A 230686-nucleotide genomic window follows, 5' to 3' on the forward strand; every position below is an offset into this window, starting at 1 on the left:
TGCCTCTGGCTGAGGACGGTGCGGCGGAACGTTATTGGGCATAATGATAACGCGCTGCAGGCCGATCAGATTCGCCAGAATTTCAACCGGCTTAAGATGCCCGTAATGCACCGGGTCGAAGGTTCCGCCGTACAGCGCTTGTAGAGAATGCATGCTATCCATCAATAAATACGTCTGCCAGCGCCTTGTGGCAGAGCAGCAGAGAAAGGCTTTCCAGCTCCGACCAGACCGACTGACCGTAATCTTGTTTCAACGTGAGCTCGGCGCGCATGAGCAACTGTACAGCCTGGCGCAGTTGTTCATGACTCAGGCGGTTGATGGCCTCGGTGGTCATCGCCCTGCGGTTTTGCCATACACGGTGTTTATCAAACAGTGAACGCAATGGCGTATGGGCAGACTGACGCTTGAGCGTATTCAGTAACAACAGCTCTCGCTGGAGCGTGCGCAGCAAAATGACAGGTTCACTGCCTTCAAGGCGCAGCTGCTGCAATATGTGCAACGCGCGTTTGCTCTTTGCTGAAAGCAGCGCGTCAACCCAGTGAAACGGCGTAAAGTGGGCAGCATCATTTACCGCCTGCTCGACACGCGGTAACGTCAGTTTGCCATCAGGCCAAAGCAGAGAAAGCCTGTCCAGTGCCTGCGCCAGCGCCAGCAGGTTGCCTTCATAGCAGTAGCAAAGCAGCTGGTTCGCCGCCTCATCCAACTGAAGATTGTGCTGTTTTGCTCGCGCGGCTACCCATTTAGGCAGATGTGCCTGTTCAGGTGTCTGGCAGGTGACCTGCACAGCGTTGGTCGCGAGTTGAGTAAACCACGCTGCGTTTTCCTGCGCCTTGGTGAGCTTGTTGCCGCGCACAATCAGCAGCAGATCGCTGTGTAACAGGCTGACCAGGGTGGCGAGTTGCTCATTTATGGCCGCATTAGGGCCATTTTCCGGCAGCAGGATCTGGATTGTCTGGCGCGATGCAAACAGGCTCATTGCCTGGCAAAGTGAAAAGACGGCGTTCCAGTCGGTGCTGTTGTCCAACTGAACGGTGTGGTGTTCATCAAAGCCTTGAGTAACCGCCGCGTGACGAACGGCATCCAGACTTTCCTGAAGTAATAGGGGATCGTTTCCGAGCAGCAGATACGCCGCGCGCAGCCCTTCATTGAGCTGCGCGCGGAGTTGTTCAGGATACAACCTGATCATCAGTTACCCATCGACGTTGACATGGTCGGCGCGTTAGCGTCCGGCGTGTCGATAATGTCAGAGCCTTGTTTCGTCGACGCAGCAATGCTTGGCAGTTTACGGATCAACTGTTCCGCTGCCTTATCATACATTTCGTTGATGATAATCTGCTGCTCGGCATCTTTTGCCAGCGCCGTTTGCGGGTTATCGAAGAACGAACGGTAGACTTTGGTACTGATTGGATAAATATCTTTACCCGGGATCAATACGGCCGCTTTCACGTTAAGCACCATCTGATATTCCGCAGTACGGCCATCCTGGAAGATGGACGCGGTATCTTTAGACAACGTCGAGGTCAGGATGCGGAAGGATGGAACATCCTGGCGCAAAGTGCCTTTCTCGATCAACTCAACATCGTTTAAACGGAGCTGGTTACGAACAGCCCGGCTGAGTGGGCCATTCGGATCCGATGAGTCGAAGATCAACGTTTTCATCTGAGGTGGCACTGCCGTGGTATTGCGCAGATGCCACCCGCAACCTGCGGTGACAAGCACCGCCAGGGATAAGAGTATTGTTGCCAGTTGTCGCACGTTTCCTCCCGCGCTTAGCCAACGACCAGATTAAGCAGTTTACCTGGTACGTAGATCACTTTACGTACGGTAACGCCCTCAAGATATTTCGCAACCAGCGGTTCCTGGCCTGCGCGTTCGCGAACCTGCTCTTCGGTTGCATCAACAGCCACGGTGATTTTACCACGCACTTTGCCGTTGACCTGCACCACAACCAGAGTCGTGTTTTCCACCATCGCGGATTCGTCTGCCACTGGCCACGGCGCATTGTCGATATCGCCTTGGCCTTTCAGCTCCTGCCACAGGGTGAAGCTGGCGTGCGGTGTGAACGGGTTCAACATGCGTACAACGGCCAGCAGCGCTTCACGCATGATGGCACGATCCTGCTCGCCATCCTGCGGGGCTTTCGCCAGCTTGTTCATCAGTTCCATAATAGCCGCAATTGCGGTATTGAAGGTCTGACGACGACCAATATCATCGGTTACTTTCGCAATTGTTTTATGAACATCGCGACGCAGCGCCTGCTGATCTTCAGTCAGTGCCGCAGCGTTCAGTGCTGGCGCATCACCTTGTGAGGTGTGCTCGTAAACCAGTTTCCAGACGCGTTTCAGGAAGCGGTTAGCGCCTTCAACGCCGGATTCCTGCCATTCGAGGGTCATGTCGGCCGGAGAGGCAAACATCATGAACAGACGCACGGTATCAGCGCCGTAACGCTCAACCATGACCTGCGGGTCGATACCGTTGTTTTTGGACTTGGACATCTTGCTCATGCCGGTATAAACCAGTTCATGACCTTCAGCGTCTTTCGCCTTCACGATACGGCCTTTTTCGTCGCGCTCAACGATCGCATCAACCGGAGAAACCCAGTTACGTTCGCCGTTCGCGCCCACGTAATAGAACGCATCTGCCAGTACCATGCCCTGACACAGCAGCTGTTTCGCCGGCTCGTCAGAGTTCACCATGCCCGCATCGCGCATCAGCTTATGGAAGAAGCGGAAGTAGAGCAGGTGCATGATGGCGTGTTCGATACCACCGATGTAGATGTCTACCGGCAGCCAGTAGTTTGCCGCATCGGAATCCAGCATACCGTCCTGATACTGCGGGCAGGTGTAGCGCGCGTAGTACCAGGAGGATTCCATAAAGGTATCGAAGGTGTCGGTTTCACGCAGCGCAGGCTGACCGTTGACGGTGGTTTTTGCCCACTCAGGATCGGCTTTGATCGGGCTGGTGATGCCGTCCATGACCACGTCTTCCGGCAGGATCACCGGCAGCTGATCTTCAGGCGTTGGCATTACGGTGCCGTCTTCCAGAGTCACCATTGGAATTGGCGCACCCCAGTAACGCTGACGGGAAACGCCCCAGTCGCGCAGACGGTAGTTCACTTTACGCTCGCCCACGCCCAGCGAAGCCAGCTTGTCGGCAATGGCGTTGAAGCCATCTTCAAAGCTCAGACCGCTGAATTCGCCGGAGTTGAACAGCGTGCCTTTTTCGGTCAGCGCTTGCTCGGACAGGTCGGGTTCAGAACCATCAGCGGCCAGAATAACGGCTTTAATCGGCAGGCTGTATTTGGTGGCAAACTCGTAGTCGCGCTGATCGTGGCCCGGTACGGCCATTACCGCGCCAGTGCCGTATTCCATCAGAACGAAGTTGGCGGCCCACACTGGAATGGCTTCGCCAGTCAGTGGATGTTTGGCATAGAAGCCCGTTGCAACGCCTTTTTTCTCCATCGTCGCCATGTCGGCTTCGGCCACTTTGGTGTTGCGGCACTCGTCGATGAAGCTAGCCAGTTCCGGATTGTTCTCTGCCGCTTTCTGTGCCAGCGGGTGACCTGCGGCCACGGCCAGGTAGGTCGCGCCCATGAAGGTATCCGGACGGGTGGTGTAGACGGTCAGAGTCTGGTCGTAGTTCTCAACGTTGAAGGTAATCTCTACGCCTTCAGAACGGCCGATCCAGTTGCGCTGCATGGTTTTAACGGTATCTGGCCAGTGGTCCAGGTTATCCAGATCGTTCAGCAGTTCGTCGGCGTAAGCGGTGATTTTGATAAACCACTGTGGGATCTCTTTACGCTCAACTTTGGTGTCACAGCGCCAGCAGCAGCCGTCGATAACCTGTTCGTTCGCCAGAACGGTCTGGTCATTCGGACACCAGTTAACGGCAGAGGTCTTCTTATACACCAGGCCTTTTTTGTACAGCTCGGTGAAGAACTTCTGCTCCCAGCGGTAATATTCCGGGGTGCAGGTCGCCAGCTCGCGGCTCCAGTCATAGCCAAAGCCCAGCATTTTGAGCTGGTTTTTCATGTACGCGATGTTGTCGTACGTCCACGGTGCCGGTGCAGTGTTGTTTTTGACCGCCGCGCCTTCCGCAGGCAGACCGAACGCATCCCAGCCAATAGGCTGCAGAACGTTTTTGCCCAGCATACGCTGGTAGCGTGCAATCACATCGCCGATGGTGTAGTTACGCACATGGCCCATGTGTAGTCGACCAGAAGGATAGGGAAGCATCGACAGGCAGTAATACTTCTCTTTGCTCTCGTCTTCGGTTACTTCAAAGGTGCGCTTCTCGTCCCAGTGTTGCTGGACTTTTGATTCTATCTCTTCCGGGCGGTATTGCTCTTGCATGGCAGCCAGTGGTCCTGTGTTCAATACAGCTACAAAAATGTAGCCAATGGATGTGGTAATTCAGATCCGCATAGCATAGCCCAAACGCCCGCGTCAAAACAGCCTTTCGCACAAATGCGCGTTGCAGGAATTTACCGGGTCTGTGCTTCACCTGACAAAGCGGCGCTGAAATAAGGTCTATTATTAGAAATAGTTACTTACCCGGGAGGCAAAATGATGAACAAGGTTGCTCAATTTTACCGCGAACTGGTGGCGACACTGACGGAACGGCTGCGTAACGGCGAGCGCGATATCGACGCGCTGGTCGAACAGGCGCGCGCAAAGGTGACGCAAACGGGTGAGCTAACGCGAACCGAAGTTGAAGAGGTGACTCGCGCAGTGCGCCGCGACCTGGAAGAGTTTGCGCGCAGCTACGAAGAGAGCCAGGACGAGGTGGTCGACAGCGTCTTTATGCGGGTGATCAAAGAGAGCCTGTGGCAGGAACTGGCGGACATCACCGATAAAACCCAGCTGGAGTGGCGCGAGGTATTTCAGGATCTCAACCACCACGGCGTGTACCACAGCGGTGAAGTGGTGGGGTTGGGCAATCTGGTCTGCGAGAAGTGCCATCATCACATTGCGGTCTATACCCCCGACGTGCTGCCGCTGTGCCCGAAATGCGGGCACGATCAGTTCCAGCGTCGGCCATTTGAGCCCTAGGTAAAAGCGCAGGTTTATTCCCTCCGCAGAAGGTAAAAGCAAAACGGCAACCATGTTGCCGTTTTTAGTGTCTGCTCCCTCTCCCTGTGGGCTGAGGGATCCCCAGTAATTTTTTTCCTGAAGCGATGAAGATTGCTTCAGAGAAATGAATAACTTACAGCGATGTCCTGGTCCGGCTGTAAATCGCTGAGGCGTTTCCTGTAGGCCGGGGCGAGGCGCATGGATGCGCCGAGAGGGCGGGCTTTACAGGGATAATGAGATGGACGCTCCAGATTTTGCGGTATCAAAGTACCAGACTGGATCGTTGCAATACGTCCTGAAAAATGAGGAGCGTCCACATGAAAGTATCAACTCTTGGTATCGACCTGGCAAAGAACGTTTTTCAGCTTCATGGTGTCGATCACGAAGGCCATACGGTTTTACGTAAGAAGCTGACCCGGGCTAAATTCGTTCAGTTTGTCATTCAACTGGAACCTTGCCTGATTGGCATGGAGGCCTGCTCGTCCAGCCATCATTTTGCACGATTATTCAGTCGTCACGGCCATGAGGTAAAACTCATCCCTCCGCAATATGTGAAGCCTTATGTGAAAACGAATAAGACGGATGCAGCAGATGCTGAAGCTATCTGCGAAGCGGTAACCCGCCCGAATATGCGTTTTGTGCAGATAAAAACCGAAGAGCAGCAGGCCGTTTTAGCGTTACACACTGAACGGGGAATACTTATCCGTGAGCGCATCGCCTGCTCTAACAGCTTAAGAGCTACACTTGCTGAGTTTGGTATTACGATGGCGACCGGGCAAAGTCATCTGATCTGTGAGCTGCCGGCCATTCTGGAGGACGCCGACAATGGGTTATCTCCCTTTGTCAGAGCCAGTATCCTCAGGCAGGCTAAACATATCAGGGCACTTGAGGAGCAGATAAAAGAGGTAGAAGAGGCCCTGGCCTCCTGGTATAAAACACAGGCGGCCTGCCAGAGACTGGCAAAAATCCCTGGGGTGGGCATGCTAACGGCCACGTATGTGGTAGCAGCAGTGGGTAATGCCCGACAGTTCAGTACTGCAAAACAGTTCGCCTCATGGCTGGGGCTGACACCAAAAGAACATTCCAGTGGCGGTAAACAGCAACTGGGCGGGATAAGCAAACGTGGAGATGGATATTTCCGATACCTTCTGGTTCACGGCGCACGGGCACTTACTGCCTGGGTCAACCGGAAAGGCTCAGTTGAGGAGAATGCCTGGCTTCAGGGATTGCTTGAGCGGAAGCACTACAATGTTGCAGTTGTCGCGATGGCGGCAAAAACAGCGAGGATCATGTGGTCAATGTTGGCACACAATACTGAATATCAACCTCGCCAGCCCGCCTGACACAAGGTCAGTCAATCTGACGAGGTGCTGAAAAATGAGTTAACGTCCTGGTATGTGCAGGTGACTTCAGAAGATGGCAAAACAGGTAAGACCGCAGGCAGGATACACCGAGAGGTAACAAGGGCAAGTTAGCCCGTAGAGGATGATTGGTACCTGCCTGGCGGATTTCATCATGGTTCGGGATAAAAAATCCCATCAGAAACCGGATATATGGCTGCACCTACCCGTTTTATTACCGAACTGAAGAAAACATTGCATTCCGGGAGCGTCCATATACGTTACCTCCGCCCGTCCCCGACAAGCCGGAAGGAATAAGCCGAAGGCACCGCGAAGCGGCGATTTACCGCCGGGAGCCCGGGTCGCCAGGGCGGCGGCGATTGAGCCGCCCTGGCACGTTCACAGGTCATGTCCTTACAGAGTAGCAAGCAACATAAAGTGAACGGAATGACCGCTTCAGCCGTATGTTCCCCCTCACCCCAGCCCTCTCCCTCAAGGGAGAGGGGGTCGTCCGTGCTGGTATTATTTTGTGGGGAACCCTCAGCCCTGTGGGAGAGGGCCGGGGTGAGGGCATCAGGCCGCACAATAGTAAGCCAGCCGCTCCGCCAGCAAATCCACAAATGCTTCCCGGTCGATATCCACCATCACCGTGGTATTCGGTTTATTTCCCGTCAGGGAGTAATAGTCCACCACCGTCATCCCCTGGGTATATTTGCCCTGTGTCTCCACACCGACCCAACGTTCCACCGTGGTAAACATCTCTGGTTTTAACAGCCAGGCAATGGTGCACGGATCGTGCAGCGGCGCGCCGTGGAATCCCCATTTCTCGGCTTTGTGATACTCCATAAAGAAATCGAGCAGTTCGGCCACGGTTGTCGCAACCGGGTTACCCACCGAGCGGAAACGCTCAATATCGCCCGCCATAATCTGCGCGCGGTGGGTAACGTCCAGCCCCGCCATCACAATCGGTAATCCCGACTGGAAGACAATCTCCGCCGCTTCCGGGTCGACAAAGATGTTGAACTCCGCCGCAGGCGTCCAGTTTCCCAACCCCATTGCGCCACCCATCAGCACGATCCGGGCGATTTTACCGTGCAGTTCCGGATGGCTGTTCAGCAGCAGCGCAACGTTGGTTTGTGGCCCGGTTGCCACCAGCGTGACGGGCTCCTCGCTTTCGCGCAGCACCTTCGCCATCAGTTCGACGGCGGTACAGTTTTGCGGTCCAAACCCCGGCTCCGGTAGGGTAGGACCGTCCAGCCCGCTTTCACCATGAACGTTGTCGGCAATAATCAGCTCGCGCATCAGCGGCTTCACGGCCCCGCCAGCGACAGGAATATCGGTGCGTTTGAGCAGCGTCAGCATGCGCAGCACGTTGCGCAGGGTTTTTTCAGGCGTCTGGTTTCCGGCGGACGAGGTGACGGCTTTTACGTCAAGTTCGGGGGAGGCAAGTGCAAGGACGAGGGCGATCGCGTCATCATGACCCGGATCGCAATCGAGAATAATAGGCTGTGCCATAGCGTTCTCCATACGTAGCGTTATTTTGTGACAAGGTTAACGCTGCAATGTGACGCCGACGAGAAGAAGAGAGCTAAAGCGTGAAGCAGTGCGCAATCCGCAGATTGCGCACCGGGGAGATTAATGCAGGATTTTGGCGAGGAAATCTTTAGCGCGTTCGGATTTCGGGTTGGCGAAAAACTCCTCTTTCGGTGAATCTTCGACAATTTTCCCTTCGTCCATGAAGATCACGCGGTTAGCCACTTTACGTGCGAAGCCCATTTCGTGCGTCACCACCATCATGGTCATCCCTTCGTGCGCCAGTTCAACCATCACGTCCAGCACTTCGTTGATCATCTCAGGATCGAGGGCCGACGTTGGCTCATCAAACAGCATTGCCACCGGATCCATACACAGCGCGCGGGCGATCGCCACACGCTGTTGTTGGCCGCCAGAAAGCTGTGCCGGGAACTTATCGGCATGCGCCGAAAGCCCTACGCGTTCCAGGAGTTTTAGACCTTTCTCGCGCGACGCTTTTTTATCACGCTTAAGCACTTTTACCTGCGCCAGCGTCAGGTTCTCAATAATGGAGAGGTGAGGGAACAGCTCAAAATGCTGGAACACCATGCCAACGTGAGAGCGAAGCTGGGCAAGATTGGTTTTCTTGTCGTTCACTTTGGTACCGTTGACGACAATCTCACCCTGCTGCACAGGTTCCAGGCCGTTAACGGTTTTGATCAGCGTCGACTTACCGGAGCCGGACGGTCCACACACCACCACCACGTCGCCTTTTTTCACTTCGGTGGAGCAGTCGGTCAGCACCTGAAAGTGCCCATACCATTTTGAAACATTTTTCAGGGAAATCATTATACCGTCCTTTTCTTCAGCCAACTGACCAACAGCGACGCGCTTAAACTAATCACAAAATAGACCCCACCCGCGAAGAGGACCATCTCAACCTGCGTACCATCACGCTCGCCGATGGTGGACGCGGTACGGAAGAAGTCTGCCAGACTCAGTACATAGACCAGTGAGGTATCCTGGAACAGCACGATACCCTGGGTCAGCAGGAGTGGAACCATGGCGCGAAACGCCTGTGGCAGAATAATGAGCTGCATGGACTGCCAGTGCGTCATTCCCAGCGCCAGCGCGGCGCTGGACTGCCCGCGGGAGATACTCTGAATGCCCGCGCGGATAATCTCCGAGTAGTAAGCAGCCTCAAACATCGAGAACGCCACCATGGCGGAGATCAGGCGGATATCGGTTTTCGGCGACAGTCCCAGTACGTTCTGTAAGAATCCTGGAACAATCAGGTAAAACCACAGCAGCACCATAACCAGCGGGATGGAGCGGAAGACGTTAACGTAGGCAGTCGCGAACCAGGCGAGCGGTTTAAAGCTCGACAGGCGCATCACCGCCAGCAGGGTGCCCCAGACGATACCGATGATGATGGCAATCACGGTGATCTTTAAGGTGATCACCAGGCCATCCAGCAGGTAAGGCATGGATGGAACGATAGAACTCCAGTCAAATTCGTACATTATTTGCCCCCCAGATTGCCCGGCAGGCGTACTTTGCGTTCAACCAGGTTCATCACCAGCATGATGAAAGCGTTAATCAGAACGTAAGCGAGCGTAATTGCCGTGAAGGATTCCCACGCGTGGGCGGAATAATCCAGCAGTTTGCCCGCCTGCGCCGCCATATCCACCAGACCGATAGTCGAGGCGATGGCCGAGTTTTTCACCAGGTTCATCATCTCTGAGGTCATCGGTGGGACGATGACGCGGTAGGCGTTAGGCAGCAGAACGTAACGGTAAGCTTGCGGCAGCGTCAGGCCCATCGCCAGAGCCGCGTTCTTTTGCCCGCGCGGCAGTGACTGAATGGCGGCACGCACCTGTTCGCAAACGCGCGCGGCGGTGAACAGCCCCAGGCACAGCATGGAAGAGACAAAGAATTGAACGTTAGGATCCAGTTCCGCCTTGAACCACATACCGATATTTTCCGGCAGCAGTTCCGGAATGACCAGATACCAGGTAAAGAACTGCACGATCAGCGGAACGTTACGGAACAGTTCCACGTACAGGGTGCCGAGTGTTGAAAGAAAGCGATTGGGAACGGTGCGCAGAATACCGAACAGCGAACCGACAAGAAACGCGATAATCCACGCCGTTATCGATAGCGCAACGGTGACCTGAAAGCCGCTCCACAGCCAGCCAAGATAGGTGGTGTTGCCGAACGGGGCTTGTTGCAGAAAGATGCCCCAGTTCCAGTCAATTGACATAATAAACTCCAGAAAAAAAAGGGTAGCAGCGCTACCCTCGAAGATTGGTGAGAAGCTCATTTTCGCGCTGAGTGGGGAACGACCACTCAACGTATAGTCTGTCCATGCTTCCCGACAATCGAGAGGGCAGGAGATCCCGCCCCTGTCGTTCTAATTAGTTAAGCGCTTTATCGTTTGGTGATTTGAACAGTGCTTTCATGTCGTCAGACAGTTCAAAGTTCATGTTGAGGTTCTTTGGTGGAATTGGGTTCTTGAACCATTTGTCGAACCATTTTTCCGCATCGCCGGATGTCTGTGCCTGCGCGATGGTGTCATCGATCAGCTTTTTGAACTGCGGATCGTCTTTACGCAGCATACAGCCGTAGGCTTCTTTGGACTGCGCGGTACCGACGATATCCCAGTTGTCCGGTTTCTTCGCTTTCGCACGTTCGCCCGCCAGCAGGGCGTCATCCATCATAAACGCGACGGCACGACCGCTTTCCAGGGTACGGAAGGAGTCGCCATGGTCTTTCGCGCTGATGATGCGCATGTCCATTTTCTTCTCGTCGTTCAGCTTGTGCAGCAACACTTCAGACGTAGTACCGGAGGTCACAACAACCGCTTTGCCTTTCAGGTCAGCAAAATCTTTGATTGCTCCGCCTTTTTTGGTCAACAGACGCGTACCGACCACAAAGATGGTATCGGAGAAGGCGGCCTGTTTCTGACGCTCAAGGTTGTTGGTGGTAGAACCGCACTCAAAATCGAAAGTGCCGTTCTGCAGCAGGGGAATACGGTTCTGCGAGGTGATTGGAATCAGCTTTACCTGCAGGTCAGGTTTGTTCAGCTTTTTCTTCACAGCTTCAACGATGGCGTTGGAGTAATCCTGTGAATAGCCCACGACTTTTTGCGTGTTGTCGTAGTAAGAGAACGGGACAGAAGATTCACGGTGGCCGACCACGATGACGCCGTTTTTGGCAATCTTGTCGAGAGTGCTGCCTGCTGCCGGAGCGTCTTCAGCGTGAACGACGCCTGCAGACATTCCCATAACCAGCATTGCTGTGGCCAGTTTACGTAATTGCATACCCAACTCCTTTCTTATCAGCGCCAGTGACGCATTGATACCCATTGTGATGTTGTTATATCTCGCGCTAAGCGAGTGCAGTGTTATGCAAGCTTGTTAACATTTAGTCTGGCTTAATGTAAAGATTTTGCTGCGTTATTGTTTATTTTTGCGAAGCGCGCCGCACCATTCAGAGGCAATAATCTTTCGTTGCACCGTTTCGGTGCTACCGATGATCTACGCTGGTGCGACAAGGTTGTACATTAAGCCAAACTGCGTTTACGTGAATAAACAAAGCAATAGACGTGCCAGAATTGACATCACCCTCACCCTGACCCTCTCCCTGGAAGGGAGAGGGGAAAAGGCGGAGCGGGAAATTGAAATGTGTACAGGATTCTTCCCTCTCCCCTATGGGGAGAGGGCCAGGGTGAGGGGTAAGATTATCGACGACGCTGACGCAGGCTCATCAGCACCGCGGCAAAGCCGAACAGCGCGGTCAGGATCCACAGCGGCCAGTTGCCGGTGCGGGCGTACGGCGTCAGCCCCGTGGTTGGGGTGACCTGGGTGGTCAACACCTCTCGGGTAAACTGCGGGATCATGGCCTGGATTTCACCCTGCGGACCAATCACGGCGGTGATGCCGTTGTTGGTGCTGCGCAGCAGCGGACGCGCCAGCTCCAGGGAGCGCATACGTGCCATCTGGAAGTGCTGCCACGGGCCGATTGACTTACCAAACCAGGCATCATTGGAGATGGTCAGCAGATAGTCCGTATCCGGGCGGAAGTTATCGCGCACCTGCTCGCCGAGGATAATTTCGTAGCAGATGGCCGCCGTCAGGGCAACACCGTGCGCGTGCAGCTGAGGCTGAACGTACGGGCCGCGGCTGAAAGAGGACATCGGCAGGTCAAAGAACGGTGCCAGCGGGCGCAGAATCGACTCCAGTGGGACAAATTCACCAAAGGGTACCAGGTGATTCTTGTTGTACCGGTCAGTGGATTGATAGCTGTATTCGCTGTCTTTGCCGAGCGTAATGATGGTGTTGTAGGTGTCGTAGCGGTTTTGCTGGTTAAGACGCGCATCAACAATACCGGTAATCAGCGTGCTCCCGCGCGCCACCAGCAGATCGTTCATCATGTTAAGGAACGGCTGCTGGTTCATTTCCAGATCGGGAATGGCGGATTCCGGCCAGACGATCAGCTGCGATTTACCCATCACCTTTTCGGTGGCGTTGGCGTAGATCTTCAGCGTATTCAGCAGCTCTTTTTCGTCCCACTTCATGGACTGCGGGATATCGCCTTGCACCATGGAGACCTGCATGGCGCGCCCGGGTTCTGGCGTGAACCACTGGATATAACGCAGCGGGAAGGGCAGAGCGAATAGCACCAGCGCCACAGCCAGCATTTTCCAGCAGCGCGTGACCAGCGCCAGCACCAGCAGGCCGCTCACTACCATCAGCAGAAAATTAATCGCTTCAACGCCCATCACCGGCGCCAGGCCTTTCAGCGGGCCATCAATCTGGCTGTAGCCGAACTGCAGCCACGGGAAGCCGGTGAGGACCCAACCGCGCAGGAATTCCGTTACCTGCCAGACAACCGGCGCGGCAATCGCGACGCGCAGCCAGGTGGTTTTAGGCCACAGGCGAGAAAGAATGCCGGCGAACAGCCCGGTATAGAGCGAGAGATAGGCGGCGAGCAGGACCACCAGGAAGACGTTAACCGGACCCGGCATACCGCCAAACTGGGCGATGCTAACGTAGACCCAGTTGATGCCCGAGCCAAACAGCCCCAGTCCCCAGAAGTAACCGATGGCGGCAGCCTGTACCGGACGACGATTCAGGGTCAGACCCTGAAGCCCCATCAGGGAGAGAATGGCCGCGGGCCAGATGTCGTAAGGAGAAAAAGCCAGCGTACCGCTGGCTCCGAGCAACAGCGCCAGCAGCAAACGGACGCGCTGGCGTTCAAGTAATGGGGCAAATGCCATTTACATTAATCTTCCAGTTTTGGCACCGGTGAGTCGTCCGGCGTTCTGACGTGAACCTGAATAATACGTCGACTATCGGCCATGGCGACTTTGAATTGGTAACCGTCGATGTCAACGGTTTCGCCGCGCGCCGGAAGATGACCAAAGGCCTGCATCACCAGCCCGCCAATGGTATCGACCTCTTCATCGCTGAAGTGAGTGCCGAAGGCGTCGTTGAAGTCCTCAATCGAGGCCAGCGCACGCACGGTCCAGGTGTGGCGGCTAAGCTGACGGAAATCGATATCTTCTTCTTCGTCATACTCGTCTTCGATTTCACCCACGATCAGCTCAAGAATATCCTCGATCGTAACAAGACCGGACACGCCGCCGAATTCATCAATAACAATCGCCATGTGGTAACGCTGAGAGCGAAACTCTTTCAGCATCCGATCCACACGTTTACTTTCCGGCACAACCACGGCCTGGCGTAACACTTTTTCCATGCTGAAGGCTTCGGCATCGCTGCGCATAAACGGCAGCAGATCTTTGGCCATCAAAATCCCTTCGATGTGATCTTTGTCTTCGCTGATGACCGGGAAACGCGAGTGGGCGGATTCGATGATCACATCAAGGCACTCGTCCAGCGTCTGGTTACGTTTCAGGGTGATCATCTGCGAGCGGGGGATCATGATGTCGCGAACGCGCTGGTCGGCGATGTCCATGACCCCTTCAAGCATTTCGCGCGTATCTTCGTCGATAAGGTCGTTCTGCCCGGAATCACGAATCAGCTCCAGCAGTTCGTCACGGTTTTTCGGTTCGCCGTGGAAAAGCTGGTTCAGAATGAGGGAGAAAAATCCCTTTTTACTGTTTGTCGTGTCGCTACTGTGTGAATTGTCGTCGCTCATGGCGTTTGTTAAGGGTTCTCTTGTGAGTTCAATGTTTACCGCCGCGCGATGTCCTTACGCGGCGGCATGTTAGTCAGGCGCTAGACCGACTATTCTTTCTCGGCAATGTACGGATCCTCATAGCCCAGAGCAAGCATTATCTCTGTCTCGAGGGACTCCATCTCTTCCGCTTCGTCATCTTCAATGTGGTCATAGCCCAGCAGGTGCAGGCTGCCATGTACCACCATATGCGCCCAGTGGGCGTCGAGCGGCTTTTGTTGCTCTTTGGCTTCCTGCTCAACCACCTGACGGCAGATGATCAGATCGCCCAGCAGTGGCATCTCGATGCCCGGCGGCGCTTCGAACGGGAAAGAGAGCACGTTGGTTGGCTTATCTTTCCCGCGGTAGGTCAGGTTAAGCTCATGGCTTTCTGCTTCATCCACCAGGCGAATCGTGACTTCTGATTCTTCCTGAAACTGGGGGATAACCGCATCCAGCCATTTCTGAAACTGTGCCTCATCTGGCATGCCGGAATTGTCTTCACAGGCCAGCTGTAAATCGAGGATCACCTGACTCATTTCTGTTCTTGCTCCTGCGCTTCGCGCTTACGTTCCGCGGCCTGTTCGGCCCTGCGTTTTTGATCTGCCTCTTCCCAGGCTTCATAGGCGTTAACGATACGTGCGACCACCGGGTGGCGAACGACGTCTTCACTGTGGAAGAAGTTGAAGCTGATTTCATCGACCTCGGCCAGGACTTCAATGGCATGGCGCAGGCCAGATTTGGTGCTGCGCGGCAGGTCGATCTGGGTGACGTCACCGGTAATAACCGCTTTCGAGTTAAAGCCGATACGCGTCAGGAACATCTTCATCTGTTCGATGGTGGTGTTCTGGCTCTCATCAAGAATGATGAACGCGTCGTTAAGCGTACGGCCGCGCATGTAGGCCAGCGGCGCAACTTCAATCACGTTACGCTCAATCAGCTTTTCAACTTTCTCAAAGCCTAACATCTCGAACAGCGCGTCATAAAGCGGACGCAGGTAAGGGTCCACTTTCTGACTTAAATCGCCCGGCAGAAAGCCCAGTTTTTCACCCGCTTCAACGGCTGGGCGGGTCAGCAGAATACGACGGATATCCTGACGCTCCAGTGCATCCACTGCAGCGGCAACGGCGAGATAGGTTTTACCCGTACCTGCCGGGCCCACGCCGAAGGTGATGTCGTGGTCGAGGATATTGGCGATATACTGCGCCTGATTCGGCGTACGTGGCTTGATGACGCCGCGTTTAGTCTTGATGTTGATCGCCTTACCGTAGTCCGGCACGCTTTCAGCGCTTTGCTCAAGCACGCGTGCCTCTTTAATGGCGAGGTGAATTTGTTCCGGTTCGATGTCCTGAATCTCGCCACGCATTGGGGCGGTATCGACATACAGGCTGCGCAGAATATCCGCAGCCGCGTTGACGCAGATAGGGCGTCCGGTGAGTTTGAAATGGTTATCGCGACGATTGATTTCGATACCCAGACGTCGTTCCAGTTGTTTGATGTTGTCATCAAACGGCCCGCACAGGCTCAGCAGGCGAGCGTTGTCTGCGGGCTCAAGGCTAATTTCACGCGTGTCTATATTCAAACCGTTCCTCTTTGAGTGTTTTGTAGGCATGGCGACATAAAACTGTCATTACCGAAAGTATTCACGCCTTAGAATAAAGGCGCAAGCATTGCTATGCATATTGGGACGACGAGAGGAATTACAAGGCCTGCCGGAAAGGCAGGCCTGAAGGATTACGGCTGGTAAATACCCACGCCAGAATCGTTAACTTTGCGGGTGCGAGAGATAACGGATTCCGGAGATTCAGCAATTCGCAGGCCCATTTCGTCTTCAGTACGTACCAGCTTCGCGCGAAGCGAGTTGGTCAGCACGTCGACAATTTCGACGTCCACGAATTTACCGATCAGATCCGGCGTGCCTTCAAAGTTCACCACGCGGTTGTTCTCGGTACGACCGGACAGCTCCATGATGCTCTTGCGCGAGGTACCTTCCACCAGAATGCGCTGAACGGTCCCGAGCATGCGACGGCTCCAGGCGTTGGCCTGCTGGTTAATGCGCTCCTGCAGAATATACAGACGCTGTTTTTTCTCTTCTTCCGGCACATCGTCAACCATATCGGCCGCCGGTGTACCAGGACGTGCAGAGAAGATGAAGCTGTAGCTGACGTCAAAATTCACCTCACCGATGAGCTTCATGGTGCGCTCGAAGTCATCGGTGGTTTCGCCAGGGAAGCCAACGATAAAGTCGGAGCTGATCTGGATATCCGGACGCGCGGCAAGCAGCTTACGAATGGTGGATTTATACTCCAGCACCGTATGTGGACGGCCCATCAGGTTCAGCACGCGGTCAGAGCCACACTGAATCGGCAGGTGCAGGAAGCTCACGAGCTCAGGTGTGTCGCGATAAACGTCAATGATGTCGTCGGTGAACTCCATCGGATGGCTGGTGGTAAAGCGAATGCGGTCGATACCGTCAATCGCGGCCACCAGGCGCAGCAGCTCGGCAAAGCTGCCGGTGGTGCCGTCGTAGTTCTCACCGCGCCAGGCGTTAACGTTCTGGCCCAGCAGGTTCACTTCGCGAACGCCCTGTGCGGCAAGCTGCGCGATTTCAAACAGAATATCGTCTGCCGGACGGCTGACCTCTTCACCGCGGGTGTAGGGCACCACGCAGTAAGTACAATATTTGTTGCAGCCTTCCATGATGGAGACGAAGGCAGTCGGGCCATCAGCGCGCGGCTCTGGCAGACGGTCAAATTTTTCGATCTCCGGGAAGCTGACGTCAACGACCGGGCTGCGATTGCCGCGCACCTTGTTGATCATCTCTGGCAGGCGGTGCAGGGTCTGTGGGCCAAAGACAATATCCACATACGGCGCTCTCTGGCGGATCAGCTTACCTTCCTGCGACGCGACGCAGCCGCCCACGCCGATGATCAGGTCCGGATTTTTTCGCTTGAGAAGCTTCCAGCGGCCTAATACGTGAAAGACTTTTTCCTGCGCTTTTTCACGAATGGAACAGGTGTTCAGCAGCAGCACATCGGCTTCTTTCGCATTTTCAGTCAGCTGGTATCCGTGGGTGGTATCCAGCAGATCGGCCATCTTGGATGAATCGTATTCGTTCATCTGACAGCCCCAGGTTTTTATATGGAGTTTTTTAGTCATCGACTTGCTCAGCTCAGGATTGCAAGCCGCGTATTGTAATGCTTTGGTGGGGTTGTGACCAGTATGAAGGTTGTGTGTCTCAGGACCGCAAAAATCCGGTAAACTTAAGGGATTCTCCAATAAGGAAAATTGACCATGACACTCCTACACACCGAAGTTGCCGTTGTCGGCGGCGGTATGGTCGGCGGCGCGCTGGCGCTGGGGCTGGCGCAGCAGGGATTTGACGTAACGGTAATTGAACAGGCTGCTCCGCCAGCCTTCGATCCCGCCAGCAAACCGGACGTGCGCATTTCCGCGATCAGCGCGGCGTCCGTCGATCTGCTGCGCGGCCTGGGCGTCTGGGAGGCGGTGCAGGCGATGCGCGCGCACCCTTACAGCCGCCTCGAAACCTGGGAGTGGGAAAATGCCCACGTCGCGTTTGATGCCGCTGAGCTGAAGCTGCCGCGCCTGGGGTATATGGTGGAAAACAACGTGCTCCAGCTCGCGCTCTGGCAGGCACTGGAGGCGCATCCAAAGGTGACGCTGCGTGTTCCTGCCTCGCTCAAGGCACTGCATCGCCACGAAAATGGCTATCTCCTGACGCTGGATAATGAGGACGAGCTGGCCGTGAAGCTGGTTGTGGGCGCGGATGGCGCTAATTCACAGGTCAGACAGATGGCGGGGATTGGGATCCATGCCTGGCAATATCAGCAATCCTGCATGCTAATCACCGTCCAGTGTGAGAATGCGCCGGGCGAAAGCACCTGGCAACATTTTACGCCAAACGGTCCTCATGCTTTTCTACCGCTGTTTGATAACTGGGCATCGCTGGTGTGGTACGACAAACCAGCGCGCATTCGCCAGCTGCAGGGGCTGAGTATGGAACAGCTGCAGCGTGAAATTCTGCTGCACTTCCCGAGCCGCTTAGGTCACGTCACGCCGGTTGCGGCTGGCGCATTCCCGCTCACGCGCCGTCACGCTTTACAGTATTCCCGTGAAGGGCTGGCGCTGGTGGGGGATGCGGCACACACCATTCATCCGCTGGCCGGGCAGGGCGTGAACCTGGGATATCGTGACGTCGATGCATTACTGGATGTCCTCGGCAGCGCCCGAGGACACGCGGAAGACTGGGCCAGCCATCAGGTGCTGAAGCGTTATCAGACGCGCCGTATGGCGGATAACTTCATCATGCAGTCGGGGATGGATCTGTTCTACGCCGGGTTCAGCAACGACCTGGGGCCGGTGCGCATTTTGCGTAATATTGGATTGATGGCGGCGGAACGCGCCGGTGGTCTGAAGCGTCAGGCGCTGAAATATGCCTTAGGACTTTAATCTTTGCTCCGACTATTCCCTCGCCCCTTTGGGGAGAGGGTTAGGGTGAGGGGGAATCAGGCCGCACAGACAACAAAAACAAAAAAGCCCGCAGAGCGGGCTTTTTTGTTACTTAAGTGGCTGGGGTGCAGGGATTCGAACCCCGGAATGCTGGTATCAGAAACCAGAGCCTTACCGCTTGGCGACACCCCAATTGCGTTAAACAGACTGCTTAACGACTTTTTTAAATTGGCTGGGGTACGAGGATTCGAACCTCGGAATGCTGGTATCAGAAACCAGAGCCTTACCGCTTGGCGATACCCCAACAATTTTTTCTAGTCTATCGAATAACTCGACAGATTACTAATTTGGTGGCTACGACGGGATTCGAACCTGTGACCCCATCATTATGAGTGATGTGCTCTAACCAACTGAGCTACGTAGCCAGTACTGCAATCTTCGATGGCTGGGGTACCTGGATTCGAACCAGGGAATGCCGGTATCAAAAACCGGTGCCTTACCGCTTGGCGATACCCCAATACCGCGGAGAACCGCAAAATCGAAGAAATATGGCTGGGGTACCTGGATTCGAACCAGGGAATGCCGGTATCAAAAACCGGTGCCTTACCGCTTGGCGATACCCCATCCGTGCAACGCTTACCCGGGAATGGTGCGGGAGGCGAGACTTGAACTCGCACACCTTGCGGCGCCAGAACCTAAATCTGGTGCGTCTACCAATTTCGCCACTCCCGCAAAAAAGATGGTGGCTACGACGGGATTCGAACCTGTGACCCCATCATTATGAGTGATGTGCTCTAACCAACTGAGCTACGTAGCCATCTTTTTTCGCGTTACCTTATCGGCGTTGCGGGGCGCATTATGCGTATAGACCCTTGCAGCGTCAACACCTTTTTCAACGAAAATAGCCTGAATGTGATTGTTTGGTTAGGTTGCGAACAGCGTGGCCGAATATTCGGCAATTATTGGTTATTAATCGGTTTTAGCAGGCGAAAACTGGGGAAAAAAATCAGGCCCCGGAGGGCCTGATGTCTTCATATTGATTATTTGTAGGCAGACTGGTGAACGCCGACCGCACGCCCTGACGGATCGTTCATGGATTTGAACGATTCATCCCATTCAATCGCTTTGGCAGACGAGCAGGCGACGGAAGGGCCACCCGGTACACATTCGGCAGCGCTCGGTACCGGGAACAACTCTTCGAAAATTTCACGGTACAGATACGCCTCTTTCGAGCCCGGCGTGTTGTACGGGAAACGGAAGCTCGCGGTTTCGAGCTGTTGATCGGTAACCTGTTTCGCCGCCACCTCTTTCAGGGTGTCGATCCAGCTGTAACCGACGCCATCAGAGAACTGCTCTTTCTGACGCCACGCCACGCTCGCTGGCAGATAGGATTCAAAACATTCGCGCAGGATATGTTTTTCCATTTTGCCGTTGCCGCACATTTTGTCCTGAGGGTTAATGCGCATCGCCACGTCGAGGAATTTCTTATCCAGGAACGGCACGCGCGCTTCCACGCCCCAGGCGGACATCGCTTTGTTGGCTCGCGCGCAGTCAAACATATGCAGCGCCTGCAGCTTACGCACGGTCTCTTCGTGCAGCTCTTTGGCGTTCGGCGCTTTGTGGAAGTACAGGTAGCCGCCAAATACTTCGTCAGAACCTTCACCAGACAGCACCATTTTAATGCCCATCGCTTTGATCTTACGCGACATCAGATACATCGGCGTAGACGCGCGGATCGTTGTGACGTCATAAGTTTCAATGTGATAGATCACATCGCGGATCGCATCCAGACCTTCCTGCACGGTGAAGTGAATTTCATGGTGCACGGTGCCGAGGTGGTTCGCCACTTCCTGCGCGGCCTTCAGGTCAGGAGCCCCTTCCAGGCCCACAGCGAAGGAGTGCAGCTGTGGCCACCAGGCTTCAGAACGTTCCTGATCTTCAACACGACGCGCGGCGAACTTCTTGGTGATCGCGGAGATCACGGAAGAGTCCAGGCCGCCGGAGAGCAGTACGCCGTAAGGCACGTCTGACATCAGGTGGCTTTTTACGGAATCTTCCAGCGCCTGACGCAGCTCGGCTTTGTCCGTGACGTTGTCTTTTACCGCATCATAATCGAACCAGTCACGCTGGTAGTAAGGACGGATCTCGCCGTCTTTGCTCCACAGGTAGCTGCCTGCCGGAAACTCTTTGATGGTGCGGCAGACCGGCACCAGGGCTTTCATTTCAGAGGCTACGTAGAAGTTGCCGTGCTCATCGTGGCCCATGTACAGCGGGATAATACCAATATGGTCGCGGCCAATCAGATAAGCGTCTTTTTCGCTGTCGTACAGCGCGAAGGCAAACATGCCCTGCAGGTCGTCCAGGAACTCCGGGCCTTTTTCCTGATACAGCGCCAGGATCACTTCACAGTCGGAACCGGTCTGGAACGCGTAGCGATCGCCGTATTCGGCACGCAGCGCCTGATGGTTGTAGATTTCACCGTTTACCGCCAGCGCGTGCGTTTTTTTCTCGTTATACAGCGGCTGAGCACCGGCGTTGACGTCAACAATGGACAGACGTTCGTGAGCCAGAATCGCTTTATCGCTGGCGTAGACGCCTGACCAGTCCGGGCCGCGATGGCGCATCAGGCGGGACAGTTCGAGTGCTTTTTTACGCAGTTCGCCTGCGTCAGTTTTAATATCCAGTACGCCAAAAATTGAACACATAACCTTCTCCGTTAACCCTGTTGCTTTGTAATGTTGCTTGCTTATGAAAATGCCGCAAAGGGGCAGGGCGCGCAAGCGTTTTACCGGGGGAAACGCAAATAGCGCAATGGTGATTGCAGAATGTTGAAAAAAGCGTACGGCTAACGCACTTTTATTGAGGATTATTCAATAGAAGACGTTTTTTATTAGATAGTGCTTCGTTTTTGTGAGCCAGAAATGAAAAACCACGCCCTGAGGCGTGGTTGGGTGTCAGATAATGTCGATTTCATCGACGGAGGGGTAAATCCAGCTTGGCCGGAACGGCATCGCGTCAATGTCATCAAGTTGAGAGACGCCAGAAAGCACCAGGATGGTCTCAAGACCCGCCTGGAAACCGGCCAGAATATCGGTGCGCAGGTTATCGCCGACAATCACTGTTTCTTCCGAGTGGGCCTGCATCTTGTTCAGCGCGGCACGAATGATCCACGGGCTCGGTTTACCGACCACAAACGGCTGACGACCGGAGATTTTTTCGATACCGGCGCACAGCGCGCCGCAGGCCGGATAAAAACCACGGCCGTGCGTATCCGGGTTGGTGGCGATAAAGCGCGCGCCGCTGGCGACAAAGTATGCAGCTTTATGCATCATCTCCCAGTTAAAGGAGCGCGTTTCGCCGACAATCACAAAGTCCGGGTTCACATCGGTAATGGTAAAGCCTGCTTTATACAGCTCGTGGATCAGCGCGCCTTCACCGACGACATAGGCCTTTTTTCCTTCCTGACGCTTCAGAAAATCAGCGGTTGCCATCGCGGAGGTATAAAACACGCTGTCCGGCACGTTGACGCCCGCCGTGGCAAAGCGGTTTGCCAGATCCTGACCGGTTTGGGAAGGGTAGTTCGTGAGAAGAACCAGTGGCATTCCTTTGTCGATGATGCGGTGAAGAAACTCCGCAGCACCCGGCACGGCAACGTTGTCGTGCATCAGCACGCCGTCGATATCACAAATTACATTCTTAATGGTCATGGACTATCCGACATCAAAAAAAGAAGGCGTTACTATAAGTCCCGATCAACTTTCCAGCAAATGCTGGAGCAGGATCCCGTTGAGCATGGCGCGTTTTACCAGGGCAAACGCACCAATTGCGGAGCGGTGATCCAATGTAGATCGCACTACCGGTAAATTCTGACGAAACGCTTTCAGCGCCTGGGTATTGATGCAACCTTCAATGGCGGGCAGTAAGACTTTTTCGGCTTCGACGATTTCTCCGGCAATCACTACTTTTTGCGGGTTAAACAGGTTGATAGCAATGGCGATGGTTTTGCCAAGATGGCGTCCAACCTGCTCGATCACTTCGCAGGCCAGCGCATCGCCTTTATTGGCGGCTTTGCAGATGGCGCCGATCTTACAATCGTTCAGCGTTACACGGCTTTGATAGCCCTGTTCCAGCAGATGGCGAACGCGATGCTCGATGGCGGCGTTGGCGGCAACCGTTTCAAGGCAGCCGAAGTTGCCGCAGTGGCAGCGCTCGCCGAGCGGTTCAACCTGAATGTGACCAATCTCGCCGACGTTGCCGTTGCGACCGATAAAAATGCGGCCATTCGAGATAATGCCTGCACCCGTCCCCCGGTGTACGCGCACCAGAATAGAGTCTTCGCAGTCCTGGCTCGCACCAAAGTAGTGCTCAGCCAGCGCCAGCGAGCGAATATCATGACCCACAAAGCAGGTGACTTTAAAGCGCTTTTCCAGTGCGTCTACCAGCCCCCAGTTCTCAACCTGGATATGCGGCATATAGCGAATCACGCCGCTTTCCGGGTCGACAAGACCGGGCAGGATCACTGAGATAGCGATAAGTTCGCGGATCTTACGCTGACAGCTCTCAATAAAGTGCGCGATGGTATTCAGCAGCGCGTGTTCCAGCGTCTCCTGGGTGCGCTCCGGAAGCGGGTAGTGCTCTTCCGCAATGGCTTTGCTGCTCAGATCGTAAAGCGTAAGGGTGGTGTCATGACGACCAAGACGCACGCCAATCGCCTGGAAATTACGGGTTTCGGTAATAATGGAGATGGCGCGGCGGCCCCCGGTGGAGGCCTGCTGATCGACTTCTTTGATCAAACCGCGCTCAATGAGCTGGCGGGTAATTTTTGTCACGCTGGCAGGAGCAAGCTGGCTTTGTTCGGCTATCTGAATTCGAGAGATTGGCCCGTGTTGGTCAATCAGGCGATATACCGCCGCGCTGTTAAGTTGTTTAACGAGATCGACATTACCGATTTGAGCTTGTCCGCCTGGTGTCATACTTTTACTTACTCAGTGACGACCTCGTTACCATTAACGATGGTCTTAATAATTTTATAATCGTGTGTGAACGCCGTCAGGTTTGCAACCATACCCGGTGCAATTCCGCCAAGCTGTTTATCCACGCCGATAGCGCGCGCAGGATAAAGGGTTGCCATACGCAGCACTTCATCAAGCGCAATGCCGCAATGCTCAACCAGGTTACGTACCCCTTCAATCATGGTCAGGGCAGAACCGCTCAGCGTGCCGTTTTCGTCCACACAGAGTCCATTGCGGTAGTATATTGTTTTACCAGCAAAAATGAACTGCTCAATATTTGCCCCTGCTGGCGCTGTGGCATCGGTCACCAGACACAGCTTGTCGCCTTTCAGGCGTTTGGCGTTGCGAATGTTGGTGAAATCGACGTGCAGGCCGTCTGCGATGATGCCGCAGTAGACGTCTGGCTCATCCAGAATTGCGCCAACCAGCCCCGGCTCGCGGCCGGTAATGTACGGCATTGCGTTGTACAGATGCGTCGCAAAAGTAATACCTGCGCGGAAACCGGCTTTCGCTTCTTTCTGCGTGGCGTTTGAGTGACCCGCTGACACCACGATCCCGGCGGCAGCCAGTTTGCTGATAACGTCAGTACCGGTCATTTCAGGTGCCAGCGTCACTTTGGTGATGACATCGGCGTTAGCACACATGTAGTCGACCAGCTCAGCGTCCGGTTTGCGGACGTAGTCCGGGTTATGCGTACCTTTCTTAACTATGTTCAGCCACGGTCCTTCAAGGTGCAGGCCCAGCGCCTGATTAGGGTGTTTGGCCAGGTATTCACGCATCACGCGGATACCCTGCTTCATGAGGTCATCGCTGCTGGTGATAAGCGTAGGCAGATAGCTGGTGCAGCCCGATCTCTCGTTGGCTTTCTGCATGATTTCCAGCGTTTCAACCGTCACCGCGTCCGCAGTGTCATTAAACTGCACACCGCCGCAGCCGTTAAGCTGTACGTCGATGAAACCGGGGGAGAGCGTTGCTCCATTGAGTGAGCGCTGTTCAATCTCCGGCGGCAGCTCGGCCAGCGGGCAAACACGTTCAATCAGGCCATTCGCGATAACAATCGCGTGGTCATCCAGAATTTCATGGCCGGTATAAATCCGACCGTGGGTTAAAGCGTACATAACGACCCCCGGTTTTAAAAAAGCGACCGCCCCTGCAGACAGTGGCGGTTATTCAATTACAGACCTTTGATGTTTTCTGCTTCTAACTCGTTAAAGTATTTCAGCGTTTTAACCTTCAGTTCCATGGTGGACGGTTCGTCACACACGACAACAGCTTTAGGATGCAGCTGCAGGCAGCTAATGGTCCACATGTGGTTAACGTTGCCTTCAACGGCCGCCTGAAGGGCCTGCGCCTTCACGCCGCCCAGTACCAGAATCATGACTTCTTCGGCATCCAGCAGGGTGCCTACGCCAACGGTCAGGGCGTATTTCGGAACCTGGTTCACGTCGCCGTCAAAGAAACGGGAGTTTGCCACGCGGGTGTCATGGGTCAGCGTTTTAATACGGGTACGGGAAGCCAGAGAAGACGCTGGTTCGTTGAATGCGATATGGCCATCGTTGCCCACGCCACCCATGAACAGGTGGATTTTACCGTAAGAACGGATTTTTTCTTCGTACTGACGGCATTCTGCGTCAATATCAGGCGCATTTCCATTTAGCAGGTTAATATTTTCAGCAGGGATATCAACGTGATCAAAGAAATTGCGGTGCATGAAGCTATGGTAGCTTTCCGGATGTTCCTTTGGCAGGCCAACATATTCGTCCATGTTGAACGTCACAACATGCTTAAAGCTAACCTGGCCCGCTTTGTGCATTTCAACCAGAGCTTTATATGCAGTCAGCGGCGTGCCGCCGGTTGGAAGGCCAAGAACGAAAGGACGATCGGCGGTAGGTTTGAACGCATTGATGCGGTTAACGATATGGCGTGCAGCCCATTTTCCGACTTGTTCAGCTGTTGCCAGGGGAATCAGTCTCATTATTCACCTCTAAAGTTTAAGTAAAAGTGGGCGGATGATTAGTGCAACCTGAACTAAGCGTAACCTGGAACCTTTCAGGCCGGATCCATCCGTCTTGATTTTTTGAATGATAAAATAAGTTTTCGCTGTTAGCCAGTGAAAGGGAGGGTTCAATACGATATTTGGTGACAATAATCACAAAAAATAGGTGTTTAATTTGCGATACGAATTAATTTTTCACACACTCACACTGCCAGTGAATCATCAACTGTATCTATCGTTCGTGACACAATAAAAACATAGTTTATGCGCGAGTCTTAACAAAGGGTCTCGTAGGGGGAATAGGATGAATATTTTAGGTTTTTTCCAGCGCCTCGGTAGGGCTTTGCAGCTCCCTATCGCCGTGCTACCGGTTGCAGCGCTGCTGCTGCGATTCGGGCAACCCGATCTTCTTAACGTGCCGTTTATTGCCCAGGCAGGCGGCGCAATTTTTGACAACCTGGCGCTGATTTTCGCCATCGGCGTGGCGTCAAGCTGGTCAAAAGACAGTGCTGGTGCTGCGGCACTGGCAGGGGCTGTGGGTTACTTTATCCTCACGAAAGCGATGGTCACCATCAACCCTGAAATCAACATGGGTGTCCTGGCGGGTATCATTACCGGTCTGGTCGGTGGTGCGGTATATAACCGCTGGGCGAACATTAAGCTGCCAGACTTCCTGAGCTTCTTCGGTGGCAAACGTTTTGTGCCGATTGCGACGGGCTTTTTCTGTCTGGTTCTGGCCGCCATCTTTGGTTACGTTTGGCCGCCGGTGCAGCATGCTATCCATGCGGGCGGCGAGTGGATCGTGTCTGCGGGCGCAATGGGGGCGGGCATCTTCGGTTTCATCAACCGTCTGCTGATCCCAACCGGCCTGCATCAGGTACTGAACACCATCGCCTGGTTCCAGATTGGTGAGTTCACCAACGCGGCAGGTGCGGTATTCCACGGTGATATCAACCGCTTCTATGCGGGGGACGGCACCGCGGGCATGTTCATGTCCGGTTTCTTCCCAATCATGATGTTTGGTCTGCCGGGCGCGGCGCTGGCAATGTACCTGGCTGCGCCGAAAGCGCGCCGTCCAATGGTTGGCGGTATGCTGTTGTCTGTTGCGATTACCGCTTTCCTGACTGGCGTAACTGAGCCGCTGGAATTCCTGTTCATGTTCCTGGCTCCGCTGCTGTACCTGATGCACGCGGTGCTTACCGGTATCAGCCTGTTTGTTGCCACTCTTCTGGGTATCCACGCTGGCTTCTCTTTCTCCGCAGGCGCAATCGACTATGTGTTGATGTACAACCTGCCGGCGGCAAGCAGCAACGTCTGGATGCTGATGGTGATGGGCCTGATCTTCTTCGTTATCTACTTCGTGCTGTTCACTGCGGTTATTCGTATGTTTAACCTCAAAACGCCGGGTCGCGAAGATGCTACAGATGACGTGGTTACCAGCGAAGCCAATAGCAATACCGAAGAAGGTCTGACCCAGCTGGCGACCAGCTATATTGCCGCTGTTGGCGGGACAGACAACCTGAAAGCCATCGATGCGTGTATTACTCGTCTGCGTCTCACCGTGGGTGACTCCGCGCAGGTAAGCGATGCGATGTGTAAGCGCCTGGGTGCATCGGGCGTGGTAAAACTGAACAAACAAACTATCCAGGTCATCGTGGGTGCCAAAGCGGAATCCATCGGTGACGAAATGAAGAAAGTGGTAGCCCGTGGCCCGGTAGCGGCGGCATCAGCCGACAGCGCTCCTGCGACGACGGCTGCTGCCCCGGTCGCGAAGCCGCAAGCGGTTCCTAACGCAGTGACGGTTGCTGCGCTGGTTTCTCCGATCACCGGTGATGTGGTAGACCTTGAGCAGGTCCCTGACGAAGCGTTCGCCAGTAAAGCGGTGGGTGATGGCGTAGCCGTGAAGCCAACGGACAAAACCGTTGTGTCTCCTGCAGCCGGTACTATCGTGAAAATCTTCAACACTAACCACGCGTTCTGCCTCGAAACTGAAAAAGGCGCGGAGATCGTTGTCCACATGGGTATCGATACCGTTGCGCTGAACGGCCAGGGCTTTACTCGCCTGGTGGAAGAGGGCGCTGAAGTGGTGGCAGGCCAGCCGATTCTGGAAATGGATCTGGACTTCCTGAACGCCAATGCGCGCTCCATGATAAGCCCAGTGGTGTGCAGCAACATCGACGACTTCAGCGGTCTGGTTCTGCAGGCGAAAGGTCAGGTGGTTGCGGGCCAAACGCCACTGTATGAGATTAAAGGCAAGTAATCGCTCCTGAGTAGAGTCATGCCTTAAGCGGCGGGGGGTATCCTCCGCCGCTTTTTTTTTGCAGCAAATGCCCCCATTATTTTCTCAAGAGACGTTTTAAGGGTTGTCACTACGTCCGGGTTATAAGATCATATGCCGTTATACGTTGTTTACGCTTTGAGGAATCCACGATGAGTGAGGCAGAAGCCCGCCCGAGTAACTTTATTCGTCAGATCATCGATGAAGATCTGGCCAGTGGTAAGCACACCACAATTCATACCCGCTTCCCGCCGGAGCCGAACGGCTACCTGCATATTGGGCATGCAAAATCTATCTGCCTGAACTTTGGTATTGCGCAAGACTATCAGGGCCAGTGCAATCTGCGTTTCGATGACACTAACCCAGTAAAAGAAGACATCGAATACGTTGAGTCCATCAAGAACGACGTGCAATGGCTGGGTTTCAGCTGGTCTGGCGATATCTGCTACTCCTCTGACTATTTCGATCAGCTGTACGCTTACGCGGTTGAACTGATCGGCAAAGGTCTGGCGTACGTTGACGAACTGTCTGCAGATGAGATCCGTGAGTACCGCGGTACGCTGACCGCGCCGGGCAAAAACAGCCCATACCGCGATCGCAGCGTGGAAGAGAACCTGGCGCTGTTTGAAAAAATGCGTGCCGGTGGCTTCGAAGAAGGCAAAGCGTGTCTGCGTGCCAAAATCGACATGGCGTCTCCGTTCATCGTGATGCGCGATCCGGTGCTGTACCGCATCAAGTTTGCGGAACACCACCAGACCGGTAACAAGTGGTGCATCTACCCGATGTACGACTTCACCCACTGCATCAGCGATGCGCTGGAAGGCATTACGCACTCTCTGTGTACGCTGGAGTTCCAGGACAACCGTCGTCTGTACGACTGGGTGTTGGATAACATCACCATTCCTGTGCATCCGCGTCAGTACGAGTTCTCTCGTCTGAACCTGGAATACACCGTGATGTCCAAGCGTAAGCTGAACCTGCTGGTGACCGACAAGCACGTTGAAGGCTGGGATGACCCGCGTATGCCGACCATCTCCGGTCTGCGCCGTCGTGGTTATACCTCCGCGTCTATCCGCGAGTTCTGCAAACGTATTGGTGTCACCAAACAGGACAACACCATTGAGATCGCATCTCTGGAGTCCTGCATTCGCGAAGACCTGAACGAAAACGCTCCGCGCGCGATGGCGGTGATCGACCCGGTTAAACTGGTTATCGAAAACTACCCGCAGGGCGAGAGCGAGCTGGTGTCTATGCCTAACCATCCGAGCAAGCCGGAGATGGGCACCCGCGACGTGCCGTTCAGCGGCGAGATCTGGATCGATCGTGCTGACTTCCGCGAAGAAGCGAACAAGCAGTACAAGCGTCTGGTGCTGGGTAAAGAAGTCCGTCTGCGTAATGCGTACGTGATTAAAGCTGAGCGCGTTGAGAAAGATGCAGAAGGTAACATCACCACCATCTTCTGTTCTTACGATGCAGAAACGCTGAGTAAAGATCCTGCTGATGGTCGTAAGGTGAAGGGCGTTATTCACTGGGTGAGCGCGACGCATGCGCTGCCTGTCGAAATCCGCCTGTACGACCGTCTCTTCAGCGTGCCTAACCCAGGCGCGGCTGAAGATTTCCTGGCGACCATTAACCCGGAATCACTCGTTATCAGGCAGGGTTACGCTGAGCCGTCCCTGAAAGCGGCTGAAGCGGGTAAAGCGTTCCAGTTCGAGCGTGAAGGTTACTTCTGCCTGGACAGCCGTTATAGCACCGCAGAAAAACCGGTATTTAACCGTACCGTCGGCCTGCGTGACACCTGGGCTAAGATCGGCGAATAATATTGCTGCTCTGGTCAAGGAGAGACAAACGCCGCTTATTGCGGCGTTTTTTTTATTTATGATCATGGTATTAAGCCAGGGCTTAAAGATAAGCCGCTAAAATATTAGGTCAATGTGGTGCTACTTATTTTTCTAAAAAAAGTTTGTACTTCTCCGAAATACAAAAAGGATGAAAAATAAACAGTAAGTGCCTGCGCTACCCGCTGAAATTTCTGATATTTCCCCGCCAATCCTCGCTCTCCTCTAAATGTTACAAAGCACTACGAATTATGTGCACTTCGTCATAATCCTGACTTTTGCCCACGGAAAAGCATTGATAATTCGCGTCGCGAAAAATAACCTAAAGGCGGTAGTTAATTCGAGGGTATTTCTAACTACCCCTGACCTTTTGGTCTTTTATATTTTCGCCGTTGAGGCGTTTTAATTCGTCAAAGAGGAATAATCTATGCGTACGTTCAGTGGCAAACGTAGTGCGCTGGCGCTGGCTATCGCCGGTGTGACAGCAATATCGGGCCTGGTGGTAGCACCAGAGGCAAAGGCCGCGGGTTTCATCGAAGATTCTACCCTCACGGGCGGTATTTATTACTGGCAGCGTGAGCGTGACCGTAAAGACGTCACTGAAGACAAATACAAAACCAACCTTTCTCACTCCACCTGGAACGCTAACCTGGACTTCCAGTCAGGCTATGCCGCGGATATGTTCGGTCTGGATATTGCTGCCTTCACCGCCATTGAAATGGCTGAAAACGGCGACAGCGGACACCCGAACGAAATCGCCTTCTCCTCCAGTAACAAAGCGTATAAAGAAGACTGGTCTGGCGATAAAAGCGGTGTCAGCCTGTACAAGGCAGCAGCGAAATTCAAATACGGCCCGGTGTGGGCACGTGGGGGCTATATTCAGCCAACCGGTCAAACACTGTTAGCGCCGCACTGGAGCTTTATGCCGGGTACCTACCAGGGCGCGGAGGCCGGGGCTAACTTTGACTACGGCGATGCGGGTGCGCTGAGCTTCTCCTATATGTGGACCAACGAGTACAAAGCACCGTGGCACATTGAGATGGACAAGTTCTACCAGAACGATAAGAAAACCAAAGTCGATTACCTCCACTCGCTGGGCGCGAAATACGACTTCAAAAACGATCTGGTCCTGGAAGCTGCATTTGGTCAGGCGGAAGGTTATATCGATCAGTATTTTGCTAAAGCCAGCTACAAATTTGATATTGCAGGCAGCCCGCTGAGCACCAGCTACCAGTTCTACGGCACGCGCGATAAAGCCAGCAATGGCACCGTTAACGATATCTATGACGGCACTGCATGGCTGCAGGCGCTGACCTTCGGCTACAAAGTGGGCCAGGTTGATTTACGTCTGGAAGGGACATGGGTGAAGGCTGAAGGGCAGCAGGGCTATTTCCTGCAGCGTATGACGCCAACCTATGCGTCCTCAAATGGTCGTCTCGATATCTGGTGGGATAACCGCTCTGACTTCAACGCCGACGGCGAAAAAGCCGTGTTCTTCGGTGCAATGTATGACCTGAAAAACTGGAACCTGCCGGGTTGGGCTGTGGGGGCATCTTACGCTTACGCCTGGGACGCAAAACCTGCAGATATGGCGACACCGGACGCGTACTACGATCCAAACTATCGTCTGAAAGAGTCTTCTTACAGCCTGGATGCGATCTACACCCTGCAGGATGGACGTGCAAAAGGGACGATGTTCAAACTGCACTTCACGCAGTATGACAACCACTCCGATATCCCGAGCTACGCGGGCGGTTACGGCAACATCTTCCAGGATGAACGTGACGTGAAATTCATGGTCATCGCGCCATTCACTATCTTCTGATGAACACACCGGTGGGCAATGTCCCGCCGGTATGGAGACTGCACATGATGAAAAAAATCGTAATCGTCGCGTTGCTGGCATCAGGGCTGGTGGCGTGTGCTCAGACTGAGGCACCAAAAGAAGATTCCCGCCTGAAGGAGGCCTATAGCGCCTGTATCAATACAGCGGAAGGGTCGCCGGAGAAAATCGAAGCCTGCCAGAGCGTGCTGAACGTGCTGAAGAAAGAGAAAGCGCATGAGCAGTTTGCGACGCAGGAAAACGTCCGCGTGATGGATTACCAGGCCTGCATTCAGGCGCGTAAAACCGGTAACGATCAGGAAGTGGCGAAGCGTTGCGATAAGATTTGGAGCGAGATTCGCAGTAACAATAAATAAGTTGCTTTACGCCCGGTGGCGCTGCGCTTACCGGACCTACAAAGGTGTCATAGCCCGTAGGCCCGGTAAGCGCAGCGCCACCGGGCTTTTTTGCGCAAAAAAAAAGCCAACCTTACGGCTGGCTCAGAGTATAAACACGATATTATTTCGCGTCGTGCGCGTGGTCGTCTTCGCGGCAATCGCCTTCAGCACAATGACCGTACAGGTACAGGCTGTGGTTGGTCAGGCGAATCCCATGACGAGCGGCGATTTCACGCTGGCGTGATTCGATGGAATCATCGCTGAATTCAATAACCTTGCCACAATCGAGGCAGATCAGGTGATCGTGATGATGCTGCTGGGTCAGCTCGAAAACGGATTTACCGCCCTCGAAGTTATGACGGGTAACAATGCCCGCGTCATCGAACTGGTTCAGCACACGATACACGGTTGCCAGCCCAATCTCTTCACCCATGTCGATAAGACGTTTGTAGAGGTCTTCCGCACTGACATGGTGATTGTCTGGCCCCTGAAGCACTTCAAGGATTTTTAACCGAGGAAGCGTTACTTTCAGGCCAGCCTTCTTTAATGCGGTATTGTTGTCAGTCATGCGGAATCTGTCCTGTTGCTAAACGATTCACTTCTAAAGAAGAAGTGACAGAAAATGCACTTGGGATATTGCGTCTCATTATAGAACTGCCATGGCTAAATGAAAACTGCAAGTCTCAAGCAAAGTATGCTTATAAAAACGTGGTATCACCAACAAACTTGTTCGATGGCATCCACTTTTTACCAGGGGGATATTGTACAGGTCTGAACGAAAAAGTTAAAAGTTTGTAGCAATTAATTTAATCGGTTTTACCTGGTAAACGGGCGCAACCGGAGTTGCGCCACCGTGAAATCAGGCGTTAAGAATGTCGTCGAGGTTCAGTTCTTCGCGAACCTGCTTAACCCATTTCTCAACGCGTTCAGCGGTCAGTTCCGGCTGACGGTCTTCGTCGATGGCCAGGCCGACAAAGTGGTCGTCATCTGCCAGGCCTTTAGAGGCTTCAAAGTGGTAACCCGCCGTTGGCCAGTGGCCCACGATAGCAGCACCGCGCGGTTCAATAATGTCGCGGATGGTGCCCAATGCGTCACAGAAGTATTCTGCGTAGTCTTCCTGGTCGCCACAACCGAACAGCGCGACCAGCTTACCGTTGAAGTCAACTTCTTCCAGGGTTGGGAAGAAATCGTCCCAGTCACACTGCGCTTCACCGTAGTACCAGGTCGGGATACCCAGCAGCAGGATGTCATAGCCTTCGAGATCTTCTTTGCTGCTCTTGGCGATGTCGTGCACATCGGCAACGTCTTTACCGAGCTGTTTTTGAATGTTTTTTGCGATATTTTCGGTATTGCCGGTATCACTGCCGAAGAAAATGCCGATGATTGCCATGAGTAAAATAACCTCTTGAAACTTAATGGTATGGTGGCGCAATTTGTCCACGGATAAGGGCAATAATAGCAGAACAGGCAACCCCGCGGAAACTGCTATCGCGCAGGACTGCACTCTGTGCTACATGAAAAGGGTCATAAAGGGGATTTTCAGACTTATGCCTTGCTGCGCAATGTCTCAAGTTGAGTAATTAACATCTCTTCAATCAGTTCGCTGCGGCTGATGTTACGCGCCTCGGCCAGCTCATTCAGTGCATCGACAGCATCGGCGTTCAGCTTCAGTTCGACACGCTTAAGCCCACGATTTTTATCGCGTTTAAGCTGGTTGCGTTTATTAATACGCAGCTGTTCATCGCGCGAGAGCGGATTCGTTTTCGGTCGTCCCGGTCGACGCTCATTCGCGAACAGATCTAGTGTCGTACGGTCCGTTTGTTCTTTGGCCATGATTCTGAGACTTCGGGGGAAATACGCCGCCCTGCTAATGCCCGGGCGATAAGCGCGCCATCATACATCACCGAAAACGGCACGCCAACGACTGGAAGCCCACAACCTTCCAGTCGCTCTCTTTTTAATCAATTTGCAGTATCAGAGAGATAGCGACGAATGGCGCGCAGTACAGCGTCCGGTTTTTCGGCGTGAACCCAGTGCCCGGCACCGGCGATCACATGGGCTCGGGCCTGCGGGAATTGGGCCAGGAGCGTGTCGCGGTAGGCATCGGTAACATAAGGAGAATTTCCGCCGCGAATAAAGAGGGTAGGGTGTGGCCACGCGGGGACGGTTTCCCAGCCCACGATGTTATTGTACTGCTCCCAGAGCACCGGCACGTTAAAACGCCATTGCCCGTCGACGAATGACTTCAGCAGGAATTGCACGACGCCTTCTTCATCCAGATGCTCACGCATCACGGCGGCAGCCTGTTGGCGCGTCGCGACACCCGCGTCTGTGACCGCATTAATAGCGGCGAAAATCTCATCGTGACGACGGACGTTGTAATCCACAGGCGCGACGTCAATGACAATCAGCCCGTTGATACGCTCTGGCGCAAGCGCCGTCAGGGCCATCACCGCTTTGCCACCCATGGAATGCCCGATCAGCGTTACCTTTTGCAGGCTATGTGCATCCAGCGTATCCAGCAGATCCTGCGCCATCGCCGCGTAGGTCATCTCGTCGGAACGCCCGGAAAGACCGTGATTGCGCATATCAACCTGAAAAATATCGTGGTCGGAAACCAGATCGCGCGCCAGCACGCCCAGGTTATCCAGGCTACCAAACAGCCCGTGAACCAGTACGATGGGAGAATTATTGTTCGGCGATTGTGCAGATTGCGCTCGGGTATTCAATTTCATGGCAAAGTTCTTTTTTTACGTATGTCAGGTTAGGGTATCATGTTGACCATTCTGCCGCCCGGCTGCAAGGATCCAGTTTAATCTGACTTTTGCCGCCTGCCGGGTTTGACGCTATCCGCTGTTGGGATTTGACCTTATAATCCCAACGACTTGTATTCAGATAAGATATCGCACTGGATTAAGATGAAAACAATCGAAGTTGATGACGAACTCTATCAGTTTATTGCCAGCCAGACGCGGCATATCGGGGAGAGCGCGTCCGACATTTTACGGCGTATGCTTAAAATTTCCGCCGCCTCACAGCCTGCTACCCCTGTCACAAAAGATGTCGTGTCTCAGCCGAGCGTTGTTGCACAAGCAAAACCTGCCGTGATACCGGCAAAGGATAAAGTGCGCGCAGTACGTGAACTATTGCTGTCTGATGAATATGCAGAGCAGAAAAAGGCGGTTAACCGCTTTATGCTGGTGCTGTCTACACTTCATTCACTGGATAACAACGCGTTTGCTGAAGCGACCGAGTCGCTGCACGGTCGCACCCGTGTCTATTTCGCGGGCGACGAACAGACGCTGCTGCAAAATGGCAATCAAACCAAACCTAAACATGTCCCTGGCACACCGTACTGGGTCATCACCAATACCAATACGGGCCGCAAGTGCAGCATGGTTGAACATATCATGCAGTCCATGCAGTTCCCGGCGGAATTGATTGAAAAGGTTTGCGGTACAATTTAACCCTTGCATCAAAAGGACCAGGCAATGGCAAATCACAGCCGTGCAGGCCAACCTGCACAACAAAGCGATTTGATTAACGTCGCTCAACTGACTGCGCAGTATTACGTACTGAAGCCGGTCGTGGGCAACGCAGAACACGCAGTGAAGTTTGGTACATCTGGTCACCGCGGCAGTGCGGCGCGCCATAGCTTTAACGAACCGCACATTCTGGCCATTGCCCAGGCCATCGCGGAAGAGCGCACCAAAAATGGCGTCACCGGTCCATGCTACGTAGGGAAAGATACTCACGCCCTGTCTGAACCGGCGTTTATTTCCGTACTGGAAGTGCTGGCAGCGAATGGTGTGGATGTGATTGTTCAGGAGAACAACGGTTTCACGCCAACGCCTGCGGTCTCTAACGCAATCCTTGTGCACAACAAAAAAGGTGGCGCACAGGCTGACGGTATCGTCATTACGCCATCTCATAACCCGCCAGACGACGGTGGCATTAAATACAATCCGCCTAACGGTGGCCCGGCAGACACCAACGTCACCAAAGTGGTGGAAGACCGTGCGAACGCCCTGTTAGCCGACGATCTGAAAGGCGTTAAACGTATTTCTCTGGATGCCGCCATGGCGTCCGGTCATGTGAAAGAGCAGGATCTGGTTCAGCCGTTCGTGGAAGGGCTGGCGGATATCGTCGATATGGCGGCCATCCAGAAAGCCGGTCTGAAGCTGGGTGTAGATCCGCTGGGCGGCTCCGGTATTGAATACTGGAAACGCATTGCAGAGCATTACAAGCTGGATCTGACCATCGTAAACGATCATGTCGATCAGACCTTCCGCTTTATGCACCTCGATAAAGACGGCGCGATCCGCATGGACTGCTCCTCCGAGTGCGCGATGGCCGGCCTGCTGGCGCTGCGCGATAAATTCGATCTGGCGTTTGCTAACGACCCGGATTATGACCGTCACGGTATCGTCACCCCTGCCGGGCTGATGAACCCGAACCACTACCTGGCTGTCGCCATTAACTACCTGTTCCAGCACCGTCCGCAGTGGGGCAAAGAGGTAGCTGTCGGTAAAACGCTGGTCTCCTCTGCGATGATCGACCGCGTGGTCGATGCGCTGGGCCGCAAGCTGGTGGAAGTGCCGGTGGGCTTCAAATGGTTCGTTGACGGTCTGCACGACGGCAGCTTCGGCTTCGGCGGTGAAGAGAGCGCGGGCGCGTCCTTCCTGCGCTTCGACGGCACGCCGTGGTCAACCGATAAAGACGGCATCATCATGTGTCTGCTGGCGGCGGAAATCACCGCAGTCACCGGTAAGAACCCGCAGGAACATTACAACGAGCTGGCGGAGCGTTTTGGCGCGCCAAGCTATAACCGCATTCAGGCTGGTGCGACCTCTGCACAGAAAGCCGCGCTGTCCAAACTCTCTCCGGAGATGGTCAGCGCAAGCACCCTGGCGGGCGATCCGATCACCGCGCGCCTGACGGCGGCGCCGGGTAACGGAGCGTCTATCGGCGGCCTGAAAGTGATGACCGAGAACGGCTGGTTCGCCGCGCGTCCATCCGGTACGGAAGATGCGTACAAAATCTATTGCGAGAGCTTCCTCGGCGCTGAACATCGTCAGCAGATTGAGAAAGAAGCGGTAGAAATTGTCAGCGAAGTGCTGAAAAACGCGTAAGTGCGGTTTGTGTGCCGGGCGGCACTGCGTTTGCCCGGCCTACAACAACGATCGTAGGCCCGGTAAGCGCTAGCGCCACCGGGCTTTTTTTCAACTGTGCTTATTCTTCAATTCAAACCGTGGTGACACCAAACCGTACAGCGTCCAGCCCATAAAGGTCACCATCGCCCCGTAGAGCATCGCTTCCTGGCCGGATGAGTAGAGCGCATAGAAGCTGTAGATTGCCCCAATCAACGCCACGATATTGGCCGCTCGCGCCTTGCGCGGATCCACCTTCGCGACTTTCTGAATAATCACCAGCGCCGCCATCGAGAGAATATACGGGATGATGTTGGTCACCACCGCCAGATTGACCAGCACGTTAAACTGGCTGTTCAACGACGGGCTGATGGTCATCAGCGACAAACCACTCTGGAAGATAACAATCGCCAGCATGCCCTGCACCGGCGCATCCGCTTTGGTCACGCGGGAGAAGATTTTTGGGAAGTAACCTTCATCAGCCGAGGATTTAAACACCTGTGCGATGGTGAACTGCCAGCCGAGCAGCGAGCCGCAGCAGGACATGACCATCAGCCCCATGATCACTTTCCCGACCTCAGGCGTGAACATCTGCGCGAAGGCCAGCCCGAACGGTGCCGTGGAGTTGGCCAGATCCATGTTTGGCACAATGCCCGCAATCACGTTCGTCGAAACGATATAGATCACCGCCGCACCCAGGGTGCCGCCGAGTACCGCAATCGGCACGTTCTTCTCCGGATTCTCTACCACTTCCGCGTTCGCGCAGGCGGATTCCAGGCCGAGGAAGGCCCACAGCGTCATGGCGATGGATGACCCAACAGCGGTAAAGAAAGGTACGTTGTGCGGGTTCCAGGAATTCGCGTACAGCGTCGGGCTAAACCAGAACCAGCCGATGATGCACAGACCGACTACCGGGATAATCACGCCCCAGACGGTGATACTGCTGAGCTGTCCGGTGATGCGCGCGCCGCCAAAGTTAGCGACGGTGCAGATCCACAGCACCCCGATGGTCGCCAGCCCTATTTGTACCGGGCTGAGCATCGCGCCAAACAGTTCCGTACCGTAACCCACCGCGGAGATGGCAATCGCCACGTTGGCGATCAGCAGCGAGACCCCGTAGGTATAGTTCGCCATAAAGTTTCCGGATTTACCGAATGCGTATTCGGCATAGCCGCCCATGCCGCCCGACTTGCGGCTGAACATCCCGCACTTGGCAAACGCCCACGCCAGCGCCATCGATCCGACTGCAGTTACCAGCCAGGAGATAATCGAAATGGTACCCACTTCTGCGAGCTTGGTGGGCAGCATGATAATCCCGGATCCCATCATGTTGACCATGGTGAGGATGGTGAGTTGTACCACGCCCATCTTATTGGACTTGCTCATAATTTTTCTCCTTTCAGCAGAGATGGCTGAGCGGCAGGTTGTTTAATGACGTAGCAGCGAACCTGTTTTCGACCGTCGCACTCCTCGACGTACACGCCCTGCAGCTCCGGCGCGAAGCCCGGCAGAAGATTGATGCCTTCTTCCAGCGCGGCAAAGTAGCGCAGCACGGAACCGCCCCAGACTTCACCCGGCACAACGCACAGCACCCCCGGTGGATAAGGAAGCGCCCCTTCAGCGGCGATACGGCCTTCTGCGTCACGCAGTGAAACCAGCTCGACCTCACCGCGCAGATAGGCATAGTTCGCCTCTTGCGGGTTCATCATGACGCGCGGGAAGTGAGACTTGCGGAACATCTCTTTTTGCAGCTGTTTCACATTGTGGCGAGCATACAGGTCGTGCATTTCCTGGCAGATTTGGCGCAGGGTGTAATCTGCGTAACGTTCCGGATGTTGTTTGTAGAGAGAAGGCAGAACCTCCTTCAGCGGAACATCGCTCTCGAGCAGTTTTTCGAAGCGTACCAGCTGCGCCACCAGCTGTTGCAGTTTGCCCATATCTTCCGCAGGCGTGAGCAGGAACAGAATCGAGTTGAGATCGCATTTTTCCGGCACGATGCCGTTTTCACGCAGGAAGTTGGCGAGGATAGTGGCGGGCACGCCGAAGTCGTCATACTCCCCGGTGCGGGCGTTGATGCCCGGCGTGGTCAGCAGCAGCTTGCACGGGTCGATAAAATACTGGTGCTCAGCGTAGCCTTCAAAGGCGTGCCAGCGTTCACCCGGCACGAAGTGGAAGAAGCGCAGATCGGTTGCAATTTCTGCCGTGTCCCAGCTTTCCCACGGACGGCCATCCACCGTTACCGGCACGAAGGGGCGCAGATACTGGCAGTTCTCCAGAATCAGCTTGCGCGCTTCGATACCGTTCACCACGCAGTCCATCCACATGTTGCGGCCACTCTGGCCCTCATGCATACGGGCGTTGATGTCCAGCGCAGCGAACAGCGGATAAAACGGGCTGGTGGAGGCGTGCATCATAAAGGCATTATTCAGCCGCTTATGCGGGACATAGCGCTGTTGCCCTTTGATATGGCTGTCTTTCTTATGGATTTGCGAGGTCTGCGAGAAGCCGGCCTGCTGTTTATGTACGGACTGGGTGACCAGGATCCCCGGATCGTTTTCGTTCAGCTCCAGCAGCAGCGGAGAGCAGTCGGCCATCATCGGAATAAACTGCTCGTAACCCACCCAGGCGGAATCAAACAGGATATAATCACACAGATGCCCAATCTTATCCACCACCTGACGGGCGTTATAGATGGTGCCATCGTAGGTACCCAGCTGGATCACCGCCAGACGGAACGGACGCACATCGCGCGCGCGGCCCGGTTCCACCTCTGCCACCAGCTCGCGCAGGTAGCTCTCTTCAAAGCAGTGGGCGTCAATGCCGCCAATAAAGCCGTACGGGTTGCGCGCGGTTTCCAGATAAACCGGCGTTGCGCCAGCCTGGAGGAGGGCACCGTGATGGTTAGATTTGTGGTTGTTGCGGTCGAACAGCACCAGGTCGCCCGGGGTGAGCAGGGCGTTTAGCACCACTTTGTTTGACGATGATGTCCCGTTCAGCACGAAGTAGGTCTTATCGGCGTTAAAGACTTTTGCCGCATGCTGCTGGGCGATGCACGGCGCGCCTTCATGAATGAGCAGATCGCCCATTGCGACGTCAGCGTTACACAGATCGGAGCGGAAAAGCGTCTCACCAAAGAAATCGACGAACTGATTACCGGCTGGATGGCGGCGGAAGAACTGTCCTCCCTGATGCCCGGGGCAGTCGAACGCGCTGTTGCCCTGTTTGACGTAATCGACCAGGGCGCGGAAGAAGGGGGGACGAAGCTGTGTTTCGTACTTCAGTGCAGCCGCTTCCAGCTGGCGTCCGTAGAAATCACTGCTGGTGTCTGAGCACTCGAAAACGCCGTGAATACGAGACAGAAACTCTGCCGGAACAATTTCTTCTTTATGGGTGGCAATAAATACCGGGATGCCAAATCCCGTCGCGTCTATTTCTTCTATTGCACCAGTGAAAATATCGCTGACGGCCAGTACCACGGCGGCAACGTCAATATAATCACAGGCGCTGGTATCCACTATTTCGCGGTGGGTCGTAAAGCAATCCGGGCAGGAACGGCTGACGGCAATTTTTAAACTTTTCATCGTTCACTCGTTATTTTAGGTAATAGTAGTCCCTCGATTTCTTACAAGGCAGAAATCGATATTTTCCGGAAAACAAAAGCAAAGCGTGGTCGCTGATAAAAATCAGTTAATTGTTTTTGTTAAATGCAATCCAGTCCGCCCGGTTGCGGAGATTTCTGGATCCAGAGACATGAGCGCACGTGTTCACAGGCAAGCGCCTGTAAAACAGGATGTTTCAGGATGACCTGTAAGCAGATGCGCCAGAAGTCGAAGGACTACCGGGCGTTAAAGAGATGAAAGTCGAAGCAGTTGCGGTGGGCAAACATCATGATATGCGTTGTTCGCCTTATATGGGGCATTAAACGATTATTGTTTTCCATGTTCATTTTCCTTTCAGTAATTGAAAGCATGGTCATTTTATCCAGGAAAGGACGATTAACTGTGAAGGAGATCACCGTTAACCGATCATTTCACAAATAATTAGTCGTTTTTGATGAATAACGCAGATCAAAATGCTGTTTTGTTGATTGTGTGTTAATTTTGTGTTTGTTTGATGTTTTATCAGGCGAAAATAATCCGTAAAATAACGTTTGGATTATTTTTAGGTCTATTTTGGGAAGGTGGTTTTTTTATTTGGAATAAATTTGAATAGTTATTCAAATCATAAACCGATAACCGATACCGGTTTCAGTTAATAAATGGCGAGGACGCGCGGGGTCAACTTCAAGTTTTTGTCGAAGGTGCCCCATATAAATGCGTAAATAGTGACTATGCTCGACGGCATTGGGTCCCCAGACCTGGCTTAACAGCTGGCGCTGAGTCAGCACCTTGCCATGATTGTTGAGTAAAACGGCAAGCAGGCGGAACTCGATAGGCGTGAGGTGGATCTCTTCTTCTGCCCGGGTGATGCGTCGAGCGGCAAGATCGACCTGAACGTCACCGAAGGTATATACCGGGTCGGAAGGTGTCGTGGCACTATGACGACGCAATGCGACGCGAAGCCGGGCCTGCAACTCACCAATGCCAAAGGGCTTGATAAGATAGTCGTCTGCGCCAGCATCCAGCGCGGCGATTTTATCCGCTTCCTCCGTTCGTGCAGAAAGTACCAGAATGGGCATTTGGCTCCACTGACGAACCTCTCGGATAAAATCGATACCATCCCCATCAGGTAGCCCCAAATCGAGGATGACCAGGTCCGGCTTGCGCGTAGCGGCCTCAATTAACCCCCGTTGAAGTGTACCTGCTTCATGAATGCGCAGGCCGTCGGCTTCCAGCGCGGTGCGCAGAAATCGGCTTATGGCGAGCTCATCTTCAACAATCAGGACGTTAATCACAAATCCTCTGGTAATTCATCAAGTTCTGGTGGGGTATCAAGTGGAAGTGTAACACAAAAATGTGCGCCGCCTTCCGGACGGTGCTCTGCCGAAATGGTGCCGCCATGCACCTCAATAATCGCTTCGCAAATAGCGAGACCCAGCCCAACACCGGGTATCGCCGATTCCTTATTACCGCGCGAAAATTTTTCGAAAATGGCCTTTTCCTGCCCAACCGGAATTCCCGGCCCGGTGTCCCAGACTTCCAGCTGCAGCGTTTGTGCGTTCACCGTGGCATTAATGCCAATCTGTGCTTTCGCCCCCGCATATTTAGCGGCATTTTCGAGCAGGTTAATCAGCACACGTTCGAACAGGGGGCCATCAACGTGAATTAGCGTCAGCGGTTCAGGCATGTTCAATGCGATATGGCGACCGCCCAGGCCTGGCTCCAGCATTTTCAGCGAGCTCCCGACGACCTCTTCCAGCGTGAGCCACTCTTTTTTGAGGTTAAACCCGCCAGACTGAATGCGCGCCATATCCAGCAGGTTATTCACCAGCCGCGTGGTATTCAGCACATGCTGGCGGATTTCGCTGGCCTGTATCGCATGTTTTGATCCTTCAGCAGCCAGGTCCAGCGTCAGGATCTCAGACTGACCAAACAGCACGGTGAGGGGGGTGCGCAGATCGTGAGAGAGCGCCGCCAGTAATGAATTACGGATGCTTTCGCGCTCGCTTGCCAGCCGCGCCTGCTCTTCGCTGGCGGTGAGTGCCAGTCGTTCGAGCGCGCTGGCAACCAGCAGGGTGAAGGTTTCCAGCAAGCGTTGCTGTTCAGGGATCATCAGCTGGCGCAGATTGGTTGGCTCAACAATAACCAGCCCCTGATTTTTATCCGCACTGCGTAGCGGCAGGATCTGATAAGGCACGCCTGGCAGGGTATCGGTTCCTGCGCCTGCGGGCAGTCCTTTATCAAAACTCCAGCGCGCGATGGCTTCATCCCAGGGCGTCATGCCGGAGGCGGAGGTGAGCGGACGAAGGTTGCCATGCTCGTCCGGGAGCAAGATAAGGTTACTGGCGTTAAACGTAGAGCGAATGAATTGCTCGCTGGTCTGGACAATATCCAGCGGCGTGCGGCCTACCGCCAGCGATTTCGACATTTCGTACAGATGACGCGTGCGCTGCTCCCGGTAGCGGGCAATACGCGCCTGATAGCGAACACCCGCCGTCAGGTTACCGATCACCAGCCCGACGGTGAGCATCACGCCAAAGGTGAGAATGTACTGCACGTCGGACACGGCAAGCGTTCCGCGCGGGGCAATGAAGAAAAGATCGAAGCTGACAACGTTGATGACCGTCGCCAGCACAGACGGCCAGCGTCCGTAGAAGAGCGCCACCACCACCACGCCGAGCAGGTAGATCATCACCAGGTTGGCAGCATCGAAGGCGATCAGCCACTGGCTGGCAATCACCGTTATCAGGGCGCAGAGCACCACGGCAACCAGACAACCGCGGATCTGAATGCGCCATTTCTCATTAAACGTCCGGGCATCCGGTGCGCGGTTGGGCAGCGGGGTGGGTTTATCATCCAGCGCGACGATCACCAGGTCCAGGTCCGGCGCGCGGCGGGCCAGCTTATCGGCGAAGGATTCACGGCTAAACCAGCGGCGGTGCTGGCGACGACCAATGACAATTTTCCCCAGGTTATGCTCACGCGCGTAGCGCAGGATGGCTTTATCTTCCTGAGGGTCGGAAAGGGTGGCGGTTTCGGCACCCAGCTCCTGCGCCAGGCGCAGCGAACTCAGAATAGCGCGACGCTGGTTTTCCGGCAGCGTATGGAGCTGCGGCGTTTCGACATACACCGCATGCCAGACGCTGCCAAACTTTGCGGCGAGGCGCGCGGCAGTGCGGATCAGTTTCTCATTGCCGCTACCATGACCAATGCACAGCAGAATGGCATCGCGGGTGTGCCAGACGCGTTCTTGCCCCTGCAGGTCGCGCCAGGCGCGCATCTGGTCATCAACGCGATCGGCTGTACGGCGCAGGGCGAGTTCGCGCAGGGCAATCAGGTTGCCTTTACGGAAGAAATGTTCGATGGCGCGCTCGGCCTGGCCTGCGATATACACTTTACCTTCGTGCAGGCGCTGGCGAAGGTCGTCCGGCGGCAGGTCGACCAGCACCACTTCATCTGCTGAATCAAAGAAGGGATCGGGCACTGTCTCTCGCACCTGAATGCCGGTGACGCCGCTCACCACATCATTCAGGCTTTCCAGATGCTGAACGTTCACGGTAGTGAAAACATCAATGCCCGCTTCCAGCAGCTCCTCGACATCCTGCCAGCGCTTTGGGTGACGCGAGCCTGGTGCATTGCTGTGTGCCAGTTCGTCCATCAGGATAAGTGCAGGACGGCGGGCGAGGGCGGCATCGAGATCGAACTCCGTGACCAGCCGTCCACGATGGCTAATACGGCGTGGCGGCTGCGTGGCAAGTCCTTTCAACAGCGCCGCTGTCTCTTTACGACCATGGGTTTCCACCACGCCGATGAGAATATCGAGCCCCTGCGCCCGAAGCCGCTGGGCTTCCGTCAGCATGGCGAAGGTTTTCCCGACGCCTGCGCAGGCGCCAAAGAAAATTTTCAGTTTGCCGCGATGGGCTTCAGCCGTCTGTTCAAGCAGCCTGTCCGGATCCGGGCGCATGGGCTCGTCGGTCATTTAGTTTTTCCTTAGCGCGTCCAGCGCCAGATTCAGCTCAACAATATTTACTACTGGCATGCCGATGAAGCTGACCAGCGGCTTTTGCGTATGCTCAGCGACCAGCTGGCTCACCTGCTTAATGGTCAACTGACGGGCCGCAGCGACGCGCGGAATTTGCCATGCCACCGCCTGTGGCGTCAGGCTGTAGTCCAGCCCGCTGGCCGAGGTGGTCACCAGTTCTACGGGAACGTCACGGCTAGCCTGCGGGTTGGCGGCGCGCAGGGCGGCAACGCGTTCGGCAACGGCTTTATCCAGCTCAGGATTGCTGCCAGCCAGGTTACTGCCGCCTGATGCCATCGGATTATACGGGCTTTCAGCGGTGGCGGAAGGGCGCCCCTGGAAGTAACGGGCATCCGTAAAGTTCTGACCAATCAGCCGTGAACCGCGGGATTCTCCGTCTTGGATAATCTGCGAGCCGTTAGCCTGATCGGCAAACCACCACTGACCCAGCGCGGTGGTCACCAGCGGGTACAGCCCGCCGGTAATAAGAGACAGCAGAATAAATAACAGTATAGCGGGACGTAACATCGTCATTTGATTCACCTTTTAGACCAGTCCGAACAGCGTCAGGAGCACGTCGATAACCTTAATACCGATAAAGGGCACAACCAGCCCGCCCAGACCGTAAATCCACAGGTTGCGGCGCAGCATGGCGGCCGCCGTCAGCGGCTTATAGCTCACCCCTTTCAGCGCCAGCGGAATAAGAAAGACAATGATCAGGGCGTTAAAGATAACCGCACTAAGAATGGCCGATGCCGGGGAGTGCAGGTGCATCACGTTCAGCGCGTTTAATTGCGGATAGGTTGCCGCAAACGCCGCCGGGATAATGGCGAAATATTTCGCCACATCATTGGCGATGCTGAACGTGGTCAGCGAGCCGCGCGTCATCAGCATCTGTTTCCCGATGTGTACTACCTCAATCAGCTTGGTCGGGTTAGAGTCAAGGTCAACCATATTGCCCGCCTCTTTTGCCGCCTGCGTGCCGGAATTCATCGCCACCGCCACGTCGGCCTGCGCCAGGGCAGGAGCATCGTTGGTACCGTCCCCGGTCATCGCCACCAGACGGCCTTCCGCCTGATACTGGCGGATCAGCGCCAGCTTCGCTTCCGGCGTCGCTTCAGAAAGAAAATCATCCACGCCTGCTTCGGCGGCAATGGCGGCAGCGGTCAGGCGGTTATCCCCGGTGATCATCACCGTTTTGATGCCCATTTTGCGCAGTTGAGCAAAGCGCTCTTTGATGCCGCCCTTAACGATATCCTTCAGGGCAATCACGCCCAGCACGTTCGAGCCTTCCGCCACCACCAGCGGCGTGGCTCCCTGTCGGGCGACGCTTTCGACCAGTTTGTCAACTTCAGGCGGGAAGTGACCGTTGTTGGCTTCGATATGGCGACGGATGGCGTCAACGGAGCCTTTACGAATCATTCGGTCCTGAATGTTAATCCCACTCATGCGGGTCTGCGCGGTGAAGGGGACGAAAGTGGCATGCAGACTTTGCACGTCACGCTGGCGCAGGTTAAAACGCTGCTTAGCCAGAATCACGATGCTGCGGCCTTCCGGGGTTTCATCGGCCAGAGAGGAGAGCTGCGCCGCGTCCGCCAGCATTTTCTCATCCACGCCGGGAGCGGGTAAGAAATCAGAAGCCTGGCGGTTGCCGAGGGTGATGGTCCCGGTTTTATCCAGCAGCAGGACGTCCACGTCACCGGCGGCTTCAACGGCACGTCCGCTGGTGGCGATAACGTTCGCGCCCAGCATACGGCTCATCCCGGCCACGCCGATGGCAGACAGCAAGCCGCCGATGGTGGTTGGGATCAGGCACACCAGCAGCGCCACCAGTACGGTGATGCTGACCGCCGTGCCGCCGTAGGCCGAAAAAGGCCACAGGGTGGCGGTTGCCAAAAGGAAAACGATAGTCAGGGCGACCAGCAGAATGGTCAGGGCAATCTCGTTCGGCGTTTTGCGACGCTGCGCGCCCTCCACCATGGCGATCATCCGGTCAAGGAAGGTTTCGCCCGGGTTGACGCTGCACTGGATCACCAGCCAGTCGGAGAGAATGCGCGTCCCGCCCGTGACGGAGGCGAAATCACCGCCCGACTCACGAATAACCGGCGCGGACTCCCCGGTAATGGCGCTTTCGTCAACCGATGCGCCCCCTTCGATAACTTCCCCGTCGCAGGGAATAATGTCACCGGCCTCGACCAGCACCACGTCGCCTTTACGCAGTTCATCTGCCGGAACGTGGTCCATCTGCGCGCCGTATTTAGGTTCACGTAATTTGCGCGCGAAGGCGGTTTTTTTGACCCCTTTCAGGCTGTTAGCCTGTGCTTTACTGCGGCCTTCCGCCAGCGCCTCAGCGAAGTTGGCAAACAGTACGGTAAACCACAGCCACAGGCTGATGGCACCGGTAAAGAGTGCATTACCCGGAAGATGCCCCGTACCCATCGCAACTGCCAGCGCGGTGGTGAGTAAACTCCCTATCCAGACGATAAACATCACCGGGTTGTGCCACTGCACGCGTGGGCTCAGTTTTTTCACCGCATCCATGAGGGCCTGACGAACTAACGTCGGTTCGAGCAGGGCCAGTTGTTTACGACTCATGACAAATTCTCCGCAAAATCAGCGTAAAGAGAGGGTTTCCGCGACCGGGCCTAACGCGAGGGCGGGGATAAAGGTCAGGGCGCCGACCAGCAGTACGGTGCCAATCAGCAGGCCGATAAACAGCGCGCCGTGTGTCGGTAACGTACCGGTGGTGGCCGGTTGGATTTTTTTATTCACCAGCGCTCCCGCGATCGCCATCACTGGCACAATCACGCCGAAACGACCCACGAACATGCAAAACGCCAGCAGACAGTTCCAGAACGGTGAGTTAGCGCTTAAGCCTGCAAAGGCACTGCCGTTGTTGTTGGCGGCAGACGAGACGGCGTAAAGCACCTCGCTAAAACCGTGAATGCCTGGATTAAAGATGCCGCTGCGTCCGGCGTCGGTCATCAGCGCCAGCGCGGTGCCGATCAGAACGAGGGCAGGGGTGACCAGAATCGCCAGGGCGGTTAATTTCATCTCGCGGACGTCGATTTTTTTCCCCAGATATTCCGGAGTACGGCCAATCATCAAACCGGCGATGAATACGGCGAGCAGAACGAACAGCAGCATGCCGTACAGCCCAGAGCCGACGCCGCCAAAGATCACTTCGCCAATTTGCATTAGCCACATTGGGATCATGCCGCCGAGCGCGGTAAAGGAGTCGTGCATTGCGTTAACCGCCCCGCAAGACGCTGCCGTGGTGACCACCGCATACAGGCTGCTGGCGAGAATGCCAAAGCGGCTCTCTTTACCTTCCATATTGATGTTGCTGTTGGCACCCAACTGCATGAAGTGGCTGTTACCGTTCCATTCAGCCCACATCACCAGCGCTACGCAAACCACGAAGATTAGCGACATCGCCCACAGCAGGGTGCGTCCCTGACGGCGATCGTTAACCACATCGCCAAAGGCAAAACAGAGCGCGGCGGGGATCAGGAAGATCGCCAGCATTTGCACCATGTTGGTCAGCGCCGTTGGGTTTTCAAAGGGATGCGATGAGTTGGCATTGAAGAATCCGCCGCCGTTAGTGCCAAGCATTTTAATCGCTTCCTGCGAGGCCACTGGCCCCATCGGCAGGAGTTCTTTTGCGCCTTCCAGTGAGGTGTATGGGGCATAAGGCAGCACGTTTTGCAGAGAACCTTGCTGGATAAAGAACAGCGCAATCAACAGTGCCACAGGTACCAGAACCCACAGGGTAATGCGCGTTAGATCGACCCAGGCGTTGCCCAATGTTCCGATATTCTGACGGGCAAATGCACGCGTCAGGGCGAAGATCACCGCTATCCCGCTTGCCGCAGAGAGGAAGTTTTGTACGGTTAAGCCAGCCATCTGACTGAAATAGCTGAGCGTGGTTTCACCGGCATAAGATTGCCAGTTGGTGTTGGTCACAAAGCTTACCGCTGTGTTCAGCGCCAGATGCCAGGACAGGCCCGGCAGCTGCTGCGGGTTAAGCGGCAGGCTACCCTGCAGCATTAGCATGGCGAAGAGAACAACCAGCCCGACGATGTTTAGCAGCAGAATGGCCATCAGATACTGACGCCAGTTCATCTCCCGATCGCGTATTCCCAGTACGCGCCAGAGCCCTTTTTCAATGCTTCCCGTGCCCGGTAAGGCTACGTTGTTGATCAGCCGTGCCAGTCCTGTTCCCAATGGCCTTGCCAGTACGAACAACACCAGTAAAAAGCTGGCGATAAGCAAAAACGCCTGAGCAGCCATCAGAAGGCCTCCGCATTGATCAGGGCGTAGACCAGATAACCCAATAACAGGAACACCAGCACAATGCCGACAATCAAACCTGCACTCACAATCCACCTCCGGGTGACATTTGTATTTGTGCTAAAGGTAGGATTTACGGCGCAAAGATTTCGCAAAAATCAGGCGGGAGGGTGTAAAAAAAGTATAAAAATGGAGATACCCACAATTTAACTATTGATAAGTAAATCGTTAACTTTTTTGTAACTTAATTACGGTGTGAATGTAAATATTCACTAAATGGATAAAAATAAGTGGTCGGATGAGTAGTAAAATTACAAACAAAGCGATATTATTTTAGCCAGGTCACAGATTTTGAATTTTCCGGATGACGTTTCCGGCCAACTATAGGGGAGAAAAATATGGATCTTTATAAAGAGTTTCCGGCTCATATCATTTTCATGCGTCGCACTTTCGCCGTAGTGGCTGGTGTGCTGGCACTGCCGGTAATGCTGTTCTGGAAAGATCGTGCACGTTTTTACAGCTATCTGCACCGCGTCTGGGCGAAAACCAGCGAGAAGCCGGTGTGGATGGATCAGGCCGAGAAAGCGACCTGCGATTTCTACTGATACTAAGACTACACACAGCATTAAAAAAACCGCCTACAGCAATGTGGCGGTTTTTTTGTCCCTCGGGATTCGCGGTCCGTTGGGTGGTCTTCAAGCCCTCGTCAGAGGTTACAGGCATATATTTAGCCCTCTGTCTTGCCGGGTGACGCTGCGCTTACCCGGCCTACACAGTGCAGAGATATTAATGCATTGCATGTTTCATTGTAGGCCCGTGCAAGCGTAGCGCCGCCGGGCGAAACGCACAACAAGCACTTTGTTAGCAGTCTGTATGGCCGCCTCGGGCGGCCTTTTTTATTTCATCCCGTCTACACTTCATGGCAAAGTAGTTCAATGCATGCTTTTTCCTTTTACGGCATGCCCTTACGGACATAATGGACAATTACCTGGAGTTTTATGCCCACCCATCTGGTTTGGTTTCGCGCGGACCTGCGCGTACATGACAACATCGCCCTTGCGGCAGCCTGCCGCGCCAAAGACGCTAACGTACTGGCACTGTTTATGGCCACACCCGAGCAGTGGCGGCAGCACGATATGGCCCCCCGCCAGGCGGCCTTGCTCCGGGCGTATCTGACCGATCTGCAGCACTCGCTCGCCGGAAAAGGCATACCGCTTCTCTATAAAGAGGTGAGTGATTTTGCCGCGCAGCTCCAGACGCTGCAGGAGACATGTAAGCAGCACGACGTCACGCATCTTTTTTATAACTACCAGTATGAATTCAACGAGCAACAGCGGGATCGTCAGCTGGAAAGCGTGCTGGAAGGGGTCGTCTGTGAAGGGTTTGACGACAGCGTTATGCTGGCACCGGGCAGCGTGATGACCGGCAACCACGAGATGTATAAAGTTTTTACGCCGTTTAAAAACGCCTTTATCAAACGTCTGAAGGAGGCGCTGCCGGAGTGTGTTGCCGCGCCTGCCGCGCGGGGCGAGCCCGTGACGGATCTGCCAGAGCTGACGTTTGATTACCCTCAGCAGACGTTTGATGAAACGCTGTTCCCCGCCGATGAAAAAGCGGCTATTGCTCAACTCCGGCAGTTTTGTAAACAGAATGCGGCTGATTACGAAGCGCGTCGGGATTTTCCCGCCGTTGAAGGCACCAGTCGTCTGTCGGCCTGTCTCGCGCTGGGTGCTATCTCTCCACGCCAGTGTTTGCATCGCCTGCTGGCTGAACAGCCGCAGGCGCTGGACGGTGGCTCAGGGGCTGTCTGGCTCAATGAACTTATCTGGCGCGAGTTCTATCGTCACCTGATGACGTATCATCCTGATTTATGTAAACATCGCCCATTCATTCGATGGACTGATAATGTAAGGTGGCAGTCGAATGATAAGCAGCTCAGAGCCTGGCAATCCGGACAGACGGGTTTTCCGATTGTTGATGCCGCCATGCGTCAGCTCAATGAAACCGGGTGGATGCACAACCGCCTGCGGATGATTACCGCCAGCTTTCTGGTGAAAGATCTGCTTATCGACTGGCGTATCGGAGAGCGCTATTTTATTTCTCAGCTGATCGACGGCGATCTCGCGGCGAATAACGGTGGCTGGCAGTGGGCGGCCTCCACCGGTACCGATGCGGCTCCCTATTTTCGGATTTTTAATCCGACAACGCAGGGACAAAAATTTGATGCGGACGGCGAGTTTATCCGCCAGTGGGTACCTGAACTTAACGTTGTCCCCGCGAAAGCGATCCACGACCCATGGGCATGGGCGGATAAACAGGGCGTAACGCTTGATTATCCCCGTCCGATTGTCGACCACAAACAGGCGCGCGTCGCCACGCTGGCGGCGTACGAAGCCGCGCGCAAAGTATGAGAGAGTGATGATGAAAAACAGCGAACTGGAAAGCCTGATTAACGAAAAACTGAACAGCGTTTCCTTCAGCGACTACGGCCCGAACGGCCTGCAGGTGGAAGGGCGTGAAACGGTGCAGAAAATTATCACCGGCGTGACGGCAAGCCAGGCACTGCTGGATGAAGCAGTGCGTCAGGAAGCCGATGCGGTCATCGTTCACCACGGTTATTTCTGGAAGAACGAATCCCCCATTATTCGCGGCATGAAGCGCAACCGCCTGAAAACGCTGCTGTCGAATGACATCAACCTGTACGGTTACCACTTGCCGCTGGATGCGCACCCGGAACTGGGTAACAACGTGCAGTTAGCGCAATTGCTGGGCATTACCGTGATGGGGGAAATCGAACCGCTGGTGCCGTGGGGAGAACTGGCGATGCCGGTGCCGGGTCTGGAGCTGGCGTCGTGGATCGAAGCGCGCCTCGGACGTCGTCCGCTGTGGTGTGGCGACACGGGGCCAGATACCGTGAAGCGTGTGGCCTGGTGCACCGGGGGCGGGCAGGGCTTTATCGATAGCGCCGCGCGCTTCGGCGTCGATGCCTTTATCACGGGGGAAGTGTCTGAGCAGACGGTTCACTCCGCTCGTGAACAGGGGCTTCATTTTTACGCGGCAGGCCACCATGCAACCGAACGAGGCGGCATTCGCGCCCTCAGCGAGTGGCTGACGGAAAATACCGATCTGGATGTGACCTTTATTGATATCCCCAATCCGGCCTGATGAGAGGTGCCCGAGTGCAGAGAGCGCGTTGTTATCTTCTGGGTGAAACTGCAGTCGTACTGGAACTTGAACCTCCGGTTACGCTTGCCACACAAAAGCGTATCTGGCGGCTGACGCAGCGTCTGGCCGATATACCTGAAGTGGTTGAAACCATTCCGGGCATGAACAATATCACCGTCGTGCTGCGCAACCCGCACACGAAAGCCCTGGATGCCATCGAACGCCTACAGCGCTGGTGGGAAGAGAGCGAAGCGCTGGAGCCAGAATCGCGTGCCATTGAGATCCCGGTCGTCTATGGCGGCACGGGGGGGCCGGATCTTGGCGTTGTGGCAGCGCACTGTGGGTTAACGGAAAAGCAGGTGGTTGAGCTGCACAGTTCGGTTAACTACGTGGTCTGGTTCCTGGGGTTTCAACCCGGCTTCCCGTATTTGGGCGGATTGCCTCCTCAGTTACATACGCCACGCCGTGCCGAACCGCGCCTGAGCGTACCGGCGGGGACGGTGGCTATCGGTGGTGAGCAAACCGGCGTTTATCCGCTGGCATCGCCCGGCGGCTGGCAGCTTATTGGGCATACGGCGACGCCGTTATTTGAACCCGGACGGGAGACGCCAATACTCCTGCGTCCCGGCGATACCCTTCGCTTTATCCCGCAAAAGGAGGGGGTATGTTAACGCTTATTCGCGCAGGGCTTTACACCTCTGTGCAGGATGCAGGCCGCTTTGGCATGCGTCAGTCCGGCGTGAGCTATTGTGGTGCGTTGGACAGGCCTGCGCTGGAGATTGCTAACGTGCTGGTAGGTAACTCCGGCAGTACGGCCGCGCTCGAAATTACGCTCGGCCAGTGCGTCATTGAGTTTAGTCAGGAGACCTGGTTTGCCTTAACCGGCGCAGGGTGTGATGCGACGCTGGACGGTAAAGCGGTGTGGACCGGCTGGCGGCTGCGGGCTAAAGCCGGACAGCGTCTGACGCTCAAACGTCCGCTACACGGTGTGCGTAGCTATCTCGCGGTAGCTGGCGGCATTGACGTGCCGGAGGTGCTGGGCTCATCCAGTACCGATCAGAAAGCCGGGATCGGCGGTCACGAAGGACGTTTGTTGCGCGACGGCGATCGGCTGGTAATCAAGCCCTCCGCGCACCATTTCTCCACCACGCAGGGCGTAAAACAGCTGCTGTGGGGAAACCAGATCCGCGCCTTACCGGGGCCGGAATATCATGAGTTTGACGAGGCGTCTAAAGAGTCCTTCTGGCGCTCGCCGTGGAAGCTCAGCCCGCAGAGTAACCGTATGGGCTACCGCCTGCAGGGTCAGCCGCTGACCCGCACGACGGACCGGGAACTGCTCTCCCATGGGTTATTGCCGGGGGTCATTCAGGTGCCGGGCAACGGTCAGCCCATCGTGTTAATGAACGATGCGCAGACAACGGGTGGTTACCCGAGAATTGCCTGCATCATTGAAGCCGATCGCTACCATCTGGCGCAAATTCCTCTCGGGCAGCCGATTCACTTCGTGCAGTGTTCACTGGAGGAGGCGCTGAAAGCGCGGCAGGATCAGCAGCGTTATCTCGAACAGCTGGCGTGGAGGCTTGATGGTAAAGATTGATTTAAATGCCGATCTGGGCGAGGGCGGTAGTGCCGACGCGGCGCTGATGATGCTGGTCTCCTCGGTCAATATCGCCTGTGGCTTTCACGCGGGCGATGCGCAAACCATGCTGGAGAGCGTGCGTAATGCCATCAAAAACGGCGTCGCGATTGGCGCTCACCCCAGCTTTCCTGACCGGGAGAACTTTGGCCGCACGGCGATGGATCTGCCGCCTGAGACGGTCTACGCTCAGGTGCTCTACCAGATTGGTGCGCTGGAGGCGATGGTGCGCGCTGAGAACGGTGTGATGCGCCACGTGAAGCCGCACGGCATGCTCTATAACCAGGCGGCGAAAGATGCTGCTCTGGCAGACGCCATTGCCCGCGCCGTGCGGGACAGTCATCCGCAGCTTATCCTTGTAGGTCTGGCCGGCAGCGAACTGATTCGCGCCGGGAAGCGGCTGGGGCTGACTACGCGTCAGGAAGTCTTTGCCGACCGCGGCTATCAGCCTGATGGCAGTCTGGTCCCGCGCACCCAGGCCGGGGCGCTGATTACCGATGAAGGTAAAGCGCTGGCGCAGACGCTGGAGATGGTGCGCGCCGGGCGGGTGACCGCCGTGGACGGAACATCGGCAAACGTTCAGGCCGATACGGTGTGTTTACACGGCGATGGCGAGCATGCGCTCCAGTTCGCGCGCCGCTTGCGGGCGGCGTTCTCTGAAGAGGGCATTCTGGTCAGCGCAGAATAATCATGAAAGGACAATAACATGCCAGAAGGTCCGGAGATCCGCCGCGCGGCGGATAGCCTGGAGGCGGCGATAAAGGGCAAACCGTTGACGAATGTGTGGTTTGCTTTTCCTCAGCTAAAACCGTTTGAATCACAGCTGGTGGGGCAGACGGTGACCCATATCGAAACGCGCGGCAAGGCATTGCTTACGCACTTCTCCCATAACCTGACGTTATATAGCCATAACCAGCTTTACGGCGTCTGGCGAGTGGTGGAGGCGGACGAGCAGCCGCAAACCACCCGCGTGCTGCGCGTCAGGCTGCAAACGGCGGATAAGGCGATCCTGCTCTACAGCGCGTCGGATATCGAAATGTTAACGTCGGAGCAGCTGCTGACGCACCCGTTTCTGCAGCGAGTCGGACCGGACGTGCTGGACATGCGCCTGACGGCGAGCGATGTGAAGGCCCGGCTTTTATCACCTAAATTCCGTAACCGACAGTTTTCCGGTCTGTTCCTCGACCAGGCTTTTCTGGCCGGGCTGGGTAACTACCTGCGGGTAGAGATCCTCTGGGAAGTCGGGCTGGCGGCGCAGCATAAAGCCTCTCAGCTGAGCGATGAACAGCTGGAGGCGTTATCCCACGCGCTGCTGGATATTCCGCGGCTGTCGTACAACACGCGCGGCGTGGTGGATGAGAACACGCATCACGGGGCGCTGTTCCGGTTCAAGGTGTTTCATCGGGCGGGGAAAAAGTGCGAGCGGTGCGGCGGGATTATTGAGAGAACCATTCTCTCTTCGCGACCATTTTACTGGTGTCCTCAGTGCCAGACGTAAAAAAGCCGGGTGGCGGCTACGCCTTACCCGGCCTACGTTTCGCATTTATTTGTAGGCCCGGTAAGCGGTAGCGCCACCGGGCTTAACTTTTAGCGCTTCAGGTCAGACTTAAAATCACGCTGCTCGTAGCCGGTATACAGCTGACGAGGACGGGCGATTTTCATGCCTTCGCTGTGCATTTCGTTCCAGTGCGCAATCCAGCCTACGGTACGGGCCATGGCGAAGATCACGGTGAACATGGAGGACGGAATACCCATCGCTTTCAGAATAATGCCAGAGTAGAAGTCGACGTTCGGGTAGAGTTTCTTCTCGATGAAGTACGGGTCGTTCAGCGCGATGTGTTCCAGCTCCATCGCCACTTCCAGCAGGTCATCTTTGGTACCCAGCTCTTTCAGTACTTCGTGGCAGGTCTCACGCATGACGGTGGCGCGCGGGTCGTAGTTTTTGTAAACACGGTGACCGAAGCCCATCAGGCGGAAGGAGTCATTCTTGTCTTTCGCGCGACGCACGAACTCAGGAATGTGCTCAACGGAGCTGATCTCTTCCAGCATCTTCAGTGCCGCTTCGTTCGCGCCGCCGTGCGCCGGTCCCCACAGGGAGGCGATGCCCGCAGCGATACAGGCGAACGGGTTCGCGCCTGAAGAGCCCGCGGTACGGACGGTAGAGGTAGAGGCGTTCTGTTCGTGGTCAGCGTGCAGGATCAGAATACGGTCCATCGCGCGTTCCAGCACCGGGTTCACTTCGTACTCTTCGCACGGCGTGGAGAACATCATGCGCAGGAAGTTACCCGCGTAGGAGAGGTCGTTGCGCGGATACACAAACGGCTGGCCGATAGAGTATTTGTAGCACATCGCCGCCATGGTAGGCATTTTGGACAGCAGGCGGAACGCCGCAATATCACGGTGACGCGGGTTATTCACGTCCAGGGAGTCGTGGTAGAAGGCCGCCAGCGCACCGGTGATCCCGCACATCACCGCCATCGGGTGAGAGTCACGACGGAACGCATGGAACAGACGGGTAATCTGCTCATGGATCATGGTATGACGGGTCACGGTGGTTTTGAATTCATCGTACTGCGCCTGCGTCGGTTTTTCGCCGTTCAGCAGGATGTAGCACACTTCCAGATAGTTGGATTCGGTGGCTAACTGATCGATGGGGAAGCCGCGATGGAGCAGGATACCTTCGTCACCGTCAATGTAGGTGATTTTGGATTCGCAAGATGCGGTAGAGGTAAATCCAGGGTCAAAGGTGAAAACTCCTTTGGAACCCAGCATACGGATATCAATAACATCCTGACCGAGCGTGCCTTTTAGCACATCCAGTTCAATAGCAGTGTCACCACCCAGGGTGAGCTTTGCCTTTGTATCAGCCATTTACGGTCTCCTTAGCGCCTTATGCTTAAGACTGCGCTTTACCGAATTTGCTTTCAGCTGTTAATCACCGTTACCAGATTGTTATTTGGCTTACCGCTCAGCTCACGAGGACAAACCAGGGTACAGAGCTATGGCGCCTTGCAGGTAAACGAATGAAATATCAGTGAAACAACAGCAAATCAGCGTTTTTGCAGTCCGAATTATTCAAACCTGTATATCACTAATAACTGTCCTGATAACTTCGGTCAATACCATCACACTGTTACATAACTATTTGTCAGGTGAAAGAGAGACCTCATAACTTTTGCGCATTATATGCCTTTTCTGCTGACGTTTGTAACAATATTGTTTAACATTTGTCAAATCAGATGATTAAAAATTAAAAAGATGTTGTTATCGTGACCCTGATCACTGTTCCAGAGAAAACCCGACAAACTGTATGTAGGTTAATTGTAATGATTTTGTGAACGGCCTATACTGCCGCCAGGTCTCCGGAACACCCTGCAATCCCGAGCCACCCAGCGTTGTAACGTGTCGTTTTAGCATTTGGAAGCAATGTTTTGCATGACGCGCAGTTATAGAAAAGGAACGCTGCTTGACCCGCATCGCAGTCCGGAGGAAGGAAACAATAAGAACAGCATGTGGGCGTTATTCATGATAAGAAATGTGAAAAAACAAAGACCTGTCAATCTGGATCTCAAAACGATCCGATTCCCTGTAACAGCAATAGCGTCCATTTTGCACCGCGTCTCCGGTGTGATTACGTTTGTGGCGGTGGGTATTTTGCTGTGGTTGCTGGGAACCAGCCTCTCCTCTCCTGAAGGGTTCCTCCAGGCCTCTGCCATTATGAACAGCTTCTTCGTGAAATTTATCATGTGGGGCATTCTGACTGCGCTGGCGTACCACGTTGTGGTGGGTGTTCGCCATATGCTGATGGACTTTGGCTATCTGGAAGAGACTTTCGAAGCCGGGAAACGCTCCGCTAACATTTCATTTGTGATCACTGTCGTGCTTTCACTTCTCGCAGGAGTTCTCGTATGGTAAGCAACGCCTCCGCATTAGGACGCAACGGCGTACATGACTTCATCCTGGTCCGTGCTACCGCCATCGTTCTCACCCTTTACATCATCTATATGATCGGTTTCTTCGCGACCAGCGGCACGCTGACGTGGGAAATCTGGAGTGGGTTCTTCGGATCTGCCTTCACCAAAGTGTTCACCCTGCTGGCGCTGTTCTCGATTCTTATTCATGCCTGGATTGGCATGTGGCAGGTGTTGACCGATTACGTTAAACCACTGGCGATTCGCCTTCCTCTGCAGCTGGCGATTGTCGTTGCACTGGTGGTTTACGTTATTTATGGATTCGTTGTGGTGTGGGGTGTGTAATGAAACTGCCAGTCAGAGAATTTGATGCTGTTGTGATTGGTGCGGGTGGCGCAGGTATGCGTGCCGCACTGCAAATTTCCCAGAGCGGCCAGACCTGTGCGCTGCTCTCTAAAGTATTCCCAACCCGTTCGCACACCGTGTCTGCTCAGGGCGGTATCACCGTCGCGCTGGGTAATACCCATGAAGATAACTGGGAATGGCACATGTACGACACGGTAAAAGGTTCCGATTACATCGGTGACCAGGATGCCATCGAATATATGTGTAAAACCGGCCCGGAAGCGATTCTGGAGCTGGACCACATGGGGCTGCCGTTCTCCCGTCTGGAAAATGGCACCATCTATCAACGTCCGTTTGGCGGCCAGTCGAAAGATTTCGGCGGCGAGCAGGCGGCGCGTACGGCGGCAGCGGCTGACCGTACGGGGCACGCACTGCTGCACACGCTGTATCAGCAAAACCTCAAAAACCACACCACCATCTTCTCCGAGTGGTATGCGCTGGATCTGGTGAAAAACGCCGATGGCGCAATCGTCGGTTGTACCGCGCTGTGTATCGAAACCGGTGAAGTGGTCTACTTCAAAGCCCGCGCTACCGTGCTGGCAACCGGCGGTGCAGGCCGTATCTATCAGTCCACCACCAACGCCCACATCAACACCGGTGACGGTGTCGGTATGGCTATCCGCGCGGGCGTGCCGGTGCAGGATATGGAAATGTGGCAGTTCCACCCAACCGGTATCGCCGGTGCAGGCGTTCTGGTAACGGAAGGCTGCCGCGGTGAAGGCGGTTACCTGCTGAACAAGCACGGCGAGCGCTTCATGGAGCGTTATGCCCCGAATGCGAAAGACCTGGCGGGTCGTGACGTGGTGGCGCGTTCCATCATGATCGAAATCCGTGAAGGCCGCGGCTGCGACGGCCCGTGGGGCCCACACGCGAAACTGAAGCTCGACCACCTGGGTAAAGAGGTTCTGGAATCCCGCCTGCCGGGCATCCTGGAACTGTCCCGCACCTTCGCACACGTCGACCCGGTGAAAGAGCCGATTCCGGTTATCCCAACCTGCCACTACATGATGGGCGGTATTCCGACCAAAGTGACCGGTCAGGCGCTGACCGTGAACGAGCAGGGCGAAGACGTGGTTATTCCTGGCCTGTTCGCGGTAGGCGAAATTGCCTGCGTATCCGTACACGGCGCAAACCGTCTGGGCGGCAACTCCCTGCTGGATCTGGTGGTGTTTGGTCGCGCAGTGGGTCTGCATCTGCAGGAATCCATTGCCGAGCAGGGCGCGCTGCGTGATGCAACCGATGACGAAATTGATGCCTCTCTTGCGCGCCTCAACCGCTGGAACGGTAACCGTAACGGCGAAGATCCGGTGGAAATCCGCAAAGCGCTGCAGGAATGCATGCAGCATAACTTCTCGGTATTCCGTGAAGGCGACGCGATGGCCAAAGGCCTTGAGCAGCTGAAGGCTATCCGCGAGCGTCTGAAAAATGCCCGTCTGGACGACACCTCCAGCGAGTTCAACACCCAGCGCGTTGAGTGCCTGGAGCTGGATAACCTGATGGAAACCGCTTACGCCACTGCGGTGTCGGCAAACTTCCGTACCGAAAGCCGTGGCGCGCATAGCCGCTTCGACTTCCCGGATCGTGATGACGAAAACTGGCTGTGCCATTCCCTGTATCTGCCAGAGTCGGAATCCATGACGCGTCGTAGCGTCAACATGGAACCGAAACTGCGTCCGGCGTTCCCGCCGAAGATTCGTACTTATTAATGCGGAGACAGGATAATGAAACTCGAATTCTCAGTTTATCGTTATAACCCGGATGTAGACGACGCGCCGCGCATGCAGGATTACACCCTGGAAGCGGAGGAAGGTCGCGACATGATGCTGCTGGATGCCTTAATGCAGCTGAAAGAAAAAGATCCAACGCTGTCGTTCCGCCGCTCCTGCCGTGAAGGGGTCTGTGGCTCTGACGGTGTGAACATGAACGGCAAAAATGGCCTGGCCTGCATCACGCCAATTTCAGCGTTGCAGCGTCCTGGTCAGAAAATTGTTATCCGTCCTTTGCCAGGCCTGCCGGTCGTGCGTGATTTGGTGGTAGACATGGGGCAATTCTATGCACAATATGAGAAGATTAAGCCTTACTTATTGAATAATGGGCAAAATCCACCCGCTCGCGAGCACTTACAGTCTCCTGAGCAGCGTGAAAAACTCGATGGGTTGTACGAGTGTATTCTCTGTGCATGTTGTTCTACGTCCTGCCCGTCGTTCTGGTGGAACCCGGACAAGTTTATCGGCCCGGCCGGTCTGCTGGCTGCCTATCGCTTCCTGATCGATAGCCGCGACACCGAAACCGATAACCGTCTGGAAGGATTAAGTGACGCTTTCAGCGTATTCCGCTGCCATAGCATCATGAACTGCGTCAGTGTGTGTCCTAAGGGACTGAACCCGACGCGCGCCATCGGCCATATTAAGTCGATGCTGTTGCAGCGCAGTGCGTAAGTAAAAATGCCGGATGGCGCTGCGCTTATCCGGCCTACGTAACAGTAGGCCCGGTAAGCGTAGCGCCACCGGGCAAATTGCAGAAACCTTTAAAAACTGCCCTGAAGTCTAGACAGTTTCTAAAGGTTCCTTCGCGGGCCAAATGAAAAGAGCTCGCAGGTGAACCCCGGCACGTACACGTGGTGTGCGTGGTAGTTTCTACGGCGAAAGTAAGCATAAAAATGCTTAAGGGATCACGATGCAGAACGGCGCAATGAAAGCCTGGCTGGACTCTTCTTTCCTTTCTGGTGCGAACCAGAGCTGGATCGAACAGCTCTATGAAGACTTCTTAACCGATCCTGACTCAGTGGACGCAAACTGGCGTTCCATGTTCCAGGAGTTGCCTGGCACGGGAGTCAAACCGGATCAATTCCACTCCAAAACACGTGATTATTTCCGCCGTCTGGCGAAGGATGCCTCACGTTACTCTTCTGCGATTTCCGACCCTGACACCAATGCGAAGCAGGTTAAAGTCCTGCAGCTCATCAACGCTTATCGCTTCCGCGGTCACCAGCATGCGAATCTCGATCCGCTGGGGCTGTGGCAGCAGGAACGTGTGGCCGATCTCGATCCGGCGTATCACGATCTGACCGAGGCCGATTTCCAGGAAAGCTTTAACGTAGGTTCCTTTGCCATCGGCAAAGACACGATGAAGCTGGGCGAACTGATTAACGCGCTCAAGCAAACCTACTGCGGCTCCATCGGCGCGGAATACATGCACATCACCTCTACAGAAGAGAAACGCTGGATCCAGCAGCGTATCGAATCCGTGGCGGGCCACGCGACATTCTCGGCTGATGAGAAAAAACGTTTCCTCAGCGAACTGACTGCAGCAGAAGGCCTTGAGCGCTATCTGGGCGCGAAATTCCCGGGGGCAAAACGCTTCTCGCTGGAAGGCGGTGACGCGTTAGTGCCAATGCTGAAAGAGCTGATTCGCCACGCAGGCAACAGCGGTACTCGTGAAGTTGTACTGGGCATGGCGCACCGCGGTCGTCTGAACGTGCTGGTCAACGTGCTGGGTAAAAAACCGCAGGATCTGTTCGACGAGTTTGCGGGCAAACACAAAGAACACCTCGGCACCGGCGACGTGAAGTACCACATGGGCTTCTCGTCTGATATCGAAACCGAAGGTGGGCTGGTACACCTGGCGCTGGCGTTTAACCCGTCGCACCTTGAAATCGTTAGCCCGGTGGTTATCGGTTCCGTTCGTGCGCGTCTGGATCGTCTGGACGAGCCGAGCAGCAACAAAGTTCTGCCAATCACCATTCACGGTGATGCGGCGATTACCGGCCAGGGCGTAGTTCAGGAAACCCTGAACATGTCGAAAGCGCGTGGCTACGAAGTGGGCGGTACCGTTCGCATCGTGATCAACAACCAGGTGGGCTTCACCACCTCTAACCCGCTGGACGCGCGTTCTACCCCATACTGTACCGACATCGGTAAGATGGTGCAGGCGCCAATCTTCCACGTGAATGCGGATGACCCGGAAGCGGTCGCTTTCGTCACCCGTCTGGCGCTCGACTTCCGTAACACCTTTAAACGTGACGTGCTGATCGACCTGTTCTGCTACCGCCGTCACGGCCACAACGAAGCTGACGAGCCAAGTGCAACCCAGCCGTTGATGTATCAGAAAATCAAAAAACACCCGACCCCGCGTAAAATCTATGCTGACAAGCTGGAAGCGGACAAAGTGGCGACGCTGGAAGATGCGACCGAGCTGGTCAATCTTTACCGCGACGCGCTGGATGCGGGTGAATGCGTAGTGAAAGAGCTGCGCCCAATGAACATGCACTCCTTTACCTGGTCGCCGTACCTCAACCACGAGTGGGATGAGAGCTACCCGAACAAGGTTGAGATGAAGCGCCTGCAGGAGCTGGCTAAACGCATCAGCACCGTACCGGACGCTATCGAAATGCAGTCTCGCGTAGCGAAAATCTACGGTGATCGTCAGGCCATGGCGGCAGGCGAGAAGCTCTTCGACTGGGGCGGTGCGGAAACCCTGGCCTATGCGACGCTGGTTGACGAAGGTATTCCTGTTCGTCTGTCCGGTGAAGATGCGGGCCGTGGTACCTTCTTCCACCGTCACGCGGTGGTTCACAACCAGTCCAACGGTTCAACCTACACCCCGCTGCAGCACGTGCACAACGGCCAGGGCCAGTTCAAGGTCTGGGACTCCGTGCTGTCTGAAGAAGCGGTACTGGCCTTCGAATACGGCTACGCCACCGCAGAACCCCGCACCCTGACCATCTGGGAAGCGCAGTTCGGTGACTTCGCCAACGGTGCTCAGGTGGTTATCGACCAGTTCATCTCCTCCGGTGAGCAGAAGTGGGGCCGCATGTGTGGTCTGGTGATGCTGCTGCCGCACGGTTATGAAGGACAGGGTCCGGAGCACTCCTCCGCGCGTCTGGAACGTTATCTGCAGCTCTGCGCCGAGCAGAACATGCAGGTTTGCGTGCCGTCTACCCCGGCCCAGGTGTACCACATGCTGCGTCGTCAGGCGCTGCGCGGCATGCGCCGTCCGCTGGTGGTGATGTCACCAAAATCTCTGCTGCGTCATCCGCTGGCTGTTTCAAGCCTGGATGAACTGGCCAACGGCACCTTCCTGCCGGCCATCGGCGAGATTGACGAACTGGATCCGAAGGGCGTGAAGCGTGTCGTGATGTGTTCTGGTAAGGTTTATTACGACCTGCTGGAACAGCGCCGCAAGAACGATCAGAAAGATGTCGCCATCGTGCGTATCGAGCAGCTTTATCCGTTCCCGCATCAGGCGATGCAGGACGTGCTGAAACAATATGCTCACGTACATGATTTTGTCTGGTGCCAGGAAGAGCCGCTCAACCAGGGCGCATGGTACTGCAGCCAGCATCATTTCCGTGAAGTGATTCCATTTGGGTCTGCTCTGCGTTATGCAGGTCGCCCGGCCTCCGCCTCTCCGGCGGTAGGGTATATGTCCGTTCACCAGAAGCAGCAACAAGATCTGGTCAATGACGCGCTGAACGTCGATTAATTAAAGGATACATAATGAGTAGCGTAGATATTCTTGTTCCCGACCTGCCTGAGTCTGTAGCAGATGCGACCGTCGCCACCTGGCACAAAAAACCGGGCGATGCCGTTAAGCGCGATGAAGTGCTGGTAGAAATCGAAACTGACAAAGTGGTACTGGAAGTACCGGCTTCGGCGGATGGCGTTCTGGACGCGGTGCTGGAAGATGAAGGTACCACCGTCACCTCTCGTCAGATCCTGGGTCGCCTGCGTGAAGGCAACAGCGCGGGCAAAGAGTCCAGCGCCAAGTCTGAAGAGAAAGCGTCTACCCCAGCGCAGCGCCAGCAGGCCTCTCTGGAAGAGCAAACCAACGATGCACTGAGCCCGGCGATCCGCCGTCTGCTGGCTGAGCACAACCTGGACGCGGCAGCCATTAAAGGCACCGGTGTGGGTGGACGTCTGACGCGCGAAGATATCGAGAAGCACCTGGCGAAAGCACCTGCGAAAGCAGAAGCTAAAGCCCCTACAGCAGCACCGGCAGCGCAGCCTGCTCTGGGCGCACGCAGCGAAAAACGCGTGCCAATGACTCGCCTGCGTAAGCGTGTGGCCGAGCGTCTGCTGGAAGCGAAAAACTCCACCGCGATGCTGACCACCTTCAACGAAGTGAACATGAAGCCAATCATGGACCTGCGTAAGCAGTACGGTGACGCGTTTGAAAAACGTCACGGTATCCGTCTGGGCTTTATGTCCTTCTACGTCAAGGCGGTGGTTGAAGCGCTGAAACGCTACCCGGAAGTGAACGCCTCTATTGACGGCGATGACGTGGTTTACCACAACTACTTCGACGTCAGCATGGCGGTTTCTACCCCGCGTGGCCTGGTGACCCCGGTTCTGCGTGACGTGGATACCCTGGGTATGGCTGACATCGAGAAAAACATTAAAGAGCTGGCTGTGAAAGGCCGCGACGGCAAGCTGACCGTAGACGACCTGACCGGCGGTAACTTCACCATTACCAACGGCGGCGTATTTGGTTCGCTGATGTCTACCCCGATCATTAACCCGCCGCAGAGCGCGATCCTGGGTATGCATGCCATTAAAGATCGCCCTATGGCGGTAGACGGTAAAGTTGAGATCCTGCCAATGATGTACCTGGCACTCTCTTACGACCACCGCCTGATCGACGGCCGCGAGTCCGTGGGCTTCCTGGTAGCGATTAAAGAGCTGCTGGAAGATCCAACGCGTCTGCTGCTGGACGTCTAGTAACGTTTTAGCGTCACCTGCCCTGTAGGCCGGATAAGCGTAGCGCCGGCCTACAGGTTTGAAGATAACGATTACCCTGAAGGATGGATAGAACACATGAACTTACATGAATATCAGGCCAAACAGCTGTTTGCCCGGTATGGCTTACCGGCGCCGGTGGGTTATGCCTGTACTACCCCGCGTGAAGCAGAAGAAGCCGCATCTAAAATCGGTTCCGGCCCGTGGGTAGTTAAATGTCAGGTTCACGCTGGCGGTCGCGGTAAAGCGGGCGGTGTGAAGGTTGTTAAGAGCAAAGAAGAAATTCGTGCGTTTGCTGAACATTGGCTCGGCAAACGTCTGGTAACGTACCAGACAGACGCGAACGGCCAGCCGGTTAACCAGATTCTGGTGGAAGCGGCGACCGACATCGCGAAAGAACTGTATCTGGGCGCGGTGGTTGACCGTAGCTCCCGTCGCGTGGTGTTCATGGCGTCTACCGAAGGCGGCGTGGAAATCGAAAAAGTGGCGGAAGAGACCCCGCATCTGATCCACAAAGTGGCTATCGATCCGCTGGCGGGCCCAATGCCTTACCAGGGTCGCGAGCTGGCGTTCAAACTGGGCCTGGAAGGCAAGCTGGTTCAGCAGTTCACCAAGATCTTCATGGGTCTGGCGAACATTTTCCTGGAGCGCGATCTGGCGCTGATCGAGATCAACCCGCTGGTGATCACCACCCAGGGCGACCTGATCTGCCTCGACGGCAAGCTGGGCGCTGACGGCAACGCGCTGTTCCGCCAGTCCGATCTGCGCGAAATGCGCGATCAGTCTCAGGAAGATCCGCGTGAAGCGCAGGCGGCACAGTGGGAGCTGAACTACGTGGCGCTGGATGGCAACATCGGCTGCATGGTTAACGGCGCAGGCCTGGCAATGGGCACCATGGACATTGTTAAGCTGCACGGCGGTGAGCCAGCTAACTTCCTCGACGTAGGCGGCGGCGCAACCAAAGAGCGCGTAACCGAAGCGTTCAAAATCATTCTCTCTGACGACAACGTGAAGGCCGTTCTGGTGAACATCTTCGGCGGCATCGTCCGTTGCGACCTCATCGCCGACGGCATCATCGGTGCGGTAGAAGAAGTGGGTGTTAACGTTCCGGTGGTTGTGCGTCTGGAAGGTAACAACGCTGAACTCGGCGCGAAAAAACTGGCTGACAGCGGCCTGAATATTATTGCAGCGAAAAGTCTGACGGATGCAGCTCAGCAGGTTGTTGCCGCAGTGGAGGGGAAATAATGTCAGTTTTAATTAATAAAGATACCAAGGTTATCTGCCAGGGCTTCACCGGTAGCCAGGGGACTTTCCACTCCGAACAGGCAATTGCCTACGGTACGCAGATGGTTGGCGGCGTAACGCCAGGTAAAGGCGGCACCACGCACCTGGGCCTGCCGGTGTTCAACACCGTGCGTGAAGCGGTAGAAGCAACGGGCGCAACCGCGACCGTGATCTACGTTCCGGCGCCGTTCTGCAAAGACTCCATTCTGGAAGCGATCGACGCAGGCATCAAACTGATCATCACCATCACAGAAGGCATCCCGACGCTGGATATGCTGACCGTGAAGGTGAAGCTGGATGAAGCAGGCGTGCGCATGATCGGTCCGAACTGCCCAGGCGTGATCACTCCGGGCGAATGCAAAATCGGGATCATGCCGGGCCACATCCACAAGCCGGGCAAAGTGGGCATCGTTTCCCGTTCCGGTACCCTGACCTATGAAGCGGTTAAGCAGACCACTGACTACGGTTTCGGCCAGTCCACCTGTGTGGGCATCGGCGGTGACCCGATCCCGGGCTCTAACTTCATCGACATCCTGAAGCTGTTCCAGGAAGATCCGCAGACCGAAGCGATTGTGATGATCGGTGAGATCGGCGGTAGCGCGGAAGAAGAAGCCGCTGCTTACATTAAAGAGCACGTGACCAAGCCGGTTGTGGGCTACATCGCGGGTGTGACCGCGCCGAAAGGCAAGCGTATGGGTCACGCAGGCGCGATCATCGCCGGGGGTAAAGGTACGGCTGATGAGAAATTCGCAGCGCTCGAAGCCGCAGGCGTGAAAACCGTTCGCAGCCTGGCGGATATCGGCGAAGCACTGAAATCCATCATTAAGTAAGTCCTCTCTGCTCCCCGAAAGGGGGGCGTTGAAGTATAAAAATGTCCGTTTCGACATGGTTGGCCGCTGTAAAGCGGCCTTTTTTATTGCCTGCGTTTGGCGACTAGCGTGAATTTGTAATCGTCGGTATTGAACACGTTGCGGCTGTATTCAAATACCCGCCCGTCCTTCAGAAACCCGCGGGAGACTTTTTCCAGGATCGGCTTTGCTGGATCGAGCGACAGTGCGGCAATCGCCTCGTCTGACGGCATGATCGGCACCAGCTCCTGTTCGCTGCGATCGATAACCAGCTTTTTGATCTGCTCAACGTAGTGGTATTTCGAATTCTCCATCACTTCCCAGGTGAGGTCGGGGAACATCGCCAGCGGCATCCACGTCTCTTCCAGATTCACCGGTTTTTGTTTGATAAAGCGGACGCGTTTAATGTGCCAGACTTTATCGTCCGGGCTGATCGCCAGTTTTGCTGCGAGCCTCTCATCGGCTTTCACCACTTCGAAGACGCTGACGTCGCTGTGCGTATCGACGTTTCGGTCCGCCAGCTTTTCGTAAAAGCCGGTGAGCTGATAAATGTCGTAGTTAACGCGTTCTTCTTTTACGTAGGTACCGCTGCCCTGAATGCTCTCGACGATCTGCTCTTCCGTAAGCAGCTTCAGCGCCTGTCTCACCGTTACACGGCTAACGTTGAACGCCTCCTGAAGACTGGATTCCGTCGGTAACGCATCGCCGGGTTTTAACTCACCCGCATTGATTTTCTCGCGAAGCGCATCGGCTATCTGCCGGTACATCGGTTTGTTACCCATAGAACCTGCCTTTCTAATACCTTTTCACGGAATTATGCCTTCAGCTTAAAATTTGTAAATAATACAATTTAAATACAAATTTGCACTGTTAGTGAAAGTGATCACATAAATGTATTGTATTGCCTGCCACAATTGCCGCCAGACAATAACAACTTAGGTGTGAGGATCTTATGAACCTGACGACTCTGACCCACTCCAGTGCTGTCTGCGTGCAGGCGCACTATGCCAGCCGTGATGAGGCCATTCGCCAGCTTACGATGCGGCTGGTGGCGCTGGGCAAAATTACCGATGGCGATGCTTTTCTGGCGGAGGTCTACCGTCGTGAATCTCAGGGGCCAACTGCACTGGGAGAAGGGCTGGCTGTCCCGCATGGTAAATCGAGCGTGGTGAACGAAGCGGCTTTTGCGGTTGCTACGCTGTGCGAACCGCTGGAGTGGGAGGGGGTAGACGGCCCTGAAAACGTTGAGCTGATCGTCCTGCTTGCTATCCCACCTGCTGAAGCGGGATCCACGCATATCCAGTTGCTGACGGCGCTGACGTCTCGCCTGGCAGATGACGCGCTCCGGGAACGCGTTATGGCTGCAGCGACGGCGGAGGATCTGCTTGATGCGCTGAACGGTGTCTCGCAGGAAGACGAGGTTGCCACATTGGTGAATGCACCAACCGTCATCTGCGTCACCGCCTGTCCGGCCGGGATTGCCCATACCTATATGGCAGCTGAGTACCTGGAAAAAGCGGGACGTAAGCTGGGCGTCAACGTGGTGGTCGAAAAGCAGGGGGCGAACGGCATCGAGGGGCGCATCACCGCGCAGCAGTTGCAGGAGGCCAAAGCGTGCATCTTTGCGGCGGAAGTGGCGATCAAAGAGAACGAGCGTTTTCAGGGGATCCCCACCATTTCCGTGCCCGTCGCGGAACCCCTGCGCCATGCTGAAGCGCTCATTGAGCGCGCGCTGGCGCTACAGCCTTCTACCGATGCGCGTCATGCGCATGGCGATACGGAAATGAAAAAGAGCGTTAAAACTGAACTCAAGCAGGCGCTCCTTAGCGGTATCTCCTTTGCGGTGCCGCTGATCGTCGCTGGCGGGACGGTGCTGGCCGTGTCGGTACTGCTGGCGCAAATCCTGGGGCTGCAGCACCTGTTCGACCAGGAAAACTCATGGCTGTGGATGTACCGCAAGCTTGGCGGCGGCATGCTCGGTATTTTAATGGTACCCGTTCTGGCGGCCTATACCGCTTACTCGCTGGCGGATAAACCCGCGCTGACCCCGGGCTTTGCAGCCGGTCTTGCGGCCAATATGATCGGCTCCGGTTTCCTGGGGGCTATCGTCGGCGGGCTGATCGCGGGCTACCTGATGCGCTGGGTGAAAAATCACATTCGCCTGAGTAGCCGCTTCAACGGTTTTTTAACCTTTTATCTCTATCCGGTTATTGGCGTACTGGGTGCGGGCAGCCTGATGCTGTTTGTGATCGGTGAGCCGGTGGCCTGGCTTAATACTACACTCACCGCCTGGCTTAATGGGCTGTCCGGCGCGAATGCGCTGCTTCTGGGGGCGATCCTCGGGTTTATGTGTTCATTCGATTTGGGTGGTCCGGTCAACAAAGCCTCTTACGCGTTCTGTCTGGGAGCGATGGCTAACGGGGTATTCGGTCCCTATGCGATTTTTGCTTCCGTCAAAATGGTGTCGGCCTTCACCGTCACGGCGTCAACGATGCTGGCACCGAAACTGTTTAAACCATTTGAAATTGAAACCGGTAAATCCACGTGGCTGCTCGGCCTTGCGGGCATCACCGAAGGGGCGATTCCGATGGCGATTGAAGATCCGCTTCGCGTCATAGGTTCATTTGTGCTCGGCTCCATGGTAACAGGCGCAATTGTCGGCGCGATGGGGATCGGGTTGTCCACGCCGGGGGCCGGTATTTTCTCTCTCTTTTTACTTCACGATGCCGGGTTGGGCGGTGTGGTTGCGGCGGCGGGCTGGTTTGGCGCAGCGCTGGTGGGCACCGCTATCTCCACCTTTATTCTGCTGCTCTGGCGACGCCAGGCGGTGAAAAAAGGCAACTACGTCGCTGAAGACGCCATACCGTAATAACGCACAAACAGGAAACGAAGATGAAAGCTGTATCTCGCGTTCATATCACGCCGCATATGCACTGGGACCGTGAGTGGTACTTCACCACCGAAGAGTCGCGTATTCTTCTGGTCAATAATATGGAAGAGATCCTGACCCGTCTGGAGCAGGATGACGAGTATAAATATTACGTCCTCGATGGACAGACGGCGGTGCTGGAGGATTATTTTGCCGTCGTACCTGAAAACCGCTCGCGGGTGAAAGCGCTTGTGGAGCGCGGAAAGCTGATTATCGGCCCCTGGTATACCCAGACCGATACCACGATTGTCAGCGGCGAGTCGATTGTCCGCAACCTGATGTACGGCATGCGCGACTGTATGGCGTTCGGCGAGCCGATGAAGATCGGCTATCTGCCGGATTCGTTTGGTATGTCCGGTCAACTCCCGCATATCTATAACGGGTTTGGCATTACCCGCACGATGTTCTGGCGCGGCTGCTCGGAACGACACGGGACCGACAAAACCGAATTTCTCTGGCAGAGCCAGGACGGCAGTGAAGTGACGGCGCAGGTACTGCCGCTGGGCTACGCGATTGGTAAGTACTTACCGGAGGACGCTGCCGGGCTGCGAAAACGGCTCGACAGCTATTTCGAGGTCCTGGAAAAGGCATCCGTCACCAAAGAGATTTTGCTGCCCAACGGCCACGACCAGATGCCGCTACAGCAGAATATTTTCGCGGTGATGGATAAGCTTCGTGAAATCTATCCCCAGCGTGAATTTGTGATGAGTCGGTTCGAAGAGGTGTTTGACCACATCGACGCGCACCATGATGAGCTGGCGACGCTAAAAGGGGAGTTTATCGACGGGAAATACATGCGCGTTCACCGGACCATCGGCTCCACGCGCATGGACATTAAAATCGCCCATGCGCGTATCGAGAACAAAATTGTCAATATCCTCGAGCCGCTGGCGGCGCTTGCCTGGACGCTGGGCTTCGACTACCACCACGGCCTGCTGGAGAAGATGTGGAAAGAGATCCTCAAAAACCACGCTCACGATAGCATCGGCTGCTGCTGCAGCGATAAGGTGCACCGTGAGATTGTCTCCCGCTTTGAGCTGGCAGAGGACATGGCGGACAACCTGGTGCGTTTCTATATGCGCAAGATTGTTGACAACATGCCGCAAAGCGACGCCGATAAGCTGGTGATGTTCAACCTGATGCCCTGGCCGCGTGAAGAGGTGATGAACACCAAGATTCGGCTGCGGGCCAGCCAGTTCAGACTACGGGATGAAAAAGGCAACGAGATCCCCTGTTTCATTCGAAGCGCGCGCGAACTCGACCCTGGGCTCATCGATCGGCAGATTGTCCATTACGGCAATTACGAACCGTTTATGGAGTTTGATATTCAGTTCAGCCAGATACTGCCGTCGATGGGCTACCGTACGCTGTATATCGAGCCGAACGTGGCCGGGAAGGTGCTCCCAGCGGTGAAAAACACCGAATCCTTACTTGAAAATGCCTTCTGGCAGATTGATTTAAATGGCGACGGCACGCTGCGCCTGCGCGACAAAGAAACCGGGCTTATTTATGACCGCGTACTGGAAATCGAAGAGAGTTCTGACGATGGCGATGAGTACGACTACTCGCCTTCCCGGGAAGAGTGGAGACTCACTTCAGCGCAGGGCGAGCATGACGTTGAGGTCACGCACGAAGGCTGGCAGAGCAGGGCGGCTATCCGCCATCGGATCGCCGTTCCGGCAAATCTGGCCGAACGCGCGGCGCGCCAGCGAAACGGCTCACTCAACGTAGAGTTTGACGTCACCCTTAGCCATAACAGCAGGCGTATTGACGTGGCCGTGCGTCTGGATAACCAGGCTAACGACCACCGCGTTCGCGTGCTGATCCCAACGCCGTTTATGACAGAGGAAGTGTTAGCGGATACGCAGTTTGGCTCGCTCACTCGCCCGGTGCAGGACGCGGCGATGGCGACCTGGCATGAGGAGGCCTGGAAAGAAGCGCCGGTTCCCGTCTGGAATTTACTCAACTATGCCGTCCTGCAGGAAAAGCGAAACGGGCTGGCGCTCTTCACCGAGGGCCTGCGTGAGTTTGAAGTAGTGGGCGATGACAAAAAAGCGTTCGCCTTGACCTTGTTGCGCGGCGTGGGGCTGCTCGGGAAAGAAGATTTGCTGCTGCGTCCAGGCAGACCTTCGGGGATCAAAATGCCTGTTCCTGACTCTCAGGTGCGCGGGCCGTTAACCTGTCGCTTTAGCCTCTTCAGCTTCAGCGGTACGCCAGAAAACGCGGGCGTCGCGCAGCAGGCTAAATCGTGGCTAACGCCGGTGCAGTGCTATAACAAAATTCCCTGGGATGCGATGAAACTGAATCGCGCGTCGTTTATCACGCCGGAAAGTTACAGTCTGCTAGCGCTTTCGCCAACGGGATGCGTGCTCAGTACGCTCAAAAAGGCTGAAGATCGTGATGAGCTCATTCTCCGCCTGTTCAACCCTTCGGCGTCCAGCGCATGTGACACGACGTTATCCATGAATCCGACGGTGAAACGGTGGCGCGAAACGGACATGAACGAACGGATAATGGATCGGTGTGAAGAAGAGGGCATTGTCGGGGCATTCAGGCCGGGGCAATCGCGAACCTTTAGTATTCTTTTCGCCTGAGCACCGTGATACGAAAAAGGCTGCAGCCAGGGCAGCCTTTTTCATTAAATAGTCACATGGAGGTGTTAATTTATGAGGTGTTAAAAGTAAATCAAATGTAATTTCGAAGGGTTGCATAAATGCAATGGAAAAATAGCCTGGCCCGACTACGCTTTATTGTTTGTCCCTCGTTGAAATGGTGCTCTCTTTAGCGTTAATTAAAATCACTTCTGTTTATATTTTTTCCCGTCTTCGATAACCAATCTCATCTTTGCATGTACATATCATTAACATGGTTTTTACCATTCTCACCATGATTAAACATGGTTAACATCAATGATTGTTTTTGATTTAAATCAAAGTTTAATCCTTGGAAAAAGGTGACGAAAGGCGCTAAATTGTCCCCGATCAAAATGGCCGAAAAGTGGTAATTTTGCTATAAATTGATCGCCGTCGAAAAACGTAAATGTGATTCAATAAAAACCTGTTTATTGTAAGGGTTTTGCAGCGTATTATATTTGCGGGATCAATTTGAGTTTTTTATTAACCTATTTGTAACCTGACGTCATCGTTTTTATCCTTCTCCAGGGTAATAACGACGACCAGGATGCGAATAATTTGTATTGGGGCATGCGTGTGGATCTCTCTCTGACGGGGTTCACTCTCGGAGTCTTCATGCGATGAGCAAGGAGTCATAATGTTAGACGTAGTCGAACTGTCGCGCTTACAGTTTGCCTTGACCGCGATGTACCACTTCCTGTTTGTGCCACTGACGCTCGGTATGGCGTTCCTGCTGGCCATCATGGAAACGGTTTACGTCCTTTCCGGCAAACAGATTTATAAAGATATGACCAAGTTCTGGGGCAAGTTGTTTGGTATCAACTTTGCACTGGGCGTGGCAACCGGTCTGACCATGGAGTTCCAGTTCGGGACTAACTGGTCTTACTATTCCCACTATGTAGGGGATATCTTCGGTGCGCCGCTGGCCATTGAAGGTCTGATGGCCTTCTTCCTCGAATCCACCTTTGTAGGTCTGTTCTTCTTCGGTTGGGACCGTCTGGGTAAAGTCCAGCATATGGCGGTAACCTGGCTGGTGGCATTAGGTTCTAACCTGTCCGCGCTGTGGATCCTGGTGGCGAACGGCTGGATGCAGAACCCAATCGCGTCCGATTTCAACTTCGAAACCATGCGCATGGAAATGGTCAGCTTTGCTGAGCTGGTCCTGAACCCGGTTGCTCAGGTTAAATTCGTTCACACCGTGGCTTCTGGCTATGTGTGCGGCGCGATGTTCGTACTGGGTATCAGCTCCTACTACATGCTGCGCGGTCGTGACTTCGCTTTCGCAAAACGCTCTTTTGCTATTGCAGCAAGCTTCGGTATGGCGGCAATTCTCTCCGTTATCGTTCTGGGTGATGAATCCGGTTACGAAATGGGTGACGTGCAGAAAACTAAACTGGCCGCAATTGAAGCCGAATGGGAAACCCAGCCGGCGCCTGCGGCCTTTACGCTGTTCGGTATTCCCGATCAGGACGCGCAGGAAAACCGCTTCGCTATTCAGATCCCTTACGCTCTGGGTATCATCGCCACCCGTTCTGTTGATAAGCAGGTGACCGGTCTGAAAGAGCTGATGGTGCAGCATGAAGAGCGTATCCGTAACGGGATGAAAGCTTACTCGCTGCTGGAACAGCTGCGCGCGGGTTCAACCGATCAGGCCGTTCGCGATCAGTTTAACGACGTGAAGAAAGACCTGGGTTACGGCCTGCTGCTGAAACGCTATACCCCGAACGTCTCCGACGCGACGGAAGCGCAAATCCAGATGGCAACCAAAGACTCAATTCCGCGCGTTGCACCGTTGTACTTCGCATTCCGTATCATGGTGGGCTGCGGCATCATCATGCTGCTGATTATCGCGGCGTCCTTCTGGTCCGTGATTCGCAACCGTATCGGTGAGAAAAAATGGCTGCTGCGCACCGCGCTGTACGGTATTCCACTGCCATGGATTGCCATCGAATCCGGTTGGTTTGTTGCGGAGTATGGCCGTCAGCCATGGGCAATCGGTGAGGTGCTGCCAACGGCGGTAGCGAACTCGTCACTGACAGCGGGTGACCTGATCTTCTCCATGCTGCTGATTTGCGGTCTATACACCCTGTTCCTGGTGGCTGAACTGTTCCTGATGTTCAAGTTCGCGCGCCTTGGCCCAAGCAGCCTGAAAACCGGTCGCTATCACTACGAGCAGTCCACCGCGACTACTCAGCCGGCACGCTAAGACAGGAGTCATCAAATGATCGATTATGAAGTATTGCGTTTTATCTGGTGGCTGTTGATCGGTGTTCTGCTGATCGGTTTTGCGGTCACTGATGGTTTCGACATGGGTGTGGGGATGCTCACCCGTTTCCTCGGTCGTAACGACACCGAGCGTCGAATCATGATCAACTCCATTGCCCCTCACTGGGACGGTAACCAGGTGTGGCTGATCACCGCAGGCGGCGCGCTGTTCGCTGCCTGGCCGATGGTCTACGCGGCTGCGTTCTCCGGCTTCTACGTGGCGATGATTCTGGTGCTGGCATCTTTGTTCTTCCGTCCGGTAGGCTTCGACTACCGTTCCAAGATTGAAGATACCCGCTGGCGTAACATGTGGGACTGGGGCATCTTCATCGGTAGCTTCGTTCCGCCGCTGGTGATTGGCGTGGCATTCGGTAACCTGCTGCAGGGCGTACCGTTCCACATGGATGAATACATGCGTCTTTACTACACCGGTAACTTCTTCCAGCTGCTGAATCCGTTTGGTCTGCTGGCAGGCGTTGTTAGCGTGGCGATGATCATTACTCAGGGTGCGACCTATCTGCAGATGCGTACCGTGGGTGAACTGCACCTGCGTTCCCGTGCAACGGCTCAGGTCGCGGCGCTGGTCACTCTGGTTTGCTTCGCTCTGGCCGGTGTGTGGGTGGTGTACGGTATTGATGGTTACGTGGTGACGTCTGCGATCAACCATGCTGCGCCGTCTAACCCGCTGACGAAAGAAGTCGCGCGTCAGGCGGGTGCCTGGATGGTGAACTTCAACAATACCCCTGCTCTGTGGGCTATCCCGGCGCTGGGCGTACTGTTGCCACTGTTGACCGTGCTGACCTCTCGTCTGGAAAAAGGCGCCTGGGCGTTCGTGTTCTCTTCACTGACCCTGGCGTGCATCATTCTGACTGCAGGTATTGCGATGTTCCCATTCGTCATGCCATCCAGCACCATGCTGAATGCTAGCCTGACCATGTGGGATGCAACCTCCAGCCATATGACGCTGAACCTGATGACGTATGTTGCTTGCGTGTTCGTTCCGATTGTTCTGGCCTACACCATCTGGTGTTACTGGAAAATGTTCGGGCGTATTACCAAAGAACATATCGAAAGCAACACCCACTCTATGTACTAAGTAAGGAGCTGAATATGTGGTATTTCGCATGGATTTTAGGGACGCTTCTTGCCTGTGCATTTGGTGTCATCACTGCCCTGGCGCTTGAGCACGTTGAAGCGACCAAAGCGGGTGAAGAAAAACACTAATGAATATTATCGCAACGTTATATGCGGTAATGGACAAGCGCCCGTTACGGGCGCTTTCTTTAGTGATGGCATTACTGCTGGCGGGCTGCATCTTCTGGGACCCGTCGCGCTTCGCGGCAAAGACCAGCGAACTTGAGATCTGGCACGGCTTCCTCATCATGTGGGCGGTGTGCGCAGGGGTCATTCACGGCGTGGGCTTTCGTCCGAAAGCTGTTCACTGGCAGGGAATTTTCTGCCCGCTGATTGCCGATTTAGTTCTCCTCGCTGGTCTGATTTTCTTCTTCTTCTGAATAAGAAATGTCCTATAACGATATGGGCTTACCCGAGCCCATAAAAATTTACTCTCCGTTTACTTTCTCCCATTCCAAACCATCATTCCCGCGCGTATAGTAGCGAAGTTTAAAAGCTCTAACTTTTGTTGCATTACTGGGATGTAAAGTGAATACAACGCTGTTTCGATGGCCGGTTCGTGTCTACTACGAAGATACCGATGCCGGTGGTGTGGTCTACCACGCCAGCTACGTTGCTTTTTATGAACGGGCACGCACAGAGATGCTGCGCCATCATCACTTTAGTCAACAGGTGCTGTTGGCTGAGCGAGTTGCCTTCGTGGTACGCAAGATGACGCTTGAGTATTTTGCGCCTGCCAGACTCGACGATATGCTCGAAGTCCAAACTGAAATTACATCAATGCGCGGAACCTCACTGGTTTTCACGCAGCGGATAGTCAATGCAGAGAACACCGTACTGAACTCAGCTGAAGTACTGATTGTCTGTGTTGATCCAACCATAATGAAGCCTCGTGCGCTTCCTAAGTCTATTGTCGCGGAGTTTAAGCAGTGACTGACATGAATATCCTTGATTTGTTCCTGAAGGCTAGCCTTCTGGTTAAACTTATCATGTTGATTTTGATTGGTTTTTCAATCGCATCCTGGGCCATCATTATCCAGAGAACGCGTATTCTTAATGCCGCTGGCCGTGAAGCCGAAGCGTTTGAAGACAAGTTCTGGTCGGGTATCGAACTTTCTCGTCTGTACCAGGAAAGCCAGGGACGCCGTGATAACCTTTCAGGCTCCGAACAAATTTTCTATAGCGGATTCAAAGAGTTTGCCCGCTTACATCGCGCGAATAACCACGCGCCGGAAGCGGTGGTAGAAGGTGCCTCGCGTGCGATGCGCATTTCAATGAACCGCGAACTGGAAACCCTTGAGACGCACATTCCGTTCCTCGGCACTGTGGGTTCCATCAGCCCGTATATCGGTCTGTTTGGTACCGTGTGGGGGATCATGCACGCCTTTATCGCGTTAGGCGCGGTGAAGCAGGCAACGTTGCAGATGGTTGCGCCGGGTATCGCTGAAGCACTGATTGCGACCGCTATCGGTCTGTTTGCGGCAATCCCGGCGGTTATGGCTTATAACCGTCTGAACCAGCGTGTGAACAAACTGGAACTGAACTACGACAACTTTATGGAAGAGTTCACCGCGATTCTGCACCGTCAGGCGTTTACCAGTACCGAGAGCAACAAGGGGTAAACCATGGCCAGATCGCGTGGACGAGGTCGTCGCGAGCTCAAGTCCGAAATCAATATCGTTCCACTGCTGGACGTACTGCTGGTACTGCTGCTGATCTTTATGGCGACAGCGCCCATCATTACCCAGAGCGTGGAAGTTGATCTGCCGGATGCGACAGAATCACAGGCGGTAAGCACCAATGACGATCCTCCGGTCATCATTGAGGTTTCCGGTGTAGGGCAGTACAGCGTGGTGGTCGAGAAAGATCGTATGGATCAACTGCCACCCGAGCAGGTTATTGCTGAAGCGCAACGACGCCTGGAGTCAAATCCGAAAACGGTCTTCTTAATCGGTGGCGCGAAAGACGTGCCTTACGATGAAATTATTAAAGCGCTGAACTTGCTACATAGTGCGGGCGTTAAGTCTGTTGGCTTAATGACTCAGCCTATTTGATCATCTGCGTAGTTTTTGGGAACCGATAGTGTCAAAGGCAACCGAACAGAACGACAAGCTTAAGCGAGCGATAATCGTCTCCGCAGTGCTGCACGTTATTCTTTTTGCAGCGCTGATCTGGAGTTCGTTCGACGAGCACATTGATGCATCAGCTGGCGGCGGTGGGGGATCTTCCATCGATGCCGTCATGGTGGATCCCGGTGCGGTAGTGCAGAACTATAATCGTCAGCAACAGCAGCAGGCGAGCGCAAAACGTGCTGAAGAGCAGCGTGAAAAACAGGCGCAACAGCAAGCGGAAGAACTGCGTGAAAAGCAGGCCGCGGAGCAGGAGCGTCTGAAGCAGCTTGAGAAAGAGCGTTTGCAGGCGCAGGAAGCGGCGAAAGAGCAGGCTGAGCAGCAGAAACAGGCTGAAGCCGCAGCGAAGAAAGCGCAAGAACAGCAGAAACAGGCGGAGGAGGCTGCGGCCAAAGCCGCTGCAGATGCGAAAGCACAGGCAGATGCGCAGGCTAAATTAGCCGCAGACGCTGCGAAGAAAGCCGCTGCTGACGCTCAGAAGAAAGCTGAAGCTGAAGCCGCGAAGAAAGCCGCTGCCGATGCTCAGAAGAAAGCTGAAGCAGAAGCCGCTAAGAAAGCCGCTGCTGATGCTCAGAAGAAAGCTGAAGCGGAAGCTGCGAAGAAAGCCGCTCAGGAAGCAGAGAAGAAAGCTGCAGCCGAGGCGGCGAAGAAAGCGGCTGCCGCCGAGAAAGCCGCTGCTGAAAAAGCGGCCGCCGCTGAAAAAGCCGCAGCCGATAAAAAAGCTGCAGCCGCGAAGGCCGCTGCCGATAAGAAAGCAGCCGCCGAAAAAGCCGCTGCGAAAAAGGCTGCTGCCGCTGAAAAAGCTGCCGCTGCTGCAGGCGTTGACGATCTGCTGGGCGATCTCAGTTCAGGTAAGAATGCACCGAAAACGGGTGGCGGAGCGAAAGGAAACAACGCAGCGCCGTCTGGAAGTGGTAACACTAAGAGTAACGGTGCATCAGGCGCTGAAATCAACGGTTATGCCGCGCAGATTAAATCCGCTATCGAAAGCCGATTTTATGATGCGTCTTCCTACACCGGTAAAACGTGTACGCTGCGTATAAAACTGGCGCCGGATGGGATGCTGCTCGATATTCAGTCTGAAGGTGGCGATCCAGCCTTATGTACTGCGGCACTGGCTGCAGCGCGTCAGGCGAAGATGCCAAAACCGCCTTCTCAGGCCGTGTATGAAGTCTTTAAAAATGCGCCACTGGACTTCAAACCTTAAGTTACATTTTCCCCGTGCAAACGGGGGAAAATAGACCAGGTTTAGTCACAGGGTTCAGGTAGTTTTGTCTATTTGAGTTTGTTAACATTCTGCTAAATTATCGTGGGTAAGGTTACCCAGATAAGGGAGATATGATGAAGCAGGCATTACGTGTAGCATTTAGTTTTTTAATGCTGTGGGCAGCTGTGCTGCATGCAGAAGTACGTATCGAGATCACCCAGGGGGTGGACTCGGCGCGCCCAATCGGCGTTGTTCCGTTCCAGTGGGCTGGCCCGGGTGCGGCGCCTGAAGACATCGGCGGCATTGTAGCCGCTGACCTGCGTAACAGCGGCAAATTCAACCCATTAGATCGTTCTCGCCTGCCACAGCAGCCGGGCACCGCGCAGGAAGTACAGCCTGCGGCGTGGTCTGCGCTGGGTATTGATGCGGTCGTGGTCGGTCAGGTAACGCCTGCCCCAGACGGTGGCTATAACGTGGCTTATCAGTTGGTCGATACCGGCGGTGCGCCAGGTACCGTTCTGGCTCAGAACACGTATAAAGTGAACAAGCAGTGGCTGCGCTATGCGGGTCACACCGCAAGTGACGAAGTGTTTGAGAAGCTGACCGGTATTAAAGGTGCATTCCGTACCCGTATCGCTTACGTGGTTCAGACCAACGGCGGTCAGTTCCCGTATGAGCTGCGCGTCTCTGACTACGATGGCTACAACCAGTTCACCGTGCACCGTTCTCCACAGCCGCTGATGTCTCCGGCGTGGTCTCCTGACGGTTCCAAACTGGCCTACGTAACCTTCGAAAGCGGTCGTTCTGCGCTGGTTATCCAGACGCTGTCTAACGGTGCCGTGCGTCAGGTTGCGTCGTTCCCACGTCACAACGGTGCGCCTGCGTTCTCTCCGGATGGCTCAAAACTGGCCTTTGCCCTGTCTAAAACCGGTAGCCTGAATCTGTACGTGATGGATATCGGCTCTGGTCAAATCCGTCAGGTGACGGATGGCCGTAGCAACAACACCGAACCAACCTGGTTCCCGGACAGCCAGAACCTGGCGTTTACGTCCGACCAGGCAGGTCGTCCACAAGTTTATAAAGTGAATATCAACGGCGGAGCGCCGCAGCGTATTACCTGGGAAGGTTCTCAGAACCAGGATGCTGACGTCAGTGCCGATGGTAAAACGATGGTAATGGTCAGTTCTGCGGGTGGTCAGCAGCACATTGCCAAACAAGATCTGGTTACGGGTGGCGTGCAAGTTCTCTCGTCAACGTTCCTGGATGAAACGCCAAGTCTGGCACCTAACGGCACGATGGTAATCTACAGCTCTTCTCAGGGGATGGGATCTGTGCTGAATCTGGTTTCTACAGATGGGCGTTTCAAAGCGCGTATTCCGGCAACTGATGGACAGGTAAAATCACCTGCCTGGTCGCCGTATCTGTAAATAATAATTAATTGATTACTAAAGGAATCTTAGAAATGCAACTGAACAAAGTGCTGAAGGGGCTGATGATCGCTCTGCCTGTAATGGCAATCGCAGCGTGTTCTTCTAACAAGAACGCAAGCAATGACCAGAGCGGTGAAGGCATGATGGGTGCCGGCACCGGTATGGACGCTAACGGCAATGGCAACATGTCTTCTGAAGAGCAAGCGCGTCTTCAGATGCAGCAGCTGCAGCAGAACAACATCGTTTACTTCGATCTGGATAAATACGACATCCGTTCTGATTTCGCTGCGATGCTGGATGCTCACGCTAACTTCCTGCGTAGCAACCCGTCTTACAAAGTCACCGTAGAAGGTCACGCGGACGAACGTGGTACTCCAGAGTACAACATCTCCCTGGGTGAACGTCGTGCTAACGCTGTTAAAATGTACCTGCAGGGTAAAGGCGTTTCTGCTGACCAGATCTCCATCGTTTCTTACGGTAAAGAAAAACCTGCAGTACTGGGTCACGACGAAGCGGCTTACTCCAAAAACCGTCGTGCCGTACTGGTTTACTAAGAGAATGGCATGAGCAGTAACTTCAGACATCATCTCATGAGTCTGTCGTTACTGGTTGGAATAGCGGCCCCATGGGCCGCTTTTGCTCAGGCACCAATCAGTAGTGTCGGCTCAGGCTCGGTAGAAGACCGGGTCACTCAACTCGAGCGTATTTCTAACGCTCACAGTCAGCTTTTAACCCAACTCCAGCAGCAGCTTTCCGATAACCAAAACGATATTGACTCTCTCCGCGGCCAGATCCAGGAAAGCCAGTATCAGTTGAACCAGGTTGTGGAACGCCAGAAGCAGATTTTGCTTCAGATGGATAGCCTGAGTAGCGGTGGTGCAGCAGCACAGCCAGCAGCGGGCGACCAAAGCGGTGCGGCGACAGCGACACCTGCTCCGACAGCAGATGCGCCAGCCTCTTCAGGCGCGCCTGTACAGAGCGGTGACGCGAATACCGACTACAACGCAGCAATTGCCCTGGTGCAGGACAAATCTCGCCAGGACGACGCTATCGTTGCGTTTCAGAACTTCGTGAAGAAGTACCCTGATTCCACTTACCAGCCAAATGCGAACTACTGGCTCGGTCAGCTGAATTACAACAAGGGTAAAAAGGACGATGCGGCGTTTTATTTTGCCTCAGTGGTGAAAAATTACCCGAAATCCCCAAAAGCGCCGGATGCGATGTATAAGGTCGGCGTGATCATGCAGGACAAAGGTGACACTGCGAAGGCCAAAGCGGTTTATCAGCAGGTTGTCACAAAATTCCCTGGTACCGAAGGTGCCAAACAGGCGCAAAAACGGCTGAGTTCGATGGGATGATTATCGCATGACCAGAAATCGCGTTATTTCTGGTCGTGCAGCGTGATTACTAAGCAGTTAAGTGATCTTCATCGAAATTTTTGTTGCGCAGAATTCTTAAATCAGTAATATATGCCGCCGTTGCCACGGGATATCAAACAACGTGAAAACAGCGTAAAAGTGGGTCGTTAGCTCAGTTGGTAGAGCAGTTGACTTTTAATCAATTGGTCGCAGGTTCGAATCCTGCACGACCCACCACTTAACGCAAAACCAGTAGTACAGAGTGGGTGATTAGCTCAGTTGGTAGAGCATCTCCTTTACACGGAGGGGGTCGGCGGTTCGAGCCCGTCATCACCCACCACTCGGGTCGTTAGCTCAGTTGGTAGAGCAGTTGACTTTTAATCAATTGGTCGCAGGTTCGAATCCTGCACGACCCACCAATTTTATTGGTACCGAGTGATAATTCAGGCAACACCCAGATGGGTCGTTAGCTCAGTTGGTAGAGCAGTTGACTTTTAATCAATTGGTCGCAGGTTCGAATCCTGCACGACCCACCAGCCTGAATAAATTTGAAGTACATCCCGCAAGGGGTCGTTAGCTCAGTTGGTAGAGCAGTTGACTTTTAATCAATTGGTCGCAGGTTCGAATCCTGCACGACCCACCAATGTAAAAAAGCGCCCTAAAGGCGCTTTTTTGCTATCTGAAGTTCAGAAACCTACCCTGTAGGTCGGGTAAGGCGAAGCCGCCACCCGACAAATGCTATGTGCACCTATACCCGGTGACTTTTCTTCTCAAATTCGCTATCTTGTTTAGTATACAAAACACAATTGCCGACCGTTTTGCTATGTTGCGCAAAATAAAGGCAATATTGTTAAGCCAGTAAAACGAGAAGCCATAATGAGCGTGATGTTTGATCCCGAAGCCGCAATCTATCCGTTTCCGCCAAAGCCTGTCCCGCTGAGTCAGGATGAAAAGCAGTTCTATCGCGAGAAGATCAAGCGTCTTCTCAAAGAACGAGATGCGGTAATGGTGGCCCATTACTACACCGACCCGGAAATCCAGCAGCTGGCGGAAGAGACCGGCGGGTGTATTTCTGACTCACTGGAGATGGCACGCTTCGGTGCAAAACATCCCGCTTCCACGCTGCTGGTCGCTGGCGTGCGCTTTATGGGTGAAACGGCAAAAATTCTCAGCCCGGAAAAAACCATCCTGATGCCGACGCTGAATGCGGAGTGTTCACTCGATCTCGGCTGCCCTGTTGAAGAATTCACCGCGTTTTGCGATGCCCATCCTGACCGCACCGTGGTGGTCTATGCCAATACGTCTGCGGCAGTAAAAGCCCGCGCAGACTGGGTGGTGACCTCCAGCATCGCCGTTGAACTGATTGAACATCTGGATAGCCTGGGCGAGAAAATCATCTGGGCGCCTGACCGCCATCTCGGTAATTACGTTCAGAAGCAAACAGGCGCGGATGTTCTCTGCTGGCAGGGCGCGTGTATCGTTCATGACGAATTTAAGACTCAGGCGCTGACGCGTATGAAGGCGCTGTACCCCGAAGCGGCCATTCTGGTGCATCCAGAGTCGCCTCAGTCGATTGTAGATATGGCCGATGCGGTTGGCTCAACCAGCCAGCTCATTACTGCGGCCAGGACGCTGCCGCATCAGCAGCTTATCGTGGCTACCGATCGCGGTATTTTTTACAAAATGCAGCAGGCGGTGCCGGAAAAAGAGCTACTCGAAGCGCCAACTGCAGGCGAGGGGGCAACGTGCCGCAGCTGTGCGCACTGCCCGTGGATGGCGATGAACGGCCTGAAAGCGATTGCCGAAGGGCTCGAGACGGGCGGGGCAGCGCATGAGATTCATGTTGATGCGGCGTTGCGAGAAGGTGCGTTAATTCCACTTAACCGCATGCTGGATTTTGCGGCTACACTACGTACTTAACTTATTCAGAATCGGGGAAAAGATGGATTTTTTTAGCACGCAGAACATTTTGGTTCATATACCGATTGGTGCGGGTGGCTATGACCTGTCATGGATTGAAGCCGTTGGCACGCTGGCGGGGTTACTCTGTATCTGGCTGGCGAGCCTGGAGAAGATCAGCAATTACGCGTTCGGGCTGATTAACGTCACGCTGTTTGCGATTATCTTCTTCCAGATCCAGCTCTACGCCAGCCTGCTTTTGCAGCTGTTTTTCTTTGCGGCCAATATTTACGGCTGGTACGCGTGGTCGCGTCAAAACAGCCAGCAGGAAGCCGAATTGCAGATCCGTTGGCTGCCGCTGCCGAAAGCCATCGCCTGGCTTGTCGCCTGCGTGGCTGCCATTGGCTTAATGACCGTTTATATCAACCCGGTGTTTGCGTTCCTGACGCGCGTTGCCGTTTCGGTCATGTCCGGACTCGGTTTGAATGTCACGATGCCTGAACTCCAGCCGGATGCCTTCCCGTTCTGGGATTCCTGCATGATGGTGCTGTCGATTGCGGCGATGATCCTGATGACCCGAAAATATGTCGAGAACTGGCTGCTGTGGGTCATCATCAACGTCATTAGCGTGGTGATTTTCGCCCTGCAGGGCGTCTATGCCATGTCGCTGGAATATCTGCTGCTGACCTTCATTGCCCTTAACGGCAGCCGTATGTGGATTAACAGCGCGCGTGAGCGAGGCTCGCGCGCGCTTTCCCACTAATGGTGATGATGATGTGAATGGCCGGACTGCGCCTCGTTCAGGTGGCAGTCTGGCCCGCTACAGGGCTGATACTCCATTTGGATCGTCGAATGGGCAATCTCATAGTGATGCTTCAGAAAATGCTGGATACGTTCGAGCAGCGCGTCGTGATCGTGGGGTGGGATCACCTGAACGTGCAGCGTCATGACAGGCTTTTCTCCGACCAACCACACGTGGACGTGGTGGACGTTTCGCACCTCCGGAATCGAGCGGCTCAGATTTCGTCTCAGCTCACCGATGTCCATTGACGTGGGGGCACCTTCCAGCAACTCATTGACGCTCTCTTTCAACAGCCGCCAGGCGCTGCGTAGTACCAGACAGGACACGAGCACCGAAAGAATCGGGTCGATGGGTGTCCATCCCGTCCCCAGAATAATCAGCGCAGCCACAATCGCCCCAACGGAGCCGAGCAGATCCCCCAGAACATGCAATGCCGCGGCACGCACATTGAGATTCTTTTCCCCGCTGCCGCGATGCAAAATCCAGAACGCCAGAATGTTGGCGATCAGGCCCGCTATTGCAATGACCATCATGGTGGTTCCGGCGATGGGCTGCGGGTGTCTGAAGCGCTGAACGGCTTCCCAGACGATAAGGATGGTTATCACCACAAGCGCAATCGCGTTAACGAAAGCGGCAAGCGTAGTGAGTCTGAGCCAGCCAAACGTGTGGCGAGCATTGGGTGGACGGCGTGAGAACTGGACGGCGAGCAGAGCAAACAGCAGGGCTGCCGCATCGGTAAGCATATGTCCCGCATCTGCCAGCAAAGCCAGTGAACCTGAGATTATCCCCCCAATGACCTCGATAACCATAAACGTTGCGGTGACGCCAAATGCCAACAGCAGCCGTTTGGCATTTTCATCGCCGGAGGTGGGGGAAGGGGAGTGTGTGTGCGCCATGTCATCTTTCCTGATTTGTTATTATTTTTAGTGTAGCGTTTTTAAGAGCTTAAATAAAAAAGGAGAGCACTCGCTCCCCTTTATTCAGATTACTCAGCGTTACTGCGTGGTGCCGTCAGTTTTGGTATCCGCATCACTGCCGACTTTGTCATTTGGGTCCGGACAGCGGCCGTCTTTACACATAGAGTTTTTGTGCACTTCATCTTTGGTCATGCTGTCGTGATTCATGGTGCCAGAATCCGTACCATTGGGATGTAGCATGGTGCCGCCGGTTTGGGTATTTCCGGAATTGATCTGGCTGTTATCGACATTATTTGGCGCGATGTTTTGTTTAGCATCAGGGGCGACCTGGCCAGCAGCGGCGGCTGCATTAGCATCGCCGTTGCTGTCTGATGAGCCCGTGTCAGCGGCCAGGACGCTACCGCTTGCCAGAGTGAGTGTGGCGGTCAGAAAGAGAGTTGCCAGTTTCGTCATTTTCATCATGCTGCTCCTGTTCTTGTCGTTACGCTGGATAACATTCTCCAACAGTGCATCGTTTTCAGAGGTGAAAGATTCCGCCTTACGGACTTATGCCAGTAGGGAATCGCGTTTAAGCATGTAAAATTGGTTGTTACAGTTAAAAAGCTTAGGTTAGATCTCGTTTTTCGCTATTTTGTGGCGATTTTTAGGCGAATTCCAGGAATTATCTGCGTGAAGTGTAAAAGCCCGTTTACACTTCCTGGCCGACAAGTTAGATTGAAAGCATTGCTTTCACTACTAAAGATATGGCAGAGCCGGAAAGAAGATGAATTATCAGAACGACGATTTACGCATTAAAGAGATCAATGAGTTATTACCTCCTGTAGCACTCCTTGAAAAATTCCCCGCCACTGAAAATGCTGCAAATACGGTGTCTCATGCCCGCAAAGCGATCCATAAGATCCTGAAAGGCAGCGACGATCGTCTTCTGGTGGTGATTGGCCCGTGCTCTATTCACGACCCTGCTGCCGCGAAAGAATATGCTGCCCGCCTGCTCACCCTGCGTGAAGAGCTGAAAGGCGAGCTGGAAATCGTGATGCGCGTCTATTTTGAAAAACCGCGCACCACCGTGGGCTGGAAAGGGCTGATTAACGATCCGCATATGGATAACAGCTTCCAGATCAACGACGGGCTGCGCATTGCCCGCAAGCTGCTGCTGGAAATCAACGACAGCGGCCTGCCTGCCGCGGGTGAGTTCCTGGACATGATTACGCCACAATACCTGGCAGACCTGATGAGCTGGGGCGCAATTGGTGCCCGCACCACGGAATCTCAGGTTCACCGCGAGCTGGCGTCCGGCCTCTCTTGTCCGGTTGGCTTCAAAAACGGCACTGACGGCACCATTAAGGTCGCTATCGACGCTATCAACGCAGCGGGCGCGCCGCACTGCTTCCTCTCCGTGACCAAATGGGGTCACTCTGCGATTGTGAACACCAGCGGTAACGGTGACTGCCATATCATTCTGCGCGGCGGCAAAGAGCCAAACTACAGCGCAAAACATGTTGCAGAAGTGAAAGTGGGACTGGAAAAAGCCGGACTGTCGCCGCAGGTCATGATCGATTTCAGCCATGCCAACTCCAGCAAGCAGTTTAAAAAGCAGATGGAAGTGGGGGCAGACGTTTGCCAGCAGATCGCCGGCGGTGAAAAAGCGGTGATCGGGGTGATGATTGAAAGCCATCTGGTTGAAGGTAACCAGAATCTGGAAGGCAGTGAACCGCTGGTTTACGGTAAGAGCGTCACCGATGCCTGCATTGGCTGGGACGATACCGACGCCATCCTGCGTCAGCTGGCGAATGCGGTAAAAGCGCGTCGCGGCTGAGTCCTCAGGCACAAATAAAAAAGCGCGGAAGGCTCCGCGCTTTTTTTATGCCTTGCGAAAATTACTTCGCTTTACCCTGGTTCGCCACAGCCGCTGCTTTCGCTGCGATCTCGTCCGCGTTGCCCAGATAGTAATGTTTGATTGGCTTGAAGTTTTCGTCGAACTCATATACCAGCGGTACGCCAGTTGGGATGTTCAGTTCGAGGATTTCGTCTTCACCCATGTTGTCCAGGTATTTCACCAGCGCACGCAGGGAGTTACCGTGAGCGGCGATGATCACGCGCTCACCGCTTTTCAGGCGTGGCAGAATGGTTTCATTCCAGTAAGGCACAACGCGGTCGATGGTCAGCGCCAGGCTTTCAGTCTGTGGCAGTTCTGCGTCGGTCAGTTTAGCGTAACGTGGGTCGTGACCCGGGTAGCGCTCGTCATCTTTGGTCAGCTCTGGTGGGGTTACCGCAAAGCCGCGACGCCACTGTTTAACCTGCTCGTCGCCATATTTCTCAGCGGTTTCCGCTTTGTTCAGGCCCTGCAGCGCACCGTAGTGACGCTCGTTCAGTTTCCAGGATTTCTCAACCGGCAGCCAGGCCTGATCCAGTTCGTCCAGCACGTTCCACAGGGTGTGGATGGCACGTTTCAGCACAGAGGTGTAAGCAAAATCAAAGGTGAAGCCTTCATCCTTCAGCAGTTTACCTGCCGCTTTGGCTTCGCTTACGCCTTTCTCAGACAGATCAACGTCGTACCAACCGGTGAAGCGGTTTTCGTTGTTCCACTGGCTTTCGCCGTGGCGCACCAGAACCAGCTTAGTTACAGCCATATCGTACTCCTCATAAGCTTTATTGAATGATAACAATTCTCATTATATTGCTGTGGGCGTGCCAGCAGCAACGCTTAACCCTAACCATAGCGAAAATAGTCTCTGAGTGTAAGATGCTTGTGAATCCAGGGTTATGATTTTGTCTGCGATCGGCGCTATTTTCAGCAAGGCGCGCAGAAAAAAGCCCTCGCGGTGAGGGCCTGGCTTTTTTTGCCGGATGGCGCTTCGCTAATCCGGCCTAAGAGTAGGCCCGTGCAAGCGTAGCGCCGCCGGGCATTAAGCGCGCGGAATGAAATGATACTCGGTGACGCTAACGTACTCTTCGCCGGGGCGTAGTACGCAGTCCGGCTGTGGCCATTCCGGATGGTTCGGGCTGTCCGGCAGGAACTCGCTTTCCAGCGCCAGCCCTTGCCAGTCGCTGTACTCCTCGTGCTCGCGCGCCGTCGTGCCGCCGAGGTAGTTGCCTGAATAGAACTGCAGGGCAGGGGCGGTGGTGTAGACCGTCATCTGCAGTTTCTCATCCGCAGACCAAACCTGCGCGGCAGGTTGTTTCACATCACCTTTGGCCTGCAGCAGGAAAGCGTGGTCGTAGCCTTTTACCTTACGCTGATCTTCATCGCTCAGAAAATCCTGGGCGATAGTTTTCACGCTGCGGAAGTCAAAGCTGGTCCCGCTCACGTCTTTGAGCCCCTGATACGGAATGCCCATCTCGTCAACCGGCAAATACGCATCTGCTATGATCTGCAGCTTGTGGTTACGCACGTCGCACTGGTTACCGTCCAGGTTGAAGTACGCGTGATTGGTCAGGTTGACCGGGCACGGCTTGTCGACTGTCGCACGATATTCAATGGCGATACGGTTGTCGTCGGTCAGCGTAAAGCGCGCGGAGGCGAAAAGGTTACCCGGGAAGCCCTGATCGCCATCCAGCGAATCCAGAGAGAACAGCACTTCCCCGTCGTTTTGACGAACAATTTTCCAGCGGCGTTTATCAAACCCGTCCGGTCCGCCGTGCAGCTGGTTCTCACCCTGGCTTGGCTGCAGGGTGTACTGCACGCCGTCGAGTTCAAAACGGCTCTTCGCGATGCGGTTCGCATAGCGCCCAACGGACGCGCCCAGATAGGCGGACTGATTTATATACTGCTCAGGCGAGGCGCAGCCGAGCAGAGTCTCGCGCACGCTGCCGTCCGGCATCGGTACGCGGGCAGAAAGAAGGGTCGCACCCCAGTCCATCAGCGTAACCACCATCCCCGCGCTGTTGCGCAGGGTTAACAGGCGATACGGCAGACCATCCGGTGCAAGGGTAGGTGTTTCGTTTAGCACTGTCCGGCTCCTTGTGATGCTTTACAAACATAGAAGGTTTCTTTGATACCCGTTTTTGCTTCGTACTGCTTCGCCACGGCGTCCTGTACGGCAGGGACCAGCTCTTCAGGCACCAGCGCAACGATGCAACCGCCAAAGCCGCCGCCCGTCATACGCACGCCGCCTTTGTCGCCAATGGCCGCTTTAACGATGTCTACCAAAGTGTCGATTTGCGGCACAGTGATTTCAAAATCATCGCGCATGGAGGCGTGAGATTCCGCCATCAGCTCGCCCATGCGTTTCAGGTCACCTTTCGCCAGCGCGGATGCGGCTTCAACGGTACGGGCATTTTCCGTCAGCACGTGACGCACGCGTTTGGCGACAACCGGATCCAGCTCGTGAGCCACTTTGTTAAATTCATTGAGCGTCACGTCGCGCAGGGCGGGCTGCTGGAAGAAGCGCGCGCCGGTTTCGCACTGTTGGCGGCGGGTGTTGTACTCGCTGCCTACCAGCGTGCGTTTAAAGTTGCTGTTGATAATCACGACAGCCGCACCTTTTGGCAGGGGAACGGCTTTGGTTCCAAGCGTTCGGCAGTCGATCAGCAGCGCGTGCTCTTTTTTGCCGAGCGCGGAGATCAGCTGGTCCATGATGCCGCAGTTGCAGCCCACGAACTGGTTTTCTGCTTCCTGACCGTTCAGGGCGATTTGCGCGCCATCCAGCGGTAAATGATAGAGCTGCTGGAACACGGTACCCACGGCCACTTCCAGAGACGCAGAGGAGCTTAAGCCCGCCCCCTGCGGCACATTGCCGCTGATGACCAAATCGGCGCCGCCGAAGTTCTTATTACGCTTCTGCAGATGTTTCACCACGCCGCGCACGTAGTTAGACCACTGCTGGCTATCGTGCGTCACAATCGGGGCATCGAGGGAAAACGCGTCCGTCTCATTACCGTAATCCGCCGCAATCACGCGAACCTGGCGGTCGTCGCGCTTCGCGCAGCTGATGACGGTCTGGTAATCGATGGCGCACGGCAGCACGAAACCGTCGTTATAGTCGGTGTGTTCACCGATCAGGTTAACGCGGCCTGGTGCCTGGATAACGTGGGTGGCAGGGTAGCCAAATTTCTCAGCAAACAGGGATTGTGTTTTATCTTTCAGACTCATTTTTAGACTCCTGATTCGCGATAGTGGACGTCGCTAACGGCGCGCAGACGTTCTGCCGCCTGTTCCGCCGTCAGGTCACGCTGGGTTTCCGCCAGCATTTCATAGCCCACCATAAATTTACGCACCGTCGCAGAGCGCAGCAGCGGCGGATAGAAATGGGCGTGCAGCTGCCAGTGTTGATTCTCTTCCCCGTTAAACGGGGCGCCGTGCCAGCCCATAGAGTACGGGAAGGAGCACTGGAAGAGATTGTCGTAACGGCTGGTCAGTTTTTTCAGCGCCAGCGCAAGGTCGTCGCGCTGCGCGTCGCTGAGGTCGGTAATGCGCTGCACGTGCGCTTTCGGCAGCAGCAGCGTTTCAAACGGCCAGGCAGCCCAGTAAGGGACGACGGCCAGCCAGTGTTCGGTTTCCACCACGGTGCGGCTGCCGTCTGCCAGCTCACGCTGGGTGTAATCCACCAGCATCGGTGAGCCGTTTTCCAGGTAATACGCTTTCTGCAGACGGTCTTCACGCTCGGCTTCGTTAGGCAGGAAGCTGTTCGCCCAGATCTGGCCGTGCGGGTGCGGGTTAGAGCAGCCCATCGCCGCGCCTTTGTTTTCGAACACCTGCACCCACGGGTAGCTCTGCCCCAGCTCTGCGGTTTGCGTCTGCCAGGTGCTCACGACCTCTTTCAGCGCGTCCACGCTCAGCTCCGGCAGCGTTTTGCTGTGATCGGGCGAGAAGCAGATCACGCGGCTGGTTCCGCGCGCGCTTTCGCAGCGCATCAGCGGATCGTGGCTTTCCGGCGCGTCCGGCGTATCGGTCATCAGGGCGGCGAAATCGTTGGTGAAGACGAAGGTGCCTTTGTAGTCCGGGTTTTTATCCCCGGTGACGCGCGTATTGCCCGGACAGAGGAAGCAGTCCGGGTCGTGCTGTGGCAGCGTCTGTTTTGCAGGCGTCTCCTGCGCCCCCTGCCAGGGGCGCTTGGCGCGATGCGGAGAGACCAAAATCCATTGCCCGCTAAGCGGGTTAAAACGACGATGCGGATGATCGACGGGATTAAATTGCGTCATGACGGATCCTTAGTCCGGATAGCCCTGCGGATGGCGTGACTGCCAGTGCCAGGTATCCTGTGCCATTTCATCAAGCGTGCGCGTGACACGCCAGTTAAGCTCTTTATCGGCTTTGGTTGCATCGGCCCAGTAAGCAGGTAGGTCGCCATCACGACGCGGGGCGAAGTGGTAGCTCACCGGCTTACCGCAGGCTTTGCTGAAGGCGTTAACCACATCCAGCACGCTGCTGCCGACCCCGGCGCCGAGGTTGTAAATATGCACGCCCGGTTTGTCAGCCAGCTGCTGCATCGCCGCCACGTGGCCGTCGGCCAGATCCATTACGTGGATGTAGTCACGCACGCCGGTGCCGTCTTCGGTAGGGTAGTCATTGCCAAAAATGGCCAGCGAGTCGCGGCGGCCTACGGCGACCTGGGCGATGTACGGCATCAGGTTGTTCGGGATCCCCTGCGGATCTTCACCCATATCTCCCGACGGATGCGCGCCGACCGGGTTGAAGTAACGCAGCAGCGCGATGCTCCACTCCGGCTGTGCTTTTTGCAGGTCGGTCAGGATCTGCTCCACCATCAGCTTGCTTTTGCCGTAGGGGCTTTGCGGGGTGCCGGTCGGGAAGCTTTCTACGTAAGGGATTTTGGGCTGATCGCCGTAGACGGTGGCGGAGGAGCTAAAGATAAAGTTTTTAACGTTGGCCGCACGCATGGCGGAGATGAGACGCAGGGTACCGTTGACGTTGTTGTCGTAATACTCGAGCGGTTTCGCAACGGACTCACCGACGGCCTTCAGGCCCGCGAAGTGGATCACCGCTTCGATGGCGTGGTCGTGAAGGATCTCGGTCATCAGCGCTTCGTTGCGGATGTCGCCTTCCACGAAGGTTGGCTGTTTTCTACCAAGACGTTCAATCACCGGCAGCACGCTGCGCTTACTATTGCACAGGTTATCGAGGATGATCACATCGTGACCATTTTGCAGCAGTTGCACACAGGTATGACTTCCGATGTAACCGCTACCACCTGTTACCAGAACTCGCATAATTCGCTCCATTGGGCTTATGGTATGTAATAACCATAGCATAACAGAGACGTGAAAAGTGTGACATGGGATAAAATAGTGGAATCGTTTACACTCGTTTTCACACTCGCTTTTCCTTTGAGTGATAACATTGTAGATCAAAGGGATAGCGATGTATTGATGTAAGTTATCTGAAAAAGCGGAGGGCAGTGCCCTCCACGGTTAATCGATTTTGCTGAGAAGGTAGCGATAGCCCTCACCGTCCGGGACAAACTCAAGGCGATGTGTGATACAGGAGGGCGCATCTTCGGCATGGTGTGAAACGAACAGCAATTGCGTTTCACCTTCACTGATGAGGATATCGACAAAGCGACGGACCAGTTGGCGGTTGAGCGGATCCAGCCCCTGAAGCGGTTCGTCGAGAATCAGCAGCGTCGGGTGTTTTACCAGCGCGCGAACAATGAGTGCCAGGCGCTGCTGTCCCCACGACAGGCTATGGAACGGCGCGTCAGCAACCCGGCTGTCCATGCCCAGAATAGCAAGCCACTGCTGAACCAGCTTGTGCTGTCTGTCTGAAACCGCCTGATAAATCCCGATGGAGTCAAAATACCCGGAGAGGATCACGTTGCGCACCGTGGTACTGACGCGATAATCCAGATGCAGGCTGCTGCTGACGTAGCCGATATGTTTTTTGATATCCCAGATGGTTTCGCCGCTGCCGCGACGTCGGCCAAACAGCGTCAAATCGTTGCTGTAGCCCTGCGGGTGATCGCCGGTTACCAGGCTCAGCAGCGTCGATTTTCCCGCGCCGTTAGGGCCGACAATCTGCCAGTGTTCGCCGGGATTAACCGTCCAGCTAAGGTGGTTCAGGATCGGTCTATCGTCAAAGGAGACCACGCCGTCGCGCAGAACGATAAGTGGCTGGTGGGGAGCGAGATCCTGGCGTGCCGCCGGGGCGTCGGGCTCCGGAAGCGCGATACCGTCCAGTTTTTCGCTGTGCGCTAGCTGAGCAATCAGCGCCTGCCTGAGCAATGCGGATTTTTCCCCGGTTTCGGTCAAATTGCAGTCTGCCAGCACGCCCGCGTTCTGCACGAAATCCGGAATTTCATCGAAGCGATTAAGCACCAGTACGACGGTGTAACCATCCTGATTAAGCGTTCCTAACAAGGCGGCCAGCTGGGCACGGGAGTGCACATCCAGCCCGTCGAACGGCTCATCCAGAATCAGCAGTTCCGGCTGGCTCATCAATGCCTGGCACAGCAGCGTTTTGCGCGTCTCGCCGGTGGAAAGGTATTTGAAGCGCCGGTTCAGCAGGGCGGAGATGCCAAACTGCTCCGCCAGCTGCTGGCAACGGGCTGGGTTTTTGACCTCGTCCTGAATAATTTCTGCTGTGGTGCGACCGGTATCATCTTCACCCGGGCTGAGCAGGTCGGTGTTGTTGCGCTGCCACTCATCGCTCACCAGCTTTTGGAGCTGTTCAAACGACAGGCGCGTCATGCGGGTGAAGGTGGTCTGGCGTTCGCCTTTAAGCTGGGTTAGCTCTCCGGCCAGAGCTCGCGCCAGCGCTGATTTGCCGCTGCCGTTGGTACCCACAAACGCCCAGCTTTCGCCTGCGCGCAGCGTTAGATCAGGAAGGGTCAGCGTCCGGGTATCGCTAAGACGAAACGTGCCTTGCGAAATATGCAATGATGACATGATGTATCCCATTTTTTGCAGCGATAGATGTCAGGGATACTGGCTGTCGGCGCAATTGTCAATGTGCTCAGCACAATGTGGCGATAATCACCCGGTCAGCGTTGAAAAATGCGGTAACGACAGCACCTTCTTCTAAACCGTTCGCCTCAGCTACGGGGATCGTCGCGCAGAGAAGTTGCCCATCCGGCAGCGTCATCAGCACTTCGTACTGTTCTTCACCGCGTTCGATATGGCTGATGGTGCCCTGCAGCTGGTTATCTGCCCCACCGGCCTGCGCCGGGTTGCGCGTAATGCTAACCCACGGCGCTTTGAGCAGCACCAGCACCTCTTTGCCTTCGTCCAGACCAAGGCGCTGCCCGCTCTGCGCGGTGATCGCGGCTTTCAGACGAGTAGTACCATCCGCAAGGAGGATGTCGATATGCTGCTGCACCTGAGCGTCGTCGCGAGCCGTGACCTTCCCAAACCACTGATTGCGGGCGCTGGTCTGCAGTGAAAAACGTGAAATGGCGGCCAGCAGACTGTCCAGCGGGACGTTGTCATCATCGCTCAGTACATCAAAGGCTTTTTGCTGGATCTGCGCCAGCAGATCGTAGAGCTGGATCAGACGCTGACCGTAACGCGTCACGACGGCACCACCGCCGCCTTTGCCGCCTGTTGCACGCTCGACCAGCGTTTGATCGCTCAGGGTGTTCATCTCATTGATGGCATCCCAGGCGCTTTTATAGCTGATGCCCGCATTTTTGGCTCCCTGGCTAATCGAGCCTGTTTGTTCTATTTGTTTAAGCAGGGCGATACGTCGCGGGTCGGCAAAAAGCTTCTGCTGAAGTCGTAAGGTGAGGAGAATTTCGGCCTGCATAACAGTGTCCTGGCAAAAAGTGTATTGTGACCCAAATGGCGCAGGGCGCAAAGTGCACCGCACAAAAGGGGATGTTTTTCTCACTTGAAAGGGTAGAATAAGCCGTTCACAGTATCTGGAGAAAACCATGTTAGAGTTGTTGAAAAGTCTGGTATTCGCGGTAATCATGGTGCCAGTAGTGATGGCCATCATCCTCGGTGCCATCTACGGCCTGGGTGAAGTGTTCAACGTCTTTTCGAACATTGGTCACCGAGACCAGGCTAAAAAGCAGCATTGATTCCCTCCAAAACGCCCGGTTAACCCGGGCGTTTTGCTCTCAAGTATTTCTTTCCAACGCCGATATCTTTTTTAGCGACAGGCCGTTTACTCATTAATCGGTACCATTTAACGCTGGGATCTCCCTGACGATATCGTTATATTAATATGTATATAACGATGATGACAGGAGCTACAGATGGCACGTACATGGGTACGCCTTTTTGCAGGGGCAACGCTGACACTTTCTCTTACCGGACACGCGCTGGCTGAAGAGTGGAAAATTACGGTGTTTGCGGCCGCCTCGCTGACCAATGCGATGCAGGACATCGCCGCGGAGTATAAAAAAGAGAAGAACGTTGATGTGGTCTCGTCGTTTGCTTCCTCTTCTACGCTGGCGCGCCAGATTGAAGCGGGTGCACCTGCCGATCTGTTCATCTCTGCCGACCAGAAGTGGATGGACTACGCGGCCGAGAAAAAATCGATTGATACAGCGACCCGCGAAACGCTGCTCGGGAATAGCCTGGTGGTCGTGGCGCCGAAAGCCAGCGCTCAGGGCGATCTCACCATCAGCAAAGCGACCAACTGGACCCGCTTGCTGAACGGGGGGCGTCTGGCGGTGGGCGATCCAGAACACGTCCCTGCCGGGATTTATGCCAAAGAAGCGCTGCAAAAGCTGGGCGCGTGGGAAACCCTGTCACCGAAACTGGCCCCGGCGGAGGACGTTCGCGGCGCGCTGGCGCTTGTAGAGCGTAACGAGGCCCCGCTGGGGATTGTTTATGGCTCTGATGCCGTTGCCAGCAAAGGGGTGAAAGTGGTTGGTACGTTCCCGGAAGACTCGCACAAGAAAGTGGAATATCCTGTTGCGATTGTTGATGGACATAAAAATGCGACCGTGACGGCCTTCTATGACTATCTGAAGGGGCCAGACGCGTCTGCGATCTTTAAACGTTATGGATTTACGACTCACTGATGATATTGACCGATCCTGAATGGCAGGCTGTGCTGCTGAGCCTTAAAGTCTCTTCCCTGGCGGTTGCGCTGAGTTTGCCCTTTGGGATCTTCTTTGCCTGGTTACTGGTTCGCACCCGTTTTCCGGGCAAAGCCCTGCTTGATAGCGTTCTTCATCTTCCCCTTGTGTTGCCGCCCGTGGTGGTGGGTTATCTTCTGCTCGTCTCGATGGGGCGACGCGGTTTTATTGGTGAGAAGCTCTACGACTGGTTTGGGCTGACGTTTGCTTTTAGCTGGCGCGGTGCCGTGCTGGCGGCGGCGGTAATGTCATTCCCGCTGATGGTGAGGGCTATCCGCCTCGCGCTGGAAGGCGTGGACATGAAGCTTGAACAGGCGGCACGCACGCTGGGAGCCGGACGTTTACGCGTCTTCTTCACCATCACGCTTCCGCTTACGCTGCCGGGAATTATTGTCGGAACGGTGCTCGCGTTTGCCCGCTCGCTCGGCGAGTTCGGCGCGACCATCACCTTTGTCTCGAACATTCCCGGCGAGACGCGAACCATCCCGTCCGCAATGTATACCCTGATTCAAACCCCTGGCGGTGAGGGGGCGGCGGCGCGTTTGTGCATTATCTCGATAGTTCTGGCGCTGGCTTCTCTACTGGTCTCTGAATGGCTGGCGCGGCTTAGCCGCGAGCGAATGGGGAAATAAGCATGCTTGAACTCAATTTCACCCAGACGCTGGGAAACCATACCCTGACGCTTAACGAGACGCTGCCGGCAAGCGGTATCACCGCCATATTTGGCGTTTCCGGTGCGGGAAAAACGTCGCTGATCAATGTCATCAGCGGCCTGACGCGCCCGCAGTCCGGGCGTATTGTTCTGAATAACCGCGTCTTAAATGACGTAGAAAGTAAGGTCTACCTCTCCCCGGACAAACGCCGCATTGGTTACGTTTTCCAGGATGCGCGGCTATTCCCGCACTACAGCGTGCGCGGTAACCTGCGCTACGGCATGGCGAAAAGCATGGCTACGCAGTTTGATAAGCTGGTGGCTCTGTTAGGCATTGAACCGCTGCTGGACAGGCTGCCTTCCTCGCTTTCGGGCGGCGAGAAGCAGCGCGTGGCGATGGGTCGCGCCATATTGACCGCGCCGGAGCTGCTGCTGCTGGACGAACCGCTGGCCTCGCTGGATATCCCGCGCAAGCGTGAGCTGCTACCGTATCTGCAACGCCTGGCGCGGGAAATCAATATTCCGATGCTCTATGTGAGCCATTCCCTGGATGAGATTCTGCACCTGGCAGACAAGGTGCTGGTGCTGGAAGAGGGCAGCGTGAAGGCTTTCGGCAGCCTGGAAGAGGTGTGGGGTAGCAGCGTGATGCACCCGTGGCTCCCGAAAGAGCAGCAGAGCAGCATCCTGAAAGTGAGCGTACTGGAACACCATCCGCACTACGCGATGACCGCGCTGGCGCTGGGCGATCAGCATCTTTGGGTCAATAAGATCGACAAACCGTTACAGTCCGCGCTGCGTATTCGTATTCAGGCGTCGGACGTCTCGCTGGTGCTGCAGCCGCCGCTGCAAACCAGTATCCGAAATATTCTTCGTGCCAAAGTGGCCGAGTGTTTTGACGATAACGGGCAGGTGGAAGTGAAGCTTGAGGTTGGCAGCAGGACGCTCTGGGCGCGCATCAGCCCGTGGGCCAGGGATGAGTTAGGCATCAAACCCGGCCTGTGGCTTTACGCGCAAATCAAGAGCGTCTCGATCACCGCCTGATTACAGCAGGTGGGTATAAATGTACTGCGCGATGCTGTCGGTGGTGTTATCGCCGATCACCACGTCAGCGCGCGCTTTGACCGCGTCGTCGGCATTGCCCATCGCTACGCCCGTTCCTGCGGCTTCCAGCATGCTGATGTCGTTGTAGTTATCACCAAAGGCGATCACATCCTGCATCGACCCGCCCTGAGATTCCACAAACTGCGTCAGGCGTTTGCCTTTGCTGTTACCTTTGCGGGCAATATCCACCTGATCGTGCCACGACCATTCGCACTCCAGACCCAGCGTCTCCTCGACGTGCTTCGCAAACGCATTCAGTTTGGTGGTGTCTTCATCCGTCAGAGCGAATTTCCAGATAGCCTCAACGTCCTGTGCCGCCTGACGCAGAGAGGAAACCTGCGTAAAGACGGGGCGCTGCGCTTCTGGCAGGGAAAGCGCCCAGTTGCTGGTGCGTACCACATGGCCGGTCGGGCGCTCGTACATCATCGCGTTATCCACGTACATCAGGCCGTGAATGGCGTGCTCATCCAGCAGATCAATCAATTGCAGCGCTTGCGGAACCGGCAGCGGATCGGATGCCAAAACCTTTTTTGCCTGATAATCATACAAATAGGTGCCGTTACAACAAATTGCAGGTGTATCTAACGCCAGTGCCTGATAAAAAGGATGAATGGCAACGTGATGTCGACCCGTTACGATAAGGAGTTGATATCCCACTTCCTGCGCGCGTTTAAGCGCTTCAAGAGAAGAGGGGAGCAGGGTTTTCTGAGGGGGAAGTAATGTTCCGTCTAAATCCAGTGCAATCACACGCGAGGTCATTTGTTCTTCCGGGTTAATGTTGAATTTTAGGTCTCAGGGGATGTTACACCGAGAGTAAATCGCTGCAAAATTCCTGGCTAAAATTCAGCATTCACCGTTAAAAATAATCACTTTCACGTGCAGTGAGGAAAGGAGTATTCATGAAACAAACCGTTTATACCGCCAGTCCTGAAAGTCAGCAGATCCACGTCTGGCGTTTGAATGCAGAAGGTTCGCTCACGCTGGTTCAGGTTGTTGATGTTCCGGGGCAAGTACAGCCAATGGTCGTCAGCCCGGATAAACGTTTTCTCTACGTTGGCGTGCGTCCTGAGTTCCGCGTGCTGGCGTACCGTATCTCCCCCGATGATGGCGCACTGACCTACACCGCCGAAGCACCTTTGCCGGGCAGCCCGACCCACATCTCTACCGATCGTAAAGGCAACTTTGTCTTCAGCGGCTCCTATAACGCGGGCTGTGTCAGCGTAACGCGTCTGGAAAATGGCATTCCGGTCGAAACCGTGGATGTGGTGGAAGGGCTTGAAGGCTGCCACTCGGCGAATATCTCTCCGGACAACCGTACGCTGTGGGTGCCTGCGCTGAAGCAGGATCGTATCTGCCTGTTCACCCTGAGCGATGACGGGCATCTGGTGGCGCAAAACCCTGCTGAAGTGACGACCGTAGAAGGCGCGGGTCCGCGCCATATGGTCTTCCACCCGAACCAGCAATATGCGTATGTGGTTAACGAACTGAACAGCTCAGTAGACGTGTGGGAATTGAAAGATCCAAACGGTCAGATTGAGTGCGTGCAAACGCTGGATATGATGCCGTCTGACTTCTCCGACACCCGCTGGGCGGCCGATATTCACATTACGCCGGATGGCCGTCATCTGTATGCGTGCGATCGTACCTCCAGCCTGATTACCGTGTTTAGCGTCTCTGAAGACGGCAGCGTGCTCGCAATTGAAGGCTTCCAGCCAACGGAAACCCAGCCGCGCGGCTTTAATATCGATCACAGCGGCAAATACCTGATTGCGGCGGGGCAGAAATCCCACCATATCGCGCTGTATGAAATTAAAGGCGAGCAGGGGCTGCTGGAAGAGAAAGGGCGTTATGCCGTCGGCCAGGGGCCAATGTGGGTAGTGGTAAACGCTCACTAAGCGGCTAAAACAAAAAACCTCGCGAATGCGAGGTTTTTTTATGCCCGGTGGTAGCCGGGTGAGCACATCAAAACGTAACCAACCTGAACATCATAATATTGGCTTAAGGCGATGTAAATTCATCGTCAAAGAAGAAAAGAGAACACGGAATGTTCAGAGATTATCATTTGCATAAAAATCAGTAAGTTAATTGATTTTTCTTTATAAATTCCGAAACTGGTTTTATCTGTTTTTATGTACAGTAGTGATTTGATATCATTCTGTCCGTTGGTTCGATGTGTGGCAGTTCCGCAATGCAGGATCCTATTTAAGTCCTGGTCGTCGGGTGGTGCCGACGGTGCCTAAACTGCGGAGCACATCAAAACATAACCAACACACCTCTGGTGACAGGCAGCGGAAAGGTAAATCAGAGGAGAAGTGCTCCTGTACCCTCAATGATTCGAGTTTCAGGAAGGCGGCAAACGAGTGAAGTCCCAGGAGCGTACATAAGTACGTGACTGGGGTGAACGAGTGTAGCCAACGCACCTGAAACTTGAAGTATGACGGGTAATATCAAAGGAGTGGCGTATGAGCGGTGTGGAATGGGCAATTCTGTTCCTGCAACTCATGGTTGCGATTATGCAACTATTGGATGCGTATCTTAAGTTTGGTGCCTGACGCATTCAGTCGCAGTAAAAAGGGGGATTAAAACTCCCCCTTTTACTCTCATCTTACTGCTTCGGCTCAGCAACCACTTTGCTACCCAGACCGCGGTTGTTGTACTCCCACATGCGGTTGAAGTTAGCGTCGTTCAGGTTGCGCTGCACGTTCCCTTTATCGTCCACCGCACCGGTATTGCCGGAGAACGGACGTTTGGAGATCGCAGCATCAGCCCACGGCTTCGCCATGTTGAAGCCTTCGTTGATCACGCTATCGCGGATCACGACCTGGCCGTTAGTGGCAGAGTCCACGTCCAGGGAGCGTCCCAGCTGCGCCACGCCGTCACCGGCAGCGTTAAAGCGGCTGTTCACGGCCAGGAAGCCGTAGAAGAGGTTAGACTGAGTTGCCGGAGCAAACACGTAACCTTCCTGCTGAGTACGTGAATTCACCACGCGGAAATCGGTGTTATCGAATACCACCGCGCCACGACCAGAGACCAGGTCCACGTCGCCTTCAACGTAGCTGTTGGTCACCAGGGTACGGGTCAGGCGGTTATTCTGCAGGGTGTTCTGCACGCCGCTATTGGTGACGAAGAAGGTGTTCTGGCGACCCAGAATATTCACCTTGTTAATCTGTACCTTGTCGCCATCGCTGCGCAGAGCCACGGCCTGATGATTACCCGCGTCAACGCTGTCACCCAGGGTATTTTGAATGGTCAGGTTCTGCAATTGCAGACCGTTATTCTGCGACCAGACCACCGCTGAACACATCACGCCAACGGTGGCGGTGCGCTTGCTCTGGCAGTTATCAAACATATACCACGCAGGTTTCCCCGGCATATATTTACCGGCCGGGTTCACCAGGCGACGCCAGGTGGTGGTGTCGATTTCGGAATCAATCGCCAGACCAATTTTCACATCGAGCGCTTTTTCACCCAGACCATAAATCGTAATGCTGCCCGGCGCCGCTGGCACGTAAACGGTACCTTCGTATTCACCAGGCAGGATCGCGATGTACTGACGCGATGCACTGTGTTTAGTGATAGCCGCGTCAACTGCCGCCTGGATAGAAGTATGGGTCACGCCCTGCGCTCCGGCCGGACCCACAACGAAGTCTGGCTGTTTTGGCAGGGTAATAGAAGATGGCGTCCACGCTGCAGCATTGGGATCCATCGCCGTGAAGTAGCGCGCCTGGGTGAAGTTTTTCGCTTCATCAGCGGACAGGATCGGGCGAGATGAGGTACCCGGCGCAACCTGCTCAGAAGGTCGCTGATCCGGCGGGGTTGAGCTGCAAGCGGATAAAGTCACGCCAAAGGCAAGTGCTAACGCCAGACGGGAAATCCTGGAAATGTTCAAGGTGAAGCTCCTGGGTATGCAAGTCTTAACGGGATAGACGAAATAGCCTGCTTTTTTATACTAAGTTGAGCGAAACGGGAAGATAAAAAGGGTAAAAGTTGCGTTTTTCCCCGCAGGGGACGGGGAAGTCATCACAAATAAATAACATTTTCCATGAATGCGGTTGACACCAGGCAGCAGATGAAAATAAATGTCTATACAACCCATGACAAGTTGGAATTCCCATGCAGCAGCTTCATCCCGACGATGTGATATGGCGAAATGCGCGGCTGGCAACAATGGTTGCTGGCGAGCCGGAACCTTATGGCCTGAAAGAACAACACGCTCTGGTGGTCAGGGACCAAACCCTTCTGGCCGTTGCTCCTGAGTCTGAACTGCCTTCTGGACACCGTCACAGCGTCGATCTTCAGGGACGTCTGGTCACGCCAGGCCTGATTGACTGCCATACCCATCTGGTGTTTGGCGGCGATCGCGCGGCGGAGTGGGAGCAGCGTCTGAACGGTGTTTCTTACCAGACCATCAGCGCACAGGGGGGTGGGATTAACGCCACCGTGACGGCGACGCGCAGCAGCTCGCCGGAAACCCTGCTTGAACTGGCGCAACGGCGGCTCCAGCGTCTGATGAATGAAGGTGTGACAACGGTTGAAATCAAATCGGGATACGGGCTAAACGCCGAAGCCGAAGAGAAGATGCTGCAGGTCGCGCGCCAGCTGAGCCTCAATAACCCGATCGATATCAGCCCAACGCTGCTGGCGGCCCATGCGGTTCCGGGGGAATACCGGCAGGATCCGGATGCGTACCTCACGTTGGTCTGCGAGCAGATCCTGCCCACGCTGTGGCAAAAAGAGTTATTTGAAGCCGTCGACGTGTTTTGTGAAAACGTCGGCTTTACCCCGTCGCAAACCGAGCGCCTCTTCCAGGCAGCCACCGCGCTCGGTATCCCGGTGAAAGGCCATGTCGAACAGCTGTCGAATCAGGGCGGAGCGGCGCTGGTCAGCCAGTATAAGGGGCTATCGGCCGATCATATTGAGTATCTCGACGTCGCGGGCGTGCAGGCGATGGCGGAAAGCGGCACGGTTGCCGTCCTGTTGCCAGGTGCGTTCTATTTTCTTCAGGAGCGCCAGCGCCCGCCGGTTGAACAGCTCAGAAAACAGGGTGTCCCGATGGCCGTCGCCACCGACTACAACCCCGGCACCAGCCCGTTTGCCAGCCTGCACCTGGCGATGAACATGGCCTGCGTCCAGTTTGGCCTGACACCGGAAGAGGCCTGGGCTGGCGTGACGCGACACGCGGCACAGGCGCTGGGGCGCGGCGCCACGCACGGGCAATTAAAGGCCGGATACGTGGCGGATTTTATCGTCTGGGATGCACAACATCCGGTGGAGATGGTTTATGAGCCGGGACGTAATCCTTTGTATCAACGCGTATTTCGGGGGAAAGCGCTATGACACTGTGGCGGTCCACCTCACCGCAGATCTGGCAGGGGCGCGACGACAGCGCTGAAGCCACTAATGCAAAACGCATTTTCCAGACTATTCAGCAACGTGAACCGTTTTCACCTGCGCCTTCAGGCATTGGCCTGATAGGCTTTGCATGTGATGAAGGGGTGAAGCGTAATCACGGCAGACCCGGCGCGGTGCAGGCACCCGATACGCTTCGCCAGGCGCTTGCGAACATGGCAAGCCATCAGGGACATGAGCGGCTTGTGGATATGGGCTCAATTTATGTCGAGGGCACAGATCTTGAAGCCGCGCAGCGGGCATTAAGCGATGCGGTAGTCGTATGCCAGCAGTCCGGGATGCGCACGCTGGTTTTCGGCGGCGGGCATGAAACCGCGTGGGCGCACGGCCGCGGCGTGCTGGACGCTTTCCCGAGCGAGCGGGTTGCCATTATCAACCTTGATGCCCATCTCGATCTGCGCAAAGCCTACCAGGCCACGTCAGGCACGCCGTTTCGCCAGCTGGCGAATTACTGCGATGAGCGCGGGCGGGAATTTCAGTACGCCTGCTTTGGCGTGAGCCGGGCGGCGAATACGCTGGCGCTGTGGGATGAGGCGGAACGTCTGAACGTCACGCTGGTGGAAGATCTCCACTTCAGACGCGATGCGCTGTCCGCGCTGGAAAAGGTGCTGGCGCAGGCCGATCGCGTCTACCTGACGATCGATCTGGACGTTCTCCCCGCGGGAGAAATGCCCGCCGTCTCGGCCCCTGCGGCACTGGGCATACCGGCGCTGGATCTTATGCCGGTCATCGAACGCATCTGCCGCAGTGGAAAACTGCAGGCCGCCGATCTGGTAGAATTTAACCCCCAGTACGACCGCGACGGGCAAGGCGCAAAGCTTGCCGCCCGTCTGGCCTGGCAAATTGCTCACTGGTGGGCATAACACTATTCAAGGAGTCACGATGTTTTCACGCTCACCTCTGCCGCCGTCGAGCCCTCCCGCGCCTTTCTACGAAAAGGTGAAGCAGGCGATCAGCGAAAAAATCGCCACCGGCGTCTGGCGACCGCACGATCGCATTCCGTCGGAGGCCGATCTGGTGGCGCAGTTTGGTTTTAGCCGCATGACCATCAACCGGGCGCTGCGTGAACTGACCGACGAAGGGCTTCTGGTACGCCTTCAGGGCGTGGGGACGTTTGTGGCGGAACCAAAAGGGCAGTCAGCCCTGTTTGAAATTCGCAGTATTGCCGATGAGATAACCTCGCGAAATCATCAGCACCGCTGTGAAGTGCTGGTGCTCGAAGAGACCCAGGCCAGCGCCGAGCAGGCCGTAGAGCTGAATGTCAAAGAGGGAAGCCGCATCTTCCACTCCGTGATGGTGCATTTCGAAAACGACATTCCGGTACAGATTGAAGATCGCTGCGTGAACGCTGACCGGATACCGGACTATCTGAACCAGGATTACACCCAGACCACGCCGCATGCGTATCTCTCGCTCGTCGCCCCGCTGACGGAAGGGGAGCACATTGTGGAAGCGGTTCGCGCCACGCCGCAGGAGTGCGAATTATTGCGCATCAAAGAGCACGATCCGTGCCTGCTTATTCGCCGCCGTACCTGGTCATCCTCGCAGATTGTATCGCATGCCAGGCTGCTGTTTCCCGGTAACCGTTACCGGCTGCAGGGCCATTTTATGTCATAAGTTTTATAAGCGTGATCGCTAACGCAATATAACAAAATTGTATCTTTTTTGTTAAATACGACCTTGTGTGTGCTTGTCTATACAAGTATATCTTAATGCATCATCTGTCCCGTATGAGGAGCACACAATGTCGTCAGGTAAATACCGCCAGCAGGACGTTCGCGCGCCGCGCGGCACCACGCTTACCGCCAAAAGCTGGCTCACCGAAGCACCGCTGCGCATGTTGATGAACAACCTTGATCCTGAGGTAGCGGAAAATCCCCACGAGCTGGTGGTCTACGGCGGCATTGGCCGCGCCGCGCGCAACTGGGAATGCTATGACGCAATTGTTAAATCCCTGACCGAACTCGAACACGACGAAACCCTGCTGGTGCAGTCCGGCAAGCCGGTTGGCGTATTCAAAACCCATAAAAACGCGCCGCGCGTGCTGATCGCCAACTCTAACCTGGTGCCGCACTGGGCTACCTGGGAACACTTCAACGAGCTGGATGCGAAAGGGCTGGCGATGTATGGACAGATGACCGCCGGCAGCTGGATCTACATCGGCAGCCAGGGGATTGTGCAGGGCACCTACGAAACCTTCGTGGAAGCCGGTCGCCAGCACTATAACGGCTCGCTGAAAGGCCGCTGGGTGCTGACCGCGGGTCTCGGCGGCATGGGCGGCGCGCAGCCGCTGGCCGCTACGCTGGCGGGGGCGTGCTCTCTGAACATTGAGTGCCAGCAGAGCCGCATTGATTTCCGTCTGCGTACCCGTTACGTCGATGAACAGGCCACCGATCTGGACGACGCGCTGGCGCGCATCAAAAAATACACCTCCGAAGGCAAAGCCATGTCGATTGCCCTGTGCGGCAACGCGGCGGACATTCTCCCGCAGCTCGTCGCCCGAGGCGTGCGCCCGGATCTGGTCACCGACCAGACCAGCGCCCACGATCCGCTCCACGGTTACCTGCCAAAAGGCTGGACGTGGGAAGACTATCAGCAAAAAGCGGAAACCGATCCGGAAGGCACGGTGCTCGCTGCGAAACGCTCTATGGCGGAACACGTCTCCGCGATGCTGGCTTTCAGCCAGATGGGTATTCCGACCTTTGACTACGGCAACAACATCCGCCAGATGGCGAAAGAGATGGGCGTAAATAACGCATTCGACTTCCCGGGCTTCGTGCCTGCCTACATTCGCCCGCTGTTCTGCCGCGGTATCGGTCCGTTCCGCTGGGTTGCCCTGTCCGGTGACCCGGAGGACATCTACAAAACCGACGCCAAAGTGAAGGAGATCGTCGCCGATGACGAACACCTGCATCGCTGGCTGGACATGGCCCGCCAGCGCATTAACTTCCAGGGCCTGCCGGCGCGTATCTGCTGGGTAGGGCTGGAGTGGCGGCAAAAGCTGGGACTTGCCTTCAACGAAATGGTGCGCCGCGGTGAAGTCTCCGCGCCGATTGTCATTGGCCGCGACCACCTGGACTCCGGCTCCGTCGCCAGCCCGAACCGCGAAACCGAAGCCATGCGCGACGGCTCGGATGCGGTTTCCGACTGGCCATTGCTGAACGCTCTGCTGAATACCGCCAGCGGCGCAACCTGGGTATCGCTGCACCACGGCGGCGGAGTGGGGATGGGCTTCTCCCAACATTCTGGGATGGTTATTGTCTGCGACGGAACGGATGAAGCCGCCGCGCGTATCGCTCGCGTGCTGCACAACGACCCTGCCACCGGCGTGATGCGTCATGCGGATGCGGGCTATGAGATTGCCATTGACTGTGCCAAAGAGCAGGGGCTGAACCTGCCGATGATCCCTGCCACACAAGGAAAGCAATAATGAATGCATTAACACTCACTCCCGGCTCGCTGACGCTCAAACAGCTGCGTAGCGTCTGGCGTCAGCCGGTCACCCTTTCGCTTGATGAAAGTGCCCACGCCGCCATTAACGACAGCGTTGCCTGCGTGGAGGCGATTGTTGCCGAAGGGCGTACCGCCTACGGGATTAACACCGGCTTTGGGCTGCTTGCGCAGACCCGCATCGCCACACACGATCTGGAAAACTTACAGCGTTCGCTGGTGCTGTCGCATGCGGCGGGCGTGGGTCAGCCGCTGGACGATGAAATTGTCCGCCTGATGATGGTCCTCAAAATTAACAGCCTGGCGCGCGGTTTTTCGGGCATTCGCCTGAGCGTGATCCAGGCGCTGATGGCGCTGGTCAATGCGGAAGTCTATCCGTGGATCCCGGCGAAAGGTTCTGTTGGGGCATCTGGGGATCTTGCCCCGCTGGCGCACATGTCGCTGCTGCTGCTGGGCGAAGGCAAAGCGCGCTGGCAGGGCGAGTGGATTCCGGCGAAAGAGGCGCTGAAAAAAGCCGGGTTAACGCCGATCACGCTGGCGGCGAAAGAGGGGCTGGCGCTGCTGAACGGCACCCAGGCGTCGACCGCCTTCGCGCTGCGCGGCCTGTTTGAAGCGGAAGATCTTTTTGCCTCGGCGGTGGTGTGTGGTGCATTGACCACCGAAGCCGTGCTGGGCTCGCGTCGCCCATTCGATGCCCGCATCCACGAGGTGCGCGGTCAGCGCGGGCAGATTGATGTCGCCGCGATGTACCGTCATGTCCTTACCGACACCAGCGAAATTGCCGATTCACACCATAACTGCGAGAAGGTGCAGGATCCTTATTCCCTGCGCTGCCAGCCGCAGGTGATGGGCGCGTGCCTGACGCAGCTGCGCCAGGCGGCAGAGGTGCTGCTGGTGGAGGCTAACGCGGTGTCCGATAACCCGCTGGTGTTCGCCCAGGAAAACGAGGTCGTCTCCGGGGGCAACTTCCACGCCGAGCCGGTGGCAATGGCTGCGGATAATCTCGCCCTGGCGATTGCCGAAGTCGGCGCGTTGTCCGAGCGCCGCATTGCGCTGATGATGGATAAACACATGTCCCAGCTGCCACCGTTCCTGGTGCGTAACGGCGGGGTCAACTCGGGCTTTATGATTGCCCAGGTGACGGCCGCAGCGCTGGCGAGCGAGAACAAAGCCCTGTCGCACCCGCACAGCGTGGACAGCCTGCCAACGTCAGCGAACCAGGAAGATCACGTTTCGATGGCACCGGCTGCCGGGCGTCGTCTCTGGGAAATGGCCTCCAATACCCGCGGCGTGCTGGCGGTGGAATGGCTGGCGGCAAGTCAGGGTATCGATCTGCGTGAAGGGCTAAAATCCAGCCCGCTGCTGGAGCAGGCGCGTCAGGTGCTGCGCGAGCATGTATCCCATTACGATGATGACCGCTTCTTTGCACCGGATATTGATAAGGCGATGCAGCTTCTGGAAGAAGGGCGGCTGGTGGGGCTGTTACCTTCGGTGCTGTGATTTTTTGCCCGGTGGCGCTGCGCTTACCGGGCCTACGAGTGCGAAATGTAGGCCGGGTAAGGCGTAGCCGCCACCCGGCTTTTTTTACGAATACATCGCCGTAATCGACGCGCTCCCAAGCGAATGGAAATGCACGTTAAACCCGACCATCGCGCCGCTCGCCCCTTCATCGACCTCAATCTGCTCCACATCCAGCGCGTGCACCGTGAAGATATAGCGGTGCGTTTCCCCTTTTGGCGGCGCCGCGCCGCCGTAGCCCGCTTTACCAAAATCAGTGCGCGCCTGAATGGCGCCTTCAGGCAGGGCAACCAGGTCGGAACCAGAACCCTGCGGCAGCACGCGCGTGTCGGCAGGCAGGTTCGCCACAATCCAGTGCCACCAGCCGGAGCCGGTAGGCGCATCCGGGTCGTAGCAGGTCACGACAAAGCTTTTGGTTCCGTCCGGAACCTCGTCCCACGCCAGGTGCGGAGAGATATTGTCTCCCTGATAGCCCATGCCGTTGAATACGTGGCGTTCCGGGAGCTTTTCGCCGTCGCGCAGATCTTTACTGATGATTTTCATACGGTTTACCCTCGTTGATCGCTCGTTCAGCAAGTGTAATGCATTGGGTTAAATCGTGAAATGCGCGGGAATGTTAACGGCTGTTACAACCGCGTCGGTTAGTTTTCGAAGCTGCTCTGGCGTGATGCTGTACGGCGGCATCAGATAGATAAGCTTGCCGAAAGGCCGGACCCACACGCCCTGGTCCACGAAGAAGCGCTGCAGCGCCGCCATGTTCACCGGATGGGTGGTTTCAACCACCCCGATGGCGCCCAGCACGCGCACGTCCGCCACGAAACTCGCCCCAGAGGCGGCGCTCAGCTCCTCTTTCAGCTGCGCTTCAATCGCCACCACCTGCGTTTGCCATTCACCGCTTTCCAGAATGGACAGGCTTTCGCTCGCGACGGCGCAGGCGAGAGGATTACCCATAAACGTCGGGCCGTGCATAAAGCAGCCTGCTTCGCCGTCGCTGATGGTATCGGCAACGTGACGGGTCGTGAGCGTGGCGGAGAGCGTCATGGTGCCGCCGGTCAGCGCTTTACCCAGGCACAGAATATCCGGGGCGATACCCGCATGCTCGCAGGCAAACAGCTTGCCGGTGCGGCCAAAGCCGGTGGCGATCTCATCGGCAATCAGCAGAATGCCCTCGCGGTCGCACATCTTGCGAATACGTTTCAGCCACTCCGGATGGTACATCCGCATGCCGCCCGCGCCCTGCACAATCGGCTCAAGGATCACGGCGGCAATGTCATGACGATGCGCCGCCATCAGCCGCGCGAATCCGACCATGTCCATCTCGTTCCACTCGCCGTCGAAACGGCTCTGCGGGGCCGGGGCAAACAGGTTTTCCGGCAGGTAGCCCTTCCACAGGCTGTGCATAGAGTTGTCCGGATCGCACACCGACATCGCCCCGAAGGTATCCCCGTGATAGCCGTTGCGGAAGGTGAGGAACCGCTGGCGCGTTTCGCCCTTCGCATGCCAGTACTGCAGCGCCATTTTCATCGCCACTTCCACCGCCACGGAGCCGGAATCGGCCAGGAACACGCACTCCAGCGATTCAGGGGTCATCGCCACCAGACGGCGGCATAAATCCACCGCGGGCTGATGGGTGATCCCGCCAAACATCACGTGCGACATCTGGTCAATCTGCGCCTTCATCGCCGCATTCAGACGCGGGTGGTTATACCCGTGAATCGCCGCCCACCAGGAGGACATCCCGTCAACCAGCCGCTCGCCGCTGGCGAGATGCAGCTCGCAGCCGTGGGCGGAGGCCACCGGATAGACGGGAAGGGGGCGGGTAGTGGAGGTGTAAGGGTGCCAGATATGCTGCTTGTCGAAGGCGAGATCGTCCTGGGTCATAATCGACTTGTAAACCATTTTGAAAAGTTTTAGGTTTACGAGTATAAACCGAACCGAAAATTAACAAAACCCTTGGAGAAGCCCCATGGCTCACCACGCACGCTGGACGATGTCGCAAGTTACTGAATTATTCAACAAACCTTTCCTTGAGCTGATGTTCGAAGCCCAACAGGTGCATCGTCAGCACTTCGATCCCCGCCATGTTCAGGTCAGCACGCTGCTGTCGATCAAGACCGGCGCCTGCCCGGAAGACTGCAAATATTGCCCGCAGAGCGCGCGCTACAAAACCGGTCTGGAGTCAGAGCGCCTGATGGAAGTTGAGCAGGTGCTCGACTCCGCGCGTAAGGCGAAAAATGCCGGTTCGACCCGCTTCTGCATGGGCGCGGCGTGGAAGAACCCGCACGATCGCGACATGCCGTATCTTGAGCAGATGGTGAAGGGCGTGAAGGAGATGGGCCTCGAAGCCTGTATGACGCTCGGCACGCTCAACGAGCAGCAGGCGCAGCGCCTCTCCGCGGCGGGGCTGGACTACTACAACCACAACCTCGACACCTCGCCGGAATTTTACGGCAACATCATCACCACGCGTACCTATCAGGAGCGTCTGGACACGCTGGATAAAGTGCGTGATGCCGGGATCAAGGTCTGCTCCGGCGGCATCGTGGGCTTAGGTGAAACGGTGAAAGACCGCGCGGGCCTGCTGCTGCAGCTGGCGAACCTGCCGACCCCGCCGGAAAGCGTGCCAATCAACATGCTGGTGAAGGTCAAGGGCACGCCGCTGGCGGATAACGAAGACGTGGACGCGTTTGATTTTATTCGCACCATCGCGGTAGCGCGCATCATGATGCCGACCTCTTTCGTGCGCCTCTCTGCCGGTCGCGAGCAGATGAACGAGCAGACCCAGGCGATGTGCTTTATGGCCGGAGCCAACTCCATCTTCTACGGCTGCAAGCTGCTGACCACGCCGAACCCGGAAGAGGACAAAGACGTTCAGCTGTTCCGCAAGCTGGGGCTGAACCCGCACCAGACCGAGGTGCTGACGGGCGATAACGAGCAACAGCAGCAGCTGGAGCAGCAGATTTTCAACGCCGACACCGACCAGTTCTACAACGCGGCAGCCGTATGACCTGGCAGGCACGAATGAATACCGCGCTGGACGAACGCCGGGCAGCAGAGGCGTTTCGCGTTCGCAGGGTGGTGGAAAACGGCGCGGGCCGTTTTCTTACCCGCGAGGGGCGGCAGTTTTGTAATTTTTCCAGCAACGACTATCTCGGCCTGAGCCAGCATCCGGTCATCATCCGCGCCTGGCAGCAGGGCGCGGAGCGGTTTGGCGTGGGCAGCGGCGGCTCGGGACACGTCAGCGGCTACACCACGGCGCATCAGGCGCTGGAAGAGGCGCTTGCCGACTGGCTGGGCTATCCTCGCGCGCTGCTCTTTATTTCGGGCTTTGCCGCGAATCAGGCGGTCATTACCGCCCTGATGGAAAAAGAGGACCGCATAGTCGCCGACCGCCTGAGCCACGCGTCCCTGCTGGAGGCGGCAAATTTAAGCCCGGCTCAGCTGCGGCGTTTTGCCCATAACGATGCGGGGCAGCTTGCTGCGCTGCTGGATAAACCCTGCGACGGACAGCAGCTGGTGGTCACCGAAGGGGTGTTCAGCATGGACGGCGACAGCGCGCCGCTTGCCGCGCTGCACGAGGCTGCAAAACGGCAAAACGCCTGGCTGCTGGTCGACGATGCCCACGGCATCGGCGTCATGGGAAACGAAGGACGCGGCAGCGCGAACCAGCAAAACGTGAAGCCGGAACTGCTGATTGTCACCTTCGGCAAAGGCTTTGGCGTCAGCGGCGCCGCCGTGCTGTGCAGCGATTCGGTCGCAGACTATCTGCTGCAGTTTGCCCGACACCTGATTTACAGCACCAGCATGCCCCCGGCGCAGGCCGTGGCGCTGTCCGCGTCGCTGGCGGTGATCCGCAGCGCAGAAGGGGATGAACGTCGCCAGCGGCTGGCAGAGCATATCTCCCGCTTCCGCCAGGGGTTAGCGGCGCTGCCCTTCCACAGTCCCGATTCGCAGAGCGCTATCCAGCCGGTGATTGTCGGCGAAAATGCTCGCGCGCTGGCGCTGGCACAGGCGCTGCGCGAGCGCGGCATGTGGGTGACCGCCATCCGCCCGCCAACGGTCCCGCCCGGTACCGCACGGCTGCGTTTAACCCTGACAGCGGCGCATGAAGCACGGGATATCCAGACGTTGCTGGAGGCACTCCATGTTGCCGGTGAATAAGCAGGCCGTTGCGGCGGCATTCGGACGGGCCGCGCAGAGCTATTCGCAGCACGATGAACTGCAGCGTCTGAGCGCGCAGGGGCTTCTGGCCGTGCTTGGCGAGGATCGCTTCGCACAGGTACTGGATGCCGGCTGTGGTCCCGGCAGCAACAGCCGCTACTGGCGCGAGGCGGGGAGCCAGGTAACGGCCATCGACCTGTCGCCCGCAATGCTGGACGAAGCGCGCCAGCAGCAGGCTGCGCATCATTACCTGGTGGCCGATATCGAGGCCATCCCGCAGGCGGATGCGCAGTTCGATCTGGTCTGGAGCCATCTGGCGGTGCAGTGGTGCAGCAGCCTGCCGCAGGCCTTAAGCGAGCTTTATCGCGTGACGCGACCGGGCGGGAAGGTGGCCTTTACGACCTTGCTGGAAAGTTCGTTACCGGAGCTGAATCAGGCGTGGAAAGCGGTGGATGAGCAGCCGCACGCTAACCGCTTTTTATCGCATGACCAGGTGACGCAGGCGCTGGCAGGCTGGCGCTATCGCAGCACGGTGCAGACCATCACCCTCAATTTTAGCGATGCGTTCAGCGCCATGCGCTCGCTGAAGGGCATCGGGGCCACGCACCTGCATGCCGGGCGGGAGAGAAAACTGCTCACCCGGGGACAGCTGCAGCGTCTGGAGCTGGCCTGGCCGCAGCAGCGGGGGCAATTTCCGCTCTCTTATCAACTTTTTCATGGGATTATCGAACGTGACTGAACGTTATTTTGTTACCGGCACGGACACGGAAGTGGGCAAAACGGTTGCCAGCTCGGCGCTGCTGCAGGCGGCGCAAAAGCTTGGGAAAAACACAGCCGGGTATAAGCCCGTCGCCTCAGGCAGCGAGATGACGCCGGAAGGCTTACGCAACACCGACGCGCTGGCGCTCCAGCGCAACAGTACGCTTGAACTTGCCTATTCAGCGGTGAATCCGTACACCTTTGCCGAGCCGACCTCGCCGCACATCATCAGTGCCGATGAGGGCCGTCCGATTGATTTCGCCGTGCTGTCTGCCGGATTACGGACGCTGGAAAGCCAGGCCGACTGGGTGCTGGTGGAGGGGGCTGGCGGCTGGTTTACGCCGCTTTCGGACACGCAGACGTTTGCTGACTGGGTGCAGGCCGAGCAGCTTCCGGTCATTCTGGTCGTCGGCGTCAAGCTGGGCTGCATCAATCACGCCATGTTGACAGCGCAGGCCGTACAGCAGGCCGGGCTGCATCTGGCGGGCTGGATAGCCAACGACGTGGTTGCCCCGGGTAAACGCCATCAGGAGTATCTGGCGACGCTCAGGCGCGTCCTTCCCGCGCCGTGCCTCGGGGAAATTCCCTGGCTGGCTGACGGCGCGGAAAATGCCGAAACCGGACGTTATCTCGATCTCAGCGTCTTGCTTCCCGCGACATCCAGTGGGCGATAAGCTCGTCATCGAGTTCGTTAACGTGGCCCTGCGCCACGTTACGCCCGCGATAGAGCATGCAGAAACGGTCCGCCACCCGGCGGATAAACGACAGCTGTTGCTCCGCTAATAACACCGTCATACCTAACTCCCGATTTAAGCGCACCAGCAGCTGCCCCAGCTTCTGGGCGAAGCTGTGTCCTGCGCCGTGCAGGGGTTCATCGAGGATCAGCAGGCGCGGGCGGTTCACCAGCGCATTGGCCAGCGCCAGCTGATACTGGTCATCCGGAGAGAGCGTGTTGGCGCGGGCCTGCCGCAGCGCATAGAGTGCCGGAAACAGGTCGTAAACGTCTCTTTTCGCCTCAGGATCGGGTTTCCCCACGGCCTGCATCGCAATATGCAAATTTTCATCGATGGTCAGCTGGGAAAAGATCCGTCTGTCCTGCGGCACATAGCCTATGCCCGGCATGGAACGGTGGTCTGACGCCTGGCTGAGCAAATCGTGCGGCGGCGCCCCGGCTTCATGCCAGATAATGGTGCCGCTTTCGACGGGCACTTTTCCGGTAATGCAGTTCATCAGGGTCGTTTTGCCCATTCCCGGCAGGCCAACGACGCCTGTACACATGCCTTGCGGAAAATCTAAATCCAGGTTCCATAGCGTATGTTGGCTTCCGTAAAACTGATTCACAGCACGCAGACTCAACATCTTTCTCTCCTTAAAAATGTTTATTGATGACGCTCGTAGTCGACTGTGCAAAACGCCTGCCAGAAACCATAAAGTGATTAAAAAAGGGGCTTTTTTAGGAATAAGTCTCTGCGGATCGTCGCGCGGATCCCTGAATTGCACATCAACGGTGCCGGAAGCGGTGAATTGTGGTGCAGGGTGTGAAATGGCGGATTTGTGAGCGAGATCGCATGAGTTGGTTATGAATGACTCAACTGTTTATCATCAAAAAATAGCTATAAAAATTTTTTGTTGCCGCCTCGTGGGAAAAACCGGGAATTTGCCGAGCGCCAGTCTGCATGGGCTGGAAGCAGTTATCCACTATTCCTGTGGATAACCATGTGCATTAGAGTTAGAAAACACGCGATAAGCGAGAGAAGACGCGGCTTACGCCCAAATTGACGCGAAACGCGGCTTTAGAAAATATCGTTTATTATTTAATTGCTTAGATAAAAGCAATTGCCGTCATGAAAGTGTCACCCGTTGCCACAAAACTATCATTACCTGGCTTGACAAATGTTAAAAAAGGAAAAGTTCTGGGGATAACCGAGTCAGGCTGGTGTTTTATTTTGTCACAGTCTACATTTCAACCGGAATCGCGCTCATTCCCCAGGTGCTACTCTAAATATCCTGCCATGCCACTGGTTTTCCATCCAGTGTTTTTTACTGGCATTCCTGGCAACAACGAGTAAAATTACTCACCTGCCGCTTATAACGTCATCAGGTTGTCGCCCATGAGTAAACCGTTCAAATTGAATTCTGCTTTCCGTCCTTCGGGGGATCAGCCCGAGGCCATCCGCCGTCTGGAAGAGGGGCTGGAAGATGGGCTGGCGCATCAGACGCTATTAGGTGTGACGGGGTCAGGTAAAACCTTCACCATCGCCAACGTGATTGCGGATCTCCAGCGCCCAACGATGGTGCTGGCACCCAATAAAACCCTGGCGGCGCAGCTTTATGGTGAGATGAAAGAGTTCTTCCCGGACAACGCGGTGGAGTATTTTGTCTCCTACTACGATTACTACCAGCCAGAAGCCTATGTGCCGAGCTCTGACACCTTCATCGAGAAGGATGCCTCAGTGAACGAGCACATTGAGCAGATGCGTCTGTCGGCCACTAAGGCGCTTCTGGAGCGTCGCGATGTTGTGGTGGTGGCATCGGTTTCCGCGATCTACGGTCTGGGCGATCCGGATCTCTATCTCAAGATGATGCTGCACCTGACGCAGGGAATGATCATTGATCAGCGCGCCATCGTCCGTCGTCTGGCTGAACTGCAATATGCCCGTAACGATCAGGCCTTCCAGCGCGGGACATTCCGCGTGCGCGGAGAAGTGATCGACATCTTCCCGGCGGAATCAGACGATATGGCGCTGCGCGTTGAGCTGTTCGATGAAGAGGTTGAACGCCTGTCGCTCTTCGACCCGTTGACCGGACACATTGAATCGGTGATCCAGCGCTTCACCATCTACCCGAAAACGCACTACGTGACGCCGCGCGAGCGTATTGTGCAGGCGATGGAAGAGATCAAAGTGGAGCTGGCCGAGCGCCGCAAGGTGCTGTTGGCGAACAATAAGCTGCTGGAAGAGCAGCGCCTGAGCCAGCGCACCCAGTTCGACCTTGAGATGATGAACGAGCTGGGCTACTGCTCCGGCATTGAAAACTACTCGCGTTTCCTCTCCGGGCGCGGGCCGGGCGAGCCGCCGCCGACGCTGTTTGACTACCTTCCGGCAGACGGTTTGCTGGTGATCGACGAATCCCACGTCACGATCCCGCAGATCGGCGGGATGTACCGCGGTGACCGCGCGCGTAAAGAGACGCTGGTGGAATACGGCTTCCGCCTGCCGTCGGCGCTGGATAACCGCCCGATGAAGTTTGAAGAGTTTGAGGCGCTCGCGCCGCAAACCATTTACGTATCGGCCACGCCGGGCAACTACGAGCTGGAGAAATCCGGTGAAGATGTTGTCGATCAGGTTGTGCGTCCGACAGGTCTGCTCGACCCCATTATTGAAGTTCGTCCGGTGGCCACGCAGGTGGACGATCTGCTCTCGGAAATTCGGGCCCGTTCCGCCATCAACGAGCGCGTGCTGGTGACCACGCTCACCAAGCGTATGGCGGAAGACCTGACCGAGTATCTCGAAGAGCACGGCGAGAAGGTGCGTTATCTGCACTCGGATATCGATACCGTTGAGCGCATGGAGATCATCCGCGACCTGCGTCTGGGCGAGTTTGACGTGCTGGTAGGGATTAACCTGTTGCGGGAAGGCCTGGATATGCCGGAGGTCTCGCTGGTGGCGATTCTGGATGCGGATAAAGAGGGCTTCCTGCGTTCTGAACGTTCCCTGATCCAGACCATCGGCCGTGCGGCGCGTAACGTCAACGGGAAAGCGATTCTGTACGGTGACAAAATCACCCCGTCGATGGCGAAAGCGATTGGTGAAACGGAGCGCCGCCGTGAGAAGCAGCAGCGCTACAACGAAGAGCACGGCATTACGCCGCAGGGTCTGAACAAGAAGGTAGTGGATATCCTGGCGCTGGGTCAGAACATTGCCAAAACCAAAGCGAAAGGTCGCGGCAAGGCGCGTTCAGTGGTGGAAGAAGATACCGTCGTGCTGACGCCGAAAGCGCTGCAGCAGAAAATCCACGAGCTGGAAGGGCAGATGATGCAGCACGCGCAGAACCTGGAGTTCGAAGAGGCGGCGCAGATCCGCGACCAGCTTCATCAGCTGCGGGATCTTTTCATCGCGGCATCGTGAGTGGGTGATCTGTTTTCTCCCTCTCCCTGTGGGAGAGGGCATCAGGCCGCACAAAACGAACCTAACCCAGCGCCTGAATCGCCTTCTCCAGCGCCTCGCGCAGCAGGTGACGGTCATGGCGATATTTAACATCACTCGCCTCCAGCGGCTCCTGCACCACCACGCGGTCACCAATACCCGACACGTCCACCTTCGGCCCCACCACGACACCGTCGATAATTTTTTTACCGACGTACTGCTCCATTAACTCAAGCTTGTCCGCCAGCGACAGGCTCGCCGCCGCCGGGCTCAGTTCACGTCCCAGGTTACCGATGTAGACCATCGGGGCAGGGGTGCGGCGCAGCGCCTGCGCCAGCTCTTTCACCAGCAGAATCGGCATCAGGCTGGTGTAAAAACTGCCCGGGCCAATCAGGATCAGATCCGCTTCCCCGATGGCTTCTACCGCTTCGCGCGTGGCGGGGACGCCTGGATAGGTCATTAGCTCCGTTGGCGGCAGGATGAGCTGATCAATATTCACCTCACCGTAAACTTCATGCCCTTCAGCGTCGATAGCCATTAAATCGACCGGTTGTTCAGACATGGGGATCAGAAATGCATCCACTTTAAGCAGATTACGGATCAGGTTGATGGCTTCAAGAGGCCTCACGCTCAGGTGATCTAAAGCCTTTAACATCAGATTTCCGAGGTTATGCCCCGAAAGTTCGCCATTACCGCCAAAACGGTACTCAAACATCGCCGATGCGACGCTCGGTTCGGTAATTAACTGGTTCAGACAGTTGCGCATATCTCCCCAGGCAATCCCGCCTTCGGCACGTCGGATCCGCCCCGTTGAGCCGCCGTTATCGGTGGTGGTCACTATCCCTGTCAGCCTTGACCCGAGTGACGACAATGAGGACATGACACGGCCCAGGCCGTGGCCTCCGCCAAGAGCGACCACTCGGTCAAGATCCGCAAAAGTGCGATTGCGCATAGGTATTCCTTATCACGTTCGATCGCGTAACAGTAACCTAACTACCCCTAAAAGACGATGCCTCAGCCGATGCAAAATGACGTATATCAATGTGAAAGTGCGGTTTTTGGGTATCCTGTAGCGAAAATGCACGATTAAGTCGCTATATATATAATTATATAGCGAAATGCGAGAATGGCGAAGTGATGATTTCCGCGTTACTATCGTTATAACCACGTTTTCATTTTTGAAAACATACACTCTAGCCCTGGCGCCTGTGTCGAACGATATGGCGTCCTGGCCGTGGCAAATTAGCCACCAGGGTACAGAAAGAAATGACTGTGCCTCCCGATTTGGAAAGGTGTACATGGCTTCACAACTTACTGATGCTTTCGCGCGTAAGTTTTTCTACTTACGTCTGTCGATTACCGATGTGTGTAACTTCCGTTGCACCTACTGCCTGCCCGATGGCTATAAACCGGGCAGGGTCACCAATAACGGCTTTCTTTCTGTCGATGAAGTGCGGCGCGTTACGCGCGCCTTCTCTGAGCTCGGCACCGAAAAAGTGCGTCTGACCGGTGGCGAACCCTCTTTACGCCGTGATTTCCCCGACATCATTGCGGCCGTGCGTGAAAACGCACGTATCCGACAAATTGCGGTGACGACCAACGGTTATCGCATGGCGCGTGACGTGGCGAACTGGCGCGATGCAGGGCTGACGGCGATCAACGTCAGCGTCGACAGCCTGGATGCCCGTCAGTTCCACGCCATTACCGGACAGGACAAGTTCCAGCAGGTGATGGACGGCATTGACGCCGCATTCGCGGCGGGCTTCGACAAAGTCAAAGTGAACACCGTGCTGATGCGTGATGTAAACCATCATCAGCTGGACACCTTCCTGGCGTGGATCAAACCACGCCGCATTCAACTGCGTTTTATTGAACTGATGGAAACCGGCGAGGGCAGCGAGCTGTTCCGTCGCCATCACATTTCCGGCATGGTGCTGCGCGACGCGTTGCTGAAACGCGGCTGGATCCATCAAATCCGCCAGCGCAGCGACGGCCCAGCGCAGGTCTTTTGTCACCCGGATTACGAAGGGGAGATTGGGCTTATCATGCCCTATGAGAAAGACTTCTGCGCCAGCTGCAACCGCCTGCGCGTCTCCTCCGTTGGCAAGCTTCATCTCTGCCTGTTCGGCGACGGCGGCGTAGATCTTCGCGATTTGCTGGAAGACGATGCGCAGCAGGACGCGCTTGAAGCGCGCATTTCTGAAGCGCTGACGCATAAAAAACAGACCCACTTCCTGCATCAGGGCAATACCGGTATTACTCAGAACCTGTCTTACATCGGCGGGTAATCAGGCTTAAGAAGGAATCAGAAGATGAGTCAGGTAAGCGCAGAATTTATCCCGACACGCATTGCTATCCTTACCGTTTCCGACCGCCGTGGCGAAGAGGATGATACCTCCGGCCACTGGCTGCGTGATGAGGCGCATGAAGCGGGGCATCACATCGTCGATAAGGCAATCGTAAAAGAGAACCGCTACGCCATTCGCGCTCAGGTCTCTCAGTGGATCGCCAGCGATGAGGTGCAGGTGGTGTTGATTACTGGCGGTACCGGCTTTACCGCAGGCGATCAGACTCCCGAAGCGCTGATCCCGCTGTTCGACCGCGAAGTAGAAGGCTTCGGTGAAGTATTCCGCATGCTCTCCTTTGAAGAGATTGGTACCTCCACGCTTCAGTCGCGCGCCGTGGCGGGCGTGGCGAACAACACGCTGATTTTCGCCATGCCGGGCTCGACCAAAGCCTGCCGCACCGCATGGGAAAACATTATCGCCCCGCAGCTGGATGCCCGTACCCGTCCGTGTAATTTCCACCCCCATTTAAAGAAATAAGCGATGTCACAACTGACCCACATTAACGCCGCTGGCGAAGCGCATATGGTGGACGTCTCCGCCAAAGCGGAAACGGTGCGCGAGGCGCGCGCGGAAGCGTTCGTCACTATGCTGCCAGAAACCCTGGCGATGATTATCGACGGCAGCCACCACAAAGGTGATGTCTTTGCGACCGCGCGCATCGCGGGGATTCAGGCCGCTAAACGGACCTGGGACTTAATCCCGCTCTGCCACCCGCTGATGCTGAGCAAGGTGGAGGTGAACCTGCAGGCGCAGCCGGAACACAGCCGCGTGCGCATCGAGTCACTCTGCCGCTTAACCGGCAAAACCGGCGTGGAGATGGAAGCGCTGACGGCGGCCTCTGTCGCCGCGCTGACCATCTACGATATGTGTAAAGCGGTGCAGAAAGATATGGTGATTGGCCCGGTGCGCCTGCTGGCGAAAAGCGGCGGCAAATCCGGTGATTTTAAGGTGGACAGCCATGATTAAGGTGCTCTTTTTTGCGCAGGTGCGCGAGCTGGTGAATACCGACAGCCTGACGCTGGATGCGTCTTTCGAAAACGTCGCTGCCCTGCGCACGCATCTGGCGGCACAAAGCGACCGCTGGGCGCTGGCGCTCGACGAAGGCAAGCTGCTGGCCGCCGTGAATCAGACGCTGGTTGAATTCACCCATCCGCTGAACGCAGGGGATGAAGTGGCCTTCTTCCCGCCGGTGACAGGGGGCTAAAATGGCTGAAACCCGAATTCTGGTTGGTCCCGAGCGTTTTAACGTGGGGGCAGAATATAGCTGGCTGGCGGAACGCGATGAAGACGGCGCAGTTGTCACCTTTACCGGTAAAGTGCGCAACCACAACCTCGGTGACAGCGTGAAGGCTCTGACGCTGGAGCACTATCCGGGGATGACCGAAAAATCGCTGGCGGCGATTGTCGACGAGGCGCGAGGTCGTTGGCCGCTCGGGCGCATCACGGTTATTCACCGCATCGGCGAGATGTGGCCTGGCGAGGAGATTGTCTTCGTCGGGGTGACCAGCGCACACCGCAGCAGCGCGTTTGCGGCAGGGGAGTTCATTATGGATTTCCTCAAAACTAAAGCGCCATTCTGGAAGCGCGAAGCCACGCCGGAAGGTGACCGCTGGGTGGAATCGCGCGACAGCGATAAACAAGCCGCCAGCCGTTGGTAGTCGGTTTACGTGGATGTGTTAATCTTAACGTGTGTGTCTACTTAATCTTAATCAGGAGTGAATCATGGACCGATTTCCGCGTTCCGATTCAATAGTACAGCAGACCCGTAGCGGCCTGCAGACGTATATGGCTCAGGTGTACGGCTGGATGACGGTCGGCCTGCTGCTTACCGCGTTTATTGCGTGGTATGCGGCGAACACGCCTGAACTGATGATGTTTATCTTCTCCAGCAAAATCACCTTCTTTGGGCTGATTATCGCGCAGCTTGCGCTGGTATTTGTGCTTTCTGGCCTGGTGCAAAAGCTGAGTGCCGGAATGGCGACCACGCTGTTTATGCTCTATTCGGCGCTAACCGGGCTGACGCTTTCCAGTATTTTCATCGTTTACACCTACTCCTCCATCGCCAGCACCTTTGTGGTGACCGGCGGGATGTTCGGCGTTATGAGCCTGTACGGCTACACCACCAAACGTGACCTGAGCGGCTTAGGCAACATGCTGTTTATGGGGCTGATTGGGATCGTGCTGGCGTCGCTGGTGAACCTGTGGCTGAAGAGTGACGCGCTGATGTGGGCTGTAACTTACATCGGGGTGGTGGTCTTCGTTGGCTTGACGGCCTACGACACGCAGAAGCTGAAAAACATCGGCGAACAGATCGACGTGCGCGACAGTTCTAACCTGCGCAAATACTCGATTCTGGGGGCGTTGACGCTGTATCTGGACTTCATCAACCTGTTCCTGATGCTGCTGCGTATTTTCGGCAACCGTCGCTGAGGTTGTTTTGCCGGGTGGCGGTGCGGTCTGGTGCCCTCACCCTGACCCTCTCCCACGGGAGAGGGAACAAACACTAAAAACGGCAACAAGGTTGCCGTTTTGCTTTTATTTCGCCAACATCCTCTCATTCTTCGCCCGCAGCTTCTTCGCCCGACTCTCCAGCACCAGATAACAGACCGTTGCCAGCGCCAGCGGCAGGAAGTAATAGATCATGCGGTACGCCAGCAGGGCGGCGATGATCGTTCCCTGAGAGACATGCTCCCCCGCAAGCAACGCGATAAACACCGCCTCCAGCACGCCGATCCCGGCCGGAATATGCACAATCACGCCTGCAATACTGCTCACCAGCAGCACGCCCAGCACGAAGAAGTAATTCACGTCTTCACCAATCAACAGCCAGATAATCGCCCCCATTGCCATCCAGTTGGCGCTGGAGACCACCATTTGCAGTACCGCGAACTTCCATGAGGGCAATACCAGCTTTTGACCCTTGATGGTCATATGGCGGCGTTTAGCAAAGGCGCAGGCCCACAGATACACGGCGATGATCAACAGCAACACGATACCCAGAATGCGCAGCGTGGCCTCGTCGATATACCAGTGCGCGGGCAGTTGCACCACGCCGATGGTGAAGATCACCCCGCCGAGCAGAATATAGCCCAGCCAGTTAGTAGTGATGCTTAACGAGAAAATACGCGTAATGGTTCCGCCCGGCAGGCCAAGGCGCGAGTAAAGGCGATAGCGCATGCCAATGCCGCCGACCCAGGTGCTCAGCGTCAGGTTAAAGGCGTAGCAGATAAACGACACCAGCATCACCTGGCGCTTTGCCAGCTTGTGGCCGCAGTAGGCGCGGCCCAGCAGGTCGTAGCAGCCGTATATCAGGTAGCTCACGATGACCAGCCCGACGGCGCTCAGCAGCACCATTCGGTTGTAGTTACGGATGACCTTCCACACCTCTTCCCAGTCGACTTTTTGCGCGTACACCACCAGCAGAACCGCGACGGCGATAAAGAACAGCCAGGTGAGGATTTTCTTTGCCAGCTTCCAGCGAGGATGCGATTTCGACATCAGGTTTTCCCTCCGTCTTCCGCTTCAATGCGGTCCTGAGTTTCCATTTCGGGTTGAACCGGCGGGTCCACCTGCGCAAGCTTTGGCGTATGCGCGGGCAGCCAGCCGACCATCGCCGGGAAATGGCGCAGGAAGTGGAACACCACCACGCCGATGCCAAGGTTCCACCAGGTGCGTTTCGGCACCATGGACTCATCTACGCGCACGCAGTCATTGACGATCAGCCCCTGAAGGTTATCCCGCAGGGTTTGATTAAACTGCCGATCGTGAATGATCAGGTTCGCTTCCAGATTCAGCGACAAGCTCAGTGGATCGAGATTGCTGGAGCCGACGGTTGCCCAGTGATCGTCCATCAGGGCCACTTTTCCGTGCAGCGGTCGACGGCGATATTCATAGATCTGCACGCCGCCTTTCACCAGATAGTTATAGAGCAGGCGTGCGCCCACTTTGACAATTGGCATATCCGGCTCGCCCTGCACAATCAGTTTCACCCGTACGCCGCGTCGGGCCGCATTGCGCATGGCATGCAGAATACGGTAGCCGGGGAAGAAGTAAGCGTTGGCGATAATCACCTCGCGCTTCGCGTTCGCCAGCATCTTCAGGTAATGACGTTCAATGTCATCCCGGTGCTCGCCGTTATCCCGCCAGATAAACAGCGCCTGCGCTTCGCCTGGCTGTCGGTTCTCCTCCGGGCGATGGCGACGTCGCCACCAGTGGCGAACGGCCTCTTTACCCGGCAGGTTCTCCAGTTCAAACAGTAAAATGTCCTGAACCACCGGGCCTTCAATGCGGATTGCGTAATCCTGCTTGGCTTCCGGGCCGTAGTCAGACATATGTTCAGCGGAGTAGTTAATGCCGCCGACGAACGCCACCGTCTCATCCACCACCACAATTTTGCGGTGCATCCGACGAAAGAGGTTCGTGCGCATGCCAAATAAGCGGGGGCTGGGATCGTAGTAGCGGAAGACCACGCCGGCGGCGGTCAGTTCGTTGACGAACTCATCGCTCAGGTCCGGTGAGCCATAGCCGTCGAGCAGCGCTTCAATTTTGACCCCGCGCCGGGCAGCACGCAGCAGCACGCTGTGCAACTGCTTGCCAACCTCATCTTCGAACCAGATAAAGGTTTCGAGGATCACTTTCTGCTGTGCGTTATCAATCGCTTTAAATACGGCCGGATAATATTGATCGCCATTCTCCAGCAGCGTAATGCGGTTACCTTCCTGCCATGAACATTTCATAAATGGATCTCCGCGCTGAGTGGGGCATGGTCGGAGAGATGTCGCCAGTTGAGTAACGCCAGCGCGGTTGGGCTGCTGGCGTGGGCGTTTTTCACGTAGATTCGGTCAAGGCGCAGCAGGGGAAAGCGTACCGGGAACGTGCGTGCGGGGCGTCCGTTGGCGCGGGTGAAAATTTCCTCCAGCCCGGCGTTCACCTTAAGCGGATGGTTGGCGCGCTGCCGCCAGTCGTTGAAATCACCGGCGATGACCACGGGCTCGCCTTCCGGCAGCGCATTGCTCCATTCGGCGAGCATCTGCAGCTGAGCCTGTCGGTGGGCTTCACGCAGGCCAAGATGAACACAGCCTACGTGAACGGGAAATTCCAGGTCAGGTGGCGTGATACGACAGTAAAGCAGGCCGCGCTTTTCACTTTCGCCCACCGACACGTCGCGGTTCTCATAGTGTTCAATCGGAAAACGCGACAGCACCGCATTGCCGTGATGCCCCTCGGGGTAAACCGCGTTGCGTCCGTAAGCGTAATCGCTCCACATGGTATCGGCCAGAAACTCGTAGTGGGGGGCATCCGGCCAGTTTTCGACATGCATTGGATGCACTTCGTGCGCGCCCATCACTTCCTGCAGGCAAACAATGTCCGCGCTGACGGTGCGAACGGCGTCGCGCAGCTCCGGTAAAATGAAGCGGCGGTTAAATGCTGTGAAGCCCTTATGAATGTTTATCGTCAGCACCTTAAGCGAGAAATGCTGCTTTTTAATGGTCATAAACACCTTCCTGGGTGACTATCCCGATGAAAATAAAGTGTAGTCGGCGTCACAAAAAGATGCGGCGTTACGGAATTTTCCGTAAAGTGCGGTAGTCTGAACTAGCAGAGAAAAATCCTTCAGGAGAGAAGCCATGAAGTGGCAACAACGTGTTCGTGTCGCAACGGGTTTAAGTTGCTGGCAGATAATGTTGCATTTACTGGTCGTGGCCGTACTGGTGATGGGCTGGATGAGCGGCACGCTGGTGCGCGTTGGTCTGGGGCTATGCGTGCTTTACGGCGTCACCGTGCTGTCGATGCTGTTTTTACAGCGTCACCACGAGGCGCGCTGGCGTGAAGTGGGTGATGTGCTTGAAGAGCTCACCACCACCTGGTATTTTGGTGCCGCGATGATTGTGCTTTGGCTGCTGTCGCGCGTGCTGCAAAACAACCTGCTGCTGGCCCTGGCGGGTCTGGCCATTCTTGCAGGGCCTGCGGTCGTCTCGTTGCTGACCAAAGAGAAAAAGCTACGCAATGTTGCGTCTAAACATCGCGTACGCCACTGAACCCGTCGTGGCCGCGATGACCAGTAGCGGCCACAAACTTCCCCAGACAATATCCAGACTCGCATCCTTCAGATAGATCTGCTTGGTGATGTCCGTAAAGTGGCGAATCGGGTTTATCCACGTCAGATCCTGGAGCCACACCGGCATATTCTCGACGGGTGATACGTACCCCGAGAGCAAAATCGCGGGCATCATAAAGACGAATACCCCGATAAACGCCTGCTGCTGCGTCGAGCAGAGTGCGGAGATCAGCAGCCCAAACCCCACCAGCGACAGCCCGTAAATCACCATCGTGAAGTAAAACAGCGCCAGCGAACCGGCAAACGGGATCTGGTAGGCCCAAATCCCCACCCCCAGCACGATGGTAGCCTGAAATGTCGCGACAATCAGCGCCGGCACCGCTTTGCCGACGAAAATCTGCCAGGTGGCGAGCGGGGAGACCAGCAGCTGATCCAGCGTGCCCTGTTCGCGCTCGCGGGCGACGGAGAGGGAGGTCACGATCATCACCCCGATGGTGGTGATCATGGCGATCAGCGACGGCACCACGAACCACTTGTAGTCCAGATTCGGGTTGTACCAGTTGCGCACTACCAGCTCGCTGTTGTTGGGCTTTGGTTTGCCCTCCATCAGCTCCTGCTGGTAATCCTTCACCACCTGCTGCAGGTAGTTGGCCGCTATCTGGGCGCTGTTGGAGTTACGTCCGTCGAGGATCAGCTGCATCGGTGCGGTCTGGAAAGTATCCAGATTACGGGAGAAATCCGCCGGGAACCGCACCAGCAGCAGCGCTTTTTGCGTGTCGATGGTGGGCTGGATCTCCTGTGGGCTTTTCAGTAGCAGAATGTGGGTAAAGGCTTTCGCACGGGCAAAGCGCTGCGTCAGCTCGACGGAATGTTTGCCGTTATCTTCGTTGTAAATAGCAATGGTGGCGTTGGTCACCTCCAGCGTGGCGGCAAACGGGAACAGTAAAACCTGGATCAGCACCGGCAAGACCAGAATGGCGCGGGTTTGCGGCTCGCGCAGCAGGGATTGCAGCTCTTTGCGTATTAACGTCCATAAACGGTGAAACATGCGCGCTCCTTAATCTAACCGCCGCTTGGTTTTCATCCACGTCAACCCGATAAACATCACCGCCGACGCCATCAGAAACAGCGTGTTGATAATCAGCACCACCGGAATACTCCCTGCCAGAAACAGGCTTTGCAGGGTGCTAACGAAGTAGCGTGCCGGGATGATGTAAGTCACGGCGCGGATCACCGCCGGCATACTGTCTATCTGGAAGATAAACCCGGAAAGCATAATCGACGGCAGAAAAGCGGCATTGAGCGCCACCTGCGCGGCGTTAAACTGGTTGCGGGTGATGGTGGAGATGAGCAGCCCCATACCCAGCGTGCTGAGTAAAAACAGGCTGGTGATAAAGAACAGCACTACCAGCGAGCCGCGATACGGCACGCCGAGGATAAAGACGGACACCAGCATACAGAGCAGCATCGCCAGCATGCCGAGAAAATAGTAGGGAATAAGCTTGCACAGCAGCAGCTCGACGCGCGTCACTTCGGTGGAGAGCAGCGCCTCCATGGTGCCGCGCTCCCACTCGCGGGCGATAACCAGCGAGGTCAGAATCGCGCCGATTACCGTCATGATGATGGTTACCGCGCCCGGAATAATAAAGTGCTGGCTGATGGCGGCGGGGTTAAACCAGTAGCGCGTTTGCACGTCGATCAGCGGTTCAAACGTCTCTCCCCGGTCTTCGGCGCGCTGCATCTGCCAGAGCTGCCAGATCCCTTCCGCGTAGCCCTGCACGAAGTTGGCGGTATTCGGCTCGCTGCCGTCGGTGATCACCTGAATCGGCGCATCGGTTTCAGCGCGCGCCATATTGGCGGCGAAATCCACCGGAATGACGATCAGACCGCGAATTTTCCCGGCCTGCATCTTCTGGATCAGTTCCCGCCGGTTGTCGCTGATGGTGGCGTCAATATAGGGTGAGCCGGTCATGGCGTGAGTGAAGTCCAGCGCCTCTTCGCTCTGTTGCTCCAGCAAAATCCCGACCCGCAGCTTGCTGGAGTCCAGGTTTATGCCGTAGCCAAAGATAAACAGCAGCAGCAGGGGGATCACCACCGCAATCAGCCAGCTGCTGGGGTCGCGCACGATCTGCCGCGTCTCTTTAATGCATAGCGCGCGCACCCTGCGCCACGAAATGGCATTACTGCGCATGGGCATTCTCCTTATCCCAGTCGTGGATGAGGGTGATAAACGCCTGCTCCATGGTCGGGTCTGGCTGTGCGTCGTCGGCGGCCTGATTTTTCAGGTCGTCCGGCGTGCCGTGGGCAATCAGCTTGCCGCGATAGACCAGCCCGATGCGGTCGCAGTACTCCGCCTCGTCCATAAAGTGGGTGGTCACCATCACGGTCACCCCTTTCTCCACCATGCTGTTGATATGCAGCCAAAACTCGCGGCGGGTAAGGGGATCAACGCCCGAAGTGGGTTCATCCAGAAACAGAATATCCGGCTCGTGCATCAGCGAGCAGGCCAGCGCCAGCCGCTGCTTAAAGCCGAGCGGCAGTTCGTCCGTGGCGTGGGAAGCAATAGTCGTTAACCCGAAGGCGTCGCTCATGCGGCGGATTTTTTCGTTCTGCGCCCGCCCGCGCAGGCCGTACACGCCGGAGAAAAAGCGCAGATTCTGCTCGACCGTCAGGTTGCCATACAGCGAAAACTTCTGCGCCATATACCCGAGATGCTGGCGCGCCTTGCCGGAGCTGACCTTCAGATCCATGTCCAGCACTAGCGCCTTGCCGGACGTCGGCACCAACAGGCCACACATCATCTTAAAGGTGGTCGATTTTCCCGCGCCGTTCGGCCCGAGCAGACCAAAAATCTCGCCGCGCTTCACCGCAAAATTGACGTTATCGGTGGCGGCGAAATCCCCGAACTTTTTGGTGAGCGATTTCGCTTCGATCACCGTTTCGCCCGACGTGCCTTCCACCGTATGCAAAATGGCGGCAAGCGGCGACTCAGATGTGCCCGCGCCGCCCAGCAGGTCGATAAACGCGTCCTCAAAGCGCGGCGCGGTCTCTTCCATTTCGATCTCAGGCATGCCGGGCGCACGGCGAACATCGTCGACGGTGGCCTCTTTTTTGAGGATCACGCGCACCGAGCGGCCCTGTATCATCCCGTCGCTGACCTGCGGCAGCTTGAGCACCCGCTGCAGCAGCGTGCGGTTGGTCGCCTGCGGGCTATGCAGCAGGAAGCTGCGCCCGGCCATGCTCTGCGTCAGCGTTGTCGGCTCGCCCTGATAAAGCAGTTCGCCTTCATTCATCAGCAGCACGTCCCGGCACTGTTCCGCTTCGTCGAGGTAGGAGGTGCTCCAGAGGATCAGCATCCCGTCGCCCGCCAGCTCGTGCACCATCTGCCACAATTCACGGCGCGAAATCGGGTCAACGCCGACGCCGGGCTCATCCAGCAGCAGCACTTTTGGCTCGCCGACCAGCGTACAGGCCAGCCCCAGTTTCTGCTTCATCCCACCGGAAAGCTTGCCTGCCAGCCGGTCGGTGAACGGGCCGAGGGAGGTAAACTCCAGCAGGCGGGCGAAGGTTTTCTGCCGCGTTTCGCCGGTGACGCTGCGCAGGTCAGCGTACAGGTTCAGGTTTTCCATCACCGTCAGGTCTTCATACAGGCCAAACTTCTGCGGCATATAGCCGAGCATGGCGTGGAGGGCTCCGTCATCCTTGATCGGGTCAAGACCGAGCACGCTGGCGCTTCCTTCATCCGGCTTCAGCAGCCCCGCCAGCATTCGCATCAGCGTGGTTTTCCCCGCGCCGTCCGGGCCCACCAGTCCGGTCACGTAGCCTTTCTGGATGGTACAGTTCAGCGGCGCGACGGCCGGTTTGTCCATTCCTGAGAAGCGTTTGACCAGATTGTTGAGCTGGATAACGTCGTCATTCATGTCGTTCCCCGTTGCTGACTGTTACGGTTACGGGCATACCCTGACGCAGCGCGTCGTCCGCATCGGTGACGATGATGCGCAGGCGATACACCAGGTCGGTACGCAGGTCCGGGGTTTCAACCGTTTTCGGGGTGAATTCGGCGGTAGGGGAGACAAAGCCCACTTTGCCGTGATACGGCTTGTCGGGGCGGCCGTCGGTATAGAGCAGCAATTCGCGGCCCGGCTGCATCTGCCCGAGGTTCGGCTCGTCAATGTAGGCGCGCACCCACACCGGGCGGGTCAGGGAGAGCGTTAAAACGGTGCTGCCCGCGCTGAGCATGCTGCCCGGCTCCACGGCGCGGGTCATCAGCGTGCCGTCGGACGGGGCGATTAACGTCGTGTCATGCAAATCCAGTTCTGCCTGCGCTAATTGCGCCTGCGCCTGTTCAAGGCTGGCTTTCGCCTGGGCAATATCCTGCGCGCGGTTACCGGTGCGGTACTGGCTTAATTTATCCTGTGCGGATTTCAGCGTAGCCTGCGCCTGGTCGCGGGACGAGCGCGCATTTTCCAGATCGTTAGCGGAAATGGTGCGGCTTTTCCACAGCCCCTGCTGACGCGCGTAGAAGTTCTGCGCGTAGTCATAGGCGGCTTTCGCCTGTTTAACGGCGGCGGCGGCCTGGGCGATCTCTTCATCGCGATAGCCTGCCAGCATCAGGTCATACTGCGCCTGAGCCACGGAAACCCCCGCTTTGGCCTGCATCAGCGCGTTCTCGTAGGGCGCTTTATCCAGCATCCCCAGCGTCTGCCCGCTTTTGATGGCATCACCTTCGTCAACGCTCAGCGAGGCGAGACGTCCGCCGACGCGGAAGCTCATGTTCACCGTGCGGATATCCACGTTGCCGTACAGCGTCAGGCCTTTATCCTGCTGGCTCTGATACCACAGCCAGCCACCTATTCCAGCAGCAAGCAACACAACAACCACCAGAACGATGGCGACAGGTTTTTTCATGACTTCAGGCTCCTTTGCGTTAAGCCTTGCAGGATCAGATCGACATGACAGGCGATCACCTTGCTAATCTGCGCGGCTTTATCCTCATCAAATTGTGTCCAGCCCGTGCGTAACAGGATGGTCTCCCGCCCCAGACGGAAGGCGAGCACTTCGCCCAGCAGGGCATGGGTATGCAAAATCATATCGGTGTCGCTTGCATCGCGTCCGGTATAGGCCGCGATAAGGCGGGTCAGGTGCGAGTGCATCGGCGCAATCACCTGATCGTGTACCCGCTGGTAGGCAGCCGTAGGGGAGAGCTGCTCGCGGGAAATAAACTTGCTCAGGTTCAGCGTATCGTCGTGCGTCAGCAGGCGGATCATATTATTACAGGCGTTGAGAATAAGCTGGCGAACGGCGGCACGATCGGGCGACGGGTGGCTGAGCAGCGCGGTGGCTTCTTCCACGTGCGGGTGAAACTGCGTGCCGATAAAATCGGCGATCCACTGGGCGCAGGCGAGATATAAATCCTCTTTTGAGCCAAAATAGTAGGTAATGGCCGCAATATTCTGCCCGGCCAGCGCGGCAATATCGCGCGTGGTCGCGTGCAGCCCGTACTCACCAAACTGCGCCAGCGCGGCGGCGATAAGCTGGCTTTTGGCCTGTTCACCTTTGGTTGTTGTGGGTGTTGTATTCATGGCGGCATTAAAAATTAATCAATCGATTGATTAAGATTATGTCTGATTCACTCTCCCGTCGAGGGGATGTTGAGGGATATTTTATGCGCCACGTCACAAAAGCTGCTACACTCCGCCCCTTCGCGACATTGTGGTTTTTGTCCTCCCCTATTCGTTATATCTCCCTGAAAACTACACCTGTGATGGTCGGGGCGGTTCGGAGTTTTTATGTCTTTTGATTCCCTTGGCCTGAACCCGGAAATTCTGCGCGCGATCGCAGAACAGGGCTACGTTGAGCCAACCCCAATCCAGCAGCAGGCGATCCCCGCCGTGCTTCAGGGCCGTGACCTGATGGCAAGCGCCCAGACGGGCACCGGTAAAACCGCGGGCTTTACCCTGCCGCTGTTAGAGCTGCTGGTAAAAAACCAGCCGCACGCCAAAAACCGTCGTCCGGTTCGTGCCCTGATCCTGACGCCTACCCGTGAGCTGGCCGCGCAGATTGGTGAGAACGTGCGTGACTACAGCCGCTATCTCAACATTCGCTCGCTGGTGGTTTTCGGTGGCGTCAGCATCAACCCGCAGATGATGAAGCTGCGCGGCGGTGTGGATGTGCTGGTGGCAACGCCGGGCCGTCTGCTGGATCTGGAACACCAGAACGCCGTGAAGCTCGATAGCATTGAAATTCTGGTACTGGACGAAGCCGACCGCATGCTCGACATGGGCTTCATCCACGATATTCGTCGCGTGCTGGCTAAGCTGCCTGCGCGTCGTCAGAACCTGCTCTTCTCCGCGACCTTCTCCGACGAGATCAAGGCGCTGGCGGAAAAGCTGCTGCATAACCCGCTGGAAGTGGAAGTGGCGCGTCGCAACACCGCCTCTGAGCAGGTGACGCAGCACGTTCACTTTGTTGATAAAAAGCGCAAGCGGGAACTGCTCTCCCAGATGATCGGTCAGGGCAACTGGCAGCAGGTGCTGGTCTTTACCCGCACCAAACACGGTGCCAACCACCTGGCGGAACAGCTGAATAAAGACGGTATCCGCAGCGCGGCGATCCACGGCAATAAGAGCCAGGGCGCGCGTACCCGTGCGCTGGCGGACTTCAAATCCGGCGACATCCGCGTGCTGGTGGCGACCGATATCGCCGCCCGTGGCCTGGATATCGAAGAGCTGCCGCACGTAGTGAACTACGAGCTGCCAAACGTGCCGGAAGACTACGTTCACCGTATCGGTCGTACCGGCCGCGCGGCGGCAACCGGTGAAGCGCTTTCTCTGGTCTGCGTGGATGAACACAAGCTGCTGCGCGACATCGAACGTCTGCTGAAGAAAGAGATCCCGCGCATCGAAACCCCGGGGTATGAGGTCGATCCGTCGATCAAAGCCGAGCCGATTCAGAACGGTCGTCAGGGTGGCGGTCGTGGTCAGGGCGGCGGAGGTCGCGGCCAGCAGCCGCGTCGTGCAGAAGGCGGCGCACCGAAATCATCCGGCAAACCGCCGCGTCGTAACAACGACAGCAAACCGGCGGGTGAAAATCCGTGGCGTAGCGGCGAAGGGAAACCGGCGGGGGAAGGGCAGCGTCGACGTCGCCCGCGCAAGCCCGCTAACCCGCAGTAATCTGGAAGCCCGGTCGTAAAGCCGGGCTTTTCTTTTTGCGGCGGCGAAGAGAAAGTGCCACAATAGTGGCTGTTTATACAGTATTTCAGGTTTTCCAATGGCTTTAACCGCTGCGCTCAAGGCGCAAATTGGCGCATGGTATAAGGCGCTACAACAGCAGATCCCCGACTTTATCCCCCGAGCGCCGCAGCGGCAGATGATTGCTGACGTGGCCAAAACGCTCGCCGGGGACGACGGGCGACATCTGGCGATTGAAGCCCCTACCGGCGTCGGGAAAACCTTGTCGTATCTTATTCCCGGCATCGCGATTGCGCGGGAAGAGGATAAAACGCTGGTGGTCAGTACCGCCAACGTGGCGCTGCAGGATCAGATCTTCAGCAAAGATCTGCCGCTGCTGCGCAAAATCATCCCCGACCTGCGCTTTACGGCCGCCTTTGGGCGCGGGCGCTACGTGTGTCCGCGAAACCTGGCGGGGCTGGCCAGCAGTGAGGCGACGCAGCAGGATCTGCTGGCCTTCCTCGACGACGATCTCACGCCGAACAACAAAGCCGAGCAGGAACTCTGCGCCACGCTCAAGGTCGATCTTGACGGCTATAAGTGGGATGGCCTGCGCGATCATACTGATAAGGCCATCAGCGACGATTTATGGCGCAGGCTCAGCACCGATAAAGCGAGCTGCCTGAACCGCAACTGCCATTACTACCGAGAGTGCCCGTTCTTCGTCGCCCGGCGAGAAATCCAGGAGGCGGAGGTGGTGGTCGCCAACCACGCGCTGGTGATGGCCGCGCTCGAGAGCGAAGCGGTGCTGCCGGAGCCAAAAAACCTGCTGCTGGTGCTCGATGAAGGCCACCATCTGCCGGACGTGGCGCGGGATGCGCTGGAGATGAGCGCCGAAATTACCGCGCCGTGGTTCCGCCTGCAGCTCGATCTGTTCTGCAAGCTGATTGCCACCTGCATGGAGCAGTTCCGCCCGAAAACCACGCCGCCGCTGGCGGTGCCGGAGCGGCTGAGCGACCACTGTGAAGAGGTCTACGGCCTGATCTCATCGCTCAACAACATTTTAAATCTTTATCTTCCGCAAACGCAGGAAGCTGAACACCGCTTTGCAATGGGTGAGCTACCTGAAGAGGTGATGGAGATTTGCCAGCAGCTGGCGAAGCATCTGGAAAAACTGCGTGGGCTGGCGGAGATGTTCCTGAACGATCTCAGCGAAAAAACCGGTACGCATGACGTGGTGCGTCTGCACCGCATTCTGCTGCAGATGAACCGCGCGCTGGGGATGTTCGAAGCGCAGAGCAAGCTCTGGCGGCTGGCCTCAATGGCGCAGGCCTCCGGCGCGCCGGTCACTAAATGGGCGACCCGCGAAGAGCGGGACGGGCAGGCGCACCTCTTTTTCCACTGCGTGGGCATCCGCGTGGCCGATCAGCTGGAAAAGCTGATCTGGCGCAGCGTGCCGCACGTGGTTGTCACCTCTGCCACGCTGCGCTCCCTGAACAGTTTCTCAAGGCTGCAGGAAATGAGTGGGCTAAAAGAGAAAGCGGGCGACCGCTTCGTGGCGCTGGACTCGCCGTTTAACCACTGCGAGCAGGGCAAGCTGGTCATTCCGCGCATGAAATATGAGCCGCTCATCGACAACGAGGAGCAGCACATCGCGGAAATGGCGGCCTACTTCCGCGAACAGGTCGAGAGCAAAAAATACCCCGGCATGCTGGTGCTGTTTGCCAGCGGGCGGGCGATGCAGCGCTTCCTGGAACACGTCACCGATCTGCGTTTACTCCTGCTGGTGCAGGGCGATCAGCCGCGCTACCGGCTGGTAGAAACGCACCGCAAGCGCATTGATAACGGCGAGCGCAGCGTGCTGGTAGGGTTGCAGTCGTTTGCTGAAGGCCTGGATTTAAAAGGGGACTACCTGACGCAGGTGCATATTCATAAAATCGCCTTCCCGCCCATCGACAGCCCGGTGGTGATCACCGAAGGAGAGTGGCTGAAAAGCCTTAACCGCTATCCGTTTGAGGTGCAGAGTTTACCTGCGGCGTCGTTTAACCTGATTCAGCAGGTGGGGCGTTTGATTCGTAGCCACGGCTGCTGGGGGGAGGTGGTGATTTATGACAAACGGTTACTTACCAGGAACTACGGCCAGCGGCTGCTCAACGCGCTGCCGATCTTCCCGATCGAACAGCCGGAGGTGCCGGAGGTAAAAAAACGCCCGGCAAAACTGGCCGCCGGGCGTCGGAAAAGCATCCGTGCTAAGGGGCGCGGTCCTACTGGTAAGTGAAGGTCACCTGAATCACACTGCTGAACGTACCCGCGCTGACGGGCGTGGAGGTGGCGTAGTAACGTGCGGAAAGCGGAAACGTCGCCGTGTGGTCACTCGGATTAATGGCGACGTTAAAGGCTGCCTGTGGGGCAATGAGTATCTTGTCCTGACGGTCAGCCAGCTCCAGCGCCAGTCCTTTCGCGCTGCCGATGTTGGCAAATTTTGTCGGGTGCTCGCTGTCTGCCTGGCCGTAGAAATAGGCCGTGGCGAGAGCAAGCGTGGCCGGGCAATGCGAGACCGAAAGGGAAAAGTCTTTCCACTCGCCGGTATCGCCCACATCTTTAAAACTGCCCGACACCGCCTGGCCTAAGTCCACCGTCAGGTTGCGGCTGGCGCTGTCGATCACGCAGGTGTTGGCGTAAATATTTCCCGTCATCTGGATCTGGATATCATCGGCGTTAGCGTTGGATGCCAGACCCAACAGCAGTAATGTCAGTATTTTTTTCATAGCGGTTATTTATAAGCGAGAGTGAGTGTGGCGACCGTGTTCGCCGGGCCAGGAAGAACGTTCGGTTGCGTTTGCATATAACGAACCTGAAAAGGTATCTCCAGCGTTTCGTTGGCTTCGGCCGGGCGTTGGGTGCTGACGTAGCTGTCGAAAGTGGCGATGTTGCCGTCAAACAGCATCCTGACGCCCACCCCTTTCGCCATTCCGCTCTCCTGAGTCAGTTTTATCACGCCTTCAAATCCCTCTTCGTACCCGTTCGCGCTGGTTATCTTCACCTCCGGTTGTACGGTGGTATTACAGTTCACGCTGACGTTGAATTCCTGAGCGGGTTGGGAGAGCGTACCCACGCCGATAAAGTCGCTCACCGGGAAATCGCCCAGGTTGATGGTGAGGTTTTTTGGCAGCACAGAACATGTGACGGTTTGCAGGTTGATGTTTCCGGCGTAAGCGATATGGTTTGGCGAGCCGATCCCTTCATGGCCGAAGACGCCGATGCCAAACTCAGTTTGCGACTGCACCAGCGTACCGGACGTCACTTCGCTACTGGTTTTAACCAGTTCCAGCGTCACATCAAAATTGAAGGACAGTTGCCCGTCATCAGAGACATAGCCAATGGGCATGGTGCGCGAGTCGCACTGAATGCCACCGGCTCCGCTGATGCGTTGCCCTTTGTCGTTCATCAGCGCGATACCGATACCTGGAACACCGGAATCATAGACACCTTTCATGCCGGGGATTTCCGCACCGGTACCGTAATAGCACGCGACGATTTCCAGCCCGCTGTCGATGGATTGATCGCAGTGCCCCGCAACATGCGCAGTCTGTTCCGTGCCGGGAATGGTTTCGCCCACCGCAAGCGTGGTCGGAACTGAAATCGAGGCGACGTTAATCATCTTCGGCATATCCGGCGTGGAACAGGTGGCCTTTGCGTGCGGCATAAATAACGCGGCGGTGCCGAGAATCAGTAAGAAAAAGCACTGTTTAATCATTTGCATAATGTTTCGCCTGAACGGTGGATCAGTGACACTGCGCGGCAGCGTTAATGATGCTGGTTTTCTCTTTCTCATCCATTAGCGCGTAGTCAGCGACGCAGTGCTCGCTCGCCTCCTGTCCCCAGGAAACGTTGAGATGTCCTTGCTGCGGCAGGCCCGAGAGGTAGGTCTGCCCGTCGTTACCGACAATGAACTCGCTGTCCTTATCCTCGGTGGTCACCGTTGCACCAAAGGGCAGCGGTTTCCCGTTTTGCGTGAGCGTCATCAGTACGCGACTGCCCACGCGGGTGTTAAAGCTGGCGCGCACCACGGCGCCGCGTGTCGGGGTCACCACCTGCGCCGCGTGCGTCACGTCGGCGTTGTCCGGCAGCGTTTCGGTATCCAGCGCAATAGTGTTATGGCGATATGCAGTCACAAACGGGACGACGGTATAGCCGCGGAAATCGGTCTCCACGCCCGTCTGGTTAGCGATATGTGTCCCGTGTGTCCCTGGCGCTTTCACCAGCGCGATGGTTTCACCCAGCGGCTGGCTCAGGGTGATGCCGTTGGCATGGGCAATGACGCCGCCCTGCAAACCGACGTTAACGGTCTGCTGATACTTATCCTGACTGACGCCTGCGCTCACCTCGCCGTAGGTCGCTTTGTAATCAGCATTCATGCTGGTCGAGTTGCCGCTGCCGGTGCTGCTCAGCCCCTGCTGGATATTCCAGTTCAGGTTGTCTTCCTCCAGCGCCGTGCCGTTGAGGCCGATATTCTGCGTCGTACCGTCTTTGGTATTGTTCAGGTTGTAGGTGGCCCAGGTGTTATGCATCCAGCGATCCAGCGGAACGGAGACGCTCAGCGAGAACTGGTTGTCGTTCGTCACTTGATTACCGTCTTCATCGCTGTCGCTGGTGTTCTTGTTCATGCTGTAGCTCAGGCTGTAGCTCACCCCGTGCCAGCTGTTGTTGTAGCTGACGCTCATGGAGTTCATGTCCTGGTTCTGGCTCCAGTAAGTCTCTTTCACCATGCTCAGGGTGACTGATCCCCAGCCTTCGGGCAGCGTCTGGTCGATGGTGGCCTCGGTTCGGGCGCGGCGCTGCTGAGGGGCAGACCAGTCGTCAGAGCGGGTATATGACTCCATGGTGTCTTCCAGGGTGTAAAACCCTTTGCTGTTGTAGCGATAGCCCGCGAGGGAGAAGTTGGTGCCTGAACCGGCAAAATCTTTGCTGTAGCGCACGCGCCAGGACTGGCCTTTGCTGGACTGCTGCTGCTTCAGCAGGGCTTTCGCGCGGGTAACGTCGATGGAGAACGCGCCTAAATCGCCCATGTTTTTCCCGGCACCGAGCGCCTGAGATTGATAATGGCTGCTCTGCTGAACGCCGCCATAAACGGTGACACCATAAGGTAAGCCATAGATTGCGCTACCCTGGGCAAACGGAGTCTTTTCAACATCGTTGTCGTAAGCGCGATAACGCCCGGCGGTGACGCTGTAGCGCAGGTTTTTTTCACGCTGCAATACCGGTACGGAGGCATACGGCACCACGAAATGACTTTCACTGCCGTCGGTCTCTTTCACGGTGACCTGCAGGTCGCCGCTGCTGCCGGTAGGGTAGAGATCGTTAATTTCAAACGCGCCGGGCGCGACCGTGTTCTGGTAAATGACATAGCCGTTCTGGCGGACCATCACCAGCGCGTTGCTGTGGGCAGTGCCGCGTATAATCGGCGCAAAGCCTTTTTCGCTGTCCGGCAGCATGTCGCTGTCGGAGTTAAGCTGCACGCCGGTATAAGGCACGCTGTCAAAAACATCGGAAGGCGATGAGCTTTGCCCGACGGTGAGGTCGCTTTTTATCGCCACGATATCGCGCTGGGCATAGGTATAAACGGAGGAGAACTTTTGCTGCTCTTCCTTGCCCTGGGTGCTGCGATTCCATGTGGAATAGTTACGCACGCGCCAGGCACCGATGTTAAAGCCAGGGCGCAGGTTGACGTACTGGCTGCTGTTATCCTGTTCACCCTGCTGGCGTGCGTGGCTCTGGCTGGCGGTGGCGCTGTAGTTGAGAATACCTGCGGTGATCCCTTCGTCGAACTCTTTTGGGTCGATAGAGCCGCGTGGAACCTTGTTCAGGGCCAGCTGTGGAATACTGAGCAGCAGCTGCTGATTGCGAACGTGAAACGTAGCGGATGCCGCAGGGATGGCGTTTAAATTGGCGCACTGGCCTTTTGCCATCAGCTGCGGGTATGTTTGGGTTTTAATGCCGAGGCTTTTTAAATCCTCAAGCGAGAAACAGGGCTGGAGTGAATTATCCCCGTGGGCGTCTTTTTCTAATGTAAAGGTGACATTGCGGGTATCAATTTTATTATTATTAATAAAAATAGTGACCTGATATTTTCCCGGTGCTTGCCCTGGCCCTTTTTCATATACAGAGAGGTCTGTCTTTCCCTGTTGCGGATTATCAATATCAAGCAGCGCCGGGTTGAAATAATCATCAGCCATAACCTGCTGCGCAAAAATCGCCATTGCCAGTCCACATAAAATGACCAGCAATGAAGAAAATCGACAGGTGAACGGCTTTTTATGGCTGTACATGATGATTTCTTTTACCTGAACAGGTGATTAATTAACTGCTTTTGACACGGTCTGGCTGATGCTGCCGTAATCCGTAATAATGGAATACGCGACAGTTGAACCACCCACATTGCCAGGTAATGCAAAATGCGTTTCAGTTTCAGGAACGGCCCAGGTGGCTTTATCCACTTTATGGCCGTTCAGCGTCACCTTCTGGAAATTCATATAAAAAGGCGTTGGATTATTGACGACCAGGTCGTTGCCTTCACGATGCCATTCAAGTTTATCCGCGACCTCTTCAGGTTTGCCTTTAACCGATGACGGGCGATACAGCAATTTAATGCGCGTATTAATGGCAATTTGTAGGGTGTTCATTCCTTCAACGTGCTTAGCTGAAGGGATGGCTTTGATATTCAGCCAGTACAAGGACTCTCGATCTTCCGGCAAATTACCGCCGGTGCGCACCACGCGCAGCACGTTATCTTCTTTCGCATCAAGGCGGAACAGCGGTGGGGTAATCAGGAACGGGGCTTTGGCCCGGTTTTTACCGCCGGAATCAACCCAGGACTGCACCAGATAATCCGTCGCATCTGGATTTGAAAGACCAAGAGAGGATTCCTTTTTATCTCCCTGGTAAACCAGACGTGTGCCATTAATAATGACACCTGCATGTGCAGTGGCGGCTACCAGTAAAAGTGTGCTCAGTAAATAACCATGGCGCATAAAGATTTCTCAATAAATAGATAAGATATTAATGCTCGCAAAAGCATTAATATCTCAGGATTGATAAGATCAGTTATAAATAACGGTGAAAGTAGATACGGAGTTAGCCGGGCCTGCGGTGATTGCGGATCCCGTTTGAATATAACGTGCACCAAACTCCAGATCGTTAACCGCCGTGCCGGAGGTTAATGGATATTGCTGAGACGGGGTATACAAGCTGACCGGTTGTTCTGAGGAGTCAACCAGCTGAATAGCTACACCCGTTGCCGCATCGACATCAGGGGTTAACGCCAGCGCAGCATTGTTATTTGAGTCCGGGGTACCACCGAAGTTTATCGCTGCGGAGGTGACCGTTTCCGGGCAGTTTGTTAACTGAATATCAAACTTGGTTAATGTGCTGGTGGAGCCGGTACCGGTAAATACCGTTTTAGACACTTTGCCTAACTGAACGTTTAACGGGTTGCTTAACCCATTCACGACCTGGCAAGCCGAATCGATAATTTCTCCGGTGAAGTTAATCTGCCCTTCACCATTTGTTGCCGCAAATGCGGATGCGGAACATCCCACCGCTGCGGCGATCAATAAACCTAAAGCAACCTTGTTCATAATGAATCCTGATATGTTTCTGGCGCGAACGTTGCCTGGACGTTTTCACCGTTGACTTTTAATGACTTTCCGATGGTTATTTAATCAAAAAATATATGTGTAGGATTCTTCTATAGAAATCACAAATAATTGAAAAAGTGCTTGAATTTATTTTTTTGTCATAAAATCAGCAGATTGATTCCGTGGATAAAAGACTAACGGCAAGGTGTTCTTCAGGGCTATATTGTTAACAAGATGATGCTGTCAGGAGAGAAGTCGTGGATTATCGCAAAATTATCAAAGAGGTAGGGCGAGGAAAAAATCACGCCCGTGACCTGGACCAGGAAACGGCCCATGCGCTGTACACCCATATGCTGAACGGCGACGTGCCAGAACTTGAACTGGGCGGCATCCTGATCGCGCTGCGTATTAAAGGTGAAGGTGAAGCCGAGATGCGCGGTTTTTATGACGCGATGCAGGCGAAAACGATGCGCTTAACGCCGCCCGTTACGAAGCCGATGCCGATTGTTATTCCCAGCTATAACGGGGCGCGTAAGCAGGCGAACCTGACGCCGCTGCTGGCCATTTTGCTTAACAAGCTTGGGTTCCCGGTTGTCGTACACGGCGTCAGCGACGATCCGACGCGCGTGCTGACGGAAACGATCTTTGCGCTGCTGGGTATCGAACCGACCCTGCATGCGGGTCAGGCGCAGGCGAAGCTGGACGGGCATCAGCCAGTCTATATCCCGGTACGCGCGCTCTGCCCGCCGCTGGAAAAACAGCTTGAAATGCGCTGGCGTATGGGGGTGCGTAACAGTGCCCACACGCTGGCGAAACTGGCCACGCCATTTAATGAAGACGCGGCCCTGCGTCTTTCCAGCGTATCGCACCCGGAGTACGTGGCGCGTGTTGGCAAGTTCTTTGAGGACATTGGCGGACGGGCGTTATTGATGCACGGAACGGAAGGGGAAGTGTATGCCAACCCGCTGCGTTGCCCGCAAATCATGTTGATTGATTCTGCTGGTTCGCGTGCAGTGCTTGAACGAGGGGAAGAGAACAGGGATGTGGTTCTGCCACAGGCAAAAGATCCACACACCACCGCGGACTGGATCGTTCAGTGTCTGTCGGGCAATGTCCCCGTTCCGCACTCCATCAGGTTGCAAATGGCCTGTTGTTTGCTGGCGACAGGTGAGGTGGACTCAGTGGAGGCCGGACTGCAGCGCGTCGCGCAGTCGTTTTAGGCAAAAAAAAGCCCGTCCAGTGGCGGACGGGCAAACAAAGGGTAACAACAGGGTCAATGAGGGTGGAGCATCTCACCAGAGGGTACGGTGAGGGTAGAGCATAATTCGTTCGATTATTTGTAGATAACCGCAGTACCGCTCAGTTTGTTATTGCCGTTAGCGGAGGTAATGGTGTATCCGCTTGCGCCTGCAGCTGCTGCTTTCTCAGCCAGTTTGGCTTCAAGACCGTCCAGCGTGGTCGCGCCTTCAGCACTTACCACACCCACTTTGTTCATGTTCTGTGCCTGAGAAGAAGAGACTGGCTCTACAGCGAAAGCGCCGAAAGACAGAGCAGACAGGGCAACAGCAGCTACAGCATATTTGATGGTTTTCATAATTAATCTCTCGCAGGTTATTCTGATAAAGGGACGATGTTCCGTCGATGTGATAAGTATCACGGTTTTTCTTGAGAGATAAAATCGAAGAGAATTGACGTGGTCAATCAAAAAAATTGAATGACAAATAAGTTATTGAATATTAATAAATTCGGAGCGACGCTTTACAGTTCTTATCGATGCGCTTTACAGAGAAAAGATGAAGGGCACATTTTGCTACGCGACATACGAAAATTCGTGAGCGTAAACGTATCCGCTTGCTCCGTTGACTTAGGTAAAGGAAAGTCAACGTAACTGGCTATCTTTAGATCCTCTGCGATTATATCCCGAGTGTGAAGTGTTTTTTGAATCTTTCTCCTGCTGGCAGGCAATGCATAACCTTACTCCAGGGATGGCTTTTTGCCGCGCCTCGGGGATGGGGTCGCCACACTCCTCACATTCCTGCAGGCTTTCACCGCGCGGTAATTCACCGCGAGCGCGGGCTACAGCATCTTCAATCGTACTGTTGATCTGTTCGTTTACGGCGTCGTCATTTGCCCAACCGGAAGCCATGGCGTTCTCCTGTTTGGTTTTATAAAACATAACGCTAATGTGGGGTCAAAAATCGTACGGTCAAGACAGGAATAAAGAAACTGCATCTGTTGGAGCAGATGCAGTCGGGAGGAAAGTCAGAGGGTTATTTGTAGATGGTTGCTGTGCCATACATGTGGTTATCGCCGCCAGCGGAATTCACCACAAAACCTTTGGCACCTTCCTGACGTGCTTTTTCAGCCAGCTTATCCTGGAGATCGTCAAGGTTACTCGCGCGACTGACGGAGACTGTACCGGCAGCACGCAGCTGGCTGGTGTCTGTGTTTTCATTCAGTGACTGAACGGACCAGGCAGAGAAAGATGCGGCTGCCAGTGCGCCCGCGACAGCAAGGGTCATATATCTTTTCATAATCACATCCTCAGGGGAAACAACAGGTGATTCCCCTTAAGTTTAGAAGCCCGACGAGTGTGATTTAGCGCAAAAATTTGATGATGGTCTGCTTATTTTTTGAACGATGTAAATTGACAATTTGCTGACAGATCATAGACATAAAGGTTACTGATTTCCGGTGTGTTTTTGCGTTGGGCAGACAGTTATTTACCGTTGGGTCCGCAAAGGGTATCTTACGCCGCTGTTGAAAGGAGAATGCCATGACTGCCCAAAAGCCGGGATTGCACCCGCGTAACCGCCATAACAGCCGCTATGACATGAAAGCGCTGTGCCTGAGCTGCCCTCAGTTGCAGGACTTTATCGTACAGACGCCAGCGGGTGAACCCTCGGTCAACTTTGCCGATCCTCAGGCGGTCAAAACGCTGAACAAAGCGCTGCTGGCCCATTTTTATGGCGTGACGCACTGGGATATTCCCGAAGGCTTTCTCTGCCCACCCGTGCCTGGCCGCGCAGATTACGTCCATCACCTTGCCGATCTTCTTGCGGAAGGGAATGATGGCGTCATTCCACAGCAGGCGACAATCCTGGATATTGGCACCGGGGCAAACCTGATTTACCCGCTCATTGGCGCGCATGAATATCAATGGCGTTTTACCGGCAGTGAAATTGGCACTGAGGCATTCGCCAGTGCGCAGGCGATTATTAACGCGAACCCAGGCTTAACCCGGGCGATCCGTTTACGTCGTCAGAAAGATGACAAATCCATCTTCAACGGCATCATTCATAAGAACGAGCAGTACGATGCCACGATGTGTAATCCGCCGTTCCATGATTCTGCTGCGACAGCACGAGCGGGCAGCGAGCGTAAGCGCCGTAACCTGGGGCAGGCGGAAGATGCCGCACTGAACTTTGGCGGTCAGCAGCAGGAACTCTGGTGTGAAGGGGGCGAAGTCGCGTTTATCCTGCGCATGATTGCAGAAAGTAAACAGTTTGGCCGTCAGGTGAAGTGGTTTACGTCGCTGGTGTCGCGTGGCGATAACCTGCCGCCACTCTACCGCGCCTTGACCGAAGCCGGTACGGTGAAAGTGGTGAAGAAAGAGATGTCGCAAGGCCAGAAACAGAGCCGCTTTATTGCCTGGACGTTTATGGACAATAATAAACGCCGTAAATAAGTGTCTCGTAGTCCGGGTAAGGCGAAGCCGCCACCCGGCAACCAGTCTACAACGTCGGCTCCTGCGGTGGGAGCGGCGATGCGGGCGGCGGCAATACCTGATACGTCTGCACCGGCATCCGCACATCCGCCAGATCAAAGTGCTTTTTCACCATGCTGTCGAGTGCAAAACGCACCGTCCACTGCTTCAGGGGCTGGGTGGTGAACGACACGCGCAGGGTGAATGCGGTATTCGTCAGCCCGACAATCCCGGCAAACGACGGCTCACCGATCACCAACCCGCGAATATCTTCCATCTGCATCAACTCTTCTACCGCATCCCGCAGCGCCTGCTTCGCTTTGTCTGCATCTTCGTGGCGATCCACATCGTAGTTCGCCACAACGGAACCAATCCCGCGCACAAAGTTGGCGAAGGTGGTAATCGATGACCACGGAATAATGTGATACGCACCGGTGTCCTGACGCACGCCGACGGAGCGGATGGACATTCGCTCGACGGTACCGGTCAGCGGCCCGATAGTCACCAGATCGCCCGTGTTCATCCCGTTCTCAAACTGAATAAAGATACCGGTAATAATATCCTTCACCAGCGTTTGTGAACCGAAGGAGATCGCCAGCCCCAGCGCCCCGGCACCCGCCAGCAGCGGGGCGATATTCACGCCGATCTCCGAGAGCACAATCATGATGGTGATGGTGCTGATGATCACCGCCAGCGCATTTCGGAACAGCGTCAATAACGTGCGCGCGCGGGCGCTGGGTAGCGGCCTGCCGTGAATATCGGACACCAGACGGTTTTCGATGAGGCTCGCCAGCAGCGTCCAGCCGACGGCGGAGAAGAACAGGATCAACGCGATACGAATCAGAATATCGACCGTTTTTTCACCCGCGCCGTTGTGTAGCCAGTTCCAGAAATCAAACAGTCCCCAGGCGTTCAGCAGCAGCATAATCGCCACGCAGACGGTCAAAATCCGCGCCACCTTCAGTGATACCGACATCCAGCCGTTCACGCGCTTTTGCAGTTCAGGGTAGTTCCGCTGCACCTGCGGTGAGAGGGTGATGGTTTTCGAGATCCAGCGGGACAGCAGGCCAGACACAAAGGCCGCAACGCCGATAATCGCCAGGCTTTTGAACGTCGCGCCCATCATAAATTTCAGGCTATTACCCGGGTCAAACAGCGAGAAGAAACACAGCACAATAAAGTAGGCGCTCGCCAGCCAGTGCCACACCAGTGCGAAGGCGCGGATAAACAGACTGAAGAAGGAGAGGGAACGGTCGGCCAGATGCAACAGGCTTTCGGTGATCGCCTTTTTATTGTGAAAGATAAGGTACAGCGACCAGACGGTAATACAGAGCATAATCAGCACGTTCGCCAGTGCGCCAAACTGCACGTTGACCTGGTTGGAGATGATTGGCACGGCCACCAGCAGGCCGTAGCCAATCAGGCCGCTGAGCACGCTTAACCGCACGGCCCAGTATTTCGCGCTCTCATCCTTAATATTAAAAGGGCGAAGTTCAGGCACGCGCGGACAAAAGATGACGCGCAGCACCGCTTTAAAAAATTCGATTAGCGCAAATGCATTGAGCAAGAGCGCCTGCTGGAAGGCAATGGTTTTGTTGCCCGTATTGAGGCGATCGGCCAGGACCTGACCGACAAATAGCGTCATTGCCAGCAGCAGTAAATCGATGATAAAGGCTCCGGCGACCATCGCCGGGAGGTGCAGCCAGCTGCTTTTATGCTGGTTTTTTTTCCGCCCCCAGATACCCATCTTGCGGTACAGCGGCCAGGCGCACAGGCGCACCAGCCAGTAAAAAATAAACACACCGGCGGCCAGCATTAAAAACTGCGTTACGGCAGTGGAAAAGGTCTGGGGATTAAAGGCCTTATGCGGAGAGCCAATCAGGTTACGGTAAAGCTGGGCAAAACGAGAGGAGAGGGCATCCCCATAGTGGCGGCTTACGTCGGTGACGTTTTCCAGCACTGTTTTTTGCTCCTCCACCTGGGGCGGTGTGATGGCCGGAACGGCCTCCTGGGATGGCGTGGCGGCGACTTTACGAAGCTCACCAATTAACTCTTGCCGGGCGGCGTCGTTTTCCAGCACATCGGCAAGGGCGCTGTAGGCAGCTTTTTTCTTTTCAACATCGGGCTCCGGTGGCGGCGTATTTTCCTTCGTCGCGGTGGTTCCGGTGGTGACGCCGGGGATCGCGACGGCGAACGATGGCGCACTAAACAGGCTAATCAACAGCAACAGGATCCACGGCACGGCGTCCTCCGGTGAAAATGTCGAACAAAATGATAAGTATAGAAGTCGAGGCGAGGAGGGGGATTTTTGGGAACAATCTGGCGTAAAAAAGCCGGGCAGGGCCCGGCTCGGTGTGACGCGAGGGATCAGGAGACGTGCTGGAGGAACTCCTGCAAACGCTGCCCTGGCGGGTTAGCAATAAGCTCTTGCGGGTTACCGTCCTGAGCAATACGGCCTTTATCAATAAAGATCAGGCGGGAGGCCACTTTCTCAGCAAAGCCGATTTCGTGAGTCACGATCACCATCGTCATCCCTTCTTCGGCCAGATCCTGCATGACTTTCAGCACCTCGTGGCGCAGCTCCGGGTCGAGCGCGGAAGTCGGCTCATCAAACAGCATCATCTTCGGTTTCACCGCCAGCGCGCGGGCAATCGCCACACGCTGCTGCTGGCCACCGGACAGCTCGGAAGGGTAATGATGGGCACGTTCGGCCAGGCCAACCTTTGCCAGCAGATCTTTTGCCTGCGCTTCCGCCGCCGCTTTGCTAGCCCCGCGCACGCGCAGCGGGCCAAACATCACGTTTTCCAGCGCCGTGAGGTGCGGGAACAGGTAGAACTGCTGGAACACCATACCCGCTTCCTGACGAATCAGACGCTCATCCACTTTCGGGTCATTGACCTTCAGACCGTCGACGATCAGATCGCCGCTGGTGATCTCTTCCAGCTTGTTGATGCAGCGCAGCAGGGTGGATTTACCGGAGCCGGACGGCCCGATAATCACCACCACTTCGCCCTGTTTAATGCTCAAATCGATATTGTGCAGCACCTGGGTTGGACCAAAGTGCTTGGAAACGTTTTTAAATTCAATCACAGGATTTTCATCCTTCTTTCAAGACGACGCAGAACGAAGCTCAGAACCAGAGTGATGATCAGATAGACAACGGCTACCGCACTCCAGATTTCCAGCGCGCGGAAGTTGCCCGCAATGATCTCCTGCCCCTGACGGGTCAGTTCAGCCACGCCGATAACAATGAACAGCGAGGTGTCTTTAATGCTGATAATCCACTGGTTACCCAGTGGTGGCAGCATACGGCGCAGCGCCAGCGGCAGAATCACGTGGCGGATCGTTTCGCGACGGGAAAGTCCCAGTGCCAGACCCGCTTCACTGAAACCTTTATGAATCGACAGCACCGCACCGCGGGTGATTTCCGCGATGTAAGCACCTGAGTTGATCATAATGGTGACGACGGCTGCGCTGAACGGGTCGATACGCAGGTCGTTGAAAGCCATTGGCAGGGCGAAGTAGATAAACATGACCTGCACGACAATCGGGGTGCCGCGGATCACTTCGATGAAAACCAGTGCGATGTGGTTTGCAATCCAGCCGCCGTAGGTGCGGGCGAAACCGGCGACAAGACCGATAATCAACCCGCCAACCAGACCCAGGACCGAAATCCACAGGGTCATTTTAGCGCCTTCAAGCAAGAGAGGAATGGCAGGCCAGATGGCGCTCCAGTCAAACTGCATGATGTATTCCTGTATACCGTGGTAAAAAACGTAAAACGTAGGCCCGGTAAGCGTGAGCGCCACCGGGCGTTACAAACCTGAATTCAGGTGAAATTATTTAGGCTCGGTACCGAACCATTTTTTGTAGATTTCGTTATAGGTGCCGTTCTCTTTCAGGGTTTTCAGCGCGCCGTTAACTTTCGTGCGCAGGTCGTCGCTGCCTTTCGGGAATGCAATACCGTACTGCTGTGCTTCCAGAGAATCGCCGACCGCTTTGAACTTGCCGTTGCCCGCGGTTTTGATGAAGTACAGGATGTTAGGCGTGTCGTGCAGAACGGCGTCAGCACGGTTGGTACCCAGTTCCATGTAGGCATTGTCGATATTCGGGAACTGACGCAGATCTTTGGTTTTGATATTCGCTTTCGCGTAATCAACGGAACCGGTGCCGCTCTTCACTGCCACCACTTTACCGTCCAAATCTTTTACGCTTTTTACGTCGTTATTGTCGGCTTTCACCATCACCAGCAGACCGCTTTTGTAGTAGCCGTCAGAGAAATCGATCGCTTTTTTACGCTCTTCGGTAATGGTGATACCCGCCAGTGCCAGGTCAACGTTTTTGGTCTGCAGCGCAGGGATGATGCCGCTGAAGTCCATCGGTTTCAGGGTATAGTCCAGTTTGAGTTCTTTTGCGACCGCAGCCCACAGATCCACGTCAAAACCAACGTATTTGTCACCCTGTTTGAATTCAAACGGAACGAACGCCGTGTCGGTCGCCACAACGAGTTTATCGGCAGCCTGAGAGGACACTGCAAAAGCCAGGGTAAGTGCAGCCAGTGAAACTTTTAATACAGACTTCATAGCATTTCCTTTTATAACCACGGGGCGATCCCCTGCGAGAACAACAGGCACCATGAAAAAATCGTGCCAACTTTACAAGCTGTTGTTTTACAAAGGGGATGATGTCACGCATTGCACAAAAAATGGAGCAATGATGTCGTGTTGCACCAGCGTGAGGCACCATTTTGGTGCGACTCATTTGGCGTATCTGACGAGGTGATATTTAGCGCAGATTCTGACGGAAAAACAATCTTCCGTTAACGGTTGTGTGAGGTGATTATTACATTTCGTTCACTTTTGCAGGTGTGCAGTGCAAAAGTGTGCACCATAAATGTGCAAAACCCCCGCCAGAGGCGAGGGTGTCATTGGTAATTCGTATGGCTTATTCGATGTTAGATTCGATAAACCACAGGAATTGATCCAGGTCGCGAGAGGCGGCAGTGAAGATATCAGCCGTGTCTTCGTCTTTCGCTTCGCCGATGGCTTTACGCACGTCGTTCGCGACGATTGCATAACGGTCCGCCAGCTCTTTCAGGTGATCCTGAACGGTATGAATATCCAGCGGATAGCTTTTCAGTGGTGTTTTGCTGTTAATCACCTGCGTGGTCCCCAGCGCCACACCGCCTAACTGAACGGCACGTTCGGCCATCGTATCGAGGTGGGTAACCAGTGCTGTGCGGAAGCCATCCAGCATTTCATGAACGGCAATAAAGTTTGCACCGCGCATATTCCAGTGGGCTTGTTTGGTGATCAGCGAAAGATCGATGAACTGGATCACCTGGCGATTCAGCAACTCAATGGTCGCCTTTTTGTCGCTATCCGATACATCGTTACGGGTATAAAGCAGATTAGACGCTTTCGTTTTCACCAGTTTAGCGGTACTCATAATCTCATATCCTCTTGATGTTTGTGTCCCAGGTAATTACGGAACTAAGTATAGCACCGGATTTTTTTCCTGCGGTTTGGCTCTGCCTATCGGTTTAATAGCAAGAAGGATGTTGAGTTTATATTATTCTGAAAATAAAGGATTTTTATGAAATTGATACAGATCAATCTTAATTCTGAACGTACGGTGCGTAGCCCTGTGGATTATTTCGTGAATATGACAATCCATGTAACGAAATATGATGGGCGTGGAAGGCGCCTATATTCTGCATGGCGTGAAAGCCATGCAGAATATAGAGCATTAATTGATGTCGACTTTCTTCACTTTGGGTTCAGGGCGCATGGTCAGCGTTGATCCCATAGAGGCCGCGATAATGGAGCACAGTGCCAGCGTCTGGGTGAACGTCAGCGTTTCTCCAAGGAAGACCATCCCCGAGATAGCCGCCAGCGCAGGCTCCATGCTCATTAACGTACCGAAAATGCGTGTCGGCAAACGCGTCAGGGCTATCATCTCCAGAGAATAGGGGAGTGCCGTAGAAAGAATAGCGACCGCCAGCCCCACGGGCAGAATGGACCATTGCCATATGGATTCGGTGGCTTGCGCCATACCGAGGGGGACAAAGATGATGGCGGCAATCAGCGAGCCCAGCGCAACCGTGGCCGGACCGTGCTCCTCCCCGGCGCGTTGGCCGGTGAGGATATAGACAGCCCAGCAGGCACCCGCGCCCAGTGCCAGCGCGGCACCCGTCAGATCAATCTGCGCGACGCTTTGACCCAGCGGCAGCAGGAACCAGAGCCCCAGCACGGCTAACACGACCCAGATGAAATCCACCGGACGACGTGAAGAGAAGAGGGCAACCGCCAGCGGCCCCGTAAATTCAAGCGCGACGGCAATCCCCAGCGGGATGGTCTGAATAGAGAGGTAGAACATGTAGTTCATCGCGCCCAGCGCCAGCCCGTAAAAAAGAAGCGGCAGTCGCTGCTCTTTTTTGAAACGCAGACGCCAGGGTTTAAAGATGACCACGAGGATCAGAGTCCCTAATGCAATACGCAGGGCCGTGACGCCCGGCGCTCCCACCAGAGGAAAGAGTGATTTTGCAAGCGACGCGCCACTCTGAATCGACAACATGGCGATCAGTATTACAGCGACCGGCATCCAGACCGATGACGTGCGGGATAACCCTGGCATCCTTTCTCCTGTCAATTTATGTCAAATAGGGTAAAAGCCGCAGTGTAATGGAAATATGCGCTCACGGTTGAGCTACTGTTGAAAAAAAACCAGGGAAAATCCGTAAAATAGATAAGCGTTGCTGGTTTTATCGCCTGTCAGATTAGGAATAATCTGGATGAATGTAACGGCAATGGCGCGCACTATAACTATTTTGCGGCGAAAATTTAACGTAATTTGAATGAGATAGCTGATCCTGGAAACGTTCTGTTACAGGAAAGACCTCGTTAGACATTACGAATCACAAAGAGTTTCGCAAAATTTTTTGATATATTTAAAACTTACGGACTTACTTGAACACATTTGAGGTGGTTATGAAAAAAATTGCATGTCTTTCAGCACTGGCCGCAGTTCTGGCTGTTTCCGCAGGTACTGCTGTAGCTGCTACTTCTACCGTTACCGGTGGTTACGCTCAGAGCGATATGCAGGGCGTGATGAACAAAACTAACGGTTTCAACCTGAAGTATCGTTACGAGCAAGACAACAACCCGCTGGGCGTGATCGGTTCTTTCACTTACACCGAGAAAGATCGCACTGAAAACGGCACCTATAACAAAGGTCAGTACTACGGTATCACCGCTGGTCCTGCTTACCGCCTGAACGACTGGGCTAGCATCTACGGTGTTGTAGGTGTTGGTTACGGTAAATTCCAGCAGACCGAAAACGAAGGTCTGAACCGCACTGCAAGCAACAGCGACTACGGCTTCTCCTATGGCGCGGGTCTGCAGTTCAACCCAATCGAAAACGTTGCTCTGGACTTCTCCTATGAGCAGAGCCGTATCCGCAACGTTGACGTTGGCACCTGGATCGCGGGCGTAGGTTACCGCTTCTAATCACTTCGGTGATTAAATAAAAAATCCGCCCACTGTGGCGGATTTTTTTTGTCTTTTTCCCTCTCCCCGTGGGCTGAGGGATCCCCTGTATTTTTTTTACCTGAAGCGATGAATGTTGCATCAGAAAAATTAATGACTTACAGCGATGTCCTGGTCCGGCGGCGATTGAGCCGCCCTGGCACGTTCACAGGTCATGTCCTCACAGAGTAGCAAGCAACATAAAGTGAACGGAATGACCACCAGACCCGTATGTTCCCCCTCACCCCTGCCCTCTCCCTCAAGGGAGAGGGGGTCGTCCGTGCAGGCATTATTTTGTGGGGAACCCTCAGCCCCGTGGGAGAGGGTCAGGGTGAAAACATTAGACCGCACGAGACGGCAGAAACTACTTGCTCTTTATATCAAAAATATCTGTACCCAAATGGTTATAGTCAACTTTCTGTAACTTGAAGTTGGTAACGTACACTGGGGGCGCTTTCTTGTTAGAGACAAACGGATAAGCATTTTTTATCTGCTCTGCTGCAATCCCCGTCCACTGCGAGAAGAACGACAGGAAATCATTTGCCGAACGACGCGCGGTGATGATGCGATGCTTTTTGTCGTCACTCGACAACACCATAAACGGTACCTGGAAGTTCTGCTGGAACTTGTCATCGTGTGCCAGATACTGCACCTGTTTACCGCGCTCTTTAAACGCCAGTCCGTGATCGGAGAAATAGACCATTGAGAAACTGTCACCCGTATTGCGCAGCTGGGCATAGAGCTTGCTGAGCAGATCGTCGGTTTGCGTCATGGTGTAGAGATAACACGATGTCTCTTTGGACTGCACAAACTCTGTGTACTTTCCGTTTGTACGATCGCACGCCTGAGGATGTGACCCCATCAGGTGCAGAACAATCAGCTGTGGCTGGGTGCGCTGAGTGGCAAAGACCTGTGCGGTCATTTTCAGCAATGCTTCATCTTTCGTGTTTTTGTCGGCTTCAAAATCACCGCTTTTCAGGAACTGAACCTCATCGGCACGCTTCGCAATACTGGCGATGGCGGTATCGTATTCGCCAATTTGCCCCTGGTTGGAGAACCACCATGTCTGGAAGCCCGCGCGGTTTGCCAGCGTGACAAAGTTATCCTGATACTGCGGTTTGCCGTCGACCACACGGTTCAGGGTCAGGCCGAGTGATTTCTGCGTCGAGCCGCTGGCCGCGACGTAATCGGTAAACAGGGTACCGTTGACCGAACTGGCAAACGGCGTGTTATCCCAGTGACCGCCAAAAGCACCGAGCGCATCGCGGCGCGCGCTTTCACCAATCACCACCACGTAGGTATGGTACTTAGGCTTCACGGCCAGCACGTTCCAGGTGTCTTTCATGGTGGAAAGCTCAGCCATACGCGCCTGCTCGTCGAGCACTTCCTTGTTGTTGACTACCACGTCCTTAACAAAGCGAAACACCGGGTAGCCGCTGTCTTTCAGCTTAAAGACGCCACCCCAGGCCAGGTTTTGCACCGGGGCGACAAAAAAGGTGCCTACGCAAAATACCAGGCACAGGCTCTCCATTTTTCCCCACGTTTTTTTCTCTTCGGCTTTGCGGCGTACCGCAATCACGCCCAGCGCAAAGATAAAGAGGCCGACCACGTAGCTGTACCACGGGAAGATCGTCAAGATCTCCGTCGACTCTTCCATATTGGTCGAGTGCAGCGCCAGCAGGGTATTGAAGTTTGGCGCGCCGTAAGCCTGGCCAAACGGGAAATACATCGCAGCAACCAGCGAACAGACCCCGACCAACGCTTTCTGCACGCGCGGCGCACTCCGCCACAGCACGTGGAGCACGCAGGTAAACGCCACGGCGTAGAGCAGGCTAAACGGGTAGCCAAGCGCAAAGTTAATCAGCAGCGATTGCAGAAAGTAGAATCCCGTCCACGGGCTTAAGGCCCGGCTGCGGGTAACAAGTGTTTCTTTCAGGGTTACGTTCATAGATCACTATCATGAAAACGCCATGTGCTCACCCTGGCGCCAAGGGTCAAAGCCTGCCTGACAGTGCGTGGAGAGGGAATAAGGGTCCGCTTCAGCGAGCCGCAAATAGTGCAGGGCTGCAAGAAGATAGTGCGAGCGTGAAATAAGGTCAACAGTTGCTAAACAGATGTTTTGCGAGGAAGACTGCAAATCCGTAAAAAAGATCGGGATTAAGGCGACCAGAAGCCAGTTTACAAGAGGTTTGTGACGGGAAAATGAAGCGGCGTACCGCGACGCCGCTTAATGAGAAGATTTGTCATCCTGCTGCGGTTTGTTGCTAAACATATCGCACAGCATGTTCAACAGCATTAAGCGCACTTTAAAGGGGGAGTGGGTAAACACGTTCATACACCTCTTGAATTCATTCATGTGACCTCCTGATTTCTGATCCCTTCGGTCCATGAAGGGTGACTGCATTACATACAGATATAGCACAGGCTATATTGTATAGCTATGGCTAATTCGTTAATTTTTTGTGCTTGTAGAGCTATGGTTTACAATGTGCGCTCCGTTACAGGACGCTGGAAGCGTCACCCCCATTGAGGAAACACAATGAACCGTCGCGCAGGTAAGCCAACTACAAAAAAAACGACGCAACTGGTGAATGTTGAAGAGCACGTAGAAGGGTTCCGTCAGGTGCGTGAGGCGCATCGCCGGGAGCTGATTGATGACTATGTGGAGCTGATCTCCGATTTGATTCGTGAGGTTGGCGAAGCACGTCAGGTTGATATGGCCGCGCGGCTGGGGGTTTCCCAGCCAACGGTAGCCAAAATGTTAAAACGTCTGGCGTCAGTGGGATTGATCGAGATGATCCCGTGGCGCGGCGTGTTTCTGACGGCAGAGGGTGAAAAGCTGGCGCAGGAGAGCCGTGAGCGTCATCAGATCGTGGAGAACTTTTTACTGGTGCTGGGCGTCAGCCCGGAAATTGCCCGCCGGGATGCGGAAGGGATGGAGCACCATGTCAGTGAAGAAACACTGGTGAAGTTCCGTGAATTTACACTCAAATATGGTTCTTCTGCTGAATGAACATCCCCGGCCTGCAAGCCCTGACGCGTGACCGTTTCTTTCATCTCTTACTGATTATTGGTGCAGGCTTAAGCCTCTTTGTCCCCTTTACCCCCCACGCCTGGCCTGCGGCCATTGACTGGCGCACGATTATTACCCTGAGCGGCTTAATGATGCTCACCAAAGGCGTAGAGCTAAGCGGCTACTTTGACGTTCTGGGACGCAAAATGGTGCGCCGTTTTGCCACCGAACGCCGTCTGTCTCTGTTCATGGTCTTTTCCGCAGCGGTACTGTCGACGTTTCTGACCAACGATGTCGCACTGTTTATCATCGTGCCGCTTACGCTCACGCTGCGTAAGCTCTGTGAAATTCCGGTCAGCCGTCTGATTATCTTTGAAGCGCTAGCCGTGAATGCTGGCTCGCTGTTAACGCCCATCGGGAACCCACAAAATATCCTGCTCTGGGGCCGTTCCGGCCTGTCGTTTGCCGCCTTTACCTGGCAGATGGCCCCGCTGGCGCTGGTGATGATGCTATCCCTGCTGGCGGTGTGCTGGTTTGCCTTTCCGGATAAAAAACTGCAGTACCACAGCGGGACGACGGGCCCGCAGTGGCAGCCCCGTCTGGTCTGGTGCTGTCTGGCGTTGTATATCGTCTTTTTGGTCGCGCTGGAGATGAAGGTTGAACTGGCGGGCGTGCTGCTGGTTGCCGCCGGGTTTTTAGTGCTGGCGCGGCGGGTGCTGGTGAGCGTCGACTGGACGCTGCTGCTGGTCTTTATGGCGATGTTTATCGATGTCTATCTGCTCATCCAGCTTCCTGCACTGCAAAACGTGCTTCACGGCGTCAGCGGTCTGTCGCAGCCGGGACTGTGGCTGACGGCGATTGGCCTGTCGCAGTTTATCAGCAACGTGCCGTCGACCATTCTGCTGCTCAACTATGTTCCGCCTGACACCCTTCTGGCGTGGGCGGTAAATATCGGCGGGTTTGGGCTATTGCCCGGTTCACTTGCCAACCTGATTGCCCTGCGCATGGCCAACGACCGCCGTATCTGGTGGCGCTTCCATTTATGGTCGGTCCCGATGCTGTTGTGGGCCGCCACGATCGGTTTCGGACTATTCCTTCTCATATAGTGCGCTATTTGTCAGTTTATCCTGGCAAATGTATAGCAACGTCCTAGCTTTAGTGAACGGCATAGTGTGATGCCGCTCACTGACTGGAACGTTGCTGACCTATGGCTGAAGATCAAAACCCGCCTGCTGACGAGCAGGAAAACAACAATAATGCGCGCAAGCGCCCGGGCAAAAAACCGTTAATTATCCTCGGCATTGTCGTGGTGGTGATGGTGATTGTGGCGCTGGTCTGGTGGTTTTTAACCCGTAACGAAGAGACGACCGACGACGCCTTTACCGACGGTGACGTGGTGACCATTGCCCCCAAAACGGCGGGATACGTCACCGAGCTTCGCGTGCGCGATAACCAGCGCGTGAAGAAAGGGGATCTGCTGGTGGTTATCGATCCTCGCGATACCACGGCCCAGCGCGATCAGGCTCAGGCCCAGCTTGGACTGGCGCTTGCTCAGCTCCATCAGGCGCAGGCACAGCTGGCGCTTTCAAAAGTCCAGTATCCCGCCCAGCGTGACGAAGCCAAAGCGCAGGTGCTGAAAGCGCAGGCCGATATGGCGAACGCCCAGGCGGAGTACCGCCGTCAGCGCGGCGTTGACCCGCGTGCGACCACCCAGCAAAGTATCGATTCTGCGAATGCCCAACTGCGCAGTGCACAGGCTGGACTGGCCAGCGCCCAGGCGCAGCTGGAAGTGGCGGAGCAGGTACAGCTGCAGATCCGTCAGCAGGAGACCAACGTTGAAGCTCGCGAACGTCAGGTCGATCAGGCTAAAGCGCAGCTGGAAACCGCGAACCTGAACCTCTCTTACACCGAAGTCCGCGCCCCGTTCGACGGCTTCGTCACCAAACGCAACGTACAGCCCGGCACGCTGGTGCAGGCGGGTACGGCGCTGTTTTCTCTGGTCTCACCGAACGTGTGGGTGGTGGCGAACTTCAAAGAGTCGCAGCTGGAGCGCATGAGGCCCGGCGACAAGGTCAGCGTTTCCGTCGATGCATGGCCGGATATGGAACTTGAAGGCCACATTGACAGCATCCAGCAGGGCAGCGGTTCGCGCTTCTCCGCGTTCCCGTCGGAAAACGCCACCGGTAACTTTGTGAAGATTGTTCAGCGCGTGCCGGTGAAAATCGTGATTGATAAAGGGCTGGATCCGAACAAGCCACTGCCGCTGGGGCTGTCCGTTGAGCCGAAGGTGACGGTGGAATGACGGACCACAGCCACGATAGCTGGAAGCCCGCCAGCAACCCGTGGGCGGTGGCCATTGTCGTCACCCTCGCGGTGTTTATGGAAATTCTGGATACCACCATCGTTAACGTGGCGCTGCCGCACGTGGCGGGTTCGCTCTCGGCCAGCTATGACGAATCCACCTGGGTGTTAACCAGCTACCTGGTGGCGAACGGCATCGTGCTGCCCATCTCTGCCTTCCTCAGCCGCCTGTTTGGTCGCAAGCAGTTCTTCTTAATCTGCATCGTGATGTTCACCATCTGCTCGTTTCTGTGCGGCATCGCCACCGAGCTGTGGCAGATCATCCTGTTCCGCGTGATGCAGGGCTTCTTTGGCGGCGGGCTGCAGCCCACGCAGCAGTCCGTGCTGCTCGACTACTTCAAACCGGAGGACAGGGGCAAGGCCTTTGGTCTGTCGTCCATTGCCATCATCGTTGCGCCGGTGCTTGGCCCGACGCTGGGCGGCTGGATCACCGATAACTACTCCTGGCGCTGGGTGTTCTTTATCAACATTCCGGTGGGGATTGTGACGGTGCTGGCGATCTACCAGCTGCTGGAAGATCCGCCGTGGGAGAGCAAATCAAAAGGGAAGCTGACCGTCGACTGGACGGGGATCGGCCTGATCGCTCTCGGCCTGGGCTGCCTGCAGGTGATGCTCGACCGGGGCGAGGATGATGACTGGTTCTACTCGAACTTTATCCGCACCTTCGCGGTGCTGACGCTTATCGGCATTATCGGTGCTATTTACTGGCTGCTGTATGCCAAAAAGCCGGTGGTGGATCTGCACTGCATGAAGGACCGCAACTTCGCGACGTCCAGCCTGCTGATGGCGGGGATGGCGATGATCCTCTACGGCAGCTCGGTGGTGATCCCGCAGCTGGCCCAGCAGGATCTGGGCTATACCGCCACCTGGTCCGGGCTGGTGCTGTCGCCCGGCGCGGTGTTGATTGTGTTAACCATCCCGCTGGTGCTGAAGCTGATGCCGGTGGTGCAGACGCGCTGGATCATCGCTTTTGGCTTTTCCTGCCTGGCGGTGTCGTTCTTCTGGTCGCGCACGCTGACGCCGGATATCGATTTCGAAACGCTGGTGCTGTTCCGCAGCGCGCAGTCGATAGGGCTGGGGTTCCTGTTTGTGCCGCTGACCACCATTGCCTTTATCTCGATACCGAGGCGGCTCAACGCCGACGCGGCGGCGCTGTTTACCATGTTCCGCAACGTGGCCGGTTCGATTGGGATTTCGCTCTCGACGGCAGCGATCACCGAACGCGCGCAGGCGCACAGCGCCCATCTGGCGTACCACGCCTCGCCGTTTAACGAACAGTTCCAGCTGGCGATTCGCGAAAGCGCGCAGGCGATTCAAAACTTCACCACCCAGGTGGGCGACCCTACGGGAATTGCCACCGGGCGCATGTACCAGACCATGATCGAGCAGTCGCGCTTTTTGGCCTACATCGACGTTTTCACCCTCCTGAGCGCGGTGGCCTTTTTACTGATTCCGTTTTGTTTGTTGCTCTCGCCGGTTAAGAGCGAGGGGAGTGCAGGAGCACATTGATGATACACAGACGTTTACACCCTCTGATGATAATGATGCTGCTGGTGGGCTGTGCCGTCGGGCCGGACTATCAGCCGCCCGCGCCGCCTGCCGTTACGCACTGGAACGACAAGGGCGACAGCGGGGTGAAATCGCAAACCACTTCCGTCGCGACCAACCCGCGCTGGTGGAAGACCTTCGGCTCGGCGCAGCTCGACAGTCTGGTTGAACGCGCCATCGCGGGAAACCTGACGCTGCAGCAAACGGTGCTGCGCATTGCCGGGGCGCGTGAACAGATTAATCAGGCGGGCGGCGCGTTTTATCCATCGGTCAACGGTAATCTGCAGGCGACGCGCCAGCAGCTCGGATTGGAAGGCGAGCTGAAATCCCACGGCGTGTACGACCAGTTGGATAACGTCGATCCTGAACTCAGAGGCGCGCTGGGGCCGCTGACGCAGCCGATCAATCTCTACCAGGGCAGCTTCGACGCCCAGTGGGAAATCGACCTGTGGGGCAAGGTGCGGCGTCAGGTGGAGGCGGCGGAGGCGCAGCAAAAAGCCGCTATCGAGCAGCGTAACGACGCGCTCGTGTCGCTGGAAGCCGAAGTGGCGCGGGCGTGGCTCCAGCTGCGCGGGGCGCAGAGCATTATCGCCACGCTGAACACCCAGATTGAGAGCGCGCAGCAGACGCTGGATCTGACCGAAAGCCGCCAGCGCGGCGGGCTGTCTCCGCAGATGGATGTGGAAAACGCCCGGGCGCAGTTAGGCAACCTTGAAGCGCAGCTTCCGCAATATCAGGCGCAGGAGCGGCAGGCGATGAACGGCCTGGCGATCCTGCTCGGCAAGCCGCCGGGGGCGCTGGATGCGGAATTGCAAAGCGTGCAGCCGATGCCTGCCCTGCCGGATATTGTGCAAACGGGCATTCCGTCGACGCTGGCGCGACGCCGTCCGGACGTGCGCGAAGCGGAGGCGAACCTCCACGCCGCGACGGCGCAAATCGGCGTCTCGGTGGCGGAGCTGTTCCCGAGCTTTACGCTCTCCGGCCAGTTTGGCCTGCGCAACAGCGAAACTAACTGGCTGACCGACTGGAGCAGCCACTTCTACAGCTTTGGCCCGCAGGTCTCCATTCCCATCTTCCAGGGCGGTCGGCTGGTTTCCAGCGTCAAGGTGGCGCGCGCGCAGCAGGGGGCGGCGGTGCTGGACTATCGCCAGACGGTGCTGACCGCGCTCGGGGATGTGGAAAACGCGCTGGTGAGCTATCGCACCGACCAGCAGCGCGAAGCGGGTCTGGCGAAAACTATCGACGCGCTGCAAAACGCGTTCGACCTGGCAAGCGACAGCTACCGGCAGGGGATCGCCAGCTTTATCGACGTGCTGGACGCCCAGCGGCAGCTGGCGCAGGCCCAGCAGCAGCGCGCGCAGGCGCAGGTGCAAAGCGCCCTCGACCTGGTGGCGCTCTACAAGGCGCTCGGCGGCGGCTGGGAGCCGTATCAGCAGGTGCAATTACCGGACTACAACGTCTTTGGCGATGCCCCGCGCGGATAGATTCAGAGGATTGGGCAAGAAACGGACAGGAACGCCACATTCGCGATGGTTGAGGGGCGGGTATAACTATCGGGTACCCAATCGACATGCGAGGAATAACTTATGCGTTATCAAAAACTGGGCAACACCGGACTGTTTGTTTCTGAACTGTGCCTCGGCACCATGACCTTCGGCGGTGAAGACGGCATGTGGGGCAAGATTGGTCAGCTTAAGCAAAACGAAGCCGAGCAGCTGGTGGGCCGCGCGCTGGACGCGGGCATCAACTTTATCGATACCGCCGACGTCTATTCGGAAGGGCGCTCGGAGGCGATCCTCGGGCAGGCGCTGAAAAACCTCAACGTCCCGCGCGAAAATGTGGTGGTTGCCACCAAGGTGTTCGGCGAAACGGGCAGCGCCGGTGTGAACTCGCGCGGCAGCTCGCGCTATCACATCATCAGCAGCGTGAAGGAGAGCCTGCGCCGCCTGCAGCTCGATCATATCGATCTCTACCAGCTTCACGGCTTTGACCCGGCAACACCCGTTGAAGAGACGCTCTACGCGCTGGATAACCTGGTGCAGCACGGCCACGTGCGCTACATCGGCGTTTCTAACTGGGCGGCGTGGCAGATAGCCAAAGCGTTGGGTATTTCCGAGCGGCTGGGGCTGGTGCGTTTTGCGTCATTGCAGGCGTATTACACCATCGCCGGGCGCGATCTGGAGCGTGAACTGGTGCCGATGATGCAGAGCGAAGGCGTTGGGCTGATGGTCTGGAGCCCGCTGGCGGGCGGCCTGCTGAGCGGAAAATATGGCCGCGACGGGACGAGCGAAACCGGTGGCCGCCGTCTGGCGTTCGACTTCCCGCCGGTAGATAAAGATCGCGCCTTCGACTGCGTGGACGTGATGCGCGTGATTGCCGAGAGCAAGGGCGTCTCCGTCGCGCAAATCGCGCTGGCCTGGCTGCTGCATCAAAAGGCCGTGACCAGCGTGATTATCGGTGCCAAACGCGTCGATCAGCTGGATGACAATATTGCCGCGACCGGGATCCGCTTAAGCGAAGACGAGCTTAAACAGCTGGATGCCGTCAGCGCACTGCCGCGGGAATATCCCGGCTGGATGCTGGAGCGGCAGGGGGAATATCGTCGCAACCAGCTTGCGCAACAGTAACCTTCCTTTCCCGTGGTAGCGCATAGCGATTTACCGGATAGCGGGTTTTGCTAGTTTACCGCCCCTGAGCCTGAAGGCCAGGGGCATCTCTTCGGGGGGGCTGGCTCACCTGTATGGCAGCCGGACAGCAGAAAGAGGCTGGCCAGTACTGCGGTGAATCTCCTTTTCATTGTTTTCCTCACCATTGCCCGTATGGGTAGGTTTTGCCTTTGATAAACTCCACCGTATCTTCTGTATATCTGTAACCATGCGAAAACTGTGTTACTCCCTTACAGGCATCCAGTCTGTCACCGGACAGCGTGGTGAGCCGCTGCGGCTCTACCGGCAGGTTCCCACCAATCCCGCTGTTCTGCAGCCAGACTCGCACTTTACCTTCCGGGGCCAGGCCAATCAGCAGCGTGTCGTACCACGTGGTGCCGTATGAGTCCTTTCCGGTCGGGGTCAGCATTCTGGTCCTGAGCGAGGCCGGAAAGACTATCCGGGTCTCATAGGTTTTTTTGTCGATGACCGAATCCCAGCAGAACAACATCATCACGGGCGGGTGACGCGCCTGATTAAACTGGGCATTCCGTCGCACCCGGTTACTCCATGTTCCCACGGTAACGGCACTGTCCTGCACGGAGTCCAGCGTCCGGAAGGTATACACCACCCCCTTCTCATCAATCACCAGCGCCTGCGTGACCTCGGCATACAGTGCTTTCGGGGTGAAGAAAGCGAAGTCCCATTTCCCGTAAGGCATCCCGCCCGTCTCTTCGGGGGTGGCTGGCTTACCTGTATGGCAACCGGACAGCAGAAAGAGGCAGGTCAGTACTGCGGTGAATCTCCTTTTCATTGTTTTCCTCACCATTGCCCGTACGGGTAGGTTTTGCCTTTGATGAACTCCACCGTATCTTCTGTATATCTGTAACCATGCGAAAACTGTGTTACTCCCTTACAGGCATCCAGTCTGTCACCGGACAACGTGGTGAGCCGCTGTGGCTCTACCGGCAGGTTCCCGCCAATCCCGCTGTTCTGCAGCCAGACTCGCACTTTTCCTTCCGGGGCCAGGCCAATCAGCAGCGTGTCGTACCACGTGGTGCCGTATGAGTCCTTTCCGGTCGGGGTCAGCATTCTGGTCCTGAGCGACGCCGGAAAAACTATCCGGGTCTCATAGGTCTTTTTGTCGATGACCGAATCCCAGCAGAACAGCATCATCACGGGCGGGTGACGCGCCTTGTTAAACTGGGCATGTCGCCGCACCTCGTTATTCCATGCCCCCACTGTGATAGCACTTGGCTGCACTGCATCCAGCGTCCGGAAGGTATACACCACCCCCTTCTCATCAATCACCAGCGCCTGCGTGACCTCGGCATACAGCGCTTTCGGGGTGAAGAAAGCGAAGTCCCATTTCCCGTAAGGCATTCCGCCCGTCTCTTCGGGTGTAGTGGGCGCTACTGCCTTGCATCCCGTAAGGGCTGTTAAAATTAAGAAAAGGCCTAACCCACGTTGTTTCAAAATGATTCTCCATCCATGTTATAGCGTGTACGCCGCCAGTCTTCATCGGGGCGATTAACAAAGCTGATAAGTTCAACCAGTGCGGCACCGCCCTGAATATCACCGCGGGTATTTCTCACCACAGGGTTCCAGTTTGCAGAGCAGTGGATATATGAACGAGCCAGAATATTCATTTCCTGCGGCGTAAAAGCAGGTGGCACTTTGCCATCACGTACCGCTTTTCCCATCTGCAGGGACTTGTCACAGAAGTGACTTAAATCTTCCGGGATAACGAGAGCATCATTATCCTGAACAGATTTAAAATTCACTCCCGCCTCTTTAGCCGCCTCAATCATCACCCGCAGTACCACCTTTGCCCAGTCGTTGCGAATTAACCGGTCTCGCAGCGTCAGCGCCGAAAAACTGCGTTTCTGAAACTGCCCGTAGCGATCCGGCGGCAGCCGGTCGTCATACCAGGTTTCGGCCATAATGCGACTGGTCCGCAGAACGGGAGCGAGACAGGGAAAGGTATCCAGCTGCGGGAGTTGCTGTAGCAGCCGCTTATAGCTGCGCGTCTGGCTTCCCGGCTGGCTGAGGGGGACCGTTTCCGTGGCGGGGCGGGTCAGGAACAGGTTTTCCCGCACCTGCGGCAGATAGCCGCCGCCAGTGTCAGAATGCGCGCCAGGCAGAGCCAGTTCGGGCCATACGGGCCGGACGCTGTTCAGGGCAAAGTTGAACCGGCACTCATTTCCCGCCGTGATGTGGAAGACCTTCTCCGCGATGCCGGGAGGCAGGGTGATGTTCACCTCGCCGGTACTGGCTGAGTGGGGATTCATGCCATTCACCGGACTGCCGATGGCCGCAACGGTGTCAAATATGCCAATAAATCGGGTCTTTCCGGCCGGCGGCCCCTGAAGGGCGACGCCGTTCAGTCCCTGACGAATGGCGGCGATAATCGCACTGTCCTGCGCCAGGACGCGGTTGGCGAAATGACGTGCCGCTGCGGCACCGCGGCTGAACCCGAAAATATCGAACCGGATTAATTTAACAATTAATAGTTGTTTATTAAGAAGGCTCTTTAAATTTCGAAGAGTCTGCTCAATTTTAGATATCAGACCCGCTACCGCTTTATCCGTTTTGGCAACGACGCCTGTATCCGCAATTCCCAGCGACTGGCCAATCAGGCTGTCGGGTTTGCCCGCTTCGGTGCCGATACCGTCGATATACAGTGACGCCTGAACCTCAGTGCTGTCGGGTAACAGATCGGTCTGATACAACGTGTGCAGCCAGTGCACGTTGGTGTAATACCCGATGTAGCTGCCTGCGCCGGTGCCGGACACCCCAAACTCCTCGCGAGCACACCGGGCCATAATGACCTCGGCTTCCACGCTGGTGTAGTCGAAGTGCCTGGCCGTACAGGCTTTAATCATGTTCTCCGTGTTAACGGCATTATTCCCCGTACCGTCAAAAAACAGGCCGACGGTCAGCGTCACGTCTTGCGGCGTGGGGGAGTCTGACTCAGATGGCGGGGAAAGCGGTGAGGAAAGGGGCGGAGTAGAGGATGGCGGGGATGAGGTACGCAGTTCTTCTGTCTGCCTGCTGAATGACGGCTGCCCCGTGGGTCGTACGGTGCTCTGGGTTATCGCACCAGCATCAGACAAAGGGACGATAATGCGATTGCTTCCTGCCGGACAGCCACATTTGACCTCAGAGTCATGAATGGCAGCCCAGGCTCCGTCAATGATGAAATCCGGCGTGCCGGTGACAACGGTGCCGGGAATTTTACAGAGGGGGCAGGGTGTTGTTTTATCCCCCACGCGAACCATGCCTCTGCCGGTGTCCTGATTAGCAGGAAGGGAGCTGATACAGCGGGCGCCGGTGGTGGTTTTATCCCCGTCAAGGGCGAGTCCGAGTGCATCAATACTGACAAAGTGGGGCATTTCATATCCGTATGAAAAGTGTGTTTAGTGCGCGAACTATACGCCCGGTCTGCAGGTAGAAAAATATGCTTAGTATCAAAATAGTCACATCTGGAGAGAATTAGGATTTAAGCCCGGTCTGGAGAGAGGTTTGCTCATTTTTTAATAGACCAACTTGTCCTTTACTCGGTTTTTTTCCCCGCATTGCTCACAAAAAACGATCCTCCTCTTTGATCCAAATTTAATCTTCGCCTATATGACTAGTCATGAAATTTTAAATGACTAGTCATATAGGGGGAGACCATGAACAATTCACTGCCGGCCAACTTTTTATGGGGCAACTCGGTATCCAGCATGCAGACGGAAGGGGCCTGGAACGAAGGCGGGAAGGGCATGTCGGTCTACGACATTCGCGAAGCCGGAGAAAATATCTCCGACTGGAAAGTCGCCACCGACTCCTACCACCGCTACCGGGAAGATTTCGACCTGATGCAGGATCTGGGCATGAACTGCTACCGCTTCCAGATCTCCTGGAGCCGCGTCTGCCCACAGGGTGACGGCGATTTTAACGACGAAGGTATCGCATTTTACGACCGTTTTATCGACGATCTGATCGCTCGAGGCATTGAGCCGATGGTTTGTCTCTACCACTTCGATATGCCGCTGGCGCTGGCGCAGGAGTACAACGGCTTCAATGACCGCCGCGTAATGGACGCCTTTATCCGCTACGGCAAAAAGATGATCGACTGCTTTGGCGATCGCGTGAAGTACTGGCTGACCTTCAACGAGCAGAACATCTTCCATATGCCGATAGCCTTCCGCATTTCAGGGTATATGAAAGGGGAGGAAACCCTGCGCGAGCTGTACGAATTACAGCATCACACCATGGTGGCGCACATGGCGCTGACCGAGTATCTGCACCAGACGAAACCGGGCCAGCTGATGGGCGGCATGCTGGCACACCAGCTTATCTACCCGGCCACCTGCAAACCGCGCGATATCTTCTGCGCTCAGCAGTATGACGAGTTCCTCAACCAGAACCTGCTGCGCGTCTTTGCCGGGCAGGGCTACAGCCCGGCGGTGATGGCGGTGGTGGAGCAGGAAGGCTTTGGCGATATCTACCGCGCTGAAGATCTCGCGCTGTTCGCCCGCACGAAGAACGACTTTATGGCCTTCAGCTACTACGCCAGCAAAACGCTGGACAGCGATGCGATCCCGGAAGGCACGCCGGTGAACGATTACCTGCTGCACGGCGAGAAAAATAACCCGTACCTGAAGGCCACCGAGTGGAACTGGCAGATCGATCCGCTGGGCTTTCGCACCATCATCACCCGCTACGCCAACGACTGGCGGATGCCGGTCTTCCCGATTGAAAACGGCATTGGCGTGATTGAATCCTGGGACGGCGTGAACCCGATTGAAGACACCTACCGCATCGACTACCACCGGGCGCATATCGAGGCCATGAAGGAGGCGATATTCGAGGACGGGGCGGAAGTCATTGGCTACCTTGGCTGGGGATTAATCGACATTCTCAGCTCCCAGGGCGACATGCGTAAGCGCTACGGCGTAGTCTATGTCAACCGTGAAAACCACGACCTGAAAGACCTGAAGCGCGTGCCGAAGAAGAGCTATGCGTGGTTAAAACAGGTTATTCATACCAACGGACGCGAGATGTAAGCCGTACGCTGCCGGGCCGTTTTTGTGACTGATTGATGGGAACTATCCGCTATGTCTGAAACAAAAATAACACCGCACATGCAGTCCTTTGTCGATAAATTTGTCGAGTTCTCGGCGCGCCTGGCAAACCAGGTGCACCTGCGCTCCCTGCGCGACGCCTTCGCCACGGTGATGCCGATTTTCATCCTCGCCGGTCTGGCGGTGCTGGTGAACAACGTGGTGTTTCCGTGGATTTTTCACGGCGATACGCTCGCGCAGTTTAAGGTATGGGGCGAGGCGATAATCAACGGCACGCTGAACATCGCCGCGCTGCTGCTGGCCCCGATGATTGCCTGGTCGCTGGCGCGCAACAAAGATTTCGACAATCCGGTCTCGGCAGTGGTTATCGCCGTCAGCAGCTTCATCATCATGATGCCGATGCGCTTGCAGATTACGCCTGTCGGCAGCGACGCCGCGGTGAACGTCACCCAGGTACTGACGTTTGCCAATATTGGCTCAACCGGGATTTTCGCCGGGGTGCTGATTGGGCTGCTTTCAACGGAAGTGTTTATCGCCATCTCGCGGCTTAAGGCGCTACACATTTCGCTGGGGGAGAACGTACCGCCAGCGGTGAGCAAATCCTTCACCGCGCTGATCCCGACCATCCTCACGCTCTCCCTGTTCGCAGTGCTGGCGGCCATACTGGCAAACGTGCTGCATACGGACCTGATCCATCTTATTACGACCTTTATCCAGCAGCCCCTGCGGCTGATCAACACCAGCCTGCCCGGGACGATTTTCATTTACAGCTTCGGTAACTTCCTGTTCACGCTGGGTATTCATCAGTCTGTCGTCAACAGCGTGGTGCTGGAGCCGTTCCTGCTGATCAACACCAACGAGAACATGCTGGCCTTCGCTAACGGCCAGCCCATTCCGCACATCATCAATAACATCTTCGTGCCGACGTTCGGCATGGTGGGCGGAACGGGTAGCACGATCTCGCTGCTGATCGCCATCTTTATCTTCTCCCGACAAAAATCGGCGAAGCAGGTGGCGCGTCTGTCGCTGGCGCCCGGCCTGTTCAACATCAACGAGCCGGTGATCTTCGGCCTGCCGATTGTCTTTAACCTGCCGCTGATGATCCCGTTTGTGCTGCTGCCCGCCATCGGCATTTACTTCGCCTGGCTCTGTACCACGTTGGGGTTAATGTCGCGCTGCGTGGTGATGATCCCGTGGACCACGCCGCCAATTCTCAGCGCCTGGCTGGCGACGGCGGGGGACTGGCGGGCGGTGGTGGTGCAGTTGGCAATCATTGTATTTGGTGTATTCTTCTACCTGCCTTTCCTCAAGATTGCCGAGCGAGTGGCGTTGAAAAACAGCGGGATAGAAAACTAACTGAAAGGAAGGACGATGGCGGCGAAGTACATCACCATAGCGCGGGAAATTAAGAAACGCATTATCAGCCAGCAGTACGCCGCCAATGAACCGCTGCCGGACCAGTTTGCGCTGGCGGCGGAATTCAGCACCAGCCGGATGACCATTCAGCAGGCCATGCGCCAGCTAATTGTTGAAGGGCTGGTCTATACCCGTCAGGGGCAGGGAACGTTCATCCGCAAGAACTTCCTCCAGCTCTCGCAATGGGATCTCTCCGGCAGCGACTACTTTGGCGCAACCAAAACCTGGGAACATCTGGGGACGGTGACCAGCCAGGTCGTGCACTTCGAACTGCGCTTCCCGAACGAGAAAGAGCAGGCGTCGCTGATGATTAACGCCGATGCGCCGATCTATGACTTTATTCGTCTGCGTTTGCTGAACGGTGAGCCGATGTCGCTGGATTCCACCGTAATGCCGCTGAATCTGGTACCGGGCCTGACGAAAAACCATCTTGAAGGTTCGGTGTTCCAGTACGTGCAGGAGACGCTGGGGCTGAAAATAATGGGCTCGTATCGCGTCGTGCGCGCGTTGAAGCCAAATGCGCTTGATATGCAGCACTTAATCTGTGAACAGACGGACCCGGTGCTGGAGGTGGAGCAGGTGATTTATCTTGAAGATGGCACGCCGCTCGAATACGCCCACTGCCACTATCGCTACGACCACGGCGGGATTGTCATCGTGAACAACGGATAAAAAAAAGCGGGCAACGAGGCCCGCTTTTTTTATTCGCTTAACTATTAGTTCAGACGCACTGGCATACCAGAACGGTTCTGGATCGCCTGGTCAACCACGGTCGTTTCCACGTCAGCCTGAGAGGTCACGGACTGCACCGCGCTGGTCAGGTTGATTGGCACGATTTCGTTGTTGTTGATCTGATCTTCGCTGGTGGACAGCGGGTTGTGAACCTCAATGTAACGGCTGCCGTCTGGCTCAGAGGTCGCTTTCACCGGTTCGTTGATGAACTGCACGCGGGTACCGACCGGTACGTTTTCGAACAGGAACTTAATGTCGTCGTTACGCAGACGCACACAGCCGTGACTTACGCGCAGGCCGATGCCGAAGTTGGCGTTGGTACCGTGGATGGCATACAGGCGGCCAATGTACAGCGCGTAAAGACCCATTGGGTTATCCGGGCCTGCTGGCACAACGGCTGGCAGCGGTTCGCCCGCAGCAATGTACTCAGCGTGCATTTTCGCCGTCGGGGTCCAGGTTGGGCCCGCTTTCTTACGCTCAACTTTGGTGGTCCAGTTCAGCGGAGTATCTTTACCCAGCTGGCCGATACCGATTGGCAGCACGATAACGGTGTTAGTGCCTTTCGGGTAGTAATACAGACGCATTTCGGCGCTGTTGATTACGATACCTTCATGAACAGTATCCGGCAGGATCAGCTGCTGAGGGATGTTCAGCACGGTACCTGCTTTTGGCAGATACGGGTCAACGCCCGGGTTTGCTTCCAGCATGTTAGACAGACCGAGCTGGTATTCAGCGGCAAAATATTCCAGCGGCTGAGCGTTGCCTTCCGGCACAATCACCACCTGGTTTTGCCCAACCAGACGGCTACCGTCTGTCGGCAGGGGATACGTCACCGCAGAAGCGGTCTTGCAAAAACCTACTACGGCTAACGCTGCCGCAAAAAGCGTTGTCAATTTCATGTTCATGTTGTGCGAGGTATCTAAGCCATTCAGGCGATGAGTTGATAAGTCTGAATCTGTGATGGGAGCGCATTATATGTGCATTCCCGCTAACAGGGAATTCAGATGTGTACGAAATCACATTTTTTTCGATTTTGTTAAAGTTTAGTGGATTGCCGCAACACGGGATCTCAATTCGGAATTGTGGCATAATGCCGTGTTTATCACACTTTTCGCAGGAATCTCCCCGTGTTAGTTACCAGCAACGTCACTATGCAGTTTGGCAGTAAGCCGCTGTTCGAAAACATTTCCGTCAAATTTGGCGGCGGCAACCGTTACGGCCTGATTGGTGCCAACGGTAGCGGAAAATCCACCTTTATGAAAATCCTCGGCGGTGACCTGGAGCCGACGCTCGGCAACGTGTCGCTCGACCCTAACGAGCGTATCGGTAAGCTGCGCCAGGATCAGTTCGCCTTCGAAGAGTTCACCGTGCTCGACACCGTGATCATGGGGCACGCGGAGCTGTGGGAAGTGAAGCAGGAGCGCGATCGCATCTACGCGCTGGCCGAAATGAGCGAAGAAGACGGCTATAAAGTGGCCGATCTGGAAACGCAGTACGGCGAGATGGACGGTTACTCTGCGGAAGCGCGCGCGGGCGAGCTGTTGCTGGGCGTAGGCATTCCGGTTGAACAGCATTACGGCCCGATGAGCGAAGTTGCGCCAGGCTGGAAGCTGCGTGTGCTGCTGGCACAGGCGCTGTTCTCTAACCCGGATATCCTGCTGCTCGACGAACCGACGAACAACCTGGACATCGACACCATCCGCTGGCTGGAGCAGACGCTGAACGACCGCGACAGCACCATGATCATCATCTCGCACGACCGTCACTTCCTGAACATGGTTTGTACCCACATGGCGGATCTGGATTACGGCGAGCTGCGCGTTTACCCGGGCAACTACGACGAATACATGACGGCGGCCACCCAGGCGCGTGAACGTCTGCTGGCGGATAACGCCAAGAAGAAAGCGCAGATCGCTGACCTGCAGTCCTTCGTCAGCCGCTTTAGCGCCAACGCCTCTAAGTCGCGTCAGGCGACCTCGCGTGCTCGTCAGATTGACAAAATCAAGCTGGACGAAGTCAAAGCCTCCAGCCGTCAGAACCCGTTCATCCGCTTCGAGCAGGACAAGAAACTGTTCCGTAACGCGCTGGAAGTGGAAGCCCTGGCAAAAGGTTTTGAGAACGGCCCGCTGTTTAAAAAATTCAACCTGCTGCTGGAAGTGGGCGAGAAGATTGCCATCCTCGGCGCGAACGGCGTGGGTAAATCCACCATGCTGAAAACCCTGGTGGGCGAACTGCAGCCGGACAACGGCACCGTGAAGTGGTCTGAAAACGCGCAGATTGGCTACTACGCGCAGGACCATGAATACGAGTTCGAAAACGACCTCACCGTCTTCGACTGGATGAGCCAGTGGAAGCAGGAAGGCGACGACGAACAGGCGGTGCGCAGCATTCTGGGTCGTCTGCTGTTCAGCCAGGACGACATCAAAAAGCCTGCTAAAGTGCTCTCCGGTGGTGAGAAAGGCCGCATGCTGTTCGGCAAACTGATGATGGAAAAACCGAATATCCTGGTGATGGATGAACCGACCAACCACCTGGACATGGAATCTATCGAATCCCTGAACATGGCGCTGGAGATGTATCAGGGAACGCTGATCTTCGTCTCTCACGACCGTGAGTTCGTCAGCTCCCTGGCGACCCGCGTGATCGAAATTACGCCAGAGCGCGTGGTGGACTTCACCGGTAACTACGAAGACTACCTGCGCAGTAAAGGTATCGACGGCTAATTTCCCGTCGTCTTTCACGCTGCAGATGCGTTGGCTTCACCTGTTCACCCCGGTCACTTACTTATGTAAGCTCCCGGGGATTCACAGGTTTGCCGCCTTCCTGCAGCGCGAAATACTTAGGGAAAGGCGTCGTGCCTTTATTCCCTCTCCCAGTGGGAGAGGGTTAGGGTGAGGGCATCAGGCCGCACTACACCACCCACTCGCCCCCTTCAACCCCATTCACCCGCAGCGTACGTTTTTCCCCCGCCGGTAACGACACCTTCAGCGCTGTCCACGCCGGACGGTAATCCCCGCGCGCGTTCACCTTCAGGTTGATGGTTGCGCCATCGCACACCATTTCCCATTCCACCCACAGCGCATTGCCGTTCTGGTAGCCCCAACTTTCCCCGTCATCTTCAAACAGCATGCCCGAGGTTGTGCCGACGCCCTTCAGCGGGAACAGCTTCAGCTCGCGGGTCGTATCTTTTTCGGCACTTACATGCGTGATGCGCTCGCTTAGCGGCAGACCGGCACCGGCGCGCACCAGCAGCGGCAGTTTTTCCAGCGGCGCGTCGAGAACGATCGACTGGCCGCCTGCATACCACGCGTGGGTGTAAAAATCGTACCAGCCGGTGTCGTTATCCGGCAACCAGACGCGGCGCTCGCGCTGCCCGGCTTCGACGACGCTGGCCACCAGCAGGTCGCGGCCCAGCAGGAAGTCATCGCACTCCTCAAACGTCTGCGTATCGTGCTCGTGATCGAGGAAGGTCGGGCGCAGCATTGGCTCGTCGTCGGCGTGCGCCTGCCAGAGCAGGGTGTAGAGATACGGCAGCAGGCGGTAGCGCAGCTCAACCGCGCCGCGAATGGCTGGCGTGACGCCCGGGTACATCCACGGCTCGTTCACGGTGTGGTCATCATTCCACGAGTGAATGGTAAAGCGCGGGTGCATCACGCCGTTCTGCACCCAGCGCACGAACAGCTCGGCGTCCGGTTTGTCGCCGGAGAAACCGCCGACGTCGTGACCGACGTTGAACAGCCCGGACAGGCTCATGCCCAGCCCCATGCGGATGTTATAGCGCAGGGTGTCCCAGTTGGTGCGGTTGTCGCCGCTCCATGTCTGGACGTAGCGCTGCATCCCGGCGCAGCCGGAGCGGGAAATCAGGTACGGGCGCTTTTCCGGCGCAAAGCGCTGCTGCGCTTCCAGCGAGGCGCGCATCATCAGCAGCGGCATCACCGGGCGAATGTGCTTGATGGCAATCTCCTGGCCGAAGCCAAAGCAGCGCGCTTCCCCGTCCCACACTTCATATTCGTTGTTGTCGTTCCAGGTAGAGTCGATACCCATCTCCAGCAGCTGCGTGGTGACGCCGCTCTGCCACCACTGCACCGTCTGCGGGTTGGTAAAATCGAGGTGCGAGCCTTCGTCATCCCAGAAGCTGGAACGTTCAGGCGCATCGGTTTCTGAATCGCGAATGAACAGGCCGCTTTCCGCCACTTCGTTATAGCGCGGATGGTCCTGCAGCAGGCACGGCTTGATGTTGGCCGCAAGCTTCAACCCTGCGTCGTGGAATGCCTGGCTCATTACCTTCGGCTGCGGCACCTTGTCGTAATTCCAGTTAAAGACGTAGCGCTTGCCGTTGATGGAGGTATAGCCGGACGAGAGCTGGAACGAGTCGCACGGAATGGCGTGCTCTTCGCACAGGCGGATGAAGTTCATCAGCTGGTTTTGCGCGTCCGGCGCGTCGGTGTAATGCATGGTCGAGCCGCTGTAGCCCAGGCTCCATTTCGGTCCGAACAGCGTTTTCCCGGTCAGGCGCACAAAGGCTTTGGTGACGTCCAGCACGCGCTTGCCGGTAAAGATGTAGTAATCGATATCGCCCGCTTCCGCCTGCCAGCGACGATAGGCGGTGTGGTAGTTGTCGATTTCGTTACCCAGATCCAGCCAGCAGTTGCTCAGGTTGTCGTAGAACAGGCCGTAGCTGACGTCGTCGCGGCGGGTGATAGTGAACGGGATGTGCTTGTACAGCGGGTCGGTGCTGGCCGCGTTGTAGCCCATCGCGTCGAGGTTACGCATCTCGTAGCGTTTGCCGTTGCGCTGCAGATCGCCCGCTTTCTCGCCCAGCCCGTAGAAACGCTCGTCCTTACGGCGGCTAAGGTAGTGCGCCACGCCGTCGCCGTGGGTGTTCAGCAGGTAGGCGCTGGTAGGGCGGTCGTTGACCAGCGGCTGCCATTCCCCCGCGTCATTGCGGTAGTGCCACTCCAGCCACAGCGGCTGGTGGACGGTAACGCGCAGCTGTGCGGTGGCCACGGTTAGCGTCTCACCCTGCTGCGTTAGCGTCCAGGTCGGGCAGGAGAAACCGCTTATGTCGTCACGACGGCGGCCTTCCCACGGCACGTCTTGTTCCGGCGCAATGCTCCAGGTGCGGTCCAGCGCCAGTTCCCCTTTGCGCTTAATCAGCACGCGGAACAGGTTCTCTTCCAGCACATACAGGCACAGGCGGTGCTGGTTATCGACCAGCAATTCCAGATGATTTGCCGACTGCTTATCTACGGTCCAGTTTTTCAGGGTTTTCATATGCAATACATCCACTATCAGGCGCGCTTGGCGCGACGTTCAGCAATAAATGCTACCAGGAAGAGAGCGCCAATCAGGTCAAAAAAGCCCATGGCAATAAAGAGCGGGTTGAAGCCGATTTTGTCGGCGGTCACCCCGATTAACAGGGAGAACAGGAAGCTGGCGATCCACGCCGCCGAGCCGCGCATGCCGTTGACGGTGGCCATCTGGCCTTTGTCGAACGACTCCACGACCAGGGCGCTCAGCATGCAGGAGATGATCTGGTGCCCGAAGCCGCCGATGGAGATCAACACGATGGTGATATACGGGTCGCGGGTAACGGCCACGATGCCCAGAGAGATCATCAGGAACGCGCCCGTCACGGAGCTGGCAACGACCGAGTTAACGCGGGAGCAGCCGAACAGGCGGGTGTACAGACGCGTCAGGTAACCACTTGCCACGCTGCCGAGATCGGCGGCGAGGAACGGCAGCCAGGCAAACATCGCAATCTGCTTCAGGTCCATGCCGTGCTCTTTGGCGAGGTACAGCGGCACCCAGAAGCTCAGCACTGCCCAGGCCGGTTCCGCCATAAAAGCCGGGATGGCGATACCGTAGAAGCGTTTGTTTTTCGAGACGGTTTTCAGCGCGGTCAGGAAGGGCAGCTTGACGGCAGGCGGTTCGTTATCCTGCTTGATAAACGCCAGTTCGTCCTTGCTCAGGTTCGGGTGCTGCTCCGGGTTGTGGTAGAACGCCCACCAGAGGATCACCCACAGCAGCGCCAGCACGCCGGTAAACATAAACGCGCCCTGCCAGCCGAACGAGGCGTGAGCAAAGTAGATGATAGGCGGAGCCAGCATCGCGCCAATGGAGAAGCCGACGCCCGCCCAGCCTGCGGCAACGGGGCGCTCTGATTTCGGGAACCATTCGCCGATGGTTTTGGCGTTCGCCGGGGTAGCGGCGGCCTCTGAGGCACCCATAAAGAAGCGCAGAATCGCCAGGTGCAGCCAGCTTCCGGCGCCCGCATGGAAAATACACATCAGCGCCCAGATCCCGGCGCAGACCATAAAGCCAATCTTCAGGCCGATAACGTCGATCAGCCAGCCGCACAGGGGCTGGAAAATGGTGTAGGCGATCTGGAACGCGCCGACGATCCAGGAGTATTGCTCGGTGGTGATCCCGAGGCTCTCTTTCAGCTCCGGGGCGAGGATCCCGAGCGAGTTTCGGGTGATGTAGTTAACGGTGACGCCAAGTAAGAACAGCACCAGCACGTACCAGCGCAGGTTCTTGATGACGCGACGGGTTTTGCTTGTCGCAACGGTGTTATTGATGTCCTGACTCATTTTACTCTCCACAAGACGGACGGTAAGGGGACGGAGGTTCAGGTGTCACACGGATTTTTATGGCTTTGATTTCTATCCGTTTAAATGGCTTAAGTTGGTATACAACTAGTATGGAAGTTGTGTGACAAGTTCACCTTAAGGGAGAAAATGAGCAGGCAATAGTGGATTTTGTGCAAAGTTTCTCATAACTGACGAAAAGCGTCTGGCATGATGGTATTTATGTCAGTTATTGCCTGACCAATACGCTATGAAAAAATTTTCATTTCGCAAATGGAGCCAGATCACAAAATGGACAAAAGGCTAAAAATCACCGAAATCGCCGCCCGTACGCAGCTCTCGATCAGCACCGTCTCGCGGGTGCTGGCGGGGAAAGCGAATACCAGTGAAAAGGCGCGCGCAAAGGTGCTGGCGTGCGCCCGAGAGCTGGGCGTGATGGAGGGTATGGCGGCAGGGCGGTTGCTGCTCAATAGCCTGGTGGTTTTTGCCCCCCAGCGCGCCTTCGACGAGCGGTCCGACATCTTTTACTACCGCGTGATCCAGAGCGTGAGTAAAGGCCTGGCGTCCCACGATGTGCGCCTTCGCTACTGCGCGCTGGAAGAGAACGACAGCGACGCGCAGCTGTTTCTGGCGCGGATGAACGAAGTGGACACCCAGGCGGCGATCCTTCTTGGTATCGACGATCCGCATATCCACGATCTGGCAGTAGACGTGGGGAAACCCTGCATGCTGATTAACTGCAGGGACCGCCACATGCGCCTGCCTGCCGTCGCGCCGGATCATCGTGCGATTGGCGAGCGGGCGGCGGAGTACCTGTTCGAGATGGGACACCGTGAGGTGATGAACGTGCTGTGCCTGCGTCGCTACACCATGGAGATGCGCCTGTCGGGGATCCGCGATGCGTGGCAGTCCCATAACCTGAAGTTCAACGACAAATGCGATCTGCTGGTGGTGCCCAGCTTCAGCGCCAAAGAGACGGAACAACTGGTCAGCGAGTGGCTTAACCAGCAGAAGGGAAAGGATCTGCCGACGGCGTTCCTGGTCGGCGGCGACTTTATGGCGGCGGGCACCATTAGCGCCTTACAAAACCACGGTCTGCGCGTGCCGCAGGACGTGTCGGTGATGAGCATTGACGGGTTTAACCTGGCGGCAATCCAGGATGTGCCTCTGACGGCCGTGCACGTTCCCCGCGATGAGCTGGGAACAGAAGCAGTTTATATGCTCCAGCAGCGGCTCATGCGCCCGGACGCACCGGTGGGGACGTTACTGCTTAACGGCACGCTGACCGTAAGGGAATCGGTACGGCGGATACGTCAGGGGAAACGACGCACCGCCGTGGAGCGGGAAGGGCTGTACGACAGTTAGACCATGCCCAGCGCGCGCTTGCCGTGGATGTTGAGATCGGCCACGGTAAAGCGGTCCTGCCAGCTCTTTTCATAATCCTCGCGCGGGAAGTCTCCCGGCGACGCGCCGGTTTCCAGCGCTTCCTTGACCTTCTTCGCGTAGGCGAGGTTTTTCTCGCACATCGGCGCAGCAGGAATGTACATCACGTTGCCCCAGCCCTGCTGATTTTCCACCGGTGCGACGGAGTGGATCACATCGCAGTGCCACCACACGGAATCGCCCGCTTCGAGTGCCGGAATGCTGGTCAGCGCCTCGATGAGCAGCGGGTGCCACTTCTCGGATATCGGCAGCACGCGCCCCGGCGCTACGCCGCACAGCTCATCCTCTGGCACGTCATCCAGCAGCGGGCGCAGCAGAATATAGGTCATCGCTTCCGGGATCGGCACCACGTGCAGCAGCCCCTGGCCGGGGATCATATCCGACAGCGCGGTCCAGCCCTGGAAGGTGCGGAACACCGAGCATTTGGTGGTGTTATCGACGGTATACTCTTCCACTTCGGTACGGTGCGCGGCGTTCCACGGATCGTATTTCTCGACATTGCCGTCAAACACGCGGGCAAAGACCTGCTGATAGGCCGGCAGCAGCCAGCGCTCCAGCGCGCCGGAGTCGGTATGCGCGCCCAGCCCTTTCGAGGTGGTTCCCGGCGGACGGCGGCGAATACGATCCGGATAAATCACGCTCACGTCCGGGTCGAACCACTGCTTGCCGTTGCTCTCGAACGTCCATAAACGGTTCAGGAACGACTGCACCTGCGCCATCTCTTCGCTCTGGCGCGCCTGCATCTGCGCCTGCGACCAGTAGATCGGGTAAATCTCCGGACGAGAAGCCGTTAAGGTGCCGAAGAAGTTATCGCCTGGCCCTTTGTACACGTCGTCAAACTTGTTCAGATCGAGGTAGTCGAGCATCGACTGATCCCACGCCAGCGCCTGCTCGCGCGGGAAGTGACCTTTAATCACCGCGCAGCCGCGGCGTTTTACGGCCTCACGCTGTGCGTCGGTAATCGTGCCGTTTTTCACGTCAGAAAAGGGAATCACCGGCCAGACGGTTTCGCCTTTGTTCTTAAGGGCGTTGATTTCCGCCACGCGGGTGGCAATTTTATCGCTGAGCTTATTAAAAACCGCCTGTACGTCGCCGATCTGCGCGCGTAATTCACGTTTCAACTGACGGATCGCCGCTTTGTGATCCGCTGGCAAAGTTTCACTGGTAAAGGTCATGACTGCCTCGCATCTTTCATTCGAAAGTAAAAATATCTACAAGTGATACTTTAAGTTAAAAATAAGTTAATGCAAGTTTAAAAACTTGACGCAAGCCACAGGACGGAAAAAGAGTGAGAGGCCGGAGCGACGCTCCGGCGAAGAGAGGATCAGGCGTCGAACGGGGAATGGTTGTCGAGCACGGCCTGAATGACGTTCAGCGCGCCGTGATGGTTGTTGTCGTCGGTGCTGTAGCGGCTGATCTCTTTGATGCTTTCCGCCGCGTTACCCATCGCAAAGGAATATTTCACCAGCTTCAGCATCTCGGCATCGTTGCCGCTGTCGCCAATGGCCACGCACTCCTGCGGGGAGATTTTCCAGCGCTTCAGGAGACGGCTGATGCCGTTGGCTTTGTGCAGGCCGGGGATGATCAAATCGACAAAACCAAAGCCGCTGGTGACCGGCTTCATGATGCCGTCCAGGGAGACGTGCAGTTTATCCACCAGATTCGGGATATCGCTGTCCGGCAGGTTCAGGGAGAACTTAAACAGCACGTCGTCAATGTCGCGGTAATCGCTGATGCGTTTTAAGCGGTGGTAGTGCTTTGACATCAGCGCCACGAACGCGTCAGGTGCTTTGTCGCTTACGTACGCGCTCTCCAGCCCGCAGGCCACGAAGTTCAGCCCTTTGTCTTTCAGCAGTTCGCCAGTCACGATCTGCGATTCATGGCGGGTCAGCTCGCCATGAAAAATTTGTTCACCGCGATCGAACACCAGCGCGCCGTTTTCCGCCACGAAGGAGATCCGATCTTTGAGCTCCGGAAAGAAGGAGATGAGCTGGTAATACTGGTTGCCGCTGGCGACAACAAATTCAATGTCGCGGGATTTAAGCTGTTCAAACTGTGCCTGGAAGCGGTCACGATCGTACTGCTTGGCATCATCAAGGAAAGTTCCGTCCATATCGGTGACGATAACTTTAACGGTCATACTGTGCTCCTGGGTCACTGCGTTTTGAAACATTCTAATAACAAGGTGACGGGGAGCACAAATTTAATTTCGAATGAAAGTCAGAAAGCCGGGTGGCGGCTTCGCCTTACCCGGCCTACGGGGAGACTCTGTAGGCCCGGTAAGCGCAGCGCCACCGGGCGTTTTTCTTACAGCGTATGTTCAGTACGGGCGATAATATCGTCCTGCGCATCCGGCGACAGGGCGGTGAAGAACGCCGAGTAGCCCGCGACGCGCACCACCAGGTCACGATACTGGTCAGGATGTTTCTTCGCCTCCAGCAGCGTGTCGCGCGAGACGATGTTGTACTGAATATGCCAGCCCTTATGCACCTCGAAGAAGGTGCGCAGCAGCACCATCAGCTTCTGGCGATCGCTGTCGTTTTCCAGCGTTGACGGATTCAGCTTCTGGTTCAGCAGCACGCCACCCAGAATCGCTTCCGTCGGCAGTTTGCCCACCGAGCCAATCACCGCCGTCGGACCAAGGTGGTCGGTACCGGAAGCCGGGCTCGCCCCTTCCGCCAGCGGGGTGTGCGCCTTACGTCCGTCCGGCGTCGCCATCGTCGCCGCGCCAAACGGCACGTTTGCGGAAATGGACGATGTGCCCGCGTAGTAGTTACCGCCAATCGGGCCGCGGCCGTAGCGCGGGTTATGGTACTGCTTCAGCTCTTCAATGTAGGTCTGATAAGCACGTGTCAGCAGCATATCCACGCTGTCGTCGTCGTTGCCGTACTTCGGCGCGCCGTTGATCAGTCGCTGGCGCAGCTGCTCGTGGGTCAGGCCGTCGAAGTCATCCGCCAGCGCCGCCGCCAGCTGCTGCTGGCCGATGACGCCCTGGTCAAACACCAGCTTCTTCACCGCCGCCAGGCTGTTGCCGAGGTTGGCGATCCCCACCTGCAGGCCGGATACCCAGTCATACTTCGCGCCGCCCTGCTTGATGCTCTTCGCGCGCTCGATGCAGTCGTCCACCAGCGCGGAGCAGAGAATATCGTGGACGTTCTCTTCCAGCATGGTGTCCACCACGTACTCAATCTCGATGGATTTGCGGGTGTAGTAGCGGATCTGGCTATCCCAGGCCGCCATTACCTCCTCGAAGTTGTCGAAGTTACCGGCAGAGAGCGCTTTTTCCTGCGGCAGGAACACCTTGCCGCTGGTGGCATCGCGACCGCCTTCCAGCGCCGCCAGCATCACCCGGGCGAAGTTGATAAAGCTCATGCCGGTGCAGCGATAGCCCCACTTGCCGCCCACCGCGGTTTCGATGCAGCCGATGGCCGCATAGTCATACGCATCGTCTCGTTCAACGCCGAGCTTGATGAATTCCGGGATCACAATTTCATCGTTATTGAACGCAGGCATGCCGAAGCCGCAGCGGATCACCTGCACGCAGGCGTCGAGAAAGTCGTTGCTCATGCCCGCGTGGTAGCGCACGCTCAGGTTCGGCTGGGTGGAGCGCAGGCGACCGCAGGACTCCAGAATCGCGTACGAGAGCGGGTTCACCGCGTCCATCGGCTCACCGTTGACCAGCTTCTGGCCGCCGATGGTAACGTTCTGGTACAGCGGGCTGCCGGCAGAGGCCTTGGAGTGCGAGCCGGAGCGGATCTTGTTCACTTCGAGCAATTTCAGCCAGCAGCTGTGCAGCAGCTCAATGGCGTGTTCGCGGTCGAGGCTCTGATTCAGCTCCACGTCGCGGCGGTAGTACGGATAGAGATACTGGTCCATACGCGCGAAGGAGACGGAGTGGCCGTTGGACTCAATCTGCAGGATCAGCTGAATGAAGTAGCACAGCTGCAGCGCCTGCCAGAAGGTTTTTGGCGGCTCGTGGGCAATCACGTCGCAGTTTTCTGCCATGGCCAGCAGCTCGTCGCGGCGGCTTTCGCGGGTTTCAGTGGAGGCCATCTCGCGCGCCAGATCGGCGAAGCGTTTGATGTGCAGGCTTACCGCTTCCAGCACGATATCGATCGCCTTCAGGAACCGATCGCCGTGCAGGTCTTCCAGCACCGTCAGGTTGATGCGCGAGCGGCGCTCGGCCACTTTGGCGCGCAGGCCGTCGAGACCTTTCTCCAGCACCAGCGGGAAGTTCACCGCCAGGTGCGCGTCGCCGGAGGTCATGTTGCCTTCGGCTTTGATGATGCCGGTTTCCAGCAGGCCTTTCTGCTCGTCGGTGAACATGCCGTAGCAGCGGTCCTGCACGGTCTGGCCGCGCCACCACGGGCAGATCTCATGCAGCACGCGCTTGTTCTCTTCGCTCACCGCAAAGCCCGCGCCCGGGCGGTCCGCCAGATCGTCGATCTCTTTCTCAATCCAGGAGACGGTATATTCCGGGAAGATCGGTGCGGCGCGCACTTCGCTTGCCTGGTTACCGATAATCAGTTCGTCGTGTTTGATCCAGATGGTTCGTTCAGCCAGGTGATGCGCCAGCGCCAGGGCGCGGCGCACCGGGATCGGCTTGTCCATGTGCTGCTGGTACATTTTGGTGTAATGCTGGGCGCGCTCGGTACAGACCGGCGGCTTCACGATATGCACCAGGGCCGTTTTGTGCGCCTTAATACGTTCGCTGAGGGTGTTGAGATTCAGGGTGGTCATAAGTTTATCCTCGTAAGGTCGCAGTTAACCCTTTCTGGCAGGCGTACTGCTGCGCGAAGTCCAGCAGCGCAGGGTTATCCAGCGGTTTGTCAGGGGCAGAGTAAGGTTGGCCGAGCAGGGTGTATTTGTTCATGCCCAGCGTGTGATACGGCAGAAAATGAATATCCTCGACGCCGAGCTCGTCGGCGGCGAAGTTGGTAATGGCGGTGATGGAGGCTTCATCCGCGTTGAAGCCCTGGATCAGCGGCACGCGGATGGTGATGTTTTTCCCGGCGGCGGCCAGGCGTTTCAGGTTGTCCAGGATTCGCTTAGCCGAACCGTCCGTCCACTGCTTGAACACCTCTCCGTCGACGTGCTTCAGGTCGGCGAGGAACAGGTCAACGTAGGGTAATGACGGTTCGATATAATGCCACGGCACGTGAAGGCAGGTTTCGACGGCGGTGTGGATACCCTGTTCGTGGCTGGCTTTAAACAGCGCGTGCGCCAGCTCAGGGTTCATAAACGGTTCACCGCCGGAGAGGGTGATCCCGCCGCCGCTGCGGTCGTAGAAGGGTTTATCGCGCAGTACGGTCGCCATGATCTCCTCGACCTGCTGTTCTTCGCCGCAGACGGTGAGCGCCTGCGTCGGGCAGCAGCCGGTAAGAGCGTTGAGCGTGGCGTCATCAAGCTTCTCACGATGAATGACCAGCCCGTTCAGCGCGCGTTCAACACACCCCGGCGCCGCCTGCTGACACAGGTCACAACCTTCCAGGCACAGACGGGCATCAAACAGGACGTCCCGGCTGCGTGAGCGGCTTTCCGGGTTCTGGCACCAGCGGCAGCCCATCGAGCAGCCTTTCAGGAACACCACGGTTCGAATGCCGGGGCCGTCGTGGGTAGAGTAACGCTGAATATTGAAGATCATGATTTCCGCCTCTCATCTTGCATATGAAGATTAAATTACTTTCGAATGAAAGTTATCTTGATGCAGGTCAACTCTTGAGCAGGTTTTGTCGTGATAGGGTAAGTGCAGGCTAATTTTGAGGGTGACATCATGGAACTTTATCTCGACACATCTGACGTTGCGGCAGTTAAAAAGCTGGCTCGTATCTTCCCGCTGGCGGGCGTGACCACCAACCCAAGCATCGTTGCTGCCGGTAAAACGCCGATCGACGAACTGCTGCCCGCGCTGCACGACGCGCTGGGCGGCAAGGGCCGTCTGTTCGCCCAGGTGATGGCGACCACCGCCGAAGGGATGGTGGAAGACGCGCGTAAGCTGCGCGCCATTATTAACGACCTGGTGGTGAAAGTGCCGGTGACCGCAGAAGGGCTGGCGGCGATTAAGATGCTGAAAGTCGAAGGGATCCCGACGCTGGGCACGGCGGTCTACGGTGCCGCGCAGGGGATATTGTCCGCGCTGGCGGGGGCGGAGTATGTGGCCCCTTACGTTAACCGCGTGGACGCGCAGGGCGGGGACGGGATCCAGACCGTGGTTGAACTGCAACAGCTGCTGACACTGCACGCCCCGCAGTCAAAAGTGCTGGCCGCGAGCTTCAAAACGCCGCGTCAGGCGCTGGACTGCCTGCTGGCAGGCTGCGAGTCCATCACGCTGCCGCTGGACGTGGCGCAGCAGTTTATTACTTCTCCTGCGGTAGACGCTGCGATTGTGAAGTTTGAGCAGGACTGGCAGGGCGCGTTTGGGCGGACGTCGATCTGATATGTGCGGGCTGATGCCCTCACCCCGGCCCTCTCCCACGGGGAGCAGGAGAAAATCGTAGGTCGGGTAAGGCGAAGCCGCCACCCGACTTTTTACTGACTACACACCTCACACCCCGGATTACGCATCAGCTTCATCTCGCGGAACTGGCAGGTCATCGCGTCATACATCACAATCTTCCCTGCAGCAGGCGTGCCGTAGTGCGCCAGCACTTTGAGCGCTTCCATCGCCTGCAGTGCGCCAATCACGCCGACTAACGGCGCCATCACGCCGGCCTCAACGCAGGTCAGCGCATTCTCACCGAACAGACGGCTCAGGCAGCGGTAGCAGGGTTCACCCTCGGCGTACGTGAAGACGCTGATTTGCCCCTCCATGCGGATCGCCGCGCCGGAGACCAGCGGGGTTTTATGAGCAAAACAGCCTGCGTTCAGCTGGTTACGGACGGCGACGTTATCGGTGCAGTCCAGCACCAGGTCGTGCTGCGCAATCTGCGCCGACAACGCGTCGTCATCCAGCATCGCGTCAATCAGAGTGAACTGAACGTTGGGGTTGATGCGCGCCAGCGTAGTTCCGGCGGATTCCACTTTCGGCTGGCCCACCGTCGCGTCGCAGTGCAGCGTCTGGCGCTGCAGGTTGGACACCGACACGGTATCGAAATCCAGCAGCGTCATGCTTCCCACGCCCGCCGCGGCAAGGTATTGCGCGGCGGCGCAGCCCAGCCCGCCCAGCCCGACGACCAGCACGCTGGCCGCCTTGAGTGCTTCCTGACCTTCGAAATCAAACCCGCGCAGCACAATCTGGCGGTTGTAGCGCATCATCTCCGGGTCGCTCAGCTCCACCGTCATGTCAGCCTCCGAACAGGTGGTTAAAACGCTCGACCTCAACCCATTCGCCGGCTTCTACATTGCCGCGCTCGCGCTCCAGCACGATGAAGCAGTTGCCCTGGCTGAAGGAGCTGAAAATGTGAGAGCCCTGGTGCCCGGTAGTGCTCACTTCGAGCTCACCGTCCGCGTTGCGCGCCAGAATACCGCGCTGGAAATCGAGACGGCCCGGTGATTTTTTCAGCCGCGTGGCGGCACGCACGCGCAGGCGTTCCGGCAGCGGGTTAGCCTTGTTGCCGGAAAGCTTTGCCAGCAGCGGGATCACCAGCTGGTAGAAGGTGAGTGCCGCCGAGACCGGGTTACCCGGCAGGCCGCAGAACCAGCTGTGCTGAAGTTTCCCAAAGGCGAACGGTTTGCCCGGCTTGATCGCCAGCTTCCAGAAGGCGATTTCGCCCAGCTCTTCGAGGATGGTTTTGGTGTAATCCGCTTCACCCACGGAGACGCCGCCGGAGCTGATGACCACGTCGGCTGCGTTATCCGCCTCGATAAACGCGGCGCGCAGTTTTTCCGGATCGTCAGGAATGATGCCGAGGTTAATCACGTCGCAGCCCAGTTGCTCCAGCATCAGGTGTACCGCCAGGCGGTTGGTATCATAAATCTGGCCGTCCTGCAGCGGCTGGCCCGGAAGCTGCAGTTCATCGCCGGTGGAGAACACCGCCACGCGCACTTTACGGATAACGTCGATTTCAGCCACGCCGAGCGACGCCAGCACCGGCAGTTCACCTACCGTCAGCTTCTGCCCGGCAGAAAAGACCGTCGCGCCAAGGGTGATATCTTCGCCCGTGCGGCGGATGTTCTGGCCCGCTTTAACGTTCGCGGTAAAACGCACGCCGTCGTCGGTCTGTACGGTCTCTTCCTGCATCACCACGGCGTCGCAGCCAGCCGGAACCGGCGCCCCGGTCATGATGCGCACGCAGGTGCCCGCAGGCCATTCCCCGCTAAACGGCTGACCCGCAAAGGCTTTACCTGCCACAGGCAGGGCGTTACCCGTCTGGAGATCCGCCAGGCGCACCGCGTAACCATCCATTGCAGAGTTATCAAACCCCGGTACGTTAAGCGGAGAGACAATATCGCGCGCGGCAATACGGCCAAAACAGCGCACAAGCGGCAGCGTTTCAACCTCATGCAGTGGGGTAATGCGGTCAAGCATCTGCGTGAGTGCCGTCTCAAGCGGCATCAGTCCGGCGGTAAAATCCATGGTGGGCTCCTGCGGAGTAACAACGAAAGCGCCCATTATGGCAGAAAAGTGCGGCTAACTGTATGACCCGATGGGTGTACGCTTTACATCACAGTTGCGTCTTTCTATATTCAAAAATCATCTGAAGTTTCGTCGACGATAATGATATTTATAGAAAAAGCCGCAAATCAGGCTAACGGGTGATGCGAAATGGTTAATGCGGTAATCGCAATTCATGGTGGCGCCGGGGCAATCACCCGTGCACAGCTCAGTCCCGAGCAGGAAAAGCGCTACATTGACGCGCTGTACGCCATTGTGGAAACAGGCCAGCGGATGCTGGAAGCGGGCGAGAGCGCGCTGGATGTGGTCACCGAGGCGGTGCGTCTGCTGGAAGAGTGCCCGTTGTTTAATGCGGGGATCGGTTCGGTCTTTACCCGGGATGAATCGCACGAGCTGGATGCTTGCGTGATGGACGGCGTTACCCTCAAAGCGGGCGCCGTGGCGGGCGTCAGCCGTCTGCGCAACCCGGTGCTGGCGGCGCGTCTGGTGATGGACGCGAGCCCGCACGTCCTGCTGGCGGGCGAAGGGGCGGAGACGTTTGCCTTCGAACACGGGATGGAACCGGTATCGCCCGATCTTTTTTCCACGGAGGAGCGCTATCAGCAACTGCTGGACGCCCGTACGGCAGGCAAGACGCAGCTTGACCATGTCGCGCCGCTGGATGAAACCACCAAAATGGGTACGGTCGGTGCAGTAGCGCTCGATAAAGCCGGAAACCTCGCGGCGGCGACGTCAACGGGTGGGATGACCAACAAGCTGCCCGGGCGCGTCGGCGATAGCCCGCTGCCCGGCGCAGGGTGCTATGCCAACAACGCCACGGCCGCCGTGTCCTGTACCGGAACCGGCGAAGTGTTTATTCGCGCCCTCGCGGCCTATGACATCACCGCGCTGATGGATTACGGCGGATTAAGCCTGAGCGAGGCCTGCGAACGCGTGGTAATGGAAAAACTCCCCGCGCTTGGCGGCGTCGGCGGGTTGATTGCGGTGGATCGTGAGGGCAACGTGGCCCTGCCGTTTAACAGCGAAGGGATGTACCGCGCCTGGGGCTATGCCGGTGATGAGCCCAGTACGGGGATCTATCGTGAATAAGGGGGCAAAACGTGCCGCACAGTGAAGAGCTGGACAACCGGCAGGTGCTGGCTGTCCATCAGCTGAATATTGCGTTTCAGGAGGAGCGGCAGTTCATCCCCGCAGTACAGAATTTATCGCTTTCGCTGCATCGCGGCGAAACGCTGGCCATTGTCGGTGAGTCTGGTTCCGGTAAATCGGTTACCGCACTGGCATTGATGCGTCTGCTGGAGCAAACGGGCGGGCAGTTCAGCAGCGAGAAAATGCTTCTGCGCCGCCGTAACCGTCAGGTCATTGATTTGAATGAGCTAAGCGGTTCGCAGATGCAGGGCGTGCGTGGGGCGGATATCGCCATGATTTTCCAGGAGCCGATGACCTCGCTGAACCCGGTTTTTCCGGTGGGCGAGCAGATTGCCGAGTCCATCCGCCTGCATCAGGGGTTAAGCGGCGATGAAGCGCTCCTCGAAGCGAAGCGGATGCTGGAGAGGGTGCGCATTCCTGAAGCGCAGGCCATTCTGGGGCGCTACCCGCATCAGCTTTCCGGGGGGATGCGCCAGCGCGTCATGATTGCGATGGCGCTCTCGTGCCGTCCGGCGGTGCTGATCGCCGACGAGCCGACAACGGCGCTGGACGTGACGATTCAGGCGCAGATCCTGCAGCTGATCAAAGTGCTGCAGCAGGAGATGGAGATGGGTGTGATTTTTATCACCCACGACATGGGCGTGGTGGCGGATATCGCCGATCGCGTACTGGTGATGCATCAGGGGCACGCCGTGGAGACGGGCACGGTTGAGCAAATTTTTCATGCGCCTGTTCATCCTTACACCAAAGCGCTGCTGGCGGCGGTGCCGCGCCTTGGAGCGATGAACGGCAGCGATTTACCGCGCCGCTTTCCGTTGATGGCTCAGGGCGAGGTGGGCGTGCAGACGGCCGAAACCGAGCAAGATACGGTGGTGCCGGGCAGGCCCATTCTGGAAGTCCGCGATCTGGTGACGCGTTTTCCGCTGCGCAGCGGGGTGTTCAACCGCGTGAAGCGCGAAGTCCATGCGGTGGAAAACGTCAGTTTTGATCTCTGGCCGGGCGAAACGCTGGCGTTGGTGGGAGAGTCGGGCTGCGGTAAATCCACCACCGGACGCGCGCTGCTCAGGCTGGTGGAGACCCAGGCCGGGACCATTACCTTTAACGGGGAACGTATCGACACCCTGCCAGACAGCAAGCTGCAGGCCGTGCGTCGGGATATTCAGTTTATTTTCCAGGATCCCTATGCCTCTCTCGATCCGCGTCATACGGTGGGGTATTCGATCATGGAGCCGCTGCGGGTGCATAACCTGCTCGACGGGGACGCGGCGCAGCGTCGCGTCGCCTGGCTGCTGGAGCGCGTCGGGCTGAAGCCTGAACATGCCTGGCGTTATCCCCATGAGTTTTCCGGCGGACAGCGGCAGCGCATTTGCATTGCGCGGGCGCTGGCGCTGAATCCAAAAGTGGTGATTGCGGATGAGTCCGTTTCGGCACTGGATGTCTCTATCCGCGCGCAAATCATCAATTTATTGCTCGATTTACAGCGGGATATGGGCATTGCCTTCCTGTTTATCTCACATGATATGGCGGTGGTGGAGCGTATCAGCCACCGTGTTGCGGTGATGTATATGGGGCAAATTGTTGAGATTGGCCCACGGCGGGCGGTATTTGAAAACCCGCAGCATCCCTACACCCGCAAGCTGATGGCCGCTGTGCCGGTTGCCGATCCTGCGCATCACCACGCCCAGCGCGTGCTGCTGCAGGATGAAATGCCGAGCAATATTCGTAAACGGGGCGAAACCCTGGAGCGCGTCACGCTTCGGGAAGTTGGCCCCGGTCATTTTGTCGCACCACCGCGTCAGGACAATGCATTCTCGCGGTTATAACGTACACCAGGCAGGAGAACACAATGGTTAAATTTGTTGCTCGGACATGGCTGTTAGCCGCGAGCGTGACGGCGGCGCTGGCCGTCGCCCCCGCGTTCGCTGCCAAAGACGTGGTCGTGGCGGTCGGCTCTAATTTTACGACGCTCGATCCGTATGATGCTAACGACACGCTGTCGCAGGCGGTGGCGAAATCGTTCTATCAGGGGCTGTTTGGCCTGGATAAAGAGATGAAGCTCAAAAACGTGCTGGCGGAGAGCTATACCGTTTCGGACGACGGGCTGGTGTATACCATCAAGCTGCGTTCTGGGGTGAAGTTCCAGGACGGCACGGATTTCAACGCGGAGGCGGTAAAGGTGAACCTCGACCGCGCCAGCAACCCGGAAAATAGCCTCAAGCGCTACAACCTGTATAAAAACATCGCCAGTACCGAGGCGGTCGACCCAGCAACCGTGAAGATCACCCTTAAAGAGCCGTTCTCCGCATTTATCAATATTCTTGCGCATCCGGCGACGGCAATGATTTCGCCTGCGGCGCTGAAGAAATACGGCAAAGAGATCGGCTTCCACCCGGTCGGCACCGGCCCGTATGAACTGCTTACCTGGAATCAGACTGATTTTGTGAAGGTGAAGAAATTCGCCGGATACTGGCAGCAGGGCTTGCCGAAGCTCGACACCATAACCTGGCGCCCGGTGGCGGATAACAACACCCGCGCGGCGATGCTGCAAACCGGCGAGGCGCAGTTTGCCTTCCCGATCCCGTACGAGCAGGCAGCGCTGCTGGCTAAAAACAGCAAGCTGGAGCTGGTTGCCAGCCCGTCAATCATGCAGCGCTACATCAGCATGAACGTCACGCAAAAACCGTTCGATAACCCGAAGGTGCGTGAAGCCATCAACTACGCCATTAACCGTCAGGCGCTGGTGAAAGTGGCCTTTGCGGGCTATGCCACCCCGGCGACCGGCGTGCTGCCGCCGGCTATCGCCTATGCGCAAAGCTACCAGCCCTGGCCTTACGATCCGGCCAAAGCGCGCGAGCTGCTGAAAGAGGCGGGCTTCCCGAACGGCTTCAGCACCACGCTGTGGTCGTCGCATAACCACAGTACCGCTCAGAAGGTGCTGCAGTTTACCCAGCAGCAGCTGGCGCAGGTCGGCATCAAAGCGCAGGTGACCGCGATGGATGCCGGACAGCGTGCGGCAGAAGTGGAGGGCAAAGGGCAGAAAGAGAGCGGCGTGCGGATGTTCTACACCGGCTGGACCGCCTCTACCGGTGAAGCCGACTGGGCGCTGTCACCGCTGTTTGCCTCACAGAACTGGCCGCCAACGCTGTTCAATACCGCGTTCTACAGCAACCCGCAGGTGGATAAAGACCTGTCTGACGCGCTGAAAACCACCAAACCGGAGGAGAAAGCGCGGCTGTATAAAGATGCTCAGGATATCATCTGGAAAGAGTCGCCGTGGGTGCCGCTGGTGGTAGAAAAACTGGTCTCCGCCCATAACAAAGCGCTGACCGGGTTCTATATTATGCCGGATACGGGCTTTAGCTTTGACGACGCGGATTTAAAATAACACTCATGCTGAATTATGTTTGTAAACGCCTGCTGGGGCTTATCCCGACGCTGCTGATTGTGGCGGTGCTGGTGTTTTTGTTTGTCCATATGCTGCCGGGGGATCCGGCGCGTCTGGTTGCCGGGCCTGAAGCGGATGCGACCGTTATTGAACTGGTGCGCAAGCAGCTGGGTCTCGACAGGCCGCTCTATATGCAGTTTCTGCACTATATGGGCAACGTGCTGCAGGGCGATTTTGGCACCTCAATGGTGTCGCGTCGCCCGGTGTCGGAAGAGATTGCCAGCCGCTTTATGCCGACCTTTTGGTTAACCCTTGCCAGCATGGGCTGGGCGGTGGTGTTTGGTCTCGGTGCGGGGATTGTCGCCGCCGTCTGGCGCAACCGCTGGCCGGATAAACTGGGTATGGCGCTGGCCGTGACCGGTATCTCCTTCCCGGCATTCGCCCTCGGGATGCTGCTGATGCAGATCTTCTCCGTCGAGCTGGGCTGGCTGCCGACCGTGGGCGCGGATACCTGGAAGCACTATATTCTCCCATCGATGACCCTTGGCGCAGCCGTGGCGGCGGTGATGGCGCGCTTTACCCGCGCCTCGTTTGTTGACGTGCTGAGCGAAGACTACATCCGCACCGCGCGGGCGAAAGGAGTCAGCGAGAAGTGGGTCATTCTCAAGCACGGTTTTCGCAACGCGATGATCCCGGTGGTAACCATGATGGGGCTGCAGTTTGGCTTCCTGCTGGGCGGCTCTATTGTGGTGGAGAAGGTCTTCAACTGGCCTGGGCTGGGGCGTCTGCTGGTCGATTCGGTCGACATGCGCGATTATCCGGTTATTCAGGCTGAAGTCCTGCTTTTCTCGCTGGAGTTTATTCTTATCAACTTAGTGGTGGACGTGCTTTACGCCGCCATTAACCCGGCCATCAGGTACAAGTAAGATGCGATTGTTGAACTGGCGTCGTCAGGCCGTATTAAACGCTATGCCGGGGCTAAAGCCGGAGCACATCCGCACGCCGTGGTCTGAATTCTGGCGGCGTTTTCGCCGTCAGCCTGTCGCGATGACGGCGGGGCTGTTTGTTTTGCTGCTGATTGTGGTGGCGATCGTTGCGCCGTGGGTCGCGCCGTTTGATGCGGAAAACTATTTTGACTATGACCGCCTGAACGACGGGCCGTCGATGATGCACTGGTTCGGCGTGGATTCGCTCGGGCGGGATATCTTCAGCCGCGTGCTGGTGGGAGCGCAGATCTCACTTGCTGCCGGGGTCTTTGCGGTATTAATCGGCGCGGCAATCGGCACGGTGCTGGGTCTCGTCGCCGGGTATTACGAAGGCTGGTGGGACCGCATCATCATGCGCATCTGCGACGTGCTGTTTGCCTTTCCCGGCATTCTGCTGGCGATTGCCGTGGTGGCGATCATGGGCAGCGGCATGGCGAACGTCATTATTGCGGTCGCGGTCTTTTCGATTCCGGCCTTTGCCCGTCTGGTGCGCGGCAATACGCTGGTGCTGAAACAGCAGACCTTTATTGAATCCGCCCGCAGTATGGGGGCCAGCGATGCCACGATCTTGTTCAGCCATATTCTGCCGGGTACGGTGTCGTCCATCGTGGTCTATTTCACCATGCGTATCGGCGTGTCGATTATCTCGGCGGCCAGCCTGTCGTTTCTGGGGTTAGGGGCTCAGCCTCCAACGCCGGAGTGGGGTGCGATGCTGAACGAAGCGAGGGCAGATATGGTGATTGCGCCGCACGTGGCGATCTTCCCGAGCCTGGCGATTTTCCTGACCGTGCTGGCGTTTAATCTGCTGGGTGACGGGCTGCGCGACGCGCTGGATCCGAGGATAAAGGGGTAGGTTTTTGCGGGCTCCGCACCCCTCACCCCGGCCCTCTCCCCAAAGGGGCGAGGGTGAAAAACCGCACCGAGCAGTCCCCTCTCCCCTGTGGGGAGAGGGTTAGGGTGAGGGGGGGAGAAGTTAATTAAACCCGGCTACCCCACAGGTCATACTCATCCGCGTTTTCAACCTTCACGCGAATAATATCACCCGGCTTAACCCTGGTTTCGCCGTTCAGGTACACCGCGCCGTCGATTTCAGGGGCATCCGCCATGCTGCGGCCAATCGCGCCTTCTTCGTCCACTTCATCGATGATGACCAGAATTTCGCGGCCCACTTTCTCCTGCAGGCGCTCAGCAGAGATCTGCTGCTGCAGCTGCATGAAGCGGTTCCAGCGCTCTTCTTTTACCTCTTCCGGCACCTGATCCGCCAGTTCGTTGGCGGTTGCGCCTTCTACCGGGCTGTACTTGAAGCAGCCAACGCGGTCCAGACGGGCTTCTTTCAGGAAGTCGAGCAGCATCTGGAAATCTTCTTCGGTTTCACCCGGGAAGCCGACGATAAACGTGGAGCGCAGGGTCAGGTCAGGGCAGATTTCACGCCACTGCTTGATGCGCGCCAGCTGACGGTCAACCGAGCCAGGGCGCTTCATCAGCTTCAGAATACGCGGGCTGGCGTGCTGCAGCGGGATATCCAGGTACGGCAGAATTTTGCCTTCCGCCATCAGCGGGATCACGTCGTCAACGTGCGGGTACGGGTAGACGTAGTGCAGACGCGTCCAGATACCGAGTTTAGACAGCTGCTCGCACAGGCCCACCATGCTGGTTTTTACCGGCTCACCGTTGTGGAAACCGGAACGGTGCTTAACGTCCACGCCGTAGGCTGAGGTGTCCTGGGAGATGACCAGCAGCTCCTTCACGCCCGCGTCAGCCAGACGTTTGGCTTCCGCCAGCACTTCGCCAATCGGACGGCTCACCAGATCGCCACGCATGGACGGTATGATGCAGAAGGTGCAGCGATGATTACAGCCTTCGGAAATTTTCAGGTACGCGTAGTGGCGCGGCGTCAGCTTCACGCCCTGTTCCGGCACCAGGCTCAGGAACGGGTTGTGCTTTGGTTTTGGCACGTAGTGATGAACATGTTCCAGCACCTGCTCGTAGCTGTGCGGGCCGGTGATCTCCAGCACCTTCGGATGCACTTCGCGGATCTGATCCACTTTCGCGCCCAGGCAGCCGGTGACAATCACTTTGCCGTTTTCGGTCAGGGCTTCACCGATGGCTTCCAGGGACTCCTGAACCGCACTGTCGATAAAACCGCAGGTGTTGACGATCACCATGTCGGCATTGTCGTAGCTTGGCACCACGTCATAGCCTTCGGTACGAAGTTCGGTCAGGATGCGTTCGGAATCCACCAGGTTTTTCGGGCAGCCGAGGGAGACGAAGCCGATTTTCGGCTGGTGCGTAACATTGCTCATAGGTTAAAAATTCATCAATTATGGAGTTATCAGGGCGGGATTTTACAGCGTATCGCGGGGGATTTATACACTCTTTATAGGGTGGATGCAGCGAGGAGAGGTTGTAACATTGTAAAGAATGTTAATCAGTTAAGAATTATTGATCTCAGGCATTAAACTGTACAAAAAATGAACTTATTCTGAATGTGCAACATGACTGACAGAGGAGGAAATAGCATGTCCGTTGACAGACTGAAACGCGATCTGCTTAACAAGCTGATCAACGCCCGAATCGACCTGGCCGCCTATCTGCAGCTCAGGAAGGCAAAAGGCTATATGTCAGTCAGCGAAAGCGAACATCTGCGTGATAATCTGTTTGAACTTTGCAATTTCATGCGTGAAAAAGCACCGACCCTGAAAGCGGAATACGACGAAAGCGAGCTAATGGCGCTGCGCCGCGCCGCTGAGGTGCTCTCCATTGCAGGGGTATGTTTGATGAACGGACGCCACGACTGCCCGAATTTTATCGCTGTTAACGCGGAGAAGCTTGAAAACTGCCTGACAACGCTCTCTCTTTGCATCATGTGTCTGAACGAGCATGCGAAGCTTGCCCAGCACTGAGCCCGGGGGAGGCAACTCCCCCTTCTGATTAAGCTTTTGTAAAAGTGGTAACGCGCCCGAACGTTGTGGCTAATCTTTATGCCATATGCCGATAAAGGAGCGCGTTATGCATCGATCCTCGCTGATTTTACTGCCTGCGTTATTTTTCCCTTTTTCTCTTCTCGCTGCACCTGACGCAGTAAAGGTCGAGGTGTTGCAAAACCGACTCGATCACCCCTGGTCACTGGCCTTTTTGCCGGACGATAAAGGTGTGCTCATCACGCTCAGAGGCGGCCAGCTGAAACGCTGGCAGGCCGGGAAAGGGTTGTCCGACCCGATTATTGGCGTGCCCAAGGTGTGGGCAAACGGCCAGGGCGGTTTGCTGGACGTGGTGCTGGCACCTGATTTTGAACAATCGCGACGCATCTGGCTGAGCTATGCCGAAGTGGGTAATGACGGGAAAGCGGGAACGGCGGTGGGCTACGGTCGGCTGAGCGACGATCTGTCGCGCATTGAAGCTTTCCAGGTGGTGTTCCGCCAGATGCCGAAACTCTCCACCGGGAACCATTTTGGCGGTCGGCTGGTGTTCGACGGCAAAGGCTATCTCTTTATTGGTCTGGGTGAAAACAACCAGCGCCCGACGGCGCAGGATCTGGACAAGCTTCAGGGCAAAGTGGTGCGCCTGACGGAAGACGGGAAGGTGCCGCCGGATAACCCGTTTGTGAATACCTCCGGCGCGCGGCCTGAAATCTGGTCCTACGGCATTCGTAACCCGCAGGGGATGGCTATGAACCCGTGGAGCGACACGCTGTGGCTTAACGAGCACGGCCCGCGCGGCGGGGATGAAATCAACATCCCGGAAAAAGGGAAGAATTACGGTTGGCCGCTGGCGACTCACGGCATTAACTACAGCGGCCTGAAAATTCCGGAAGCCAAAGGCGAGCACGCGGAGGGAACGGAAAAACCGCTGTTTGTCTGGAAGGTTTCCCCTGCGGTGAGCGGCATGGCGTTTTACAACAGCGACGTCTTCCCGCAGTGGAAAAACAAACTGTTTATCGGTGCGCTGAAGGAGAAAGACGTCATCGTGCTGAGCATCGACGGCAATAAGGTAACGGAAGACGGGCGCATTCTGGGTGATAGAGATCGACGTATTCGCGATGTGCGGGTGGGGCCGGACGGCTATTTATATGTCCTGACCGACGAGACGGACGGGCAGCTGTTGAAAGTCAGCCCGTCCGGCACGTAATCAGGTAACCGGGATCATCACCGAGTTACGGTACGCCGGGCGTTCGCTGAGCTGCTGAAGCCAGCGGTCGAGATGAGGGCGCGGCGTCCATTTCAGACCCATATTGGTCAGATTCCAGACGAATGGCGCAACCGCAATATCGCCCACGCCGAACGCGTCGCCTGAGAACCATGTGTGCTTCGCCAGCTCGTCATCCATCATCGCAAACAGATTTTCGCAGGCGTCCTGGGCGGCATGAATAGCGGGGTAGTCACGTTCAGGTTCAGGCGTGCGGATGAGCCCCATCAGGATCACGCGGTGGGTGGGAGAGAGCGTCTGGTTTGCCCAGTCCATCCACTTCTCACCCTGAGCACGCTGGGCCGGGCTCTCTACCCACAGACGGCCCTGACCGTACTGCGCGGCAAGGTAACGGACAATGGTGTTGGACTCCCACAGCGTGGCATCGGTCTCATCGTCGCGCAGCAGCGGCACCAGCCCGTTCGGGTTCATCGCCAGATAGTCGGCCTCTTTGTTCACGCCGAACGACATGCCAGCCATGATTTGATTAAAGGGTAAATCCAGTTCCTCCAGCGTCCAGAGCACTTTCTTCACGTTGGTTGAGTTGTTCCTGCCCCACAGCGTAATCATATTTACTCCCGATGAGATGTGAATCCGAGTCAGCTTTTCGCCATGGTGAGATAAACCTAACAATTACGCAACAGAAGACAAAAAAATCGCCTGAATCAAAGCGTAAATGAATGTTATTGCATAAACTTTAATAACTTTACCCTGGTTGGGTTTCTTTAACCGTTTTAGTGCGCTATTACTCATCGCTTCTTGCGACACGGTGATGTGACGTAATTTTTTGAATGGACACTCGGGTGGCATTTATGACGCGAAAAATGACTTCTCTGCGCAGCCTGGCGGCAGGCTCTGCACTCCTCTTCCTTTTTGCCCCAACGCTCTACGCGGCGGAACAGGCGGCGCCCGAAGCGCCACCGGTGGATGCCCGCGCCTGGATCTTAATGGACTACGCCAGCGGTAAAGTGCTGGCGGAAGGGAATGCCGACGAAAAACTCGATCCGGCCAGCCTGACTAAAATCATGACCAGCTACGTGGTGGGTCAGGCGCTGAAAGCAGGCAAAATTAAGCTTGATGATATGGTCACCGTCGGGAAAGACGCCTGGGCGACCGGTAACCCGGCGCTGCGGGGCTCGTCGGTCATGTTCCTGAAGCCCGGGGATCAGGTCTCCGTTTCCGATCTGAATAAAGGGGTGATCATTCAGTCGGGAAATGATGCATGTATCGCGCTGGCCGATTACGTTGCGGGCAGCCAGGATTCGTTTATTGGTTTGATGAATGGCTATGCGCAAAAACTGGGCCTGACCAACACCACGTTTAAAACGGTACACGGTCTCGATGCGCCGGGACAGTTCAGCACCGCGCGTGACATGGCGCTGCTGGGGAAAGCGTTGATCCACGACGTACCGGACGAATACGCGATCCATAAAGAGAAAGAGTTTACCTTCAATAAAATCCGTCAGCAGAACCGCAACCGTCTGTTGTGGAGCAGCAACGTCAACGTGGACGGGATGAAGACCGGCACTACGGCGGGCGCGGGATACAATCTGGTTGCTTCCGCTACCCAGGGCGATATGCGCCTGGTGTCGGTGGTGCTGGGCACCAAAACCGACCGTATCCGTTTTAACGAATCAGAAAAACTGTTGACCTGGGGCTTCCGCTTCTTTGAAACCGTGACGCCGATTAAGCCGGATGCCACGTTCGTCAGCCAGCGCGTCTGGTTTGGCGATAAGAGCGAGGTGAATCTGGGCGCTGGTGAGGCCGGTTCAGTGACCATTCCGCGCGGTCAGCTGAAAAACCTGAAAGCCAGCTTCACCCTGACCGACCCGCAGCTCACGGCTCCGCTGAAAAAAGGCCAGGTCGTCGGGACGATTGATTTCCAGCTTAACGGCAAGTCGATTGAACAGCGTCCGCTGATTGTGATGGAAGCGGTAGAAGAGGGCGGATTCTTCAGCCGGATGTGGGATTTCGTACTGATGAAATTCCACGGGTGGTTTGGCAGCTGGTTTAGCTAAACCTTGTGGATTTTCTCCCTCTCCCTGTGGGAGAGGGCCGGGGTGTGGGCATCAGGCCGCACCCCGTTTAATACATCAACTTCACCTGCTGCGCCTTCGCGTGGGCCACGATCTCGTCATCCGGGCGGCAATCGCTCACAATAGCGTCAAATTGCGCCAGCTCGCCCATTCTTGCCGGACGCACCTTGCCAAACTTGCTGTGGTCCACCACCAGCACATGATACTGCGCGGCATTTAACGCCCAGTGCTTCACGGGTAACTCTTCCAGGTTAAAGCAGGTCGCGCCCTGATGCACGTTCACCCCTGCTGCAGAATAAAACGCGATATCCGGGCATAAATTACTCAGCGTGTCATGAAGATTCAGCGGCTTGAAAATGGCGTTACTGGCGTGGAACTCACCGCCGCAAAGGATCACCCGGCATTCGGGTTTCTCCTGCAGCGCCAGAAAGGTGTTCAGTGAGTAGCACACGGCGGTAAACGGGAGGCTGCTTTCGATGGCTTCGATGATCCAGGGTGTGGTAGTGCCGCAGTCAAAAAACAGGGTTTGATGCGGCTGCACCAGAGAGGCTGCGAGCCGTGCCGCTTTGCGCTTTTCTTCCACCAGACGCGTTTTTTGATCGCTGATCAGGTAGTGGCTGGCGCTACGCGGCTCGAGGACGATGTATCCGCCCAGCAGCACAACGGGGGCGCTGTCGCTGTTAAGATCCCGACGAATGGTCATCTCAGAGACGCCGAGCAGCGTGGCGGCTTCCTTGAGGTGCAGTTTATCACTGCGCTTCAGCGCCTGGAGCAGCTGAGCAATGCGGTCATCGCGTCGTGTTTCCATAGATCCTCAGGATGAAAAAGTGAACCCCCGCAGGGCGGGGGTTCAAGTGTAACCTGCCGGACCGGGATTAGTCACGTATCCAGCCTTTGCGGATCGGGAGGGCAAACAGCACGCGATACAGCTGAGACAGCCCGCGGTAAAGCGTCGGGCCAAAGAGGCTCCACAGGATCGCCGCGCTCACGCAGCCCATCAGCCCCACCAGGAAACCGCCCACCATATCCAGCGGCCAGTGAACGCCAAGATAAACGCGGGACCAGGCGATGGCCAGCGCGATACCCATCAGAACTGCGCCAGACCACAGGCGATGCCAGAACAGAAACGCCAGAGCGAAGGTGAAAATCACGGTGCCATGATCGCTTGGGAAGGAGTCGTCAGGCGCGTGGTGCAGGAAATTATAGCCAACATGATCGACGAACGGACGGTCGTGGGGGAAGGCATGTCCCAGCAGATAGCTGGTCACTACGCTGACACCGATGGCCATCGCCACTTTGATCACCAGCTGGCGCTGTGCAGTGACCTCTTTGCGTGGACCCCACAACCAGAGAACAACGGCCAGTACAGGAACAATCGAGATCAGATCTCTGGCAACAAAGGTGGCGAAATCAATCATCCATTCCGGCGAGGCTGGCGTGGCGTTGATGAAATAAAACAGTCCGTAGTTCAGATTCTCTAACATAATGTCGTCACTCTTTCGCAAACCAGGCGGAAACAAGGCCATAGACCACCACCTGGGAAAACCATACCCACCACCCAGCCCACAGGTTGTGAGAAAAAAAATGCGCCCCGCGCATGACCTGACCGTAGCCCATCACCAGCCCCAATACCGCACCCAGCACGACAAAACTCCAGGCCAGACGTGGACGTTCGCGCCAGAAGGCAAAAAACAGCCCCATCACCATAAAGCCGCTTGACGAGTGGCCGCCCGGGAAGCAACGGCCCGGTCCGCTGTCTGCCGGCACCGCGCTAAACAGGGGGTAAGAAACCGCCTTTCCGCCATACTCCACCAGATCCCACGGACAGCTATGGTGGCTACTACTTTTCAGCACGCCGACAACCAGCGCACCCAGCCCCATCAGAAGCGCGGCCGTGAGCAGTCGGGCATTGCGCTTGGCGACACCGTAAATCAGCGCAACCGCAGCCAGAGCGATGGAGACGTATTTCGCCAGCCGATGATTGAGCAGGTCCAGCAAGGGGTTCTGCTGCAACGGAAAATGATGCGTCGCTGCGTCATACCAGAAACCGGTGATCCATCTGTCGAGCGTTTCGTCGCGTGAAAGCCAGGTAAACAGGACGGCGAGGACAATCAGCACGAAAAGCTGATAACCATAAAAGCGTGCGGGTAAACGGTAAAGCTGTTTTGTCTTATTTGACGGTAACTTAGACAATTCTGAAGCACTGAAGGTGTATGGCATAATTGGGGTCAGTAACGTGAAATAGGGCTATCATAAATCTGTCAACTTAAGGAAACCTTAAACGACGACGATAAGTGCTTTATTTCTGTTTATTATCGTTAATTTGCTATCTCAGGCTGCGGCAATTCATTACACTCATCGCGATTTTTTCATCATAAAGAGATTGCATGTTAAACCGTTCTTCTTCCGGTAATCGTCTGGGACGTCAGGCGTTACTTTTCCCTCTGTGTCTGGTGCTCTACGAATTCTCTACCTATATCGGCAACGATATGATCCAGCCCGGTATGCTGGCCGTGGTAGAACAGTACAACGCGGGTATCGAGTGGGTGCCGACCTCTATGACCGCCTATCTGGCGGGCGGCATGTTTTTACAGTGGCTGTTAGGGCCGCTGTCGGACCGTATTGATCGTCGTCCGGTGATGCTGACCGGCGTGGTGTGGTTTATCGTCACCTGTCTTGCCACGCTGCTGGCGCAAAACATTGAACAATTTACCCTGCTGCGTTTCCTGCAGGGGGTGAGCCTGTGCTTTATCGGCGCCGTGGGGTATGCCGCTATTCAGGAGTCGTTTGAAGAGGCGGTGTGTATCAAAATCACCGCGCTGATGGCGAACGTGGCGCTGATTGCGCCGCTGCTGGGACCGCTGGTGGGTGCTGCCTGGGTACACGTTGCGCCGTGGGAGGGGATGTTCGTACTCTTCGCCGCCCTTGCTGCCATCTCCTTCTTTGGTCTGCACCGCGCGATGCCGGAAACGGCTACGCGTCTGGGTGAAAAGCTCTCCCTGAAAGAGCTGGGACGTGACTATAAAGACGTGTTGAAGAATGGCCGCTTTGTCGCGGGCGCGCTGGCGACGGGCTTTGTCAGCCTGCCGTTGCTGGCGTGGATTGCTCAGTCGCCGGTCATTATCATCAGCGGTGAGAAGCTCAGCAGTTATGAGTACGGTTTGCTGCAGGTGCCGATCTTTGGCGCGCTGATCGCCGGTAACCTCGTGCTGGCACGTCTGACGTCGCGCCGCACCGTTCGCTCGCTGATTATTATGGGCGGCTGGCCGATTGCGGCAGGGCTGATTCTGGCGGCGGTGGCAACCGTCGCGTCATCTCACGCTTATTTATGGATGACGGCCGGGCTGAGCATCTACGCCTTTGGTATCGGCGTGGCGAACGCCGGGCTGGTGCGCCTGACGCTGTTTGCCAGCGAAATGAGTAAAGGCACCGTCTCAGCGGCGATGGGCATGCTGCAGATGTTGATTTTTACCGTCGGTATTGAGGTGAGCAAGCACGCTTACGCTTTTGGCGGCAACGGGCTGTTCAGCCTGTTCAACCTTGCCAACGGCGTGCTGTGGGTGGGATTAATGGTGGTGTTCCTGAAAGACAAACGCGTCGGAAGCGCCCTGCAACCTTGATCTGGTTATCCCCTCTCCCCTTTGGGGTGAGGGGAGAGGGGTCAGGGCACCAGACCCCTCGGTATTAATTAAACGGTGCCTCCCCGTTCAGCACCTTCTCAATCACGTTTAAAACGCCTTCATCGTTGTTATGCTGCGCTTCAAACCGGGCGACTGCCTTAATATGCGGTTTGGCATTGGCCATCGCAAAGCTAAACCCTGACTGGCGCAACATTTCTACGTCGTTGCCGCTGTCGCCAAAGGCCACCACTTCGCTGTTTTCTATGCCCCATCGCGCCTGCAAAATGCGCAAGCCGTTAGCTTTGTGCACGCCGGGGATAATCAGGTCGATACTGCCGTGGCCGGTTGTGACGGGCACCATAATATCGCCCAGTCTTTCATGCAGCAGCGCCTGAATACGCGGAATTTCATCATCGGAAACGTTAAGCCCAAACTTGAAGAAAATATCGTTCAGGTTATCGAAATCACTGACCCTTTCGAGGCGGTGATAATATTTTAAGGCCATATCAATGAAGGCTTCGTCATAGGCTTTAAGGGTGTAGGCGCTGCCTTTGCCGCAGGCGATAATCTCAATGCCTGGAACGTCATTTAACACGTTCGCGACGGTTTCGAAATGGGCTTTCGACAGTTCACCGTTAAAGACATCTTCACCTTCGCTCACGACCCAGCCGCCGTTTTCGGCAACAAACGCAATCTCATGCGCGATCTCCGGGAAAAAGGAGATCAGCTGGTAGTATTGGTTGCCGCTGGCGACCACGAAGCGAATGCCTTGCGCCTTCATGCGCGCGTACTGTGCCAGAAAACGCGCGCGGTTGTACGTCTTCGCATCGCTCAGGAAGGTGCCATCCATGTCGACTGCAATCAGTTTAACGCTCATATCCCTTCTCCAGTGTCGTTTGTTCTGCTTCCGGCTTTGCCACAGCGCGCGCCACCAGCGCCGCGATAATGACTAACCCTAATACCACCAGCATGGCGCTGCGCAGGCCGTAGTGCTCACCCAGGAAACCGAGCAGCGGCGGTCCCACCAGGAAGGCGAGGTAACCGGTGGTCGCCACTACGCTGACGCGCGTTGGCGCATCCGGGCCAGTGTCGCTGGCGGCGGAAATGGTCAGCGGGAAGCCAAGTGATGCCCCCAGTCCCCACAGGATCACGGAAACGCCTGCAATCCAGTCCACGTCCACAAAGATGATCATCGCGATGCCTAATCCGCCGAGCAGGGCGCTGGCGCGCACCACCGCCACGCGGCTGTAGCGGTCAATAAACCAGCCGCCGGTGAAGCGCCCGACCGTCATCCCTAGCGTAAACCCGGCGTAAATCAGCGAGCCGGAGGTCGGGCTGAAGCCGTGACCGTCCACCATAAGCAGCGGCAGCCAGTCGTTGGCAGAGCCTTCCGCGAACGCCATTGCCAACACCACCACGCCGATCAGCATCAACTGGAAGTCGCGGTAGAAGGGCAGACCTTTTTCTGCTGAGTGCTGTTCGTCAGACGAGTTCTTACCGGTGCCGTCCGGGATCGCCCGGATGCCCGTCAGGATCGGAATAATGCACACCAGCGCCGCCAGTAAAATATGCAGATTGGCCGCCATGCCAAACGCCGTCAGCGCCATCCCCACGCCCGCACCCGCCAGCGTGCCGAGGCTGTAAAAGCCATGCATCATCGGCAGCACGGTTTTGTTCATCTCACGTTCGACAGATGCGCCTTCGACGTTAATCGCCACTTCCGCCGCGCCGAAGCTGCCGCCAAAGACCGTCAGCCCCAGAGCAAACAGGACAGGAGAGGCAAACCACAGCGCCACGCTCAGCACCATCATCCCGAACACCGCGCAGCACATAGTGGTGCGGATCACCGCCCGCGTGCCAAAGCGTTTAACCAGCCACGCGGAGCAGAGAATGCCGCTCATGGAGCCTATCGACAGGCCGAACAGCACGATGCCCATCTCGGCGGTAGAGACGGACAAAATATCGCGAATGGCTGGAGTGCGCGTGGCCCAGGAGGCCATCAGCAGCCCGGGAATAAAGAAGAACATAAACAGCGCCCACATGCGTAATTGCAGGGCCTTACGGGGAGAGGTCAGCGTCATTGGAGTAGCACCAGAAGTACAACAGTAGCGACAACACTAGCAAGTTTGTGTACATTTGTACACAAACCGGATGAGGAATTTATGAGCAGACCACCCAACGATCCGCACCGGCGGGAAAAAATACTCCAGGCTACGCTGGACACCATCGCTGAGCACGGTATTCACGCCGTCACGCACCGTAAAATCGCCTCCTGCGCGGGCGTGCCGCTGGGGTCGATGACCTACTATTTTGACGGTATGGAATCGCTGCTGGAAGAGGCCTTTACGTGGTTTACCCGGCAGATGTCGCAGCAGTACCGGGATTTCTTTGCCGGCGTGACCGGGCCGGAAATGGCGTGTGAATCCATCACCACGCTGATCCACAGCTCGCAGGTGACCACGCCGCACAACATGGCGCTGATGTATCAATTGTACGCTTTTATGCACCGCAACCCGGCGCTTAAAGCGGTGATGCAGGACTGGATGAAGATGAGCCAGGACACGCTGGAGCAGTGGTTCGACCCGGTTACCACCCGCGCGCTGGATGCGTTTATTGAAGGGATGACGCTGCATTATGTGACCGACAGGCAACCGCTGTCGCGCGAAGAGATTCGGGCGATGGTGGGGAGAATTGCGGGCGAGGGGAACCCTTAGGTATCACTCGCCCTGCGAGGTCTACTTATGGGCGATTTTTTTCCCGCTGGCGTCCACCACCGCTTCGCCATCTTCTTTGGTAAACGCCCCTTTCTGCGCGTCCGGCAGGATGTCGAGGACGACTTCAGACGGGCGACACAGGCGCGTGCCCAGCGGCGTCACCACGATCGGACGGTTAATCAGGATCGGGTATTGCAGCATGAAATCAATAAGCTGGTCGTCGGTGAAGTTATCTTCAGCCAGGCCGAGCTGTTCCCAGGGCTCCACGTTTTTACGCAGCAGATCCCGCACTGAAATGCCCATATCGGCAATCAGGGTGGTCAACTTATCGCGCGACGGTGGGGTTTCCAGATAGAGGATAATCTCTGGCTCCGTGCCGCTGTTGCGGATCATCTCCAGCGTATTGCGCGAGGTGCCGCAGGCGGGGTTGTGGTAGATAGTGATGTGGCTCATATCAGTGCTCATTACAGTGTGAAGGAGAGACGTAGCGCCAGCGCGGCGAGCGTCACAAACAGGACCGGCAGCGTCATAATGATGCCCGTCCTGAAATAGTAGCCCCAGGTGATCGTCATGTTTTTCTGCGCCAGCACGTGGAGCCAGAGCAGAGTGGCGAGGCTACCGATAGGCGTGATTTTCGGCCCCAGATCGCAGCCAATCACGTTGGCATATATCATCGCGTCCTTGATCAATCCTGTCGCCGTACTGCCATCAATAGAGAGCGCGCCAATCAGCACCGTAGGCATATTGTTCATTATGGATGACAGGAACGCGGTGATAAAACCGGTTCCCAGCGTGGTGGCCCACAATCCGTGCCCGGCCAGGCTATTCAGTACGCCAGTGAGAGAGTCCGTCAGCCCGGCATTGCGCAGGCCATACACCACCAGATACATCCCCAGCGAGAAGATGACGATCTGCCACGGTGCGCCACGCAGCACTTTTCCGGTGTTTATCGCATGTCCGCGTTTTGCGACGGCGAATAAAATCAGCGCGCCGACGGTCGCAATGGCGCTGACCGGAATGCCGAGAGATTCAAGCACAAAGAAACCGACGAGCAGAAGCAGCAGGACGATCCAACCCGTTCTGAACGTCGGGAGGTCGTGAATGGCCCGCGCGGGCTCCTGGAGTTTTGCCAGGTCATATGCTGGGGGAATTTCCTTGCGGAAGAAGAGATGCAGCATCACCAGCGTTGCGGCAATCGCGGCGATATCTACCGGGATCATCACCGAGGCGTATTCGCTGAACCCCAGCTTAAAGAAGTCTGCCGACACGATGTTGACCAGGTTGGACACAATCAGCGGCAGGCTGGCGGTATCGGCGATAAAACCTGCCGCCATTACAAACGCCAGCGTGGCCTGCTTGCTGAACCCCAGCGCCAGCAGCATGGCGATGACGATAGGGGTCAGGATCAGTGCCGCACCGTCATTGGCAAACAGCGCCGCCACGGCTGCGCCCAGCAGCACGATATACGTAAACAGCAATCGCCCGCGACCGTTCCCCCAGCGGGCAACGTGCAGCGCCGCCCACTCGAAAAAGCCGGACTCATCCAGCAGCAGGCTGATGATGATGACGGCAATAAACGTTGCCGTGGCGTTCCAGACGATATTCCACACGACCGGAATATCATTAACATGAATCACGCCGCTGACCAGCGCCAGCATGGCGCCAATGCTGGCGCTCCAGCCGATACTGAGCCCCCTGGGCTGCCAGATGACCAGTACCAGCGTAAACAGAAAAATAGCTCCTGCCAGAAACATCGTTTACACCTTTATATCTGTTTTTGTGAATGTATTGAGATCAGCATGCGCCCGGTAGTCGGTTTTTCAGCTTCATGCGCGTCTCTTCCCGCAGGCAGTTCCAGCTGTTGTCGATAACGGTTGCCGCCCACGCAGGCATGTTAGGAGAGAGACGGTAATGGACCCATTTGCCCTCACGACGGTCGATAACCAGCCCGGACTCGCGCAGCAACGCCATGTGGCGGGAGACCTTCGGCTGCGGCTCGTTGGTGGCGGAGCAGAGATCGCAGACGCACAGCTCACCGGCTTCGCGGAGCAGCATGACGATGGCGAGCCGCGTTTCGTCGGAGAGGGTTTTGAAGAGCTGGAGCGGGTGGAGCATGGAGTTTCCTGCAGGTCTAATGATTTATATATGGTTAATCATATATGTTTTGATTGCAGGAGAGAAGCAGAGATGAGAAGTACGGGAATTTCAGGCAACAAAAAACCCATCAACCTTGAACCAAAACGGCGGGGTTGATGGGCTCCACAAATTGGGGACATCAAAGAAAAGCAGTGGCACTAGTTATGACTGCCCCCTGATAAAAAAGTTCTGCGCGTAACTAAAATATTTTCCACTACGCGCAAACTTGAGACTTATCCGAGTCCTGGCCAGATGATGATGATCAGCGTACCCGCCAGCGTGAGCAGCACGTTAGCGATAGCATAGGTGCCTGCATACCCCAGCGCAGGGATGTTGCTACGTGCGGTATCGCTGATGATTTCCATAGCAGGCGCACAGGTACGCGCGCCCATCATTGCCCCGAAGAGCAGGGCGCGGTTCATGCGCAGCACGTAGGCGCCGAACAGGAAGCAGATCACCACCGGCACCAGGCTGACGATTAGTCCGGAAACCAACATCTGCCAGCCGACAGCCCCCAGGCTGTGGCCGATGCCGCTACCGGCACTCAAGCCGACGCCCGCCATAAAGACCATCAGACCGAACTCTTTCACCATGTTCAGCGCGCCCTGCGGAATGTAGCCGAAGGTAGGATGGTTCGCTCGCAGGAAGCCCAACATGATCCCGGCGAACAGCAGCCCGGCGGCGTTACCGATGCCGAAGCTGAAGTTGCTGAACTGGAAGGTGATCATCCCGATCATCAGGCCGACAATAAAGAAGGCGCAGAAGGCCAGCAGGTCGGTTACCTGGCTGTGAATGGAGATAAAGCCGATGCGGTCGGCAACGGTTTTCACGCGCCGTGCGTCACCGCTGACCTGCAGAACGTCGCCTTTGTTGAGCACGACGTTGTCGTCGATGGGCATCTCAATCTGGCTGCGGATCACGCGGTTGAGGAAGCAGCCGTGGTCGGTCAGCTTCAGCTGCGCAAGGCGGCGGCCCACGGCGTTATGGTTTTTCACCACGATCTCTTCGGTGACGATACGCATGTCGAGCAGGTCGCGGTCGAACACCTCTTTGCCGTTGCGAAAGCTCGGATCGAGACGGGCATGGGCGTCCGGGTAACCCACCAGCGCGATGTCGTCGCCCATCTGCAGCACCGCGTCGCCGTCCGGGTTTGCCAGAATGCCGTTGCGTCGAATACGTTCGATGTAACAGCCCGTCTGGCGATAAATGCCCAGCTCACGCAGGTTTTTGCCGTCGGTCCAGGCCACCAGCTCTGGCCCGACGCGATAGGCGCGGATCACCGGCAGATAGACTTTACGCTTGGTGTCCGTATCCAGACCGCGCTCGCGAGCAATTGTCTGTGCGCTGGTCTGTAGATCCTGGTGCTGCAGTTTTGGCAGGTAGCGCGCACCCACGATCAGGCTCACCAGGCCAATAAGGTAAGTCAATGCGTAGCCCAGACTCAGGTGGTCGAGCGCAGTGGAAAGCTGTGTGCCCTCCATGCCGGAATGACGCAGGGTATCACCCGCACCCACCAGCACCGGGGTGGATGTCATGGAGCCTGCCAGCATACCGGCCGTTAACCCGATATCCCAGCCAAACAGTTTACCCAGACCTAACGCAATCAGCAGCGCGCTGCCGACCATCACCAGCGCCAGCATCAGGTAATTTTTGCCGTCGCGGAAGAAAATTGAAAAAAAGTTCGGCCCCGCTTCCACGCCAACACAAAAAATAAACAGCATGAAGCCTAAGTTGAGCGCATCCGTGTTAATACTGAAATGCTGCTGACCTAATAATAAAGAGACGACTAAAACGCCAATGGAATTACCCAGTTGAACTGAACCCAGGCGCAATTTACCCAGGCAAAGGCCCAACGCCAGTACCACAAATAATAACAGGATGTAATTCCCATTTAACAAGTCTGCGACGTTTATATTCACGGAGGCTAACTTCTTGTTTACCAGTAAGTTGTTGAATGAAAGGACTATTTGGGCTACTGTTTTCAGGGTCAGGGAAAGACTTTACGACTCCCTGCTTCCTAATAAATTCCCTAAAACATGCGCTGGCGGTTAGTTTAATCGTATTAGCTACCGACAGCCACCTATTATCGCATCAGCCTGTGCGTGCTTTGGCAAGGATTGCCGTACTGCTTTATCTGACTGGGCGTCCACTGGACGAAGTTGTATTTGATAGAGATAAGTCAGGAGGATAGTTTGAACATTAAACGAAACTGGGCGGGCGTGGTCAGCTGCTTTTTGCTGTTTACGGTCGTTTGCATGTCGCTCGCTTTTAATGTGAAGGGGGCATTCAGGGCGTCCGGTCATCCGGAACTGGGTTTGCTCTTTTTCATCCTGCCGGGTGCCGCAGCCAGTTTTCTTTCGCGTAAAGGAGAGGTGATCAAGCCTCTACTCGGGGCCATGCTGGCAGCACCGCTGTGTCTGCTGATGATGCGACTGATGTATGTTCCGACAAGAAGTTTATGGCAGGAGCTGGCGTGGTTACTGAGCGGGGTGTTCTGGTGTGCGCTGGGAGCGCTTTGCTATCTGTTTGTGCGCAGCCTGCTTCACCGGCGCAAACATCCGCAATAAAAACGCCCTCGCGGTGAGGGCGTCTTCGCATTACTGAGCGGCAAACAGGCCCAGGTTTTCTTTGGCGTAGGCTTCAAAGTCAGTGCAGCCGCCAATGTGTTTCTGATCGAGGAAGATCTGCGGTACGGTTTCAACCGGCTTGCCGACGGTTTTTTCGAGATCCGCTTTGGTGATGCCTTCCGCGTGGATATCCACGTAGCGGAAGTTGAAGTCATCGCGCTCTTCGGTCAGTTTCTCAGCCAGCTCTTTCGCGCGCACACAGTAAGGGCACCCTGGACGACCAAAAATTACTGCAAACATTTCTCTCTCCTCAAAAACAAGCCTGACGGCGAATGACACCTATAGTGCCCGATAACCTGCCGCCATTAAAGAAGGTTTCGCCTGTCGCTTTGATACAGTCAGGCTATGTTTCGCCAATTACACCGCGCAAATCATTGCCTATACTGGCTGCCATACGTATTTAGCAAGACAAAGAGAGACAAGATGACACCAACGATTGACCTGCTCCAGTCCCACCGCTCCATTCGCCACTTCACCGATGAGCCGATTACCGAGGCGCAGCGTGCCGCGATTATTGACAGCGCAAGAGCCACCTCCAGCTCCAGCTTCCTGCAGTGCACCTCGATTATCCGCATTACAGACCCGGCTATGCGCGAGCAGTTGGTCACGCTGACCGGCGGGCAGAAGCACGTCGCGCAGGCGGCGGAGTTCTGGGTGTTCTGCGCCGACTTTAACCGCCACCTGCAGATCTGCCCTGAAGCCGAACTGGGGCTGGCCGAACAGCTGCTGCTGGGCGTGGTGGATACTGCGCTGATGGCGCAAAACGCCTTTACGGCGGCGGAGTCTCTGGGGTTAGGCGGCGTCTACATCGGCGGTCTGCGTAACAACATCGAAAGCGTGACCGAGCTGCTGAAGCTGCCAAAACATGTGCTGCCACTCTTCGGCCTGTGCCTCGGCTGGCCTGCGGATAACCCGGATCTGAAGCCGCGCATTCCTGCCGCTATGCTGGTGCACGAAAACCACTACCAGCCGGTCGATCAGGACGTCCTGAATCACTACGATGAAGAGCTGGCGAACTACTACCTGACGCGCGGCAGCAATAACCGTCGCGATACCTGGACTGACCATATTCGTCGCACCATTATTAAAGAAAATCGCCCGTTTATTCTTGATTATCTGCACAAACAGGGCTGGGCGACGCGATAGTCCATTTATCCTGCGCCTGCCTGCGTATATGATACGCAGGCTTTTTCCATGACTTCAGAGAGGTGCAGGGTGAAAATTGCCATATTGTCCCGGGATGGAACGCTCTATTCATGTAAACGCCTGCGTGAGGCGGCGGCGAAACGCGGGCATCAGGTTGAGATCCTCGACCCGATGTCCTGCTATATGAACATCGACCCGGCAGCGTCGTCGATTCACTACAAAGGCCGCAAGTTGCCGCACTTTGATGCGGTGATCCCCCGCATCGGCTCCCAAATCACCTATTACGGTACCGCCGCGCTGCGCCAGTTCGAGATGCTGGGCAGCTATCCGCTCAACGAATCCGTCGCTATATCCCGCGCCCGCGACAAGCTGCGTTCGCTGCAGCTGCTCGCCCGTCAGGGGATCGATCTTCCCGTCACCGGGATTGCCCATTCCCCGGACGACACCAGCGATCTGATCGACATGGTGGGCGGCGCGCCTTTGGTGATCAAGCTGGTGGAGGGCACGCAGGGCATTGGCGTGGTGCTGGCGGAGACGCGTCAGGCGGCGGAGAGCGTGATTGACGCCTTTCGCGGTCTGAATGCGCATATCCTGGTCCAGGAGTATATCGAAGAAGCCAAAGGGCGCGATATACGCTGCTTCGTCGTGGGTAATGAAGTGGTGGCGGCCATTGAGCGCCAGGCGAAAGAGGGCGATTTCCGCTCTAATTTACACCGCGGCGGCATTGCCAGAATCGCGGATATCAGCGAGCGCGAGCGGGAAATTGCCGTGAAAGCGGCGCAAACTCTCGGGCTGGACGTGGCCGGTGTGGATCTTCTGCGGGCGACGCGCGGGCCGCTGGTCATGGAGGTGAATGCCTCGCCGGGGCTGGAAGGCGTGGAAAAAACCACAGGTGTCGATATTGCGGGTAAAATGATCGCATGGATCGAGCGTCATGCCACGCCGGGTTACTGTCTGAAAACGGGCGGTTAAATGGTATTGAGCACGCTTTTTGCGTAATCTATGCAAAGTTTTTATATAAGAGGCTGCACAGCGATGGATTTACAGGTCGTTCCTACACTGGATACGTTACGTCAATGGCTTGATGATGCCGGGATTACGTTCTTTGAATGCGATTCCTGCCAGGCGCTGCATCTGCCTCATATGCAAAATTTCGATGGCATTTTCGATGCTAAAGTCGATCTGATTAACGACGTTATTCTTTTCTCCGCGCTGGCGGAAGTGAAGCCGTCCGCGCTGCTGGCGCTGGCCTCCGATCTTTCGGCCATCAACGCCAGTTCCTTGACGGTGAAAGCATTTCTCGACATACAGGATGATAATCTGCCAAAGCTGGTCGTTTGCCAGTCTTTATTCTCCGGTGCTGGCTTATCCTTTAAGCAGTTCGCCTGGTTTATGCGCTTGAGTGAAGAGCAAATTTCGATGGTCATGATGGAAGCCAATGCACATCATCTGCTGTATAGCGCGGAAGATGACGCAGAGAATAATGATGCATCTCCCAATTTTCTCCACTAAGCCTGTCTGACTTTTGCGCAGTCGCTGCCAGAGCGGCTGCATAACGCCAATTTTTCTGCTGCTTTTAACCTTTCATTAAAGAATTTTTCACCTCCCTGAAGGCTGTTTCGGCTTATCACGTAGACATAACCTGCATAAAAAATTGATAAAAGGCGTTTTTTCGTCTGGGCTATAGCCGGAGACACGGGCTACAGTTATTCTTGCGATGCTTACAAAAAAGCGAGCGGAACCTGCCAGGAAAGGGGTTTATTTTTATTTCGGGCAGAACGACAAACTATGCATGATTTTTGCATATATCCAGATTGCACAGTTTTGGTTCGTTTGTTAACGAGCTTTCAGAAGGAATAACACTATGATCGCCTTGAATAAAAAATGGTTATCGGGTCTGGTTGCGGGTGCTCTGATGGCCGTCTCTGCCGGCACGCTCGCTGCGGAACAAAAAACGCTGCACGTTTATAACTGGTCTGACTATATCGCGCCGGATACGGTCGCGAATTTTGAAAAAGAGACCGGCATTAAAGTGGTCTACGATGTGTTTGATTCCAACGAAGTGCTGGAAGGAAAGCTGATGGCGGGCAGCACCGGTTTTGACCTGGTGGTGCCCTCTGCGAGCTTCCTTGAGCGTCAGCTGACCGCAGGCGTTTTCCAGCCGCTGGATAAGAGCAAATTACCGAACTGGAAAAACCTCGACCCGGAAGTGCTGAAGCTGGTGGCGAAGCACGACCCGGACAACAAATACGCGATGCCTTATCTGTGGGCGACCACCGGTATCGGCTACAACGTCGATAAGGTGAAAGCGGCGCTCGGCCCGGACGTCAAGCTGGACAGCTGGGACGTGGTGCTGAAGCCGGAAAACCTTGAGAAGCTGAAAAGCTGCGGCGTCTCCTTCCTCGATGCGCCGGAGGAGATTTTCGCGACCGTGCTGAACTATCTGGGCAAAGACCCGAACAGCAACAAGGCCAATGACTACACCGGGCCAGCGACCGATCTGCTGCTGAAGCTGCGTCCAAATATTCGCTACTTCCACTCTTCCCAGTACATCAACGACCTGGCAAACGGCGACATCTGCGTGGCGATTGGTTGGGCTGGGGACGTGTGGCAGGCGGCTAACCGCGCGAAAGAGGCGAAAAACGGCGTGAACGTCTCTTACTTCATTCCAAAAGAGGGGGCGCTGGCGTTCTTCGATGTCTTTGCGATGCCTGCTGATGCGAAGAACAAAGACGAAGCCTATCAGTTCCTCAACTATCTGATGCGTCCTGACGTGATTGCCCACATCAGCGACCACGTTTACTACGCGAACGGTAACAAGGCCTCCGTACCGCTGGTGAGCGAAGAGATCCGCAATAACCCGGCGATTTATCCACCGGCGGATGTGTTTGCCAAGCTGTTCACCCTGAAAGTTCAGGATCCAAAAATTGACCGCGTGCGTACCCGCGCGTGGACCAAGGTGAAGAGCGGTAAATAAGTTACCGTGAGTCGTAGGCCGGGCAAGCGTTAGCGCCCCCGGCAACAGGCGCACCGTTCTGGTGCGCCTGCACCATGATTTGATCTCTACCGGAGAACACCCCGTGAATGACGCGATCCCCCGCCCGCAGGCGAAAGTCCGTAAAGCGCTGACCCCGCTGCTTGAAATTCGTAACCTCACCAAATCTTTCGACGGCCAGCATGCCGTGGACGACGTCAGCCTGACGATCTACAAAGGCGAAATATTCGCGCTGCTGGGCGCATCCGGCTGTGGAAAATCCACCCTGCTGCGTATGTTGGCGGGCTTTGAACAGCCTACCGCCGGGCAAATCATGCTTGATGGCGTGGATCTCTCCAGCGTGCCGCCGTATCAGCGTCCGATTAACATGATGTTCCAGTCCTACGCGCTGTTTCCACACATGACGGTGGAGCAGAACATCGCCTTTGGCCTGAAGCAGGACAAACTGCCGAAGGCCGAAATTACCGCGCGCGTGGCCGAAATGCTGAGCCTGGTGCACATGCAGGAGTTCGCGAAGCGCAAGCCTCACCAGCTCTCCGGCGGCCAGCGTCAGCGCGTGGCGCTGGCCCGCAGTCTGGCAAAACGCCCGAAATTATTGCTGCTCGATGAGCCGATGGGTGCCCTGGATAAAAAACTGCGCGACCGTATGCAGTTAGAAGTGGTGGACATCCTCGAGCGCGTGGGGGTGACCTGCGTGATGGTGACCCACGACCAGGAAGAGGCGATGACCATGGCCGGACGTATCGCGATCATGAACCGCGGTAAGTTCGTGCAGATCGGCGAGCCGGAAGAGATTTACGAGCACCCAACCACCCGCTACAGCGCGGAGTTCATCGGCTCGGTGAACGTCTTCGAAGGGCTGCTGAAAGATCGTCAGGAAGATGGACTGGTCATCGAATCGCCGGGGCTGCAGCATCCGCTGAAGGTCGATCCGGATAACTCCGTGGTGGATAACGTGCCGGTTTACGTCGCGCTACGTCCGGAGAAAATCATGCTCTGTGAGGATCCGCCTGCCGATGGCTATAACTTTGCCGTGGGCGAAGTGGTGCACATTGCCTATCTGGGCGACCTGTCTATTTACCATGTGCGTCTGAAAAGCGGACAAATGCTCAGCGCCCAGTTGCAGAACGAACACCGCTATCGCAAGGGGCAGCCGACCTGGGGTGACGAAGTGCGCCTGTGCTGGGATGCGGACAGCTGCGTTGTACTGACGGTATAAGGAGCGATCATGAGTACACTTGAACCTCCAGCCCGCGTCAAAAAACCGGGCGGTTTTGCCCACTGGCTGGCGCGTATGCAGATGAACCATGGCCGCAAGCTGGTGATCGCCATGCCGTATATCTGGCTGATCCTGCTGTTCCTGCTGCCGTTCCTGATTGTTTTCAAGATCAGCCTGGCGGAAATGGCGCGGGCGATCCCGCCGTATACCAACCTGCTGGACTGGGCCGACGGACAGCTGACGCTGACCTTAAACCTGGGCAATTTCCTGCAGCTCACCGACGATCCGCTCTATTTCGAAGCGTATTTGCAGTCGCTGCAGGTGGCGGCGATCTCGACGATCTGTTGCCTTCTCATGGGCTATCCGCTGGCCTGGGCGGTCGCGCACAGCAAGCCGTCGACGCGTAATATTCTGCTGCTGCTGGTGATTTTGCCGTCGTGGACCTCGTTCCTGATCCGCGTTTACGCGTGGATGGGGATCCTGAAAAACAACGGCATACTGAACAACTTTCTGATGTGGCTTGGGGTGATCGACCAGCCATTGACCATCCTGCACACCAACCTCGCGGTCTATATCGGGATTGTTTACGCCTATCTGCCGTTTATGGTACTGCCGATCTATACGGCCCTGACGCGTATAGATTACTCGCTGGTGGAAGCGTCGCTCGATCTCGGCGCGCGCCCGTTAAAAACCTTCTTCAGCGTGATTGTCCCGCTGACCAAAGGCGGGATTATTGCCGGGTCAATGCTGGTCTTTATCCCGGCGGTAGGGGAGTTTGTGATCCCGGAACTGCTCGGCGGCCCGGACAGCATCATGATTGGCCGCGTGCTGTGGCAGGAGTTCTTCAATAACCGCGACTGGCCGGTGGCCTCGGCGGTGGCGATCGTGATGCTGTTGCTGCTGATCGTGCCGATCATGTGGTTCCACAAGCATCAGCAGAAACAGATGGGAGACCACGGATGAACAACTTACCGGTAGTGCGCTCCCCGTGGCGAATCGCGATTCTGGTGATTGGCTTTACCTTCCTGTATGCGCCGATGCTGATGCTGGTGATCTACTCCTTCAACAGCTCTAAGCTGGTAACGGTCTGGGCGGGCTGGTCGACGCGCTGGTACAGCGAGCTGTTCCACGACGATGCGATGATGAGCGCGGTGGGGCTGAGCCTGACCATAGCCGCACTCGCGGCCACGATGGCCTGTGTTCTGGGCACCATCGCCGCGCTGGTGATGGTGCGCTTCGGGCGTTTTCGCGGTTCGAACGGCTTTGCCTTTATGATCACCGCGCCGCTGGTGATGCCGGATGTGATCACCGGCCTGTCGCTGCTGCTGCTGTTTGTTGCCCTGGCGCACGCCATCGGCTGGCCGGCGGATCGCGGCATGCTCACCATCTGGCTGGCCCACGTCACCTTCTGTACCGCCTACGTGGCGGTGGTGATCTCCTCGCGCCTGCGCGAGCTGGATCGCTCCATTGAAGAGGCGGCGATGGATCTCGGCGCCACGCCGCTGAAGGTCTTTTTCATCATCACGCTGCCGATGATTATGCCGGCGGTGATCTCCGGCTGGCTGCTGGCGTTTACGCTCTCGCTCGACGATCTGGTTATCGCCAGCTTTGTTTCCGGGCCGGGCGCGACGACGCTGCCGATGCTGGTCTTCTCCAGCGTGCGTATGGGGGTGAATCCGGAGATCAACGCCCTGGCGTCAATTATCCTCGGCGTAGTCGGAATTGTCGGATTTATCGCCTGGTATTTGATGGCGCGCGCGGAAAAGCAGCGGGTGCGTGATATCCAGCGTGCAAGACGCGGCTGAAGCATTTAAAATTTCCAGTGAAGTGCCGCGCATGACGCGGCACTGTTTTTCAGGGAAGTAAAACATTGGGATTCTTTCAAAAAACACGTCATACGCATGCTCGTCCGAACGTTCCTGCGCTGGTGCAGGTGGCGGCGCTCGCCATTATTATGATCCGCTGTCTGGACGTGCTGATGATTCTGAACACCTTAGGCGCCCGCGGCATCGGTGAATTCATTCACCGCAGCGTACAGACGTGGAATCTGACGCTGGTTTTTTTTAGCAGCCTGGTGCTGGTGTTTATTGAAATCTACTGTGCATTCTCGCTGGTCAAAGGGCGTAACTGGGCGCGCTGGGTCTATTTGCTGACGCAAATTACCGCGGCCAGCTATCTGTGGGCCGCCTCGCTGGGATATGGTTATCCGGAACTGTTCAGCATTCCCGGCGAGTCGCGACGTGAGATTTTCCATGCGCTGGTCATGCAAAAACTGCCGGACATGCTGGTCCTGTTCCTGCTGTTTGTTCCCGCCTCCAGCCGGCGGTTCTTCCGCCTGCAATAATGTGTATAATCTCAGCCCTCGTTTTCCTTAAGGTTTTCATATGCAGTGCGCACTCTTTGACGCCGGACGCTGCCGCTCTTGTCAGTGGATAGAACAGCCGGTTCCTCAACAACTCACCGCCAAAATGGCCGACCTGCAACAGCTGCTGGCAGCACACGCGGTGGGCGAGTGGTGCGCACCCGTCAGCGGCCCGGAGCAGGGCTTTCGCAATAAAGCCAAAATGGTCGTCAGCGGCAGCGTTGAAAAACCGCTGCTGGGAATGCTGCACCGCGACGGCACGCCGGAAGATTTAACCGACTGTCCGCTGTATCCTGCCTCGTTTGAGCCCGTCTTTGCCGCGCTGAAACCGTTTATCGCGCGTGCGGGCTTAACGCCTTACAACGTCGCCCGCAAGCGCGGCGAGCTGAAATACCTTCTGCTGACCGAAAGCCAGATTGACGGCGGCATGATGCTGCGCTTCGTTCTGCGCTCCGAATCCAAGCTGGAGCAGCTGCGCGCGGCGCTGCCGTGGCTGCAGGAACAGCTTGTGCAGCTTAAGGTCATTACCGCAAATATTCAGCCGGTGCATATGGCGATCATGGAAGGGGAGAAAGAGATTTTCTTTACCGAACAGCACGCGCTGGCCGAGAATTTCAACGGCGTGCCGCTGTGGATCCGCCCGCAAAGTTTCTTCCAGACTAACCCGACCGTGGCAAGCAGCCTGTACGCCACCGCCCGCGACTGGGTGCGCGCGTTAGGCATCCATCATATGTGGGATCTCTTCTGCGGCGTGGGCGGCTTTGGGCTGCACTGCGCGACGCCAGAGATGCAGCTCACCGGGATTGAGATCTCAGCCGAAGCGATTGCCTGCGCGAAGCAGTCTGCCTCTGAACTGGGGTTAACGAATCTGCACTTCCAGGCGCTGGACTCCACGCAGTTCGCCACCGGCCAGGGCAACGTGCCGGAACTGGTGCTGGTGAACCCGCCGCGTCGTGGCATCGGAAAAGCGCTGTGCGACTACCTGAGCCAGATGGCGCCCGATTTTATCGTTTACTCTAGCTGCAACGCGCAGACCATGGCGAAAGACATCGCTAATCTGCCTGGCTACCATATTGAGCGCATTCAGCTTTTCGATATGTTCCCGCATACCGCGCATTATGAAGTGTTGACGTTGTTAACCCGTAGGCCGGGTAAGGCGTAGCCGCCACCCGGCATGAATCCCGCATAATGTTCAACAAAATGTGAACTCTTCCTCCCTGCGAAATCAGGTAAGCTTACGTCATAAGAAATGATTGAAGGCTTACCCATGAAGCAGATCCTGCTGGTGGAAGACGACCACGATATCGCGGCGCTTCTGCGACTCAATTTAGAAGACGAAGGCTACGCCATCACCCACGAGCCCGACGGGGGCAACGCCCTTCAGCGTCTTGAAAAACAGCCGTGGGATGCGGTGATCCTCGACCTGATGCTGCCCAACGTTGACGGTCTGGAGATTTGCCGCCGCATCCGTCAGATGACGCGCTACCTGCCGGTGATCATCATCAGCGCCCGCAGCAGCGAAACTGACCGCATCACCGGGCTGGAAACCGGTGCTGATGACTACCTCGCCAAACCTTTCTCGGTGCAGGAGCTGATTGCGCGCATCAAAGCACTGTTCCGCCGCCAGCAGGCGATGGGGCAGGCGCAAACCGATGGTCAAATTCAGGCTCACGGCCTGACCATCGATCCGCTGGCGCGCAGCGTGCTGCTTCACGGCCAGGTGGTTGATCTCACCCCGCGCGAATTCGAACTGCTGTACTTCTTTGCCCGCCATCCCGGTGAGGTGTTTTCGCGTCTCGCCCTGCTGGAGCAGGTTTGGGGCTATCAGCACGAAGGTTACGAGCACACCGTTAACACCCATATTAACCGCCTGCGCATCAAGATTGAGAAGGACGCCGCCGAGCCGGAGATTATTCGCACCGTCTGGGGCAAGGGCTATAAATTTGCGGAGCCACATCATGATGCGCCGCTTTAGCCTGAGCCAGCGCCTGACGCTGCTGTTTATTCTGCTGATGATGCTCTGCGCCACCGTTACCTGCGCGGTACAGCTCTACACCAGCATGCAGTACGGTAACGCGATGGTGCAGCGGCTGTCGGGAGGACTGGCGCAGCAGATTGTTCAGCGCGAACCTATTCTGGACGCGCAGGGCAGGGTCGACCGAACGGCACTCAAGCCGCTGTTCGATCGGCTGATGACCTTTAATCCGAGCGTTGAGCTGTACGTCGTCTCCCCGGACGGCGATATCCTGGCCGATGCCGCACCGCCGGGCCACATTCAGCGGCAAAAAATCGACCTGGCGCCGGTTCAGACCTTCCTGAGCGGGACTGCCATACCGGTCCTGGGCGACGATCCGCGCAGCCAAAATAAAAAGGTCTTTAGCGCCACGCCGCTGCGGCAGGACGGCGAGCTAAAAGGCTATCTGTACATTATTTTGCAGGGCGAGGAGTCGAACGCGCTGGCGGAGATGGCCTGGCATAAGGCGCTGTGGAGCACGGTGCTGTGGTCATTGCTGTGGGTCGCGCTGTTTGGCCTGCTGGCGGGGTTGCTGGTCTGGTACTGGGTCACACGGCCGGTAAAACAGCTGACGGTGGAGGTTGCCGGGCTGGAGCAGGACAGCATCAGCGCAATCAGGCAGCTGGCGGCGCAGCCGTCGGACGCGGCGGCAAAGGATGAAGTGGCGATCCTGCGCAACAGCTTTATCGAGCTGGCGCGCAAAATCACCCGCCAGTGGGACCAGCTGGCCGACAGCGATCGCCAGCGCCGGGAGTTTATCGCCAACATTTCGCACGACCTTCGCACGCCGCTCACCTCGCTGCTGGGCTACCTGGAAACCCTGTCGCTAAAATCCGCGACCCTGACGCCGCAGGAGCACCAGCAGTATCTCTCTACCGCGCTCCGACAGGGGCAAAAGGTACGCCATCTTTCACAGCAGCTGTTTGAGCTGGCGCGCCTCGAGCACGGCGGCATTAAACCGCAGCGCGAGCGGTTCGCGATGGCGGAGCTGATTTCCGACGTGGCGCAGAAGTTTGAGCTCACCGCCCGCACGCGCGAGGTGAATCTGCATATTGACGTGCCGGGACCGCTGCCGCAGGTGTTTGCCGATGTGTCGATGATCGAGCGTGTGGTGACCAACCTGCTCGATAACGCAATGCGCCATACGCCGACCGGCGGGGAAATTCGTCTGGCGGTCTGGCAGGAGAATGAACAGCTTCAGGTCGAAGTGGCAGACAGCGGAACGGGCGTCGATGCCGCGCTGCGAGACGATCTGTTCCAGCGGCCGTCGGCATTGACGACCCAGGCATCGCGAGAGGATCGCGGTGGATTAGGGCTGCTGATTGTTAATCGAATGCTGGAATTGCACGGCGGCGGGATCAGGCTGATGGAGTCGGCGAGCGGGGCGCGGTTCAGGTTCTTTGTGCCGCTGTGAGGGAGTGCCGGGTGGCGCTGCGCTTACCCGGCCTGGAACTCCCCCCGTAGGCCGGGTAAGGCGCAGCCGTCACCCGGCAAAAACCATTACTGCGGGAACCACTGGTCGCTGATTTTCTGATACGTACCGTCGGCTTTAATCGCTTTCAGCGCACCGTTCAGTTTTTCCAGCAGGGCCTTGTTATCAGGACGTACCGCGATACCCAAGCCTGTACCAAAGTACTGTGGATCGGTCACCTTCTCGGTTGCGGTCCCCAGCTGCGGATTGGTTTTCAGCCATTCGTTCACCACGGCGGTATCGCCGAACACACCGTCGATGCGGCCGTTTTTCAGGTCGATAATCGCATTCTGGTAACTGTCATAGGCCACGGTTTTCACTTCAGGATGTTTGTCCTGCAGGTATTTCTGGTGCGTGGTGCCGTTTTCCATCCCGATGCGTTTGCCTTTCAGCTGGTCGAATGAGGTGTACGCGCCTTTCTTCGCAATCACCACCGCAGAGTTCGCGTAGTACGGGTCGGTGAAGGAGACCTGCTTGCTGCGCTCTGGCGTGATGTCCATCCCGGAGATCACCGCGTCGTATTTCTTGAATTTCAGCGACGGGATCAGGCTGTCGAAGGCATGGTTGGTAAAGGTGCAGTCGGCCTGCATTTGTTTGCACAGCGCTTTCGCCAGATCGATGTCAAAACCGACGATCTGGTTGCTGGCATCCAGCGATTCAAACGGCGGATAGGTGGCGGAAACGCCGAAATTGATTTTGTCTGCGGCGGATGCGCCAGCGGCGAAGGTTGCCAGTAATGCGGCCAGAACTAACTTTTTCATTGTAATGCTCCCGTCTGTCTATCTTGTCATTATGCGCCGTGTCTGCGGCATGGATGTACAATGCCAGTTAATGAATTTATATGCAATAAATATGATTAAATATTGTATCTCACACAAAAAAAAGCGGATAACCCATCGGGTTACCCGCCTTTGATATACAGATTTATGCATTTGCCAGGTTAATTTCTGCGCTCAAAAGCCAGCGCTTTACGCTCGATCAGGCGCATCATCAGCGTCAGCAGACCGTTGACCACCAGATACACCAGCCCCGCCGCACCAAACACCATGACGTCGTAGGTGCGTCCGTACAGCAGCTGTCCGTGGCCCATCACTTCCATCAGCGTGATGGTGTAGGCCAGAGAAGTACTCTTGAACACCAGCACCACTTCGTTGGAATAGGAAGAGAGTGCGCGCTTGAAGGCGTACGGCAGCAGGATCGCCAGCGTGTCTTTCTTGCTCATGCCAAGCGCCCCGCATGACTGCCATTGTCCTTCCGGGATAGCGCGGATCGCCCCGTAGAACAGTTGGGTAGTATAGGCCGCACTGTTCAGTGAGAGCGCAATCAAGGCACACAGCCACGGCTCAGAGAGCAGATGCCAGATAACCGGATACTCCTGCAGCGACGGGAACTGGCCCGGGCCATAGTAAATCAGGAAGATCTGCACCAGCAGCGGCGTGCCGGTAAACAGGGTGATGTAGGCGCGCACGATCCACACCAGCACCGGCGTTTTCAGCGTCAGGATGATGGTAAAGATCAGCGCCAGGATCAGCGCCACGACGATGGACGCCACGGTCAGCGTCAGGCTGGTGTGCAGCCCCTTCATCAGCTCGGGTAAGTAGTCAAGCATCAGCCCGGTCTCCGTTCAAAACGCGTTGCACGCAGGTCGATGCGCTTGAGGATGTACTGACTCAGCAACGTGATCACCAGGTAGATCGCCGCCGCCACGATGTACCAGGTAAACGGCTCCTGGGTACGGGTGGCGATACTTTTGGTCTGCAGCATTAAATCGTTCACGCTGATGAGGCTCACCAACGCGGTATCTTTCAGCAACACCAGCCACTGGTTACCCAGTCCCGGCAGGGCATGACGCCACATCTGCGGCATCACCAGGCGGAAAAAGATCGCCGCTTTCGACATGCCGAGCGCCTGACCGGATTCCCACTGTCCTTGCGGAACCGCCTTCAGCGCCCCGCGCAGCGTTTGTGACGCATAGGCAGAGTAGAGAAGAGAAAGGGCAATCACGCCGCACAGGAACGGGCTGACGTCAAAGTTTTCAATCTGCATCTGCACCGGGATCTGCGCAAAGCCGAGATTAAGGGTAAAGCCGTCCGAGAGCGTCAGCAGCAGCTGTGAGGAGCCGAAATAGATAAACAGGACCACCAGAATTTCCGGCAGCCCGCGCAGCACGGTCACCAGTGCGGAACCCGTCCAGGCGACGGGGAACCATTTTGCTGATTCCCACACCGCAAAGAACATTGCCAGCACAAGGCCGATAATCAGTGCGCAAACGGCAAGGCCGACGGTCATCCCGGCGGCGCTTGCTAATGGAAGAATTTCATTCATCAGGAATTACTTCTGGAACCATTTTTGGTAGATGGTTTCGTAGGTGCCGTCTTTCTTCACTTTTTCCAGCGCAGCGTTGAATTTCTGCTGCAGCTCAGTGTTGCCCTGACGCACGGCGATGCCCAGACCGGTACCGAAATAGGCTTTATCGGTCACTTTGTCGCCGACTGGCGCCAGCTTGTCGTTGGCTTTCAGCCATTCAGTGACCACCGCGGTATCACCAAATACGCCGTCGATACGGCCGTTCTGCAGATCCAGCTTCGCGTTCTGGTAGCTGTCATACGGAACGGTGGTGATTTCCGGGTGCTTATCCATGATGAATTTCTGGTGGGTGGTGCCGTTCTGCACGCCCACTTTCTTGCCTTTCAACTGGTCGATGGAAGTGAACTTGCCTTTCTGACCAATAAACAGGGCGGAGTTATCGTAGTAAGGGGTAGAGAACAGCACCTGCTTTTCACGCTCAGGGGTGATGTCCATACCGGCCATTACGGCGTCGATACGGCGGAACTTCAGGCTCGGGATCAGGCTGTCGAACGCCTGGTTGCTGAAGGTACAGGTCGCGTCGATCTCTTTACACAGGGCGTTAGCCAGGTCTACGTCGAAGCCAACAATCTTGTTGTTCGCATCGATGGACTCAAACGGAGGATAAGACGCCTCGGTGGCGAAACGAATGGTCTGGGCTGCGGTAGCGGAAAGGCTGACGCTAGCAAGCAGCGCGGCAATCAATACTTTTTTCATTATCATTTTCCCTAACACATCAGTGAGATAAGTAATTTTTGAAGGCATCGGTTTGCGGGTTAGTAAAGCAGCTCGCGTCACCTTGCTCGACGATATACCCGTTTTCCATGTAAACCACACGGCTGGCGGTTTTGCGCGCCACTTCCACTTCGTGGGTCACGATGACCTGGGTAATGTTGGTTTCCGCCAGCTCGCGAATAATGCTCACGATCTGGGCGGTGATTTCCGGGTCCAGCGCCGCAGTCGGTTCGTCAAACAGCAGAACCGCTGGCTCCATCATGAGCGCGCGTGCAATCGCTACGCGCTGCTGCTGACCGCCGGAGAGGTGTAAAGGATAGCGATCGCTGTATGGCTTAAGACGCAGACGTTCCAGCAGCTTTTCGGCACGCGACATCGCCTGGTCCTTGCTTAAACCGAGCACGCGGCAGGGCGCTTCAATCAGGTTTTGCAGAACGGTCAGGTGCGGCCAGAGATTATATTGCTGAAAGACCATGCCGACATTTTGACGCAGTTCACGAATCGCTTTATCAGAAGGCGTTTTCGCAAAATCAAAATGGTTACCGGCAATCGCCAGCGTACCTGAGCGGGGCATTTCAAGCAGATTAAGAACACGCAGAAGGGAACTTTTGCCTGCGCCGCTTGGGCCGAGCAAAACCAGTGTTTCGCCCTCCGGGCAGTTCAGCGTGATGTCGAACAGCGCCTGGTGTGCGCCGTAGAAGCAGTTAATGCCGTTTAGTTTAATACTCATCGGGGCAGTCTTTACTCATCCAGGCAATCTATAGCAATTGAGGCCGCAGATAGTACCGTTGACAGAATAGTTATGCAATATTTCTGCGTTAAAAGTTAAATATAACCCGTGTTTCCTCTTAAACATAGCACAAAATAGCGAACGGAAAGGGGGGCGAGTATAAATGTCGGCATTCCGCGAGAAATGCCGGACATTTTACGGGGTTAACAATTTTTTACTGATGAGTTAGCGGTTCTCAATCGACTGGCGCAGCGTGCCTGCCGGGGCATGAACGCTGCCGCCGATGTAACGTACGTCGTCGACGGCCCAGCACTGGCCTTCACGGATCATCAGCACTTCATCCTGCCAGGACTGGGTGCCCTGCGTCAGCTTCACGCGCAGCGGGATATTTCGCGCATCGGTGTTTGGGATAGTGGAAGCACTCGCGACCTCGGCGCTGTCGGGCAGCGTTGCGCGGCTGGAGAACGGGTCCGATTGAAGCAGCGCATTATGCTGCGGATCGCGGGTCGCATCGTTCAGCAGTTTGGCCAGACCGTCGCTCAAATACGGCCGAAGGGCAGTAAGATCGTTACCGCGGTGCTGAATACGATAATCATAGAACTGTTGCGCCACGGTATCCGGGCCACCGTCAATGCAGGGGCCGCTGCGGGTACCGATATCCTTAAAGGCTGGCGTGACCGGGGTGGTGCACGCGCTGAGCACCAGCGCGCAAGGCACTAAAAGCGTTAAAGCAGAGTAGCGCATGTTGATTTCCTTATTTATTAACTATCCTTTCAATCATAGCGTAACGAACCGATAATGCTGGTGGTAAGGCATTGAACGCTAAAGAAGGAGAGAAAGTATGCAGTTTTCAACCACCCCAACCCTGGAAGGGCAGCCGATTACCGAGTATTGCGGCGTTGTGACCGGCGAAGCGATTCTGGGCGCCAACATCTTCCGCGACTTTTTTGCCGGTATTCGCGACATCGTCGGCGGACGCTCAGGTGCTTACGAGAAAGAGCTGCGCAAGGCCCGCGAAATTGCTTTTAAAGAGCTGGGCGAGCAGGCAAAAGCGCTGGGCGCCGATGCCGTTGTGGGCATTGATATCGACTACGAAACGGTCGGTAAAGATGCCAGTATGCTGATGGTGAGCGTAAGCGGCACGGCGGTGAAAACCCGTCGATGAAGCGTTCGCTTTCAACACTCCTGCTGGCGCTTTTGCTGGCAGGGTGCGCCACGGAAAAGGGCATTATTGATAAAGGTGCCTACGAGCTGGATACCCGCCACCAGGCGCAGGCGGCCTACCCGCGTATCAAGGTGCTGGTGATCCACTATACCGCTGATGATTTTGACAGCTCGCTGGCGACCTTAACGGACAAAAATGTCAGTTCCCACTATCTCATTCCGGCAATTCCTCCTGCTCCTGATGGCAAACCGCGTATCTGGCAACTGGTGCCTGAAAGCGAACTGGCGTGGCATGCAGGGATAAGCTTCTGGCGCGGCACCAACCGTATCAATGATACGTCCGTGGGGATTGAGCTGGAGAACCGTGGCTGGCAAAAAACATCTGGCGTTAAGCACTTTACCCCTTTTGAGCCAGCACAAATTGCGGCGCTGGTGCCGCTCGCCAAAGACATTATCACCCGCTACAACATCAGGCCTGAAAATGTGGTGGCCCATTCGGACATCGCCCCGCAGCGTAAAGACGATCCCGGTCCGCTCTTTCCGTGGCGGCAGCTGGCACAGCAGGGCATTGGTGCATGGCCCGATCCGGCGCGCGTCGCGTTCTATATAAACGGGCGTCCGCGCTATCAGCAGGTGGATACCGGGGCATTACTCGATCTCCTCGCGCGGTATGGCTATGAGGTGCCGGTTGACAGCACCCCGGCGCAGCAAAAGCGCATCATCACGGCGTTCCAGATGCATTTCCGGCCTGACCTGTGGAACGGCGTCGCGGACGTCGAAACGATGGCCATTGCTGAAGCCCTTCTGGAGAAATACGGACAGGGGTAATCCTTCGGACGCCCCCCGAATGCCTTAACTCATCCCGAACTCCTTCAGATTAATCTTAAGTACAAACTCAATTCATTTTTAGTTAATTGACTTAAAATTATCCGGATTTAAGATAGACACATAGCTTGCTAAGTAATTTAGAAAATAAATCTATCGCACTTATTCTTTATTTTTCTCCTTGAGAACGTCATCAGGAAAATATTCGAGGGGTAAGGTTTTTTTGCCTTGCGCCTGCGTTTTTAAATTTCACATCTTAAATTGGGTATAACAATGTTAAGCATCTATGCAAAAAAATTACGTCCGCAACATGAAATGGAAGCCATTATTTCTGCAACGTCAGGTTTTGAAGAAAAAACTTTAAAGAAATGGCAGAAAATTTCTACCTCTGATTCACAATATATTCATATTATCGTCAGCGGTGAGGTTGAATTCCGTCGCGAATCCGACGAACTGTGTATGTTCACGGTGACGGGCCAGTGCATTTTTGGCCTCTCGTCTATGTACTACAACGCAACCCATATGTATGGCCTCGTTCGCGCCAACACCGTAATACGCTCGATCAAGAAAGAGACCTTCGCCCAGCTGATGACGGATAACAATTTATGGCCTGAACTGACCAAAGTGCTCTCCTGGTACATCTGCATGCTGAGCAAACGTGACGATGTGCTGGTTGCCCGCAGCGCTTACTCAGTGGTGCGTGAATTTTTATACGAGATTAATGAGCTTATTGTTCATCATCAGCGTGATATCAACATTTATGATTATATTCAGGAATACACCAACCTGGCACGCAGCACCATCATTAAAATCCTCTCCGATCTGAAGAAAGGTCAATATATCGTGGTGGAAAAAGGTCGACTTCTTAATCTCACCGCTCTGCCAGAAAAATATTAATTACTCCAGCCGGTCTCCTTTAATACTTAAGGGAGATCGCGCTTTATCTCCGTTTAGCATACTGCTTTGAGGATTTTCCTGCGTTTCGTCTACCGGCGGTGCGGGAATTTTGCCTTGGGAATAATCCTGCTCTTGTTCTTTTAACGCCTGCTTAAATAACTCCGTTAATGATGAATCATCGCTGTCTGCGCTGGCGGGAGCTTCGGTGCCGGGTAACGTATCCCGCGACGTATCGTGCGGTTCGGCGCCATCGGGTGCCTGCTGCCAGTCGGCATCATCGCTGTTAATGGGCAAATCCTGCATGGCCGGGACATCGGTATGCTCGGGGGCGGGTTTCGGCTGCGGATGCGGGAACGGTTTGCTCACATACACATAATGCATATCCGAAAGCTGTGTTTCCGGTTTGGCGACGCTCACTTTTACCGGTTCTGGCGCAGGGTGGCGCAGGTTCCAGTAAATATGCGCGTACAGCCCCGTCATTAGCATGGCGCAAAGGCCCAGCATCCAGAGAAAGGCGTTGCCAAACGCTTTTTTCAGGCTGGGGAGGCGGTACGAAAACCAGACCGCCTCCCCGGTAGTGTAGCTGCGCTGGGCCGCAAGACAGATGGTAGACATCAGGAATGTTTCTCCTGCGTTTTCGCGTCCGGTGTGAAACGCGAGGCCTGAATTAATACGCTCGGTGTGGTATCGGTTTCTCGCATTAACTGCATCAGCGTATCTTCACCAGGGATCCCATCCACGTGCAGATGCATTTTTTGCTGGAACTCTCGGGTGCGTTTCATCAGTTCTGCCGTCCAGGTCTGGGCATGGGTTTCCGGCTGGTTAAGGGCCACGCTCAGCTGCTGATCAAGCCAATCCACGTCTTTTGCATCGCTGGCGGCGCTGATGGCGTCTTTGCCATCCGGCGTCAGGCGGTGCAGCTGGGTGTAATTGCCGGTCGCATGCTGAGTAAACCAGCTGCGGCTCACTTGCCAGGTACGGTTATTCATCAGTAGATCGAGAGAGGTATCCCCGACGCGTGCGACCACGGCATAGTTGAGGTGGTTGCCGGTTTTCAGTTCACTGACCCACGGATAGCCTTCCTGCGCCAGCGCATCCGGCGAGGCGTTCCCCTGTTTACACATCAGGTTCACCTTCGCGGCGTTTTGGCACAGGGCATCGTCCGCCGAGGCGTCATACCCCCACATCTGATAAAGCTGATGCATGGCGTCCGGCTGATTAACGACTTCGTTGTCGATAACCGGCACCACGGGTGCCGGTACTTTCGGCGTCTGGTGTTGCCAGCTGACGGGAACGGGCAGTTGAACCGGCAGTCTTGCACTAATAGAGGAAGTTAAATACCAGCCGCAGGCGGCGAACAGCACGGACGCGAACAGGCCCACGGTTGCCAGGTGCTTACCGTGTTTTTTCGCGGGCAGCGTCTCGCCCGCCGCCAGGCGTAAATGACGCGGGCTGACCTGGGCTGCACGTTCGGTCCAGGCGGCCAGCAGCGACAGGTGTGCCAGCTCGTTCAGCCTGCTGATATTCCCCCTGGTCAGGGCATGCATCTTGCGCACGCGCGCCGGCGTAAACGGCGAAGTATCGCACCCGTGCTCTTCACACTGCGCCTGAACATAGCTAAGGAATTCGCGGCAGGTCAGGGGACGCAAGGCATGATGTGTGTGCGTATATTCGCGCAGTTCAGGTTGCTGCTTCAGAACGGCTTCCTGATCCGCCGCGCCCATCAACACCACGGACAACCGGAAATCCAGCTCCTGAGCGCGGGTGAGCAGCATCGCCAGGACTTCCCGGCAGTTGTCCTTCATCGCTTCGGTATGGGCGATTACCAGCACTTTGGCTTTCGCTTTCCCTTCCTGCCACTGACGCAGCACGGCATCCACCGCCTGAATACGGTTCTTGCTCTCTTTCGTCCCCGGACTGAGCTTGTACAGCAGGCTACTGGCACTCAGTTTGGGAAACGCATTGATGGCAAGCACGCCGGGAGTCGTGCATTTCAGCGCATTGCTGAACTGGCTCAACAGCTGGGTGTCGTCTGAAAAGAGGCAGCTAATTCCCGCCTGTTGGGCTTTCTCTTTCAGAAGGTTGAACACGTCCTGATGATAAGGCACCAGAAAATCACCGGATAACCGGACGATTTTCCGAAAGGGCGGATGTTTAAAATTGAAGTGGCTCTGATACATAACGACTTACCGTCTCTGATTAGGAATAGCAACAGGACGAGAAAGTAAGGGAACGCCACGGAAGGGTCAATTTACGTACAGGGTAAAAATATCCTGCCTGTGAGGCCTAACATCTGGATTTTATACGGTCAATATTTTTCTTTATGAAAGTTAGTGGCGAAGCCGGTGGTCGTATTAGCACCAGATAATTACTATTTTCCCACATATTGGCGCAGTACGACGCTGCTTATTTTCGCTTTGCTAAAGGCCAGATGAAAAATGAGGTTCTCATTTCTGTCACGGTGGATAACGCCTTGCATTATGTTTGTGCTGTTAATTTTTTGCGGCCAACAAGGTTATCTCACGTTTAAAGAGTATAAAAAAATTACGAATAAGTTGGCTAATTTAGATGCGCAGCCGCTTAAAAACCGCCGTGATGAAAAGACATTCACGCTTTTTACCGCAGCCGCTCGTCAGGATAACGTTCCGACGGCGGTGAAAGCCCCGCTGGCAGCGGAAATCGAAGGGATCGTGAGCAGTGATGACGCCTGGCTCTCCTTCGCAGTCATCAAAACGCCGGGTGGTCAAAAGAGCTACCGTGAAGGTGAGGCGCTGACCGGCTTCAACGAGGCCTTTATACAGGAAATTAATAAAGACAATGTGGTGGTTAATTACGAAGGTGCTTCGCAGGTACTGGCGTTAAATAAACCTGATTATTTTAAGGGCGGCGTTGACAGCGGCCCGGTAAGCAAATCGACGAAAGATGCAGGCGCGGACAGCGTGCATCTGGATGATTATCTGGTGTTAAAGCCGTTAATCGATAAGGGCCAGCTGGAAGGCTACAACATTAATCCAAGGAATGCCTCTTCCTTCTACAGCCATTCAGGGCTGAAAAAGGGGGACGTGGCAGTAAAAGTCAACTCTGTCGATATGACCGACGAAGCTAAGGCAAAAAGTATTATTGCCAACTGGTCGAAAATGAAAGAAGCGGAGGTCGTCGTCAGACGTCACGCTCACCTTGAAAATATTCGGGTCAATGTTCTAAACAATTAACAAGTGTACAGACATGAAGAAATTTCCTTGGGCGTGCGTGGCGCTGACCGCATTGTCGTTATATTCCAGTTCGCTGCTTGCAGCCAACTTTAGCGCGAGCTTTAAAAATACCGATATCCGCGAGTTTATCGATACGGTAGGCCGCAATCTGAATAAAACCATTCTCGTCGACCCGTCCGTTCAGGGCTCGGTGTCGGTGCGAACCTACAACGTGCTGACGGAAGATGAGTATTACCAGTTCTTCCTGAGCGTGCTGGATCTGTACGGCCTGTCGGTGATCCCGATGGACAACGGGATGGTGAAAGTGGTGCGCTCAAGCGTAGCCCGCACCGCCGGCGCGCCGCTGGCAGACAGCAAAAACCCGGGCAAAGGCGATGAGATCATCACCCGCGTGGTGCGCATGGAAAACGTGCCGGTACGCGAGCTGGCCCCGCTGCTGCGTCAGCTCAACGATGCCACCGGCATCGGTAACGTGGTGCATTTTGAACCCTCCAACGTGCTGCTGTTGACCGGTAAAGCCTCGGTGGTAAACCGCCTGGTGGATCTGGTGCAGCGCGTCGATAAAGACGGTATCCAGCGCCGCGAGATTGTGCCGCTGCGCTTTGCCTCCGCTAAAGATCTCTCAGACATGTTGAACAACCTCAACAACGAAGAGCAAAAGGGGCAGAACGCGCCGCAGCTGGCGACCAAAGTGGTGGCAGATGACGAAACCAATAGCCTGGTGATCAGCGGCTCGGAAGATGCGCGCATGCGTACCCGCTCTCTGATCCAACAGCTGGATCGCGAGCAGAACAACGAGGGGAATACCCGCGTCTTCTACCTCAAATATGCCAGCGCCACCAAAGTGGTACCGGTGCTGACCGGGATTGGCGAGCAGCTGAAAGACAAGCCGGGCGCGGCCAAAGCGAAGACCGCGAGCGCCGCAACCGACCTGAATATTACCGCCGACGAATCAACCAACTCGCTGGTGATCACCGCGCAGCCTAACGTGATGAACTCCCTGGAGAAGGTGATCGACAAGCTCGACATCCGCCGTCCGCAGGTGCTGGTGGAAGCGATCATTG

The 230686-nt window shown here is 56.0% G+C and carries 212 protein-coding genes, 12 tRNA genes and 1 riboswitch (2 of these 225 cut by a window edge); of the genes, 112 read left to right on the forward strand and 112 right to left on the reverse strand.

The features are described from left to right. The 4 genes in view from nadD to leuS are tightly spaced (at most 14 nt apart) and all read right to left on the reverse strand, a layout consistent with a single transcriptional unit that may run on beyond the window. Window positions 1-162, reverse strand: the 5' end (the start) of a protein-coding gene (gene nadD, locus N2K86_RS05925) for a nicotinate-nucleotide adenylyltransferase (protein ID WP_260660815.1). 504 nt of this gene lie to the left of the window's left edge; only the first 162 of its 666 coding nucleotides appear in the window; its start codon is at window positions 160-162; its stop codon lies beyond the left edge, outside the window. Continuing rightward, a complete protein-coding gene (holA, locus tag N2K86_RS05930) occupies window positions 155-1186 on the reverse strand; it encodes a DNA polymerase III subunit delta (RefSeq protein WP_260660816.1) in 1032 nt (343 codons plus the stop codon). The genes nadD and holA overlap by 8 nt, the downstream gene beginning before the upstream one ends. Beyond that, on the reverse strand, window positions 1186-1755 hold the full coding sequence (lptE, locus tag N2K86_RS05935; protein ID WP_041951371.1) for an LPS assembly lipoprotein LptE: 570 nt from the start codon (window positions 1753-1755) through the stop codon (window positions 1186-1188). The genes holA and lptE overlap by 1 nt, the downstream gene beginning before the upstream one ends. Window positions 1756-1769: 14 nt before the next feature. Further along, a complete protein-coding gene (leuS, locus tag N2K86_RS05940; RefSeq protein ID WP_260660817.1) occupies window positions 1770-4352 on the reverse strand; it encodes a leucine--tRNA ligase in 2583 nt (860 codons plus the stop codon). Window positions 4353-4568: 216 nt separating this feature from the next. On the opposite strand from leuS, the gene N2K86_RS05945 reads away from it, so the two are divergent. Together N2K86_RS05945 and N2K86_RS05950 are read left to right on the forward strand one after the other, a co-directional pair. Further along, complete coding sequence (locus N2K86_RS05945; RefSeq protein ID WP_006177147.1) at window positions 4569-5051, forward strand: zinc ribbon-containing protein; 483 nt, start codon at window positions 4569-4571, stop codon at window positions 5049-5051. Window positions 5052-5389: 338 nt separating this feature from the next. Then, window positions 5390-6415 carry an IS110 family transposase gene (locus tag N2K86_RS05950; RefSeq protein WP_260658834.1) on the forward strand — a complete coding sequence of 342 codons (1026 nt, stop codon included), beginning with the start codon at window positions 5390-5392 and terminating at the stop codon, window positions 6413-6415. Window positions 6416-6985: 570 nt separating this feature from the next. On the opposite strand, the gene rihA is transcribed toward N2K86_RS05950, so the two are convergent. The 10 genes from rihA to miaB form a co-directional block, all read right to left on the reverse strand. Continuing rightward, complete coding sequence (rihA, locus tag N2K86_RS05955; RefSeq protein WP_260660818.1) at window positions 6986-7927, reverse strand: pyrimidine-specific ribonucleoside hydrolase RihA; 942 nt, start codon at window positions 7925-7927, stop codon at window positions 6986-6988. Between the two features lie 120 nt (window positions 7928-8047). After that, complete coding sequence (locus tag N2K86_RS05960) at window positions 8048-8773, reverse strand: amino acid ABC transporter ATP-binding protein (protein WP_014883001.1); 726 nt, start codon at window positions 8771-8773, stop codon at window positions 8048-8050. Further along, a complete protein-coding gene (gltK, locus tag N2K86_RS05965) occupies window positions 8773-9447 on the reverse strand; it encodes a glutamate/aspartate ABC transporter permease GltK (protein WP_042718003.1) in 675 nt (224 codons plus the stop codon). The genes N2K86_RS05960 and gltK overlap by 1 nt, the downstream gene beginning before the upstream one ends. Then, window positions 9447-10187 carry a glutamate/aspartate ABC transporter permease GltJ gene (gene gltJ / locus N2K86_RS05970; RefSeq protein WP_260660819.1) on the reverse strand — a complete coding sequence of 247 codons (741 nt, stop codon included), beginning with the start codon at window positions 10185-10187 and terminating at the stop codon, window positions 9447-9449. The genes gltK and gltJ overlap by 1 nt, the downstream gene beginning before the upstream one ends. 154 nt (window positions 10188-10341) lie before the next feature. Then, window positions 10342-11247 (reverse strand): amino acid ABC transporter substrate-binding protein, encoded by a 906-nt coding sequence (locus N2K86_RS05975; protein ID WP_260660820.1) that lies wholly within the window; start codon window positions 11245-11247, stop codon window positions 10342-10344. A 419-nt stretch (window positions 11248-11666) separates the two neighbouring features. Continuing rightward, a complete protein-coding gene (gene lnt / locus N2K86_RS05980; protein ID WP_260660821.1) occupies window positions 11667-13205 on the reverse strand; it encodes an apolipoprotein N-acyltransferase in 1539 nt (512 codons plus the stop codon). Window positions 13206-13210: 5 nt separating this feature from the next. Beyond that, a complete protein-coding gene (gene corC, locus N2K86_RS05985; protein ID WP_010428614.1) occupies window positions 13211-14089 on the reverse strand; it encodes a CNNM family magnesium/cobalt transport protein CorC in 879 nt (292 codons plus the stop codon). Between the two features lie 89 nt (window positions 14090-14178). Continuing rightward, window positions 14179-14646, reverse strand: coding sequence for an rRNA maturation RNase YbeY (gene ybeY, locus N2K86_RS05990; RefSeq protein ID WP_010428616.1), 468 nt, complete (start codon window positions 14644-14646; stop codon window positions 14179-14181). Next, window positions 14643-15689, reverse strand: coding sequence for a PhoH family protein (locus N2K86_RS05995; RefSeq protein ID WP_010428617.1), 1047 nt, complete (start codon window positions 15687-15689; stop codon window positions 14643-14645). Before N2K86_RS05995 ends, ybeY begins: the two co-directional genes overlap by 4 nt. Window positions 15690-15841: 152 nt before the next feature. Then, on the reverse strand, window positions 15842-17266 hold the full coding sequence (miaB, locus tag N2K86_RS06000; RefSeq protein ID WP_260660822.1) for a tRNA (N6-isopentenyl adenosine(37)-C2)-methylthiotransferase MiaB: 1425 nt from the start codon (window positions 17264-17266) through the stop codon (window positions 15842-15844). 135 nt (window positions 17267-17401) lie between these two features. Here miaB and ubiF point away from each other — a divergent pair, with 135 nt between their 5' ends. Then, on the forward strand, window positions 17402-18577 hold the full coding sequence (gene ubiF, locus N2K86_RS06005; protein ID WP_260660823.1) for a 3-demethoxyubiquinol 3-hydroxylase: 1176 nt from the start codon (window positions 17402-17404) through the stop codon (window positions 18575-18577). Between the two features lie 117 nt (window positions 18578-18694). On the opposite strand, the gene N2K86_RS06010 is transcribed toward ubiF, so the two are convergent. The 12 genes from N2K86_RS06010 to nagB form a co-directional block, all read right to left on the reverse strand. Beyond that, a tRNA-Gln gene (locus N2K86_RS06010) sits at window positions 18695-18769 on the reverse strand. Window positions 18770-18806: 37 nt separating this feature from the next. Further along, a tRNA-Gln gene (locus tag N2K86_RS06015) sits at window positions 18807-18881 on the reverse strand. A 44-nt stretch (window positions 18882-18925) separates the two neighbouring features. Then, window positions 18926-19002: transfer RNA gene (locus N2K86_RS06020), tRNA-Met, on the reverse strand. A 17-nt stretch (window positions 19003-19019) separates the two neighbouring features. After that, window positions 19020-19094: transfer RNA gene (locus tag N2K86_RS06025), tRNA-Gln, on the reverse strand. Between the two features lie 32 nt (window positions 19095-19126). Next, window positions 19127-19201, reverse strand: a tRNA-Gln gene (locus N2K86_RS06030). Between the two features lie 23 nt (window positions 19202-19224). Then, window positions 19225-19309: transfer RNA gene (locus tag N2K86_RS06035), tRNA-Leu, on the reverse strand. Window positions 19310-19317: 8 nt separating this feature from the next. Beyond that, window positions 19318-19394, reverse strand: a tRNA-Met gene (locus N2K86_RS06040). 223 nt (window positions 19395-19617) lie between these two features. Continuing rightward, window positions 19618-21282, reverse strand: a complete 1665-nt coding sequence (asnB, locus tag N2K86_RS06045) for an asparagine synthase B (RefSeq protein ID WP_260660824.1) — start codon at window positions 21280-21282, stop codon at window positions 19618-19620. A gap of 249 nt (window positions 21283-21531) precedes the next feature. Continuing rightward, window positions 21532-22284: a ribonucleotide monophosphatase NagD gene (nagD, locus tag N2K86_RS06050; RefSeq protein ID WP_010428628.1), complete on the reverse strand. Its 753-nt coding sequence runs from the start codon at window positions 22282-22284 to the stop codon at window positions 21532-21534. Between the two features lie 45 nt (window positions 22285-22329). Then, complete coding sequence (nagC, locus tag N2K86_RS06055) at window positions 22330-23550, reverse strand: DNA-binding transcriptional regulator NagC (RefSeq protein WP_260660825.1); 1221 nt, start codon at window positions 23548-23550, stop codon at window positions 22330-22332. Between the two features lie 8 nt (window positions 23551-23558). Further along, window positions 23559-24707: an N-acetylglucosamine-6-phosphate deacetylase gene (nagA, locus tag N2K86_RS06060; RefSeq protein WP_260660826.1), complete on the reverse strand. Its 1149-nt coding sequence runs from the start codon at window positions 24705-24707 to the stop codon at window positions 23559-23561. 56 nt (window positions 24708-24763) lie between these two features. After that, window positions 24764-25564 carry a glucosamine-6-phosphate deaminase gene (gene nagB / locus N2K86_RS06065; RefSeq protein ID WP_010428635.1) on the reverse strand — a complete coding sequence of 267 codons (801 nt, stop codon included), beginning with the start codon at window positions 25562-25564 and terminating at the stop codon, window positions 24764-24766. 325 nt (window positions 25565-25889) lie between these two features. On the opposite strand from nagB, the gene nagE reads away from it, so the two are divergent. The 4 genes from nagE to chiQ all read left to right on the forward strand — a co-directional run bounded on the left by nagE (window position 25890) and on the right by chiQ (window position 31900). After that, on the forward strand, window positions 25890-27845 hold the full coding sequence (nagE, locus tag N2K86_RS06070) for a PTS N-acetyl glucosamine transporter subunit IIABC (protein ID WP_260660827.1): 1956 nt from the start codon (window positions 25890-25892) through the stop codon (window positions 27843-27845). A 170-nt stretch (window positions 27846-28015) separates the two neighbouring features. Then, entirely contained in the window at window positions 28016-29683 is a 1668-nt protein-coding gene (gene glnS / locus N2K86_RS06075) for a glutamine--tRNA ligase (protein WP_260660828.1), read from the forward strand. A gap of 445 nt (window positions 29684-30128) precedes the next feature. Further along, window positions 30129-31526 (forward strand): chitoporin ChiP, encoded by a 1398-nt coding sequence (gene chiP / locus N2K86_RS06085; RefSeq protein ID WP_260660829.1) that lies wholly within the window; start codon window positions 30129-30131, stop codon window positions 31524-31526. Window positions 31527-31573: 47 nt separating this feature from the next. Beyond that, window positions 31574-31900 (forward strand): ChiQ/YbfN family lipoprotein, encoded by a 327-nt coding sequence (gene chiQ, locus N2K86_RS06090; protein ID WP_260661637.1) that lies wholly within the window; start codon window positions 31574-31576, stop codon window positions 31898-31900. Window positions 31901-32042: 142 nt separating this feature from the next. Here the strand turns inward: chiQ and fur are convergent, their stop codons facing one another. The 4 genes from fur to ybfF all read right to left on the reverse strand — a co-directional run bounded on the left by fur (window position 32043) and on the right by ybfF (window position 34656). Continuing rightward, window positions 32043-32489, reverse strand: a complete 447-nt coding sequence (gene fur, locus N2K86_RS06095; protein WP_010428651.1) for a ferric iron uptake transcriptional regulator — start codon at window positions 32487-32489, stop codon at window positions 32043-32045. Between the two features lie 291 nt (window positions 32490-32780). Continuing rightward, a complete protein-coding gene (gene fldA, locus N2K86_RS06100) occupies window positions 32781-33311 on the reverse strand; it encodes a flavodoxin FldA (RefSeq protein ID WP_003858653.1) in 531 nt (176 codons plus the stop codon). 155 nt (window positions 33312-33466) lie between these two features. Beyond that, complete coding sequence (gene ybfE, locus N2K86_RS06105) at window positions 33467-33754, reverse strand: LexA regulated protein (RefSeq protein WP_010428654.1); 288 nt, start codon at window positions 33752-33754, stop codon at window positions 33467-33469. A 128-nt stretch (window positions 33755-33882) separates the two neighbouring features. Continuing rightward, window positions 33883-34656 carry an esterase gene (gene ybfF, locus N2K86_RS06110; RefSeq protein ID WP_260660830.1) on the reverse strand — a complete coding sequence of 258 codons (774 nt, stop codon included), beginning with the start codon at window positions 34654-34656 and terminating at the stop codon, window positions 33883-33885. Window positions 34657-34839: 183 nt separating this feature from the next. Here ybfF and seqA point away from each other — a divergent pair, with 183 nt between their 5' ends. Together seqA and pgm are read left to right on the forward strand one after the other, a co-directional pair. Further along, complete coding sequence (gene seqA, locus N2K86_RS06115; RefSeq protein ID WP_260660831.1) at window positions 34840-35388, forward strand: replication initiation negative regulator SeqA; 549 nt, start codon at window positions 34840-34842, stop codon at window positions 35386-35388. Window positions 35389-35412: 24 nt separating this feature from the next. Further along, entirely contained in the window at window positions 35413-37053 is a 1641-nt protein-coding gene (pgm, locus tag N2K86_RS06120) for a phosphoglucomutase (alpha-D-glucose-1,6-bisphosphate-dependent) (protein WP_260660832.1), read from the forward strand. Between the two features lie 90 nt (window positions 37054-37143). On the opposite strand, the gene potE is transcribed toward pgm, so the two are convergent. From potE to kdpF, 9 genes are all read right to left on the reverse strand, one after another. Further along, on the reverse strand, window positions 37144-38457 hold the full coding sequence (potE, locus tag N2K86_RS06125; RefSeq protein ID WP_260660833.1) for a putrescine-ornithine antiporter: 1314 nt from the start codon (window positions 38455-38457) through the stop codon (window positions 37144-37146). Further along, window positions 38454-40652, reverse strand: coding sequence for an ornithine decarboxylase SpeF (gene speF, locus N2K86_RS06130; RefSeq protein WP_260660834.1), 2199 nt, complete (start codon window positions 40650-40652; stop codon window positions 38454-38456). Before speF ends, potE begins: the two co-directional genes overlap by 4 nt. 254 nt (window positions 40653-40906) lie before the next feature. Beyond that, the gene (gene speFL, locus N2K86_RS06135) at window positions 40907-41011 is read right to left on the reverse strand and encodes a leader peptide SpeFL (protein ID WP_003858645.1); all 105 of its coding nucleotides are present in this window, start codon (window positions 41009-41011) and stop codon (window positions 40907-40909) included. A gap of 276 nt (window positions 41012-41287) precedes the next feature. Next, window positions 41288-41965 carry a two-component system response regulator KdpE gene (kdpE, locus tag N2K86_RS06140; protein WP_260660835.1) on the reverse strand — a complete coding sequence of 226 codons (678 nt, stop codon included), beginning with the start codon at window positions 41963-41965 and terminating at the stop codon, window positions 41288-41290. Continuing rightward, complete coding sequence (gene kdpD, locus N2K86_RS06145) at window positions 41962-44649, reverse strand: two-component system sensor histidine kinase KdpD (protein WP_260660836.1); 2688 nt, start codon at window positions 44647-44649, stop codon at window positions 41962-41964. Before kdpD ends, kdpE begins: the two co-directional genes overlap by 4 nt. Further along, window positions 44650-45225, reverse strand: coding sequence for a potassium-transporting ATPase subunit KdpC (gene kdpC / locus N2K86_RS06150; RefSeq protein WP_260660837.1), 576 nt, complete (start codon window positions 45223-45225; stop codon window positions 44650-44652). A 12-nt stretch (window positions 45226-45237) separates the two neighbouring features. After that, entirely contained in the window at window positions 45238-47286 is a 2049-nt protein-coding gene (gene kdpB, locus N2K86_RS06155; RefSeq protein WP_260660838.1) for a potassium-transporting ATPase subunit KdpB, read from the reverse strand. 18 nt (window positions 47287-47304) lie between these two features. Beyond that, window positions 47305-48984 carry a potassium-transporting ATPase subunit KdpA gene (gene kdpA / locus N2K86_RS06160; protein ID WP_260660839.1) on the reverse strand — a complete coding sequence of 560 codons (1680 nt, stop codon included), beginning with the start codon at window positions 48982-48984 and terminating at the stop codon, window positions 47305-47307. After that, entirely contained in the window at window positions 48984-49073 is a 90-nt protein-coding gene (gene kdpF / locus N2K86_RS06165) for a K(+)-transporting ATPase subunit F (RefSeq protein WP_260660840.1), read from the reverse strand. Before kdpF ends, kdpA begins: the two co-directional genes overlap by 1 nt. A 309-nt stretch (window positions 49074-49382) precedes the next feature. Between kdpF and N2K86_RS06170 the strand changes: the two genes are divergently transcribed. The 7 genes from N2K86_RS06170 to nei all read left to right on the forward strand — a co-directional run bounded on the left by N2K86_RS06170 (window position 49383) and on the right by nei (window position 55283). Continuing rightward, on the forward strand, window positions 49383-49589 hold the full coding sequence (locus N2K86_RS06170) for a YbfA family protein (RefSeq protein ID WP_003858637.1): 207 nt from the start codon (window positions 49383-49385) through the stop codon (window positions 49587-49589). A gap of 393 nt (window positions 49590-49982) precedes the next feature. Next, complete coding sequence (gene phrB / locus N2K86_RS06175) at window positions 49983-51395, forward strand: deoxyribodipyrimidine photo-lyase (protein WP_260660841.1); 1413 nt, start codon at window positions 49983-49985, stop codon at window positions 51393-51395. A gap of 10 nt (window positions 51396-51405) precedes the next feature. Then, entirely contained in the window at window positions 51406-52149 is a 744-nt protein-coding gene (locus tag N2K86_RS06180) for a type 2 GTP cyclohydrolase I (RefSeq protein ID WP_260661638.1), read from the forward strand. 14 nt (window positions 52150-52163) lie between these two features. After that, complete coding sequence (gene pxpB, locus N2K86_RS06185; RefSeq protein WP_010428688.1) at window positions 52164-52820, forward strand: 5-oxoprolinase subunit PxpB; 657 nt, start codon at window positions 52164-52166, stop codon at window positions 52818-52820. After that, window positions 52814-53746 carry a 5-oxoprolinase subunit PxpC gene (pxpC, locus tag N2K86_RS06190; RefSeq protein WP_260660842.1) on the forward strand — a complete coding sequence of 311 codons (933 nt, stop codon included), beginning with the start codon at window positions 52814-52816 and terminating at the stop codon, window positions 53744-53746. The genes pxpB and pxpC overlap by 7 nt, the downstream gene beginning before the upstream one ends. Then, window positions 53733-54473 (forward strand): 5-oxoprolinase subunit PxpA, encoded by a 741-nt coding sequence (pxpA, locus tag N2K86_RS06195; RefSeq protein WP_260660843.1) that lies wholly within the window; start codon window positions 53733-53735, stop codon window positions 54471-54473. The genes pxpC and pxpA overlap by 14 nt, the downstream gene beginning before the upstream one ends. An 18-nt stretch (window positions 54474-54491) precedes the next feature. Further along, window positions 54492-55283 (forward strand): endonuclease VIII, encoded by a 792-nt coding sequence (nei, locus tag N2K86_RS06200; protein ID WP_260660844.1) that lies wholly within the window; start codon window positions 54492-54494, stop codon window positions 55281-55283. Between the two features lie 89 nt (window positions 55284-55372). Here the strand turns inward: nei and N2K86_RS06205 are convergent, their stop codons facing one another. Beyond that, window positions 55373-56656, reverse strand: coding sequence for a citrate synthase (locus tag N2K86_RS06205; RefSeq protein ID WP_260660845.1), 1284 nt, complete (start codon window positions 56654-56656; stop codon window positions 55373-55375). 639 nt (window positions 56657-57295) lie between these two features. On the opposite strand from N2K86_RS06205, the gene sdhC reads away from it, so the two are divergent. From sdhC to sucD, 8 genes are all read left to right on the forward strand, one after another. After that, window positions 57296-57700, forward strand: a complete 405-nt coding sequence (gene sdhC / locus N2K86_RS06210; RefSeq protein WP_020684965.1) for a succinate dehydrogenase cytochrome b556 subunit — start codon at window positions 57296-57298, stop codon at window positions 57698-57700. Beyond that, complete coding sequence (gene sdhD / locus N2K86_RS06215; RefSeq protein ID WP_008501088.1) at window positions 57694-58041, forward strand: succinate dehydrogenase membrane anchor subunit; 348 nt, start codon at window positions 57694-57696, stop codon at window positions 58039-58041. Before sdhC ends, sdhD begins: the two co-directional genes overlap by 7 nt. Then, on the forward strand, window positions 58041-59807 hold the full coding sequence (gene sdhA, locus N2K86_RS06220; protein WP_089598911.1) for a succinate dehydrogenase flavoprotein subunit: 1767 nt from the start codon (window positions 58041-58043) through the stop codon (window positions 59805-59807). The genes sdhD and sdhA overlap by 1 nt, the downstream gene beginning before the upstream one ends. A gap of 15 nt (window positions 59808-59822) precedes the next feature. Continuing rightward, window positions 59823-60539: a succinate dehydrogenase iron-sulfur subunit SdhB gene (gene sdhB, locus N2K86_RS06225; RefSeq protein WP_010428707.1), complete on the forward strand. Its 717-nt coding sequence runs from the start codon at window positions 59823-59825 to the stop codon at window positions 60537-60539. A 238-nt stretch (window positions 60540-60777) separates the two neighbouring features. Next, window positions 60778-63585: a 2-oxoglutarate dehydrogenase E1 component gene (sucA, locus tag N2K86_RS06230; RefSeq protein ID WP_089598912.1), complete on the forward strand. Its 2808-nt coding sequence runs from the start codon at window positions 60778-60780 to the stop codon at window positions 63583-63585. A gap of 14 nt (window positions 63586-63599) precedes the next feature. After that, complete coding sequence (odhB, locus tag N2K86_RS06235; RefSeq protein WP_260660846.1) at window positions 63600-64820, forward strand: 2-oxoglutarate dehydrogenase complex dihydrolipoyllysine-residue succinyltransferase; 1221 nt, start codon at window positions 63600-63602, stop codon at window positions 64818-64820. Between the two features lie 96 nt (window positions 64821-64916). After that, the gene (gene sucC, locus N2K86_RS06240) at window positions 64917-66083 is read left to right on the forward strand and encodes an ADP-forming succinate--CoA ligase subunit beta (protein WP_023310791.1); all 1167 of its coding nucleotides are present in this window, start codon (window positions 64917-64919) and stop codon (window positions 66081-66083) included. Further along, window positions 66083-66952: a succinate--CoA ligase subunit alpha gene (gene sucD / locus N2K86_RS06245; RefSeq protein WP_008501094.1), complete on the forward strand. Its 870-nt coding sequence runs from the start codon at window positions 66083-66085 to the stop codon at window positions 66950-66952. Before sucC ends, sucD begins: the two co-directional genes overlap by 1 nt. 83 nt (window positions 66953-67035) lie before the next feature. On the opposite strand, the gene N2K86_RS06250 is transcribed toward sucD, so the two are convergent. After that, window positions 67036-67752, reverse strand: a complete 717-nt coding sequence (locus tag N2K86_RS06250) for a GntR family transcriptional regulator (RefSeq protein WP_260660847.1) — start codon at window positions 67750-67752, stop codon at window positions 67036-67038. Between the two features lie 170 nt (window positions 67753-67922). Between N2K86_RS06250 and mngA the strand changes: the two genes are divergently transcribed. The 20 genes from mngA (at window position 67923) to pnuC (ending at window position 84717) form a co-directional block, all read left to right on the forward strand. Beyond that, on the forward strand, window positions 67923-69839 hold the full coding sequence (gene mngA, locus N2K86_RS06255; RefSeq protein WP_260660848.1) for a PTS 2-O-a-mannosyl-D-glycerate transporter subunit IIABC: 1917 nt from the start codon (window positions 67923-67925) through the stop codon (window positions 69837-69839). 23 nt (window positions 69840-69862) lie between these two features. After that, complete coding sequence (gene mngB, locus N2K86_RS06260) at window positions 69863-72493, forward strand: mannosylglycerate hydrolase (RefSeq protein ID WP_260660849.1); 2631 nt, start codon at window positions 69863-69865, stop codon at window positions 72491-72493. Window positions 72494-73169: 676 nt separating this feature from the next. Then, on the forward strand, window positions 73170-74738 hold the full coding sequence (gene cydA / locus N2K86_RS06265) for a cytochrome ubiquinol oxidase subunit I (RefSeq protein WP_045261075.1): 1569 nt from the start codon (window positions 73170-73172) through the stop codon (window positions 74736-74738). A gap of 15 nt (window positions 74739-74753) precedes the next feature. Then, window positions 74754-75893: a cytochrome d ubiquinol oxidase subunit II gene (gene cydB, locus N2K86_RS06270; RefSeq protein WP_260660850.1), complete on the forward strand. Its 1140-nt coding sequence runs from the start codon at window positions 74754-74756 to the stop codon at window positions 75891-75893. 14 nt (window positions 75894-75907) lie between these two features. Beyond that, the gene (gene cydX, locus N2K86_RS06275) at window positions 75908-76021 is read left to right on the forward strand and encodes a cytochrome bd-I oxidase subunit CydX (protein ID WP_003858598.1); all 114 of its coding nucleotides are present in this window, start codon (window positions 75908-75910) and stop codon (window positions 76019-76021) included. Next, window positions 76021-76311, forward strand: a complete 291-nt coding sequence (gene ybgE, locus N2K86_RS06280) for a cyd operon protein YbgE (RefSeq protein ID WP_010428735.1) — start codon at window positions 76021-76023, stop codon at window positions 76309-76311. Before cydX ends, ybgE begins: the two co-directional genes overlap by 1 nt. 148 nt (window positions 76312-76459) lie before the next feature. Then, on the forward strand, window positions 76460-76864 hold the full coding sequence (ybgC, locus tag N2K86_RS06285; RefSeq protein ID WP_003858593.1) for a tol-pal system-associated acyl-CoA thioesterase: 405 nt from the start codon (window positions 76460-76462) through the stop codon (window positions 76862-76864). Continuing rightward, entirely contained in the window at window positions 76861-77553 is a 693-nt protein-coding gene (gene tolQ / locus N2K86_RS06290) for a Tol-Pal system protein TolQ (RefSeq protein WP_089598919.1), read from the forward strand. Before ybgC ends, tolQ begins: the two co-directional genes overlap by 4 nt. Window positions 77554-77556: 3 nt before the next feature. Then, window positions 77557-77985 (forward strand): colicin uptake protein TolR, encoded by a 429-nt coding sequence (gene tolR / locus N2K86_RS06295; RefSeq protein WP_003858589.1) that lies wholly within the window; start codon window positions 77557-77559, stop codon window positions 77983-77985. Between the two features lie 28 nt (window positions 77986-78013). Next, on the forward strand, window positions 78014-79267 hold the full coding sequence (tolA, locus tag N2K86_RS06300; RefSeq protein WP_221550698.1) for a cell envelope integrity protein TolA: 1254 nt from the start codon (window positions 78014-78016) through the stop codon (window positions 79265-79267). Between the two features lie 134 nt (window positions 79268-79401). Further along, window positions 79402-80694 carry a Tol-Pal system beta propeller repeat protein TolB gene (gene tolB / locus N2K86_RS06305; RefSeq protein ID WP_089598921.1) on the forward strand — a complete coding sequence of 431 codons (1293 nt, stop codon included), beginning with the start codon at window positions 79402-79404 and terminating at the stop codon, window positions 80692-80694. A 35-nt stretch (window positions 80695-80729) separates the two neighbouring features. Continuing rightward, on the forward strand, window positions 80730-81251 hold the full coding sequence (gene pal / locus N2K86_RS06310; protein ID WP_003858578.1) for a peptidoglycan-associated lipoprotein Pal: 522 nt from the start codon (window positions 80730-80732) through the stop codon (window positions 81249-81251). A gap of 9 nt (window positions 81252-81260) precedes the next feature. Next, complete coding sequence (cpoB, locus tag N2K86_RS06315) at window positions 81261-82055, forward strand: cell division protein CpoB (RefSeq protein ID WP_100165267.1); 795 nt, start codon at window positions 81261-81263, stop codon at window positions 82053-82055. Window positions 82056-82216: 161 nt separating this feature from the next. Continuing rightward, a tRNA-Lys gene (locus tag N2K86_RS06320) sits at window positions 82217-82292 on the forward strand. 27 nt (window positions 82293-82319) lie between these two features. Next, window positions 82320-82395, forward strand: a tRNA-Val gene (locus N2K86_RS06325). A 3-nt stretch (window positions 82396-82398) separates the two neighbouring features. Next, window positions 82399-82474 (forward strand) — tRNA-Lys (locus N2K86_RS06330). A gap of 41 nt (window positions 82475-82515) precedes the next feature. Next, window positions 82516-82591, forward strand: a tRNA-Lys gene (locus N2K86_RS06335). Window positions 82592-82622: 31 nt separating this feature from the next. Continuing rightward, a tRNA-Lys gene (locus N2K86_RS06340) sits at window positions 82623-82698 on the forward strand. 233 nt (window positions 82699-82931) lie between these two features. Then, the gene (gene nadA / locus N2K86_RS06345) at window positions 82932-83975 is read left to right on the forward strand and encodes a quinolinate synthase NadA (RefSeq protein WP_260660851.1); all 1044 of its coding nucleotides are present in this window, start codon (window positions 82932-82934) and stop codon (window positions 83973-83975) included. Window positions 83976-83997: 22 nt separating this feature from the next. Beyond that, complete coding sequence (gene pnuC, locus N2K86_RS06350) at window positions 83998-84717, forward strand: nicotinamide riboside transporter PnuC (protein ID WP_221550701.1); 720 nt, start codon at window positions 83998-84000, stop codon at window positions 84715-84717. Here the strand turns inward: pnuC and zitB are convergent. Next, window positions 84714-85652, reverse strand: a complete 939-nt coding sequence (zitB, locus tag N2K86_RS06355) for a CDF family zinc transporter ZitB (RefSeq protein WP_260660852.1) — start codon at window positions 85650-85652, stop codon at window positions 84714-84716. The genes pnuC and zitB overlap by 4 nt on opposite strands. Window positions 85653-85751: 99 nt before the next feature. Continuing rightward, the gene (locus tag N2K86_RS06360) at window positions 85752-86132 is read right to left on the reverse strand and encodes a YbgS-like family protein (protein WP_260661639.1); all 381 of its coding nucleotides are present in this window, start codon (window positions 86130-86132) and stop codon (window positions 85752-85754) included. A gap of 304 nt (window positions 86133-86436) precedes the next feature. Here N2K86_RS06360 and aroG point away from each other — a divergent pair, with 304 nt between their 5' ends. Further along, window positions 86437-87489 carry a 3-deoxy-7-phosphoheptulonate synthase AroG gene (aroG, locus tag N2K86_RS06365; RefSeq protein ID WP_260660853.1) on the forward strand — a complete coding sequence of 351 codons (1053 nt, stop codon included), beginning with the start codon at window positions 86437-86439 and terminating at the stop codon, window positions 87487-87489. A 61-nt stretch (window positions 87490-87550) separates the two neighbouring features. On the opposite strand, the gene gpmA is transcribed toward aroG, so the two are convergent. The 7 genes from gpmA to modE all read right to left on the reverse strand — a co-directional run bounded on the left by gpmA (window position 87551) and on the right by modE (window position 95370). Then, on the reverse strand, window positions 87551-88303 hold the full coding sequence (gene gpmA, locus N2K86_RS06370) for a 2,3-diphosphoglycerate-dependent phosphoglycerate mutase (protein WP_089598926.1): 753 nt from the start codon (window positions 88301-88303) through the stop codon (window positions 87551-87553). Between the two features lie 276 nt (window positions 88304-88579). Then, window positions 88580-89623, reverse strand: a complete 1044-nt coding sequence (gene galM, locus N2K86_RS06375) for a galactose-1-epimerase (protein WP_260660854.1) — start codon at window positions 89621-89623, stop codon at window positions 88580-88582. Continuing rightward, window positions 89617-90765: a galactokinase gene (gene galK / locus N2K86_RS06380; protein WP_260660855.1), complete on the reverse strand. Its 1149-nt coding sequence runs from the start codon at window positions 90763-90765 to the stop codon at window positions 89617-89619. The genes galM and galK overlap by 7 nt, the downstream gene beginning before the upstream one ends. Window positions 90766-90767: 2 nt before the next feature. After that, complete coding sequence (gene galT, locus N2K86_RS06385) at window positions 90768-91814, reverse strand: galactose-1-phosphate uridylyltransferase (protein ID WP_260660856.1); 1047 nt, start codon at window positions 91812-91814, stop codon at window positions 90768-90770. Window positions 91815-91823: 9 nt separating this feature from the next. Further along, complete coding sequence (galE, locus tag N2K86_RS06390; RefSeq protein WP_260660857.1) at window positions 91824-92840, reverse strand: UDP-glucose 4-epimerase GalE; 1017 nt, start codon at window positions 92838-92840, stop codon at window positions 91824-91826. A gap of 201 nt (window positions 92841-93041) precedes the next feature. Continuing rightward, the gene (modF, locus tag N2K86_RS06395; RefSeq protein WP_260660858.1) at window positions 93042-94514 is read right to left on the reverse strand and encodes a molybdate ABC transporter ATP-binding protein ModF; all 1473 of its coding nucleotides are present in this window, start codon (window positions 94512-94514) and stop codon (window positions 93042-93044) included. Between the two features lie 67 nt (window positions 94515-94581). Continuing rightward, on the reverse strand, window positions 94582-95370 hold the full coding sequence (gene modE / locus N2K86_RS06400) for a molybdenum-dependent transcriptional regulator (RefSeq protein WP_260660859.1): 789 nt from the start codon (window positions 95368-95370) through the stop codon (window positions 94582-94584). Window positions 95371-95497: 127 nt separating this feature from the next. Here modE and N2K86_RS06405 point away from each other — a divergent pair, with 127 nt between their 5' ends. From N2K86_RS06405 to modC, 4 genes are all read left to right on the forward strand, one after another. Then, window positions 95498-95647 (forward strand): AcrZ family multidrug efflux pump-associated protein, encoded by a 150-nt coding sequence (locus tag N2K86_RS06405; protein ID WP_008501118.1) that lies wholly within the window; start codon window positions 95498-95500, stop codon window positions 95645-95647. Window positions 95648-95824: 177 nt separating this feature from the next. Then, window positions 95825-96598: a molybdate ABC transporter substrate-binding protein gene (gene modA, locus N2K86_RS06410; RefSeq protein WP_260660860.1), complete on the forward strand. Its 774-nt coding sequence runs from the start codon at window positions 95825-95827 to the stop codon at window positions 96596-96598. Next, on the forward strand, window positions 96598-97287 hold the full coding sequence (modB, locus tag N2K86_RS06415) for a molybdate ABC transporter permease subunit (protein ID WP_010428783.1): 690 nt from the start codon (window positions 96598-96600) through the stop codon (window positions 97285-97287). Before modA ends, modB begins: the two co-directional genes overlap by 1 nt. Window positions 97288-97289: 2 nt before the next feature. Next, window positions 97290-98348, forward strand: coding sequence for a molybdenum ABC transporter ATP-binding protein ModC (gene modC, locus N2K86_RS06420; protein ID WP_260660861.1), 1059 nt, complete (start codon window positions 97290-97292; stop codon window positions 98346-98348). On the opposite strand, the gene N2K86_RS06425 is transcribed toward modC, so the two are convergent. Next, a complete protein-coding gene (locus N2K86_RS06425; RefSeq protein ID WP_260660862.1) occupies window positions 98349-99167 on the reverse strand; it encodes a pyridoxal phosphatase in 819 nt (272 codons plus the stop codon). Window positions 99168-99307: 140 nt separating this feature from the next. Between N2K86_RS06425 and pgl the strand changes: the two genes are divergently transcribed. Together pgl and tisB are read left to right on the forward strand one after the other, a co-directional pair. Then, a complete protein-coding gene (gene pgl, locus N2K86_RS06430) occupies window positions 99308-100303 on the forward strand; it encodes a 6-phosphogluconolactonase (protein WP_260660863.1) in 996 nt (331 codons plus the stop codon). Between the two features lie 567 nt (window positions 100304-100870). Continuing rightward, window positions 100871-100960, forward strand: coding sequence for a type I toxin-antitoxin system toxin TisB (gene tisB / locus N2K86_RS22635; RefSeq protein ID WP_023332440.1), 90 nt, complete (start codon window positions 100871-100873; stop codon window positions 100958-100960). 53 nt (window positions 100961-101013) lie between these two features. Here tisB and N2K86_RS06435 read toward each other — a convergent pair whose 3' ends face one another. Beyond that, window positions 101014-102297, reverse strand: coding sequence for a putative acyl-CoA thioester hydrolase (locus N2K86_RS06435; RefSeq protein ID WP_260660864.1), 1284 nt, complete (start codon window positions 102295-102297; stop codon window positions 101014-101016). Between the two features lie 224 nt (window positions 102298-102521). Between N2K86_RS06435 and hutI the strand changes: the two genes are divergently transcribed. The 5 genes from hutI (at window position 102522) to hutH (ending at window position 108767) form a co-directional block, all read left to right on the forward strand. After that, window positions 102522-103745 (forward strand): imidazolonepropionase, encoded by a 1224-nt coding sequence (gene hutI, locus N2K86_RS06440; protein ID WP_260660865.1) that lies wholly within the window; start codon window positions 102522-102524, stop codon window positions 103743-103745. Then, entirely contained in the window at window positions 103742-104680 is a 939-nt protein-coding gene (gene hutG, locus N2K86_RS06445) for a formimidoylglutamase (RefSeq protein ID WP_260660866.1), read from the forward strand. Before hutI ends, hutG begins: the two co-directional genes overlap by 4 nt. Window positions 104681-104699: 19 nt before the next feature. Beyond that, on the forward strand, window positions 104700-105434 hold the full coding sequence (locus N2K86_RS06450; RefSeq protein ID WP_260660867.1) for a histidine utilization repressor: 735 nt from the start codon (window positions 104700-104702) through the stop codon (window positions 105432-105434). Between the two features lie 127 nt (window positions 105435-105561). Continuing rightward, complete coding sequence (hutU, locus tag N2K86_RS06455; protein WP_260660868.1) at window positions 105562-107247, forward strand: urocanate hydratase; 1686 nt, start codon at window positions 105562-105564, stop codon at window positions 107245-107247. Further along, entirely contained in the window at window positions 107247-108767 is a 1521-nt protein-coding gene (gene hutH / locus N2K86_RS06460; RefSeq protein WP_260660869.1) for a histidine ammonia-lyase, read from the forward strand. Before hutU ends, hutH begins: the two co-directional genes overlap by 1 nt. Window positions 108768-108851: 84 nt before the next feature. On the opposite strand, the gene N2K86_RS06465 is transcribed toward hutH, so the two are convergent. Continuing rightward, entirely contained in the window at window positions 108852-109328 is a 477-nt protein-coding gene (locus N2K86_RS06465) for a kinase inhibitor (RefSeq protein ID WP_260660870.1), read from the reverse strand. A 48-nt stretch (window positions 109329-109376) separates the two neighbouring features. Next, on the reverse strand, window positions 109377-110666 hold the full coding sequence (bioA, locus tag N2K86_RS06470) for an adenosylmethionine--8-amino-7-oxononanoate transaminase (protein WP_407065271.1): 1290 nt from the start codon (window positions 110664-110666) through the stop codon (window positions 109377-109379). Between the two features lie 85 nt (window positions 110667-110751). On the opposite strand from bioA, the gene bioB reads away from it, so the two are divergent. From bioB to bioD, 4 genes are read left to right on the forward strand one after another with little or no spacing between them, the layout of a single operon-like run. Further along, window positions 110752-111792, forward strand: coding sequence for a biotin synthase BioB (gene bioB / locus N2K86_RS06475; protein ID WP_260660872.1), 1041 nt, complete (start codon window positions 110752-110754; stop codon window positions 111790-111792). Next, window positions 111789-112946 carry an 8-amino-7-oxononanoate synthase gene (gene bioF, locus N2K86_RS06480; RefSeq protein ID WP_260660873.1) on the forward strand — a complete coding sequence of 386 codons (1158 nt, stop codon included), beginning with the start codon at window positions 111789-111791 and terminating at the stop codon, window positions 112944-112946. The genes bioB and bioF overlap by 4 nt, the downstream gene beginning before the upstream one ends. After that, entirely contained in the window at window positions 112930-113685 is a 756-nt protein-coding gene (gene bioC / locus N2K86_RS06485; protein ID WP_260660874.1) for a malonyl-ACP O-methyltransferase BioC, read from the forward strand. The genes bioF and bioC overlap by 17 nt, the downstream gene beginning before the upstream one ends. Beyond that, the gene (bioD, locus tag N2K86_RS06490; protein ID WP_260660875.1) at window positions 113678-114379 is read left to right on the forward strand and encodes a dethiobiotin synthase; all 702 of its coding nucleotides are present in this window, start codon (window positions 113678-113680) and stop codon (window positions 114377-114379) included. Before bioC ends, bioD begins: the two co-directional genes overlap by 8 nt. On the opposite strand, the gene N2K86_RS06495 is transcribed toward bioD, so the two are convergent. After that, window positions 114342-115064, reverse strand: a complete 723-nt coding sequence (locus N2K86_RS06495; RefSeq protein WP_260660876.1) for an ABC transporter ATP-binding protein — start codon at window positions 115062-115064, stop codon at window positions 114342-114344. The genes bioD and N2K86_RS06495 overlap by 38 nt on opposite strands. A 752-nt stretch (window positions 115065-115816) precedes the next feature. Between N2K86_RS06495 and uvrB the strand changes: the two genes are divergently transcribed. Then, on the forward strand, window positions 115817-117832 hold the full coding sequence (gene uvrB / locus N2K86_RS06500; protein ID WP_238459206.1) for an excinuclease ABC subunit UvrB: 2016 nt from the start codon (window positions 115817-115819) through the stop codon (window positions 117830-117832). A 61-nt stretch (window positions 117833-117893) separates the two neighbouring features. Here uvrB and yvcK read toward each other — a convergent pair whose 3' ends face one another. Further along, window positions 117894-118802: a uridine diphosphate-N-acetylglucosamine-binding protein YvcK gene (gene yvcK / locus N2K86_RS06505; protein ID WP_260660877.1), complete on the reverse strand. Its 909-nt coding sequence runs from the start codon at window positions 118800-118802 to the stop codon at window positions 117894-117896. A gap of 225 nt (window positions 118803-119027) precedes the next feature. After that, window positions 119028-119161, forward strand: a riboswitch (molybdenum cofactor riboswitch). On the opposite strand from yvcK, the gene moaA reads away from it, so the two are divergent. The 6 genes from moaA (at window position 119149) to N2K86_RS06535 (ending at window position 122628) form a co-directional block, all read left to right on the forward strand. After that, window positions 119149-120138 (forward strand): GTP 3',8-cyclase MoaA, encoded by a 990-nt coding sequence (gene moaA / locus N2K86_RS06510; RefSeq protein WP_260660878.1) that lies wholly within the window; start codon window positions 119149-119151, stop codon window positions 120136-120138. Its footprint overlaps the riboswitch before it by 13 nt. A 24-nt stretch (window positions 120139-120162) precedes the next feature. After that, window positions 120163-120675, forward strand: coding sequence for a molybdenum cofactor biosynthesis protein B (gene moaB / locus N2K86_RS06515; RefSeq protein WP_260660879.1), 513 nt, complete (start codon window positions 120163-120165; stop codon window positions 120673-120675). A gap of 3 nt (window positions 120676-120678) precedes the next feature. Next, a complete protein-coding gene (gene moaC, locus N2K86_RS06520) occupies window positions 120679-121164 on the forward strand; it encodes a cyclic pyranopterin monophosphate synthase MoaC (RefSeq protein ID WP_049008689.1) in 486 nt (161 codons plus the stop codon). Next, window positions 121157-121402 carry a molybdopterin synthase sulfur carrier subunit gene (gene moaD / locus N2K86_RS06525; protein ID WP_237991905.1) on the forward strand — a complete coding sequence of 82 codons (246 nt, stop codon included), beginning with the start codon at window positions 121157-121159 and terminating at the stop codon, window positions 121400-121402. Before moaC ends, moaD begins: the two co-directional genes overlap by 8 nt. A 1-nt stretch (window position 121403) precedes the next feature. Further along, on the forward strand, window positions 121404-121856 hold the full coding sequence (gene moaE / locus N2K86_RS06530; protein WP_260660880.1) for a molybdopterin synthase catalytic subunit MoaE: 453 nt from the start codon (window positions 121404-121406) through the stop codon (window positions 121854-121856). Window positions 121857-121920: 64 nt separating this feature from the next. Then, window positions 121921-122628, forward strand: a complete 708-nt coding sequence (locus N2K86_RS06535; RefSeq protein WP_010428846.1) for a Bax inhibitor-1/YccA family protein — start codon at window positions 121921-121923, stop codon at window positions 122626-122628. Between the two features lie 105 nt (window positions 122629-122733). On the opposite strand, the gene N2K86_RS06540 is transcribed toward N2K86_RS06535, so the two are convergent. The 3 genes from N2K86_RS06540 to N2K86_RS06550 are packed head-to-tail and all read right to left on the reverse strand — an operon-like array spanning window position 122734 to window position 125692. Beyond that, a complete protein-coding gene (locus N2K86_RS06540; protein WP_010428847.1) occupies window positions 122734-123696 on the reverse strand; it encodes a lysylphosphatidylglycerol synthase domain-containing protein in 963 nt (320 codons plus the stop codon). Then, on the reverse strand, window positions 123696-124934 hold the full coding sequence (gene clsB, locus N2K86_RS06545) for a cardiolipin synthase ClsB (RefSeq protein ID WP_260660881.1): 1239 nt from the start codon (window positions 124932-124934) through the stop codon (window positions 123696-123698). Before clsB ends, N2K86_RS06540 begins: the two co-directional genes overlap by 1 nt. Beyond that, window positions 124931-125692 (reverse strand): endonuclease/exonuclease/phosphatase family protein, encoded by a 762-nt coding sequence (locus N2K86_RS06550; RefSeq protein WP_260660882.1) that lies wholly within the window; start codon window positions 125690-125692, stop codon window positions 124931-124933. The genes clsB and N2K86_RS06550 overlap by 4 nt, the downstream gene beginning before the upstream one ends. Before the next feature lie 133 nt (window positions 125693-125825). Here N2K86_RS06550 and N2K86_RS06555 point away from each other — a divergent pair, with 133 nt between their 5' ends. After that, complete coding sequence (locus N2K86_RS06555; protein ID WP_014883088.1) at window positions 125826-126236, forward strand: YbhQ family protein; 411 nt, start codon at window positions 125826-125828, stop codon at window positions 126234-126236. Here N2K86_RS06555 and N2K86_RS06560 read toward each other — a convergent pair. The 5 genes from N2K86_RS06560 to cecR are packed head-to-tail and all read right to left on the reverse strand — an operon-like array spanning window position 126198 to window position 131838. After that, window positions 126198-127304 carry an ABC transporter permease gene (locus N2K86_RS06560; RefSeq protein WP_047173455.1) on the reverse strand — a complete coding sequence of 369 codons (1107 nt, stop codon included), beginning with the start codon at window positions 127302-127304 and terminating at the stop codon, window positions 126198-126200. The two genes, N2K86_RS06555 and N2K86_RS06560, sit on opposite strands and share 39 nt — an antisense overlap. 9 nt (window positions 127305-127313) lie before the next feature. Then, a complete protein-coding gene (locus N2K86_RS06565; RefSeq protein ID WP_260660883.1) occupies window positions 127314-128447 on the reverse strand; it encodes an ABC transporter permease in 1134 nt (377 codons plus the stop codon). Beyond that, on the reverse strand, window positions 128437-130176 hold the full coding sequence (locus tag N2K86_RS06570; protein WP_260660884.1) for an ATP-binding cassette domain-containing protein: 1740 nt from the start codon (window positions 130174-130176) through the stop codon (window positions 128437-128439). The genes N2K86_RS06565 and N2K86_RS06570 overlap by 11 nt, the downstream gene beginning before the upstream one ends. Then, the gene (gene hlyD / locus N2K86_RS06575; RefSeq protein ID WP_260660885.1) at window positions 130169-131164 is read right to left on the reverse strand and encodes a secretion protein HlyD; all 996 of its coding nucleotides are present in this window, start codon (window positions 131162-131164) and stop codon (window positions 130169-130171) included. The genes N2K86_RS06570 and hlyD overlap by 8 nt, the downstream gene beginning before the upstream one ends. Continuing rightward, window positions 131161-131838 (reverse strand): transcriptional regulator CecR, encoded by a 678-nt coding sequence (gene cecR, locus N2K86_RS06580; RefSeq protein WP_260660886.1) that lies wholly within the window; start codon window positions 131836-131838, stop codon window positions 131161-131163. The genes hlyD and cecR overlap by 4 nt, the downstream gene beginning before the upstream one ends. Window positions 131839-132045: 207 nt before the next feature. Here cecR and rhlE point away from each other — a divergent pair, with 207 nt between their 5' ends. Together rhlE and dinG are read left to right on the forward strand one after the other, a co-directional pair. After that, window positions 132046-133428 carry an ATP-dependent RNA helicase RhlE gene (gene rhlE, locus N2K86_RS06585; protein ID WP_260660887.1) on the forward strand — a complete coding sequence of 461 codons (1383 nt, stop codon included), beginning with the start codon at window positions 132046-132048 and terminating at the stop codon, window positions 133426-133428. A gap of 97 nt (window positions 133429-133525) precedes the next feature. Next, window positions 133526-135703, forward strand: coding sequence for an ATP-dependent DNA helicase DinG (gene dinG, locus N2K86_RS06590; RefSeq protein WP_260660888.1), 2178 nt, complete (start codon window positions 133526-133528; stop codon window positions 135701-135703). Here dinG and N2K86_RS06595 read toward each other — a convergent pair. The 5 genes from N2K86_RS06595 to N2K86_RS06615 all read right to left on the reverse strand — a co-directional run bounded on the left by N2K86_RS06595 (window position 135690) and on the right by N2K86_RS06615 (window position 141062). Then, window positions 135690-136193 (reverse strand): fimbrial protein, encoded by a 504-nt coding sequence (locus N2K86_RS06595; RefSeq protein WP_260660889.1) that lies wholly within the window; start codon window positions 136191-136193, stop codon window positions 135690-135692. The two genes, dinG and N2K86_RS06595, sit on opposite strands and share 14 nt — an antisense overlap. 5 nt (window positions 136194-136198) lie before the next feature. Continuing rightward, window positions 136199-137188 carry a fimbrial protein gene (locus N2K86_RS06600; RefSeq protein ID WP_260660890.1) on the reverse strand — a complete coding sequence of 330 codons (990 nt, stop codon included), beginning with the start codon at window positions 137186-137188 and terminating at the stop codon, window positions 136199-136201. 22 nt (window positions 137189-137210) lie between these two features. Continuing rightward, entirely contained in the window at window positions 137211-139754 is a 2544-nt protein-coding gene (locus N2K86_RS06605; RefSeq protein WP_260660891.1) for a fimbria/pilus outer membrane usher protein, read from the reverse strand. 27 nt (window positions 139755-139781) lie between these two features. After that, the gene (locus tag N2K86_RS06610; protein ID WP_260660892.1) at window positions 139782-140456 is read right to left on the reverse strand and encodes a fimbrial biogenesis chaperone; all 675 of its coding nucleotides are present in this window, start codon (window positions 140454-140456) and stop codon (window positions 139782-139784) included. Window positions 140457-140525: 69 nt separating this feature from the next. Next, window positions 140526-141062 (reverse strand): fimbrial protein, encoded by a 537-nt coding sequence (locus N2K86_RS06615; RefSeq protein WP_063615831.1) that lies wholly within the window; start codon window positions 141060-141062, stop codon window positions 140526-140528. A 257-nt stretch (window positions 141063-141319) separates the two neighbouring features. Here N2K86_RS06615 and ybiB point away from each other — a divergent pair, with 257 nt between their 5' ends. Then, the gene (ybiB, locus tag N2K86_RS06620; protein WP_260660893.1) at window positions 141320-142282 is read left to right on the forward strand and encodes a DNA-binding protein YbiB; all 963 of its coding nucleotides are present in this window, start codon (window positions 141320-141322) and stop codon (window positions 142280-142282) included. A 113-nt stretch (window positions 142283-142395) separates the two neighbouring features. On the opposite strand, the gene ybiJ is transcribed toward ybiB, so the two are convergent. The 3 genes from ybiJ to mcbA form a co-directional block, all read right to left on the reverse strand. Beyond that, window positions 142396-142656 (reverse strand): DUF1471 family protein YbiJ, encoded by a 261-nt coding sequence (ybiJ, locus tag N2K86_RS06625; protein WP_260660894.1) that lies wholly within the window; start codon window positions 142654-142656, stop codon window positions 142396-142398. 285 nt (window positions 142657-142941) lie between these two features. Further along, the gene (locus N2K86_RS06630) at window positions 142942-143208 is read right to left on the reverse strand and encodes a DksA/TraR family C4-type zinc finger protein (RefSeq protein WP_260660895.1); all 267 of its coding nucleotides are present in this window, start codon (window positions 143206-143208) and stop codon (window positions 142942-142944) included. A 124-nt stretch (window positions 143209-143332) separates the two neighbouring features. Next, window positions 143333-143596, reverse strand: coding sequence for a DUF1471 family periplasmic protein McbA (gene mcbA, locus N2K86_RS06635; RefSeq protein ID WP_260660896.1), 264 nt, complete (start codon window positions 143594-143596; stop codon window positions 143333-143335). A gap of 242 nt (window positions 143597-143838) precedes the next feature. Between mcbA and rlmF the strand changes: the two genes are divergently transcribed. Beyond that, window positions 143839-144750: a 23S rRNA (adenine(1618)-N(6))-methyltransferase RlmF gene (gene rlmF / locus N2K86_RS06640; protein WP_260660897.1), complete on the forward strand. Its 912-nt coding sequence runs from the start codon at window positions 143839-143841 to the stop codon at window positions 144748-144750. A gap of 46 nt (window positions 144751-144796) precedes the next feature. On the opposite strand, the gene ybiO is transcribed toward rlmF, so the two are convergent. The 6 genes from ybiO to rhtA all read right to left on the reverse strand — a co-directional run bounded on the left by ybiO (window position 144797) and on the right by rhtA (window position 151404). Continuing rightward, the gene (gene ybiO, locus N2K86_RS06645; protein WP_260660898.1) at window positions 144797-147010 is read right to left on the reverse strand and encodes a mechanosensitive channel protein; all 2214 of its coding nucleotides are present in this window, start codon (window positions 147008-147010) and stop codon (window positions 144797-144799) included. Window positions 147011-147135: 125 nt separating this feature from the next. Then, the gene (gene glnQ / locus N2K86_RS06650; RefSeq protein WP_089598967.1) at window positions 147136-147858 is read right to left on the reverse strand and encodes a glutamine ABC transporter ATP-binding protein GlnQ; all 723 of its coding nucleotides are present in this window, start codon (window positions 147856-147858) and stop codon (window positions 147136-147138) included. Next, window positions 147855-148514 carry a glutamine ABC transporter permease GlnP gene (gene glnP, locus N2K86_RS06655; protein ID WP_010428919.1) on the reverse strand — a complete coding sequence of 220 codons (660 nt, stop codon included), beginning with the start codon at window positions 148512-148514 and terminating at the stop codon, window positions 147855-147857. The genes glnQ and glnP overlap by 4 nt, the downstream gene beginning before the upstream one ends. Before the next feature lie 93 nt (window positions 148515-148607). Beyond that, a complete protein-coding gene (gene glnH, locus N2K86_RS06660; protein ID WP_010428921.1) occupies window positions 148608-149351 on the reverse strand; it encodes a glutamine ABC transporter substrate-binding protein GlnH in 744 nt (247 codons plus the stop codon). A gap of 361 nt (window positions 149352-149712) precedes the next feature. After that, complete coding sequence (gene dps / locus N2K86_RS06665) at window positions 149713-150216, reverse strand: DNA starvation/stationary phase protection protein Dps (protein ID WP_010428924.1); 504 nt, start codon at window positions 150214-150216, stop codon at window positions 149713-149715. 300 nt (window positions 150217-150516) lie between these two features. Continuing rightward, window positions 150517-151404 carry a threonine/homoserine exporter RhtA gene (gene rhtA / locus N2K86_RS06670; protein WP_221550764.1) on the reverse strand — a complete coding sequence of 296 codons (888 nt, stop codon included), beginning with the start codon at window positions 151402-151404 and terminating at the stop codon, window positions 150517-150519. A 353-nt stretch (window positions 151405-151757) separates the two neighbouring features. Here rhtA and ompX point away from each other — a divergent pair, with 353 nt between their 5' ends. Beyond that, a complete protein-coding gene (ompX, locus tag N2K86_RS06675; RefSeq protein WP_010428930.1) occupies window positions 151758-152276 on the forward strand; it encodes an outer membrane protein OmpX in 519 nt (172 codons plus the stop codon). Between the two features lie 382 nt (window positions 152277-152658). On the opposite strand, the gene N2K86_RS06680 is transcribed toward ompX, so the two are convergent. Both N2K86_RS06680 and mntS read right to left on the reverse strand, forming a co-directional pair. Beyond that, window positions 152659-154242 (reverse strand): phosphoethanolamine transferase, encoded by a 1584-nt coding sequence (locus N2K86_RS06680; RefSeq protein ID WP_260660899.1) that lies wholly within the window; start codon window positions 154240-154242, stop codon window positions 152659-152661. Window positions 154243-154521: 279 nt separating this feature from the next. Beyond that, window positions 154522-154650 (reverse strand): manganase accumulation protein MntS, encoded by a 129-nt coding sequence (gene mntS, locus N2K86_RS06685; RefSeq protein WP_260660900.1) that lies wholly within the window; start codon window positions 154648-154650, stop codon window positions 154522-154524. A 183-nt stretch (window positions 154651-154833) separates the two neighbouring features. On the opposite strand from mntS, the gene mntR reads away from it, so the two are divergent. The 6 genes from mntR (at window position 154834) to N2K86_RS06715 (ending at window position 161843) form a co-directional block, all read left to right on the forward strand. Further along, complete coding sequence (mntR, locus tag N2K86_RS06690) at window positions 154834-155307, forward strand: manganese-binding transcriptional regulator MntR (protein WP_010428939.1); 474 nt, start codon at window positions 154834-154836, stop codon at window positions 155305-155307. Next, window positions 155304-156413, forward strand: coding sequence for an anion transporter (locus N2K86_RS06695; RefSeq protein WP_260660901.1), 1110 nt, complete (start codon window positions 155304-155306; stop codon window positions 156411-156413). The genes mntR and N2K86_RS06695 overlap by 4 nt, the downstream gene beginning before the upstream one ends. Before the next feature lie 101 nt (window positions 156414-156514). Then, window positions 156515-157609, forward strand: coding sequence for an HlyD family secretion protein (locus tag N2K86_RS06700; protein ID WP_260660902.1), 1095 nt, complete (start codon window positions 156515-156517; stop codon window positions 157607-157609). Beyond that, window positions 157606-159177 (forward strand): DHA2 family efflux MFS transporter permease subunit, encoded by a 1572-nt coding sequence (locus N2K86_RS06705; RefSeq protein WP_260660903.1) that lies wholly within the window; start codon window positions 157606-157608, stop codon window positions 159175-159177. The genes N2K86_RS06700 and N2K86_RS06705 overlap by 4 nt, the downstream gene beginning before the upstream one ends. Beyond that, window positions 159177-160700, forward strand: coding sequence for an efflux transporter outer membrane subunit (locus tag N2K86_RS06710; protein ID WP_260660904.1), 1524 nt, complete (start codon window positions 159177-159179; stop codon window positions 160698-160700). The genes N2K86_RS06705 and N2K86_RS06710 overlap by 1 nt, the downstream gene beginning before the upstream one ends. Window positions 160701-160802: 102 nt before the next feature. Then, window positions 160803-161843 (forward strand): aldo/keto reductase, encoded by a 1041-nt coding sequence (locus N2K86_RS06715; protein ID WP_260660905.1) that lies wholly within the window; start codon window positions 160803-160805, stop codon window positions 161841-161843. Window positions 161844-162021: 178 nt separating this feature from the next. Here N2K86_RS06715 and N2K86_RS06720 read toward each other — a convergent pair whose 3' ends face one another. From N2K86_RS06720 to N2K86_RS06730, 3 genes are read right to left on the reverse strand one after another with little or no spacing between them, the layout of a single operon-like run. Further along, on the reverse strand, window positions 162022-162675 hold the full coding sequence (locus N2K86_RS06720) for a DUF2931 family protein (protein ID WP_260660906.1): 654 nt from the start codon (window positions 162673-162675) through the stop codon (window positions 162022-162024). Window positions 162676-162683: 8 nt separating this feature from the next. Then, a complete protein-coding gene (locus N2K86_RS06725) occupies window positions 162684-163340 on the reverse strand; it encodes a DUF2931 family protein (protein ID WP_407065280.1) in 657 nt (218 codons plus the stop codon). Next, on the reverse strand, window positions 163334-165256 hold the full coding sequence (locus tag N2K86_RS06730) for a PAAR domain-containing protein (RefSeq protein WP_260660908.1): 1923 nt from the start codon (window positions 165254-165256) through the stop codon (window positions 163334-163336). The genes N2K86_RS06725 and N2K86_RS06730 overlap by 7 nt, the downstream gene beginning before the upstream one ends. 282 nt (window positions 165257-165538) lie before the next feature. On the opposite strand from N2K86_RS06730, the gene N2K86_RS06735 reads away from it, so the two are divergent. Genes N2K86_RS06735 through N2K86_RS06745 form a run of 3 tightly spaced genes read left to right on the forward strand, consistent with a single transcriptional unit; the run spans window position 165539 to window position 169021 of the window. After that, window positions 165539-166915 carry a glycoside hydrolase family 1 protein gene (locus N2K86_RS06735; protein ID WP_260660909.1) on the forward strand — a complete coding sequence of 459 codons (1377 nt, stop codon included), beginning with the start codon at window positions 165539-165541 and terminating at the stop codon, window positions 166913-166915. Window positions 166916-166966: 51 nt separating this feature from the next. Further along, complete coding sequence (locus N2K86_RS06740; protein WP_045355721.1) at window positions 166967-168289, forward strand: PTS sugar transporter subunit IIC; 1323 nt, start codon at window positions 166967-166969, stop codon at window positions 168287-168289. A 15-nt stretch (window positions 168290-168304) separates the two neighbouring features. Beyond that, window positions 168305-169021 carry a GntR family transcriptional regulator gene (locus N2K86_RS06745; protein WP_260660910.1) on the forward strand — a complete coding sequence of 239 codons (717 nt, stop codon included), beginning with the start codon at window positions 168305-168307 and terminating at the stop codon, window positions 169019-169021. Window positions 169022-169065: 44 nt separating this feature from the next. Here the strand turns inward: N2K86_RS06745 and ldtB are convergent, their stop codons facing one another. Next, window positions 169066-169986 (reverse strand): L,D-transpeptidase, encoded by a 921-nt coding sequence (ldtB, locus tag N2K86_RS06750; protein ID WP_010428965.1) that lies wholly within the window; start codon window positions 169984-169986, stop codon window positions 169066-169068. A gap of 222 nt (window positions 169987-170208) precedes the next feature. On the opposite strand from ldtB, the gene N2K86_RS06755 reads away from it, so the two are divergent. Next, window positions 170209-171804, forward strand: a complete 1596-nt coding sequence (locus N2K86_RS06755; RefSeq protein WP_010428967.1) for an ABC-F family ATPase — start codon at window positions 170209-170211, stop codon at window positions 171802-171804. Window positions 171805-171991: 187 nt separating this feature from the next. Here N2K86_RS06755 and N2K86_RS06760 read toward each other — a convergent pair whose 3' ends face one another. Together N2K86_RS06760 and N2K86_RS06765 are read right to left on the reverse strand one after the other, a co-directional pair. Continuing rightward, on the reverse strand, window positions 171992-174355 hold the full coding sequence (locus tag N2K86_RS06760; protein WP_260660911.1) for a glycoside hydrolase family 31 protein: 2364 nt from the start codon (window positions 174353-174355) through the stop codon (window positions 171992-171994). Between the two features lie 17 nt (window positions 174356-174372). Further along, window positions 174373-175674, reverse strand: coding sequence for an MFS transporter (locus N2K86_RS06765; RefSeq protein ID WP_260660912.1), 1302 nt, complete (start codon window positions 175672-175674; stop codon window positions 174373-174375). Window positions 175675-175962: 288 nt separating this feature from the next. Between N2K86_RS06765 and N2K86_RS06770 the strand changes: the two genes are divergently transcribed. After that, window positions 175963-177036 carry a LacI family DNA-binding transcriptional regulator gene (locus N2K86_RS06770; RefSeq protein ID WP_260660913.1) on the forward strand — a complete coding sequence of 358 codons (1074 nt, stop codon included), beginning with the start codon at window positions 175963-175965 and terminating at the stop codon, window positions 177034-177036. Here N2K86_RS06770 and N2K86_RS06775 read toward each other — a convergent pair. The 4 genes from N2K86_RS06775 to N2K86_RS06790 all read right to left on the reverse strand — a co-directional run bounded on the left by N2K86_RS06775 (window position 177033) and on the right by N2K86_RS06790 (window position 182758). Beyond that, window positions 177033-178289, reverse strand: coding sequence for a DUF1479 domain-containing protein (locus tag N2K86_RS06775; RefSeq protein WP_260660914.1), 1257 nt, complete (start codon window positions 178287-178289; stop codon window positions 177033-177035). The genes N2K86_RS06770 and N2K86_RS06775 overlap by 4 nt on opposite strands. Before the next feature lie 149 nt (window positions 178290-178438). Further along, a complete protein-coding gene (locus tag N2K86_RS06780; RefSeq protein WP_260660915.1) occupies window positions 178439-179254 on the reverse strand; it encodes a Cof-type HAD-IIB family hydrolase in 816 nt (271 codons plus the stop codon). 167 nt (window positions 179255-179421) lie between these two features. Continuing rightward, entirely contained in the window at window positions 179422-181854 is a 2433-nt protein-coding gene (locus tag N2K86_RS06785) for a formate C-acetyltransferase/glycerol dehydratase family glycyl radical enzyme (RefSeq protein WP_260660916.1), read from the reverse strand. A 4-nt stretch (window positions 181855-181858) separates the two neighbouring features. Beyond that, window positions 181859-182758: a glycyl-radical enzyme activating protein gene (locus N2K86_RS06790; RefSeq protein WP_260660917.1), complete on the reverse strand. Its 900-nt coding sequence runs from the start codon at window positions 182756-182758 to the stop codon at window positions 181859-181861. Between the two features lie 129 nt (window positions 182759-182887). Between N2K86_RS06790 and fsa the strand changes: the two genes are divergently transcribed. Beyond that, complete coding sequence (gene fsa, locus N2K86_RS06795; protein WP_260660918.1) at window positions 182888-183550, forward strand: fructose-6-phosphate aldolase; 663 nt, start codon at window positions 182888-182890, stop codon at window positions 183548-183550. A gap of 92 nt (window positions 183551-183642) precedes the next feature. On the opposite strand, the gene moeB is transcribed toward fsa, so the two are convergent. Together moeB and moeA are read right to left on the reverse strand one after the other, a co-directional pair. Next, window positions 183643-184395, reverse strand: a complete 753-nt coding sequence (moeB, locus tag N2K86_RS06800) for a molybdopterin-synthase adenylyltransferase MoeB (protein WP_260660919.1) — start codon at window positions 184393-184395, stop codon at window positions 183643-183645. A 1-nt stretch (window position 184396) separates the two neighbouring features. Beyond that, window positions 184397-185629 (reverse strand): molybdopterin molybdotransferase MoeA, encoded by a 1233-nt coding sequence (moeA, locus tag N2K86_RS06805; RefSeq protein WP_260660920.1) that lies wholly within the window; start codon window positions 185627-185629, stop codon window positions 184397-184399. 189 nt (window positions 185630-185818) lie between these two features. On the opposite strand from moeA, the gene iaaA reads away from it, so the two are divergent. Genes iaaA through gsiD form a run of 5 tightly spaced genes read left to right on the forward strand, consistent with a single transcriptional unit; the run spans window position 185819 to window position 192041 of the window. Next, window positions 185819-186757, forward strand: a complete 939-nt coding sequence (gene iaaA / locus N2K86_RS06810) for a beta-aspartyl-peptidase (protein WP_260660921.1) — start codon at window positions 185819-185821, stop codon at window positions 186755-186757. Between the two features lie 11 nt (window positions 186758-186768). Further along, window positions 186769-188640: a glutathione ABC transporter ATP-binding protein GsiA gene (gsiA, locus tag N2K86_RS06815; protein ID WP_260660922.1), complete on the forward strand. Its 1872-nt coding sequence runs from the start codon at window positions 186769-186771 to the stop codon at window positions 188638-188640. A 23-nt stretch (window positions 188641-188663) separates the two neighbouring features. Then, window positions 188664-190202, forward strand: coding sequence for a glutathione ABC transporter substrate-binding protein GsiB (gene gsiB, locus N2K86_RS06820; protein WP_260660923.1), 1539 nt, complete (start codon window positions 188664-188666; stop codon window positions 190200-190202). Between the two features lie 5 nt (window positions 190203-190207). Next, on the forward strand, window positions 190208-191128 hold the full coding sequence (gsiC, locus tag N2K86_RS06825) for a glutathione ABC transporter permease GsiC (RefSeq protein WP_108415931.1): 921 nt from the start codon (window positions 190208-190210) through the stop codon (window positions 191126-191128). 1 nt (window position 191129) lies between these two features. Continuing rightward, window positions 191130-192041, forward strand: a complete 912-nt coding sequence (gene gsiD / locus N2K86_RS06830; RefSeq protein ID WP_010429000.1) for a glutathione ABC transporter permease GsiD — start codon at window positions 191130-191132, stop codon at window positions 192039-192041. A 124-nt stretch (window positions 192042-192165) separates the two neighbouring features. Here the strand turns inward: gsiD and rimO are convergent, their stop codons facing one another. Continuing rightward, window positions 192166-193491 carry a 30S ribosomal protein S12 methylthiotransferase RimO gene (gene rimO, locus N2K86_RS06835; RefSeq protein WP_260660924.1) on the reverse strand — a complete coding sequence of 442 codons (1326 nt, stop codon included), beginning with the start codon at window positions 193489-193491 and terminating at the stop codon, window positions 192166-192168. A 216-nt stretch (window positions 193492-193707) separates the two neighbouring features. Between rimO and bssR the strand changes: the two genes are divergently transcribed. Continuing rightward, window positions 193708-194091, forward strand: coding sequence for a biofilm formation regulator BssR (gene bssR / locus N2K86_RS06840; RefSeq protein WP_108415945.1), 384 nt, complete (start codon window positions 193708-193710; stop codon window positions 194089-194091). Window positions 194092-194197: 106 nt separating this feature from the next. Beyond that, complete coding sequence (locus N2K86_RS06845) at window positions 194198-195316, forward strand: PQQ-dependent sugar dehydrogenase (RefSeq protein ID WP_260660925.1); 1119 nt, start codon at window positions 194198-194200, stop codon at window positions 195314-195316. Here N2K86_RS06845 and N2K86_RS06850 read toward each other — a convergent pair whose 3' ends face one another. Beyond that, window positions 195317-195943 carry a glutathione S-transferase family protein gene (locus tag N2K86_RS06850; RefSeq protein ID WP_260660926.1) on the reverse strand — a complete coding sequence of 209 codons (627 nt, stop codon included), beginning with the start codon at window positions 195941-195943 and terminating at the stop codon, window positions 195317-195319. A gap of 242 nt (window positions 195944-196185) precedes the next feature. Here N2K86_RS06850 and dacC point away from each other — a divergent pair, with 242 nt between their 5' ends. Beyond that, window positions 196186-197391: a serine-type D-Ala-D-Ala carboxypeptidase gene (gene dacC / locus N2K86_RS06855; RefSeq protein ID WP_260660927.1), complete on the forward strand. Its 1206-nt coding sequence runs from the start codon at window positions 196186-196188 to the stop codon at window positions 197389-197391. Window positions 197392-197458: 67 nt separating this feature from the next. On the opposite strand, the gene deoR is transcribed toward dacC, so the two are convergent. From deoR to N2K86_RS06870, 3 genes are all read right to left on the reverse strand, one after another. Continuing rightward, the gene (gene deoR, locus N2K86_RS06860; RefSeq protein WP_260660928.1) at window positions 197459-198217 is read right to left on the reverse strand and encodes a DNA-binding transcriptional repressor DeoR; all 759 of its coding nucleotides are present in this window, start codon (window positions 198215-198217) and stop codon (window positions 197459-197461) included. Window positions 198218-198284: 67 nt separating this feature from the next. Continuing rightward, entirely contained in the window at window positions 198285-198893 is a 609-nt protein-coding gene (ybjG, locus tag N2K86_RS06865) for an undecaprenyl-diphosphate phosphatase (RefSeq protein WP_260660929.1), read from the reverse strand. Window positions 198894-198900: 7 nt separating this feature from the next. Next, window positions 198901-199629, reverse strand: a complete 729-nt coding sequence (locus N2K86_RS06870) for a phosphatase PAP2 family protein (RefSeq protein WP_260660930.1) — start codon at window positions 199627-199629, stop codon at window positions 198901-198903. Between the two features lie 167 nt (window positions 199630-199796). On the opposite strand from N2K86_RS06870, the gene N2K86_RS06875 reads away from it, so the two are divergent. Continuing rightward, a complete protein-coding gene (locus tag N2K86_RS06875; protein WP_260660931.1) occupies window positions 199797-201029 on the forward strand; it encodes an MFS transporter in 1233 nt (410 codons plus the stop codon). 64 nt (window positions 201030-201093) lie between these two features. Here the strand turns inward: N2K86_RS06875 and N2K86_RS06880 are convergent, their stop codons facing one another. Beyond that, window positions 201094-201906, reverse strand: a complete 813-nt coding sequence (locus N2K86_RS06880) for a Cof-type HAD-IIB family hydrolase (protein ID WP_260660932.1) — start codon at window positions 201904-201906, stop codon at window positions 201094-201096. After that, window positions 201896-203110 (reverse strand): MFS transporter, encoded by a 1215-nt coding sequence (locus N2K86_RS06885; RefSeq protein WP_260660933.1) that lies wholly within the window; start codon window positions 203108-203110, stop codon window positions 201896-201898. Before N2K86_RS06885 ends, N2K86_RS06880 begins: the two co-directional genes overlap by 11 nt. Before the next feature lie 81 nt (window positions 203111-203191). Here N2K86_RS06885 and N2K86_RS06890 point away from each other — a divergent pair, with 81 nt between their 5' ends. Next, window positions 203192-203743, forward strand: a complete 552-nt coding sequence (locus tag N2K86_RS06890) for a TetR/AcrR family transcriptional regulator (RefSeq protein WP_260660934.1) — start codon at window positions 203192-203194, stop codon at window positions 203741-203743. 21 nt (window positions 203744-203764) lie between these two features. On the opposite strand, the gene arsC is transcribed toward N2K86_RS06890, so the two are convergent. The 4 genes from arsC to N2K86_RS06910 form a co-directional block, all read right to left on the reverse strand. Continuing rightward, a complete protein-coding gene (gene arsC / locus N2K86_RS06895; RefSeq protein WP_260660935.1) occupies window positions 203765-204196 on the reverse strand; it encodes a glutaredoxin-dependent arsenate reductase in 432 nt (143 codons plus the stop codon). Window positions 204197-204207: 11 nt separating this feature from the next. Next, window positions 204208-205497 (reverse strand): arsenic transporter, encoded by a 1290-nt coding sequence (locus tag N2K86_RS06900; RefSeq protein ID WP_260660936.1) that lies wholly within the window; start codon window positions 205495-205497, stop codon window positions 204208-204210. 40 nt (window positions 205498-205537) lie between these two features. Further along, the gene (locus N2K86_RS06905; protein ID WP_260660937.1) at window positions 205538-205858 is read right to left on the reverse strand and encodes a metalloregulator ArsR/SmtB family transcription factor; all 321 of its coding nucleotides are present in this window, start codon (window positions 205856-205858) and stop codon (window positions 205538-205540) included. A 254-nt stretch (window positions 205859-206112) separates the two neighbouring features. Beyond that, entirely contained in the window at window positions 206113-207798 is a 1686-nt protein-coding gene (locus N2K86_RS06910) for an aspartate:alanine antiporter (protein WP_260660938.1), read from the reverse strand. A 273-nt stretch (window positions 207799-208071) separates the two neighbouring features. On the opposite strand from N2K86_RS06910, the gene N2K86_RS06915 reads away from it, so the two are divergent. Beyond that, window positions 208072-208446 (forward strand): inner membrane protein YbjM, encoded by a 375-nt coding sequence (locus N2K86_RS06915; protein WP_042716356.1) that lies wholly within the window; start codon window positions 208072-208074, stop codon window positions 208444-208446. 30 nt (window positions 208447-208476) lie between these two features. Here N2K86_RS06915 and N2K86_RS06920 read toward each other — a convergent pair whose 3' ends face one another. Further along, window positions 208477-208746, reverse strand: coding sequence for a GrxA family glutaredoxin (locus N2K86_RS06920; protein WP_010429050.1), 270 nt, complete (start codon window positions 208744-208746; stop codon window positions 208477-208479). A gap of 183 nt (window positions 208747-208929) precedes the next feature. Here N2K86_RS06920 and nfsA point away from each other — a divergent pair, with 183 nt between their 5' ends. The 11 genes from nfsA to N2K86_RS06975 all read left to right on the forward strand — a co-directional run bounded on the left by nfsA (window position 208930) and on the right by N2K86_RS06975 (window position 219656). Further along, the gene (gene nfsA / locus N2K86_RS06925; RefSeq protein WP_260660939.1) at window positions 208930-209652 is read left to right on the forward strand and encodes a nitroreductase NfsA; all 723 of its coding nucleotides are present in this window, start codon (window positions 208930-208932) and stop codon (window positions 209650-209652) included. 69 nt (window positions 209653-209721) lie between these two features. Then, a complete protein-coding gene (rimK, locus tag N2K86_RS06930; protein ID WP_148399779.1) occupies window positions 209722-210624 on the forward strand; it encodes a 30S ribosomal protein S6--L-glutamate ligase in 903 nt (300 codons plus the stop codon). 63 nt (window positions 210625-210687) lie between these two features. Next, window positions 210688-211164, forward strand: coding sequence for a YbjN domain-containing protein (locus tag N2K86_RS06935; protein WP_010429060.1), 477 nt, complete (start codon window positions 210688-210690; stop codon window positions 211162-211164). Window positions 211165-211516: 352 nt separating this feature from the next. Next, window positions 211517-212629: a spermidine/putrescine ABC transporter substrate-binding protein PotF gene (potF, locus tag N2K86_RS06940; protein WP_260660940.1), complete on the forward strand. Its 1113-nt coding sequence runs from the start codon at window positions 211517-211519 to the stop codon at window positions 212627-212629. 103 nt (window positions 212630-212732) lie between these two features. Further along, window positions 212733-213866, forward strand: coding sequence for a putrescine ABC transporter ATP-binding subunit PotG (gene potG / locus N2K86_RS06945; protein ID WP_024907855.1), 1134 nt, complete (start codon window positions 212733-212735; stop codon window positions 213864-213866). 9 nt (window positions 213867-213875) lie between these two features. Continuing rightward, entirely contained in the window at window positions 213876-214829 is a 954-nt protein-coding gene (potH, locus tag N2K86_RS06950) for a putrescine ABC transporter permease PotH (protein ID WP_042716351.1), read from the forward strand. After that, complete coding sequence (potI, locus tag N2K86_RS06955) at window positions 214826-215671, forward strand: putrescine ABC transporter permease PotI (protein WP_042716350.1); 846 nt, start codon at window positions 214826-214828, stop codon at window positions 215669-215671. Before potH ends, potI begins: the two co-directional genes overlap by 4 nt. 65 nt (window positions 215672-215736) lie before the next feature. Continuing rightward, window positions 215737-216210: a YbjO family protein gene (locus N2K86_RS06960; protein WP_260660941.1), complete on the forward strand. Its 474-nt coding sequence runs from the start codon at window positions 215737-215739 to the stop codon at window positions 216208-216210. A gap of 40 nt (window positions 216211-216250) precedes the next feature. Continuing rightward, on the forward strand, window positions 216251-217390 hold the full coding sequence (gene rlmC, locus N2K86_RS06965; RefSeq protein ID WP_260660942.1) for a 23S rRNA (uracil(747)-C(5))-methyltransferase RlmC: 1140 nt from the start codon (window positions 216251-216253) through the stop codon (window positions 217388-217390). A 105-nt stretch (window positions 217391-217495) separates the two neighbouring features. After that, entirely contained in the window at window positions 217496-218203 is a 708-nt protein-coding gene (locus tag N2K86_RS06970) for a response regulator transcription factor (protein WP_059310675.1), read from the forward strand. Then, the gene (locus N2K86_RS06975; protein ID WP_260660943.1) at window positions 218187-219656 is read left to right on the forward strand and encodes a sensor histidine kinase; all 1470 of its coding nucleotides are present in this window, start codon (window positions 218187-218189) and stop codon (window positions 219654-219656) included. The genes N2K86_RS06970 and N2K86_RS06975 overlap by 17 nt, the downstream gene beginning before the upstream one ends. Before the next feature lie 86 nt (window positions 219657-219742). Here N2K86_RS06975 and artJ read toward each other — a convergent pair whose 3' ends face one another. The 6 genes from artJ to N2K86_RS07005 form a co-directional block, all read right to left on the reverse strand. Then, the gene (artJ, locus tag N2K86_RS06980; RefSeq protein WP_010429085.1) at window positions 219743-220474 is read right to left on the reverse strand and encodes an arginine ABC transporter substrate-binding protein ArtJ; all 732 of its coding nucleotides are present in this window, start codon (window positions 220472-220474) and stop codon (window positions 219743-219745) included. A 179-nt stretch (window positions 220475-220653) separates the two neighbouring features. After that, window positions 220654-221322, reverse strand: coding sequence for an arginine ABC transporter permease ArtM (gene artM, locus N2K86_RS06985; RefSeq protein WP_010429086.1), 669 nt, complete (start codon window positions 221320-221322; stop codon window positions 220654-220656). Beyond that, window positions 221322-222038, reverse strand: coding sequence for an arginine ABC transporter permease ArtQ (artQ, locus tag N2K86_RS06990; protein ID WP_238459163.1), 717 nt, complete (start codon window positions 222036-222038; stop codon window positions 221322-221324). Before artQ ends, artM begins: the two co-directional genes overlap by 1 nt. 6 nt (window positions 222039-222044) lie before the next feature. Continuing rightward, complete coding sequence (gene artI, locus N2K86_RS06995) at window positions 222045-222776, reverse strand: arginine ABC transporter substrate-binding protein ArtI (RefSeq protein WP_125914173.1); 732 nt, start codon at window positions 222774-222776, stop codon at window positions 222045-222047. Between the two features lie 19 nt (window positions 222777-222795). Beyond that, window positions 222796-223524 (reverse strand): arginine ABC transporter ATP-binding protein ArtP, encoded by a 729-nt coding sequence (artP, locus tag N2K86_RS07000; RefSeq protein WP_260660944.1) that lies wholly within the window; start codon window positions 223522-223524, stop codon window positions 222796-222798. A gap of 225 nt (window positions 223525-223749) precedes the next feature. Continuing rightward, on the reverse strand, window positions 223750-224268 hold the full coding sequence (locus tag N2K86_RS07005) for a lipoprotein (RefSeq protein ID WP_010429096.1): 519 nt from the start codon (window positions 224266-224268) through the stop codon (window positions 223750-223752). Between the two features lie 97 nt (window positions 224269-224365). On the opposite strand from N2K86_RS07005, the gene N2K86_RS07010 reads away from it, so the two are divergent. The 3 genes from N2K86_RS07010 (at window position 224366) to N2K86_RS07020 (ending at window position 226410) form a co-directional block, all read left to right on the forward strand. Beyond that, on the forward strand, window positions 224366-224689 hold the full coding sequence (locus tag N2K86_RS07010; protein ID WP_006174327.1) for a heavy metal-binding domain-containing protein: 324 nt from the start codon (window positions 224366-224368) through the stop codon (window positions 224687-224689). After that, window positions 224686-225516, forward strand: a complete 831-nt coding sequence (locus tag N2K86_RS07015) for an N-acetylmuramoyl-L-alanine amidase (RefSeq protein ID WP_260660945.1) — start codon at window positions 224686-224688, stop codon at window positions 225514-225516. Before N2K86_RS07010 ends, N2K86_RS07015 begins: the two co-directional genes overlap by 4 nt. 270 nt (window positions 225517-225786) lie before the next feature. Next, window positions 225787-226410 carry a helix-turn-helix domain-containing protein gene (locus N2K86_RS07020; protein ID WP_260660946.1) on the forward strand — a complete coding sequence of 208 codons (624 nt, stop codon included), beginning with the start codon at window positions 225787-225789 and terminating at the stop codon, window positions 226408-226410. Here N2K86_RS07020 and N2K86_RS07025 read toward each other — a convergent pair whose 3' ends face one another. Further along, window positions 226411-227025 carry a hypothetical protein gene (locus N2K86_RS07025; protein WP_260660947.1) on the reverse strand — a complete coding sequence of 205 codons (615 nt, stop codon included), beginning with the start codon at window positions 227023-227025 and terminating at the stop codon, window positions 226411-226413. Further along, complete coding sequence (locus N2K86_RS07030; RefSeq protein WP_260660948.1) at window positions 227025-228590, reverse strand: ExeA family protein; 1566 nt, start codon at window positions 228588-228590, stop codon at window positions 227025-227027. Before N2K86_RS07030 ends, N2K86_RS07025 begins: the two co-directional genes overlap by 1 nt. A 300-nt stretch (window positions 228591-228890) precedes the next feature. Between N2K86_RS07030 and gspC the strand changes: the two genes are divergently transcribed. Beyond that, window positions 228891-229622 carry a type II secretion system protein GspC gene (gene gspC / locus N2K86_RS07035; protein ID WP_260660949.1) on the forward strand — a complete coding sequence of 244 codons (732 nt, stop codon included), beginning with the start codon at window positions 228891-228893 and terminating at the stop codon, window positions 229620-229622. 13 nt (window positions 229623-229635) lie between these two features. Beyond that, a protein-coding gene (gspD, locus tag N2K86_RS07040; RefSeq protein WP_260660950.1) for a type II secretion system secretin GspD crosses the window boundary here: on the forward strand, window positions 229636-230686 show its 5' portion. The gene runs 869 nt beyond the window's last position; 1051 of the gene's 1920 nt are visible here — the first part of the coding sequence; its start codon is at window positions 229636-229638; its stop codon lies off the right edge, out of view.

The organism is Enterobacter mori (genome assembly GCF_025244905.1).
Taxonomy (GTDB): Bacteria; Pseudomonadota; Gammaproteobacteria; order Enterobacterales; family Enterobacteriaceae; genus Enterobacter; species Enterobacter mori_A.

Excerpts from the sequence above, each read along its gene's own strand:
- glnP (WP_010428919.1), bottom strand. The coding sequence starts at position 148,514 with ATGCAGTTTGACTGGAGCGCCATCTGGCCTGCCATTCCTCTCTTGCTT.
- pxpC (WP_260660842.1), top strand. The coding sequence starts at position 52,814 with ATGTTAACGCTTATTCGCGCAGGGCTTTACACCTCTGTGCAGGATGCA.
- N2K86_RS06850 (WP_260660926.1), bottom strand. The coding sequence starts at position 195,943 with ATGATTACGCTGTGGGGCAGGAACAACTCAACCAACGTGAAGAAAGTG.
- N2K86_RS07020 (WP_260660946.1), top strand. The coding sequence starts at position 225,787 with ATGTTAAGCATCTATGCAAAAAAATTACGTCCGCAACATGAAATGGAA.
- N2K86_RS06975 (WP_260660943.1), top strand. The coding sequence starts at position 218,187 with ATGATGCGCCGCTTTAGCCTGAGCCAGCGCCTGACGCTGCTGTTTATT.
- N2K86_RS06970 (WP_059310675.1), top strand. The coding sequence starts at position 217,496 with ATGAAGCAGATCCTGCTGGTGGAAGACGACCACGATATCGCGGCGCTT.
- cpoB (WP_100165267.1), top strand. The coding sequence starts at position 81,261 with ATGAGCAGTAACTTCAGACATCATCTCATGAGTCTGTCGTTACTGGTT.
- hutH (WP_260660869.1), top strand. The coding sequence starts at position 107,247 with ATGAATGCATTAACACTCACTCCCGGCTCGCTGACGCTCAAACAGCTG.
- deoR (WP_260660928.1), bottom strand. The coding sequence starts at position 198,217 with ATGGAAACACGACGCGATGACCGCATTGCTCAGCTGCTCCAGGCGCTG.
- nagD (WP_010428628.1), bottom strand. The coding sequence starts at position 22,284 with ATGACCATTAAGAATGTAATTTGTGATATCGACGGCGTGCTGATGCAC.
- rlmC (WP_260660942.1), top strand. The coding sequence starts at position 216,251 with ATGCAGTGCGCACTCTTTGACGCCGGACGCTGCCGCTCTTGTCAGTGG.
- tolB (WP_089598921.1), top strand. The coding sequence starts at position 79,402 with ATGAAGCAGGCATTACGTGTAGCATTTAGTTTTTTAATGCTGTGGGCA.
- chiQ (WP_260661637.1), top strand. The coding sequence starts at position 31,574 with ATGAAAAAAATCGTAATCGTCGCGTTGCTGGCATCAGGGCTGGTGGCG.
- galE (WP_260660857.1), bottom strand. The coding sequence starts at position 92,840 with ATGCGAGTTCTGGTAACAGGTGGTAGCGGTTACATCGGAAGTCATACC.
- leuS (WP_260660817.1), bottom strand. The coding sequence starts at position 4,352 with ATGCAAGAGCAATACCGCCCGGAAGAGATAGAATCAAAAGTCCAGCAA.
- pnuC (WP_221550701.1), top strand. The coding sequence starts at position 83,998 with ATGGATTTTTTTAGCACGCAGAACATTTTGGTTCATATACCGATTGGT.
- N2K86_RS06875 (WP_260660931.1), top strand. The coding sequence starts at position 199,797 with ATGTTAAACCGTTCTTCTTCCGGTAATCGTCTGGGACGTCAGGCGTTA.
- N2K86_RS06360 (WP_260661639.1), bottom strand. The coding sequence starts at position 86,132 with ATGAAAATGACGAAACTGGCAACTCTCTTTCTGACCGCCACACTCACT.
- pxpA (WP_260660843.1), top strand. The coding sequence starts at position 53,733 with ATGGTAAAGATTGATTTAAATGCCGATCTGGGCGAGGGCGGTAGTGCC.
- N2K86_RS07010 (WP_006174327.1), top strand. The coding sequence starts at position 224,366 with ATGCAGTTTTCAACCACCCCAACCCTGGAAGGGCAGCCGATTACCGAG.
- artQ (WP_238459163.1), bottom strand. The coding sequence starts at position 222,038 with ATGAATGAAATTCTTCCATTAGCAAGCGCCGCCGGGATGACCGTCGGC.
- moaD (WP_237991905.1), top strand. The coding sequence starts at position 121,157 with ATGATTAAGGTGCTCTTTTTTGCGCAGGTGCGCGAGCTGGTGAATACC.
- moeA (WP_260660920.1), bottom strand. The coding sequence starts at position 185,629 with ATGGATTTTACCGCCGGACTGATGCCGCTTGAGACGGCACTCACGCAG.
- N2K86_RS06885 (WP_260660933.1), bottom strand. The coding sequence starts at position 203,110 with ATGACGCTGACCTCTCCCCGTAAGGCCCTGCAATTACGCATGTGGGCG.
- N2K86_RS06785 (WP_260660916.1), bottom strand. The coding sequence starts at position 181,854 with ATGACCACCCTGAATCTCAACACCCTCAGCGAACGTATTAAGGCGCAC.
- rimO (WP_260660924.1), bottom strand. The coding sequence starts at position 193,491 with ATGAGCAATGTTACGCACCAGCCGAAAATCGGCTTCGTCTCCCTCGGC.
- sucA (WP_089598912.1), top strand. The coding sequence starts at position 60,778 with ATGCAGAACGGCGCAATGAAAGCCTGGCTGGACTCTTCTTTCCTTTCT.
- hutI (WP_260660865.1), top strand. The coding sequence starts at position 102,522 with ATGCAGCAGCTTCATCCCGACGATGTGATATGGCGAAATGCGCGGCTG.
- ybeY (WP_010428616.1), bottom strand. The coding sequence starts at position 14,646 with ATGAGTCAGGTGATCCTCGATTTACAGCTGGCCTGTGAAGACAATTCC.
- N2K86_RS07030 (WP_260660948.1), bottom strand. The coding sequence starts at position 228,590 with ATGTATCAGAGCCACTTCAATTTTAAACATCCGCCCTTTCGGAAAATC.
- artP (WP_260660944.1), bottom strand. The coding sequence starts at position 223,524 with ATGAGTATTAAACTAAACGGCATTAACTGCTTCTACGGCGCACACCAG.
- N2K86_RS06450 (WP_260660867.1), top strand. The coding sequence starts at position 104,700 with ATGTTTTCACGCTCACCTCTGCCGCCGTCGAGCCCTCCCGCGCCTTTC.
- asnB (WP_260660824.1), bottom strand. The coding sequence starts at position 21,282 with ATGTGTTCAATTTTTGGCGTACTGGATATTAAAACTGACGCAGGCGAA.
- hutU (WP_260660868.1), top strand. The coding sequence starts at position 105,562 with ATGTCGTCAGGTAAATACCGCCAGCAGGACGTTCGCGCGCCGCGCGGC.
- N2K86_RS06780 (WP_260660915.1), bottom strand. The coding sequence starts at position 179,254 with ATGACCGTTAAAGTTATCGTCACCGATATGGACGGAACTTTCCTTGAT.
- potE (WP_260660833.1), bottom strand. The coding sequence starts at position 38,457 with ATGAGCAAGTCCAATAAGATGGGCGTGGTACAACTCACCATCCTCACC.
- rhtA (WP_221550764.1), bottom strand. The coding sequence starts at position 151,404 with ATGCCAGGGTTATCCCGCACGTCATCGGTCTGGATGCCGGTCGCTGTA.
- bioB (WP_260660872.1), top strand. The coding sequence starts at position 110,752 with ATGGCTCACCACGCACGCTGGACGATGTCGCAAGTTACTGAATTATTC.
- potI (WP_042716350.1), top strand. The coding sequence starts at position 214,826 with ATGAACAACTTACCGGTAGTGCGCTCCCCGTGGCGAATCGCGATTCTG.
- N2K86_RS06720 (WP_260660906.1), bottom strand. The coding sequence starts at position 162,675 with ATGAAAAGGAGATTCACCGCAGTACTGACCTGCCTCTTTCTGCTGTCC.
- N2K86_RS06775 (WP_260660914.1), bottom strand. The coding sequence starts at position 178,289 with ATGACCTTTACCAGTGAAACTTTGCCAGCGGATCACAAAGCGGCGATC.
- N2K86_RS06695 (WP_260660901.1), top strand. The coding sequence starts at position 155,304 with ATGAACATCCCCGGCCTGCAAGCCCTGACGCGTGACCGTTTCTTTCAT.
- N2K86_RS06595 (WP_260660889.1), bottom strand. The coding sequence starts at position 136,193 with ATGAAAAAAATACTGACATTACTGCTGTTGGGTCTGGCATCCAACGCT.
- nei (WP_260660844.1), top strand. The coding sequence starts at position 54,492 with ATGCCAGAAGGTCCGGAGATCCGCCGCGCGGCGGATAGCCTGGAGGCG.
- gsiC (WP_108415931.1), top strand. The coding sequence starts at position 190,208 with ATGCTGAATTATGTTTGTAAACGCCTGCTGGGGCTTATCCCGACGCTG.
- bioA (WP_407065271.1), bottom strand. The coding sequence starts at position 110,666 with ATGACCCAGGACGATCTCGCCTTCGACAAGCAGCATATCTGGCACCCT.
- gltJ (WP_260660819.1), bottom strand. The coding sequence starts at position 10,187 with ATGTCAATTGACTGGAACTGGGGCATCTTTCTGCAACAAGCCCCGTTC.
- mntS (WP_260660900.1), bottom strand. The coding sequence starts at position 154,650 with ATGAATGAATTCAAGAGGTGTATGAACGTGTTTACCCACTCCCCCTTT.
- N2K86_RS06880 (WP_260660932.1), bottom strand. The coding sequence starts at position 201,906 with ATGAGCGTTAAACTGATTGCAGTCGACATGGATGGCACCTTCCTGAGC.
- N2K86_RS06405 (WP_008501118.1), top strand. The coding sequence starts at position 95,498 with ATGTTAGAGTTGTTGAAAAGTCTGGTATTCGCGGTAATCATGGTGCCA.
- N2K86_RS06630 (WP_260660895.1), bottom strand. The coding sequence starts at position 143,208 with ATGGCTTCCGGTTGGGCAAATGACGACGCCGTAAACGAACAGATCAAC.
- N2K86_RS07025 (WP_260660947.1), bottom strand. The coding sequence starts at position 227,025 with ATGTCTACCATCTGTCTTGCGGCCCAGCGCAGCTACACTACCGGGGAG.
- pgm (WP_260660832.1), top strand. The coding sequence starts at position 35,413 with ATGGCAAATCACAGCCGTGCAGGCCAACCTGCACAACAAAGCGATTTG.
- N2K86_RS06890 (WP_260660934.1), top strand. The coding sequence starts at position 203,192 with ATGAGCAGACCACCCAACGATCCGCACCGGCGGGAAAAAATACTCCAG.
- gsiD (WP_010429000.1), top strand. The coding sequence starts at position 191,130 with ATGCGATTGTTGAACTGGCGTCGTCAGGCCGTATTAAACGCTATGCCG.
- N2K86_RS06550 (WP_260660882.1), bottom strand. The coding sequence starts at position 125,692 with ATGACCATTAAAAAGCAGCATTTCTCGCTTAAGGTGCTGACGATAAAC.
- gspC (WP_260660949.1), top strand. The coding sequence starts at position 228,891 with ATGTTTGTGCTGTTAATTTTTTGCGGCCAACAAGGTTATCTCACGTTT.
- mngB (WP_260660849.1), top strand. The coding sequence starts at position 69,863 with ATGAAAGCTGTATCTCGCGTTCATATCACGCCGCATATGCACTGGGAC.
- dinG (WP_260660888.1), top strand. The coding sequence starts at position 133,526 with ATGGCTTTAACCGCTGCGCTCAAGGCGCAAATTGGCGCATGGTATAAG.
- artI (WP_125914173.1), bottom strand. The coding sequence starts at position 222,776 with ATGAAAAAAGTATTGATTGCCGCGCTGCTTGCTAGCGTCAGCCTTTCC.
- N2K86_RS06680 (WP_260660899.1), bottom strand. The coding sequence starts at position 154,242 with ATGAACGTAACCCTGAAAGAAACACTTGTTACCCGCAGCCGGGCCTTA.
- hlyD (WP_260660885.1), bottom strand. The coding sequence starts at position 131,164 with ATGAAAAAACCTGTCGCCATCGTTCTGGTGGTTGTTGTGTTGCTTGCT.
- ybfE (WP_010428654.1), bottom strand. The coding sequence starts at position 33,754 with ATGGCCAAAGAACAAACGGACCGTACGACACTAGATCTGTTCGCGAAT.
- cydX (WP_003858598.1), top strand. The coding sequence starts at position 75,908 with ATGTGGTATTTCGCATGGATTTTAGGGACGCTTCTTGCCTGTGCATTT.
- galT (WP_260660856.1), bottom strand. The coding sequence starts at position 91,814 with ATGACGCAATTTAATCCCGTCGATCATCCGCATCGTCGTTTTAACCCG.
- rhlE (WP_260660887.1), top strand. The coding sequence starts at position 132,046 with ATGTCTTTTGATTCCCTTGGCCTGAACCCGGAAATTCTGCGCGCGATC.
- N2K86_RS06250 (WP_260660847.1), bottom strand. The coding sequence starts at position 67,752 with ATGGGTAACAAACCGATGTACCGGCAGATAGCCGATGCGCTTCGCGAG.
- N2K86_RS06615 (WP_063615831.1), bottom strand. The coding sequence starts at position 141,062 with ATGAACAAGGTTGCTTTAGGTTTATTGATCGCCGCAGCGGTGGGATGT.
- nfsA (WP_260660939.1), top strand. The coding sequence starts at position 208,930 with ATGACACCAACGATTGACCTGCTCCAGTCCCACCGCTCCATTCGCCAC.
- modC (WP_260660861.1), top strand. The coding sequence starts at position 97,290 with ATGCTTGAACTCAATTTCACCCAGACGCTGGGAAACCATACCCTGACG.
- galK (WP_260660855.1), bottom strand. The coding sequence starts at position 90,765 with ATGAGTCTGAAAGATAAAACACAATCCCTGTTTGCTGAGAAATTTGGC.
- pgl (WP_260660863.1), top strand. The coding sequence starts at position 99,308 with ATGAAACAAACCGTTTATACCGCCAGTCCTGAAAGTCAGCAGATCCAC.
- gltK (WP_042718003.1), bottom strand. The coding sequence starts at position 9,447 with ATGTACGAATTTGACTGGAGTTCTATCGTTCCATCCATGCCTTACCTG.
- modF (WP_260660858.1), bottom strand. The coding sequence starts at position 94,514 with ATGTCATCATTGCATATTTCGCAAGGCACGTTTCGTCTTAGCGATACC.
- yvcK (WP_260660877.1), bottom strand. The coding sequence starts at position 118,802 with ATGCGCAATCGCACTTTTGCGGATCTTGACCGAGTGGTCGCTCTTGGC.
- sucD (WP_008501094.1), top strand. The coding sequence starts at position 66,083 with ATGTCAGTTTTAATTAATAAAGATACCAAGGTTATCTGCCAGGGCTTC.
- N2K86_RS05945 (WP_006177147.1), top strand. The coding sequence starts at position 4,569 with ATGAACAAGGTTGCTCAATTTTACCGCGAACTGGTGGCGACACTGACG.
- N2K86_RS06465 (WP_260660870.1), bottom strand. The coding sequence starts at position 109,328 with ATGAAAATCATCAGTAAAGATCTGCGCGACGGCGAAAAGCTCCCGGAA.
- chiP (WP_260660829.1), top strand. The coding sequence starts at position 30,129 with ATGCGTACGTTCAGTGGCAAACGTAGTGCGCTGGCGCTGGCTATCGCC.
- rihA (WP_260660818.1), bottom strand. The coding sequence starts at position 7,927 with ATGGCACAGCCTATTATTCTCGATTGCGATCCGGGTCATGATGACGCG.
- nagA (WP_260660826.1), bottom strand. The coding sequence starts at position 24,707 with ATGTACGCTTTAACCCACGGTCGGATTTATACCGGCCATGAAATTCTG.
- clsB (WP_260660881.1), bottom strand. The coding sequence starts at position 124,934 with ATGAAATGTTCATGGCAGGAAGGTAACCGCATTACGCTGCTGGAGAAT.
- gpmA (WP_089598926.1), bottom strand. The coding sequence starts at position 88,303 with ATGGCTGTAACTAAGCTGGTTCTGGTGCGCCACGGCGAAAGCCAGTGG.
- cydB (WP_260660850.1), top strand. The coding sequence starts at position 74,754 with ATGATCGATTATGAAGTATTGCGTTTTATCTGGTGGCTGTTGATCGGT.
- rlmF (WP_260660897.1), top strand. The coding sequence starts at position 143,839 with ATGACTGCCCAAAAGCCGGGATTGCACCCGCGTAACCGCCATAACAGC.
- kdpA (WP_260660839.1), bottom strand. The coding sequence starts at position 48,984 with ATGGCTGCTCAGGCGTTTTTGCTTATCGCCAGCTTTTTACTGGTGTTG.
- N2K86_RS06765 (WP_260660912.1), bottom strand. The coding sequence starts at position 175,674 with ATGAGTCAGGACATCAATAACACCGTTGCGACAAGCAAAACCCGTCGC.
- glnH (WP_010428921.1), bottom strand. The coding sequence starts at position 149,351 with ATGAAGTCTGTATTAAAAGTTTCACTGGCTGCACTTACCCTGGCTTTT.
- N2K86_RS06495 (WP_260660876.1), bottom strand. The coding sequence starts at position 115,064 with ATGTTGAGTCTGCGTGCTGTGAATCAGTTTTACGGAAGCCAACATACG.
- bioC (WP_260660874.1), top strand. The coding sequence starts at position 112,930 with ATGTTGCCGGTGAATAAGCAGGCCGTTGCGGCGGCATTCGGACGGGCC.
- tisB (WP_023332440.1), top strand. The coding sequence starts at position 100,871 with ATGAGCGGTGTGGAATGGGCAATTCTGTTCCTGCAACTCATGGTTGCG.
- cydA (WP_045261075.1), top strand. The coding sequence starts at position 73,170 with ATGTTAGACGTAGTCGAACTGTCGCGCTTACAGTTTGCCTTGACCGCG.
- pal (WP_003858578.1), top strand. The coding sequence starts at position 80,730 with ATGCAACTGAACAAAGTGCTGAAGGGGCTGATGATCGCTCTGCCTGTA.
- N2K86_RS06605 (WP_260660891.1), bottom strand. The coding sequence starts at position 139,754 with ATGTACAGCCATAAAAAGCCGTTCACCTGTCGATTTTCTTCATTGCTG.
- tolR (WP_003858589.1), top strand. The coding sequence starts at position 77,557 with ATGGCCAGATCGCGTGGACGAGGTCGTCGCGAGCTCAAGTCCGAAATC.
- N2K86_RS06610 (WP_260660892.1), bottom strand. The coding sequence starts at position 140,456 with ATGCGCCATGGTTATTTACTGAGCACACTTTTACTGGTAGCCGCCACT.
- N2K86_RS06425 (WP_260660862.1), bottom strand. The coding sequence starts at position 99,167 with ATGACCTCGCGTGTGATTGCACTGGATTTAGACGGAACATTACTTCCC.
- hutG (WP_260660866.1), top strand. The coding sequence starts at position 103,742 with ATGACACTGTGGCGGTCCACCTCACCGCAGATCTGGCAGGGGCGCGAC.
- N2K86_RS06870 (WP_260660930.1), bottom strand. The coding sequence starts at position 199,629 with ATGCCATACACCTTCAGTGCTTCAGAATTGTCTAAGTTACCGTCAAAT.
- N2K86_RS06705 (WP_260660903.1), top strand. The coding sequence starts at position 157,606 with ATGACGGACCACAGCCACGATAGCTGGAAGCCCGCCAGCAACCCGTGG.
- N2K86_RS06905 (WP_260660937.1), bottom strand. The coding sequence starts at position 205,858 with ATGCTCCACCCGCTCCAGCTCTTCAAAACCCTCTCCGACGAAACGCGG.
- aroG (WP_260660853.1), top strand. The coding sequence starts at position 86,437 with ATGAATTATCAGAACGACGATTTACGCATTAAAGAGATCAATGAGTTA.
- ubiF (WP_260660823.1), top strand. The coding sequence starts at position 17,402 with ATGACACTCCTACACACCGAAGTTGCCGTTGTCGGCGGCGGTATGGTC.
- nadA (WP_260660851.1), top strand. The coding sequence starts at position 82,932 with ATGAGCGTGATGTTTGATCCCGAAGCCGCAATCTATCCGTTTCCGCCA.
- dacC (WP_260660927.1), top strand. The coding sequence starts at position 196,186 with ATGACGCGAAAAATGACTTCTCTGCGCAGCCTGGCGGCAGGCTCTGCA.
- moaA (WP_260660878.1), top strand. The coding sequence starts at position 119,149 with ATGGCTTCACAACTTACTGATGCTTTCGCGCGTAAGTTTTTCTACTTA.
- N2K86_RS06745 (WP_260660910.1), top strand. The coding sequence starts at position 168,305 with ATGGCGGCGAAGTACATCACCATAGCGCGGGAAATTAAGAAACGCATT.
- N2K86_RS06560 (WP_047173455.1), bottom strand. The coding sequence starts at position 127,304 with ATGTTTCACCGTTTATGGACGTTAATACGCAAAGAGCTGCAATCCCTG.
- potF (WP_260660940.1), top strand. The coding sequence starts at position 211,517 with ATGATCGCCTTGAATAAAAAATGGTTATCGGGTCTGGTTGCGGGTGCT.
- sucC (WP_023310791.1), top strand. The coding sequence starts at position 64,917 with ATGAACTTACATGAATATCAGGCCAAACAGCTGTTTGCCCGGTATGGC.
- N2K86_RS06565 (WP_260660883.1), bottom strand. The coding sequence starts at position 128,447 with ATGCGCAGTAATGCCATTTCGTGGCGCAGGGTGCGCGCGCTATGCATT.
- ompX (WP_010428930.1), top strand. The coding sequence starts at position 151,758 with ATGAAAAAAATTGCATGTCTTTCAGCACTGGCCGCAGTTCTGGCTGTT.
- artM (WP_010429086.1), bottom strand. The coding sequence starts at position 221,322 with ATGCTTGACTACTTACCCGAGCTGATGAAGGGGCTGCACACCAGCCTG.
- N2K86_RS06180 (WP_260661638.1), top strand. The coding sequence starts at position 51,406 with ATGAAAAACAGCGAACTGGAAAGCCTGATTAACGAAAAACTGAACAGC.
- modB (WP_010428783.1), top strand. The coding sequence starts at position 96,598 with ATGATATTGACCGATCCTGAATGGCAGGCTGTGCTGCTGAGCCTTAAA.
- odhB (WP_260660846.1), top strand. The coding sequence starts at position 63,600 with ATGAGTAGCGTAGATATTCTTGTTCCCGACCTGCCTGAGTCTGTAGCA.
- N2K86_RS05950 (WP_260658834.1), top strand. The coding sequence starts at position 5,390 with ATGAAAGTATCAACTCTTGGTATCGACCTGGCAAAGAACGTTTTTCAG.
- N2K86_RS06845 (WP_260660925.1), top strand. The coding sequence starts at position 194,198 with ATGCATCGATCCTCGCTGATTTTACTGCCTGCGTTATTTTTCCCTTTT.
- kdpB (WP_260660838.1), bottom strand. The coding sequence starts at position 47,286 with ATGAGTCGTAAACAACTGGCCCTGCTCGAACCGACGTTAGTTCGTCAG.
- N2K86_RS06570 (WP_260660884.1), bottom strand. The coding sequence starts at position 130,176 with ATGAATGACGACGTTATCCAGCTCAACAATCTGGTCAAACGCTTCTCA.
- seqA (WP_260660831.1), top strand. The coding sequence starts at position 34,840 with ATGAAAACAATCGAAGTTGATGACGAACTCTATCAGTTTATTGCCAGC.
- cecR (WP_260660886.1), bottom strand. The coding sequence starts at position 131,838 with ATGAATACAACACCCACAACAACCAAAGGTGAACAGGCCAAAAGCCAG.
- N2K86_RS05975 (WP_260660820.1), bottom strand. The coding sequence starts at position 11,247 with ATGCAATTACGTAAACTGGCCACAGCAATGCTGGTTATGGGAATGTCT.
- speF (WP_260660834.1), bottom strand. The coding sequence starts at position 40,652 with ATGAAAAGTTTAAAAATTGCCGTCAGCCGTTCCTGCCCGGATTGCTTT.
- modE (WP_260660859.1), bottom strand. The coding sequence starts at position 95,370 with ATGCAGGCCGAAATTCTCCTCACCTTACGACTTCAGCAGAAGCTTTTT.
- N2K86_RS06760 (WP_260660911.1), bottom strand. The coding sequence starts at position 174,355 with ATGAAAACCCTGAAAAACTGGACCGTAGATAAGCAGTCGGCAAATCAT.
- uvrB (WP_238459206.1), top strand. The coding sequence starts at position 115,817 with ATGAGTAAACCGTTCAAATTGAATTCTGCTTTCCGTCCTTCGGGGGAT.
- nagB (WP_010428635.1), bottom strand. The coding sequence starts at position 25,564 with ATGAGACTGATTCCCCTGGCAACAGCTGAACAAGTCGGAAAATGGGCT.
- ybiJ (WP_260660894.1), bottom strand. The coding sequence starts at position 142,656 with ATGAAAACCATCAAATATGCTGTAGCTGCTGTTGCCCTGTCTGCTCTG.
- phrB (WP_260660841.1), top strand. The coding sequence starts at position 49,983 with ATGCCCACCCATCTGGTTTGGTTTCGCGCGGACCTGCGCGTACATGAC.
- speFL (WP_003858645.1), bottom strand. The coding sequence starts at position 41,011 with ATGGAAAACAATAATCGTTTAATGCCCCATATAAGGCGAACAACGCAT.
- fsa (WP_260660918.1), top strand. The coding sequence starts at position 182,888 with ATGGAACTTTATCTCGACACATCTGACGTTGCGGCAGTTAAAAAGCTG.
- sdhA (WP_089598911.1), top strand. The coding sequence starts at position 58,041 with ATGAAACTGCCAGTCAGAGAATTTGATGCTGTTGTGATTGGTGCGGGT.
- moaC (WP_049008689.1), top strand. The coding sequence starts at position 120,679 with ATGTCACAACTGACCCACATTAACGCCGCTGGCGAAGCGCATATGGTG.
- lnt (WP_260660821.1), bottom strand. The coding sequence starts at position 13,205 with ATGGCATTTGCCCCATTACTTGAACGCCAGCGCGTCCGTTTGCTGCTG.
- N2K86_RS06730 (WP_260660908.1), bottom strand. The coding sequence starts at position 165,256 with ATGCCCCACTTTGTCAGTATTGATGCACTCGGACTCGCCCTTGACGGG.
- N2K86_RS06710 (WP_260660904.1), top strand. The coding sequence starts at position 159,177 with ATGATACACAGACGTTTACACCCTCTGATGATAATGATGCTGCTGGTG.
- nagC (WP_260660825.1), bottom strand. The coding sequence starts at position 23,550 with ATGACACCAGGCGGACAAGCTCAAATCGGTAATGTCGATCTCGTTAAA.
- fur (WP_010428651.1), bottom strand. The coding sequence starts at position 32,489 with ATGACTGACAACAATACCGCATTAAAGAAGGCTGGCCTGAAAGTAACG.
- corC (WP_010428614.1), bottom strand. The coding sequence starts at position 14,089 with ATGAGCGACGACAATTCACACAGTAGCGACACGACAAACAGTAAAAAG.
- bioF (WP_260660873.1), top strand. The coding sequence starts at position 111,789 with ATGACCTGGCAGGCACGAATGAATACCGCGCTGGACGAACGCCGGGCA.
- N2K86_RS06205 (WP_260660845.1), bottom strand. The coding sequence starts at position 56,656 with ATGGCTGATACAAAGGCAAAGCTCACCCTGGGTGGTGACACTGCTATT.
- N2K86_RS06735 (WP_260660909.1), top strand. The coding sequence starts at position 165,539 with ATGAACAATTCACTGCCGGCCAACTTTTTATGGGGCAACTCGGTATCC.
- N2K86_RS06535 (WP_010428846.1), top strand. The coding sequence starts at position 121,921 with ATGGACCGATTTCCGCGTTCCGATTCAATAGTACAGCAGACCCGTAGC.
- moaB (WP_260660879.1), top strand. The coding sequence starts at position 120,163 with ATGAGTCAGGTAAGCGCAGAATTTATCCCGACACGCATTGCTATCCTT.
- moaE (WP_260660880.1), top strand. The coding sequence starts at position 121,404 with ATGGCTGAAACCCGAATTCTGGTTGGTCCCGAGCGTTTTAACGTGGGG.
- N2K86_RS06700 (WP_260660902.1), top strand. The coding sequence starts at position 156,515 with ATGGCTGAAGATCAAAACCCGCCTGCTGACGAGCAGGAAAACAACAAT.
- modA (WP_260660860.1), top strand. The coding sequence starts at position 95,825 with ATGGCACGTACATGGGTACGCCTTTTTGCAGGGGCAACGCTGACACTT.
- dps (WP_010428924.1), bottom strand. The coding sequence starts at position 150,216 with ATGAGTACCGCTAAACTGGTGAAAACGAAAGCGTCTAATCTGCTTTAT.
- kdpC (WP_260660837.1), bottom strand. The coding sequence starts at position 45,225 with ATGACGATGTTACGTCCCGCTATACTGTTATTTATTCTGCTGTCTCTT.
- mngA (WP_260660848.1), top strand. The coding sequence starts at position 67,923 with ATGAACCTGACGACTCTGACCCACTCCAGTGCTGTCTGCGTGCAGGCG.
- N2K86_RS07015 (WP_260660945.1), top strand. The coding sequence starts at position 224,686 with ATGAAGCGTTCGCTTTCAACACTCCTGCTGGCGCTTTTGCTGGCAGGG.
- N2K86_RS06170 (WP_003858637.1), top strand. The coding sequence starts at position 49,383 with ATGGATCTTTATAAAGAGTTTCCGGCTCATATCATTTTCATGCGTCGC.
- N2K86_RS06770 (WP_260660913.1), top strand. The coding sequence starts at position 175,963 with ATGGACAAAAGGCTAAAAATCACCGAAATCGCCGCCCGTACGCAGCTC.
- moeB (WP_260660919.1), bottom strand. The coding sequence starts at position 184,395 with ATGACGGTGGAGCTGAGCGACCCGGAGATGATGCGCTACAACCGCCAG.
- arsC (WP_260660935.1), bottom strand. The coding sequence starts at position 204,196 with ATGAGCCACATCACTATCTACCACAACCCCGCCTGCGGCACCTCGCGC.
- N2K86_RS05960 (WP_014883001.1), bottom strand. The coding sequence starts at position 8,773 with ATGATTTCCCTGAAAAATGTTTCAAAATGGTATGGGCACTTTCAGGTG.
- N2K86_RS06920 (WP_010429050.1), bottom strand. The coding sequence starts at position 208,746 with ATGTTTGCAGTAATTTTTGGTCGTCCAGGGTGCCCTTACTGTGTGCGC.
- glnS (WP_260660828.1), top strand. The coding sequence starts at position 28,016 with ATGAGTGAGGCAGAAGCCCGCCCGAGTAACTTTATTCGTCAGATCATC.
- ybjG (WP_260660929.1), bottom strand. The coding sequence starts at position 198,893 with ATGTTAGAGAATCTGAACTACGGACTGTTTTATTTCATCAACGCCACG.
- potH (WP_042716351.1), top strand. The coding sequence starts at position 213,876 with ATGAGTACACTTGAACCTCCAGCCCGCGTCAAAAAACCGGGCGGTTTT.
- N2K86_RS06740 (WP_045355721.1), top strand. The coding sequence starts at position 166,967 with ATGTCTGAAACAAAAATAACACCGCACATGCAGTCCTTTGTCGATAAA.
- N2K86_RS06900 (WP_260660936.1), bottom strand. The coding sequence starts at position 205,497 with ATGTTTCTGGCAGGAGCTATTTTTCTGTTTACGCTGGTACTGGTCATC.
- N2K86_RS06540 (WP_010428847.1), bottom strand. The coding sequence starts at position 123,696 with ATGTCGAAATCGCATCCTCGCTGGAAGCTGGCAAAGAAAATCCTCACC.
- N2K86_RS06600 (WP_260660890.1), bottom strand. The coding sequence starts at position 137,188 with ATGCAAATGATTAAACAGTGCTTTTTCTTACTGATTCTCGGCACCGCC.
- holA (WP_260660816.1), bottom strand. The coding sequence starts at position 1,186 with ATGATCAGGTTGTATCCTGAACAACTCCGCGCGCAGCTCAATGAAGGG.
- mntR (WP_010428939.1), top strand. The coding sequence starts at position 154,834 with ATGAACCGTCGCGCAGGTAAGCCAACTACAAAAAAAACGACGCAACTG.
- artJ (WP_010429085.1), bottom strand. The coding sequence starts at position 220,474 with ATGAAAAAGTTAGTTCTGGCCGCATTACTGGCAACCTTCGCCGCTGGC.
- miaB (WP_260660822.1), bottom strand. The coding sequence starts at position 17,266 with ATGACTAAAAAACTCCATATAAAAACCTGGGGCTGTCAGATGAACGAA.
- fldA (WP_003858653.1), bottom strand. The coding sequence starts at position 33,311 with ATGGCAATCATCGGCATTTTCTTCGGCAGTGATACCGGCAATACCGAA.
- sdhC (WP_020684965.1), top strand. The coding sequence starts at position 57,296 with ATGTGGGCGTTATTCATGATAAGAAATGTGAAAAAACAAAGACCTGTC.
- N2K86_RS07005 (WP_010429096.1), bottom strand. The coding sequence starts at position 224,268 with ATGCGCTACTCTGCTTTAACGCTTTTAGTGCCTTGCGCGCTGGTGCTC.
- zitB (WP_260660852.1), bottom strand. The coding sequence starts at position 85,652 with ATGGCGCACACACACTCCCCTTCCCCCACCTCCGGCGATGAAAATGCC.
- ldtB (WP_010428965.1), bottom strand. The coding sequence starts at position 169,986 with ATGAACATGAAATTGACAACGCTTTTTGCGGCAGCGTTAGCCGTAGTA.
- iaaA (WP_260660921.1), top strand. The coding sequence starts at position 185,819 with ATGGTTAATGCGGTAATCGCAATTCATGGTGGCGCCGGGGCAATCACC.
- sdhB (WP_010428707.1), top strand. The coding sequence starts at position 59,823 with ATGAAACTCGAATTCTCAGTTTATCGTTATAACCCGGATGTAGACGAC.
- N2K86_RS06555 (WP_014883088.1), top strand. The coding sequence starts at position 125,826 with ATGAAGTGGCAACAACGTGTTCGTGTCGCAACGGGTTTAAGTTGCTGG.
- nagE (WP_260660827.1), top strand. The coding sequence starts at position 25,890 with ATGAATATTTTAGGTTTTTTCCAGCGCCTCGGTAGGGCTTTGCAGCTC.
- N2K86_RS06790 (WP_260660917.1), bottom strand. The coding sequence starts at position 182,758 with ATGATCTTCAATATTCAGCGTTACTCTACCCACGACGGCCCCGGCATT.
- sdhD (WP_008501088.1), top strand. The coding sequence starts at position 57,694 with ATGGTAAGCAACGCCTCCGCATTAGGACGCAACGGCGTACATGACTTC.
- kdpD (WP_260660836.1), bottom strand. The coding sequence starts at position 44,649 with ATGACCGACGAGCCCATGCGCCCGGATCCGGACAGGCTGCTTGAACAG.
- mcbA (WP_260660896.1), bottom strand. The coding sequence starts at position 143,596 with ATGAAAAGATATATGACCCTTGCTGTCGCGGGCGCACTGGCAGCCGCA.
- bssR (WP_108415945.1), top strand. The coding sequence starts at position 193,708 with ATGTCCGTTGACAGACTGAAACGCGATCTGCTTAACAAGCTGATCAAC.
- N2K86_RS06935 (WP_010429060.1), top strand. The coding sequence starts at position 210,688 with ATGGATTTACAGGTCGTTCCTACACTGGATACGTTACGTCAATGGCTT.
- ybfF (WP_260660830.1), bottom strand. The coding sequence starts at position 34,656 with ATGAAATTGAATACCCGAGCGCAATCTGCACAATCGCCGAACAATAAT.
- gsiB (WP_260660923.1), top strand. The coding sequence starts at position 188,664 with ATGGTTAAATTTGTTGCTCGGACATGGCTGTTAGCCGCGAGCGTGACG.
- N2K86_RS06715 (WP_260660905.1), top strand. The coding sequence starts at position 160,803 with ATGCGTTATCAAAAACTGGGCAACACCGGACTGTTTGTTTCTGAACTG.
- ybgE (WP_010428735.1), top strand. The coding sequence starts at position 76,021 with ATGAATATTATCGCAACGTTATATGCGGTAATGGACAAGCGCCCGTTA.